General features: G+C 51.8%; 202 protein-coding genes, 4 tRNA genes and 3 pseudogenes (1 of these 209 running past the window's edge). 40 read left to right on the top strand and 169 right to left on the bottom strand.

Annotated elements, in window-relative coordinates:
* Together V5G20_RS14560 and infC are read right to left on the bottom strand one after the other, a co-directional pair.
* On the bottom strand, positions 1-1,600 hold the 5' portion of the coding sequence (locus V5G20_RS14560) for an S-layer homology domain-containing protein (protein ID WP_228006658.1). The gene continues 740 nt to the left of window position 1, outside the view; only the first 1,600 of its 2,340 coding nucleotides appear in the window; it begins with the start codon at positions 1,598-1,600; its stop codon lies beyond the left edge, outside the window.
* 263 nt (positions 1,601-1,863) lie between these two features.
* On the bottom strand, positions 1,864-2,349 hold the full coding sequence (infC, locus tag V5G20_RS14565) for a translation initiation factor IF-3 (protein ID WP_122958556.1): 486 nt from the start codon (positions 2,347-2,349) through the stop codon (positions 1,864-1,866).
* Between the two features lie 182 nt (positions 2,350-2,531).
* Here infC and V5G20_RS14570 point away from each other — a divergent pair, with 182 nt between their 5' ends.
* From V5G20_RS14570 to V5G20_RS14580, 3 genes are read left to right on the top strand one after another with little or no spacing between them, the layout of a single operon-like run.
* The gene (locus V5G20_RS14570; protein ID WP_122958534.1) at positions 2,532-4,139 is read left to right on the top strand and encodes an SWIM zinc finger family protein; all 1,608 of its coding nucleotides are present in this window, start codon (positions 2,532-2,534) and stop codon (positions 4,137-4,139) included.
* On the top strand, positions 4,136-7,048 hold the full coding sequence (locus V5G20_RS14575) for a DEAD/DEAH box helicase (protein ID WP_338461070.1): 2,913 nt from the start codon (positions 4,136-4,138) through the stop codon (positions 7,046-7,048). Before V5G20_RS14570 ends, V5G20_RS14575 begins: the two co-directional genes overlap by 4 nt.
* A 7-nt stretch (positions 7,049-7,055) precedes the next feature.
* The gene (locus V5G20_RS14580) at positions 7,056-7,298 is read left to right on the top strand and encodes a hypothetical protein (RefSeq protein WP_338461072.1); all 243 of its coding nucleotides are present in this window, start codon (positions 7,056-7,058) and stop codon (positions 7,296-7,298) included.
* A 336-nt stretch (positions 7,299-7,634) separates the two neighbouring features.
* Here V5G20_RS14580 and V5G20_RS14585 read toward each other — a convergent pair.
* The 6 genes and pseudogenes from V5G20_RS14585 to V5G20_RS14610 form a co-directional block, all read right to left on the bottom strand.
* Positions 7,635-7,790: pseudogene (locus V5G20_RS14585) on the bottom strand (hypothetical protein); the annotation flags it as partial.
* A gap of 98 nt (positions 7,791-7,888) precedes the next feature.
* A complete protein-coding gene (locus V5G20_RS14590) occupies positions 7,889-8,749 on the bottom strand; it encodes a DNA/RNA non-specific endonuclease (RefSeq protein WP_031933043.1) in 861 nt (286 codons plus the stop codon).
* Positions 8,750-8,938: 189 nt separating this feature from the next.
* Positions 8,939-10,204, bottom strand: a pseudogene (ltrA, locus tag V5G20_RS14595) (group II intron reverse transcriptase/maturase).
* 633 nt (positions 10,205-10,837) lie between these two features.
* The gene (glyA, locus tag V5G20_RS14600) at positions 10,838-12,187 is read right to left on the bottom strand and encodes a serine hydroxymethyltransferase (RefSeq protein ID WP_003386818.1); all 1,350 of its coding nucleotides are present in this window, start codon (positions 12,185-12,187) and stop codon (positions 10,838-10,840) included.
* Between the two features lie 172 nt (positions 12,188-12,359).
* Positions 12,360-13,010, bottom strand: a complete 651-nt coding sequence (locus V5G20_RS14605; protein WP_024984733.1) for a GntR family transcriptional regulator — start codon at positions 13,008-13,010, stop codon at positions 12,360-12,362.
* Between the two features lie 90 nt (positions 13,011-13,100).
* Complete coding sequence (locus tag V5G20_RS14610) at positions 13,101-13,982, bottom strand: YitT family protein (protein WP_024984734.1); 882 nt, start codon at positions 13,980-13,982, stop codon at positions 13,101-13,103.
* Between the two features lie 282 nt (positions 13,983-14,264).
* Between V5G20_RS14610 and mqnC the strand changes: the two genes are divergently transcribed.
* The 3 genes from mqnC to V5G20_RS14625 all read left to right on the top strand — a co-directional run bounded on the left by mqnC (position 14,265) and on the right by V5G20_RS14625 (position 17,007).
* The gene (mqnC, locus tag V5G20_RS14615; protein WP_003386821.1) at positions 14,265-15,398 is read left to right on the top strand and encodes a cyclic dehypoxanthinyl futalosine synthase; all 1,134 of its coding nucleotides are present in this window, start codon (positions 14,265-14,267) and stop codon (positions 15,396-15,398) included.
* A 14-nt stretch (positions 15,399-15,412) separates the two neighbouring features.
* Positions 15,413-15,712: a hypothetical protein gene (locus tag V5G20_RS14620; RefSeq protein ID WP_003386822.1), complete on the top strand. Its 300-nt coding sequence runs from the start codon at positions 15,413-15,415 to the stop codon at positions 15,710-15,712.
* A gap of 212 nt (positions 15,713-15,924) precedes the next feature.
* Positions 15,925-17,007 carry a nitric oxide synthase oxygenase gene (locus V5G20_RS14625; RefSeq protein WP_031933345.1) on the top strand — a complete coding sequence of 361 codons (1,083 nt, stop codon included), beginning with the start codon at positions 15,925-15,927 and terminating at the stop codon, positions 17,005-17,007.
* A 94-nt stretch (positions 17,008-17,101) separates the two neighbouring features.
* Here the strand turns inward: V5G20_RS14625 and V5G20_RS14630 are convergent, their stop codons facing one another.
* The 14 genes from V5G20_RS14630 to V5G20_RS14695 form a co-directional block, all read right to left on the bottom strand.
* The gene (locus V5G20_RS14630; protein ID WP_338461081.1) at positions 17,102-18,607 is read right to left on the bottom strand and encodes an aldehyde dehydrogenase family protein; all 1,506 of its coding nucleotides are present in this window, start codon (positions 18,605-18,607) and stop codon (positions 17,102-17,104) included.
* Positions 18,608-18,611: 4 nt separating this feature from the next.
* A complete protein-coding gene (locus tag V5G20_RS14635) occupies positions 18,612-19,184 on the bottom strand; it encodes a hypothetical protein (RefSeq protein ID WP_338461083.1) in 573 nt (190 codons plus the stop codon).
* 18 nt (positions 19,185-19,202) lie between these two features.
* Positions 19,203-20,627, bottom strand: a complete 1,425-nt coding sequence (locus V5G20_RS14640) for an APC family permease (RefSeq protein WP_172920303.1) — start codon at positions 20,625-20,627, stop codon at positions 19,203-19,205.
* A 37-nt stretch (positions 20,628-20,664) separates the two neighbouring features.
* On the bottom strand, positions 20,665-21,825 hold the full coding sequence (locus V5G20_RS14645) for an iron-containing alcohol dehydrogenase (RefSeq protein ID WP_003386828.1): 1,161 nt from the start codon (positions 21,823-21,825) through the stop codon (positions 20,665-20,667).
* Between the two features lie 251 nt (positions 21,826-22,076).
* Positions 22,077-22,553: a DinB family protein gene (locus tag V5G20_RS14650; protein WP_172920304.1), complete on the bottom strand. Its 477-nt coding sequence runs from the start codon at positions 22,551-22,553 to the stop codon at positions 22,077-22,079.
* Positions 22,554-22,674: 121 nt separating this feature from the next.
* A complete protein-coding gene (locus V5G20_RS14655) occupies positions 22,675-24,048 on the bottom strand; it encodes an LLM class flavin-dependent oxidoreductase (RefSeq protein ID WP_338461087.1) in 1,374 nt (457 codons plus the stop codon).
* 26 nt (positions 24,049-24,074) lie between these two features.
* Positions 24,075-25,274, bottom strand: a complete 1,200-nt coding sequence (locus V5G20_RS14660; RefSeq protein ID WP_172920305.1) for an amidohydrolase — start codon at positions 25,272-25,274, stop codon at positions 24,075-24,077.
* On the bottom strand, positions 25,271-25,795 hold the full coding sequence (locus V5G20_RS14665) for a GNAT family N-acetyltransferase (protein WP_338461089.1): 525 nt from the start codon (positions 25,793-25,795) through the stop codon (positions 25,271-25,273). The genes V5G20_RS14660 and V5G20_RS14665 overlap by 4 nt, the downstream gene beginning before the upstream one ends.
* Before the next feature lie 21 nt (positions 25,796-25,816).
* Entirely contained in the window at positions 25,817-26,569 is a 753-nt protein-coding gene (locus tag V5G20_RS14670) for an amino acid ABC transporter ATP-binding protein (RefSeq protein ID WP_024984744.1), read from the bottom strand.
* A complete protein-coding gene (locus V5G20_RS14675) occupies positions 26,566-27,276 on the bottom strand; it encodes an amino acid ABC transporter permease (RefSeq protein ID WP_024984745.1) in 711 nt (236 codons plus the stop codon). The genes V5G20_RS14670 and V5G20_RS14675 overlap by 4 nt, the downstream gene beginning before the upstream one ends.
* 27 nt (positions 27,277-27,303) lie before the next feature.
* A complete protein-coding gene (locus tag V5G20_RS14680; RefSeq protein WP_338461093.1) occupies positions 27,304-28,005 on the bottom strand; it encodes an amino acid ABC transporter permease in 702 nt (233 codons plus the stop codon).
* Between the two features lie 33 nt (positions 28,006-28,038).
* The gene (locus V5G20_RS14685; protein WP_338461096.1) at positions 28,039-28,860 is read right to left on the bottom strand and encodes a transporter substrate-binding domain-containing protein; all 822 of its coding nucleotides are present in this window, start codon (positions 28,858-28,860) and stop codon (positions 28,039-28,041) included.
* Between the two features lie 41 nt (positions 28,861-28,901).
* Positions 28,902-29,930, bottom strand: coding sequence for an LLM class flavin-dependent oxidoreductase (locus V5G20_RS14690; RefSeq protein WP_338461098.1), 1,029 nt, complete (start codon positions 29,928-29,930; stop codon positions 28,902-28,904).
* 129 nt (positions 29,931-30,059) lie between these two features.
* On the bottom strand, positions 30,060-30,983 hold the full coding sequence (locus tag V5G20_RS14695) for a LysR family transcriptional regulator (RefSeq protein WP_003386840.1): 924 nt from the start codon (positions 30,981-30,983) through the stop codon (positions 30,060-30,062).
* A 301-nt stretch (positions 30,984-31,284) separates the two neighbouring features.
* On the opposite strand from V5G20_RS14695, the gene V5G20_RS14700 reads away from it, so the two are divergent.
* Together V5G20_RS14700 and V5G20_RS14705 are read left to right on the top strand one after the other, a co-directional pair.
* Complete coding sequence (locus tag V5G20_RS14700; RefSeq protein WP_003386841.1) at positions 31,285-31,764, top strand: MarR family winged helix-turn-helix transcriptional regulator; 480 nt, start codon at positions 31,285-31,287, stop codon at positions 31,762-31,764.
* A 17-nt stretch (positions 31,765-31,781) separates the two neighbouring features.
* Positions 31,782-33,005: a multidrug effflux MFS transporter gene (locus V5G20_RS14705; RefSeq protein WP_035989194.1), complete on the top strand. Its 1,224-nt coding sequence runs from the start codon at positions 31,782-31,784 to the stop codon at positions 33,003-33,005.
* A gap of 275 nt (positions 33,006-33,280) precedes the next feature.
* On the opposite strand, the gene V5G20_RS14710 is transcribed toward V5G20_RS14705, so the two are convergent.
* Both V5G20_RS14710 and V5G20_RS14715 read right to left on the bottom strand, forming a co-directional pair.
* Positions 33,281-34,123: an aldo/keto reductase gene (locus V5G20_RS14710; RefSeq protein WP_003386845.1), complete on the bottom strand. Its 843-nt coding sequence runs from the start codon at positions 34,121-34,123 to the stop codon at positions 33,281-33,283.
* A gap of 39 nt (positions 34,124-34,162) precedes the next feature.
* Entirely contained in the window at positions 34,163-35,359 is a 1,197-nt protein-coding gene (locus V5G20_RS14715) for an MFS transporter (RefSeq protein WP_024984750.1), read from the bottom strand.
* A gap of 200 nt (positions 35,360-35,559) precedes the next feature.
* Between V5G20_RS14715 and V5G20_RS14720 the strand changes: the two genes are divergently transcribed.
* Positions 35,560-35,931, top strand: coding sequence for a winged helix-turn-helix transcriptional regulator (locus V5G20_RS14720; protein ID WP_003386848.1), 372 nt, complete (start codon positions 35,560-35,562; stop codon positions 35,929-35,931).
* 164 nt (positions 35,932-36,095) lie between these two features.
* Here V5G20_RS14720 and V5G20_RS14725 read toward each other — a convergent pair whose 3' ends face one another.
* The 3 genes from V5G20_RS14725 to V5G20_RS14735 are packed head-to-tail and all read right to left on the bottom strand — an operon-like array spanning position 36,096 to position 40,921.
* Positions 36,096-37,331 carry an efflux RND transporter periplasmic adaptor subunit gene (locus tag V5G20_RS14725; RefSeq protein ID WP_024984751.1) on the bottom strand — a complete coding sequence of 412 codons (1,236 nt, stop codon included), beginning with the start codon at positions 37,329-37,331 and terminating at the stop codon, positions 36,096-36,098.
* A 25-nt stretch (positions 37,332-37,356) separates the two neighbouring features.
* Positions 37,357-40,485 (bottom strand): efflux RND transporter permease subunit, encoded by a 3,129-nt coding sequence (locus V5G20_RS14730; RefSeq protein WP_031933333.1) that lies wholly within the window; start codon positions 40,483-40,485, stop codon positions 37,357-37,359.
* A gap of 19 nt (positions 40,486-40,504) precedes the next feature.
* Complete coding sequence (locus tag V5G20_RS14735; RefSeq protein ID WP_003386851.1) at positions 40,505-40,921, bottom strand: MarR family winged helix-turn-helix transcriptional regulator; 417 nt, start codon at positions 40,919-40,921, stop codon at positions 40,505-40,507.
* Positions 40,922-41,126: 205 nt separating this feature from the next.
* Between V5G20_RS14735 and V5G20_RS14740 the strand changes: the two genes are divergently transcribed.
* The 3 genes from V5G20_RS14740 to V5G20_RS14750 all read left to right on the top strand — a co-directional run bounded on the left by V5G20_RS14740 (position 41,127) and on the right by V5G20_RS14750 (position 44,576).
* A complete protein-coding gene (locus V5G20_RS14740; RefSeq protein WP_024984752.1) occupies positions 41,127-42,308 on the top strand; it encodes a sensor histidine kinase in 1,182 nt (393 codons plus the stop codon).
* A gap of 12 nt (positions 42,309-42,320) precedes the next feature.
* On the top strand, positions 42,321-43,013 hold the full coding sequence (locus V5G20_RS14745) for a response regulator (protein WP_003386853.1): 693 nt from the start codon (positions 42,321-42,323) through the stop codon (positions 43,011-43,013).
* 336 nt (positions 43,014-43,349) lie between these two features.
* Positions 43,350-44,576 (top strand): MFS transporter, encoded by a 1,227-nt coding sequence (locus V5G20_RS14750; protein ID WP_024984754.1) that lies wholly within the window; start codon positions 43,350-43,352, stop codon positions 44,574-44,576.
* Between the two features lie 156 nt (positions 44,577-44,732).
* Here the strand turns inward: V5G20_RS14750 and V5G20_RS14755 are convergent, their stop codons facing one another.
* Both V5G20_RS14755 and V5G20_RS14760 read right to left on the bottom strand, forming a co-directional pair.
* On the bottom strand, positions 44,733-46,469 hold the full coding sequence (locus tag V5G20_RS14755; protein WP_024984755.1) for an amidohydrolase: 1,737 nt from the start codon (positions 46,467-46,469) through the stop codon (positions 44,733-44,735).
* Positions 46,470-46,690: 221 nt separating this feature from the next.
* Positions 46,691-48,064, bottom strand: coding sequence for a sugar phosphate nucleotidyltransferase (locus tag V5G20_RS14760; RefSeq protein ID WP_024984756.1), 1,374 nt, complete (start codon positions 48,062-48,064; stop codon positions 46,691-46,693).
* Between the two features lie 242 nt (positions 48,065-48,306).
* Between V5G20_RS14760 and V5G20_RS14765 the strand changes: the two genes are divergently transcribed.
* Positions 48,307-50,043 (top strand): phospho-sugar mutase, encoded by a 1,737-nt coding sequence (locus V5G20_RS14765; protein ID WP_338463473.1) that lies wholly within the window; start codon positions 48,307-48,309, stop codon positions 50,041-50,043.
* Between the two features lie 37 nt (positions 50,044-50,080).
* Positions 50,081-51,292 carry a glycosyltransferase family 4 protein gene (locus V5G20_RS14770; RefSeq protein WP_031933329.1) on the top strand — a complete coding sequence of 404 codons (1,212 nt, stop codon included), beginning with the start codon at positions 50,081-50,083 and terminating at the stop codon, positions 51,290-51,292.
* A gap of 176 nt (positions 51,293-51,468) precedes the next feature.
* Here the strand turns inward: V5G20_RS14770 and V5G20_RS14775 are convergent, their stop codons facing one another.
* From V5G20_RS14775 to V5G20_RS14815, 9 genes are all read right to left on the bottom strand, one after another.
* On the bottom strand, positions 51,469-52,245 hold the full coding sequence (locus tag V5G20_RS14775; RefSeq protein WP_039071402.1) for a carboxypeptidase-like regulatory domain-containing protein: 777 nt from the start codon (positions 52,243-52,245) through the stop codon (positions 51,469-51,471).
* Between the two features lie 17 nt (positions 52,246-52,262).
* On the bottom strand, positions 52,263-53,306 hold the full coding sequence (locus tag V5G20_RS14780) for a glycosyltransferase family 4 protein (protein WP_338461110.1): 1,044 nt from the start codon (positions 53,304-53,306) through the stop codon (positions 52,263-52,265).
* Positions 53,303-54,319 carry a glycosyltransferase family 2 protein gene (locus V5G20_RS14785; RefSeq protein WP_338461112.1) on the bottom strand — a complete coding sequence of 339 codons (1,017 nt, stop codon included), beginning with the start codon at positions 54,317-54,319 and terminating at the stop codon, positions 53,303-53,305. The genes V5G20_RS14780 and V5G20_RS14785 overlap by 4 nt, the downstream gene beginning before the upstream one ends.
* Before the next feature lie 143 nt (positions 54,320-54,462).
* On the bottom strand, positions 54,463-56,469 hold the full coding sequence (locus V5G20_RS14790; RefSeq protein WP_122958599.1) for a glycosyltransferase: 2,007 nt from the start codon (positions 56,467-56,469) through the stop codon (positions 54,463-54,465).
* Positions 56,470-56,732: 263 nt separating this feature from the next.
* Complete coding sequence (locus V5G20_RS14795; RefSeq protein ID WP_251237691.1) at positions 56,733-58,226, bottom strand: glycosyltransferase family 4 protein; 1,494 nt, start codon at positions 58,224-58,226, stop codon at positions 56,733-56,735.
* On the bottom strand, positions 58,223-59,413 hold the full coding sequence (locus V5G20_RS14800; protein WP_031933324.1) for a glycosyltransferase family 4 protein: 1,191 nt from the start codon (positions 59,411-59,413) through the stop codon (positions 58,223-58,225). The genes V5G20_RS14795 and V5G20_RS14800 overlap by 4 nt, the downstream gene beginning before the upstream one ends.
* Positions 59,414-60,259: a dTDP-4-dehydrorhamnose reductase gene (rfbD, locus tag V5G20_RS14805; protein ID WP_024984765.1), complete on the bottom strand. Its 846-nt coding sequence runs from the start codon at positions 60,257-60,259 to the stop codon at positions 59,414-59,416.
* 50 nt (positions 60,260-60,309) lie between these two features.
* Entirely contained in the window at positions 60,310-61,284 is a 975-nt protein-coding gene (gene rfbB / locus V5G20_RS14810; RefSeq protein WP_031933322.1) for a dTDP-glucose 4,6-dehydratase, read from the bottom strand.
* 43 nt (positions 61,285-61,327) lie between these two features.
* Entirely contained in the window at positions 61,328-61,783 is a 456-nt protein-coding gene (locus V5G20_RS14815; protein WP_003386871.1) for a dTDP-4-dehydrorhamnose 3,5-epimerase family protein, read from the bottom strand.
* Positions 61,784-62,089: 306 nt separating this feature from the next.
* Between V5G20_RS14815 and V5G20_RS14820 the strand changes: the two genes are divergently transcribed.
* Positions 62,090-62,875 carry an SAM-dependent methyltransferase gene (locus V5G20_RS14820; protein ID WP_003386872.1) on the top strand — a complete coding sequence of 262 codons (786 nt, stop codon included), beginning with the start codon at positions 62,090-62,092 and terminating at the stop codon, positions 62,873-62,875.
* Between the two features lie 64 nt (positions 62,876-62,939).
* Here the strand turns inward: V5G20_RS14820 and V5G20_RS14825 are convergent, their stop codons facing one another.
* Genes V5G20_RS14825 through V5G20_RS14835 form a run of 3 tightly spaced genes read right to left on the bottom strand, consistent with a single transcriptional unit; the run spans position 62,940 to position 64,841 of the window.
* Entirely contained in the window at positions 62,940-63,542 is a 603-nt protein-coding gene (locus V5G20_RS14825; RefSeq protein ID WP_228006726.1) for an FkbM family methyltransferase, read from the bottom strand.
* Between the two features lie 11 nt (positions 63,543-63,553).
* The gene (locus V5G20_RS14830; RefSeq protein ID WP_227277727.1) at positions 63,554-63,709 is read right to left on the bottom strand and encodes a hypothetical protein; all 156 of its coding nucleotides are present in this window, start codon (positions 63,707-63,709) and stop codon (positions 63,554-63,556) included.
* A gap of 16 nt (positions 63,710-63,725) precedes the next feature.
* Positions 63,726-64,841 (bottom strand): hypothetical protein, encoded by a 1,116-nt coding sequence (locus V5G20_RS14835; RefSeq protein WP_024984767.1) that lies wholly within the window; start codon positions 64,839-64,841, stop codon positions 63,726-63,728.
* A 222-nt stretch (positions 64,842-65,063) separates the two neighbouring features.
* Between V5G20_RS14835 and V5G20_RS14840 the strand changes: the two genes are divergently transcribed.
* From V5G20_RS14840 to ltrA (V5G20_RS14850), 3 genes are all read left to right on the top strand, one after another.
* A complete protein-coding gene (locus V5G20_RS14840; RefSeq protein WP_024984768.1) occupies positions 65,064-66,191 on the top strand; it encodes a glycosyltransferase in 1,128 nt (375 codons plus the stop codon).
* Between the two features lie 38 nt (positions 66,192-66,229).
* Positions 66,230-68,470 carry a glycosyltransferase gene (locus V5G20_RS14845; RefSeq protein ID WP_039071407.1) on the top strand — a complete coding sequence of 747 codons (2,241 nt, stop codon included), beginning with the start codon at positions 66,230-66,232 and terminating at the stop codon, positions 68,468-68,470.
* 734 nt (positions 68,471-69,204) lie between these two features.
* The gene (gene ltrA / locus V5G20_RS14850) at positions 69,205-70,470 is read left to right on the top strand and encodes a group II intron reverse transcriptase/maturase (protein ID WP_024985202.1); all 1,266 of its coding nucleotides are present in this window, start codon (positions 69,205-69,207) and stop codon (positions 70,468-70,470) included.
* A 273-nt stretch (positions 70,471-70,743) separates the two neighbouring features.
* On the opposite strand, the gene V5G20_RS14855 is transcribed toward ltrA (V5G20_RS14850), so the two are convergent.
* The gene (locus V5G20_RS14855; protein WP_003386877.1) at positions 70,744-71,703 is read right to left on the bottom strand and encodes a GDP-mannose 4,6-dehydratase; all 960 of its coding nucleotides are present in this window, start codon (positions 71,701-71,703) and stop codon (positions 70,744-70,746) included.
* 248 nt (positions 71,704-71,951) lie between these two features.
* Between V5G20_RS14855 and V5G20_RS14860 the strand changes: the two genes are divergently transcribed.
* Positions 71,952-73,010 (top strand): glycosyltransferase family 4 protein, encoded by a 1,059-nt coding sequence (locus tag V5G20_RS14860; RefSeq protein ID WP_081607719.1) that lies wholly within the window; start codon positions 71,952-71,954, stop codon positions 73,008-73,010.
* Here the strand turns inward: V5G20_RS14860 and V5G20_RS14865 are convergent.
* Together V5G20_RS14865 and V5G20_RS14870 are read right to left on the bottom strand one after the other, a co-directional pair.
* A complete protein-coding gene (locus V5G20_RS14865) occupies positions 72,950-73,699 on the bottom strand; it encodes a sugar phosphate nucleotidyltransferase (RefSeq protein WP_003386879.1) in 750 nt (249 codons plus the stop codon). The two genes, V5G20_RS14860 and V5G20_RS14865, sit on opposite strands and share 61 nt — an antisense overlap.
* 266 nt (positions 73,700-73,965) lie before the next feature.
* Positions 73,966-75,066, bottom strand: coding sequence for an inositol-3-phosphate synthase (locus tag V5G20_RS14870; RefSeq protein WP_122958594.1), 1,101 nt, complete (start codon positions 75,064-75,066; stop codon positions 73,966-73,968).
* A 449-nt stretch (positions 75,067-75,515) separates the two neighbouring features.
* Between V5G20_RS14870 and istA the strand changes: the two genes are divergently transcribed.
* From istA to V5G20_RS27130, 3 genes are all read left to right on the top strand, one after another.
* Positions 75,516-77,018, top strand: coding sequence for an IS21 family transposase (gene istA / locus V5G20_RS14875; RefSeq protein ID WP_122906950.1), 1,503 nt, complete (start codon positions 75,516-75,518; stop codon positions 77,016-77,018).
* Positions 77,015-77,743: an IS21-like element helper ATPase IstB gene (istB, locus tag V5G20_RS14880; protein WP_122906949.1), complete on the top strand. Its 729-nt coding sequence runs from the start codon at positions 77,015-77,017 to the stop codon at positions 77,741-77,743. Before istA ends, istB begins: the two co-directional genes overlap by 4 nt.
* 112 nt (positions 77,744-77,855) lie before the next feature.
* The gene (locus V5G20_RS27130) at positions 77,856-77,966 is read left to right on the top strand and encodes a cold-inducible protein YdjO-related protein (protein WP_422387969.1); all 111 of its coding nucleotides are present in this window, start codon (positions 77,856-77,858) and stop codon (positions 77,964-77,966) included.
* Positions 77,967-78,048: 82 nt separating this feature from the next.
* On the opposite strand, the gene cobU is transcribed toward V5G20_RS27130, so the two are convergent.
* The 30 genes from cobU to fdhF form a co-directional block, all read right to left on the bottom strand.
* A complete protein-coding gene (cobU, locus tag V5G20_RS14890; RefSeq protein ID WP_003386884.1) occupies positions 78,049-78,630 on the bottom strand; it encodes a bifunctional adenosylcobinamide kinase/adenosylcobinamide-phosphate guanylyltransferase in 582 nt (193 codons plus the stop codon).
* Between the two features lie 42 nt (positions 78,631-78,672).
* Entirely contained in the window at positions 78,673-79,455 is a 783-nt protein-coding gene (locus V5G20_RS14895) for an ABC transporter ATP-binding protein (protein WP_003386885.1), read from the bottom strand.
* Entirely contained in the window at positions 79,452-80,498 is a 1,047-nt protein-coding gene (locus V5G20_RS14900) for a FecCD family ABC transporter permease (RefSeq protein ID WP_003386886.1), read from the bottom strand. The genes V5G20_RS14895 and V5G20_RS14900 overlap by 4 nt, the downstream gene beginning before the upstream one ends.
* Before the next feature lies 1 nt (position 80,499).
* Positions 80,500-81,489 carry an ABC transporter substrate-binding protein gene (locus V5G20_RS14905; protein ID WP_122958591.1) on the bottom strand — a complete coding sequence of 330 codons (990 nt, stop codon included), beginning with the start codon at positions 81,487-81,489 and terminating at the stop codon, positions 80,500-80,502.
* A gap of 408 nt (positions 81,490-81,897) precedes the next feature.
* Entirely contained in the window at positions 81,898-82,770 is an 873-nt protein-coding gene (gene eutC / locus V5G20_RS14910; RefSeq protein ID WP_003386888.1) for an ethanolamine ammonia-lyase subunit EutC, read from the bottom strand.
* A 21-nt stretch (positions 82,771-82,791) separates the two neighbouring features.
* Positions 82,792-84,153 (bottom strand): ethanolamine ammonia-lyase subunit EutB, encoded by a 1,362-nt coding sequence (locus V5G20_RS14915; RefSeq protein ID WP_122958590.1) that lies wholly within the window; start codon positions 84,151-84,153, stop codon positions 82,792-82,794.
* A gap of 151 nt (positions 84,154-84,304) precedes the next feature.
* On the bottom strand, positions 84,305-84,691 hold the full coding sequence (locus V5G20_RS14920) for a response regulator (protein WP_024984775.1): 387 nt from the start codon (positions 84,689-84,691) through the stop codon (positions 84,305-84,307).
* A gap of 226 nt (positions 84,692-84,917) precedes the next feature.
* Positions 84,918-85,892 (bottom strand): biotin-dependent carboxyltransferase family protein, encoded by a 975-nt coding sequence (locus V5G20_RS14925; protein WP_024984776.1) that lies wholly within the window; start codon positions 85,890-85,892, stop codon positions 84,918-84,920.
* A gap of 1 nt (position 85,893) precedes the next feature.
* Positions 85,894-86,781 carry a 5-oxoprolinase subunit B family protein gene (locus V5G20_RS14930; protein WP_003386894.1) on the bottom strand — a complete coding sequence of 296 codons (888 nt, stop codon included), beginning with the start codon at positions 86,779-86,781 and terminating at the stop codon, positions 85,894-85,896.
* Positions 86,782-86,795: 14 nt separating this feature from the next.
* Complete coding sequence (locus V5G20_RS14935; RefSeq protein WP_172920445.1) at positions 86,796-88,790, bottom strand: sigma 54-interacting transcriptional regulator; 1,995 nt, start codon at positions 88,788-88,790, stop codon at positions 86,796-86,798.
* 261 nt (positions 88,791-89,051) lie between these two features.
* Positions 89,052-89,819, bottom strand: coding sequence for a LamB/YcsF family protein (locus V5G20_RS14940; RefSeq protein ID WP_171506671.1), 768 nt, complete (start codon positions 89,817-89,819; stop codon positions 89,052-89,054).
* Positions 89,820-89,890: 71 nt separating this feature from the next.
* Positions 89,891-90,145 carry an acetyl-CoA carboxylase gene (locus V5G20_RS14945; RefSeq protein ID WP_172920446.1) on the bottom strand — a complete coding sequence of 85 codons (255 nt, stop codon included), beginning with the start codon at positions 90,143-90,145 and terminating at the stop codon, positions 89,891-89,893.
* A gap of 25 nt (positions 90,146-90,170) precedes the next feature.
* A complete protein-coding gene (locus V5G20_RS14950; protein WP_003386898.1) occupies positions 90,171-91,139 on the bottom strand; it encodes a biotin-dependent carboxyltransferase family protein in 969 nt (322 codons plus the stop codon).
* On the bottom strand, positions 91,132-92,019 hold the full coding sequence (locus tag V5G20_RS14955) for a 5-oxoprolinase subunit B family protein (RefSeq protein ID WP_003386899.1): 888 nt from the start codon (positions 92,017-92,019) through the stop codon (positions 91,132-91,134). The genes V5G20_RS14950 and V5G20_RS14955 overlap by 8 nt, the downstream gene beginning before the upstream one ends.
* Positions 91,979-92,674 (bottom strand): nucleotidyltransferase family protein, encoded by a 696-nt coding sequence (locus V5G20_RS14960; protein ID WP_003386900.1) that lies wholly within the window; start codon positions 92,672-92,674, stop codon positions 91,979-91,981. The genes V5G20_RS14955 and V5G20_RS14960 overlap by 41 nt, the downstream gene beginning before the upstream one ends.
* Before the next feature lie 52 nt (positions 92,675-92,726).
* Positions 92,727-93,917 (bottom strand): XdhC/CoxI family protein, encoded by a 1,191-nt coding sequence (locus V5G20_RS14965; protein ID WP_338461141.1) that lies wholly within the window; start codon positions 93,915-93,917, stop codon positions 92,727-92,729.
* 4 nt (positions 93,918-93,921) lie between these two features.
* Positions 93,922-95,196, bottom strand: coding sequence for a vWA domain-containing protein (locus tag V5G20_RS14970; RefSeq protein WP_122958588.1), 1,275 nt, complete (start codon positions 95,194-95,196; stop codon positions 93,922-93,924).
* Complete coding sequence (locus tag V5G20_RS14975) at positions 95,183-96,067, bottom strand: AAA family ATPase (protein WP_122958587.1); 885 nt, start codon at positions 96,065-96,067, stop codon at positions 95,183-95,185. The genes V5G20_RS14970 and V5G20_RS14975 overlap by 14 nt, the downstream gene beginning before the upstream one ends.
* Positions 96,064-96,936, bottom strand: a complete 873-nt coding sequence (locus V5G20_RS14980; protein ID WP_243014004.1) for an FAD binding domain-containing protein — start codon at positions 96,934-96,936, stop codon at positions 96,064-96,066. Before V5G20_RS14980 ends, V5G20_RS14975 begins: the two co-directional genes overlap by 4 nt.
* Positions 96,933-99,281 carry a xanthine dehydrogenase family protein molybdopterin-binding subunit gene (locus tag V5G20_RS14985; protein ID WP_171506229.1) on the bottom strand — a complete coding sequence of 783 codons (2,349 nt, stop codon included), beginning with the start codon at positions 99,279-99,281 and terminating at the stop codon, positions 96,933-96,935. Before V5G20_RS14985 ends, V5G20_RS14980 begins: the two co-directional genes overlap by 4 nt.
* A gap of 3 nt (positions 99,282-99,284) precedes the next feature.
* Positions 99,285-99,812, bottom strand: a complete 528-nt coding sequence (locus V5G20_RS14990) for a (2Fe-2S)-binding protein (protein WP_003386909.1) — start codon at positions 99,810-99,812, stop codon at positions 99,285-99,287.
* A gap of 26 nt (positions 99,813-99,838) precedes the next feature.
* Complete coding sequence (locus V5G20_RS14995; protein ID WP_003386910.1) at positions 99,839-100,291, bottom strand: CoxG family protein; 453 nt, start codon at positions 100,289-100,291, stop codon at positions 99,839-99,841.
* A 541-nt stretch (positions 100,292-100,832) separates the two neighbouring features.
* A complete protein-coding gene (locus V5G20_RS15000) occupies positions 100,833-101,213 on the bottom strand; it encodes a MaoC/PaaZ C-terminal domain-containing protein (RefSeq protein ID WP_003386911.1) in 381 nt (126 codons plus the stop codon).
* A gap of 16 nt (positions 101,214-101,229) precedes the next feature.
* Entirely contained in the window at positions 101,230-101,628 is a 399-nt protein-coding gene (locus V5G20_RS15005) for an FAS1-like dehydratase domain-containing protein (RefSeq protein ID WP_024984786.1), read from the bottom strand.
* A 156-nt stretch (positions 101,629-101,784) separates the two neighbouring features.
* A complete protein-coding gene (locus tag V5G20_RS15010; RefSeq protein WP_003386913.1) occupies positions 101,785-102,486 on the bottom strand; it encodes a response regulator transcription factor in 702 nt (233 codons plus the stop codon).
* A gap of 63 nt (positions 102,487-102,549) precedes the next feature.
* The gene (locus V5G20_RS15015) at positions 102,550-104,202 is read right to left on the bottom strand and encodes a multicopper oxidase family protein (protein ID WP_338461150.1); all 1,653 of its coding nucleotides are present in this window, start codon (positions 104,200-104,202) and stop codon (positions 102,550-102,552) included.
* 58 nt (positions 104,203-104,260) lie between these two features.
* On the bottom strand, positions 104,261-104,839 hold the full coding sequence (locus tag V5G20_RS15020) for a TVP38/TMEM64 family protein (RefSeq protein ID WP_003386915.1): 579 nt from the start codon (positions 104,837-104,839) through the stop codon (positions 104,261-104,263).
* Positions 104,840-105,292: 453 nt separating this feature from the next.
* A complete protein-coding gene (locus V5G20_RS15025) occupies positions 105,293-105,688 on the bottom strand; it encodes a DUF2294 domain-containing protein (RefSeq protein ID WP_003386916.1) in 396 nt (131 codons plus the stop codon).
* A 28-nt stretch (positions 105,689-105,716) separates the two neighbouring features.
* Positions 105,717-106,196: a DUF1641 domain-containing protein gene (locus V5G20_RS15030; protein WP_003386917.1), complete on the bottom strand. Its 480-nt coding sequence runs from the start codon at positions 106,194-106,196 to the stop codon at positions 105,717-105,719.
* Positions 106,196-109,153: a formate dehydrogenase subunit alpha gene (gene fdhF, locus V5G20_RS15035; RefSeq protein ID WP_171506226.1), complete on the bottom strand. Its 2,958-nt coding sequence runs from the start codon at positions 109,151-109,153 to the stop codon at positions 106,196-106,198. Before fdhF ends, V5G20_RS15030 begins: the two co-directional genes overlap by 1 nt.
* A 500-nt stretch (positions 109,154-109,653) precedes the next feature.
* On the opposite strand from fdhF, the gene V5G20_RS15040 reads away from it, so the two are divergent.
* Complete coding sequence (locus V5G20_RS15040) at positions 109,654-109,992, top strand: histidine triad nucleotide-binding protein (RefSeq protein WP_024984339.1); 339 nt, start codon at positions 109,654-109,656, stop codon at positions 109,990-109,992.
* Between the two features lie 51 nt (positions 109,993-110,043).
* Here V5G20_RS15040 and V5G20_RS15045 read toward each other — a convergent pair whose 3' ends face one another.
* Positions 110,044-111,033 (bottom strand): YpdA family putative bacillithiol disulfide reductase, encoded by a 990-nt coding sequence (locus V5G20_RS15045; protein WP_122958610.1) that lies wholly within the window; start codon positions 111,031-111,033, stop codon positions 110,044-110,046.
* 248 nt (positions 111,034-111,281) lie between these two features.
* On the opposite strand from V5G20_RS15045, the gene V5G20_RS15050 reads away from it, so the two are divergent.
* Entirely contained in the window at positions 111,282-112,874 is a 1,593-nt protein-coding gene (locus V5G20_RS15050; RefSeq protein WP_171506225.1) for an S-layer homology domain-containing protein, read from the top strand.
* A 75-nt stretch (positions 112,875-112,949) separates the two neighbouring features.
* On the opposite strand, the gene V5G20_RS15055 is transcribed toward V5G20_RS15050, so the two are convergent.
* From V5G20_RS15055 to V5G20_RS15070, 4 genes are all read right to left on the bottom strand, one after another.
* Positions 112,950-113,912, bottom strand: a complete 963-nt coding sequence (locus V5G20_RS15055) for an L-threonine 3-dehydrogenase (RefSeq protein WP_338461157.1) — start codon at positions 113,910-113,912, stop codon at positions 112,950-112,952.
* A complete protein-coding gene (locus V5G20_RS15060) occupies positions 113,909-115,102 on the bottom strand; it encodes a glycine C-acetyltransferase (RefSeq protein WP_024984336.1) in 1,194 nt (397 codons plus the stop codon). The genes V5G20_RS15055 and V5G20_RS15060 overlap by 4 nt, the downstream gene beginning before the upstream one ends.
* 361 nt (positions 115,103-115,463) lie before the next feature.
* Positions 115,464-115,841: a (2Fe-2S) ferredoxin domain-containing protein gene (locus V5G20_RS15065; protein WP_024984335.1), complete on the bottom strand. Its 378-nt coding sequence runs from the start codon at positions 115,839-115,841 to the stop codon at positions 115,464-115,466.
* A gap of 44 nt (positions 115,842-115,885) precedes the next feature.
* Positions 115,886-117,232 (bottom strand): sensor histidine kinase, encoded by a 1,347-nt coding sequence (locus V5G20_RS15070; protein ID WP_031933310.1) that lies wholly within the window; start codon positions 117,230-117,232, stop codon positions 115,886-115,888.
* A 223-nt stretch (positions 117,233-117,455) separates the two neighbouring features.
* On the opposite strand from V5G20_RS15070, the gene V5G20_RS15075 reads away from it, so the two are divergent.
* From V5G20_RS15075 to V5G20_RS15090, 4 genes are all read left to right on the top strand, one after another.
* Positions 117,456-117,662, top strand: a complete 207-nt coding sequence (locus V5G20_RS15075; RefSeq protein WP_171506224.1) for a helix-turn-helix transcriptional regulator — start codon at positions 117,456-117,458, stop codon at positions 117,660-117,662.
* A complete protein-coding gene (locus V5G20_RS15080) occupies positions 117,659-117,958 on the top strand; it encodes a hypothetical protein (protein WP_003386928.1) in 300 nt (99 codons plus the stop codon). Before V5G20_RS15075 ends, V5G20_RS15080 begins: the two co-directional genes overlap by 4 nt.
* A 112-nt stretch (positions 117,959-118,070) precedes the next feature.
* On the top strand, positions 118,071-118,841 hold the full coding sequence (locus tag V5G20_RS15085) for an aminoglycoside adenylyltransferase domain-containing protein (protein WP_051925611.1): 771 nt from the start codon (positions 118,071-118,073) through the stop codon (positions 118,839-118,841).
* A gap of 33 nt (positions 118,842-118,874) precedes the next feature.
* Positions 118,875-119,201: a hypothetical protein gene (locus V5G20_RS15090; RefSeq protein WP_003386930.1), complete on the top strand. Its 327-nt coding sequence runs from the start codon at positions 118,875-118,877 to the stop codon at positions 119,199-119,201.
* A 29-nt stretch (positions 119,202-119,230) separates the two neighbouring features.
* On the opposite strand, the gene V5G20_RS15095 is transcribed toward V5G20_RS15090, so the two are convergent.
* Positions 119,231-119,362 carry a hypothetical protein gene (locus V5G20_RS15095; protein WP_264484516.1) on the bottom strand — a complete coding sequence of 44 codons (132 nt, stop codon included), beginning with the start codon at positions 119,360-119,362 and terminating at the stop codon, positions 119,231-119,233.
* Between the two features lie 193 nt (positions 119,363-119,555).
* Here V5G20_RS15095 and xerS point away from each other — a divergent pair, with 193 nt between their 5' ends.
* A complete protein-coding gene (xerS, locus tag V5G20_RS15100; RefSeq protein WP_003386931.1) occupies positions 119,556-120,668 on the top strand; it encodes a tyrosine recombinase XerS in 1,113 nt (370 codons plus the stop codon).
* Positions 120,669-120,818: 150 nt separating this feature from the next.
* Here xerS and V5G20_RS15105 read toward each other — a convergent pair whose 3' ends face one another.
* The 12 genes and pseudogenes from V5G20_RS15105 to V5G20_RS15160 all read right to left on the bottom strand — a co-directional run bounded on the left by V5G20_RS15105 (position 120,819) and on the right by V5G20_RS15160 (position 131,452).
* Positions 120,819-121,607: a transglycosylase domain-containing protein gene (locus V5G20_RS15105; protein WP_003386932.1), complete on the bottom strand. Its 789-nt coding sequence runs from the start codon at positions 121,605-121,607 to the stop codon at positions 120,819-120,821.
* Between the two features lie 162 nt (positions 121,608-121,769).
* Positions 121,770-123,356, bottom strand: coding sequence for an acyl-CoA synthetase (locus tag V5G20_RS15110; protein WP_003386933.1), 1,587 nt, complete (start codon positions 123,354-123,356; stop codon positions 121,770-121,772).
* Between the two features lie 81 nt (positions 123,357-123,437).
* Complete coding sequence (locus tag V5G20_RS15115) at positions 123,438-124,151, bottom strand: hypothetical protein (protein WP_243014008.1); 714 nt, start codon at positions 124,149-124,151, stop codon at positions 123,438-123,440.
* The gene (locus V5G20_RS15120) at positions 124,151-124,690 is read right to left on the bottom strand and encodes a TlpA family protein disulfide reductase (protein ID WP_003386935.1); all 540 of its coding nucleotides are present in this window, start codon (positions 124,688-124,690) and stop codon (positions 124,151-124,153) included. The genes V5G20_RS15115 and V5G20_RS15120 overlap by 1 nt, the downstream gene beginning before the upstream one ends.
* Before the next feature lie 270 nt (positions 124,691-124,960).
* Positions 124,961-125,779 (bottom strand): annotated as a pseudogene (locus V5G20_RS15125) (C40 family peptidase); the annotation flags it as partial.
* 281 nt (positions 125,780-126,060) lie between these two features.
* A complete protein-coding gene (locus tag V5G20_RS15130) occupies positions 126,061-126,687 on the bottom strand; it encodes a fumarylacetoacetate hydrolase family protein (RefSeq protein ID WP_003386938.1) in 627 nt (208 codons plus the stop codon).
* A 58-nt stretch (positions 126,688-126,745) separates the two neighbouring features.
* Positions 126,746-127,288 carry a hypothetical protein gene (locus tag V5G20_RS15135; RefSeq protein ID WP_003386939.1) on the bottom strand — a complete coding sequence of 181 codons (543 nt, stop codon included), beginning with the start codon at positions 127,286-127,288 and terminating at the stop codon, positions 126,746-126,748.
* Between the two features lie 191 nt (positions 127,289-127,479).
* Positions 127,480-128,076, bottom strand: coding sequence for a VanW family protein (locus tag V5G20_RS15140; RefSeq protein ID WP_024985058.1), 597 nt, complete (start codon positions 128,074-128,076; stop codon positions 127,480-127,482).
* 226 nt (positions 128,077-128,302) lie between these two features.
* Entirely contained in the window at positions 128,303-128,929 is a 627-nt protein-coding gene (locus tag V5G20_RS15145; protein WP_024985057.1) for a DsbA family oxidoreductase, read from the bottom strand.
* A gap of 119 nt (positions 128,930-129,048) precedes the next feature.
* Entirely contained in the window at positions 129,049-129,780 is a 732-nt protein-coding gene (locus V5G20_RS15150; RefSeq protein WP_338461174.1) for an ABC transporter permease, read from the bottom strand.
* A gap of 11 nt (positions 129,781-129,791) precedes the next feature.
* Positions 129,792-130,541 carry an ABC transporter permease gene (locus V5G20_RS15155; RefSeq protein WP_081924459.1) on the bottom strand — a complete coding sequence of 250 codons (750 nt, stop codon included), beginning with the start codon at positions 130,539-130,541 and terminating at the stop codon, positions 129,792-129,794.
* A complete protein-coding gene (locus V5G20_RS15160) occupies positions 130,541-131,452 on the bottom strand; it encodes an ABC transporter ATP-binding protein (RefSeq protein WP_039071133.1) in 912 nt (303 codons plus the stop codon). The genes V5G20_RS15155 and V5G20_RS15160 overlap by 1 nt, the downstream gene beginning before the upstream one ends.
* 175 nt (positions 131,453-131,627) lie before the next feature.
* Between V5G20_RS15160 and V5G20_RS15165 the strand changes: the two genes are divergently transcribed.
* The gene (locus V5G20_RS15165) at positions 131,628-132,344 is read left to right on the top strand and encodes a response regulator transcription factor (protein WP_003386945.1); all 717 of its coding nucleotides are present in this window, start codon (positions 131,628-131,630) and stop codon (positions 132,342-132,344) included.
* Complete coding sequence (locus V5G20_RS15170) at positions 132,341-133,732, top strand: HAMP domain-containing sensor histidine kinase (protein ID WP_338461179.1); 1,392 nt, start codon at positions 132,341-132,343, stop codon at positions 133,730-133,732. The genes V5G20_RS15165 and V5G20_RS15170 overlap by 4 nt, the downstream gene beginning before the upstream one ends.
* Positions 133,733-133,986: 254 nt before the next feature.
* Here the strand turns inward: V5G20_RS15170 and V5G20_RS15175 are convergent, their stop codons facing one another.
* A complete protein-coding gene (locus V5G20_RS15175; protein WP_338461181.1) occupies positions 133,987-134,895 on the bottom strand; it encodes an aminoglycoside phosphotransferase family protein in 909 nt (302 codons plus the stop codon).
* 568 nt (positions 134,896-135,463) lie between these two features.
* Here V5G20_RS15175 and V5G20_RS15180 point away from each other — a divergent pair.
* Positions 135,464-136,909, top strand: a complete 1,446-nt coding sequence (locus V5G20_RS15180; RefSeq protein WP_024985259.1) for an IS1182 family transposase — start codon at positions 135,464-135,466, stop codon at positions 136,907-136,909.
* On the opposite strand, the gene ltrA (V5G20_RS15185) is transcribed toward V5G20_RS15180, so the two are convergent.
* The 6 genes from ltrA (V5G20_RS15185) to V5G20_RS15210 all read right to left on the bottom strand — a co-directional run bounded on the left by ltrA (V5G20_RS15185) (position 136,848) and on the right by V5G20_RS15210 (position 140,969).
* Positions 136,848-138,008 carry a group II intron reverse transcriptase/maturase gene (ltrA, locus tag V5G20_RS15185; protein ID WP_338463474.1) on the bottom strand — a complete coding sequence of 387 codons (1,161 nt, stop codon included), beginning with the start codon at positions 138,006-138,008 and terminating at the stop codon, positions 136,848-136,850. The genes V5G20_RS15180 and ltrA (V5G20_RS15185) overlap by 62 nt on opposite strands.
* 602 nt (positions 138,009-138,610) lie before the next feature.
* Positions 138,611-138,697, bottom strand: a tRNA-Leu gene (locus V5G20_RS15190).
* Between the two features lie 715 nt (positions 138,698-139,412).
* A complete protein-coding gene (locus tag V5G20_RS15195; protein ID WP_024985051.1) occupies positions 139,413-140,330 on the bottom strand; it encodes an NAD(P)/FAD-dependent oxidoreductase in 918 nt (305 codons plus the stop codon).
* A gap of 321 nt (positions 140,331-140,651) precedes the next feature.
* Positions 140,652-140,735 (bottom strand) — tRNA-Leu (locus tag V5G20_RS15200).
* Between the two features lie 19 nt (positions 140,736-140,754).
* Positions 140,755-140,830, bottom strand: a tRNA-Thr gene (locus tag V5G20_RS15205).
* 62 nt (positions 140,831-140,892) lie between these two features.
* Positions 140,893-140,969, bottom strand: a tRNA-Asp gene (locus V5G20_RS15210).
* Between the two features lie 181 nt (positions 140,970-141,150).
* On the opposite strand from V5G20_RS15210, the gene V5G20_RS15215 reads away from it, so the two are divergent.
* Positions 141,151-142,074: a C40 family peptidase gene (locus V5G20_RS15215; RefSeq protein WP_243014010.1), complete on the top strand. Its 924-nt coding sequence runs from the start codon at positions 141,151-141,153 to the stop codon at positions 142,072-142,074.
* 137 nt (positions 142,075-142,211) lie between these two features.
* Here V5G20_RS15215 and V5G20_RS15220 read toward each other — a convergent pair whose 3' ends face one another.
* Complete coding sequence (locus tag V5G20_RS15220) at positions 142,212-142,793, bottom strand: LysE family transporter (RefSeq protein WP_003386953.1); 582 nt, start codon at positions 142,791-142,793, stop codon at positions 142,212-142,214.
* A gap of 108 nt (positions 142,794-142,901) precedes the next feature.
* On the opposite strand from V5G20_RS15220, the gene V5G20_RS15225 reads away from it, so the two are divergent.
* Positions 142,902-143,456: a helix-turn-helix domain-containing protein gene (locus tag V5G20_RS15225; protein ID WP_003386954.1), complete on the top strand. Its 555-nt coding sequence runs from the start codon at positions 142,902-142,904 to the stop codon at positions 143,454-143,456.
* Here the strand turns inward: V5G20_RS15225 and V5G20_RS15230 are convergent.
* The 26 genes from V5G20_RS15230 to V5G20_RS15355 form a co-directional block, all read right to left on the bottom strand.
* Entirely contained in the window at positions 143,453-143,599 is a 147-nt protein-coding gene (locus V5G20_RS15230; protein ID WP_311067549.1) for a hypothetical protein, read from the bottom strand. The genes V5G20_RS15225 and V5G20_RS15230 overlap by 4 nt on opposite strands.
* 80 nt (positions 143,600-143,679) lie before the next feature.
* Positions 143,680-145,038, bottom strand: coding sequence for a nucleotide sugar dehydrogenase (locus tag V5G20_RS15235; protein WP_003386956.1), 1,359 nt, complete (start codon positions 145,036-145,038; stop codon positions 143,680-143,682).
* Positions 145,039-145,063: 25 nt separating this feature from the next.
* A complete protein-coding gene (locus V5G20_RS15240; RefSeq protein ID WP_003386957.1) occupies positions 145,064-145,888 on the bottom strand; it encodes a response regulator transcription factor in 825 nt (274 codons plus the stop codon).
* 24 nt (positions 145,889-145,912) lie between these two features.
* On the bottom strand, positions 145,913-147,328 hold the full coding sequence (locus V5G20_RS15245) for a glycosyltransferase family 2 protein (RefSeq protein ID WP_024985047.1): 1,416 nt from the start codon (positions 147,326-147,328) through the stop codon (positions 145,913-145,915).
* A gap of 19 nt (positions 147,329-147,347) precedes the next feature.
* Complete coding sequence (locus V5G20_RS15250) at positions 147,348-148,511, bottom strand: HEAT repeat domain-containing protein (RefSeq protein ID WP_170208349.1); 1,164 nt, start codon at positions 148,509-148,511, stop codon at positions 147,348-147,350.
* A gap of 26 nt (positions 148,512-148,537) precedes the next feature.
* The gene (locus tag V5G20_RS15255; RefSeq protein ID WP_338461191.1) at positions 148,538-150,757 is read right to left on the bottom strand and encodes a hypothetical protein; all 2,220 of its coding nucleotides are present in this window, start codon (positions 150,755-150,757) and stop codon (positions 148,538-148,540) included.
* Between the two features lie 319 nt (positions 150,758-151,076).
* Positions 151,077-151,316, bottom strand: a complete 240-nt coding sequence (locus V5G20_RS15260) for a hypothetical protein (RefSeq protein WP_003386963.1) — start codon at positions 151,314-151,316, stop codon at positions 151,077-151,079.
* 127 nt (positions 151,317-151,443) lie between these two features.
* The gene (locus tag V5G20_RS15265) at positions 151,444-153,225 is read right to left on the bottom strand and encodes a M3 family oligoendopeptidase (RefSeq protein WP_031933293.1); all 1,782 of its coding nucleotides are present in this window, start codon (positions 153,223-153,225) and stop codon (positions 151,444-151,446) included.
* A 165-nt stretch (positions 153,226-153,390) separates the two neighbouring features.
* The gene (locus V5G20_RS15270; RefSeq protein WP_031933292.1) at positions 153,391-154,608 is read right to left on the bottom strand and encodes a M20 family metallopeptidase; all 1,218 of its coding nucleotides are present in this window, start codon (positions 154,606-154,608) and stop codon (positions 153,391-153,393) included.
* A 23-nt stretch (positions 154,609-154,631) separates the two neighbouring features.
* Positions 154,632-155,591: a P1 family peptidase gene (locus V5G20_RS15275; protein WP_024985044.1), complete on the bottom strand. Its 960-nt coding sequence runs from the start codon at positions 155,589-155,591 to the stop codon at positions 154,632-154,634.
* The gene (locus V5G20_RS15280) at positions 155,591-156,151 is read right to left on the bottom strand and encodes an ECF transporter S component (protein ID WP_003386967.1); all 561 of its coding nucleotides are present in this window, start codon (positions 156,149-156,151) and stop codon (positions 155,591-155,593) included. Before V5G20_RS15280 ends, V5G20_RS15275 begins: the two co-directional genes overlap by 1 nt.
* A gap of 125 nt (positions 156,152-156,276) precedes the next feature.
* Entirely contained in the window at positions 156,277-157,113 is an 837-nt protein-coding gene (locus V5G20_RS15285) for an energy-coupling factor transporter transmembrane component T family protein (protein ID WP_031933290.1), read from the bottom strand.
* 15 nt (positions 157,114-157,128) lie between these two features.
* Positions 157,129-157,989: an energy-coupling factor transporter ATPase gene (locus tag V5G20_RS15290; RefSeq protein WP_003386969.1), complete on the bottom strand. Its 861-nt coding sequence runs from the start codon at positions 157,987-157,989 to the stop codon at positions 157,129-157,131.
* Positions 157,986-158,855: an energy-coupling factor transporter ATPase gene (locus V5G20_RS15295; RefSeq protein WP_031933288.1), complete on the bottom strand. Its 870-nt coding sequence runs from the start codon at positions 158,853-158,855 to the stop codon at positions 157,986-157,988. Before V5G20_RS15295 ends, V5G20_RS15290 begins: the two co-directional genes overlap by 4 nt.
* Positions 158,856-158,875: 20 nt before the next feature.
* Positions 158,876-159,634 (bottom strand): SDR family oxidoreductase, encoded by a 759-nt coding sequence (locus V5G20_RS15300; RefSeq protein ID WP_039071141.1) that lies wholly within the window; start codon positions 159,632-159,634, stop codon positions 158,876-158,878.
* 13 nt (positions 159,635-159,647) lie between these two features.
* The gene (locus tag V5G20_RS15305; RefSeq protein WP_003386974.1) at positions 159,648-161,093 is read right to left on the bottom strand and encodes an aldehyde dehydrogenase family protein; all 1,446 of its coding nucleotides are present in this window, start codon (positions 161,091-161,093) and stop codon (positions 159,648-159,650) included.
* Between the two features lie 3 nt (positions 161,094-161,096).
* Positions 161,097-162,173, bottom strand: a complete 1,077-nt coding sequence (locus V5G20_RS15310; protein ID WP_171506344.1) for a tartrate dehydrogenase — start codon at positions 162,171-162,173, stop codon at positions 161,097-161,099.
* Between the two features lie 208 nt (positions 162,174-162,381).
* Entirely contained in the window at positions 162,382-163,692 is a 1,311-nt protein-coding gene (locus V5G20_RS15315) for a sigma-54 interaction domain-containing protein (RefSeq protein WP_024985040.1), read from the bottom strand.
* Positions 163,689-163,934 carry a hypothetical protein gene (locus V5G20_RS15320; protein ID WP_311067553.1) on the bottom strand — a complete coding sequence of 82 codons (246 nt, stop codon included), beginning with the start codon at positions 163,932-163,934 and terminating at the stop codon, positions 163,689-163,691. Before V5G20_RS15320 ends, V5G20_RS15315 begins: the two co-directional genes overlap by 4 nt.
* Positions 163,935-164,030: 96 nt before the next feature.
* Positions 164,031-164,702 (bottom strand): GNAT family N-acetyltransferase, encoded by a 672-nt coding sequence (locus tag V5G20_RS15325; protein ID WP_122958570.1) that lies wholly within the window; start codon positions 164,700-164,702, stop codon positions 164,031-164,033.
* A 24-nt stretch (positions 164,703-164,726) separates the two neighbouring features.
* Positions 164,727-165,416 carry a GNAT family N-acetyltransferase gene (locus V5G20_RS15330; RefSeq protein WP_039071322.1) on the bottom strand — a complete coding sequence of 230 codons (690 nt, stop codon included), beginning with the start codon at positions 165,414-165,416 and terminating at the stop codon, positions 164,727-164,729.
* A gap of 10 nt (positions 165,417-165,426) precedes the next feature.
* Positions 165,427-166,284 (bottom strand): carbon-nitrogen hydrolase family protein, encoded by an 858-nt coding sequence (locus V5G20_RS15335; RefSeq protein WP_003386980.1) that lies wholly within the window; start codon positions 166,282-166,284, stop codon positions 165,427-165,429.
* Between the two features lie 250 nt (positions 166,285-166,534).
* Positions 166,535-167,794 (bottom strand): M20 family metallo-hydrolase, encoded by a 1,260-nt coding sequence (locus V5G20_RS15340; protein ID WP_327926276.1) that lies wholly within the window; start codon positions 167,792-167,794, stop codon positions 166,535-166,537.
* Positions 167,795-167,870: 76 nt separating this feature from the next.
* A complete protein-coding gene (locus V5G20_RS15345; protein WP_338461203.1) occupies positions 167,871-169,487 on the bottom strand; it encodes an amidohydrolase in 1,617 nt (538 codons plus the stop codon).
* A 22-nt stretch (positions 169,488-169,509) separates the two neighbouring features.
* Positions 169,510-171,006 (bottom strand): sodium:solute symporter, encoded by a 1,497-nt coding sequence (locus tag V5G20_RS15350; RefSeq protein ID WP_311067555.1) that lies wholly within the window; start codon positions 171,004-171,006, stop codon positions 169,510-169,512.
* Positions 171,003-171,203, bottom strand: a complete 201-nt coding sequence (locus V5G20_RS15355; protein ID WP_003386984.1) for a DUF3311 domain-containing protein — start codon at positions 171,201-171,203, stop codon at positions 171,003-171,005. The genes V5G20_RS15350 and V5G20_RS15355 overlap by 4 nt, the downstream gene beginning before the upstream one ends.
* A 158-nt stretch (positions 171,204-171,361) precedes the next feature.
* Between V5G20_RS15355 and V5G20_RS15360 the strand changes: the two genes are divergently transcribed.
* Positions 171,362-172,999 carry a PucR family transcriptional regulator gene (locus V5G20_RS15360; protein WP_003386985.1) on the top strand — a complete coding sequence of 546 codons (1,638 nt, stop codon included), beginning with the start codon at positions 171,362-171,364 and terminating at the stop codon, positions 172,997-172,999.
* A gap of 140 nt (positions 173,000-173,139) precedes the next feature.
* On the opposite strand, the gene V5G20_RS15365 is transcribed toward V5G20_RS15360, so the two are convergent.
* The 6 genes from V5G20_RS15365 to V5G20_RS15390 form a co-directional block, all read right to left on the bottom strand.
* Complete coding sequence (locus V5G20_RS15365) at positions 173,140-174,753, bottom strand: ABC-F family ATP-binding cassette domain-containing protein (RefSeq protein ID WP_003386987.1); 1,614 nt, start codon at positions 174,751-174,753, stop codon at positions 173,140-173,142.
* A gap of 509 nt (positions 174,754-175,262) precedes the next feature.
* Positions 175,263-176,339, bottom strand: a complete 1,077-nt coding sequence (locus tag V5G20_RS15370) for a sulfate ABC transporter ATP-binding protein (RefSeq protein WP_338461207.1) — start codon at positions 176,337-176,339, stop codon at positions 175,263-175,265.
* Positions 176,336-177,199: a sulfate ABC transporter permease subunit CysW gene (gene cysW, locus V5G20_RS15375; RefSeq protein WP_003386990.1), complete on the bottom strand. Its 864-nt coding sequence runs from the start codon at positions 177,197-177,199 to the stop codon at positions 176,336-176,338. Before cysW ends, V5G20_RS15370 begins: the two co-directional genes overlap by 4 nt.
* 12 nt (positions 177,200-177,211) lie before the next feature.
* Positions 177,212-178,048, bottom strand: a complete 837-nt coding sequence (gene cysT, locus V5G20_RS15380; RefSeq protein WP_003386991.1) for a sulfate ABC transporter permease subunit CysT — start codon at positions 178,046-178,048, stop codon at positions 177,212-177,214.
* Positions 178,049-178,136: 88 nt separating this feature from the next.
* A complete protein-coding gene (locus V5G20_RS15385; RefSeq protein WP_003386992.1) occupies positions 178,137-179,195 on the bottom strand; it encodes a sulfate ABC transporter substrate-binding protein in 1,059 nt (352 codons plus the stop codon).
* A 240-nt stretch (positions 179,196-179,435) separates the two neighbouring features.
* On the bottom strand, positions 179,436-180,071 hold the full coding sequence (locus tag V5G20_RS15390) for an MOSC domain-containing protein (protein WP_031933283.1): 636 nt from the start codon (positions 180,069-180,071) through the stop codon (positions 179,436-179,438).
* Between the two features lie 144 nt (positions 180,072-180,215).
* On the opposite strand from V5G20_RS15390, the gene V5G20_RS15395 reads away from it, so the two are divergent.
* Entirely contained in the window at positions 180,216-180,518 is a 303-nt protein-coding gene (locus V5G20_RS15395) for a DUF3846 domain-containing protein (RefSeq protein ID WP_003386994.1), read from the top strand.
* A gap of 101 nt (positions 180,519-180,619) precedes the next feature.
* Here V5G20_RS15395 and V5G20_RS15400 read toward each other — a convergent pair whose 3' ends face one another.
* The 4 genes from V5G20_RS15400 to V5G20_RS15415 form a co-directional block, all read right to left on the bottom strand.
* A complete protein-coding gene (locus tag V5G20_RS15400; RefSeq protein WP_024985031.1) occupies positions 180,620-181,153 on the bottom strand; it encodes a dUTP diphosphatase in 534 nt (177 codons plus the stop codon).
* Between the two features lie 31 nt (positions 181,154-181,184).
* A complete protein-coding gene (locus tag V5G20_RS15405) occupies positions 181,185-182,216 on the bottom strand; it encodes a ribonucleotide-diphosphate reductase subunit beta (protein ID WP_003386996.1) in 1,032 nt (343 codons plus the stop codon).
* 81 nt (positions 182,217-182,297) lie between these two features.
* Positions 182,298-184,547 (bottom strand): ribonucleoside-diphosphate reductase subunit alpha, encoded by a 2,250-nt coding sequence (locus tag V5G20_RS15410; RefSeq protein WP_172921110.1) that lies wholly within the window; start codon positions 184,545-184,547, stop codon positions 182,298-182,300.
* Positions 184,548-184,876: 329 nt separating this feature from the next.
* Positions 184,877-185,518 carry a hypothetical protein gene (locus V5G20_RS15415; protein WP_227278026.1) on the bottom strand — a complete coding sequence of 214 codons (642 nt, stop codon included), beginning with the start codon at positions 185,516-185,518 and terminating at the stop codon, positions 184,877-184,879.
* A 275-nt stretch (positions 185,519-185,793) separates the two neighbouring features.
* Here V5G20_RS15415 and V5G20_RS15420 point away from each other — a divergent pair, with 275 nt between their 5' ends.
* Together V5G20_RS15420 and V5G20_RS15425 are read left to right on the top strand one after the other, a co-directional pair.
* On the top strand, positions 185,794-186,735 hold the full coding sequence (locus V5G20_RS15420) for a rhodanese-related sulfurtransferase (protein WP_003387000.1): 942 nt from the start codon (positions 185,794-185,796) through the stop codon (positions 186,733-186,735).
* A gap of 145 nt (positions 186,736-186,880) precedes the next feature.
* Positions 186,881-188,329, top strand: a complete 1,449-nt coding sequence (locus V5G20_RS15425; RefSeq protein WP_024985027.1) for an amidase family protein — start codon at positions 186,881-186,883, stop codon at positions 188,327-188,329.
* A 101-nt stretch (positions 188,330-188,430) separates the two neighbouring features.
* On the opposite strand, the gene V5G20_RS15430 is transcribed toward V5G20_RS15425, so the two are convergent.
* The 5 genes from V5G20_RS15430 to V5G20_RS15450 form a co-directional block, all read right to left on the bottom strand.
* A complete protein-coding gene (locus tag V5G20_RS15430) occupies positions 188,431-188,880 on the bottom strand; it encodes a hypothetical protein (RefSeq protein ID WP_024985026.1) in 450 nt (149 codons plus the stop codon).
* A gap of 289 nt (positions 188,881-189,169) precedes the next feature.
* Positions 189,170-190,261 (bottom strand): YheC/YheD family protein, encoded by a 1,092-nt coding sequence (locus V5G20_RS15435; protein ID WP_003387003.1) that lies wholly within the window; start codon positions 190,259-190,261, stop codon positions 189,170-189,172.
* Positions 190,262-190,302: 41 nt separating this feature from the next.
* Complete coding sequence (locus V5G20_RS15440) at positions 190,303-191,229, bottom strand: RluA family pseudouridine synthase (RefSeq protein WP_024985024.1); 927 nt, start codon at positions 191,227-191,229, stop codon at positions 190,303-190,305.
* Between the two features lie 37 nt (positions 191,230-191,266).
* Entirely contained in the window at positions 191,267-191,608 is a 342-nt protein-coding gene (locus V5G20_RS15445; RefSeq protein WP_003387005.1) for a thioredoxin family protein, read from the bottom strand.
* Positions 191,609-191,694: 86 nt separating this feature from the next.
* A complete protein-coding gene (locus V5G20_RS15450) occupies positions 191,695-192,582 on the bottom strand; it encodes a LysR family transcriptional regulator (protein ID WP_003387006.1) in 888 nt (295 codons plus the stop codon).
* 114 nt (positions 192,583-192,696) lie between these two features.
* Here V5G20_RS15450 and leuC point away from each other — a divergent pair, with 114 nt between their 5' ends.
* Together leuC and leuD are read left to right on the top strand one after the other, a co-directional pair.
* Complete coding sequence (gene leuC, locus V5G20_RS15455; RefSeq protein WP_003387007.1) at positions 192,697-194,127, top strand: 3-isopropylmalate dehydratase large subunit; 1,431 nt, start codon at positions 192,697-192,699, stop codon at positions 194,125-194,127.
* Complete coding sequence (gene leuD / locus V5G20_RS15460) at positions 194,124-194,714, top strand: 3-isopropylmalate dehydratase small subunit (protein ID WP_003387008.1); 591 nt, start codon at positions 194,124-194,126, stop codon at positions 194,712-194,714. Before leuC ends, leuD begins: the two co-directional genes overlap by 4 nt.
* A gap of 111 nt (positions 194,715-194,825) precedes the next feature.
* On the opposite strand, the gene V5G20_RS15465 is transcribed toward leuD, so the two are convergent.
* The 28 genes from V5G20_RS15465 to V5G20_RS15600 form a co-directional block, all read right to left on the bottom strand.
* Complete coding sequence (locus V5G20_RS15465; protein WP_003387009.1) at positions 194,826-196,484, bottom strand: AMP-binding protein; 1,659 nt, start codon at positions 196,482-196,484, stop codon at positions 194,826-194,828.
* 120 nt (positions 196,485-196,604) lie between these two features.
* Entirely contained in the window at positions 196,605-197,078 is a 474-nt protein-coding gene (locus V5G20_RS15470; RefSeq protein ID WP_003387011.1) for a hypothetical protein, read from the bottom strand.
* Positions 197,079-197,162: 84 nt separating this feature from the next.
* Positions 197,163-197,654 (bottom strand): YajQ family cyclic di-GMP-binding protein, encoded by a 492-nt coding sequence (locus V5G20_RS15475; RefSeq protein ID WP_003387012.1) that lies wholly within the window; start codon positions 197,652-197,654, stop codon positions 197,163-197,165.
* Positions 197,655-197,697: 43 nt separating this feature from the next.
* The gene (locus V5G20_RS15480; protein ID WP_003387013.1) at positions 197,698-198,486 is read right to left on the bottom strand and encodes an SDR family oxidoreductase; all 789 of its coding nucleotides are present in this window, start codon (positions 198,484-198,486) and stop codon (positions 197,698-197,700) included.
* Between the two features lie 199 nt (positions 198,487-198,685).
* Positions 198,686-201,769: an efflux RND transporter permease subunit gene (locus tag V5G20_RS15485; RefSeq protein WP_003387014.1), complete on the bottom strand. Its 3,084-nt coding sequence runs from the start codon at positions 201,767-201,769 to the stop codon at positions 198,686-198,688.
* Positions 201,770-201,771: 2 nt separating this feature from the next.
* A complete protein-coding gene (locus tag V5G20_RS15490; RefSeq protein ID WP_003387015.1) occupies positions 201,772-202,995 on the bottom strand; it encodes an efflux RND transporter periplasmic adaptor subunit in 1,224 nt (407 codons plus the stop codon).
* A 277-nt stretch (positions 202,996-203,272) separates the two neighbouring features.
* Entirely contained in the window at positions 203,273-205,084 is a 1,812-nt protein-coding gene (gene pepF / locus V5G20_RS15495) for an oligoendopeptidase F (RefSeq protein ID WP_338461224.1), read from the bottom strand.
* A 123-nt stretch (positions 205,085-205,207) separates the two neighbouring features.
* Positions 205,208-206,497 carry a UDP-glucose dehydrogenase family protein gene (locus V5G20_RS15500; protein WP_024985022.1) on the bottom strand — a complete coding sequence of 430 codons (1,290 nt, stop codon included), beginning with the start codon at positions 206,495-206,497 and terminating at the stop codon, positions 205,208-205,210.
* A gap of 9 nt (positions 206,498-206,506) precedes the next feature.
* On the bottom strand, positions 206,507-207,583 hold the full coding sequence (locus tag V5G20_RS15505; protein ID WP_327970342.1) for a glycosyltransferase: 1,077 nt from the start codon (positions 207,581-207,583) through the stop codon (positions 206,507-206,509).
* A gap of 15 nt (positions 207,584-207,598) precedes the next feature.
* Positions 207,599-208,549: an NAD-dependent epimerase/dehydratase family protein gene (locus tag V5G20_RS15510; protein WP_122958560.1), complete on the bottom strand. Its 951-nt coding sequence runs from the start codon at positions 208,547-208,549 to the stop codon at positions 207,599-207,601.
* Positions 208,546-209,370 (bottom strand): glycosyltransferase family 2 protein, encoded by an 825-nt coding sequence (locus V5G20_RS15515; protein WP_003387022.1) that lies wholly within the window; start codon positions 209,368-209,370, stop codon positions 208,546-208,548. Before V5G20_RS15515 ends, V5G20_RS15510 begins: the two co-directional genes overlap by 4 nt.
* Positions 209,367-210,413: a glucose-1-phosphate thymidylyltransferase gene (locus tag V5G20_RS15520; RefSeq protein WP_003387024.1), complete on the bottom strand. Its 1,047-nt coding sequence runs from the start codon at positions 210,411-210,413 to the stop codon at positions 209,367-209,369. Before V5G20_RS15520 ends, V5G20_RS15515 begins: the two co-directional genes overlap by 4 nt.
* Positions 210,414-210,538: 125 nt before the next feature.
* The gene (locus V5G20_RS15525; protein ID WP_031933277.1) at positions 210,539-211,717 is read right to left on the bottom strand and encodes a glycosyltransferase family 4 protein; all 1,179 of its coding nucleotides are present in this window, start codon (positions 211,715-211,717) and stop codon (positions 210,539-210,541) included.
* The gene (locus tag V5G20_RS15530; protein WP_024985019.1) at positions 211,698-212,021 is read right to left on the bottom strand and encodes a hypothetical protein; all 324 of its coding nucleotides are present in this window, start codon (positions 212,019-212,021) and stop codon (positions 211,698-211,700) included. Before V5G20_RS15530 ends, V5G20_RS15525 begins: the two co-directional genes overlap by 20 nt.
* A gap of 147 nt (positions 212,022-212,168) precedes the next feature.
* On the bottom strand, positions 212,169-212,864 hold the full coding sequence (locus V5G20_RS15535) for a DnaD domain-containing protein (RefSeq protein WP_003387029.1): 696 nt from the start codon (positions 212,862-212,864) through the stop codon (positions 212,169-212,171).
* 135 nt (positions 212,865-212,999) lie between these two features.
* A complete protein-coding gene (asnS, locus tag V5G20_RS15540) occupies positions 213,000-214,289 on the bottom strand; it encodes an asparagine--tRNA ligase (protein WP_003387030.1) in 1,290 nt (429 codons plus the stop codon).
* A gap of 247 nt (positions 214,290-214,536) precedes the next feature.
* Positions 214,537-215,802, bottom strand: coding sequence for a group II intron reverse transcriptase/maturase (gene ltrA / locus V5G20_RS15545; protein ID WP_024985202.1), 1,266 nt, complete (start codon positions 215,800-215,802; stop codon positions 214,537-214,539).
* 685 nt (positions 215,803-216,487) lie between these two features.
* Positions 216,488-218,377, bottom strand: a complete 1,890-nt coding sequence (locus V5G20_RS15550; RefSeq protein WP_338463475.1) for a WIAG-tail domain — start codon at positions 218,375-218,377, stop codon at positions 216,488-216,490.
* 29 nt (positions 218,378-218,406) lie between these two features.
* Positions 218,407-219,276: a hypothetical protein gene (locus V5G20_RS15555; protein WP_338461231.1), complete on the bottom strand. Its 870-nt coding sequence runs from the start codon at positions 219,274-219,276 to the stop codon at positions 218,407-218,409.
* 111 nt (positions 219,277-219,387) lie between these two features.
* Positions 219,388-220,899 carry an AAA family ATPase gene (locus tag V5G20_RS15560; RefSeq protein ID WP_172921104.1) on the bottom strand — a complete coding sequence of 504 codons (1,512 nt, stop codon included), beginning with the start codon at positions 220,897-220,899 and terminating at the stop codon, positions 219,388-219,390.
* Entirely contained in the window at positions 220,892-221,413 is a 522-nt protein-coding gene (locus V5G20_RS15565; protein ID WP_003387033.1) for a hypothetical protein, read from the bottom strand. Before V5G20_RS15565 ends, V5G20_RS15560 begins: the two co-directional genes overlap by 8 nt.
* 153 nt (positions 221,414-221,566) lie before the next feature.
* Complete coding sequence (locus tag V5G20_RS15570) at positions 221,567-222,055, bottom strand: DUF5590 domain-containing protein (protein ID WP_122958391.1); 489 nt, start codon at positions 222,053-222,055, stop codon at positions 221,567-221,569.
* A 26-nt stretch (positions 222,056-222,081) separates the two neighbouring features.
* A complete protein-coding gene (locus V5G20_RS15575) occupies positions 222,082-222,774 on the bottom strand; it encodes a hypothetical protein (RefSeq protein ID WP_024985014.1) in 693 nt (230 codons plus the stop codon).
* Positions 222,775-223,149: 375 nt separating this feature from the next.
* Positions 223,150-224,448 carry an amidohydrolase gene (locus tag V5G20_RS15580; protein WP_024985013.1) on the bottom strand — a complete coding sequence of 433 codons (1,299 nt, stop codon included), beginning with the start codon at positions 224,446-224,448 and terminating at the stop codon, positions 223,150-223,152.
* A 15-nt stretch (positions 224,449-224,463) separates the two neighbouring features.
* Positions 224,464-225,087, bottom strand: a complete 624-nt coding sequence (locus V5G20_RS15585; protein WP_003387037.1) for a redox-sensing transcriptional repressor Rex — start codon at positions 225,085-225,087, stop codon at positions 224,464-224,466.
* Positions 225,088-225,103: 16 nt separating this feature from the next.
* A complete protein-coding gene (locus tag V5G20_RS15590; RefSeq protein ID WP_024985011.1) occupies positions 225,104-226,003 on the bottom strand; it encodes a ComEC/Rec2 family competence protein in 900 nt (299 codons plus the stop codon).
* 41 nt (positions 226,004-226,044) lie between these two features.
* Positions 226,045-228,969, bottom strand: a complete 2,925-nt coding sequence (gene dinG, locus V5G20_RS15595) for an ATP-dependent DNA helicase DinG (RefSeq protein WP_031933272.1) — start codon at positions 228,967-228,969, stop codon at positions 226,045-226,047.
* Between the two features lie 87 nt (positions 228,970-229,056).
* Positions 229,057-230,622: a tetratricopeptide repeat protein gene (locus V5G20_RS15600; RefSeq protein WP_003387041.1), complete on the bottom strand. Its 1,566-nt coding sequence runs from the start codon at positions 230,620-230,622 to the stop codon at positions 229,057-229,059.
* Positions 230,623-230,686 lie beyond the last annotated feature (64 nt).

Genomic DNA, 230,686 nt, shown 5'->3' on the forward strand with positions numbered 1-230,686 from the left:
AGATGTCGTAGGTTTTGCCGTCAACCTTGATCGTCGCCAGTTTCGTCTGACCTTCATATGCTGTCGTATCGTCTACCAGCTTGCCTTCCGAGACGCCTACGCCCTGCTCCACTTTGATCAAATTTCCGTCCTGGTCAAAGGTGAGAACGGCAACGCTGTTGTTTTTCAGATCATCCAATTCCGATACCTTGTCCTCGTCGACATAGAGCTTCGTATCTTGAAGAACTTCGTATTCATACCCGTCAAAGCTGATCACGTTGTCATCCGCATCGACCTTGATCGTTTGTGTCGTGCTCAGCTTCGTGTAGGTGACAGCAGACGCTTTTCGGTCAACATCCAGTGTCAGCTCAACGAGGTCCCCTTTGGCAATGTCAGCGAACGATCCCGTTGCTTCCTTGGCCAGCGGATGAGTTTTCCCCTTGATGACAGCATTTGCGGTCAATTCATACGTTTGATCGCCGACTTGAATCTCTTTCTTCGCTTTTGTGCCGCTAACGGTCGAGGTCTTTTTCACGAGACCGCTCGTTGCGTTATCCGAAATGGTAATGGAGGCTACCTTTCCGTCCTCATCCATAACGGCCACGAATTTCTTGCCGATGTGAGAGCGGGAAACCGTTACGCCGCTTTCTACTTCCAGGATGATCTCTTTCCCGTTTACGATCGCCTTGAATTGTTTTTCGTCCCCAACCGCACTGGAGAAGTTCAGGCCTGTTTTCACGATGCCTTCGACGATATTGGTGTCAGCAGTCACTACGTTCAGGAAAGCGATTTTTCCGTTTTTCACGATGTACTCGACTTTGGCTCCTGCCACGATGCTGCCGAATACTTGCGCATTGTCAGCGATCGTCACTTCTGTTTTTTGTCCGGTCAGCTTCAGTTTTTTTGTAGATTTGTCGTAGGAATCGACAGTTCCTTTTACGACAGGAAGCTTCTGGACCGTGCCTTTTGCATTTCCGTTCTTGTCGTAATAAGCGCCATTGGCGTAAACAGGCGTCTCCATGAAGAAGTCGGTGAACTTGGCTACGACATCACGTCTTGCTGCTGCAGTCGGTTCGTCCTTTGAATCGTAAATGCCCGCCTTGTTGGCTTCGAGCAGATAGGGATAGTACCATTGTCCGGTAGTCGAAGCCGGTACGCTGATTTTCAAGCCTTGTACATAAACGGTCAAAGCTTCTGCGACTTTCACGGTATTGTTCGGTTTAAATGTGCCGTCCGGGTACCCTTTGATAATTCCCTGAGAAACGGCAAGATTTATGTAGCCTGTTGCCCAGTGATCCGCCGGCAGGTCTTTAAACGCTGTTTTTCCTTGCATCAGCTTGGCTTGCTCGTCAGTGTATCCCATTGCCAACACGGCAATTTTGGCAAACTCTGCACGAGTAACCTCTTTTTCGGGCTTGAATGTGCCATCCGTATAGCCTTTCAGGACTCCGGCATAATTCAGCTTCAGGATCGCTCCTTTATAAGCATTCGATGCAATATCGGACAATGGAAGAGCAGTTGCGGCCAAACCGGTATTCGACACCGCCAAAAGCCCGGCCATAACAGCGCCTGCCAGTCCTTTTTTTACTGTTTTTGTCGATAAAACTTTGAAATGATGCAAAATAACTCCCCCATTACTCATTTTGATTTTTGATTTTTTTCGGGATGCATGATGTTTGCGGTCACGAATCGTCCTGTTTTTTTTCTGTCACTTTCGTAAATTTTGGTCATATACGATTCTGTCAGAAATAGTCTATACGCTTCATGAGCAGGTGATTACTTGACGATGGATTGTCGAGAAAAGTTGCAAGGGAAAGGATGGTAAAGAAAAAGTGCGCTGTTCAAGGCTAACTGACAATATACGACAACAAACTATACAATTTCTCAACAAGGAAAAAGCACGGCAACCACTTGCTTCCCGCTCACCTGGATGCCCTTTTCCTGTCTCCCGCAATGACCCAACTCTTTGACAAGCTGCTCGATCAATTCTTTTGCCTGCTGTGTCTCTTTTTTCTCCAAACGAACACATAGCTGTACGGCATCTCCGAAGTGCAGGATTCGCTCCGCCTGCCTTTTTTTCGTATCGTAATCGTGCTGTTCAATATATGCACTAAGACGAATTTCCTTTGTTTTATGGCCTTGCGCCGCTTTGCGCTCCTTTTTCTTTTCCTGGACGCGCTGTTGTTGATACTCATCCCGACTGACAAGCTTGCATGGCGGCGGACTTGTAGCCAGTGACAGACAAATCAGATCGACATTCAGCTCCTTGGCCATACGCAATGCTTCTTTGGTAGAAACGATGCCCAGATTTTCTCCCTGAAGTCCGGTCAGCTCCACTTCGGAGGCTTTGATTTTTTCATTCATCAGCATATCGCTGCACCGTCCTCTTTCGATTTCGTTCCTTCCCATTTTCTTATACTTTCCTAAATAGTCAAGGCACGCAGCATGGCTTCGATGATGCCTCATACGGTTTGTGAAACGATCCGTTTTTGTTTCTGCGGCCGTTTTCGGTATAATGGAGGGATGACACTTGGCACGGAGGCATCGACTACATGTTGCAAAGAGAGTTAACGCGGGAACAAGTCAAGCAACTGGGCGAACAAATCCTCGTTAACATGGAGGAACACATCGTGGAGCAAGGATATCAGTACTTTACCGATGGCATGGTGTTTAACGTGCAGGCGGAAGATGGCGCACATCTCCGCAGCGATGTGCAGGGATCTGCGGTTTACCATGTGGAAATTGACCTGAATGCCTTTGCAAACAGCACCTGTACCTGTTCGTATGCCCGCTATTGCAAGCACATCGCCGCTACCTTTTTTCAAGCATACAGTGTGTTTGAAAATCCCCGAGCCTTTATGAACGTACTGCACAAGCCGCGGAGCACTGTGTTTTCTCCCGCCATGCTTGTTCCTGCCTATAAAAAAATCGTAAAATCCGGGGCAAATCCGACTCCCTCCGCTTCGCTAGGCGCTTCCCTGCGCCCAGAAAGCAAGGTAAGCGATTGGTGGAGCTTCCTGGAGAAATGGACACGGAATCTCCCGCTGGCCATGGAAACAGCGCGCCCGTCTTCGGAGTTGTTTTCCAGCTATGAAAACGTCCTGGGAGTTACAAGCTCCTGGCCGGAAGAGCTGGCACAGCTATTTTCTGTTCACGCCAACCTGTTTCATTTGCTGAAGCTGCAAACGTTCGTAAAAGACGTGCGCTCCTCCTACTGGGCTTCCGACTTGACGCAAACGGCTGACAGGCTTGTCGAGCAGCTGGAGGCTGCCCTCTTTTATCTGGATGCAGAGAGCTTGCGGAAGCATTTCTCCTCCCACCTGGAAGAGACACACGAGAAAAGCAAGGAATGGAAGCATTGCGATTCTGCCACGATTTACTGGATACAAGCATATCGCCTCCTGTGGTGGTACCTATTGAACACCCCTGCTTGGATACAAGAGGAAATGGATGAGCTGGACCGCCTGATCAAGAACCCCGTCCTGACCGACGCCGAGCGTGAAAGGTTTTCGATCCTGCAAGCGCATTTTTTGGTTATGAAAGGGGAAGACGAAACAGCTCTCCGGATATGGAATGGATCGCAGTCGCTTGCTTTGTCCTTCTATCTGCCTTACATGAAAGCTTTTGCGCGGCATGAAGAATGGGAACGCTTCTTGTACTGGGTCGATAGGCTGGAAACCTTGATCGGGACAGCGGATGGACCCGAATACCGCCTGGTTGCTGCCGTCTGGCGGGAAGCGATGGAACGGCTGGGCAGATCGGCCGACTCCGGCGCGATGCTGAAGCGTTTTTTGCCGGCAAGCCTGACCGACTACTGCGCCTACTTGTTTGAAAACCGGCAGTACAAGCAATATCTGGATGTACTCATGACGTACCAAAGCGCTCTGGAACAGATGAATCAGCAGCAAGCCAAGATCATTGAGGACCAAAAGCCCCTTCTTCTCCTGCCGCTGTTGATCCGTGAGATCAACCAACAGATCGGGTCGCGAAATCGCTCGGGTTATCGGGAAGCGGCGAAACTGCTGAAAAAAGTTCGGGCCAGTTATCAGAAAGCCGATCAGCTTGACGTTTGGGAGCGTTTCATACAAGGGCTGGCAACCAAGTATAGCCGTTTGCGGGCATTTCAAGAGGAGCTAAAGAGAGGGAATCTGATTTCATGAATGTTACTTTGCATATGTTTCTCACCGGAGGACTCTTGCCGGACGGTCGTTTTTTCCTCAAGGCTGAGGACTGCATGGGCAATCCCGTGCATCCGGAGCGGGCGGCAGCCTGTCTGTTCGCCTGGGATGAACACTCTTTTTTTGGAACGTTTATCGAAAAAACAGATCAGGTCATCCTGCTGGAGCCGCTGGAGGCTCTCCGGTTTCTCGTGTCACCGGGGTGGCTTGAGCACGTTACCTTTACGCTGAGTGAAGACTTGGCCGGTTACCGGACAGCCGCCGGGACGATCATGGATGCCCTTGCAGCCGGCAACTTCCTGCCGAGCTTTTCCGATTGGCAGAATGGCCGCTATGGCTGGAAGCTGGCTGATCCGCGTGAACCGCTGCCAGCCTCAGGAGAACGCTTGCTTTCTCTCGTTATAAACGATCTTCTCTCCCAGAGGGGCGGGGTACGGAATGCCTGGAACGGACTGCTCAGACAGTTTCCTGCGCTCGATGTGCTGGGAGAAGACATGTCGCCCCATCTGGGGGAATCGGAATGGCTGCAAACGATTGGACTTGTCCCCGACAATACTCCTTTCCGCACCTGCTTGCAGCTGCTCGAACCGAAGGGTGACGAGGCTGACTGGTCTCTCAAGCTTCTTTTGCAGGATCGGGATTTGCCCGACCGTGTCTTCGAGCTATTGTCGGAAGACCTGGAGGGCCAACTCGCGGTATTCCCGTTGACGCTCGGAAACCAAGACGAGACCGCCCCGACTGGTAACGCCATCATGACGACCGACATGCCGGACGATTGGCGAGAGTATCGCCACCGTCTGAGTCGCGACATCGAGAAGTGCAAGGAAATTCTCCCATGGATGGACAAAGGAGCAAATGACACCCCTCTTTCTGCCCGATTGTCCAATGAGCAGGCCTGGACGTTTCTGACAGAACACAGTTTGCAGCTGGTGCAAGCAGGAATCCACGTCTTCCTGCCCGTTTGGTGGGAGCAGGTCAAGCGGACCAAACCTCGGGTGAAAATAAAAGTGTCGGCGCATTCTTCGGGAAGAAGCCCGTCCTTTTTTGGCATCAATCAAGTCATGGATTTTGAATGGAAGCTTGCGCTCGGTCCGCTCGAGCTGAGCGAAGCGGAATTTCGCCGATTGCTGGACCAGAAACAGCGTTTGCTGAAGGTCCAGGGACAGTGGGTGCAATTGACTCCCGCGCTGTTTGCGCAAATGCAGGAGACATTGAAGGGAACGACAGGAAAGAATGGGCTCACGCTGCGCGAGGTCATGAAGCTCTATCTGGCCGGCACAGAGGAGCCATCCGACCCGTCATGGGAGGAATGGGACCGGCCATCTGCCCTTCCCGTCGAGGTTGAGCTGAACCGGCATCTCTTTCAGTTCATGGCGAAGCTCCAGGATACAAAGCGCATACCGCTGATCGAGCAGCCGGCCGGTTTTCAGGGAGAGCTGCGCAACTATCAAAGGGAGGGCAGTTCGTGGCTGCTCTTTTTGCGGCAGTTTGGGCTGGGAGCCTGTCTCGCGGACGATATGGGTCTGGGGAAGACAATCCAGTTCATTACCTATCTGCTCTTTCTGAAGGAAACCGAATCACGGCAAAGCCCTTCCCTGCTGATCTGCCCGACCTCAGTGATCGGCAACTGGCAGAAAGAGCTCCAAAGGTTCGCCCCGTCTCTTTCTGTTTATGTGCACTACGGTACGGCTCGGCATAAAAATGAGGCATTTGTCCAGGCGGCACAGGAAGCTGACCTGGTGATCACCTCCTATTCCCTTTCCCATCTGGATGAACAGGAGCTCGCTTCTCTTGGCTGGAGCACCATTTGTCTGGACGAAGCGCAGCACATCAAGAACGCCCAGACCAAACAGGCGACATCCATCCGCAGCTTGCGTGCCGGACATCGCATCGCTTTGACCGGTACACCGATCGAAAACCGTTTGACGGAGCTTTGGTCGATTTTCGATTTTTTGAATCCAGGCTACCTGGGTAGTTTGCGCGATTTTTCGCAGCGTTTTGTCCATCCTATCGAGCGTGATCAAGATCAGACATTGGTTCAGCAGGTACAGCGGCTCATCCAGCCGTTTTTGCTGCGGCGCGTAAAAACGGACCCGCATATCCAACTGGACCTGCCTGCATTAAATGAAGGAAAAGAGTACGTCACACTGACCGCTGAGCAAGGCGCGCTGTACGAGACAACGATCCAGTCGATGTTTGACCGGCTGGACCAGGCTTCGCCGATGCAGCGGCGCGGGCTGATTCTGCCGACGCTTACCCGGTTAAAGCAGCTTTGCGATCACCCCGGACTGATCGACAATGGACTCGGCGCGCCGGATGAGAAGACGCGCTCTCCGAAAATCGAGCGCTTGCTTGAGCTGATCAGCGACATTCGGCAGAAAGGCGAACGCAGCCTCATCTTTACCCAGTACATCGAGATGGGCAAGCTGCTGCAGCGCGTCCTCGAAAGAGAAGGCTATGGCCCCGTCCTGTTTTTAAACGGCTCTACCCCAAAGGAACAGCGGGACTGGATGATCTCTCGCTTTCAAGATACCGCCTTGCCTGACTCGGAGCGTGCTTCGATCTTCATCCTTTCCCTGCGGGCAGGCGGAACCGGCCTGAACTTGACGGAAGCCAACCACGTCTTTCACATCGACCGTTGGTGGAATCCCGCCGTCGAAAAACAGGCGACGGACCGGGCGTACCGGATCGGTCAGCAGCGCAATGTGCAGGTCTATAAATTTATCTCTCTCGGGACGATCGAGGAGAAGATCGACGAAATGATGGAAAGAAAGCTGAGCCTCAGCGAGCAGATTGTCGGCAACGGCGAAAACTGGATAACCGAGCTGTCCACGCAGGAGCTTCGGGAGCTGTTTCTGCTCCGCAGCGAGTGGCTTGATCTGAAAGGATAGGTGACCCATGGACAATGCATCTGGAAAACAGCTCTCGACTGAGATCGAGCCGGGTATTTCGCTTTCTGCGAATACGGGCGGATCGCCTTCAGTCGGCAAGGACCAAAATGGCATGCTTCAGTCTGGTCAAGAGCAGGAGCGGGCAGAGGTTCCTGTCGACCGTTCCGGACACAAACGTGAACAGGCAGAGCTTCCGGAAGCATGGCGCCGGTTTTTCGAGGAAGTCAGAAAGAGAGTTGCGGAGAAGTGATAGTACACACCCACCCTCTCCCGCCCCAAACTGGATAACGCTTTCCGTCAAGCTTGTTTCTCCGGCTGAACCTAATACAAGGAGGACGTAGTACCAGCAAAGCTCCCGCCATCTGAAAAGCAGATGGTATCGTAGCGGCATTTGGGAGCCCGACAACAGATACTGCCGCATACGTGCAAAAACAGATCACTTGATGGAACATAGATGCCATTACGTGATCTGTTTTATTATGTTGGGCTATTTTACTTTTGTTCTCCGTTAGTTGAGCGACATTAGATTACCCTGTTTATCCTATTCCCGCCAAAAGGTTGAACAGCCTGCCTTATCCAAGATATTAATAAATGTGCCGTGATCGGTAAACATAGGCTGATTCCACTTCATTGCTGGCGTTAAATTTGGAAATGTTGCAGCTACCCAAGCCAAAACCGCTTCTGTTCGGGCCCGATGTTGCGGGTTGTCTATGCGGGCTAAAAAATCCTGAAAAACTTCCATGTTGTTCCTCCAAAAAATAATGTATTCATGCAGGGATATTACTCAAACCCACGTTAAACCAGCTACTTGTCGCCAGCGACAGCGGAACCTGGCTTTTTTCATTCCGGTTCTCGGCCAAAGACAATGTCTGACGGCTGTTGAATCCGGTGCTGCTCCGGAATATTGATGGGCCCCGCCGCGGGAGAGAGTCGCTTCCAAAAATAGAGCGGATTTGCCTCGTACAAGCTGTGCATGAACAACAGCTCCGTCTCTTTTGTAATGACAGCGAGCGGTACCTGGTACGTCTCCAAGCGCTCGTACTCACAGGAATCATGCAAACGATCCGGCCTTTGCCTGATGACAAATGACAGGCTCGTCAGCTTTTGCCTGACGGTAAAAAATACGCACTTCCAAAAACCGAAAGGAATTTTGATCTGACATCCCGGCTCGCCGTGGACGCCGCAGTACTCTTCATCTTCTTCCTTGCAAATCGGTCCTGTGAAGACAAGCATTTTCTTTTCGTTTTCCAAACCGTCCAGCACCCAATCCTCCAGGCAATTCCATATTCCGGTATTGAAGTGGTGGTACTGCAGGGCGATATTGGCATAGCAAAATGAATCGTAATTGGCTTTTTCCGCCTCGCGCCGATCCCCCCAGCACACGTCTTTTCTTCGGGTCAGATGCCCTTTGTCAAAATCATTTTGGGCGTAATATTCGTGGCCCGCCTGATTCTCCTCGCCGATCCGCGGATCAAAGTGCCAAGACTTGTTATCCCTCGGAATCTGCACCATCCTGCTTTCATCCACACAGGCTGCTGAATAAATGGCGCATTTGCGTCTCTGATTCATAACAATCGAAAAATGCGTAAAATCGTACACTTTTCCATTATGCAGTGCATCCTGTGCCGTTTTGCCGATTAACAACGGCAAGGGAACCTCGTGTTTTTCTCCCAGAAAAAAAGGATCGTAGCCGGTACTCATTTCGTCCTCTCCTCCTTCTGATCACGAGAATGGTAAACCGCAGGCGGCCTTGTTCTGATTATACCTTCGTTTCCTTGTGATTTTTGTCGGTTTGTGGAACCTGCTCGCATATAGCAAAAATCGAGTAGGAGGGGGCGACTAACCCCCGTCCTCTCACACCACCGTACGTACCGTTCGGTATACGGCGGTTCACCAAGCTTGACGAATTTGAGAATATCGTTGCACTAAGCTTTTCAGCCCTTGTTGTTGCCAGTAGGCAATGCCGAGGGCTTTGTGTATATGCGGAGACTTTGTGGTACGCCATGCACCCTTGCGGGTATTTGCAATTTCAATGGCTTTTACGTGAGATATGCCAAGAGAACGAAGTTCTCGATATCTGGTTCTCACGCGTTTCCACTGCATCCACAAACAAAGACGGAGCCTGCGCCTTGTCCATTCCTCAATGGATTGTAGAATGCCCTTCGCGTCTGCAAGGGCGAAATATCCAATCCAGCCCATGAGGTACTGATTTATTCTTTCAATCCGCTTCTCCATCGAGATGCTCCACACCGGATTCGTGATCGTGCGGATTTTCTCTTTTAGCTTGAGGAGGGATTTGGGGTGGATGCGAATCCTTGTCTGTTTTGCAAAGGTAAAACTAAAGCCCAAGAATTTTCGTTTCCATGGTCGGTCTATCGCGCTTTTCTCCTCATTTACTTTTAGCCTTAGTACCTTCTCCAAGTGGTTTTGAATACTCTTCTTTACTCGTTCCCCTGCCCGTTTTGTTTTCACGTAGATATTACAATCGTCTGCGTAGCGGCAGAAACGGTGGCCTCTCTTTTCGAGTTCCTTGTCCAAATCATCAAGTAGGATATTTGCCAAAAGTGGGCTTAACGGCCCACCTTGCGGTGTTCCTTCACTTGATGTTGTACAGACGCCATTTATCATGATCCCCGCATTCAAGTAGGAACGAATCAGTCTTAAAATTCTCTTGTCCTGAACTTTTCGAGCCACACGGCTCATTAGAATATCATGATTTACGCGATCAAAGAATTTCTCTAGATCGATGTCCACCACGAAACGATATCCTTCGGAGATATACGCTTGCGCTTTCCTTACTGCCATGTGAGCGCTACGTTTTGGACGGAACCCATAGCTAGATTCCGAGAAGGTGGGGTCGAAGATCGGCGTTAACACTTGGAGGATGGCCTGCTGAATAAAGCGGTCTACCACGGTGGGAATGCCTAATAACCTTACACCACCGTCAGGTTTCGGGATTTCGACTCTGCGAACAGGTGAAGGTCTATAGGTTCCCCTTTCCATCTTCTCGCGGATGGCTTGCTAGTGTTCACGTAGATAATCGCGTAGTTGTTCGGTTGAAACACCATCGACTCCACCGACACCTTTGTTTTCCTCCACTCGTTGGAGTGCCATCCGTAAGTTTTCCCGTGATAAGACTTTTTCCAGCAAATCCATAATGATGTTCCTTCCTTCGCACATGCGGACTCCGTGCTTGCTGTACGATACTCAGCCCTCTTTTGTACCCTCGGGGCTTCACCCCTGCTCTTCAAAAGTAGTTCCTTGACAGAATTCTGCTTCGACGTACCGTATCAAAAGACATGGATCGCATGCTGACTTGATGTTCGGCCCTTCCCCATTCAAGCGTCCTCTACTCGGGTACTATGGCCTCTGCTGACTTCTGCATGTTCAGCGTCTCCTTACGGAGACGGTTACCAACAGTTGAAGGCGTTTCATGCAGACCTCCCCAGGTAAGAACGATAACTTTCATCCCATGTACCTGCCCAAGTTTACTACTGTATCCCTTGGCTGTATGGGGCTTTGTCTTGTTTGGCAGACTCGCCCGGATACAACAGCCTCAAATTGGGTTCGTGTACCTCAGGTCGGGATTTTGCCGCCGGCTTCCTTCAGATTCGACCTCGCGGTCGACACCCTTGCCTTGAGCTAACGGTTGGTACAGCCAACCCCCGTTCGGGACTTTCACCCTATAGCTATCGCCCATGCTGGGCGCACCAAAAAGAAGCCTTCCGGCAACAGCCAGAAGGCTTCCTATTTTCCATTCGGTCCAGACTGCATTTTCCTTAGCGCTGTCTACTGTCCATCAAAGCAGTAGTGGATCTTCTGATAGGCGGAACGCATCTCGACAACCCGCTTGCGCGTAACCTCGAGCGGCTCTCTTTTTTCCAGTACAGTCACAATCAGTTCGGCGATCGACTCCATTTCCGCCTCCTTCATGCCCAATCGGGTCACCTCGGTCGTCCCGATCCGCAAGCCGCTTGGATGATCCCAATCCGTCGATTTGTCGCAGGGAATCAAATTTTTGTTGGTGATGATATTGGCTTTGGCCAATTCCTGCGCGACCTCAAGACCGCCGCCAAAAGCGCGGACATCAAGGATGATCTGATGGGTTCGCGTGAATCCTTTATGTGCTCCGAGGACCGTGATGCCCCGCTCGCTCAATGCTTTTCCCAGTGCCTGCGCGTTGCTCACGATTTGAGCCATGTATTCCTTGCCAAAAGCCAAAAACTCGGCTGCTGCGGCAGCCAGTGCCGCGACGCGATTGACCTGATGCGTGGCAGCCAGTGCCGGAAAGACAGCATCTGTGATTGGCTTTGTGAGCTCGGGATCATCCCAGACGATAATGCCGCTTTGCGGTCCGCTAAAGGTTTTTCCGGCAGAGCCTGTCAGGACGCACGCGCCTTCTTTCAGCGGGTTCTGGAATTGCCCTCCGGCGATCAAGCCGAGCTGATGAGCGCCATCAAAAAAGATTTTGCCGCCCCATTCCGAGACGATGTCCGCCATTTCCCGGATCGGAAACGGGAACAGCGTCATCGAGGCACCTAATGCAACGAGGCGCGGCTGTACTTGTCTGGCTGCCTGGGCAAACGCCTCCAAATCGACTTCCAGCTCAACCGGGTCCATCGGAACATCGTGAATGTGCAGACCGCGAATACCTGCCGGACCATCGATCCGATTGCTTGAGTGCCCGCCGAACGGCTGTGCAATCGTCATGACAGGATCGCCGGGCTTCGTCAGAGCCGCGTATACCGTCATGTTTCCGAGCATGCTGGCTACGAGCCGATGGTCCGCATACTTGCACTGGAAGACCTCTTTCAAGAGCTCCACGCACAGGGCCTCGATCTCGTCGATGTACTTCGTGCCAGCGAACCAACGTTCCGTCGGGCCGATATGTCCTTCCGCTGCACGGGTACCCACCTCTGATGCCAAGAGCCTGCGGACAGTCGGGCTGGTCGGCGCTTCGGGCGCAAGCAAATTCAGACATTCCTCCCCTCTCCAGACAGCATTTCTTTCCACCGCTTGTATCACTTCCGTCTGCATCACCCGCGGTGAAGAACAGCGATCCAATACATCGCGGGCCCATTTCAGCACGCTTGCGTCATGGACTTCAAAAGCTTGTGCAGGAGTCTGGTTGGCAGCCATCCACAATCCCTCTTTTCCCTGATCGAGAAACGATCGTTTTGATTTTCACAGTATAGGCTTCTCTCCATGTATAAAACCAATATATCGGATATCGGTTTTATGTTCAATGTTTTTTCAGAAATAACTGAAAATAAAAAGAAAAAAGCTCCCGACCGTCATCTGTCGGGAGCCCTTACGATTCACGCGTAAGTATTCTTCCTAAGCTCAGCCAATTTTCCTCCATTAAATGGGCGGCTGCACTCACTTCTCGCGATTTACACGCTTGGATGATCGCGGCGTGCTGTTCTACCGAGGTCAGACCTTCCAGAGAACCAAACTTGGCAAATTCCAGCCGTCTGATTTTGGGAATGATCCGCTCCAGCGCCAGTTCGATTTCCCGGTTTCCGGAAGCGTCCAGGACGATTTGATGAAAAGCGTCATCCGCCTCAACCGCTCGGGTCATATCCTGTACATCGAGAGCCTGCTGGAGCTTGCGGTTTTCCCTTTCCATCGCAGCAAACTCGTTGTCTGTCAACAAAGGCACCGCCAGGCGTGCAGCCAGAGCGTGCAAGGTAGCCACGACTGTAAAAGCGTGCTTCGCCTCCTTCATATCGATCGGAGTGATTCGGGTCAGCGATCCTGGCGACGATTCGACGAGTCCCTCGTCTTCCAGCCTTTTCAAGGCTTCACGCACAGGTGTCCGGCTCACGCCAAATGTCGCCGCCAAATCGCTGTCCTTGATTCGCTGCCCAGGCTCCAGCTCCAATGTAATGATGGCTTTTTTCAGATGTTCGTAAATTTGATCTCGCAGCACGGGTCGGTCCAATGGTTTTATCGTTTTCATGAAACCAATATATCGGAGCCGAGGATTGGTGTCAACCAGATGTATCCAGTCATTTGGAACCGGTGTCAGCATGTCGGACTGTGTGCGGTATCAGTGGATGTTCTTTTTCTTGAACCGCCCTCCCCTGACATCGTGAATGTTTCCGATCGCGAGAAACGCGGAGGAATCGATTTCTTCCACGATGGACTTGAGTTTTGCTTCCTCCAGCCTGGTGATGACGCAAAAAATGACCTTCTTGTACTCGCCCGAATACCCGCCCTCGCCTTCCAGGTAGGTAACTCCCCGCCCTAACCGCGCTGTCAATGCATCTCCGATCTCAGTGTACTCCTCGCTGATAATCCAGACGGACCGGGATTGATCCAGGCCTTCAATGGTAATGTCAATCATTTTGAAGGCAATGTAGTAGGCGATCAGCGAATACATCGCTTTATCCCACCCGAAGATAAAGCCGGCGCTCCCCAGGATAAAGATGTTGAAGACCATGACGATCTCTCCGACAGAAAACGGAGACTGCTTCGTAATCAAAATGGCAACGATTTCGGTCCCATCCAGGGAGCCGCCTGCACGTATGACCATCCCGATCCCGATTCCCAGGATAATCCCGCCAAATACAGCAGACAGCAGCAGATCGTGGGTCAGTACAGGGACCGGTATGAGAAAGGCCGTCCCAACCGACATGACCAGTACGCCGATCAAGGTGGAGATGGCAAAGGTCTTCCCGATCTGTTTGTACCCGATAAACAAGAAGGGAAGATTGAGCAGAAACAGGAAAATCCCGAGCTTGATGCCGGTCAGGTGAGAAAGCATAATCGAAATGCCCGTAATTCCGCCATCAATGATGTTATTTGGCACTAAAAAAATTTCCAAGGCTACGGAAACGAGAATTGCGCCCAAGCAGATGAAAAAAGCGCGTATCAGTAAATCCTTTGCGCGCCTGCGTTTGTGAATGACTTTCGGTTTGGCAGCTTCCATCTTCACCCTCCTCTTCCATCCAGTATGCCCAAGAGACTTATTTCCAAGTGACGATGAAAGCGTCTTGGCTCCATTTCTTTTCCCGTTGTCTCCATATCTACAATTTTTCAGTCTCGATTAAAAGGCGGAGGCGTTATAATGGAGTTTGAGGAAGTGACTGCAGCACCTTGACATCCGGCCATCAAATACGGGATGACGAATTTCAAGTTGTATGGTAGGATAAGTCGATTTAAGAAATTCGGAAGGATTCAAATCTGAAAGGAATTAAAGGAGGCCTGCGAAATGCAGACAGTGGACCGCGTTCTGGACAAAGCGCTGCGTGGCGATCGCATTGGGCTTGAGGAATGTATCACACTTTTGGAATCAGACGAAATCGAAAAAATGGGACATGTCGCCAACGAACTGAAGAAACGGCGGCATCCTGACCCGATCGTTACGTTCAACATTGGACGAAACATCAACTACACCAACGTTTGTGACGTATACTGCCGTTTTTGCGCCTTTTACCGGCCTCCGGGCTCCAAAGAAGGCTACGTGCTTTCGGATGAGACGATCCTGCAAAAAATTCAGGAGACCGTAGACGTGGGCGGAGATGAAATTTTGATGCAGGGTGGCGTCAACCCTGATCTTCCGTTCCAATATTATTTGGACCTGCTGCGCAAAATCAAACAACGCTTCCCGCAAATCATCATGCACTCCTTCTCGCCAGCGGAAATTCAAAAAATGAAACAGCTTTCCGGCCTGTCTCTGGAAGAAGTGCTTCGCCAGCTCCATGAAGCAGGACTCGATTCCCTGCCGGGCGGCGGCGGCGAGATCCTCGATGACCGCACGCGCAAGAAAATCAGCCGGCTCAAAGGCTCCTGGACAGACTGGATGGATGTCATGAAAGCCGCCCACAAGATCGGCATGAATACGACCGCGACGATGGTCTACGGCTTCGGCGAATCGATGGAAGAGCGCGCGTTACATATGCTGCGCGTACGTGATGCCCAGGACGAATGCAAAGCCAACGGATATTCTTCGAAAGGCTTTACCGCATTCATCGTCTGGCCGTTCCAGCCGGAGAACACCAATCTCCAGCGGGAAAAATCCAAACCGGAAGAGTACTTGAAAATGGTCGCAATCAACCGGATCATGCTGGATAATATCGACAACCTTCAAGCCTCCTGGGTCACGATGGGACCAGAAATCGGCAAGCTGGCCCTGTCCTACGGCGTCAACGATTTTGGCAGCACAATGATCGAGGAAAACGTCGTGTCCGCCGCAGGTACGACGCATAAGGTAAATATCGATCTGATCCTTCGCCTGATCCGCGAGACCGGGAATATTCCGGCGCAGCGCAACACACGCTACGAAATACTGCGTGTTTTCCACGAGAACGAAAAAGTGGACCGCGATTTTGTAATGCAAAATTAAAAGGAAGACGCTGCATGGCATTTGGGATTTCCAGGGAAGAATTGAACGAGTGGAAACAGTCGGTTTCCCGGGGCGAGATTGCCTTTATCACGCATTATTGGCATGATCCCCGTTTTCCTGGCATCAGGACGGTGACCAAGGTCGGTTGTTCGGACAGGCAGCGGTTGACAGATTGGTGTGTAGCCAACGGCCTGAACCCTGTTTATATCCACGACCGTCCCCCTTTCCCCCACTTCGACCTTATGGGACCGAAGCAAAAGGAAATACTGGAAAAGGAAAACCAGTGGGAGCAAGTCACCCGTTTTCGTTTGTAAGAAGGCAAGTCTATAAAGTGAAAAGCAGACTCTTCGCTTGATATCAGGCTGAGAGTCTGCTTTCTTTATCACCGAAAGTGTCAAAAAAAGTTCGGACAACGTTCATGCTCTCTTCATTTGTGGTCGGCTTATTCCCGTGCTATCCTAAAGCTTGATTGAAAACGCTTGGACGGTACACGAACCTGTTTTTTCAAGCACAAGGGGTGAGAACCATCGCGCATCAATTAGCAGAAGAAGCCCGGACGTTTATCCAGGAATGCTACTCGTTCTTGGGTAAACCCGATACAGAAAGGGAAGCACGTATACAGGAGATTGCGAGAGAAATTCAAGAAACCGGCTCTTATGAACATACATATGAAGAGCTTCACTACGGTGTAAAAGCGGCATGGCGGAACAGCAATCGCTGCATCGGCAGATTGTTTTGGAATACGATCCACCTCTTCGATGCCAGAAGCGCGTCTACGGAAGAAGAAATCCGCGATGCCCTCTACCGCCATATCGAGTATGCCACCAACAACGGAAAAATCAGGCCTGCGATCACTGTATTCCGCCCCGCAAGCAACAAGCAGCAGCAAATACGAATATGGAACCACCAGCTCATCCGGTATGCGGGCTTTGAGACGGCTGAAGGCGTGATCGGAGACCCTCATTCCGTTCCGTTTACAAAGGCTTGTCTGGAATTAGGCTGGGAAGCAAAGCGGCAGCCTTATGAAATCCTGCCGCTCGTGATCCAGATCGGGGATCGGACTCCCGCATGGTTCGAGATTCCAAAACAGCTCATTTTGGAGGTTCCGATCAAGCATCCCGAGTATTCGTGGTTTGAGGAGCTGGCCCTGCAATGGTATGCGGTGCCGATCATCTCGGAGATGCGCCTCGAGGTGGGCGGCATTCACTACTCCGCTGCCCCTTTCAACGGCTGGTATATGGAGACCGAGATCGGGGCGCGCAATTTTGCGGACGAGGATCGGTTCAATCTCCTCCCGACAGTGGCTGCTTACATGAAGTTGGACACTTCGACCAACACGTCCTTTTGGAAAGACAAGGCGCTGCTTGAGTTGAACGTAGCCGTCCATCATTCCTATAAAGAAGCAGGCGTGAGCATCGTGGACCATCATACAGCTGCCCAACAGTTCAAGCTGTTTGAACAGCAGGAGCAGTCGTCCGGACGTGCGGTTACGGGAGATTGGACATGGCTTATTCCCCCTGTTTCTCCAGCAACGACTCACATTTTTCACAAGCTGTACGACAATACGTGGCATACGCCAAACTTCTTCTATCAGGAGAAGCCGTACTAGCTTACTAGAAGACAATTCGTATTAAAGGAAAAGCCGTACTAGCTTAGAAAAAAAATCGGCCTTGTCGCCAGGGCCGATTTGCTCGTATTGCTGCTTATCTTTTCTGGAACCACCCGCTCGGTTCTACTTGCAAATTGACATTGATTTGCTTGATCTCCAAATACTCTTCAAAGCCGTACGTACCCAGCTCGCGCCCGATCCCGCTCTGTTTGTATCCGCCCCACGGCGCTTCGTTGTAGGTGGGATGGTACGTGTTGATCCAGGTAATCCCGGCCCGCAGCTTGCGAATGACCCGGTGCGCTTTGGCAACATCCGAGGTGAACACTGCCCCGGCCAGTCCGTACCGAGTGCCGTTTGCCAGCTCGATCGCCTCTTCCTCGGCAGTAAAGGTCTGGATGACCAATACGGGGCCGAAAATCTCCTCTTGCACGATCCTCATGTCAGGAGTCGTATTGGTGAAGATCGTCGGTTCGACAAAGAATCCCCGGTCCAACCCGTTTTCCATCAGTCGACGGCCCCCGCAAAGCAGAGTGGCCCCTTCCTTTATTCCCGTCTCGATATAGGAGAGAACGCGATTCATATGCTCTTCGGTGATGAGTGGCCCCATCTCCGTCTCTTCGTCCGTTCCCGGCCCCACTTTGATCGTCTTGGCCCGGGCAACCAATTCCTCGACAAAGCGGTCGTAGATGCTTGCCTCCAGCAGCAGTCGCGAGCCCGCGGAGCATACCTCGCCCTGATTGGCAAAGATCGCGTAGAGCGCATAGTCTACAGCCGTTTCAAAATCTGTGTCTGCAAACACGATATTGGGGGATTTCCCGCCTAGCTCCAGCCCCACTTTTTTGATCGTATCCGCTGCCGCCTTCATGATTTTGATGCCCGTATCCGTTCCGCCAGTAAATGCAACCTTGTCCACGAGCGGATTTTCCGCCAGCTCCGCACCGACCGTTTCCCCTGCTCCGAGCACGAGATTGATCACCCCCGGCGGAAAACCGACTTGATCGATGATTTCGAACAGCCGGATCAAGGAAAGCGGCGTTTGTTCCGCAGGCTTGATCACGATGGCGCAGCCGGCGGCAATCGCGGGTGCGATTTTTTGCGTTGCCATGACCAGCGGGTAGTTCCATGGAATAATCTGCCCGACAACACCGATCGGCTCGCGGACGACCATCGACTGCATCTCGTCCGGAACATCGTAGGTGATCCCGTGAGGCTTCGTGCAAAGTCCGGCGTAGTAGCGGAATTGATTGACCGCGTCGCTCACGTCATAGCGGGACTCGCGGAGCGGCTTGCCATTATTCAGCGTATCCAGTGAGGCGAACTCTTCCACGCGCTGTTCCAGCAGATCGGCGATCTTATGCAGAAGCGCCGCCCTGTCACGCGCCTTGCTCTCTTGCCACCCGTCCTTGTCAAAGGCCCGCCGCGCTGCCTGTACCGCCTTTCTCGCATCGTCTCTTGTCCCTTCGGTGACGAGACCGATCACCTCCCCGTTGGCCGGGTTGATGACTTCTCTCGTCTGATTGTCTGAACCCAATACCCATTGTCCGTCGATGTACATCTTCTGAACGGTTCGCGGATCAGTCAAAAACGAATTTGCAGCCATCTGTTTACACACCTCTTTCTTCCTTTTTGATCAGCTTTGCCAGACGTTTGATCAAGCTCATCGTATCTTGAATTTCTTGAGGTTTTGGCTTGCGGGCATATTTGACAGGCGGGAGCAGAACCCAAATGAAGTCGCCGTAATTGGGACGCATCTCGACCCTCCAGCGCTGTTCCCGGCTACTGTAACGAAGCTCGAGCAGCTCATAGTCGATCGAATTGCAGAGCTCCTTGATGCGCTTGTCCTGATTGAGCCATTCAACGAGAGGGGCATGTGATTTCGAGAAAAAGCGGACTTGCCTGCCCGTTTTCATTTTACCAGAAAATTCGCATTTTATAACCAAATCTTCTTCAGGTCCCTTGTCGTGCAGTGTCCACATCCATGTGTAAATATAGACTCTCCCCATCCACTTGTTGATGATCTTGTAGGAAGCGCTCAGCTCCTCCACTCCGATTCTGGAACCATCCAGTTGTATGCGGCCGTTGCTGACAGTTCCGATCGGCGCGTAAGATTGAAACTCGCCAGCAATCAGGTGTAGGGTTTTGAATGCGCGGTGGTCGATGACTGTAAACAGCCCCATCCAGGTGTTCAGCTCCTTTTACGATGAAAGTTTTGCGTCACTTTCATGGCCGCCAATCGCTGTATCCAGCTCGCTTCTTTTGCGAATCCCGTCGTATACCTTTTCCAGTGGAACCGGTTCAAACAGTTTTTGACCCGTTGCCTTCAGGTAGATGATCCCAAACAAGATGATCGCAGCGATGACGTAAAGTGAAATCGTGAGGACGCGCGGGTCCTGATACTGCGTGTAGATCATGTACATGCAGGCGATGATGCCGACGATCTGCGGAATCGGGTAAAGCGGCGTTTTAAAAGGCCGTACAGCATCAGGATACTTGATCCGCAAGACGATGACGTCAATCTGTGTGATCATGTACGACATCAGCCAGGTGCCGCATGCCACAGCAATCATCATCGTGACAAAATCAATGTTGGCATTATTGACGAACGCATAAACAAGGACAATCAGAATCAGACCGACGACGAAAAAGATGCCGTACCAGGGCGTGCGTGTTTTCGGATGAAGCCAGGCGAATACCTTGGGCAGCAAGCCTTCCTTGGACAAGCCGTACAGCATGCGGGGTACCGCCACGAGATAGGTGTCACAGGTGGTCACGGCTGCCAGGATCGAGACGATACTCATAATGACAAGACCGGGCTTGCCCAGCATGGCCTCGGCACCGGCTACATGCGGAATCGTGGATTGTGCGAGCACATCCAGCGCGATGTACTTGGTGACGCCAAGACCAAAGAACAGGTCGACCAGCCAGATGGTGAAGCATCCGAACAGCATGGCGATCGGAATCGTTCTTCCTGGATTTTTTACCTCTTCAGCCAGCGGCGCAACAAATTCCATCCCGATGAAAAGCCAGATGGCAAGTCCCAGCGTCCCTGCCTGCTCCTGCCAACTCAACGGCGAGAAGGGCGGCTGCGCGGCCAAGGGCTCCATCGTGCCGATGCCAGTAAGTCCCCACAGCCCCAGTACGCCTAGAAGCGTCATCATGCCGATGGCCAGTACGGACTGTACTTTCCCGAACACGGCGACCCCCATCAGATTGACCAGAACGAGAAAGATCAATATCACAGAGACGCACACATACCAAGGTATCCCCGTCAGCGCCTCCAGAGATTGTCCGCCCACGATCATGTTTGTTCCTCCATCGGTGCCGACAAGCACGATATATCCTGCCAGTACAGCAAACAAGGCGGGGAGCTTGCCCAGTGCGGGGAGCGTGTACTCCCCGACCATTCCCGCTCCGGGGATCATTGCCGCCATTTCCGAGTAGGACAATGCTACGCATAAAATCACGATCAGCGCTCCAAAGGCGACTATGCTGTACGCAGGGCCGCTCACGCCGTAGCCATTTCCGAGCGCCACCATCGCAGTCCCGGAAACGACAAGTCCTACCGAAGCGGAATAAGCGGCCCAGAAGCCGAGCGTGCGATTCAATTTTAATTCACTCATAGGCAATCATCCTTCTCATCCGATTTTTGTGCAAATACTATCCCTCGTAAGCCATACGGAAAAGGCGCAAGTAATCTTCCTTCGTCGCTGGACGCGGGTTGCTCGGAGCCGACACATTCTGCGTCGCCGCTTCTGCCAGATACAAAAAGTCGTCCGGATTCACATTTCCCAGGTCCTTCATTTTCGGAATGTGCACGGTCTCAGCAAGCTTCTTCAACAGCCGGACACCCTCTCGCGCCGTCTCCTCTGCCGATCGATCTCCCCTCACCGCTCCGAGGCGTTCAGCCACGACGGCATGCTTCTCGGGATCTGCAGGGATGTTGTATTCAAATACGAACGGCAGGAGCATCGAGTTGGCCACTCCATGTGGCGTGTCATACAAGCCGCCGAGAGCCTCCGCCATGCAGTGGACGCCGCCGACATCGGAGTTGCCGAAAGCGATCCCGGCGATCAAGCTTGCTGCCAGCATTTGTTTGCGCGCCTCCAGATTGGTTCCGTCAGCCACTGCGATCGGGAGATACCGGACGATCTGATCGATCGCATACAGGGCCAGCGCATCCGTGATCGGCTCGGAAATGTTGCACGTATAGGCTTCAATCGCATGCGTCAAGGCATCCATACCCGTCGATGCCGTCACATGCGAAGGAAGTGTGACTGTAAGCTCTGGGTCCAACAGTGCAATCCTGGGTGCCAGCCGCGTGTCCAAAATATTCATTTTCAGCTTTGTTTCCGTGTCCGTAATGACCGAGAAGAATGTAACTTCACTGCCGGTACCGGCGGTTGTAGGGATGCAGAGCAGTGGAGTGATCGGCTCTTGAAGCACATTCAGCCCGTACCAATCGCTGATCTGTCCCCCGTGTGTAAGCAGTGTCCCGACCGCTTTGGCTGTGTCCATGGAACTGCCTCCGCCCAGTCCGATCAGGACGTCCACGCCAGCCTCCCGGGCGATTCGATAGGCTTCCATGCAATCCACATCGCGCGGATTCGGCTTGACCTGATCAAAAACGGCGTATGCAACCGCATTTGCTTCCAACATTTCTGTAACCGTTTTCAAAATACCGGATTTGACAATCCCTTGATCGGTAACGACTAACGCCTTCGTGCCTCCCAATTCTCGAATGCATCTTCCCAATTCCTTGATTTTCCCATTCCCAAATTCGATACGTGTCGGCAAATTGAATTGAAAATCCCAGATCATCCTATTATCACACCCTTTTGAATATTCAAAAATTATCACTTTCTAGAAGACTATCATACTTCAGCGACCATTCCCGCGCATGTTATATAGTAAATAAAAGTGGGACGAACATTTCATACATTTTGTAAGTTGGCTCATTCTGTTCTAAACGATACAGGGCTCCGCAAGAAAAAAGAACCGGGAAGCTTTCCTGCCCCGGCTCCTGTCATCATCCTGTATTATCGCTCCATTTCGTTTGTGTTCTCTACCGTTCATTTGTCCTCTGCCAAGGCTTGCTTGATCCGATCAATCTGCGCCAGATGCAATTGCACATGGGCAATAAATGCCTGAACAACATCGGCCAGTCTTACAGTCTTCCCGTTTACCTGACCCCCGCTCTTCTGCCAATCATCCTCAGAAAGTCTGCCAAACAGCTCACTATTATAGGAAAGCAACGCTTGGTATACACGCAGAATCTCCGCAACTGATCCTTCATTCGCCTTCGTATTGCTTACCCACGCATCTTGCGAAAAGCCGGGCAGCCGCGCTGTTGATCCGGAGAGAATTTCCCTGATTCGAAAGGATACGACGAGGTTATGGTCGGCCAGGTGGGACAGCACTTCGGTAATGCTCCATTTTTCAGGCGACTCCTTCCATCTCAGCCCGTCTTCGGTCAACCCTTCAATCGCTTGCTTCAGTTGCTCGTATATTGCGAGGTAATGACGTATATCGATTTTTGTGAGGCTCACATTGCTCCCTCCTTATGAAAGGCATGGATAACCGTTACATACGTGACTTGTCTTTTCGCTCCTTGTCCGTCTGAATTCGGTGAGAAGCCGTTCGCCCAATACGGGTTTGATCGGTTTATAACTACTGTTTGCTCGCCTCCAGCTCTGGTGCTCTGCTTTTTTCAGAAGCAGTGCTTTGTCCCGAACGATAGCGGTTAGGAGGTACGGGAATCCCCAGATTTCCCCGCAATGTATCATGCTCGTACTCTGTGCGGAACAAGCCGCGCTGCTGCAGGATCGGCACGACGAGCTCCACAAAGTCATCAAGACCGACCGGCACGACCGCGCTGCCGATCATGAAGCCGTCCGCCGCTCCTGCCTCGAACCACTCCTGAATCTCATTTTCTACCTGCTCGGGCGTACCGATGAAGCCTTTTCGGGGGGTGGTCACGCGAAGGGCCAACTGGCGTAGCGTCAGCTTTTCCTCCCTGGCTATCCGCTTGATCCAATCCGTCGTGCTTTTGAAGCCTTCGCTGCCCAATTCGCCCAGATCGGGAAGCGGTTCGTCGAGCGGAAACTGGGAAAAATCAAAGTGGTCAAAGAATCTGCCCAGATAATTGAGCGCATCGTCAATATGCACCAGTCCCGCAATCTGCTCGTACTTGCGCTCGGCTTCCTCCTGTGTGTGCCCGATAATCGGGGCAATCCCCGGAAAAATGAGAATCTCTTCAGGAGCCCTGCCATAGCGGGCGGCTCTTGCCTTTACGTCCTGGTAGAAGCGCTTGGCTGCCTCGATGTTGTCGTGATTGGTAAAAACGGCATCGGCTTCTTTTGCTGCCAGCTCTTTGCCTGCTTCGGAGGAGCCCGCTTGAAAGATGACCGGCTGTCCCTGCCTGGACCTGCCGATATTGAGCGGTCCCTGGACAGAGAAAAATTCTCCTTTGTGATTCAGCCGATGCATCTTTTCCGGATGGAAAAAGACACCCGTTTGTTTGTCGCGGACAAAAGCGTCATCTTCCCACGAATCCCACAGTCCTTTGGTTACCTGGAGAAACTCATGGGCAATGCGGTAACGCAGCTCATGCGACGGATGTGCAGGCTTGCTGTAGTTCAGAGCGGAGCCTTCCAATGGAGAGGTGACCGCGTTCCACCCTGCGCGACCGTTGCTGATCAGGTCGATGGAGGCGAACTGTCTTGCCACGGTAAAGGGTTCGCTGTAAGACGTCGAGAGTGTCCCGACCAGCCCGATATGAGTGCTGAAACCAGCCAATGCTGCGAGCAGGGTGATCGGCTCGAACCGGTTTAAAAAATTGGGGTGGGATTTTTCCGTAATGTATAGCCCATCCGCCACGAAGACAAGATCGAACTTTCCTTCCTCCGCTTTTCTCACCAGTCTTTTGTAAAAGGCAAGGTTTACGCTGGCATCCGCGACGGCATCCGGATGTCTCCATGCAGCTACGTGCCCGCCCGGTCCATGCAGCATCGTGCCTAGCTTCAACTGTCTTTTTTGCGTCATTGTCTATTTCCTCCCCTTTCGATCAGTCAAGCGTACCGTTCCAATTGCAGCTCGTTGTCCGTCTCCCACCGCTCCAGCGCATGGATGGCAGCCAGTGCAAACAGAGCGGCACCCGGCGACAAGGCGTCTTCATTTACAGTAAATTTCGGATGATGCCACTCTTCGCTCCCGCTGGTCCCAATCCAAGCGAAGCTGCCTGGCACGACTTGTTGATAATGGGCAAAATCTTCACCGCCTGCCGAAGGCTTTGCCTCCACGACGTTCAGGCGCAGTGCCTCCGCTGCACTGTGAAACACTTCTGTCGCCGCCGGGTGATTGTCTACTGACGGTGTACCCGCGAACCATTCCAGTTCGGCCCGGGCTCCGAAGCCTGCTGCAATTCCGGTCGCGATCCGCTCAAGCAGCTCCGGTATTTTCTGCCGCACCTGCGGATGAAACGTGCGAACAGTACCGTCCAAAGCTGCTGTATCGGGTATGACATTCCACGACGTGCCGGCGTGAAATTGGCAGACGCTGACAACCGCGCTTTCAAAAGGGCTGATGCTCCGGCTTACAGCCGTTTGCAATCCCCCGACGATCGCGCTTGCGGCCACGATCGGGTCAATGGCCGCATCCGGCACCGCGGCATGGCCCGCTTTTCCGGAAACCGTGATGTTGAAGCCGTCCACACTCGCCATCAGCGGTCCGCTTAGAAGTCCAATGGTCCCGACCGGCAAGTCCGGTTTATTGTGCATCCCGAAAATGGCGCTCACGCCTTCCAATGCTCCTGCTTCGATCATTGCTTTGGCCCCTGTGCCCTTTTCCTCTGCCGGCTGAAACAGCAAGCGAACGCGTCCAGGCAGCTTGGCCGCGTGTTTTTGCAGTAAAAGAGCAGCTCCCAAAATCACAGAGGTGTGGAAGTCGTGGCCGCACGCGTGCATCCTTCCCTTGACCAAAGAAGCGTAGGGCAGCCCGCTCTCCTCCTGAATCGGCAAGGCATCAATATCTGCCCGAAGCGCTACGGTGGGTCCCGGCGCAGCTCCTGTAATCTCTGCCAATACGCCTACCGGAATCGCCAGCGGCAATATGCTGATCCCGGCCTCTGTGAGCGTGTCGCGAATTTTCCTCGTCGTCCGGTGCTCCTCCCAGGACAGCTCCGGATAGCTGTGGAGCTCTCGCCTGATCTCGACGAGCTTGCTATGGTATTCCGCTGCTTCTCTGAGCAGATCTTCGGCTGTAATCGTCAAATGGACACCTCCTCATTGTGCGTTTCGCTTGCGGCAGTCGGGCTGTGAATGAGCCGTTTTTGCAAAAACACAAGCTTGTCATCATGACCCAAATCCCGCTCATAAAACGGGGTATATCCGTTTCTTTCGTACATCGACAACAGCCATGGGTGCTTTCTGGATGTCGCCAGCGTTGCGCAAGGGGCATGCAGCGTATCGCGGACAACCGTTTCTTCCACATACCTGAGCAGCCTTGAGCCGATGCCCTGGTTTTTGCAGTCAGGGTCTACCGCAAACCAGTACAAAAAGGGATATTCCGTCACCTCTACCAAGGAACGCAAAGAGATTGTCGCGAGCAGCCTGCCCTCCCTCTCCAGAACAAAGCATGTATGCTCGGACAGGTTTTCGAGGATCATCTCCATATCTGCGTGGACAGCGGTAAACTCGATTTCCAGCTCCCGGATGGTTTGATACGCTCTTTTGATCAGCTCCAAAAGCTTCTCCGCGTCCTTTACTGTCGCCAGACGAAACTGGTCGCTCATGCAAAACACCTCCCAAACGATTCAGATCACGTAGCTCCACTCCGGGGTAATCCGCCTCACGAACTGTTTGGTCCGCTCTTCTTTCGGATTTGAAAAAATCTCATCCGGTGGGCCTTCCTCAACGATCACCCCGCCGTCCATGAACACGATATGGTTGGCCACTTCTCTGGCAAATCCCATCTCATGGGTGACTACGATCATCGTCACGCCTTCCCGCGCGATCTTTTTGATAACCGCCAGAACCTCGCCCACCAGCTCCGGGTCCAGAGCGGACGTCGGCTCGTCAAACAAGATCACCTCCGGACTCAAAGCCAGTGCACGAGCGATCCCGACACGCTGCTGCTGTCCGCCGGAGAGCTGGCTGGGATAGTGATGAATCTTGTCAGACAACCCCACTTTTTCCAGGACGTCGAGGCTTTTTTGCTTTGCTTCTTCTTTCGGTAGCTTTTGTGCGACGACGAGGCCTTCCATCACATTTTCCAAAGCAGTCTTGTGCTTGAACAGGTTGTAATGCTGAAACACCATCGCCGTTTTTCTGCGGAGCTTCAAAACGTTCTGTTTGCCCGGCTGCTTGCAATCGACGGTGAAGCCGCTGATCGTCACCTGACCGTCTGACGGCCGCTCCAAAAAATTGACGCAGCGCAACAGTGTTGTTTTTCCCGAACCGCTTGGCCCGAGGATGACTACAACATCCCCTTTGTTTACCGTCAGGTCGATGCCTTTCAGCACCTCATGGCTTCCGTATGACTTGCGGATATTTTGCAGTTGAATCATGCGATACCTCCCCGGTTGTACGCTGTAACACGCTTTTCCAGAAAAGCGGTGATCCTCTCAGCGATAATGGTCATCCCCCAGTAGATCAACGCGGCCGCGATGAAAGCCTCCAGGAACTTCAGATTGACGGAGGCGACGACATTCGCCTTTCCGAGCAGTTCCATCTGCGAGACGGTGAAAGCGAATGTGGAAGTGTGCAAAAATCCGATGAACAGATTGCACAAATTCGGCAAAATGATCCCGATCGCTTGCGGCAAAACAATCCTCCACAGCGCTTGGCGGGTGCTCATCCCGACGGCGTAAGCCGCTTCGACCTGGCCTTGGTTGACCGACAAAATACCGGAGCGGATAATCTCCGACATGTAGGCACCTGCCGTCAACGAAAAGGCCGTCAGCACAAAAACCAGAATCGGAATCGAAGCGGTGTCAATACCCCATCCGAATTGATCGGAAAGCTTGGCGATCAAAAGCGGCAGGGCAAAGTAAATGATCAGCACATGCAGCACAACAGGCGTTCCTCGCAGAAAGGAAACGTAAAAATCGGCGATCCGGTGGAGAAACCGCACCTTGTAGATACGCATCAGTGCCGTGACCACGCCAATCCCGAACCCGATGATCAGCGGAATGACCGTGATGACGAGCGTGAGCGGCAGAGCCGTTACAATTTCGAAGAAGCACGTAATGATAAACGGAATGTCAATTGTCATCTGATACGCCCTTTCCGCAAAATGATGTCAGGCGCTTGCCCACTTTCTCTCATGCCTCTGCAGCCTCCGCTCTGCGCCGGCAAAGCCTTTTTCCAGTACGATTACGACGAGATAATAAATGATCGCCAGCCCGATATACACTTCGAGCGCATGCGCCGTTGCCGAGATCAGTGTCTGCCCCCGCCCCATCATATCCATCACGCCGATGCTGAAAGCAAGCGATGTGTCCTTGAGAAACCCGATGACGGAATTGGCAAAGTTGGGAAAAGCGATCATCCCCGCTTGCGGCAAAACGATTCGTACGAACGCCTGCCTACCCGTCAAGCCTGCAGCGTACGCCGCTTCTATTTGTCCACGGTCCACACTGTTGACTGCAGCGCGGATCGTCTCCGAGAAAAAGGCAGCACTGCTCAAGGAATACGTCGCAATGACGAAAAACAAAGGGTTTGCCCGCGAAACGTCCAGATGAAACAGTTGCAAAAACGCCGGGAGCCCGTAAAAGACGAGAAACAACTGGATCAATACCGGCGTTCCCCGGATAAAGGAAACGTAAATCGCTGCGAGCTGGCTGAGTACCGGCACGTTGTACAACCGGGGCAGCGCGATCAAAAGAGCCAGCCATAAGCCAAAGAAAAGTGCTGCGACGAGGATGAACAGCGTCACCGGCAAATACGCCAGCAGCTTGGGGAGAAACTCAAAGATTAATGCCGGGTCAAATGCTTTGCCCATGGCGTTTGCCTCCCTCGCGACGAAAAGACTCCATTACTGCTCAACGGTGTAGTCACCGCCCAGCCATTCTGTGCTTAATTTCGCCAGCGTTCCGTCTGCCTTGATTTCCCGCAAGGCTTCATCGATTCGCTGCTTCAGCTCCGTCGCGTCTTTTCGCAAAATGTAATAGACTTTCGAATTCGAAAGCGGCTCCCCGACCGTTTTCAACTGCGCATCCACCGATTTATTGAGAAAATCGATGGCAAACTGGGTGCTGATGGTTGCGTCGACCCGCCCCGATTTGATCTGGGCATTGGCATCCTCGCCCGTGCCGGTGTAGACGATGTTGATCGGATTGCCATGCTCTTTGTTCCACTTCTCAGCGAGCACCGCGGCATTGCTCGTCGCAGTCACGATCAGCTTTTTCCCCTTCAAATCCTCGATGGAGCGTACCTCGTTGTTGTCCTGGCGAACGACAACCTTGTTGGGAAAAATATTGTAAGCCTCATCGTTGAACAAGAACTTGGCCTTTCTTTCTTCATTTACTTCCATCTGATGGGCGATCAGATCGATCTTGCTTGTCTCCAGGCTGAGCAGGAGGTTTTTGAACTCAAAGGTTTTCAATTCAAATTCGTAGTCTGGAAGCCGCCTGTCGATCTCTCTGATCAGCTCGACATCATAGCCGGTCAGCTTGCCATTTTCATCAATAAAGCAGATGTTCGGAAATGAAGTGCCCGTACCCACCGCAACCGTTTTGACGCCGGAAGCCGCGCTCGCCAGACTTCCCCCTGCCCCTTGGGTTACCGGGCCGGGAGAGCAACCGGATGCAACCAGGAAGGTGCCGATCAACAAAGATAACAACGCTGTTTTTTTCATAACATTCCCTCCATTTGATTTGTGGACAAAGGCGGAGTCCCCTACCGGCTTGGTATCGACTCGTCCGCGAATGCTTCCTTTACTTGCACATACGAGTCGAGGCGCCTGTGGAAATCCTTAAGCGGCACGGTGATGATCAGTTCGTCGACCTGATAGACGCGCTGAAGCTCCAGCAGCTTATTGCGAACGGTATTTTGTGAACCGGCAATGATATTTGCCTCCTTTACCTCGATCCTGTACTTTTCCCCGGATTGTACGCCGAAAGCTTCGGCTGCCTCTATGCTGTTCACAGTCAACGTTCTCCCGCCTTCGAGATGGATCTTGACATTCTTGTATTCCGAAGCCCATTCCCTGGCTTCCCGATCAGTCGCCGCTACGATCACCGACAGCGCCAGAATGGCTTCTCTTTTGGCAGCCTCGGCAGGAGATTTTGCGGAAAACCGTTCTCGGTAACGGATAAAGGCAGCGCGTATCACAGCCTCATCCCCGTTGATAAACTGGGCAAAGACGTAAGGCAAGCCAGCTTGTGCGGCCAATTCGGCACTGGAGGTGCTTGTTCCGAGCAAATAGATGGGAGCCGGGGTTTGCGGGATCGGCGTCGCACGCAAGCCAAACAGCGGATGCGTCTCTTCAATCCGGTTGTAAAGATAGGCATCCAGTTCCTTGAGCTTTTCTTCCAGCAGTTTCGGTGTCCCGCCCTCTCGCTGCAAGGCCCTTGTGGATAAAGGGAGTCCTCCCGGCGCACGCCCAATGCCCAAATCGATTCGCCCCGGAGCCAAAGCCGCCAGCACGTTGAAATTTTCAGCGACTTTATAGGGACTGTAATGCTGAAGCATCACTCCTCCTGAGCCGAGCCGGATACGCTTTGTCTTGGCAGCCAAATACGCCAGCAGCACTTCGGGTGAAGAGCCGACGACGTCGTCAGAGTTGTGGTGCTCCGACACCCAAAAGCGATGATAGCCGAGCTCCTCTGCTGTTTGGGCCAAGGTGATTGTATGAAGAAACGCTTCTTCCGCCGACTCCCCCTTGCCAATCTGGCTTTGATCCAAAATACTTAACCGAATGCTCATGGTCGCTCCCTCCTCGCAGGCAAGCTGAACGATAACTTTTATTATTCCGATTTGTTTAATCGGGATTTGTTGTAAAAAAATGTACCACCGCCTCCTCGCACAGTCAATCGGCTGGGTAATCAGCTTTTTCTATTCATGAATAGAGAAGTTCAATCGTGATTCATGGAAGCTGCTTTTCCAGTCGATTTCTTTCCTCAGAGACAAAAATGTGTTCCAGATTTCGCCGCCCTCCCCTTTGCGTGCGATCACATTCGTTCGCAAGGTTAACGAGGTAAGAGCTGGTATCGCAATCGGGCAAAGCTGCTTTTCCCGTACTTCCCTTCTCGCGCATGATTCGGGCAAAAAACCGATCCCCAGTCCTTTGCATATGCATTTTTTCGCGGCCTCTACATTGTCTATGTACAGATCGATGGACGGTAGTCGGGACAAGGACTCAAACAGTCGGTGAAGCTTGATCCAGTCAAGCGAGCCGCATTCAAAAAAGACCAAAGAGTAATTCCCTGCTTCTTCTATCGTGACATTATCCTGCTCCCATAACGGATGGCCTGGATACACAAAGAGACGAATCGGGTCTTCATAAAACATGACCGAATCAATCCGCGGATGTGTGATGTTTCGCACCAGTCCCAGGTCGATTTCGTTTTCCGTCACCTTTTGCAAAATCGCTTCGGATGGTCCTGTCACCAGCTTGATCTGAAGCTCGGGGTATTTTTTTCTCAAGACCGGCAAGATTTCCGGGATCAAGTAATGGGATACCGATGCTGTGCAGCCGAGGCGTATTTCCTTTATTCCCGCGCCAGTTGTCTGAAGCTGTTGTTTTCCTTTTTTATACGATTGCAGTATCTGCTGCGCATACGGAAGAAACTGCCTCCCTTTTTCCGTCAGGGTGAATTTCCTGCCTTCCCGGTGAAACAGCTTGGTGTCCAGTTCACGCTCAAGCGATTGAATCCGGGCCGTGATGGATGGCTGCGACAAGAACAAGGCATCTGCTGCTTTGTTAAAGCTGTTAAAGTGGACGACGTAAACAAAAGCTTCCAGATTTTCGATATTCATCTGTCTCTCTCCTCGTATTCCAGGCTGACTGCTGTTCTTTGCCTTCTCGCGGGCCCCACTAAAAAAAAGAGACAGAATCCCCCTGAAAGGTATTCCTGTCTCTAGTGGTCTAGTCGACATGTAGTTCTCTTATCGGAATAGTTTGGATTATTTTACGTACTTTCTCAGCTTTTGTCAATGCTTCTGGAGTGCCGTTTTGTCCTCTTTTTTCCCCCAGCAAGCAGCTTGTTCATCCATTGACAAAAAAGAGGCAAAGCTTTACACTCATTTTCATTAGTCGGCTAAACGAAGGGGGATCTTCATGGCTTTTGACTACTCCACTGCCCTAACCCATCTGATGAGCCATGTGATGAAGCTGTACCGTCACAATGTCGACCTCTTGATTCAAGCCTACGATGTTTACCCCGGTCAGCCGCCGCTGCTCATCCGTCTGGCGGAAGAGGACGGCCAGATTCAGCAGGAGCTTGCCCGCAAGCTAAACATCAAGCCAGCCACGATGACCGTCATGGTCAACCGGATGGTCAAGACAGGACTGGTGGAGCGCAGAAATGACCCCCACGATCAGCGAGTGTCCAGGGTCTTTCTCACCGAAAAAGGACGCCAAGCAGAGAAAGCGGTAAAAGAAGCGTTGCAAGAGATCGAAGAAAAGTGCTTCGCACACTTTACCCCGGAAGAAAAGGAGCTGTTCCGCCGCTTGCTGCAGCAAATGCATAAAGATTTGGAGGATGTACAGTCGTCGAAGCGTTCATCGACGGAAATTTGCACAGAAAGGTTTGAATGATACTTGTGAGTGATCCAATGATTTCGTACAACCGTACAACCGAAAAAGCGATTGGCACCAGCCGTTTGATGATGGTTCTTGTGCTCGGTTCTTTAACCGCTTTTGGACCTTTGTCTCTCGATATGTACCTGCCGTCGCTGCCAAAGATCGCCGAAGAATTGCAAACGAGCACTTCTTTGGTCCAATTAAGCCTGACATCCTGCCTGCTCGGCCTTTCTGCGGGACAGCTTTTGGCAGGACCGCTCAGCGATGTACAGGGCAGGCGCAAGCCGCTTTTGATCGGTCTGATCGTCTACATTGTCACCTCTTTGCTGTGTGCCCTTATGCCTTCGATTTGGGGCTTCGTCGCGCTCCGGTTCATTCAAGGGGTTGCCGGAGCCGCCGGCATCGTGATTGCACGGGCGATGGTTCGGGACATGTACTCCGGGACAGAAATGACGAAATTCTCCTCGATGCTGATGCTCGTCAACGGTGCTGCTCCGATTCTGGCCCCTATTTTTGGCGGCCAGCTCCTGGAGGTAACGTCTTGGCGGGGTGTATTCATTGTACTTGGAGCAATCGGGGTCCTGATGCTGGTCGCGGTCTTGCTGAAGCTGCCTGAGACTCTGCCCGCAGAACGCCGCGCACCCGGCGGCTTGACACAGACGCTCTCCACCTTCCGCGGCCTGCTCACCGACCGGAACTTCATGGGCTACGCGCTGTCCTCGGGTCTCGTGTCGGCGGCGATGTTTGCTTACATTTCCGGTTCGCCCTTTGTGATTCAAAATATTTACGGGGCTTCGCCGCAAATGTTCAGCTTGTTCTTTGCCATAAATGGCCTGGGGATCATTATCGCCGGACAAATTACCGGAAAGCTTGCCGGACGCGTCAGTGAGAAAAAGCTGCTGATCATCGGACTGGGGATCGCTGTGTTCGGCGGCATCTCGCTCTTGGCCATGATCCTCATCGGCGCTGGACTTGCAGCTGTCCTGCCGCCGCTATTCCTCGTCGTATCCAGCGTCGGTATCGTCAGTACGACTGCTTTTTCACTGGCGATGCAAAACCAGGCCAAAGCGGCAGGCAGCGCCTCTGCGCTGATCGGCCTGCTCTCCTTTGTTTCCGGCGGCATCGTCGCCCCTCTCGTCGGGATCGGCGGCAGCGGCACAGCCGTACCGATGGGTGTCGTCATCGCGCTTGCCGAAATTGGAGCAATCCTGTGCTACCTTTTGATGATCAAGCGTAAAGAAACGACCGTGGATTGAACGCCATTTTCAAAAAACGCAGAGATCGGGTAACATGCAGGGCTGGATTCCTGCTGAAACCTCACCATGTGATACCGCACGTGTGCGGGGGAGGCGGCTCCATCCACCCACTGCTTCGCTCGGAACACGCAAAAAAGGGACCTCACCTCTTACCAGGCTGAACCAGGTAGAGGCAAGGTCCCTTTTCGCTGTTATAATGAAAAGAAAAAGACCGGTCCTAAACCGATTATGAAAGGAGCCCTCTTGCGATAGTCAACAAGAGGGCTTTCGGTCTATTAAAAGTCAAAGTTATCCGGATCCGGACCGACTCTGAGATTTTGATTCAAGCTGTCGATTCGCTCCATCTCTTCGCTCGTCAGCTCAAAATCGAATACCGTAGCGTTTTCGACGATTCGCTGCGCCTTTGTCGATTTGGGGATCGTAACGACTCCGTTTTGCAGGTCCCAGCGCAAAATGATCTGGGCAACCGATTTGCCGTGCTTTGTTGCGATCTCCTGCAGGACTGGATTATCCAACAATTGCCCCTGCATGAGCGGCGACCACGCTTCCAACTGAATGCCGTGCTTCTGGCAATACGCCTGAAGCTCTTTTTGGGTCAAGCGCGGATGGTACTCCACCTGGTTCACCATCGGTTTGATTTCTGCATCCTTCATCAAGTCTTCGAGGTGATGGATTTGGAAGTTGCTGACCCCGATCGCTTTGACCCGCCCTTCTTTGTAAAGCGTCTCCAGTGCCCGCCATGCCTCTTTGTATTTGCCCGCTACAGGCCAATGAATCAAGTACAGATCAAGATAGTCCAGCCCCAGCTTGTCCAGGCTTGCCTGGTAGGCGGCGATTGTCGATTCATATCCCAGGTCGGCATTCCAAACCTTTGAGGTGATGAACAGCTCCTCCCTTGCGATGCGAGCTTCTTTCATCCCTTCACGGATCCCTTCTCCGACTCCTGCTTCATTTTCGTAAATCGCTGCAGTATCGACACTCCGGTACCCATGAACGATAGCGGTTTTTACGGCATTCACCAATTCCGGCCCTTCTTCTACCTTAAATACTCCCAAGCCGAGCCAAGGCATTTTTACCCCGTTATGCAATGTTGTTGTATCTTGTAAATGTTTTGCCATGATGAAAGTCCTCCTGACTATGTGAAATGGAAATGATGATTATGCGCGTTGCTCTCTTTGATCCCTTTGCTCCAATGCCCGACTCCAGCCGGACAAGACGACAGCCGCCAGTACCATGAAGCCGCCGATCCATGAGGTATGAATGAGACCGATGGAATCGGTAATGACCCCGCCGAGATAGGAGCCGATGGCGATACCTGCATTAAAGGCGGCGATATTGATCGCTGAGGCGACATCTACAGCACTGGGGACAAAACGCTCTGCCAGCATGACGACGTACACTTGCAGACCAGGCACGTTCATAAAGGCGAACAGTCCCATCAGAAAGATCGTAATCAAGCCAGCTACTTTGAACGGTGCGGTGAACGCCAAAAGAAAAAGGACTGCCGCTTGCACGATAAACATATAAAACAAGGCCACAATCGGCTTTCGATTCGCTACTTTTCCGCCAATTACGTTTCCGACTGCAATCGCGATGCCGTACACAAGCAAGATGACCGCGACCGTTTCAGCTTTAAACCCTGTTATATCCTGAAGCAGTGGAGACAAATAAGTGAAGACGACGAACGTGCCCCCATACCCCAACGCGGTAATCAAGAATACCAGCAGCAACCGCCCATTTGTAACGAGCTTGAGCTGATCGCCAAATTTTGTGCGAATCCCTTTTGCCAAATTGCGAGGAACCAGGATGCCGTTCGCAATCAAGGCGATAGCCCCTACCGCAACAATCGCTACAAAGGCAAGCCGCCACCCGAACTGTTGACCGATAAAGGTTCCGATCGGCACTCCAGTAACGGTAGCCACCGTAAGGCCTGTAAACATGATCGAGATCGCGCTGGCTCTGCGATCCTCCGGCACCAAATTGGCGGCGATGGTAGACCCGATTGACATAAATACACCGTGCGCGAAGGCGGACAAAACACGGGCTATCAGCAGAATGCTTACGCTGGTCGCACTGGCTGCAATGCTGTTCCCCGCGATAAAGACGACCATGATCCATAGCAAAAGTGTTTTCCGGTTCATGGTGGAAGTCAGTGATGTCAGGATTGGCGCGCCGACCGTGACCCCAAGTGCATAGAGGGAAACGGTCAGCCCGGCTGTCGTGACAGAGATGTGTAAATCTTGAGCGATCAGCGGCAGTAATCCCACGCTGATAAATTCTGTGGTTCCTATCGCGAATGCACTCACTGCCAATGCCAGCAGTGCCCACATATTACGCTTATGATCCAAAGGCATGGTTCCTCCTCCTGTTTGTGTCTATTTCTAGGGCCCTAGTTGCCAACAGACTATCTAAATAAAAAAGTATAGTGATTTTCCGCCGGCAAATGCTATTATGGGAGTTATAAGTCAAAAAGAAAAGAACGCACTTTTTTGTGTCATAGGTACTCAAAAGTATGATAGGCACTTTTTGGTGCCTGTTTTCAGGAGGTAGCACCATGCAAAAGAAGAAGTACAACATCGCTGTCGAAGCAACGCTCGAAGTCATCGGAGGCAAATGGAAATGCGTCATCCTCTGCCATTTGACCCACGGCAAAAAGAGGACGAGCGAATTGAAACGGCTGATGCCAGCCATTACCCAAAAAATGCTGACACAACAATTGCGCGAGCTGGAGGAAGACGGGGTCATAAACCGAATTGTGTACAACCAAGTCCCGCCCAGGGTCGAATATGAGCTCAGCGAGTATGGGTGGAGCTTGAAAGGAATACTGGACTCCCTTTGTGCCTGGGGAGAAAGACATATTACCAAAGTATACGGAGATAAATTTGCTGTCCTGGAGGAAAGCATCTTAAATGAACAACTGAAATAAACGCTGTTGAGCGGAGGGCTCCTTCGTTATTTTGTTCCAAACCGCTTGATCCAAACCGACACAAAAAAAGAGCTGTGCCGCAGCCTCCTGCGATTGCACAGCTCTTTTCTGTCTTGTCAGCCTTCCCGGGAAGGTCCGTACAGGCCCATCCCGAAATGCCTTTATTACTGAATGATCGATACTTTTTTACCGTCTTGCAGCAATGTCTGTCCTTTGACGACTACCTTATCTCCCTCGGCCAAACCGGATTTAATCACGATCTGGTCGCTCGTTTCTTCACCAGTAGTGACTTCCACCTGCTTGGCGACTTCATCCTCGATACGGAATACAAATTTTTTGCCCTCTCGTTCAAACACGGCTTTGCGCGGAACGATCAGCTCCTCTTCCTTGCCGGAGACTTGACCTGCAAACGTAACGTTCACGACCATGTCCGCCTTCAGCTCGTTGGAAGGGTTCGGGATCGAAATTTCGATCGGATACGCCTTGAGCTGTGAATTCATCACAGGGCTCACCGCCGATACTTTTGCTTCCACTTCTTTGCCGAGAATCGGGATGTTTACCTTTACGGCCGTACCCACTTTGACTTTTGTGATGTCTTGTTCAGAAAGATTCGCTTTGACCAAGAGCGGGTTTGTGTTGACGATGACGACAACGGGAGTTCCCTGCGAAGCAATCTGTCCAACCGCTCCGTTTACGCTCGAAACAAAGCCGCTGATCGGCGCTGTCACGACTGCATTCGCCAGCTGCTCTCTAGCATTTTGCAAAGCGACCGCTGCTTGGTTCACGGATGCTTCCGATACTTGCAGGGTTGTTTTTTGCTTGGTTGTTTCCAACGTTTGCTTAGCGTTTTCATATGCAGTCTGTGCATTCATCAGACTTGTGTTTGCTTGCTCGAACTGCTGGGATGAGATAGCCCCTTGATCAAACAGTTGTTTCATCCGTTGCTGGTTCAGCTGGGCATCCGTCAGTGCTTGTTCAGCTTGTTTCAAGCTGTTTTGTGCCTGTACCAGGCTTTGATCCGTACTGCTTCCCGACTGCTTGAGATTCGCCAGTGCCACTTTATACGCTGCTTCCTGCTGGGCGACTGTATTGGCGAGATCCGTCTCGTCCAGTTTAAACAAGACTTCTCCCTTTTTAACAGGCTGACCCAGCTTTACCGGGAGGCTTGTAATTTTCCCGCTGACTTTGGGACTGATCTGTATTTCCTCGCTTGGAGCCAATTTGGCTGAAATTCCCGCTTCGCTGCTGACGACTCCTTTTTTCACCTGTTCAATCTGTACGGGAGTCGCCGCTTCTTCTGCCTGCGTATCTGACGGAGCAGCTGCTTCCGGCTGGGAGCAGCCAGCTACGAGCAATGCCACGGATAGCGCTAAAATAATGGGTTGTTTTCTCACGTTCACATTTCCCTCCTTATCCCACATGCACTTACGATTCGATGACTGGAACGCTTTGTTTTTGTTTCCGCTTCTCTCTTTTCCGGTTGCGTCTGTCGCGCAGTTTCTTGCCGAAATCATCGAACAATGTCGTGACAACAGGCACCAGCACCAATGTAATCAACGTGGAGAAGCTCAGACCAAAAATAACGGTGATGGCCATCGGCGCTTGAGACTCACTACCGGAACCCGTTGCGAAGGCAAGCGGTCCAATCGCAAGGATCGTGGTCATGGTCGTCATCAAAATCGGACGAAGACGAATCGGACCTGCTTCCAGAATCGCTTCGTGCAGGGAATGCCCTTTCGCACGCAGTTGATTCACGTAGTCGATCAATACGATCGCGTTGTTCACGACGAGACCGATCAAAAGAATGTAACCGATCAATACGGATACGCTGAGCGGTGTCGCTGTCACCAGCAGTCCGAGAAGTACCCCGGTAACTGTCGGCGGTACCGAGAACATAATGATAAACGGCGTGTAGAAGGATTCAAACTGCCCCGCCATAACCATGTACACGAGTACGACTGACAGGATAATTGCCAGTCCGAGGCTAGCGAAGGACTCAGCCATGTCCTCCGATTGACCGCCAAAATCAACTTTATATCCATCCGGCAGCGTGAGCTTCGACAGCTTCGCCTGAATGTCTCGCGTCACCGAATTCAGATCGCGCCCGGCCAGATCGCTCGTAATCTTGATCTCGCGAGACAGATTGGAACGATTGATCGCCAGCGGAACCTCTACCTTGGAAATCGTCGCTACAGAGGAAAGCGCGACTTGCGCTCCGCCCGGCGCTGAAATCCGCAGGTTTTTCAGATAGTTGATATCTTCTTGGTAAGATTCAGGAAGTTTGATCTTTACATCGATTTCATCGTCGCCTGTACGATATTTCGTTACAGTCTGTCCTTGGAAAGACGTACGGACGCTGGACAGGATTTGCCCCGTAGTAAGTCCATACATACTAGCTTTCTCGGCATCCACCAGCACTTCGTATTCCTGCAGCGTATCTTCCATACTTGTCGCTACGTTGGCTGTACCCGGGATACTCTTGATTTGTTCCTTGATGATGCCGCCGATGTCTTGCAAGACAGCCAGATCATCACCACGGAGGGTAAGCTCTACCGGGGAGCCTGTCGCGAAGCCTTGCGAGGAGCTTACGGTAATTTCAGCTCCAGGTATCGACGCCACTTGTTTTTGCAGGTCGATGGCGATATCGCTCGACGAACGAGTCCGCTCGGTCACATCGACAAGCAGCAATGTCACTGACGCCCGGTTTGATGTTGCAGTGGCTGCAATCGGCGAACCGCTGCTGCCGATCGAGGTAGACAAGGTTTTCAGTTCCGGTACTTTCGAGGCGATTTCTTCGATTTGCTTGGCAACCTTCTCTGTTTCCTCTACAATCGTGCCGTTCGGCATCTTAATGGAAATGGACACCTGTCCTTCATCCATGGCCGGCATGAACTCTGCTCCGATCATCGGCGTCAACAGCAGAGAGCCGATCATCGTACCGATGGTCACGAAAAGAACGGTTTTCCGGTGGCCCAGGGACCATTTCAAAAGGCCGCGATAGCCGTTTTCCACTCTCTTGAATCCGATATTGAACCATTTGACAGGGTTGACGCCCCGGTACCCTTTCATATCACCATGATGCGGCACTTTTTTCAAGATGCGCGAGCTCATCATCGGCACCAGCATGAGCGAGAACACCAGTGCGGCGATATGGGAGTATACGACAGTCAGCGCCAATGGACCGAACAATTCAGAAGCGATTCCTTCCGTCATGGCAATCGGAAGGAATACGCAAATTTGCGCCAAAGCGGACGCCATTACGGCGTTTCCGACTTCTTTGGAGCCGACCAGTGCGGCCTCCATCATGCTCTTGCCTTTTTCCCGCTGTCGGAAAATATTTTCCAAAATAACAACCGCAAAGTCAATCAATGAACCAAGTCCGAGAGTCAAACCGGACAGGGAGATCAGGTTGATCGTCTGTCCTGTCATGTACATCAACAGGAAGGTCGCGACGATCGAAACAGGAAGAACGATCGTGGCAATCAACATCGATTGAAAACTTCCGAGGAAGAAGAACAGCATGATGATCCCGATACCGCCACCCAGCAAAGCGTGCTCAGCAGTGGTGTAAATGGAGTCCTTGATATAAGTAGAAGTATCCATCGTATTTGTGACGACGATGTTCTCCGGCAGATCCTTCTTCAGCTTCTCCATTTCTTTTTTCACAGCATCAGCGACTTCGATCGTATTGCCCCCTGATGCTTTCGTAATGGACAGGCCCAGGCTTGGCTGCCCGTTTACGTAGTTCAACTGGGTGATCGATTCCAGTGTATCTTCGACAGTCGCAATGTCTTTTAACCGGATCGAGCTGCTTCCTACCGGGATTGGTGTCATGGCGATCTGATCGACACTCGCGAACTCGCCTTGCACCCGGATGTTCATTTTGCCGTCGCCTTCACGAACAGAACCGGCAGTACCCGAGATGTTGTTGCTTCCGATGGCTTGTTGAATTTGTTCAAGCGTCAGTCCGTATGCAGACAGCTTCGCCGGGTCCAATGTCACATCGACAACCCGGCCCTGACCGCCGCCAATCGATACGGAAGCGACGCCATCAATCCGCTCCAGTCGGGATTGAATGACATCTTCGGCGATTTTCTTCAACTGGTTTACATCTTGTTCGCCAGTCAGCGCGTAGGTAAGGATCGGCTGACTGTTCGGATCAATTCTAAGTACACGCGGAGCATGTGCCGAATCCGGCAATATCCCCCGCACCTGGTCTACCTTATCCCGCATATTCAGGGTCGCCTGGTCCAGATCTGTTCCCCAGTTGAAGAACAAAATGACCTGGGAAGCCCCCTGCATGGAGACCGATGAAATGCTGTCCAGGTCCGCTACCGTACCCAGCGCATTTTCTATCGGCTTGGTCACCAGCTTTTCTACTTCGCTTGGCGAACCTCCGTCTACAGAGGTAACGACCACGGCTACCGGAAAGTTCAGCTCCGGCATCAGGTCGATGGCCAAACGAGGCAGAGACACGAATCCAAAAATAATCATGGCGACCGTCAGCATGATCATCGTGACGGGTCGCTTAATCGAAAGTGCAGATAGGTTCACATCCACTCACCTCTTCCAGTCAACTAGTAGCTCTTTTTTTATAGGTGTACATCTCGTGAAGGACATGGAGTGATGAGATGATCTGAGCAGTTTTTCCTTCGAGTGTCCCTACGTATGATTCGTCAGATTCCACCTCTTCCCCCTTGGTTATGCGCAAAGTCGGAGAAACCCATACGATCCGGCGATCGTTTCCGTCTCTCAACCGTTTCACCAAATCTTCTCGCTCCAATCGGTTTACAAGCCCTGACGTGGTGCTGTAGGGAAGTTCGACCGCTTTGCTGATCTCGCCGATTGTTTTCGGTCCATCCTTGATTTGTTCCAAAATGAGAACCTGTTGCCAAGTCAGGTCTTGTGTATCCAGTTCTTCTTCCGATATGGAAGAAAACACGGCATTCGCTTCACGCAACAGCTTTGCCAACTGAATCAGTTCCTTCATTCCTAGCCTCCCTTATCAAACCAGCAACGTACAACATCCTTTCTCTGGATGTAATTGTCACAACGTATATTGTAAACATAGGACTTCCGTATGTGATCTATCGACGGATTGATTATAGATTCGAGCAGGTCTATCTACAGATAGATGACACACGTGGTAGAATGGAAGCAAGAAAATGAAAATGTGTGGAAAGAAGGGTGTCGCTTTGTTTAAACGAATACTGGAAGCCTTGCAAAAGCGATACTTTACCGTTTGGTTTCTGGCTTTAATTGTCCTGATTTTAGTCCCGAATTCATATATGCATGAAACTCCGACCCAATTCGCTTTTTCGTTTGCCATTCTGGTCTGTCACTTCTGGCTGTTCTGGACGCCAAAGAGCCTGTGGACCCCTTTGCGCACCGAATGCGTTACGTTGTTGATCGGTTTGGTTACAATCATCAAAGCGCTCGCCGGAGGTTCGGAGACGATTGGGCTATTGTTCCCCCTTGTCATTTTTGTCGGCGTCAGAATGGAAGAAAAACGGGCCCTGATCTACGCCACCGGTCTTGGGTTGATCGGACTATTGCTTTTGATCAAGGACCACTCGTTCTTCTCGCCGCATTTGGTCCCCTTCGCGCTCACCTTTATTGGCTGCTATGTCGGAGCAAAAGGGTACCGGGTCCAGTTCGATGCCTATGAGCAAAACCAGCTTCATCTGGAGCAGCTTCAAAAGGCCCATGCCCAACTGAAAGAAGCCCATAACGAGCTGCAGGAGGCTGCCGTCCATACGATGCAGGTGGCCGTCCTGGAAGAACGCACGAGGATTGCCCGCGATCTCCACGATCAGTTGGGGCATTCCCTCACATCTCTGATCGTCCAGCTTCACGCCTTGCAATTCATGCTGAAAAATGGGCCTAGCGACGCACAGGAAGCGGTACGAAACATGCTTTATGTAGCCAAGCATAGTCTGGAAGACATTCGCGGATCTGTTCACACGCTGGCGAGTGACCAGTCTTCCCTTGGTTTGGCTCCGCTGCGGGCGTTCCTTTCCCAAACGGAGAAAAACACCGGGCTGCGCTGCAAATTGGTTGCAGACGATCCCGAGCTTGGGTTGACACAAACCATTTCCATCGCTTTTTACCGAATCTTGCAGGAAGCGGTTACAAATACGCTGCGCCACTCCGAGGCAGGTCAATTGGACGTAATCGTTACCCAGGATGATACCCACTGCTATATGTGCATCCGTGACGATGGAAAGCTGACACCTGGTGAAACCATTGCACCGGGATTTGGACTATCAAGCATGAAAGAACGTGTGACGGAGCTGAATGGCTCCCTCTCCTACACCGCGGTTGAACCACATGGGTTTGAAATCAAAGTGGTGATTCCGTACCAGGATATCGCTTAGGAAGGGATAACGATGGTGCAAACAGAAAACGAAGGTGCAAAAAAAATCAAAGTGTTGCTTGTCGATGACCAGACGATGATCCGACAAGGCTTGGGCTATGTCATCCAGATGCAGCCAGATATGGAAGTCGTCGGCGAAGCGGCAGACGGCGAAGAAGCGATAGAAAAAGCGGCAGCTTGCCAGCCCGATGTCATTTTGATGGATGTGCAGATGCCCAAGTGCTCCGGAATCGAAGCAACACGCCAAATCTTGAAGCAATCGCCCCGCATCAAGGTGTTGATTCTCACTACCTTCGACATCCAGAATTACGTAGTGGATGGGATTCGCGCGGGCGCTGTCGGGTATATGCTAAAGGATGCCGATTCCCAGGAGATGCTCGAACTGATTCGCAGCGCTTATCAGGGAGCTGTCCTTTTTCATACCGGTACGGCTGCCAAGGCGTTGGCAGAATTGCTCCGCAGTCAAGAGCCCGTTGCGGCAGAGCCGACCGAAAAAGGGTATGTCCTATTGGAAGACTTGACGGATAGAGAATTGGACGTCCTTCAGCAGCTTGCGTATGGTTTCCGCAACGACCAGATTGCCCAAAACCTGTTTATTTCGGAAGGAACCGTCAAGACACACGTCCATCGGATTTTGCAAAAAATGGGCGTTGAAGATCGTACCCAAGCCGTTGCCCTGGCACTCCGGCACAAGCTTGTAAAATAAGTGAGCTCCAATTCATCCCCCCCTTGTCTGCGTTTTACAATCGCGCTGCAGATGTGAAGCCGGTCATCCTGTTTCGGGTTTCCGGCTTTTTTGTCTTCTTTCGCTTCACCCAATATGGATATACGAACAACTTGCAAAAAGATTTCACTCTATCGAGAGTTTTCTGCCGCAAAGTGCATCTTTCAGAAATCTGCCAGTGTGAGTGCGGATGAAAATCTGTTATTAAGCTTTTGCAATAGGCCTATGTATTTTCTTGATAACTCTCCACGATAAAGGAGTGTTAAAATGAACATATTGTGAACGTTGTTCTTTCTATTGAAAAGGTTGTGTTGCAGCATGTCTTTCTCGTGGAAACGGAATCTAGTCGTCTTGTGGATCGGCGTCTTCTTTTGCAGCGCTGCCTATTCCATTTCCATCCCTTTTTTGCCGATCTTTCTCCATACCTCGCTGGGTGTTAATGAGCATCTGGAAGCATGGTCGGGCATTTCTTTCGGGATTACGTTTCTGGCCAGTGCGTTAATATCTCCCTATTGGGGATCTCTGTCTGACAAGTACGGGAGAAAACCCATGTTGATTCGGTCGGGTTACAGCTTGGCCGTTTTGTATTTTCTCAACTATTTGGTGACGGACCCTTATTCGTTCCTGGCACTTCGAGTCCTGCAGGGGCTTTTGGCCGGATTTGTGCCTGCCTCGATTGCACTTGTCGCGACGAATACGCCAGACAAGCATGTCGGCTACGCTCTTGGCATCATGGCTACTTCCGGTGCTACCGGCGGGATCATCGGGCCACTTATCGGGGGCTTTGTCAGCCATCTGTGGGGAAACCGGGAAGCGTTCCTTTTCTCCGCTGTAGTCGTCTTGATCGCGGCATTAATTGCCACATTTTTCGTAAAAGAAACGAATTTCAACCGGTCCGGCGAGCGTTCGCATGTTGCAGACGATATTCGTCTCGCGATGGCTAACCGCTCCTTTGTCACCATTCTCGGCCTGGCCATGGTCGTAACGATCTCCGTCATGCTTCTGGAGCCGCTGCTCACCGTCTACGTCCTGCAGCTCGGGGCATCTCAGCAAGATGCTTCGCTCAGCTCGGGCATCATCTTTTCCGCGGTCGGAATCGCCACGGTGCTGGCCGCTCCGCAATGGGGCAAGATCGGCAACAAGATCGGCTACTCGAAGATTCTCTTTATCGGCTTGTTGGGCGGCGGAATCGGGAACCTGCTTCAGTACTTTTTCACCAGCCTGTACGGCTTTGGCATCCTGCGCTTTGTTTACGGGTTGTTTTTCGCGGCCGTCTATCCGTCTTTGAATGCGCTGATCGTGAAAGTAACAGACCCTGAATTCCGCGGCAGAGCATTTAGCCTCAATCAATCCTCTACACAGCTCGCCAACATGATCGGTCCTGTGCTGGGAGGCTTTTTGGGAGGCTGGATTCCCATCCGGACGGTATTTATTATCAACGGGATCGCATTGTTGGTCATTGCCGTACTGATGAAAACAAAATTTGCGATCCAGGCCCCCGCCAAAGAAAGCAGGGACGTAAAGGCAGATCATTCGACTGCTTGATGATTGCCACCGGCAAAAGATCACCGTTCTATAAGGTCTATCGCACTCTGAATGTTGATTGAAGGTAAAAAATGCTGCCCGTTCCAGCAGATTCGTCTACTGGAAGAGCAGCTTTTTTTTGCTTAAAGCCAATTCATTCCCTATTCACTATTCCCTTTACTTGAACGCCTCGTTTCGATACACTTCTTTGCCTTCAAACAGCGTCCAGAGAATGTTCGTTTTCTTGATCTCCGTTGCCGGAATCGCAAACAGGTTTTTGTCCAGAACGACCAGGTCTGCCTTCTTGCCCACTTCGATAGAACCGGTAATGTCCTCTACAAAATTGGCGTAAGCCCCGTCAATCGTAAAGCTGGCAATCATGTCGGCCAGTGTGGCGCGTTCATCCGGGTTGGCAATATCTTTGGGGTCCGTTTTGCCCTCTTCAATCCGGGTGATGCCTTGTTGAATGCCGTGCAGCGGATTAAACTCCTGGGTCACAATGTAGTCGCTGCCGGAAGCCATCACGATGCCTGCGTTGATCATGCTTTTCATCGGGTACTCCTCTTCGGCCCGCTCCCGGCCCAAATACGGGACCTCGATTTCTTCAAAGAACCCGGGCTCCTTCAAGAACCAGTAAGGCTGCGGGATTCCGATGACGCCCAGCTTTTTAAAGCGCTCCATATCTTTTGGATTGAACAATTGCAAATGAACAATGGAAGGACGAGCATCCCGCTGTCCGTTCTTTTTCTCCGCATATTCGAATCCGTCGAGAGTAATTCTCGTCGCTGCATCGCCGATCGAGTGGACGTGCAGCTGGAAGCCGGCTTTATCGACAGCCGCCGCCGTCTCGTTGTACACTTTCGGGTCCCAGATCAGCTGGCCCCTCGTATGCTTGTGCTTGTACGGCTCTTCCAGATAGCCGGTAGCACCCTCTACGACGCCGTCCATGAATATTTTCACCGCGTTGATCTGAAAATGAGGGCCTTTGTTCTCTTCGCGCAGCTTGATGAACTCTTTCACCTGCTCCGGACCCTTCGCCGGGTCTGCAGTAATGGCGTTGCGGAAGCGGACAGTCAGCTTGTCTTCCTCAGAGAGCTGCTTGTACGCCTCGAGCACGTTTGGATAGCGCAGCATGTCCGGATCGCGCGCTGTCGTGACCCCACGCTCGGCGGCCAGCTTCTGATATTCCAAAATTCCGTTCATATACTGCTCGACTGAAAGACCCGGAATTTTCTTCAGCACGAGGTCCATCGCCTTTTCGCGCAGTGTTCCTGAAGCCTCTCCAGTAGCCGGATCGCGCTCGATCAGACCTCCGTCCGGATTCGGCGTGCTTTTTGTGATTCCCGCCACTTCCAATGCCTTGGAGTTTACCCACAGAGAATGACCATCATCCGATGTGAGTGCGATCGGGATGTCTTTGGATACTTCATCCAGCGCCTCTTTACGCGGTCCAATTCCGGTGGCAGCCGAGTTCGTCCAGCCCCGCCCCTGGATCGCGGTTTCCTCTGGATACTTCTTCACAAATTCCTTGACAGCTTTCACGTATTCTTCGATCGACCCCAGTTCAAACAGATCGACTGTGTAAATCATGCCGGTCGTCTTGCTGGCATGGGTATGGCTGTCGATGAAGCCCGGCAGAACCATCTTCCCCTTTACATCCACCACTTTAGTCTGTGCCCCGGCGTACGCTTTTGCTCCTTCGTTGGTACCGACATAAACGATGGTATCTCCCTTGACTGCGACCGCTTCGGCCCAGTTCCGGTTCCGGTCTACCGTATAGACGGCACCGTTTTGCAGGATCATGTCAGCCGGCTGGACAGCAGATTTTGTCTGGACAACCGGTTGGGCATGTCCGATCGACGGCACCAGCAGGGATGCCAGCAGCAATGCACCTGCCGCTTTCTTTGCAAACATGCTACTCCTCCTTTTTCTGTCTGACTTATGCAGAATAATAAATGATTGCGACGGACAAATAAGCTTTTGCGTATATGTACGTTCCGCTCATCCATCATAAGGTACAATGGCGATGTTTGGCAATTCATATAGGAAAGAAAACGACATAAGTTTGGAAAGATTCATGAAAAAGCGCCCCCTGTCCTCTGGCATGGCGGCGCCTGTCTCATGATCGCTTTCTGTCATTGCCTCAAGGAGTCCAAGAGATCATCCCACGACATGAATAGGCGGACGATGTCTTCTTCGACAAGTCTTGTGCCCATTTGAATCTCGATAATCTCCAACTCTTCGATTGCCTTGATTGCATGTTTGGCATGGACAGGAATTCTGACGACATCGCCTGCCTTTACCCGAATCAACCGGTCATTCAATACGAATTCACCGATACCGGCTACAATCGTCCATACCTCACTGCGCATCTGGTGATATTGATAGCTGAGGTTTTTTCCTGCGTATAAACACAAGCGCTTGGTCAAGATGTCTGTTCCATCCGTCCTTGTTTGATAATCGAGGACTCGATACCATCCCCATCGCCGTTCCTCAAACATCGGTCTTTGGTCTATCTTTTTCACCAGATCCTTCACTCGGTGGCTTTCCGATTTTTCCGATACCAGTATGCCGTCAGGGCTTGCCGCTACAACGACATTCGGCACTCCCACTACCGCTATCGGGATATCCAATTCATTCACGACATGTGTATTGCTGCTATCGTCGCTAATGATGCCTTTTCCGATCACTTTTGTTTGAATATCCGCCGTCAGTGTATCCCACGTGCCCAAATCCCGCCAGGTGCCATGATACGGGATCGCTACAACCCGATCTGCTTTTTCAACTACTTCATAGTCAAAGCTTATTTTTGGCAATTGGTCGTATTTCTCCACAAGCTCATCAAACTCAACCGGCAGCTTTTTTTCTTCCAGCAATTGAATGAGGTAGCCTAACCGAAATGAAAAAACACCGCAATTCCACAATGCATTTTGCCGAAGAAGCTTGGCTGCCTCATCTTTAGACGGTTTTTCCGTAAAGGAATCAACAGGGATATAGCCTTCGGAGGTTTTTAGGGTATTTTGAACCGGAATAATATAACCGTACTTTTCGGATGGGGAGGTGGGCTGCACCCCGATTAATGCAATATCTGCGTCGGATTGTCGTATCGCGTCCTCCAACTCCTTGACTTTATCAAAAAATTGATAATCCGTATAAGGATCGACTGGCATGACGACGATCACTTCATTCAGGTCTACGCCCTGCTTCGAATAGAAATACGTTGCTGCCAAGGCTATAGCCGGATACGTGTCTCGACGCTCCGGTTCAATGATAAGAGGCACATTGCTCCCCAACTGGGAGGTAATCATGTCCACCTGCGTTTTGCTTGTCGATATATAGGCTGAATGGTCCATTTTTTTCGTCTTCAGTTGTTTCCATATCCTCTGTATCATCGACTCCATCTCGTCATCGGGAGTTCGTATCGTTTTTAGGAACTGTTTTGATCTGGATTCGTTGGAAAGCGGCCACAGTCGTTTCCCTGTTCCTCCTGAAAGCAAAACGAGCCTCAACGGAAAGCACCTCTCTTCTGTCTGATCCTGATGTACACATGTAATATCCATATGATCACTCGCCGGAAAAGGTATGTGTGTATCGACCAGATTAAGAGTGGAAAACCGACAACGGGCTCGTCCAAAGCCAATCTGCACATGAATATTGTGGCACTGTCTCCGGTTGCCATTTATACCGCCGCTCATACTATGTTTTATACTCGCAGATGTGTGCGAATCGATGTGGAGGTTTTCGGCTCATGATCAATTGGAGAGAGCGATATAATCGCTGGATGAATTACCCCGATCTGGACGAAAGACTACGCGAAGAGTTACAGCGCGCAAAGGATAATGAACCACTTCTAGAGGACCTCTTTTATGCCGATCTGGAATTCGGTACGGGAGGGATGCGGGCGGAAATGGGACCTGGCCCCAATCGGATGAACGTGTATACGGTGCGAAAAATTTCCGAAGGGCTGGCCCGCTTTATCGCAGAGTCTGGCCAACAGGCGAAGGCGCAGGGCGTAGTGATTGCCTATGACTCCAGAAACAAATCGTCTGATTTTGCGATTGAATCCGCAAAGGTGATAGGAAGGCACGGCATCCGTGTTTATTTGTTTGATCGGCTCTGTCCAACCCCCCTTCTGTCTTTTGCGGTGCGCCACCTGCATGCGTTCGCGGGAATCGTTATCACCGCGAGCCATAATCCGCCCGAGTATAACGGCTATAAAATTTACGGCAGCGACGGTGTCCAAATCACGCCGGCGACCGCCGAACAAATCATGGCAAAGGTAAACGAGGTAACAGACGAACTGTCCGTAGAAAGTGGTGACGAAGCATCATTGAGGCAGAGCGGCCTATTGGTGCAGATTCATGATGATATCCTGGAAGCATATGCCGAGCGACTGCAGACGATCAGGCTGAACCCTGAACCATCGGGTACTTCGCAGGTAAACATCGTTTTTACCCCTTTACATGGAACAGCATACGAACCCATCAGGCTCGTTCTGAGCCGGTTCGGCTACAATCAGGTCACTGTCGTTACCGAGCAAGCGAATCCGGACCCGCATTTCACCAATGCAGCATCGCTCAATCCGGAAGAGCCGCAAGCATTCGAGCTGGCGCTGCAATACGGTAAACGGACAAACGCTGATCTGATCCTGGCAACCGATCCAGATGCGGACCGCATCGGTGTCGCAGTCAAAAAAGGTCCGCAGGGATATACGATACTGTCCGGCAATCAAATCGGTGCCCTTTTACTGGACTATCTCCTATCCGAGCGAAAAAGAAAAGGGCTACTGCCAGATAACGGCACCATCGTCAAAACCATTGTCACATCCGAATTCGCCCGAGCAATCGCGGCCGATTACGGTGTAGATACGGTGGATACGCTGACGGGCTTCAAGTATATCGGAGAGAAGATCAGCATGTACGAGAGATCGGGTCAGTACACGTTTCTGTTCGGATTCGAAGAAAGCAGCGGCTATTTGATCGGCGACTTTGTCAGGGATAAAGACGGCATCCAAACGGCTCTGATGTTAGCAGACATGTGCGCTTTTCATAAGTCATCGGGAAAGTCCATATACGACGGACTGATCGAACTGTACAAGAGATACGGATTTTACAGCGAAGACTTGTATTCCTTATCCCTCAAAGGGAAGGCGGGAGTCGAGAAAATCAGGGCCACCCTGTCTTTTTTTCGCCAGCAAGGTTTTACCGAGGTTGCCGGCAAAAAAGTTATGGTCGTGGAAGATTTTCTGGCAGGCACTTGTAGAGAAATGGTCAACGGCACCAGTACCGCGATTCCCTTGCCGGCATCCGATGTGTTGAAGTACCGGCTAGATGACGAGTCGTGGTTTTGCCTGCGGCCCTCCGGTACCGAACCAAAACTAAAAGTATATCTGGGGACGAAAGGTGTCACTTCGGAAGAAAGCAGTCAAAAGCTTCGAGCATTGAAGAATTTTGTGCTTGAGCAGTTCAACGCGCTCGGGCTCATATGAGTACGCTGTACAAATAAAGCGCAGCGGAGGCTTATTCATGAACATTTTACTCGCTACGTACTGGATACTCCCCCACGTAGGAGGGGTAGACACGTATTTACGTACTTTAAAGCAAGGATTGGAAGAACGCGGCCATCAAGTAGATTTGCTTGGCCATCATCCGGACATGAGTCGGGTGCACTTGCTGGACGACAAAAAAAGCGTGGAGAAAAAACCGATTCACCTTCCTGTTTATGATATTTTGATGGATTATTTTGACCGGGAGTTTCCGCTTCTCGATCACTGGGCGCGGTACCGCCTTATCGAGCGGCATGTATTTGAGATGGCCACTGTCATGCTCGAACTGAATCAGTATGATCTGGTTCATACGCAGGACATCATCTCCACGCGGGCTCTATCTCGTGTCATTCCCAAACACATTCCGCATGTCGCAACGATTCACGGCATGATTCACGATGAGTTTGTTTTAACCGGGGAGATCGATCAGGCGGACTCGATGCGCTGGAAGTACAGCTATTTGGAAGAAAAACTGGGATGCTCCTCCGCAGATGCCACGATTCTCCCGACCGAATGGCTTCGCAGGGAATTCACAAACCGCTTCTCTGTGGCTCCGGAAAAGCTGACGGTCGTTCCCTATGGATTACAGGCAGAAGCGATAGCCCAACAGACGGACGCAATCCAGCACATCCCCCGGTCAGACGGCAAACAAGTCATTATTTGTCCCGCCAGGCTGGTTCCGTACAAAGGGCAGCGGTATTTGATCGAGGCTTTGGCAAAATTGGCTCGCGTCCGCGATGACTTCGTTTGCCAATTTGCCGGGGAAGGCCCGGACCGAACGGAGCTGGAAGCGTTGGTCGGAGAGCACAACCTGGACCATCATATTGAATTTTTGGGCAACCGATCCGATATCTTTCATCTGCTCAAACAGGCGAGTATTTTCGTGCTTCCCTCCCTTGTCGAAAATCACTCCCTGGCGATCATGGAAGCGCAAATTATCGGTTTGCCCATCGTAACCACCCGTGTGGGAGGAAATGCGGAGCTCGTCTCGCATCACCATACGGGCTTGCTGGTCGAACCCCAAAACAGTGAAGAGCTGTTTCAAGCGCTTCTGATGCTGATGAATAACAAAACTCTTCGGGAAAAGCTCTCGCACGATGCCAGGAGGTGGGCCAGAAAATACTGGCGGCACGATTTCATGGTGAACCGGACACTGGAGGTATACGAACAGGTACGCCTGCACAAAAAATAAGCCCCCTCTCCGTATGTATGGATGCCTTCTCTCTCTGTTGAGGGATGGCCTAAACAACGAGCATCCCGTCCACTTTTGAAAGTGAAACGGGATGCTCGTTTGTTTATGGTTCCAATTTGGCCCAAGCCGTCGACATTTCGCAAATTTCCCCTTCGGCCTGGCATTTCACCTTTTTACTAAAGCGGCAATACGGGTATGTGTATCACCATGCCGTCCCCGTTCAATGTGACGCGGATTTGCTGTTCGCCATACTGATACGATCTGCCTACAACTATATAATTTCCGTCAGACAGTTCGTCAAACTGATAGTGTCCGTGCTCGTCGACAGCCGTTGCGGTTATGAGCTGTTTTCTCTCATTCAGCAAGAGAACGTATGATAACGCTGCAGGCGCCCCTGAAAATTTATCGTATACGATTCCTTTGATAGAAGCAGAGGAGCACTCTCTCGGCTTCCCCGGTTCCTTTAATTCACGCAGCATATCCTCATCGGGCACTTTGTAATCGGGGGGCAATGCATAAGCGACCTCATCCCAAGTTTCCTCATCCAGAAAATAAACCTTTTTCGACGGCGTGAACGAAAACAAGTGATGATACGGCTCCATTAAATCTGCTACCCCAGTGAGCTTCACTTCATCCAACAGAAACGAAAGCTGCCGTACGTCTTCGTTCAACCCCACCTCCTGTGGAACAAACACATCGCTGGCCACGATCTCCAAAACACCTTTCATCATCGCCGGAAGCAACACGGTGATTGAGAATTTTTCCGTCGGATTGATTTCCTCATGAAGCAACTGGCCATTGACGTAAAAGGAGAGCGTGAGATTTTCCGGATATTCGTGGCGCCGCCCGCAAATCGTCAGAGACGCAGCTTCTTTTATATTTTTCAATGGTAAAACGAGGCGCTTTGATACCCACCCATCCTGATAGCGGTCCGTAAATACCATGTTTGTCATTCCCATCCCCCCGCTGTTTACCCAATCAACTTCTCGATCACGGAATCCCAACCAAGCTCCATATCTTCAATCAAACGCAGTCCGTTCATCCCCATCGTTTGCGCGCTCCGCTTGTTTGAGAACAAATAGTCGAGCTTTTCCGCAACAGCTTTCGGATCGGGCTCCAGCACGAAGCCGTTATCGCCATTCCTTACAAACTCGAGCGGACCGCCAGCGTCGACGTGCGTAATGACGGGTTTGCCGGACAGAAACGACTCCAGCGTGACATAGCCGTAATCTTCCTGGTACGGTCCGTAATAAACTGCCAACGCGTTCGCATAGTACTTTCTTTTCTCTTCTTCGGAGATCCAGCCGAGAAAGTGCACCCTGTCTTGCAATCCGTATGTTTCCACAGCGGATTTCATTTTGTTGATAAAGGTTTCCTTTCCTCTGCCGGCGATCACAACCTTGACTTGTGTTTTGGTATAGCGCAGGGCTTCGATCAGTACCTGCTGCCGTTTTAATTCTTCCAATCGGGAGGGACAAAAGATATAGTTTCCTATCTCTCCCGTGTAGAAGTGTTCGCATCCGAACGGAGGGTGGTAGAGAGGCATCGATTCAATCCCGTTGTACGTACGCAGCCTCTCTGACACAGTCGCCGAGATCGTGTATGTTTTGGCGCATGCAGAAAGGGCATGGCTGTCTTCCTCGACGATCATCTTTCGCAAGCGGTCGCCGCCCTCCATTTTGTCCAGACCATCGAAACCGGTTCCCCACAGCTCGTATGCTTCGCGATGCTGATGCAGCAGCCATAACACTTTGTTGTCGTGCCGGGCATAGTAGATCGGAAATTTCAGGGCAATCATCAGGTCGATCGGTCTCCCCTTCATTTCCGACAAGTCGATCAAGCGGGACATACGGATGCTGTTTTCCAGACTCTCAGCCGGATACCACTTGAAGGGGATGGTCACGACCTCCGCCTCGTGTCCCTTGAGAATAAGCTGCATTTTTAAATTGTTGGCCAATATCTCTGCTCCCCCGTATTCAAATGGCACTTGAACGGAGGCAATGGCAATCCTCATCGATCCACCTCATTTTTTGAGCAAGCGTTCATTGTTGGCCCCGGATTTTTTTCCAGCGAAAAAAACCTCCGCAAAAAATGCGGGAGCTTGTCGTGTCTGCAGCCAAAATAAGCGCCCAACCTTCTGGCGATATGCCACCGCCAGCGAAAATAAACCCAGTAATACTTTTCGTGCCGAAGATAGTCGGTCTCGGAAAAAATGAATTGCGCTTCGGCTCTGGCTATTCGATAACAGGCGGGAATCAAGGTTGCAAGCGAAACATCTTCGGTGTAGCCGAAAGCCATATGCATCCCCCGCAATTCATCAAAGAAACGCTGAAAATAGCGAAAAAACGAGGAGTAACTATGGGAATGGATGACTGCCGCCTTTGGCATATATACCTTTTTCCAGCCATTGACGATGATGTCTCTGCCCATTACTTGGTCTTCCGTGTATATCACATCGCGAAATCGGATAGCAGCCCACGCCTCTTTCCTTAAAGCCGAATTGACATTTGAGTTAAATCCGTACCAGAGCGGATTCTGGTGATAGAGAGCCCGGCCTTCAGGGGTATCCGCCACATATTGCACGAGAGGCTCATCCGACTTGGAAAACATTTCGAAATGGAGCATCAAATCGCGCCGTGTAAAGGGATCGCATTCAGGTCTGGCAATCTGCTTGCCAAACACACAGCCGACTCTGGGGTCGAGGCTAAAACCCCTGATCATCTCCTCCAGCCAAAACTCATCGGCCGGGGTTGCGTCTTGCGTCAAAAAAACAAGGTATTGCCCGCGGGACAATTCGGCCCCGTAGTTCCGTGTTTTTCCATGTCCGAACTGTTTCTTGTCAATGGGATAAAACCGGACGGGATATGACATCAGCACGTCGACTGTTCCGTCCGATGAGCCGGAATCAATGGCAATCACTTCAAAAGGAAAGCTTGTTTGCTGCCGATAGATCGCGCGAAGAACTTCATCGATATACCGGATACCGTTATACGTCAGAAGAATAATGGAAACATCGACCTGCCCCATTTCCATCCCCCCTTCTGTCCTCCCCGTCGCTCATCTGGTGCTGCGACACTTTTTCGCCACGTGAAACCGCGCTTTCCATCCACCCCATCTGACTCCATCCGGAGAAGCTGAGACGAGACCTGTGAGCGATCGTCACCCGCGATTCATCCGCTCGCTCCTTGCACCTCTCGTATATCCAGAATCTGCTGGTGAAACAGCCTCGCGTTGTATTCGGTTTCTACAAATTTCAGGCCGTTGGTTCTAAGGCGCTCCCATACCAGACTATCTGTGTAGCAAGCGATGATTTTATCTGCATAGTCCCGAGGATCCCTTCCGATCAGCACCGTATCTTCCGTTAAACCGAGCTGATCCGCGATGAGAGGGGACACAACAGCCGGGACGCCGTATGACATGCTTTCCAGCAATTTCAAGGGTATTCCGGCAGCAAATCTGGTAGGCACGACAAACACTTTGCTGTGATTGTAATATGGCTGCAGATCAGGGACGGTCCCGGTGACCTTGATGTGATCGGAAGCCAGGTTTTTGATCGAATCCAGCAGATTTGTGCCGGTGAGCCACAGATTGACTCCCAATTCCTTGAAGACGAGCGGATAGACTTCGTTTACAAAATAAAGTGCCGCATCCTCATTCGGCGATCCTGGCGTAAAGCTTCCGACAAATAGCAAATCTTGACGTTGTGAAAATGGATTGGGCGTTGGCTGGACTTCGATACGGTGGCCCAGCACCTGGACCTGCTTCACACCGAGACTTTGAATGGTTTTCCTTTCCCGTTCAGATACCGAAATCACCTTGTCTGCCAGGGCCATCAATTGCATTTCCTCCAGAATCAGGCTTTGTACGGTTTCTTCAGTCAGTGGGATGCCCAGCGCAGTTTGCCGGCCGATTTCCCTGTGGAAAAAGAGAGCTTCCGCATCGTACACGATCTGGGGTTTGGGGTTGGTGTTTTGCATGATGCCGGCAATTTCCCGCATGTTGTGCGGTCTGCTGACCAGCACCTGGTCATACGCATCCTTTCTTTCTTCCCAGAAGTCACGGAAGTTTATCTGTTGATCGCCCGTGTTGTAAATGACTTCGATTCCCATTTGTTGCAACTGTTCCGTGTAGGGCTGCACTGACTCCGAAAATTGCAAAGGAAACAGCGTCACGGAAACATTCGCGTCGGCCAGCCCCTGCAACAGCATCCAGCTTCGCGGATATCCGCAGCCAAGCGCAGGGATTGGAATCCGGTCATCGACTACGAGCACCTTCCATTTTTTGTCCCGCTGATGTTCTCTGGCCCGGATGCTCGCACCGGCTCCGGGTAAATGGTAATCCTGCAGCCGGTGATTCCATCGCCCGGCAAATACTTCCCTGTGTTTGGCCTGAAGCAGCATGGCCTGTTCCGGGGAACTGCTTCCAAATTCATAGTGAATGACGACAGCAGCAGGTTGATACATAATCCGATAACCGAGCTCCCGCAGCTTCATGCACAAATCTGTTTCTTCGTAGTATCCTGGGTGGTAACGCTCGTCAAACATCCCCGCTTCCATAAATACGTCTTTTTTGAGAAACAAACAAACACCGGAGCAATAATCGACCTCGCGCACATACGAATACTCCGGTTTGAAAGGTTGATCTCCCCGACCGTATCCCGCACAAGAGCCGTCTCGCCAAATGATACTGCCCGCCTCCTGGAGTTGTCCGTCGGGGAAGATGACTTTGGCCCCTACGGCTCCGCAATGTTTTGTCGTTTCCGCAGTCCGGAGCAGCGTAGACAGCAATGCAGGAGTGATCTGTGTATCGTTGTTAAGAAAAAGCAGCCATTTCCCGCGCGCAGCGGCAGCTCCTTGATTGCATCCCTTCACAAAGCCCTCATTCTGCTCATTGCGGATGATAGCTGCCTGGTGGGTCCTTTTCAAAAGGTGGACTGTTTCGTCACTTGAGCCATTATCGACGATGACAACCTCATAAGGGACATCAGCGTGGGCTTTTATCGTTTCGAGGCATTGGAACGTATACGCAGCTTTGTTGTAAGCGACCAGAATGATAGAGACAACTGGCTGTTCCCAGTTCGGATACTGCAGCGTCGAGCTGGGATTGGCAAGAAAAACGCCCAGTTTTACCTTCAGGAAAGTGGCAAGCTGTTCTTGAAGCTGACTTCTTTCATTCATTTTTTTGCCTCCGGGTGGTTACCTCCATGTTGTCGTCACGTTTGTATCAGGACAGGCCGAATAGCCATCATTACACAGTGGAACCACTTATGCTTACATCTATTTTTATGAAACAAGTGACCTGATGGAAACTGGCCATTCCGACCAAAAACGCGCCTTTCACGCGGTGAACCTGCTTCTTGCAAGCCGAAGCCTTTTGTGTGAACACTTGAAGGCTGCCAGGTGTTTCTGTGCGATCAAACAGAGGGGAAATGCCCCTCTTTTCATTCCGTCAATGTTTTTATAAAGGCCGGATCCGGTATCGAATAGTCGGGCGGTACCCTCTTGAGCACGTTGCTCCATTGCGCAGCATCAAATTTTGCCGGATCGATGTCGAAGGAGAAAATACTCTCTGCCTTCCCGGAGCGATCTATTCTCTTGGAGACCAAACCGTGCTTGCCAGACAAATCCGGCTGCTCCCGCCGCTCTTCCGATCCGTGCTTTTTTCTCTCGATTGCCTGAACATATATCCCCATCGTCTTTTCAAACATGGTTTTGGAAGAGAAACGGATTCGAGCCCGTCCGGCAGCGTTCATACCCAGTGTGAAACGCAATTCCTGATTGGTTAGCAGCCGAATCAGGCTTTCGGCCAGTTGGACGCTGTTGCCCGTCTGGAAGATCAGGCCTGTTTCTTCGTGGCAGACTACCTCGGGAATCCCCCCGGCATCAGATGCGACACATGGTTTTCCTGCCACTTGCGCTTCCATCAGCGTATACGGGTGCATATCCTGTATCGACGCCAGCGCGACGATATCCGATAATTTCAGTAGAGCCTCGACATCATATCGATCCCCGAAGAAAACGAGATGATCCCATACCCCTGATTTTTTCGCTTGCATCTCCAGCTCATCTCTCAACTTTCCGTCCCCGATAAGCCAGCAGACGAAGTTGCTCTCCCTTTCCTTTACGATGCGCAAAGCCTCGATCAATGTCTTATGATCCTTTTCCGGAACGAGCCGCGCAGGACAAGCGATAATCAATCTCCCTCCCGCCTGCTGATTTGCAGTTAAAGGCGGGTACGGTTCAAAGTCGAAACGGGTTAAAAACGGGGGCAAATCCAATGCATAAGGGAGTACGGTGAGTTTGTCTGGATGGACGCCGTATTCGCCCCCCAGTAGCTTCTTTTGCCATCTGGTCGGTACAATCGTCGCATCGGAGGACATGTGACCGACATACTCTTCGGCTGCGGCATACTTCCATTTCAGGCTTTCCTTGCTTGCGATTGCTCCTGAATGGATATATTCCGTTGCAAGGATGCCGTGAATGGTCGCGACGAGGGGGATATGGTGCGGCTTTGCACGAGACAGGGCGCGTGTGGACAGGATGTCTTGGGTGTGTATCACATCGTAATTCTGGAGATCGAGCAAGGCAGCCGATACTTCAAACGTGTATCGCTCGACTTCCCGCCAGCGAATGGCGGGTTCGGTGCCAGGAAGATGCCTTTCAAAATACTGAAACATCTGATGGTCAATGACATCCTTAATCGTCAAGCGCTTTTCGTGACTGTTCGTCGTTTTATCGATTTCACGCCCGGTCAGGCTCCGTCCAAACTCATCTCGGATGTGACTGTACTTGTAAATGGTTCGCATGTCCTGATGATGGGCGAGAATGTCGACGTGATGTCCATTTTCCTCAAGCTCTTTTTTTAGCGTATCTATGTAGCGATTTACTCCGCCAACGTGAGGAAAAGGAAAATAGGAAGCAAGCAGAATTTTCAAACAGGACCCCTCCCGCCTTGTTGACTGATCATCGCGTTGACCAGCCTCTTGAAGTTGTCATAATGATACAATTCAACAGCCCGTTGTCTCCCCTGCTGCCCCATAGCCGCCCGTATATCCGGTTCGTCGATCAATTTCTGTATCGCGGCGCCAAGCGAAGCGGTATCTCCTTTGTCGATCAACATTCCTGTCTTCCCGTCGATGACGATTTCCTTCAGACCGCCTGATTTGTAGGCGACAATACAGATTGAAAGTGCCATTGCCTCCAGAGCGACGTTGGGAAACGCTTCTTCGACGAGACTCGGGACGACGACCATATCGACTGCGAGCAGCAAATCCGAAATATCCGGAAGCGCACCCAGATAGTGATATTCGACCGCCTCCATCCATTTTGCTTCTTCCTGGCACATTCGAAAGTAATCGTCGTCTCCTATGTTTCCCGCCGCCAACAATACGATTTTCTCCTGGCTTTTGAGAGAACGGCAGGCTCTGATCAGCTCAATCAGTCCCTTTCCGGCATAGATAGAGCCAAACCATCCGATCACGGCATCTGAATCAGTCCAGCTCAAGGTCTGACGGACCACTTTTCTTCTCTCCCTCACAAACAAATGATCAAGAATGACAACCCCGTAGGGAAGCAAATCAATCTGCCGTTGTCCTGCTGACGCCAGAGACTGTGCTATGATCGCGGATGGAACGAGGATTCGATCGCCATGACCGTGGATCAAAGCCAAAAGAGGCAATGTCTCCGGCTTGCTCGGGACGGTTTCGTGAATATACCACCAAACGGGAATCTTCCTTTTTTGGGCGATGACCAACGGAAATGCGTTTATGGCACTGTTGGCAATGATCAGGCTCGGGGATATCTCAGCAATCGCTTGATCGAGCAAACTCCCTTCTGCTCTCATCTGAAGCATGCCGATCTCATCTCCCAAACGACCGGGACTGTAAATGAAACTCCACAATAAAGGAAAGGGGATGATGCGCGATTCCATCCCCATCTGATCCGCCCGCACTACGGACAGTCCAGGTCCCGGACTTATCCAGACTACCTTCAGCCGCATCTCCAGAAGTGCAGCGCCAAGCATAAGCAGTACTTTTTCCGCCCCTGTTACGATCTCCGGGTGTGCATGATGGCTGATAAGCATGACCACCCGTTCACTTGCAGACGGTGCGCTGATGTTCATTTAAATGCTCCTTAGCTCATCAATAAATTGGGTTAATGCGGTTCTCCAATGTCGCAAGGTCGAGAACCCGTTCAAGCGTATGGCCATGTGGTCAAGAACGGAGTATGCAGGCCTTGCGGCGGGGAGGAGAAATTTTGCCGTGTCAACCGGACGTACGGTTACCCCCAATCCCGCGGCAGCAAATATCGCTTTTGCCCATTCATATCTGGAACAAGCTCCCGTATTGGAAACGTGATAAATGCCATATTTCTCGCTCTCCAGCAGCTCTTTTATAAACCAGGCCAATTCCGGCGCATAGGTCGGAGAGCCCACTTGGTCGCAAACAACGTCGATCTCCGTGCGCGTTTCAGCCAACCGCAACATGTTCTTTACAAAGTTGCTCCCATGTCTGCCGTATACCCAGGAGGTCCGTACGATGAAATATTTGTCTGATAAAGTTTTTACCATGTCCTCGCCAGCCAGCTTCGATTTGCCATATACGTTCACAGGATTTACAAAGTCGTACTCCCGGTATGGCTTAGTACTGCGGCCGTCAAATACGTAATCCGTGCTGATATACATCATCTTTGCCCCTGCCTGCTGAGCGGCTACCGTCATATTTCGCGTTCCGTACGCATTCACGAGAAATGCGCGGTCTTGATCGGCTTCTGCTTGATCGACATGGGTGTAGGCAGCCGTGTGTACGACGATCTCTGGCCGTGCTTCCTGTACGATGTCCCGAGCTTTGGACAAATCGGTAACATCCAGTTCGTTGCGGGTGCAGCCAATCACCTGGTGATGAGCGGAAAGAACCTTGACCAACTCACGACCCAATTGGCCGTTTGCACCTGTCACCAAGATTTTCATGCTTCCCACCCTGTTTCCGGAAACCCGGGTTTTTAGACGCATGTCCATGATCAAAGCCTGTTTTTGTACCAAAGCACTGTCTCTCGGAGCGCAGTTGCAAATTCATAGACGGGGCGCCATCCGAGTTCCCTGCGTATCTTATCGGCATTGATCGCATACCGGCGGTCATGTCCGGGCCGATCCTCGACAAATTCAATGAGACTCTCCGGTTTTTGCAATACCGCCAAAATTTTTCGGACAATCTCGCTATTCTTATGTTCGTTGTTGCCGCCGATATTGTAAATTTCCCCTGGCCTTCCCGAATGAATGACGAGGTCTACAGCCGAACAGTGGTCTGCCACGTGCAGCCAGTCCCGCACGTGTCCGCCGTCGCCGTAGATCGGAAGCTTTTTGCCCAGCAAAGCATTCGTTGTCATAAGCGGAATCAGTTTTTCCGGATGCTGATAAGGACCGAAGTTGTTGGAACAGCGTGTAATATTGACGGGCAACCCGTATGTTTCATGATAGGCGCGGACCAACAGATCGGCTCCTGCTTTGCTGGCCGAATAAGGGTTGTTTGGAGAAAGCGGCGATTCCTCCGTAAAACATCCTGTGTCTCCCAGTGAACCGTACACCTCGTCGGTCGATATTTGCACGAATTTTTTCACCTTGTATGTGCGGGCTGACTCCAGCAGTACGTGGGTTCCGACCAGATTCGTCCGGATAAAGACCCCGGGATCGGCTATGCTGCGGTCCACGTGGGATTCAGCAGCAAAGTTCACAATGACGTCAACAGGAGCCGGTGCAGTCGTTCCATATGCCTCGCTTTTGCCGGACACCAGTGCATCTACCAATCGCGAGTCGCAAATATTTCCCTGTACAAATGCATAGTGTGGATGGGACTCGACATCCTTCAGTTTTTCCCTGCTCCCCGCATACGTCAGGAGATCCAGATTGACAATCTGATAATGAGGGTATTTCTCGATCATATACCGGATAAAGTTGCTACCGATAAAGCCCGCTCCTCCTGTTATGAGCAGCCTCATCTTCTCCCTCCTTATGGCAGCTTCTCTCTATGGAAAAAGCCCGTCACCTGAACTTGGTGGACCAGTCAAAACCGATTACGGGATCGTCGAAAGCAATCCGGTATTCGTCAGGTTGTTCCGGATTGTATGATCGATTGGTCACATAAAGGATCATCGCAGGTTCATTGCCGAGCACGCGATAGCCATGGGCGACCTCACGGGGAATAAACAGAGAAATCGGGTTGTGTTCGCCCATGTAGTACACCTCCGTTTGCTGAAAGGATGGAGAATGTTCACGCAGATCATGCAGTACCACTTGGGCGTTCCCCTTCGGAAAAAACCAGATATCGTCTTGCTGCTTATGGTAATGGAACGCTTTGATGACACCGGGATAGCTAAGCGAAGCGGATAGCTGACCAAAGCTGGCAAGCCACCCGTCATCATCACGCAGCATTTCCATGAAATAACCCCGATCGTCGCAATGCTTGATTAGCTTCTTCGTTTTCACACCTTCGATCAAAGGAATCCTCCCTTCTTGCCTCTGATCTGATGAAGAATCCTTTCTTTCATGTTTATCTTCTTACTTTATGCTATGTAGTGATGATGGAAAACGCTCTTGAATGCTTCGGACAAAAACGACCTAATCCCTCAAGAGGCCATCGGGATTCACGTCTAGCTACCGGTGTTATAAAGCCGTCATTTCCCCTTTTCCCTGTTCTTAAGGAGTGATATAGTCTCAAACCCCTATAACTTTTCCTGCCTGTCGGCATATAGTAAACGAGTAGTTTTTCCATCACCAATCACCAGTAAAGGGGCGATTTGCATCGTGCTGAAGTCTCAAATGTGCAAACAGCAAGACTTTGATACTCCCTGGTTCCGTCAAGCCTGTGAAAGGCTGAAGGAACCGTTTCGCTATCACAGAAAGCTGTGGGAGTTTTGCTACATTTATCAAGCCTTGCTCGAGCGGGGAATATTGGCTCCCGGTAAAAAAGGGCTCGGATTTGGCGTCGGAACAGAACCATTGATTCCGTTATTTGCCTCGCACGGTTGCGAAATCGTGGCAACTGACCTTGACTATGACAGTGCTCTCACCCAGGGATGGGTCCAGACTGACCAGCATTTCAGCAGTATGGAAAAAATAAACGAACGAGGGATATGCGATCCGGTTCAGTTTCAGAATCTGGTGACATTCAAAACGCTGAACATGAACGAAATCGGGCCCGAGTATTACAACCAGTACGATTTCACCTGGTCTTCCTGCTCGTTCGAGCATGTCGGTTCGATTGAACTGGGCAAGCAATTTATTCTGAACCAAATGAATTGCTTGAAGCCGGGCGGTGTCGCGGTTCATACGACAGAATTCAATCTCTCCTCGAACGACGATACTATCGAAAGCGGCATCACTGTTATTTTTCGCTTGCAGGACATCGAATGGATGGTGGAGGCACTGCGGGCACAGGGACATTCCATCGAGATCGATTATTCAGTAGGTACCGGAGAGATCGAATCGTATGTCGATGTGCCTCCCTACTCAAATGACTTGCATCTCAGACTGCTATTGGGACAATACGTCTCCACCTCTATCGGGCTGATCATTAAAAAGGCGGAGTAAATTTGAGAAACACCGTGCGATAGAATACCGCACGGTGTTTCTGCTTTCTGTGGCTTTCTCGGGCTCACCTGAATAGTAATAAATCTAGGTGCTCAACCGCACTATGGGCGGCAAGCTCTGCTATGTTCGTCTCAACGATTCTACCGTCATCATGCAGAATATGGAAACGGAAGCCGCGATCCGTGAACCGTCTCAGAACTGACATGGGCTCATAGCTCACAGGCCATATTTTCGGGCAATACTCCATAAAGATGAGGATCCCGGGATTGTGGTCAATGACTTCACATAAACTGTCCATAATAAGCGGTTCTGAACCGTCAATATCAATTTTAATGACATCTGCCTTCAGATTGGGCAAGTAATCAGTCAAAATGCCTTTCTCTACAGTCATGCATGTATTTCCAGTCATTTCTCCAAGGCCTTGGAATTCGATGCTTGTTCCTCCCTCGCCGGACGTACAGATCTCGGTTTGTCCTCTGCTATCGGATAACATCACTTTATTTAATTTTACACGGCCATACATGCCGTTGATCGAAACGCTTTTCAAAAAATTCTTATGGTGAAACGGATTCGGCTCAAAGGAATACACACTCCCGGTCGGGCCGACAAGCATCCCTGCCAACAGCGAGTAGTAGCCGTGATGGGCTCCGATATCAACCACTGTCATACCTGGTTTGATCACCACATAAAAGCATTGGTCAACCATTCTTCCCAGTAGCCCACTAGCATGATGACGACGTTCACCGGATCGCGGCTATCCAAAAACATGTATGGTCCATTCTTCAACCTCGTTACTACCGTATGGTCTCCCAGATAAATATGAGATCGCTCCAAATAAAACACCCCTCAATTATAGTTGTGACAGGAACATGTTGGGAATGCGAATCGTACAACTTGTGGGATCGTGTTTATGCAAGCGGACTTCCACATTTTTTTCCTCATGGTTCAAATAAATCAGATCCCTAATCACGGAGGATTTGGACAGTCTCCTCTCCCACAGTACTTTCTTGCCCGAGTCTGACATAATATACAGCGTGAATTCCCCTTCTCCTTTCATTTCAATACATACTTCAAATCGATATACCTGACGTGGCAAGTTTATAAATGGCCCGTAGAAAGCGAGGCCAGGTTGATCCACTACGAACCACCCGTTCAGATCGTATGGAAACAATTTGTAAAAAGGAGTGTAATAGTAGTTTGGGATATTAACCGGCGAACGGTAGTGCAACGGCTCTGGCCGACCTTGAATGACAGCTCTCGTTTCTGCCACTTTGTCCAGTTCGATCACGGCAATTCCGTTCGCAAACGGGAACGGACTTTGAAAATACGTGTTTTCCAGCTCCCGCTCCTCACATTGAATCCAGACTTGCTGGCAAATTGTTACGGATGTATCAGCATCCAGTTTTTTTAAAAAACTCATCGATAACGCTTCCCGCGGGATGCCGTATTTGTCAACGAGAAGAGCCACGTATTCACTGCTGAATTGTATCAACCACCCCATGTCCATCAGCTTACCAAAGGGAACGGTAATCAACGCTTTTCCCCCCGGATGAAGCAAGTTATAAATTTTCAAGATCGCTTTCAGCGGTGCTTCCCGGTCACCAGAGCTGTGTTCTCCATACGCATTTTGCCCGATATGCTCTACTGTAGAGATCGATACGATCGCGTCGTATTTTTCGTTAAAATCCATCAAATCGACGTTCATGATTCCAGGTCCCTTTTCAAATTTGTCTAGAACGTCAATCTCGCCGATCTCTGGATGTTGGGAGAGCAGTGGAGCATAATTCGACAAGACGTTGCCTACCTCGAGAATTCGCTTCTCCTTTCCTATCCGTTTAAGAAAATCAATAGCGATTGGGACTTCAACCGCTCTTTCGGAAAAGTTCTGAAAGTGGATTGGATTGTACGTAAGCTGCTTGTTCTGGTAAATGAAAAAAGGCAGGGTGTCATGTCCGATAATCCCCATTAGGCGTCCCCCCTTCCAAACATTAAGACTCTAGGAAGCATCGCTGTAATATATGCACGGTCTGAAATCAAGGTTTTACGCAACCATCACGGATAGCGAGCCTGATTGCAAGCCTTAATTTTTGCCATTTTGATACACGTACCCAACACACTCCCTGTCCGTCCTTTATATACTTGTTAATAACGCAATTGCTAGCGACTGACAAAGGGGATGTAGTTGTACATGAAGTATACAGGGGTGTACTGGATCGGCCCTGTTTATGACATGGGGGGATATGGAAATGTATCGCGAAATTATTTGCGGGCGCTAGAGACGATAGGGATTCCCGTTTATATTGACGCTTATGGTCCCAAGCACGCGGAAATCGGCGAAACGACCATGCGCTGGTTGGAAAATTTGTCCACTGACCAGATCGGCAACAGGGTCGTGTTGATCCGACACGGGTTACCCGACATTTTTCGACTTTCTTACCAAGTCCCCCACGTTGTCAAAAACATCGGCATCACACTTTTTGAAACCGATCGTCTACCCGAAGGCTGGGCATCCTCGATCAATCTGATGGATGAAGTCTGGGTTCCGTCGCGGTTTAATTTCAACACGTTTACCCGTAGTGGCGTAGCCCCTTCAAAGTTGAGGGTGGTACCTTACCCCATCGAAGTAACCAAGTACTTTCCGGGACGCCCCTACACCAAGTTTGCTCCGGCACCCTCGGTTGGATCGTTTACCTTTTTATATGTATTCGGGTTCGACTTTCGAAAGGGATACGATCTTTTGATCGAGGCTTTCTGCAAAGAATTTTCGTCCAAAGAAAACGTCTCCTTGATCTTGAAAGTATACATTCACAGCGGGCAGTCACCCGAGTTTGTCCGCAAGGAAATCTCGTCTTATATTCCTAAGAAGCGCAATAAAAACCAGATTGTCCTCCTGATCGAAGCGGTTAGTGCGGACCAACTCATCGACTTGTACCAAAGCTGTGACGTTTACATCTCAATGGATCGCGCTTGCGGATGGGGCATGCCCATCATGGAGGCGATGGCACTTGGCAAACCGGCGATTGCCCTAAATTGGGGCGGATCCACACAGTTTATGAATGATGCAAACAGCTTTCTGATCGAAACGGAGAAGAAGCTGGTGCCCGTTAACCAAAAGCTCCAAGACGCAAGGCCCGAATACTACTTGAATCATCAATGGGCGGACGTCGACGTGGGGAAAGTGCGAAAGGTGATGCGAGAAGCTTATGTCAACAAAGACAGATGCAGGCAGCTTGCCACAAAAGCCGCCTTGGATATGCATCTCCATTACTCCCCCGCCTCCATCGGCAAAGTCATAAAAGAGTTGTTTCATCAATAAAAACGAAACCTGCATTCTACAGAAGAGAGTGATCAAAGGTGAACATTGCGTTCGATATGACATTTTCACAAAATGTGAGCAATGTAAGAGGAATCGGTCGATATTCCAAAAGCTTGCTGGAGCATATCGCCCTTCAAAGTGGAGACCATTCTTTTTTTTATTTTTATCCGGACCTGAGCGTCAGTCACGAACAGCTAAGGGAGCAACTGCAGCTTTTTATCAGGCAAAATAAAATCGATCTGTTCCATATTTTGAGTCCGTTTGAATGGACCAATTTTGCCATGATGAACAGAGAATGGTATGGAAAAACGAGGGTTGCCGCTACTCTCTACGACATGATCCCTTGGATTTACCAGCATATCTATTTATCGAATCCGCAATACCGCGAATTTTATCGAAATGTATTGGAATTCGTAAAATCCTGCGATATCATTTTTGCGATATCGGAGGCTACCAAGCAGGATGCTGTCAAGCTTGCAGGCATGGATCCTGAAAAAATCCATGTAGTCATGGGAGGCATGAACGAACAGTTTACATGTATTCCTAACTGTAACCAAATGGAGGTCAACTCCCGTTACGGCATCAGAAAGCCGTATGTCATGTGTACAAGCGGCATGGATTTTCGAAAAAATACAGACAAGTTGATAGAGGGCTTTGCCAAGGCAAACCAAGCGTTACACTTTTCCTATCAACTCGTGCTGTGCTGCGATGTTTCTCCTACTGACGTCGAACATTTGAAGAAGGTCGCGCAGAATGCCGGCACGGCCGACGACTTGATTATCACCGGTTATGTGCCCGACAGTGATTTAGTCAAGCTTTACAATGGGGCCGCTCTGTTTGCCTTTCCCTCTTTGTACGAAGGCTTCGGCTTGCCTGTACTGGAGGCGATGGCTTGCGGCGTGCCTGTGGTCACTTCCAACAATTCATCGCTGGCCGAGATTGCGGGCGATGCTGCTTATCTAATCAATCCGCACAGCACAGACGAAATCGCGTCGGGAATCTACAAGATGCTAACAAGCCCGGACCTGCAAATCGAATACCGCAAAAAAGGCTTTGTTCGAGCAGAGCAATTCCAATGGAGCGAAGTTGCACGCAAAGTAATGGATGGGTACCAGCTCGTTGTCCGTAAAAAAATCGCAATCTTTTCACCTCTCCCACCGATTCACTCCGGAATCGCCAATTATATGGCAAGTATCCTTCCATCCCTGCTGAAAAACTACGATTGCGATCTGTATATCGACGATGGCTACACACCCGAGCTTTCAGATACTGCACGTACAGCAAATGTTTATCATCATCGCATGTTCCCGGAAAAAGCGGATGAATATGATGCGATTTTGTATCAGATGGGAAACAGTTTTTACCATGCGTATATCATCCCGTATCTGAGGAAATACCATGGGGTGGTCGTGCTTCACGACCTGAATTTGCACGGGCTCGGCCAGTGGTGGGCGCTTGATAAAAATGATCTGGACACTTACCTTACCATGATCAAAGAAGAAGCAAAAGACGGTGACGATTGCCTGCTCCGTGCTGTCCTGAGCGGAAACATGGGAAGTCAATTTGATCATATCATCAATAAGTTTTATATAAACGGAGCAAAGTCGGTCGTGGTCCATAATCGCTATTGTTACGACGCTCTGGTCAATGACGGGGTCGAATCCGTAATTATGGCCCGTCTCCCCGCCAGTATGCCTTTCCAATCGCCAAAGAATCGCAACAACCGGTTCGTTTTTGCCAGTTTCGGCTTTTCCGGGCCGCACAAGCGTCTGGAGTCAGCTATCCGCTGCATCAAAATGCTTGTGAGCAAAGGGCATGACAACGTAGAATACCGAATTGTCGGAAGCTTTGACTCCGATTACGCCAATACCTTGAAAAGTCTGGTCACATCGCTCAAACTGCAATCTCACGTGACCTTCCTCGGTTACTTGCCAAATGAGGAGTACTATCAGCAGTTATCCCAAGCAGATGCCGTCATCAATTTGCGCTATCCTACTTGCGGCGAGTCCTCCGCTACATTGCTGGATACGCTAAGCCTGGGGATTCCGTCGATCGTCTCCGATATCGGATCCTTTCGCGAGATTTCCGACGAGGTGGTCCTCAAGGTACCGTCGCCCCTGCCTGACGACCAGCCACTGTTTGCCGCAATGCTGAAGCTCTATCAAGACCCAGACCTCCGCCAAGGGATGTCACGGAAAGCCAAAGAGTACGTATCGAGGTGCCATTCTGTCGAACAGTATATCGAACAACTGAACAAAGCGATTGAAGCCTCCTCCTGAATATAGCAAGGCCCCAAGCAGGTAGTTGGTATAAGCAGAAGGACCCCGGTCCCCGCCGAACAGTAAACCCGTTTGGATGCATCAACCATCGCCGCTTTATTGCAAATAGGCGGGAGAACCAAAGTGAAACTGACGATGCTTGTTGTGCGGAACCGCCTTTTCAGAGGCGGTTTTTTTTGGTGCGCCCAGCATGGGCGATAGCTATAGGGTGAAAGTCCCGAACGGGGGTTGGCTGTACCAACCGTTAGCTCAAGGCAAGGGTGTCGACCGCGAGGTCGAATCTGAAGGAAGCCGGCGGCAAAATCCCGACCTGAGGTACACGAACCCAATTTGAGGCTGTTGTATCCGGGCGAGTCTGCCAAACAAGACAAAGCCCCATACAGCCAAGGGATACAGTAGTAAACTTGGGCAGGTACATGGGATGAAAGTTATCGTTCTTACCTGGGGAGGTCTGCATGAAACGCCTTCAACTGTTGGTAACCGTCTCCGTAAGGAGACGCTGAACATGCAGAAGTCAGCAGAGGCCATAGTACCCGAGTAGAGGACGCTTGAATGGGGAAGGGCCGAACATCAAGTCAGCATGCGATCCATGTCTTTTGATACGGTACGTCGAAGCAGAATTCTGTCAAGGAACTACTTTTGAAGAGCAGGGGTGAAGCCCCGAGGGTACAAAAGAGGGCTGAGTATCGTACAGCAAGCACGGAGTCCGCATGTGCGAAGGAAGGAACATCATTATGGATTTGCTGGAAAAAGTCTTATCACGGGAAAACTTACGGATGGCACTCCAACGAGTGGAGGAAAACAAAGGTGTCGGTGGAGTCGATGGTGTTTCAACCGAACAACTACGCGATTATCTACGTGAACACTGGCAAGCCATCCGCGAGAAGATGGAAAGGGGAACCTATAGACCTTCACCTGTTCGCAGAGTCGAAATCCCGAAACCTGACGGTGGTGTAAGGTTATTAGGCATTCCCACCGTGGTAGACCGCTTTATTCAGCAGGCCATCCTCCAAGTGTTAACGCCGATCTTCGACCCCACCTTCTCGGAATCTAGCTATGGGTTCCGTCCAAAACGTAGCGCTCACATGGCAGTAAGGAAAGCGCAAGCGTATATCTCCGAAGGATATCGTTTCGTGGTGGACATCGATCTAGAGAAATTCTTTGATCGCGTAAATCATGATATTCTAATGAGCCGTGTGGCTCGAAAAGTTCAGGACAAGAGAATTTTAAGACTGATTCGTTCCTACTTGAATGCGGGGATCATGATAAATGGCGTCTGTACAACATCAAGTGAAGGAACACCGCAAGGTGGGCCGTTAAGCCCACTTTTGGCAAATATCCTACTTGATGATTTGGACAAGGAACTCGAAAAGAGAGGCCACCGTTTCTGCCGCTACGCAGACGATTGTAACATCTACGTGAAAACAAAACGGGCAGGGGAACGAGTAAAGAAGAGTATTCAAAACCACTTGGAGAAGGTACTAAGGCTAAAAGTAAATGAGGAGAAAAGCGCGATAGACCGACCATGGAAACGAAAATTCTTGGGCTTTAGTTTTACCTTTGCAAAACAGACAAGGATTCGCATCCACCCCAAATCCCTCCTCAAGCTAAAAGAGAAAATCCGCACGATCACGAATCCGGTGTGGAGCATCTCGATGGAGAAGCGGATTGAAAGAATAAATCAGTACCTCATGGGCTGGATTGGATATTTCGCCCTTGCAGACGCGAAGGGCATTCTACAATCCATTGAGGAATGGACAAGGCGCAGGCTCCGTCTTTGTTTGTGGATGCAGTGGAAACGCGTGAGAACCAGATATCGAGAACTTCGTTCTCTTGGCATATCTCACGTAAAAGCCATTGAAATTGCAAATACCCGCAAGGGTGCATGGCGTACCACAAAATCTCCGCATATACACAAAGCCCTCGGCATTGCCTACTGGCAACAACAAGGGCTGAAAAGCTTAGTGCAACGATATTCTCAAATTCGTCAAGCTTGGTGAACCGCCGTATACCGAACGGTACGTACGGTGGTGTGAGAGGACGGGGGTTAGTCGCCCCCTCCTACTCGATCATCCCGATGCTCTCGGCTTTGATCAGCAGGCGGAAACGAACCAGGTAAGTTTTTGCGGGGCGATTGTTCCTTTTGAGGGCACAAGCCCTGTCGCTCCTGATGTCCCTGTCGCTTCTCATCCGCCTATCAACAAAAAAAGAGAGGGAAATTCTCCCCCCCTACTTCCGTTTTCCCATCCAATTTTTCGATCAGCATTTCGCGGTCATACGCGGGCACGCCAGTAATCGAGCAGATCTTTCAAGGTTTGCTCAAAAGGAATTTCCGGTTTCCATCCCGTTTGTTGATGAAACTTGTCGTAATTCCCAAGCAGGATTTCAACGTCAGATGGCCTCATTCTGCTTGGGTCTGGCGTAATGGTAATGGCTGCCTGGCTCAGTGAAAGAAGCTTATTCAACATTTCCTCAATCGTGTAGGTAACTCCCGACGCGATGTTGTACACCTCGCCCGGGACACCTTTTTCCACGGCCAGCCAGTAGGCTCTGACGACATCTCTGACATCCGTGAAGTCCCTTTTCGCCTGAAGATTGCCAACGTACAGAACAGGAGGTTTGATCCCCTTCTCGATCTCTGCAATTTGCTTGGCAAAGTTGGAAGTCACAAACGCTTCGCCTCGACGCGGGCCTGTATGATTGAAGGTTCGGGTACGTATCGTTTTGAGACCGTAGCTCTGGTAATACTGATAGCCCAAATAATCCTGCCCTACTTTGCTTACGGCATAAGGGCTTAGCGGACGGAGCGGGTTATCCTCCTTAATCGGGACTTCATGCGCATATACTTGCCCGTACTCTTCACTGGAACAAGCGATTTGAACGGTGCAATCCAGTTGATGCTTTAGTATAGCCTCAAAAAGGTTCACTTGACCAATTTGATTGACGATTAACGTTTCCGCCGGTGCATTCCATGACGTCGGTACAAAACTTTGAGCGGCCAGATGAAAAATGTAATCGGGTTTAACCGCTTTGATCATCTCATCAACGGAACGCGGGTCTTTCAACTCACATTCGACCATATGGATGTCATCCTGGATATGCTTGATGTGATCCATTCTGCTCCTGAGTCGATAGGTACCGTATACTTCCATATCCTTTTTGTTCGCTAACAACCATTCTGCGAGGTGGCTTCCGGCAAATCCGGTGATTCCGGTGATTAGAGCTTTTGGCATCGTGTTCCTCCCTGATCCTCAGTCAAATTATTTGGGCCATGCTGGCGGTGTTCTGGGCTGGCATGATCCCCTTTGATGTACGGTCCCCCCATGAAGGGACAGAACTCATGCGGGTTGCAGCATTGGTATTGAAATATTCCACACACCCGCAATTTATGACGAACGGGACTTCTTCGCCCCTACAATCGTCAGAAACTGTTGGAAAAGCGTACTAGCTCCATTCATATGCTGTTAGAAGCGGCAAAACAATGAGTAAGAGGATCGTGATGTCTATGCAAATTGCGTTTTATTACGATTCGTCATTTGATTGGAACGACAATGATCTTGAAAATAAAGGGGTCGGTGGATCTCAATCGACGCTTATCAGAATGACTAGAGAACTGGCAAAGCGCCACGAGGTGACTGTTTTCAACAGCACAACCAAAGAGGGCCGATACAACGGCGTCACCTACCGCAACTATCAAACGTATAGGAGCGACCAATTCTGGGATGTGTTTGTCAGTTACAGATGCGCATTGCCCAGTAGCGGAGTAAATGCGGCATGCAAGCTTCACTGGTGCATCGATCCCGGTGACAATACGGTCGAAAAAGACCTTCCCTTTATTGACAAAGTCATCACCATCAGTCCATTCCATACGAAAATGATGAGCAATATTTTTCACATCGACAAAAGCAAGATATACGAGGCCCGCCTCGGGATACAGACAGAAGACTACTGGGATTGCCTCCCGAAAACAAAAAACAAACTCATATTCTGTTCAGCTCCTGACCGCGGATTGAGGCATGTTCCGCAGATTTTTTCCCTGATCAAAAAAAAGATACCTGATGTATCGCTCGTCATCACCATGGATTACAGCTTATGGGGATTCAAGCCTGAAACAGAACCGTATCGCGAATTGTTTAAGGGAATGGAGGGCGTTACCTATTTGGGAAAAGTCTCGCAGCAGCAATTGGTCCATGAGCAAAAAACAAGCATGATTCATATATACCCCTGCGACGGTCCCTATGAGATGTTTTGCTTGGCTTCCATGGAGTGCCAGGCAGCAGGAACACCGACCATCGCGACCAATCAGGGCGCCCTTTCCACTACAGTCCAAGACGGCAAGACCGGGAAATTGATTTATACATTGCCTGATTATGATTCATGCTTCTATCAGACATTCGCGGATACGGTGACTACGCTCTTGAGCGATCCCATCGAGTGGCAGAGAATGAGCACGTATGCGAGAGAAAGAGCATTTGTCCACTATTCATTAAAGGGCCTGGTGCTGGAGCTGGAAAAAAGGTTCACGGATTGGAGCCGTTGATTCACACGGTGATAGGACTGCAGCGTCCCTGCGTCCTCCCACCAGCCGGGCAAGATATGATAGGTGGCTTCTCCCGCGGAAATAAAGAGGTTATTCACATCTGTTATTTCCAGCTCTCCTTTCGAGGAGGGATGGATTTTCTCGATGATGTCAAATACGTCTGGTCGGTACATGTAAATGCCGGTTACCGCAAATGGAGATTTCGGGTTGACCGGCTTTTCTTCGATCGCTATTAAACGCTGTCCCTCGAATTCTGCAACGCCAAAATGTTGGGGATCAGCTACTTCCGCCAACAGGAGGTGCGCTTTTTCCCGCCCCTTGGCAAATTGATGGATAAAAGGGGCCAACTCGGCTTGAAACAGGTTGTCACCGAGATGGACGACAAAGGGGGAATCGCCCACGAATTCTTTTCCCAGGCTGACTGCTTCCGCTATGCCACCCGGCCGGTCTTGAACACGGTAGGTGAAACGGACCTGAAACTCGTTGCCGCTCCCGAGAAGCCGCGAAAAATAGCCCAAATCTTCTTTTCCCGTAATGATCAAGATGTCGGTGATACCCGCTTGCCTTAATTTGTAGATGGGATGGAAGATCATAGGGAATGTTCCGACCGGCAGTAAATGTTTATTGACAACATTCGTTAGCGGGTACAGCCGGGTTCCTTTTCCTCCAGCGAGTATCATGCCTTTCACGGATCTCCTCCTCCTTCCCCGAAAACACCGCTTTGCCTTCCTGTTTTCACTTGCCAGCGCTCTTGTATAAATGCCAACTGCCCGTCCAGAATCGTGACACCTATAGTTGGCACGTAATGGCACACCTGACTGTAGGCAAAAGTCTTGCGTGATTCCCTGTTATCTTTTTCATCATATTAAGCCTGCTCCGGATTGGAAACGGCGACTGTCCTTTGTCTGCATCAATCAAAATGCCCCTCCGGTAATTGGCTGGAGAGGCATTTTCACTAACGGTCTTCTTTCCCCTCGATGAAAGCTTCCAAAAGGCTGCGGGCTGCTTCGTCTGTATACTGCACGAGCGGATGTTTCATCGTATAGGCGGCGACAGAGGTCAATGCCCCCGCTATCCCGCGGTCTAACGCCAGTTTGCAGCAGCGGATCAGATCGATCACAACCCCTGCGCTGTTTGGCGAATCTTCGACCGAAAGTTTCAATTCCACACTGATTTTGTTTCCCCCGAACTGGGTTCCTTCCATCCGGACATAACAGACTTTATTATCCTGAAGCCAGCTTATATAGTCGCTGGGACCGATATAGATATCTTCCTCATGGAGAGGCGTTTCCAATTGGGATTGGACCGCTTCGGTTTTTGACACTCGTTTCATTGTCACCCGATCGCGATTTAGCATATTTAAAAAGTCGGTGTTGCCTCCGATATTGATTTGGTACGTATGGTCAATCTTGACACCTCGTTCGGCAAAAAGCCTCGTCAGGACGCGATGGATAATGGTGGCCCCTACCTGGGACTTGATATCATCGCCAATAATCGGAAGCCCGGCTTTTTCAAATTTCTCCACCCAAACAGGGTCCGATCCGATAAAGACTGGTATACAGTTGATAAAACCTGCACCTGCCTCAAGCGCTGCCTCTGCATAGAATTTGCTGGCTTCCAAACTCCCGACCGGAAGAAAGTTGATGACCATCTCCGCACCGCTGGATTTCAGTTCCTCGACAACATCACACGCGGGCTCGTTTGACAAGTGAAACCGTTTTTCCACCGGGTACATGTGCATGTGCTGAGACATGCCGTCGAGGAGATGGCCCATTTTGACCATAACGGGTGATTGGTCGATTTCTCGCACAAACACATTGGTGCAGTTGGGAGGAGCGAAAACAGCTTCGTGCAGAGGTTTTCCCACCTTGCGACTATCGACATCAAATGCTGCGACAACCTCTATATCTCCAGGGAGATACCCGCCGATCGAGCGGTGGATCAACCCCTCATCTTCTCCGTTGCTCCTGTGCTTGTAATAGGTGATCCCCTGCAACAGAGCGGAGGCACAGTTTCCGACCCCGACTATCGCGACTTTTATTCCAGGCACGTTCATTCCTCCCTTATTTCTCAACCATCCATGTGGTTCTCCGAATTTACGCCGTACGATAACTATTGCAGTTTATGCAAGCTTTCCGCCGAAGTGAACCACGCTGTATTTACTATTTTTCCTGAATAAAATACAGAGATTGTCATATAGTATAGGGAGTACTAGAACACCACCGAAGAAAGATTAGAAATCGACCGGAAAATGAGTGTTTCAAGCTGCATTGCTACGGAAACAAGCTGGAGGTGTTTGCAGTTGTATTCAAAAAGAAATCAGGAGCCCGTGGTGGAAGAGGAAACGGCTGTATATCGCATAATAAAAGTACAGAAAATCGCAGCGTAAAAATGCAGAGCTAGCCTGCGTTTTACAAGGCGGAAAAATAAATAGGCACTTGCCAACATCACTCTATTAAGTCTACCTTGGTCTTTGTCCAGAAGAACCAGGGAGATGTGAGAGGAATGTTGAAAGTGCCACAGCAACAGTATATCAAATTTTTGTACGAGAATGAGGATTATTCAATCTCGGAGATTGCGAGAGCCATGGGAGTCAATTGGAGGACAGCCAAGAAATACGCCACAAAGGACGATTGGAATGAACCCGTTTGTCGGCGCAAGAGACGATATCCCGTTCTCGGTCCGTATCTTGACATCATTGATACTTGGTTAACGGAGGAGCAGGCGTTGCCCCGCAAACAGCGTTATACCGCGAAGCGAATCTTTGATCGTCTGCGTGATGAATACAGGTTTGAGGGCGGACGACGCACTGTTGAAGAATATGTAGCCAAACGCCGAAAAGAACTCAAGCTGGAACGTGCCGAAAGCTATGAACGACTCGAACACCCCGGCGGCGAGGCACAGGTTGATTTTGGTACAGCCTATGTTGGGCAACCAGGTCAACTCGTGGAGCGCAAAGTGCTGATTATGTCCTTCCCGTTTAGCAATGCGGCCTTCGCCTTTCCGGTTCGAAAGGAGAACACAGAGTGTTTTCTGGAGGCAATGAAGCGCATCTTTGAACGGATGGGAGGCGTTCCGAGGAAAATCTGGTTCGACAACTTGTCGGCGGCGGTGGTCTCGATTGGCCGTGATGGAAAGCGGTCATGCACCGATCAGTTCCTGCGGTTTGCTACCCACTACCGGTTCGACCCAGAATTCTGTAATCCCTATCGTGGTCACGAAAAGGGGCATGTGGAGAACAAGGTGGGGTACAGTCGGCGTAATTGGCTCGTACCACCACCGATTTGCGAAACGGATGCTGACCTTGAGACATACTTGGCCCAGGCAGCAGAGGCAGACATGGATCGTCCACACTATGCCAAGAAAGAGCGTATCGTCGACTTGTGGGAGCAAGAACGGAAGAAGCTTTTGGCTATGCCAACCGTTGCGTTTGAGGTTTTCAGGCTTGAACCGGCCCGCTTGAACAAATATAGGGAACTCCGGTTTGAAACAACCACATATCCACTACCGCAGTGCCGTGCGCTAGATCCCGTATTGCTCAAGGTGAAATGGGACGAGATCGAGGTTTTGTCGGGCGACGGAGAGTACCGACACCTGGGGACGTTGCCTCGCCCGTACACGGAAAAGGCAATCCCGATTGAGTGGACAGATGTGTTTGAGGGTTACCTGAGAAAGCCAAGGATGGTGATGTACTCCGATCTGGCGAGGTTCATGCCTGCTTCCGTCCGCAGATTCGTGCAAGTGGAGGATATCGATCTGAGGAAATCTCGTGTGGCTCTGATTCGTCGATTGTTAGATACACACCAGATGTCCGACATGGGTGCTGCACTCGATACACTGGCTGGGCATTTCGATCCTGACACAGTCCTTGAGCATGCGCTATATGCGATGAAACATCCTGAGTTTCACCCTAAGCCGTTTGCGGAGGCTCATACACCGATGGAGATTCACGGGCACACACCGGACCTCAGGCAATATGACGCCATTCTGGGGGTGAGCAGAGCATGAAACACGAATTGGTTACTGCATGCAAGAACCTCCACTTGGGGTATGTGATGGAAGCGTACGAGGCGATTGCGTTCAATGACCGCTCGCAATACCTGCTTGAAGTCCTCCAAGTGGAACTGCGGGGCCGAGAGATATCCAGGATTCGCAGACTCATGAAGAAAGCCCGGTTTCCACAGATGAAGACACTAGAGGATTATGATTTCGGAGCAGTCACCTTCCCAGCGCATTGCAGTCGTGAGCTCCTAACGGATCTGGCATTTCTCGAGCGGAAAGAGAACGTGATGATGCTGGGCAAAGTGGGAACAGGCAAGACCCACCTGGCAACGGCACTAGGCGTGGAGGCTTGCCGACGAGGGTACGAGGTACGATTCTTTCGGGTGCATGACCTTGTGGCCGCGTTACAGGACAAGTACCAATCCGGGACGCTTAGCCGTTTTCAGCGGGAGTTGCAGAAGGCTGAGTTACTCATCCTCGACGAAATGGGGTTTGTGCCCTTTCACAAAGACGGAGCTGAACTACTGTTTAACGTCATCTCCGAATGCTATGAGCAAAGGAGTGTGATTGTCACCTCTAACCTTGAGTTTGGCCAGTGGAACACGGTGTTTGGAGATGCCAGACTGACAGCAGCGCTCGTGGACCGACTCGTTCACCACGCACACGTCCTGGCTTTCACCGGCGAGAGCTACCGGCTACGAAATGCGCTATCCGGAGTGAGATCGTCATAATCTTCAGCGTTGGCCGTGCCTATGCACAAATCCGCAGCGATTCTCTGTATTTTTGACTTGCGAAAAACAAACGGCCATTTGGACCTGCAGCAAGGATGATTGCTCTTGCTGGATGAGGGAAAATCTAACCTTTGAAAAAGAGCCGACCTGCCCCATCTGCAGTTCCTCGATGATGAGAGATATGAGAATGCTTCCTCCGCTTACCTGGAACGTGTTCAAATAAGGTACAGGAAAAAGGCCTACCCGTTTTTTTTAGGTAGGCCTTTCGCCTTCAAAAAATACATGCCGCTCCATCTAAATGGTGGCTATTGACAGCCCGTATCGAAGCGATACGCCCGGCTTTTTATCTCGATCGGGATTCCTGCTGTGACCAAAAATACTTGGTCACTGATGCTGGCTACCTGCTGATTAAGAATACCCGCCAAATCTCGAAACTGTCTCCCCAGCAAATGGTCCGGGACGACGCCGTACCCTACCTCATTGGACACGAGCAAGACCGTACCGGGGAAGGTCTTTACTGTGTCCGTCAATTCTCCGATCAGGCGAGTGACGTTCTCCACCGGCCGTTCGTGCTCATACCGAAGCAGCCAATTTGACAGCCAAAGCGTCAGACAATCTACGAGTATCACTGTTTCCCGGTTAATAATAGGAGGCTCGCCCTTCCATTTGTCCAAAAGGCCGCACAAATCGAACGGCTCTTCCACTGTCAGCCACGGAAATGCTGAGCGCGCTCTCTCCGCCCGATGCTGCTCAATCCTCTGCCGCATCTCTTCATCGCCAATCGTGGCGGTTGCTACGTACAACGCACTCTGCCCCAGATGGGCTGCATAGCTCGCCGCAAACCTGCTCTTTCCGCTTCTGACGCCTCCGGTTATCAACGAAATCATCGTACAGCCTCCTTGTCTGAAAAAAGCAGACGCCGGCTCGATTTATGAATCTTTTGCAGATCGGAGCAGCATCTGGGGCAAATGATGGAACGGGTGGTCGAGAATGATAGGTCTGATCCCGTAAACCTCATAAATCAAGTCCTCGCGAAGCAGCTCGCCGGGTTTTCCTACCCCGATCTGCCGTCCCTTGTCCAGCAGGAGAATCCGGTCACAGTACAGAGAAGCCAGATTCAGATCATGCAGTACCGCAACTACTGTTGCCTGCTCCGCCCTTTGCCAACGGTGAACGGTGTCCATCAACTGGATTTGATAGCCGATATCCAGGAAGGTGGTCGGCTCATCCAGCAGCAGCAGCTCTGGCTCTTGAGCCATCACCTTGGCCAGTCCGACGCGCTGTTTTTCCCCGCCGCTCAATTTTTCCAATGTCCGATGCTGCAATTCCGTCAGACCCAGCGTCTGCAAAATGCCATCAATCAGCGGAGCCGAGTCTCCCCGTTCCGTCCCAAGCCAGCTTTGATACGGAAACCTGCCCATTTCCACGACCTCTCTCACACTGAACCCGATAGAGGGCAACGGCTCCTGCTGCAGGACAGCCAGCCACGCAGCCAAGTCCTTGCGCTGATGCGCTTCGGCCTGTTTTCCCCTCAGCCAGATTTGTCCGCGATCAGCCGCCTCCACGGCAGACAGAAGCTTTAGAAGGGTAGACTTGCCGCTCCCGTTTGGACCGATAATCCCGAAAAACTCGCCCGGCTTCACTTCAAAGGCGATGTCCTGCAGCACGGACTTGCCGTTGTATGACTTCCACACATCCACGACGCGAATCAAGCTTCTCCCTCCTTTCCGGCACGCTGTTTTTTCCGCAGCAAATAAGCGAAGAAAGGTGTACCCAGAAAAGCCGTCACGACGCCCAACGGTATTTCTGTCGGGCTGAGCAGCGTACGGGCCAGAGTATCGGCCCACAGTACGTAGATTCCCCCGTAGAGCGCTGACATAGGCAGCAGCAGGCGGTAATCAGGTCCGGCCATCAGTCTCACCAGATGCGGTACAACCAGTCCGACAAATCCGATAATTCCCGATACGGATACCGCTACGGCTGTCAGCAGGGTCGACACTGTGAGTACAACCAGCTTCGTACGGTCCACTTGCACACCGAGATGCGCCGCTTGCCTCTCGCCGAGAGCGAACAAATTTAACGTCCGTCCATACCCCATCAGAATGATAAGACCGAGAAACAGACAGGGAAGCAATACGACCGAGAAAGACCACCCGCGGAAAGCCAGGCTTCCCATCAGCCAAAAGACGATCTCATTGACGACCTGGTCAGACAGGGAGACGAGAAAGGAGACAATCGACCCGAGAAACGCCTGAGCAACGACACCTGACAAGATCAGCGTTTCAATATGTATTTTGCCTTGTGAATGCGCCAGCCTGATTACCAGCCACAAGCTGATCAGACCCGTCGTAAAGGCAGCGAGCGGAACGGACCACTGACCGAGCAAACTGAACTGCCATCCAAATAAAATAAGCGTCGCCGCTCCGATCGCAGAGCCGGATGCGACCCCGAGCGTGTACGGATCAGCCAGCGGATTGCGCAATATCCCTTGAAAGCCCGCCCCGGCCAATGAAAGGCAAGCCCCCACCAATACAGCCAGCAGAACGCGGGGAAAACGAACCTTCATGACGATTTGCTCGGCAGACTCCGGCCATTGGACAGTTATCAATGTCCCAATTCCCGGCAGCTTATGCAGGAGAATGCCCCAGACCTGTGTGAGCGGCAGTTCTGCCGAGCCCAGCGAAAGACTCATGCCGACAGACAGAAAGAGGAGCAGTACACCTGCCCCTCCGAACAACAGGAAGCGTGCTTTCATTTTATTTCAACCGCTCCGGATAAATGGCTTTGGCCATTTCGTACAATCCCTGTGTGATGCGCGGACCTGGTCGGGACAGAATATTATGGTCCAAGCCGATCACCTGGTTGTCCCGGATCGCTTTGATTTTGTCCCAGCCGCTTCTTTTCCGAATGGTTTGGTCCAACGTTTCGCCTGTCTTTTCATCTGTGAAGCCTTGCGCAAACAAGATCACATCCGGATCTTCCTTCACAATTTTTTCTTCGCTGACCGGGTTCCAGCCCTGGGTGTCGGAGGCGATGTTGATGCCTCCTGCCATCGTGATCAACTCGTCCAGGAACTCGCCCTTCCCGACTGTCCACCCTGCTGAAAACTCCAAATACACCTTCTTCTTTTCTTCCGGCTTCAAATCTTTGACAGCGTCTGTCACCTTGCCGATATCGGCTTTCATCCGGGAAACCAGTTCTTCCGCTTGAACTTGATGATCTGTAATTTGTCCCAAAAGCAAAATGTTTTCCATGATATCCTGAACCACTTTCGGACGCAGCGTAATGACCTGCAGGTCCAGGGACCGCAATTTTGTGACGACATCCTCTTTCATGGAAATACCGCCAACGACGAGATCCGGGCTTTGCGCGAGGATCGCTTCTTCATTAGGCGAGAGAACCCCGCCCACCTTCGGCTTCGATTTTGCCTCCTCGGGGTAGTCGTCGTAATCGGAAACAGCGACGACCTTATCGCCGAGCCCAAGCGCAAACAGGATTTCCGTCTCAGCTGGCGAGGCAGAGACGATCCGCTCCGGCGCCTTGGCAAAAGTCAGCTCTTGACCGGTAGAATCCTTTATTGTCAAGGGATAGCTTGTTGCTTTTTCGCTCTTCGCCTCTGTACTTTGAGAAGGTGGTTGTTGTGTGGATGATTGCTCGGATTGTTTCGCCGGTTGGCTACCCTCCCCACATCCCGCCAGGCTGATCGCCACGAACAGTGAAAACAGGAGAAACATGCAGCGTTTCATACGAATCTTCCCTTCTTTCAAGAAATACGAGGAAACCGGTCGCTCAACCCTGTATCCCGCAGCCCGGACGCAGCGAAACGCCCTTTGTTCCTAAGTGGAAAACAGAGGGCACGTACATCAGGGCGCCTATCATTATATCATTGCGGCCATGAAAAAAGAAACATATCTCCGCTCTTGTCCGCAGCAGAGGCATGCTTCTTTCCTCATTTTCCTCTGTCATTTGGTTTCGGGGCGGTTTGCTTCTGCAACCGCCCTTCCGCATCCAGTTAGTTCATTCGTTCTGTCAATTCAACTGTTCTGTCAATTCTTCTGTTCAGTCATTTCATCTATTTCGTCTTTTTCACCCGCTCAGTCATTTCATCTGGTTCATCATTCTCATCTGTCTCAGCCCCAGTGGCTCGCCCCAGCTTATCTTGATCTCAACCTGGCAAGAGTCACGCCGCTTGCCTGATAACGCAGAATATCATCGAGCAGCTCTGCCAGATAGGCCCCAGCCTCGATCGGCGGCGTCCCCCCTCGATGGATATTGGAAATAACCGTCCGGTCAGATTCCACTGTCTGTGCACTTGGCTGATAGATCATATAAGCGCTGAGGCTCTCCGCGGTAGCAAGTCCAGGTCTCTCGCCGATCAGCGATATGACCGCCTTGCACTTGACGATAGAGGCGATCTGATCCTGTACCCAGACCCGTCCCCGTTTTACAAATACAGGTTTTCCCGTGCTAATGTTGCGCAAAGCCAAACCTTGCAGGAGGGCGGGAAGCAGATCGGGAATATTCGCTTCGATCGCCGATGTGCTGAGTCCATCGGATACGACGATTTGCACATCCTTTCCTTTATCCCCGTTCTGCTCCAGCCATCGCACGGATTCATCGGATAGTCTGCGCCCCGATTCCAGATTCATGAGGTATTCCTGCATATCGGCAGATTTCGTCTGCAAGATGGGCAGACCCAGCTCACGCAGAAGATCTTCGCCGATATCCTTCGTCACCGCGTCTCGGGCTGCTGCCTGATCAATCCGAAATTGCAGGTAGCTCCGCGTTTTCATTCTCGTTCCCGCGCGGCCGATCCCGATACGTGCAGGTGTCCGACTCATCGCTCTTTCCAGCGACTCCCGGTCCTTCGGCTTCTCGACCCCCATTTCTTTGTCCTCCGGAAAGTATATGGGATCACTTGAATGAGCCCCCGCCTGAAGTGGCTCTTTTTTTGCCGACGAGGAACTCTGCTTTGCCAGCTCAACCAACACGCGATCGACAAGCTCATCAAGATTAACCTGCTTCATGTTTCTTCGCCTCCCGCCACTCTAATCAAAAATCGTCAGATCTCCTGCATACTCAGTCAACCTGCCGTCCTCCATGATCCCCATCTTTTCCAGCCATTGTTCAAATTCCCGCAACGGCCTCAGCCCGAGTATTTCCCGCAGGCTCGCGTCATCGTGATAGCTCGTATCCTGGTAGCTGAGCATGACGTCATCTCCCCCGGGCACGCCCATGTAAAAATTCGCCCCTGCCAAAGCAGTCAGCATGCCGGCAATTTCCTGATCATTTTGGTCTGCGTACATGTGATTCGTATAGGTGGGAGCGATGCCCATCGGCAGTCCGTGCATTTTCCCCATAAACAAGTCCTCCAGATCCGCCCGGATCATCTGCCTGCCGTCATACAGCGTCTCCGGACCGATAAAGCCGGAAACGTTATTCACCATAAACGGCTTCCAGTGCCTGCAAAAACCATAGGTTCGAGATTCCAATGTCTGCATATCGACTCCTTCGTGTGAATCCAAAGATACCTCAGACCCTTGCCCTGTTTCAAAATACATCACATTGGGACCGGTCGCCGTTCCGTAGCGAAGCATCAACTCCATGCCCTCGTCCAAAATTTCTTTGGAGACACCGAAGGCCTCATTTGCCTTTTGCGAACCGGCCAGGCTTTGAAACATCAGCGAGATAGGAGCGCCGTTCCGGAGAGCCTGCATCTGCGTAGTAATGTGAGCCAGTACGCAGTTTTGCGTCGGGATTTGCCAGCGTTGAATGAATTCATGCGACATGACGAGCAGCTTGGTAACGCTTTCAACCGAATCGTTATTCGGATTGATTCCGATGACTGCATCGCCTGATCCGTAGGAGAGCCCCTCTTTGATCGAGGCGAGGATGCCTTCCGGGTCGTCGATCGGATGATTGGGCTGACAGCGGAAGGCAAGGCGCCCCGGCTCTCCAATCAATGTGTTGCAATAGGCCTGGTACCTCATCTTTTGAGAAGCCATGACCAGATCAATGCTGGACATCAGCTTGGCTACCGCCGCTATCATCTCGCTGGTAAGTCCGCGGCTAAGCCTGGTCAGCTCTGGCATGCGGGCTTTTCGAGACAAAATGTAATCGCGCAGTTCACCCACTGTCCAATGCTTGATTTCATTGTAGACGGTCAAATTGAGATCGTCGTAAATAATGCGTGTGACCTCATCGTCTTCATAGGCAATAACGGGATTTTCATAGATGTCAGATAGCAGCATCTCGCTCAGCACTACTTTGGCTGCCATCCTCTCCAGGGCCGACTGGGCGCCGATCCTGCTCATTTGGTCACCCGACTTCTCCTCGCTTGCTTTGGCCAAAACATCTTTGACAGATGAAAATTGATAGTGCTGCTTCCGGATTACGCAAGACAACTTCATATCTCGTTCCTCCCTCGCTTGACTGGCAAGCGGTCTTTATTCATGGGCAGTACAAAAAGAAAAAGCGCCTTGAATACAGGACAACATGGTTGTCCCCACTCAAAGCGCCGTCGCTTTTCCAATATCAACTTTACGGTTCGCAGGTGAATGCTCACGCCTCTGCCTGTCTGTGACGATCAATCATCATCTCTACAGCAGGCAGCAGCTCTTCTTCGGAAACCGGCTTGACCAGATAGCCGCAAACGCCGGCCCTCTCTGCCTCGACGAGCATTTCTCTTTGGCTGTAGGCCGTGAGAAGCAGAACAGCCGAGTTTGAGGTGTCCCGAATTATTTTCGTCGCCTTCAGGCCGTCCATGATCGGCATTTTTACGTCCATAATAATGAGATTGGGCTTCCACTTTTGCGTCAATTCGATCGCTTCTTTACCATTTCTGCCTTCCGCTACAACGTCATAGCCTACTTCTTGCAGCATTTCCCGGATATCCATCCGGGTGATCGGCTCATCGTCGATGACCAGTATTTTGTAGCGCTGACGCAATTCTCCTCCCCCTTTACATGAGATGGATCGTGGCCGCCCATTTTCCGTCCTTCTCCCCGAGACTTTGACGCCATTGTCGCCATCACGGTTTGCAGACGGCTGTTGCCATGAAAGACTGCCGAAATGCGTAGGGCAAGAAGCACCTAAATAATAGTTGGAATAATCATATTATACCGATTATTCATGTCGTCCGCCAGTCCTAATGTCCTCTGGCAAAAACGTGGTTTTAACGGAGCAGCTCTTGCACGGCCAAAATTTTTCGCTTTTTGGACAACCTCGCTTCGATTGCCTGGTCCACGGTGACTGCCAAAAAACGCGTTTTCGTATTCGGCCTGGATTGGGCGATCAAGTCGAGATCAGCATTGATGGCCGTTCCGATCGTGACAAAGCCCCCTCCTGTTGTCGCATCGCGCAAAAGCAGGATCAATTCTTTTTCGTTTGGCACCATGATCGCGCCAATAGGGTAGACGATATCGACGACATTGGATGAGTTGTTTCCCGCTCCAAACGGCGGATCGAACGGTTTGAACGATACGGTGGCCCCTGTATATCGGTAGGCGATATTATTTGACTCCAGCCCCACCTGCCACTCCGAGTTGAGAAATGTTTTTATCCCTTCATCACTCAAGCGGTAGCTGGATAAGCCCACCACCACCCGGATGTCCATCTCATTCGAAAATGCAGGGATGTATTCGTCGGGAATTCGCCGGCCAACCTGGTGAAAAACGCCGGGCAAAGGCTCTCCGATCTGCACCTCGTCGCCCGCCTGCAGCTTTCTGCCGTGAAAGCCGCCTAATTGACTAAGCACATAGGTCGACTTGCAGCCGAGGACATCCGGCACTTGAATGCCTCCGGATACGCATAGATAGGTTTTGACTCCCTGCGTGGTCATCCGAAATGCGAGCATATCTCCTTCCTGTATCACCAGCGATTCCCACATCGGCACCGGCTGCTCATTGAGCCTCACCTCGCATGGAGCTCCCGTTATGGCGATTACCGTCCTTTTGCAAAATTCAATCACCGGACCGAGCAGCGTAATTTCCAAGGCGGCGTAATCATGCGGATTCCCCAGCAAAATATTGCCCAGTACATAGGAGTATTTGTCAGCGGCTCCCGAAGGCGGCACCCCCAGATGATAAAACTCCTTTCTGCCCATATCCTGAACCAGTGTCTGCAAGCCGCCATCCCTGATCCGCAGCATATTAAAAGTCCTCCATTACTTGCTTGATGTACGCTTCTCTTTTCGCGAAGTATTCCTCCGGGGAAAAATCGACGTATTTCATCCGGTAACGGTACGTCCCGGCTTCTACTTGCGAAAGAATCTGCTTGTACTCCCGCTCTTCAACCGGGCGATGCTTCCAGATGTCACCGGGCCTGGCCAGGAAAAACGAGTCGCGCAAATCCTCAAGCTTGCCTGACTGATCAAAGACTGGCACCGCGGCCATTCCGATCAGCTGGTAGCTGCCCGGAGCGGACAGCGGATAGATCACCGTAAAGGCTCCTCCGAGGCCGACAGCTCTTCCGGGCGTATCCGTCCGCGGACTTGCGTATTTGGGTGTCTGGATGATCTGATCCTTCCTGAGGCCCAGCGGGTACTCCCATGCGGTTCCCGGAATAAAGCCCATCATCGAGATTAAGTATGGACTGCGGGAATGCGCCTCGATAAAGGCTTCCTTTTCCTTGAAGCCGTTCAGCTTCATCACGAGCTCAAAGTTGCTGATGTTTTCTTTGATGATGTTGCGCTCTTGAAAGCGTCTGCTGTACTCCCTCGTGATCGGATCGTCGTACCAGATTGGAATCTCGACGATACGGACTTCGAGATTCAAAGCGGCAGGGTTGCTTTTGGTCATGTCGATTTCCTTTAAATAATCGAGCAAATTCGCTGCCGGGATCACTTCCGGATCAAAACGGATCAGGTACGAAGAATTGGATGGGCAGATGTCAAGAATGCCCGGGATTTGCCTTCTTCGCAGCTCGCTCGTGATCGCCAGTGCTTTGAAGTTGCTCTCTTCGCTCATGTCTCGGGAAATTTCCGCATAGATGTATTCATCTCCGCCAAAGTCGAATCTCGTCTCGGGCAGTGTGAACATCGTCACCCCTCCTTTCAGGAAAGCAGCTTTTGCATCCGTCTGCTCAAGGTCGCGGGGCTGACGCCCAGAATCTGGGCGACCTTGGCAGCGGTCCCGTACTTTTGCAAGGCGAGACTGATCAACTGCGTCTCTACTTCCTCGACCGCCTCTTTCAAAGGAATAATCTCACGGACGATCGGTTTTTTCTCCTGATCGCGCGGCTTGCTTTCGTACAGGTTGGACAGCACATCGCGGGCACTGATATGCTCCTCCCTCGCCGTCACCACCAGACGCTCGATCATGTTCTGCAGCTCCCGAACATTCCCGGGCCAGTGGTATCCCTCCAGGACATGCAGCGCTTCCTTGGTCAATACCTTGTCCAGCTTGTACATTTGGTTGTAAACCTGCAAAAAATGGACGGACAACGGAATGATGTCCAGAGTACGCTGGCGAAGGGGCGGAATATCGATGGGAATGACGTTCAAGCGGTAGTACAAGTCTTCGCGGAATAAATTTTTCCGTACCAGCTCGTGAATATTTTGGTTCGTGGCCGCAATCACTCTCACATCGATGGAAATTGTCCGGGTGCCGCCGACCCGCATCATCTCTCTTTCCTGCAGGACACGCAAGAGCTTTACCTGCATGTTGTAAGGCAACTCGGTTACTTCATCCAAAAAGATGCTTCCTTTGTGAGCAAGCTCAAACAGTCCCGGCTTTCCCCGCTGATCCGCTCCGGTAAACGCTCCTTTTTCGTAACCAAACAGCTCGCTTTCCATCAAGGTTTCCGGTATCGCGCCGCAATTTACCCGAATGAACGGCTCGTTGTGTCTGTGACTGTACTCGTGGATGGCTTTGGCAAAGACCTCCTTGCCGACACCGGACTCGCCGGACAACAGCACGGTCGAATCCACTTTGGCGATATGCCTGCACTCGTCCACCAACCGTTCCATGACTTGCGAGCGAAAGATGAGCTTGCGCTGACCGTCATGTTTCTGTGTCAATAGCTGGTCCAGCTCCTGCTTGTATTCCTCTGATTGCTTTTTGGCCATTTCCAGCTCGGCGCGCAGCTCGTGAATGCTCGTAATGTCCTCCGACAGAATCACGATTTTCTCGATTTTGTCTCCGTGAAAGACTGGCGTCGCCACCGACCAGACTTTTTTCCCGTTTTTCGCCTCCTGGATCAGCGACAAACGCTTCTTTTGGGCAAGGCACAAATCGGTGATGTTGGGAGAAAAGGCGCCTTCCTTTTCCAGCTCATAGACGTTTTTCCCGATCAGTTTTTCTGCTGACTCCTGCTCCCAAAACCCTTGCAAAAAAGTACCCGCCACGCGAATGATGGTTCCTGCCCGATTGACGACGGTAATCTGCTTGTTCGTCGATGAATACACAGCTTTCAAGTCATCGTTGAAATTGCGGAGAAACTCGAGCTCGTTGACGGCATCCCCGAGCTTCTCCCGATTGGAGAAGAGGTGAACGATCCCGATAATCTTGTCGTTTTCATACAACGGGGAAATATTGCCGCTTGTCCGTTTAAAATTGATCGAGCACTCGACCATTACCATTTGTTTCCCGGTCAGCACTTCATCGAGATCTCTTTCGACCGTGATCAGCGTTTTATAGTTGCGATAGAGAAGGACGTGTTTGGGAAGGCCGAGGATTTGTTCCGCAGTTTCATTCATGAAAGTGATTTCAAAATCGGAATCGGTCGTGATAATTCCGATTCCGGAGCTGTCAAAGATGCGGTTTACCTGCTGGAGCTTGTATACATTCAACAGATTCTTTGTATCCCTGGCTGTCGTATAGCCCGTAATCGCTCCGGATTCATTAACCCCGAGTACGACAGAGATGTTGTGATAAAACGAAATGGCCCCTTCTTCCGGCACCTTCACCATATCAGCCCGATACGCAATTTTCCCTTGCAACGACTGTTGGCTCTGCAGTTGTTTCAACAGAGAATCCTTGTCCACATACCCGATGATCTCATCGTTTTCGCTGCTGACGAAAAGCAGCTCTCCCTTTTGTTCTTCCATGGCGAGTATCGCCTCTTGCAAAGTCCGGTCTTTCGAAATTGGTGCGGAAACCTTTTGTAAAACATCTTTCCAAACGAGCACAAGGACCCCTCCGGACGATTATTTTTACTTTTCCGACTTTTCACTCATTTTACATTTTACCACACCTTCTCCGTTCTTTCACTTTTGAAATATGCTGTCCAACATAGAAAAAGCTGACCGGTTCTTCCTCCGATCAGCTTCCTGGCCCATACAAAGATATCGACCTTCTGAAATCGTTCTTTAATGAAACAGCAAATCCCGTACCGGTGTCACTTCAATCCCGGCCTGTTCAAACGCCGCACGAATTTCCTTGATCAGATCGATTGCACCAGGCGTGTCGCCGTGGATACAGATCGTGTCAGCCTTGATTTCAGCATCCTCGCCATCCGGCGTCAGGACCCGGCCTTCTGTGACCATGCGGGCGACGCGACGGGCCATTCCCTCCTTGTCTGTAATCGAAGGCCCCCGGCGAGTGAGAACAATGGAGCCATTGGCTGTGTGCTCCCGATCGGCGTACACCTCCCGGGCGATTGGCATGCCCATCTGCCGTCCCACTTCCTCCACTGCCGAACCGTTTAACGCAAAGACAATCATCTTTTCGGAGAGGGCGGCCAGACCTTCCAGAATAGCTCTGGCAATCTGCTCATCTTCCATCGCCATCATGAACAGGGCGCCGTGGGGTTTGCAATGCTGCAGCTCAGTCTTTGTCCATGCAGCGAATTCTCGCAGGGCTCCGGTTTGATACATGACGTAATCGCGGATTTCCTCCGGTGAGCATTTCATATATCTTCGCCCAAAACCCATCAAGTCTGGAAACCCGGGGTGAGCGCCAATCCCGACTCCGTTCGCCTTGGCAAGCTCCACAGTCCGTCTCATGACGTGCGGATCGCCGGCGTGAAAGCCGCAGGCAATATTTGCCGAGGAGATGTACTTCATCATTTCTTCATCTTGTCCAAGCTGATAGAGGCCAAAGCTCTCTCCCATGTCGCAATTGAGGTCTACTCTCATCTACGATAGATCCCCCTTTCGCACGTTCTATATCCCGCTCAGAAAACAAGCCTTCGGGTCCGCATTAGCGATCAAGACGCCTGGCTTTTTACCAGAACAAGCTCCTGGCCGGCATCGACGATTGTATCGTTCTCGACCACGAACTGCTCAATGAGGACATCCTCTTCCGCCTTGATCTCGTAAAAGTTTTTCATGACCTCGATCAATCCGACGACCTCTCCTGCTTTGATGACATCCCCTTCCTTGGCGTAATCGGGCAATTCAGGGCTCGGCTTTCGGTAAAACACACCGGGAAGCGGGGAAAGAATCGCTTTTTTATCACTCATGACAAGTCCTCCTTTTTGTTCATTATCAGATCGCATCGGCAATTTTCATTAACTGGTCGCGGAGATTTCGTCTTGCACCTATCGCTTCTTCCAGCGTAACGGAAACAAATTTTACCTTTTCATTTGTCTTGATCTGCGCCATCCGGTTCAAGTCAGCACTGATCACTGTGGCAATGGTCGCATATCCGCCGCCGGTAACCGCATCATGCAGAAGCACGATCGGCTCTACCCCGTCCGGCACTTGAATCGACCCGATCGGATAGCCCAGGTCCGTCACGTTGGAAGGGTTGCTGCCTGCCCCGAACGGCTGCTGCCGCTCGACAAACTTCAGGCGCTCTCCCTTGTGCCGATACCCGATCCGGTTGGCTTCCGGCGTAACCGTCCACTCGCTTTCCAGAAAGACCGCCTTGCTCTCTTCTGTCAAACGATAGCTGCAGAGTCCGACGACGACGCGGATCTCATGTGTTTTCTGAAACACCGGGATGAGGGAAGGATCAATCCTCGTTCCTACCGGCACCTTTTTTTCATGCATATCTCCCACCGCAAGCTCATCGCCTTCCGCGAGCGCACGGCCCTGAAAGCCGCCGATCCCGATCAAGGTGTAGGTAGAGCGGGAATTCATCACAACCGGCACGTCAATGCCGCCTTCCACGGCGAGGTATGTTCTCGCTCCCGACTGTACAAAGTCAAACGACAGCGTATCTCCTTCCTGCACTTCGAGCGTTTCCCACATCGCCACCGGCTGTCCGTTGATTTTGGGCGGGATATTTCCGCCTGTGATACTGATTCGCAGTTTTCGTCCAAACTGCAGGACCGGACCGAGGTACGTGATTTCCAAAGCGGCTGCATTCCGCTGATTACCGACCAGCAGATTGCCAACCGTGTAAGAGAACTTATCCATGGCGCCGGATGGTGGCATGCCGATCTCATAGAGGCCGATGCGCCCCTGATCCTGTACGGTCGTTTGCAAGCCAGGCTTGATTACCTTAATCATGGTACAACCTCCTCAGCACCATTTCCGAGAATGCGTCCGGGTCTTCCAAAACCTCTTGCGGGGTAAAGGAAAAGTCTTTTTTCCGGTAGACAAAGGTACCATTCTCCACTTCGCTGCGGATCTGGTCGTACTCTTCCCGCGTAATACTCCTGTAACGGAAAATGTCCCCTTGCTGCGGGAACACCATCGAGTCACGGAAGTCCGGCAGCGTTTGTTCCTTTTGATAAATCGGCGCAGGGGCAATCCCGTACATCTGATACCCGCCTGCTCCCTGCACCGGGTAGATCACGGCAAACGCTCCGCCAAAGCCAAACGTGCGCTCCGGCGTAAACGTGCGCGGACGAACGTATTTCGGCACCTCGATCTGCTTTTCCCGGGCGACCATCTGGAAACACCAGGGCAGACCGGGGACAAATCCGATCATGGAGACCAGAAAGGGAGCGCTCGTGATCGCCTCGATAAACGCTTCTTTACTGTCGTAGCCGTTCACTCGGGCGGAATATTCCAGATCAGTCGATTCCGGGTCCTGGTGCCGATCGCGAAAACGCATGACCGCTTCATGTGTCCACGGGTCTTCGAACAGCACGGGAACATCCACCAATCGGGAAGCAATCGTAATGTGGTCCAGATCGGCCATCTTTTGCTCGATATCCTTCAGCTCCTTGATCAGCTCCTCCGGATGCAGCACGTCTGGATCGACGCGCACCATATAGGAGGCATTTGCCGGACAAATATCTACAATCCCGGGAAGCTCGCGCTGCTTCAACTCCCTGGTGATGGCCATACCTTTAAAATTCGCCTCCAGACTCATCTCCTCGGAAAGCTGGACAAAGACAAATTCATCCCCGCCGTATTCGTATCGCGTCTGCAACTGATTCATCGGTTTCTTCACCCCCATGTAAATTCGCGTGCTTCTCATTATTCAATGCCGCTATTTTGACCGCTCGCTCATACGCTTCCGGCGTGTCGATGTCAAAGCAAATACCCGGGTCATCGACCTGCACCGGAAAACGTCTGATTTGTTCCCCAAGCCTCTGCCCGATCCGATCGCCTGGCCCAACCGACTCCAGCCCATTTTCCAGGTGTCCAAAAAATACCGGGTGTCCAGGGGTATCTCCGAAGTATGGCTGAACCATGAATGGATCAGGGGCCTGCTGCAGCTGCTCCTGACCACACTCTATGATCGTGCGGACCGTCTCTTCCCGAAGAAAAGGAGTGTCTGCCAGAAACACCATGGCTGCCGGATGTGTACCGGTCACTTGCCTGAGTCCAAGAGCCAGTGATGTTCCCTGCCCCGCTTGATAGTCACGGTTGATCAGCCACTGAAACCTGTCGTCTGCGATGTGAATCTTCTCCTGAATCAAGTCCGCCCGATGCCCGATTACGGTAAAAATACGGGCAAAGGGAAAGTCCGCCACTTGATGGATCACATGTTCAAGCAGAAACATACCCGAGAGAGGGAGCAATTGTTTTGGCCTGCCCATCCGGGAGGACGAGCCGGCAGCCAAAATGACCGCGTCGATTTGGATGTTCACAAATAACCTCCTGCCTGTATCAGGCTTGACTTTCCGACATATCCGGCCAAACCTAGGAAGGCTGGTGAATTCTCTCTTTTCCGCGCAAAAAATGGCCCTGGTGTCCGTTGTGGACGGCCAGTACTTCGGTGACGATGCTCAGTGCGATCTCTTCCGCGGTTTCCGCTCCGATGTCCAGGCCGACAGGGTTGTGCAGGCGGGCAAGCCGTTCCTCCCGAAGAAGATCGCCACGCCCCTCAATCATTTTCAATATTCTGTCACATCGGCTTCTCGGACCAAGAACCCCGATGTACGGCGCTTCCGTTTGCAGGGAAAAGCGGAGAGCTTCGATGTCCCGTTCCAGATGGTGATTCATGATGATGATATAGCTGCGATTCCCAATCTTTAACGGCTCAAATCCGTTTTTGTCATCTGTCAACAGGCGTGTCGTTCCAGGAAATCTGTCTTCCGTATTGTACGCCGGACGCGGGTCGACCACCGTCGTACGAAATCCTGCGGCAACGCTTGTTTTTGCGAGTGGTACGGCATCATGCCCTGCCCCGAAAATAATCACTTCCGCAGGCGGAATATACACGTCTGCAAAAACTACAGCTTCCCGTTCTTCCGAGAAAGGAACGCGGAGCGAAGCAGACTTCGGATTTTTTTGGAGGAAAAGCTGCCTGGCTTTGGCAGTCACGAGCCAGTCCAATGACAAATCGCCGGTACTTCCAATACTCTCTCCCGCCTCAGGCACGAACAGCCGAAAAGGCGCTGGTGTCTGGCCGCTTCCAACCGTGTCCAATCGGGTAAAGAGAATTCCTGCGCGTTCATCCTCTATGGCAGACAGCCACGCGTCATAAACGGAATCGCCGTGCGTAGGCACATCCTGATTTCCAAAGCTGCCCTCCGCTGATGCTTGCCGCTCATCGCTTGCAGAGCAGGCATGCAGCAGCGGTTCAATGTAGATCTCTACCGTACCGGGACACCCAAGTCCCAAGCCCCAGACCAGGTCTTCGTCCATGACATACGTTTTTACAGTTGGCGCCCCCGTCTCCAGCACTTGTTTGGCTACTTCCGACACATCAGCTTCGAGGCAGCCGCCCGAAATCATGCCTGTGCACTTCCCCTCCTCATCGACAAGCATTTTGGCTCCCTCACGGCGATAAGCCGATCCTTTGACATGTACGACTGTTGCCATCGCGTATCGCTTCCCGGAAGTTTTCGCTTCCTTTATCATGTTTATGATCCATGCATGATCTCTCATGTACTCACCTCCAAAGACGAATGGTCTTGGCCAATGTACGATACGAGCCAAGATCTCGTGCAAATGCGAAGACATCGATGTAGGGCAGGGCCGTACGCATCCCGCGGGCAATCGGCTCATAGCCGGGCACATCGAGCAGCGGATTTAGCCAGATCACACATGCAGCTTTTGTGGAGATGGTTTTCATGGCTTCCTCAAGCCTGCTCCCATCGCCGGTATCCAAACCGTCGCTTGCGATTAGCACTACTGTATCTTTTCTAAGCAGGCGGCCGCCGTATAACCGAACAAAGGTATGGAGAGATTCACCGATGCGGGTTCCGCTCCCCCATTCCGCCGACTCTGCGATGACGGTAGGGGGTGAGGTTTTGGCCGTTTTGGCCGTATTGGCAGTTTTAGCAGTTTTACCTGTTTGACCTGTTTGGCCCGTTTGATCAGCTTGCCTCGCATGCCGGAGCGCTCTGCTGATCCGCCGCAGCTTCGTGGAAAAAAGAAAGACCTCTACCTGACGCGAACGGGCAGACAAGGCATAGGCAAATTGCAGGAACGTTTCTGCAAAACCGCTCATGGACCTGCTTCCGTCGCAAAAGAGCAAGAAATTGGCTTCTCGCGGCTTCCTCTTTTTCCAAGAAAGGAGGAGCGGCTCTCCTCCCGTCTGCAAACCACTGCGAATGGTACGGCGAAAATCGAGCAGCGCGCCGCGAAGCTGGCGTCGCCACGCCCTCCTTTGCCTCAACCGGAATTCCGCGATGAGTTGCTTGGCACCTTCCTCCATCAGAGGATTTCGCTTTGTCGGGATGCGCACGAGCACTTGTTTCCTTGCTTCCCAGGGCGCTGTCGGAATGACGTGTCTTCCGACCTGCCTTGTGCTTTCGGCCTCCAGCTCCTGATCAACTGGCCTCCAAACGGCATCAGCCAAGTCTGGTTGCCGTTCCTCGGACCGGGCAGAGGCTTCAGGCGGGGAAGACTGCTCTTTTTGCGATTTTCGCTTTGCCATTTCAGGAGATGGCTTTCTGTCCTCCCGGATGGCTTCTTCATGGAAGTACCGCTCGTACTCCTCGTCGAATATCTGCTGCTCCTCCGGGCTCGAACAGAGATTGAGGCGCAGTCCGTAGCGAAACAGGGCTTCATCGGAAATATCCAGCACAGCTAACGATTGGAGCGCATCGGCCGTTTGCTGCGGGCTGACAAGTACGCCTCTTCCCCGCAATATCCGGGAAAAACAAATCAGATGGTGCGACAAACTATTTTGTGCCAGGCAATTGGCATCACCGTTTTTCAACAAGCAACCTCCCCGAACGCAGCTGCTCCTCCACCGTTTCCCAATCGTCGCGGTATTTGACAAAGCACCCCATCGTCGCTTGCACGACAGATGGATCGAGCTCGCTGCGATGCAGCTTGATCAGCGCCTGAGCCCAGTCGAGGCTTTCCGCTACGCCCGGCACCTTCTGCAGCGGGAGTGCTCTCAGATTTGCCATCATGAGCGAAATCTGCTCTGCCAAGCGCTGGCTTATATCGGGCAGCCTCACCCGCAAAATCTCCGCTTCTTTCTGCATATCCGGATACGCCAGCCATTGATAGAGGCATCTGCGCCGCAGGGCATCACTCAGTTCACGGGTCCTGTTCGAGGTGAGAATGACATAGGGACGATGCACCGCCCGGATTGTCCCCAGCTCGGGAATCGTGACCTGAAACTCGGCCAAGGCTTCCAGCAAAAACGCTTCGAATGACTCATCGGCACGATCGATCTCATCGATCAAGAGGACGGGAGCCCGGTTTTCATCCGTCAAAGCTTCAAGGATGGGCCTTTTCAACAGGAAAGCCGGGCCAAAAATTTCCTCCTCACGCTCTTCGGCCGTCCGCCCGCTATCCTCGCCGAGCTTGATGCGAATGAGCTGCCTCTGATAATTCCATTCGTATAAAGCGGATTGGCTGTCCATCCCCTCGTAGCATTGCAAACGGATCAGCCGCGTGTGTAATACGCGAGACAACGTCTTGGCTATTTCTGTTTTGCCCACACCGGCCGGTCCTTCTACCAGCAGCGGTTTGCCGAGACAAAGAACGAGGCGGAGAGCCGTCGCAACAGACGTATCCGTCACGTAACCGTGCTGGTAGAAGTCGCGTTCGATGAGAGCGAAATCGTATCCGCTCATGCCGTTCCTTCCGGCAAGAGAATTTGCTCCAAGGCCCGTTCGGTATAGACACGGCACAGATGCCTGCGGTATTCCTCCGATGCAAACAGGTCTCCGCCGATATCCCCCTCGTCGGCAGCATGGGCGGCAGCTTGTTGAATCAGCTCCCTCGAAGGCCTTTGACCGAGCAAACGCTCCTCCACACTGATCGCTCTGTACGCTACATCGCCGACACCATTGATTCCGACACGTGCATGGTTGATCGTCCCGTCAGGATCAGTCCCCACGACGGCGCAGACGCCAACCACGGCGTATCCGGAGGCTGGATGCGCGTATTTCAGATAGACGCTCTTTGCATCAGACGGCGGAATCAGAAAGGAGACAGAAGTCACCAGGCTGGTCTCCGGCAGAGCTGTCACCAACGGTCCCAGAAAAAATCCGTCCAGCTCGAGCAATTCTTTTCCGTCCTCGCCCTGTACCTCCAGCATGGCATCCAACGCCAGAGCCACTCCCGGCAGATCGGCAGCCGGGTCGGCATGGGCCAGATTTCCGCCCACGGTGCCGCGATGTCTGACTTGCAAATCTCCAATCACACGCGCCGCATCGGCCAGCACCGGCATGGTTTCTCTTATGAGCGGGCTTGTGTGAAGCTGGTGGTGGGTAGTCAAAGCTCCGACGACCAGGCGGTTCCCCTCCCGCCGAATTCCTTGCAGCTCGCCAATCTTGCTGATGTCGATCAGAGTGCCGGGTGCGGTCAAACGGAATTTGAGCAGCGGGATCAAGCTGTGTCCGCCTGCAAGCAGCTTCGCTTCCCCATTGCTTTGCTGCAGCAAGCGAATCGCATCCTCTACGGTGTCAGCCCGAACATAATCGAATGTAGTCGGTATCATATGCCTTCCCTCCTGTTCTGCATCGCTTTCCATACCTTTTCCGGCGTCAGCGGCATATCCAGGTCATCGACGCCGAAGGGCTGCAGCGCGTCCATCACTGCGTTGACGACGGCAGGTGGAGCGGCAGTCGTCCCTGTTTCCCCGATTCCTTTGGCGCCGAGCGGATTGACGGGTGAAGGCGTTTCGGTAAAATGCCACTCTACTCTGGGGAAGAATCGCGCTTTTGGCATGGTGTAATCCATGAATGTTCCGGATAGCAGCTGGCCATTTTCGCTGTATACGGCTCCTTCCCAGAGCGCCTGACCGATTCCCTGAACGACCCCGCCATGGACCTGGCCTTCGGCTAGAAGCGGGTTGATTACCTTGCCGACATCATCCACCGCGACATATTTCCTGAGCGCTACCTCTCCGGTATCCTTGTCTACCTCGACGACGCAGATGTGTGCGCCAAACGGGTATACGAAGTTGGACGGATCGAAGAAAGACTGCGCCTCGAGCGAAGGCTCCACATCATCCGGCAAATTCCAGGCGAAATTGGCTGAGCGGGCAATTTCCTGGAACGTCTTCTCTCGCCCGGGCACTCCCTTTACGGAAAAGACGCCGCCAGCAAAATCAATATCCTCGGTTGCGACCTCCAGCTCGTGCGCCGCAATCCGTTTCGCCTTTGCCACGACTCTGTCTGCCGCGATGGCTACCGCTGCGCCTCCGACCGCTGTCGTCCGCGAGCCGTAGGTTCCCCAACCCATCGAAATGCTCTGGGTATCGCCGTGAACAAGCTCGATGTCCTCGATCGGGACACCCAATTTATCCGAGACGATCTGCGCGAAAGAGGTAGCTGTCCCCTGTCCGTGCGGAGACGTGCCCGTATAGACGGTAACCTTGCCGGTCGGATGGACGCGGACCGTGCTGTTTTCCCACACCCCGCCCTGAAAGCCGATCGCTCCGGCAACCTTTGAGGGGCCAAAGCCGCACAGCTCCACATAGGTGGAAAAGCCGATGCCGATCAGTTTGCCCTGTGCCCGCAGCTCCTCCTGTTCTTTTCGCAGCGCCTCGTAATCCACCGCCTCCAAAGCTTTTTCAAGGGTTAATTCGTAGTTTCCGCTGTCGTACAACAAGCCCATTGCAGTCGTATAGGGGAAGGATTCCTTTGGAATTAAATTTTTGCGTCTGACCTCCAGCGGGTCCATTCCCACTTTTCGGGCAAACAGATCCACGATTCGCTCAATCTGGAAGGTCGCCTCGGGTTTTCCGGCACCGCGATACGCATCCGTCGGTGTCGTATTGGTATAAACGCCGTACGTTACGACTGCTGCCTGCGGAATGTGGTAGGCTCCAGTAATCATCAGGCCGAAGTCAATCGTCGGACAGCCGCCTCCAAATGTCGAGAGATAAGCCCCAAGATTGGCGGTGTTTTTGACCCGCAGAGCGGTAAAGGTGCCGTCCTTTTTCCCGGCCAGCTCCACCTCGATAACCTCGTCTCTGGCATGGGTAGTCGCCATGAAGTGCTCACGGCGCTCCTCCACCCATTTCACCGGCCGTCTCAATTCTCTGGCTGCATGGCCGACGACCGCTTCCTCCGTGTACGTCGCGATCTTGGCTCCAAAACCTCCGCCTACATCAGGTGCTACGATGCGAAGCTTGCTTTCCGGAATGCCGAGGACTCCCGAGTAAATCATTCGATGAATATGCGGGTTTTGCGAGGTGCACCAGATCGTCATCTCGCCGCTGCCAGGGTTGAACTGCGCCACTGCCGCCCTCGTTTCCATCGGGTTGGGGATCACCCGCTGGTTGTACAGCCGTTGCCGGACGACCACCTCCGCTTGTTCAAACGCCTCATCCGGCACCTCTCCCGCTTTCCACAGGAGAGCCAGGTTTTGCGGCACATCGTCGTGGACGAGCGGCGCTCCTTCCTGGAGGGCCTTTTCCTGATGGGTAACGGCTGGCAACTCCTCGTAGTCTACGGAAATCAGGTCGAGAGCATCACGCGCTATGTACCGATCCTCGGCGACAACGACCGCTACAGCCTCACCCGCATAAAGCACCTTTTCCAACGCCAGCGGACTTCTGTCCTTTGCTTTCAAATCTGCACCGGGCACATACCACATGGTCGGGACTGGTTTCACTTTGCCGATCAGGTCGGCACCGGTAAATACGGCGATAACACCCGGGTACTGTTTCGCTGTTTCAGTGTCGATGCGGACAATTTTGGCGTGCGCAAACGGACTGCGCAGAAAGGCGGCGTGGAGCATTCCCGGCAGCTTCATATCGTCGGTAAACATGCCGTTGCCAGTCAGCAGGCGAGGATCTTCTTTTCTCTTTACAGGGGTCCCGATCATATTTGCCATCGCTCAGCGTCCCTCCCCGACCGGCATCGTGTCAGAAACGTTTCCGCTCTCTTGCAGCTTGGCCATCTCGGCTGCTGCATGCAGGACCGCATCCACAATGAACTGATAGCCTGTACAGCGGCAAATCACGCCTTCCAATGCCTCACGCACCTCTTCTTCCGTAGGGGCAGGATGCTCCTGCAGCAAGCTCACCATCGCCATCATCACGCCCGGCGTACAGAAGCCGCATTGCAGCCCGTGCTTTTCCCAGAAGCCCTGCTGGATCGGGTGCAAATGCTCGACATCTCCAAGACCCTCTACTGTCGTAATGCTCGCTCCATCCGCTTGAACCGCAAGCATGGTGCACGACTTTACGGCCTCGCCGTTCACCAGCACGGTACAAGCTCCGCATTGACTCGTGTCACACCCGATGTGCGTACCGGTCAGATTCAGAGTTTCACGCAGGAAATGCACCAACAGCATCCGCGGCTCTACCTCCGCGGTTCGTTCCACTTCATTGACCGTGAGTGTGACTTTACAAGACTTGTTCATGCAGACACCTCCTCAGGTACATTCGTTTACGAGTGGGAAAACATTTGACCCATTTCTTTTTCCGCTGTCTTGAAAAATTGTCCAATCACCAGCTTCGCCACGCCGCCCATTACCCGTTGACCGACAGACGCCAGCACGCCCGTCACCTGAACTTCAGCCGTACAGGTCAGCTTTACCCCCGTATCCTCCTCTTCCAATTTCATTTCTGCAACGGCGTCGATTTCTCCAGGAGCTCCCTTTCCCTTTACAAACAGGCGGTAAAAAAACGGCTCCTCCTGATCGGCTTGCCTTACCTGTCCCGTAAACATCCCCTTGACCGGCCCGACACTGATTCCCATTTCCGCATGGTAAACATTTTCTTCCACCTGGGAAAAGGCTTGGCAGCCGGGGATGGCTTTCTTCAACACCTCCTCGTCCTGAATTCCCTTCCATACTGCGTCCAAAGGCAAACCGAAATGATGGGTATAGGCAATTTTCAATCGTTCCTCCCCCTTTTCGAGCCATATTTGTCCTGCCAACGTCCAAATAAAAGGGAGGCAGGCTTTTCTTTTCTAAATGGCAATCGCAATTATCGTGCCAGTTGAAATTCGTCGAAATATTAGGAAAAGTATACACATAAAGGGGCGCGCATCTTTCAATTTTGATAGGTCGCGTTTCATTTATGAAAGGTGAGAACGGAGCGTGTGAGCGGAGTTTTTTTCTTTATTGTTTCGTGATGCAACAGGAAGAAATACCACGGGAGGTCAAGTGTGAAGAAATAACCTGGTGATGGCGATAAATGCGGAAGAGCCTTTGGCGAAGGACAGGAAGTTAACTTAATATTTTTATGGTCAACTTTTTTCATGAAGGATATGGAAGAAGTAACGCATCCTGTTAAAATGGCTTCTGCCCGCTCTGTCTCCCTAAAGCAAAAAAAGACGCCGGAGAGCCGCATTGCTTGCCCCACCGGTGTCTGCGTGATTAAGGAAACTGCCAGATTTTCGTATTCTGAAAGTCGACTAACAGCTTGAATGATACGCTTTATTTTTTGACTTCAAACTTGGCGCTAGCCTTTACCTCTCCCTGCTCATTGGCCGCCTGGGCTTCACACTGCCAGGCGTCGGCAGTCTCACCCACGACCTTTCCGGTGACAACAATCCGCTCGCCAGGCCGTGTCATCGACCGAAAGCGAGTTGAGAAGCGGAGCAGGTTTTCGACGCCGCACCACTTGCCGATCGCGTGACCGATAAATCCTTTGATCATCATGCCGTGGGCAATTACCCCGTCCAAGCCAACCTCCTCGGCATAGGGAACGACGGTATGGATAGGATTAAAGTCGCCAGAGGCACCGGCATAGCGTACTAGCTGCGTATGCGTAATTTCCCCCTTCTCCAAAGGTGGAAATTCAAAGCCGATTTGCATACAGTTTCCCTCCTCTTTACGATCTCTCGATAATGGTAGATCGGCTGATCAATACCAGCTCGCCGCGCTGATTTTTGTACTTGTTTTCCACAACGACGAAATTCATGCCGGCTCTGGTATAAGCGTCGATGACCTCGCCCTCGCATGTAATCTGGTCGCCTACGGCCATGGCGCCTACGTATTCGTACTCCTGTCCGGCATGCAGCACCTTTGCCATGTTCAGCTGGAGAACGTCCTCCATCGGTCTTTTGCTGCCCCAAAATTCAATGACAGTCGCAAATGTCGGCGGAATGCGCTTGCCTGTCTCGTAGTCTGGATTGTCGTCGCCCAGTGCCTGTGCAAATTCCCGTATCTTACCCGCCTCGATCGTAAAGGTGAACGGTTCCAGCCGCATTCCTTTCCGGGATTCATTCATCTCTATTCCCTCTTTTCCCTCAAAAATCAACAGTGCTGAGAGCAGGTGCATGTCTTTTTCCTTAAAAAGGATTCGACTCGCGCTGTTGTTCTTCCTCTAAAATGCCCACTGAAAGGTTTGAGAACGTATGTAAGCAGTACTGCCTATCGCAAGCTTTCAGGAGGAACGTGCCTCGAGATTGGGATCTTCAAAACGGTAGCCGATGCCATACACGGTTTTAATAAATGCGGGCTCTTTCGGATCGTCTTCCACTTTGTGTCTGAGATTTTTGACATGCGTATCGATTGTTCGGTCATACCCTTCAAAGTCCATCCCCAGCACTTCCTTGACCAGCTCCTCCCTCGTCCAGGTCCGCCCGGGGTGACGGATCAGCGTGATCAGCAAGCGGTATTCATTCGGCGTCAATTCCACCATCTGGCCCTTTTTCCAGACGCTTTTGTCGCCATGTGAAATCGTCAAATCGCCGAATTGCACACGGTCACAGAGGGATTGGTAATCGCCGGCTCTCCTCAGAATCGCCCGTATGCGGGCCACGAGTTCGCGGGGGCTAAACGGCTTCACCAGGTAATCATCCGCTCCCAGCTCCAGTCCAGTGATCCGGTCTGGCTCTCCGCTTTTTGCCGTAAGCATCAAAATCGGAACCCGTGATTCCCGGCGAATTCGCTCGCACACCTCTTCTCCGCTCATGTCCGGAAGCATCAAATCCAGCAAAACCAGATCGATTCCGGTGGAATGTGTCCACTCCAGCGCCTCTGTTCCCGACGCCGCCGTGACGACATGATAACCTTCCTTTTGCAAGTAGGAAGAGAGGATTTCGACAATTTGCGGTTCATCATCCACGATCAGTATGGTTGACACGCCAACTCATCTCCGTCTTCAAAAATAGAAAAAAGATCCCAGGGGACACCTGGGACACATCTGTTAATGCGCTTTGTTGCCGACAGTCGGGTCCTCCACGAACTTCTGATGTCCTTCGTACAGGACGGAGTTGACCATTCCCGCTGCGGCATGATGCAGATCATGGCAGTGGAACATCCATTCCCCCGGGTTATCCGCTTCAAACGCCACGACATAGCTTTCGCCCGGCTTGACGTTGAGCGTATCTTTCATCAGGGGAGAGCCTGTGAGGGCTTTGCCATTTTTGCTCAGAACCTGGAAAAAATGGCCATGCAGATGCATCGGGTGGTCAGAGGAGCCTTTGTTCACCATGGTGACTTTCACTTTGTCCCCTTTTTTGACGTTTAGCGGCTTGATATCCGGATACGTCTCTCCATTAATCGTAAAGACCGGATCCATCCCGTCTTTCCCCATTTTTTCGCCCAGGTCCATCTGGTATTCCTGGTCGTATTTCATGTCGAGGCCGAAAACCCCTTTGCCGCCTTGGCCGTACGCCGTCAAATCGACAGGTGCCGCCTCTGCCTGGGCGACGCTGTTTTCCTTTGCTCCGGCTCCCTGTACTTTTACGGGGATCCGCATTCCTTTGGCCGCTTCGGTCTTGTTCAGGCTCTCGATGACCCAGTCCCCATCACGGCTTTCTACAAACTCGATATCGTAGCGTTCTCCCGGTGCGATCGTGAACGGCTGGTCCTTGATCACGGCCGGGTCCTTGATCGGTTGACCATCTGCGCTTGCAATTTTGTACTCCTGTCCTGGCAGACGAAGCGTGTGGCTTTGGAAGCCCGCATTGACGAAGCGGAGCCGCACGCGCTCTCCTTTTGCTACCTCGAGCGGTTCGATAGCGTCTCCCGTTTTTCCGTTCACCGAAAACGTCGTGTACATCGCTTGCATCATCTGGTCGTGCATGGCTCCCGGCGGCACCTGTGAATTGCTGTGCTCCATGCCAGGCATGCTCGTGTTTCCGTGGCTTCCGTGATCCATCCCGCCCATATTCATGCTTCCATGATTCATGGTCTCAGAATTCGTCTTGCCGTGATCCATACGCTCGGAACCCATCTTGCCATGATCCATTTCTCCCATGTTCATGCCCGCATGCCCTTGGGAGCCCGTATTCCACTCGTCGAGAACCAGTGTATAGTCTCGTTGAATCTGAGCCTGGTCTGGTCCCTCAACGACAAGCGTTCCGTAAAGGCCGAGGTCCTCCTGATTGGCGCTGTCCTGATGGGAGTGGTACCAATACGTCCCGGGGACTGTTGCGGGAAACTCATAAGTAAAGGTCTCTCCCGGCCGTACTGCATTCTGCGTCGTTCCCGGGATTCCGTCCATATTGTTGGGGACGGGGTAGCCGTGCCAGTGAATCGTCGTTGGCACCTTCAACTCGTTCTTCAGTGTGACGCGGATAACCTCGCCCACTTTCGCCCGGATTTGGCTGCCGGGAACAACACCGTTGTACGTCCATACAGGTACGTTTTTATCCTTGGACAGTGCCCATTCCGCTTCCTTGGCCACCAGTTCAAAGCTGCGGACTGTTTGTCCATTCTCCTGCAGTATTTCGGGCTTTGCCATATATTGAGCATGTGCTTTTGTTTCACCGCCCGCTCCGTAGAAAAAAGCGCCGGCCGCTGCTATCGCTACAATTCCGGCACTGGCTGCGCCTATGAAGACCTTCTTTTTCATCGACCTGCCTCCTCCTGTTTGTTCTACGGTGCCAGCGTATCAAAATCTCGTGAAGAAATTATGGAGACTTCTCTTTTTCTGTCCATTTAAACAGCAGAAAAACGGAAGCTGCGAGTATGACCGCGATTATCAGACGAAATTTGTTCTCGGAGAAAAAGACAAGATCGTGACCGATAAATGTTTCCATGACGAGCGACGGCGTCTTTCCGATCATCGTAGCGAGAAAGAAATCGGCAAAAGCAATCGTGGAGAAAGCCGCTCCTACATTGACCACCCCGGAAGGCAATAAGGGATTTACACGCAACAGTATCAGCGTCAGCAATCTGCGCCCGCGCGACATGCCGGAAAGACTTTTCAGCCACCTGGCTTCCCTTACCTTTTGCAGCTTGGCCGAACGGGATATTCCCCAGCGGTACAGAACAAACGAAACGGTCGCTCCCAGGATTTCTCCCGCAAGCGAAATGAAAAACCCGCCCCATAACCCGAACACGACCGCATTTGCAGCAGACAGGAACAATGAGGGCAAAACACCAGCGACACTAATCAGCACATTGATAAGCAAGCTGGCGATAATTGCAAATACTCCCCACGAGCGAATCCAATCCGCTGTGGTTACGACCAACTCAGACCACTCCACGAAGGCAATCCTCCTCTTTCTATTTTGGACAAAACATTCTTCCGCAATCTTCTACATCCGAAAAACCAAGACCGTCATAGTCTATCCGAGCACGTATCTCCTAATCTTTCATGTCGGAATCATCAGAATACCATATCTATCTTTCTTACGAAAATGGCTGCCACGAGATTCATTTTCTCTACTCCCCGCCACTGGAACCCGATACAACCGGGGACTCCCCCGGACAATGCGGACGCATCCACTCATTCACGGAACTCCATTCTTCGCCTTTTGAAGGAAGAGATTCTCACCGAATGAAGGCAAAAAGCATGGCTCCACTCAACGTAGGACCGACTCTCGTCGGCTACAGTAATCCTCAGAAGCCGGTCAGCGAAAATAAAAAAGCCGCCCTTCGCACTTTTTTCATGCGAAGGGCGGCGTAGTACACCTGTCAACTTGCCAACTTCAAGGCCGCTACATGCACATACGCTTTGCTGGCTGCAGCGGGCTTGGTTTACCGCCTTCTATCTTCCGGTCGAACACGTAAACGGTGATGGCCAAGTCTGCATCCATATTGATATCGCTGAAGAGTGTGATCAGCTTGGCACCTACCAAATTTTCGAGCTTCTCGACTACTTCAGCCCTCTTGTAGATGTCTTTCACCAGCTTTGTGCGGGTTTCCTGTATCATCTTTCTGCCCTCGTCGGAGTCGATCATCCATTTTTCTACCTCGGTCAGATTGCCTTTCATCTCGATAATCGCCCATGACCCGACAAATCTGGTCCGAATCTTTTCAGGACCATTTCCGACGTATTGCTTGCGAATCTCGCGAACAAGCCTGCTGAATTGATGTTCGACCTGATTGGACACAGATATTTCACCACACTCTAGGAATCCACTACTCTTTTAATCCTTGACCCATGCCCTTCAGGAGGTTCATGCCAAAGGAGACGGCACGGTTGATGTCAGGGTCCTGCAGCGCCTTGATCAGGTCGAATATCCCGACCTTTTCGTCCTGACGCAGGCCCTCTTCCGCTTTTTTCAAGCCCTTTGCCAGACTTCCCGCCAGCTTTTTGGTCATCTCAGGCTCAAGCTCTGTGAGCGATTCCGCTACTGCCATGGCATTGTTGATCGCTTTGGTTACCGGCGGACGGACCAGTTGGCCAACAGCGATCTTGGCTACCTCTTCTTTTGCTTCCACGAGGGAAACGACAGCTCCGAGAATGCCGCTCTGATGGAGCTCCTGCAGCAGCTTGATCGTTTCGCGAATGCCATCTGCGTTCAGGGCTGTGTCGCTTAAAACCTGCTCGAGCGCTTTGGCTCGCTTCTCTTCCTCGGTCAGTACGGGTTGAACGATCTTGGTCGTCGGCTTCGCCATTATTTCACCCCTCCCGGCTGGTTCACATCTGCGATTGGCGCATAATCGCCTCTCGCCCATTTGCGTTCCACCTGAACTCCCAGCTGCGGATTTCGCTTCGCATAGCGCGGGTTATACAACGGCAGAGGATTCTTGCCGGTCGCCTCCAGGATTTCCATGCGAACCTTCGTCTGTTTGTAAGCTGGTGTCTGGGTCCGAACGTCTACGGCATTCCCGGTTAACACGTTGATCGCATTTTCATGGCTGACCGAGTTCATCGGAACGTACAGCTCTTTCCCCTGTACGCGGTCTGTCACGACAGCGCGCAGCTTGATCGCTCCGTATGGAGATACCAAACGGACAAGTGTGCCATCCTGTACGCCCCGCTCTTTTGCGAGCTCAGGCGACACCTCTACGAACACATCCGGCACTTTGTACTGAATGCCTTTTGACTTGTTCGTCATATTGCCCTCGTGGAAATGCTCCAACAGACGGCCGTTGTTGACGATCAGATCGAATTCTGCCGGATACTCGACGGGCGGAACGTAATCGACCAGCGAGAAGCGGGCGCGTCCGTCCGGGAAGTTGAACCTCTCCAAATACAGGAGCGGCTCGTCTGTGCCGTCCGGCTGTACCGGCCAAACCAGACTGTTCCATCCTTCCAGGCGCTTGTAGGAAACGCCGGAGAATACCGGGCTCAGAGACGCAATCTCGTCCATGATTTCGCTTGGATGCTGGTAGCCCCAGTTGAAGCCCATGCGAGCGGCGACTTCAGTGAGAATCTGCCAGTCCGGCTTGGAGCCTTCCAGCGGCTCAAATACTTTGTACAGGCGCTGAATACGGCGCTCCGTATTGATGAACGTACCGTCCTTTTCCAGAGACGGCGCAGCAGGCAGGATCACATCTGCGAACTGGGCTGTCTTTGTAAAGAAGACGTCTTGGACGACGAAGAATTCGAGCTGGCTGAGCATCTCCTGCACATGGTTGGCGTTGGAATCGATCCATGCCATGTCTTCGCCCATCAGGTACATCGCTTTCAGCTCGCCTCTGCCGACCGCTTCCAGCATCTGAATGTTCGTATAGCCTGGCTTTGGAGAGATCGATACGCCGTAAGCCTCTTCGAACTTCTTCCGGATGTTGTCATCGGCAATGCTCTGATAGCCGGGGAACCAGTTCGGCAGGGACCCCATGTCGCAGGCACCCTGCACGTTGTTGTGACCGCGCAGCGGGTATGCCCCAGCGCCCGGACGTCCAAAGTTTCCGGTAACGAGCAGCAGATTGGAAATAGCTGCGGAAGTGTGCGAGCCGCCGACGTTCTGGGTCACGCCCATGCCCCACAGGATGCATGTGCCATCTGCTTCGTGTATCATCGTGGCTGCTTTGATCATTTGCTCGCGCGGAATGCCGGTAATTTCTTCAGCGTACTCCAGCGTGTATTTTTCGAGCAGGGCCACGAATTCATCGTAATGATTGGTACGCGCCTTGATAAAGGCTTCATCATGCCAGCCCTGGTCGATGATGTATTTCGCGACAGCAGAGAGCCAGACGAAATCGGTTCCCTGGCGCGGGTGAAGATACAGATCAGAACGTTCGGCCATTTCATGCTTGCGCAAATCGGAGACGATCAATTTTTGGCCAAACAGCTTTTTCGCACGCTTTACACGAGTCGCCAGAACCGGATGGCCCTCGGTCGGATTGGCCCCGACGATAATGACCAGGCCAGCGGAAGCGATGTCCTTGATCGTACCGGAGTCAGCGCCAAAACCTACGGTCGACATCAAGCCATCCGAAGCAGGCGATTGGCAGTAGCGGGAGCAGTTGTCCACGTTGTTTGTTTCAAATACTTGCCGGGCCATTTTCTGCATCAGATACGCTTCTTCGTTTGTCGTCTTCGAGGAGCTGACAAAGCCAAGCGCATTGCCGCCATATTGTTTTTTGATCGCCGACATTCTCTCGGTCATGTAGCTCAGTGCTTCGTCCCATGTAGCAGGTACGAATTCATCCCCTCTGCGGATCAGCGGAGTGGTCAAGCGCTGGTCGCTATTGACGAAATCCCAGCCGAATTTCCCTTTTACACAAGTGGAAACGCTGTTTACCGGCGCATTTTCCGATGGCTCGATCTTCAAAATTTTGCGGTCGCGGGTCCACACTTCAAACGAGCAGCCTACGCCGCAGAACGTACAAACGGTCTTCGTCTTTTTCGTGCGCGTATCGCGCATTGCCGCCTCGATCTCGGAAATGGCCAAAATGCTGCTGTATCCCGGCTCTACTTCCTTCACCAGGTCGATCATCGGGGTCAAGAGCTCCTGATCCATCGAGGTCATGAAGCCCGCTTCGCCCAGCATCGATTTTTCCATCAAGGCGTTGCACGGACACACGGTCACGCATTGACCGCAGGAAACGCACGAAGAGTTGTTGATAGAGCGATCGTCATCCCAAATTACGCGAGGCATTTCACGCTCCCAGTCGATTGTCAGGGTCTCGTTCACCTGCAGATCCTGGCAAACCTCGACACAGCGTCCGCAGAGGATGCATTGGTTCGGATCGTAACGGTAAAACGGGTGGGACATGTCAACCTCGTACCCTTTTTCCCGGAACGGACGGCTTTGGTGCTCCACTTGCAAAAGCTCCGTCGTGTTGTGCACCCGGCAGTTGCCGTTGTTGTTGTCACAGACTGTACAGTACAGCATGTGATTTTCCAGGACGCGATCCATCGCTTCCTTCTGGGCTGACCGAGCCTTCTCGGAAGCGCTCAGGATTTGCATGCCTTCCGCAACAGTCGTCGAACAGGCGCGCATGATCTTCCCGTCGATTTCGCACATACAAGTATCACAAGTCTGTATCGGTCCAAGAACGGGCGAATAGCAGATATGCGGGTGCTCGATTTCCTGCTCAAGCATGTAGTCGAGAAGGCGCGTGCCTTCAGCCGCTTCGTGTTCTTCCCCATTTAATTGAAAACGCACTTTTTTCTGTTCCATGGTTCCTCCTCTGTGCCAATGCGATCAAAACTTTTTTAGAAAACATGGTCTGGCCTAGCCTTTTGGCGGCGATTTGCACCCAAAGGAGCACTAGTTTCGCTGCTTTCCATGATGTCGACAGATGAATGACAAGCATCCGCTCGACCATAAAAAAACCCACCATAAACCAACTTGTACAAACCAGGTTTGCGCAAGTCGCTTTATGGTGGGTTAACACTTAGCATCTTTCATACCAGTTATCAATCCAACCATTTGGGTCGCGGAAGCCAGAATGTGCCAGGAATAATTCATTCCCGCAACATCGATGCACTTCCCTTTCCCATTATAATCAAACAGGTGGATTTTGCAAGAGAAAACCCTTTCATAGAACGTAACTGAGCCGCCGTTTTTTGCTGACTGGTGCTTGTAATGCGGCAAAACGGATCAGCGGCAGAACAGGAAAATGGAAGGAAGCGACGAATAGTGCTAAAGAGAAGCTATGGAAAGGAAGGATACGCCAGATGGATTGCATTTTCTGTAAGATCGTTAAAGGAGAGCTCCCTGCCAAAAAAGTTTACGAGGACGAACACGTGGTGGCTTTCCATGACATCAACCCCGTCGCCCCTGTACACGTACTTGTCATCCCCAAAAAGCACATCACTTCTCTCCTGGACATTCAACCGGAGGACAAGGAATTGATCGGCCATCTGCACCTGTCTTTGCAAAAGGTAGCGGCAGAAATGGGTGTACAAGAATCCGGATTCCGTGTCATCACCAACACGGGCCAGCACGGTCAGCAAACCGTATTTCACATCCACTACCACTTGATCGGCGGCCGTCAGCTCGAGTGGAAGATGTAAAAAAGACAACGCCAGCGTCACGATTCAGACGCGGCGTTGTCTTTTCTTTTTTTACCCTTGCTCCTTGCTTTTTTCAAGCGAAGCGATATGCTCGGCGATCAGCTTTCCGTGGTGCCTGCCGTTTTCAATAAAAATCGCGTTTGCATGCTCGCCGGAGGCAATCACACCAGCGATGTACAAACCGGGTACATTGGTCTCCATCGTGTCCGGATTGTGGACGGGCTCGCCTGTCTGCGGATTCGTCGCTGCTCCGAGTGAACGCAGGACGCTGCGGTCAGGTCGAAAGCCGATCAAGGAAAAGACGAAGTCATTTTCGAGAGTGACTTCTCTCCCCTCTGTCACGACCACCAGATTGCGCTCGGCAATTTCCTTTACAGTAGTGGAATAGAGCACCTGTATGCGTCCTTTTGCGGCCAAGCTTTCAAAAACAGGCCTCGTCCATGCTTTTACCCGATCGGAAAGCTGCGGCTTGCGGCAAATGACCGTCACTTCGGCACCGGCGCGCTCAAGTTCCATGGCAGCATCGACCGCGGAGTTGTTGCCGCCGATGATCGCCACCTTCATCCCCGCATACGGATGCGCTTCCGTAAAAAAGGAGCTCACTTTATCAAGGTTTTCGCCAGGCACATCAAGCCTGTTCGGATTGTCAAAGTATCCCGTCGCAATCACCAGGTACCGGCATGTATATGTGTGCTTTGTCTGAAAACGGTCTACAGACTGCACAGAAAAACCGCCGTTCACCTTCTCTACATGAACGACCGTCTCATAGCTGTTGATCCGCAGCTGATTGCGGGCTGCCACCAAACGGTAGTATTGAAGAGCTTCCAGCCGTGTCGGCTTTTCGTTCGGCGTCGAAAACGGAATGTCTCCGATCTCGAGAAGCTCTGGCGTACTGTGAAAAATCATGTAGGTCGGATAGCGATAAATTGAGTTGACCAACGTTCCTTTCTCGATGACCAGCGGGTCGATTCCCTGTCTTTTCAATTCGACAGCGGCGGCAAGCCCGCACGGTCCCGCTCCAATAATCAGTACCTGCTCCATGGTTCCCATCCATCCTCCCATGTCTTTCCGTCTCTATTTTTCTTGGAGCCAGCTTTCCGTGCACGTTCACACGCAAGCGCGGCCAGAAGTTTATCTGTTTCCATCATATCATACCCGCAAGCGGCGATTGACACTCCCTTCCATAGCCATACCTGTTTTCTATTTCCAGAAAATGATGAATGAAAGAGGTTTTTCTATTCTTTACACTAGAAGAGACATAGAAAAATTACAGACGAAAGAGTAGAGCCATGCGAAAACGTAACGTACATATCATGCTTAGCTTCATATTGTGGGCAACGTCACTGTTGTCCGTCTCTGTAGGTGTCTCTGCATCGACCGCTGCTGCGCTCAAGGATATTTCGGCAAGCTATGCAAAAGAAGAGATCCGCTCGCTTTATCAAGCCGGTATCGTCCTGGGCGATGCCGATGGTTACTACCGGCCGAAAAAGGCCGTAACCCGCGCAGAGTTCGTCGCCATGCTGACCCGCACGTGGAAGCTCAAGACGGTATCAAGCCAGTTTCCTGCCTATTCCGATGTGCCAAAGAGCTCCTGGGCTTATGGCGCCGTCCAGGCCGCGGTCTCCCTCGGTATCGTAAACGGCACGACGCCAACCGCCTTCTCGCCTAATCGCACCATTTCCCGTCAGGAGGCAGCGGCACTGCTCATTCGAGCGATGGGAATGGAACCGTCCCAGCCAGCCTCCCTGCCTCTCAGTGATGCCTACAGCGTCGCCTACTGGGCAAGACCGTATGTGGCAGAGGCAATCCGCCAAAAGCTCCTGGTTGGCTACCAGGGATATTTCCGTCCAAACGCTCCGCTATCCCGTGAAGAGACGGCGGTACTTCTCAGCAGGGTGAAGAAGAAAATCGATCAGCAAGCGAAAGGCAAGACTCCCGTCATCCTAGGCTGGCAGTACCGGTCTACCGTGCAGGAGTTCATTGATCTGGTCAAAGACACTCCGGTCAATACGCTGTCTCCCCGCTGGTTTTACTTGCAAGCCGACAGCTCGATCGCCGATCACACCGATGCCACTCTTGTCAGGTGGGCTCACCAGAATGGCAGAAAAGTATGGGCGATGTTTGGCAACCGCTTCGATGCCAACGCAACCCACAACGCGCTCTCTGTACCGGCAAACCGCGCAGCCGTCGTCAATAAGCTGGCTCAACTGAGCGACAAGTACCAGATTGATGGAATCAATATCGACTTTGAAAATATCAAGCCCGGTGACCGCGAAGCCTTTACAGCTTTTGTCAAAGAGCTGGCGCAGGCCATGCATGCGAAAGGCCGAACGGTCTCCGTCGATGTTCCGCCTGATACACAGACGGATTGGAGTGCACCGTACGATTACGCCAATCTGGCACGGTATGCTGATTATATCGTTTTAATGGGCTATGAAGAGCATTGGAGCGGAGGCCCTTCTGCCGGTTCCGTCTCATCGCTGCCCTGGCTCGTCAAAAGCTCAAACAACCTTTTGACGCAGATCCCGGCCGACAAGTACATCGTCGGTCTGCCGCTCTACACTCGCGACTGGTCTAAAGTGAATGGCGCTTGGCAATCAACCGATTTGCTGATCCTGGAGTCCTACCGGCTCATCTCGCAAAACAAACCTGCTATCAACTGGAATCCGGCAACCTCGCAGTACAAGGCGACGTACTGGAAAAACGGGACTGCTCATTCGATCTGGCTGGAAGAGAGCCGATCGCTTGGACTGAAAATGCAGGCGAGCATGGAACTGCCTATCGCCGGATTTGCCTACTGGTACGTGGGAGAAAAACTGCCCGATGTATGGAACGTCATCTCCAATGTCATCACCATGCAAAAGCTGAAAAACAGAAAGTAGTGAAGCTGCAGCTTGCAATCAAGCTTTGCTCAAACAAAAACAAGCCTGGCGCATCAGGCTTGTTTTTCTTTGATCTCAACCGATTTTTTGAAGCAGCCGCCCTTTTAACTGGGCTAGCATATCCTTTGTCATTTTTTCCAGATCGTACTCTGCCGTAAATCCCCACTCTTCCCGTGCGGCGCTGGCGTCGATCGAGTTCGGCCAACTGTCGGCAATCGCCTGACGCACAGGGTCTACCTCGTATTTCAGCGTAAACGAAGGAATCAGCTTTTGAATCGAACGGGCGACGTCTTCCGGCTCAATGCTCATCGCCGTGACATTGAACGCATTCCGATGCTTCAATTTGCTCGGATCGGCCTCCATCAGGGTGATAATCGCCTTTAAAGCGTCCGGCATGTACATCATGTCCATGTACGTCCCTTTTGCGATATAGGAAGTATAGGTACCGTCGGTGATTGCTTTGTAATAAATCTCCACCGCATAATCCGTCGTTCCCCCGCCTGGAGGTGTCACATAGGAAATCAGGCCAGGAAAACGTACCCCCCTCGTATCTACGCCGAACTTGTGGAAGTAGTAGTCACATAAAAGCTCGCCGGACACTTTATTGACCCCGTACATCGTGGTCGGCCGCTGAATCGTGTCCTGCGGTGTCTGATCCTTCGGCGTGCTCGGTCCAAAGGCTCCGATCGAACTGGGGGTAAAGAATTGGCAGCCAAGCTCGCGTGCCACTTCCAAAGCGTTGACCAGACCGCCCATGTTCAAATTCCAGGCCAACAACGGTTTGGCCTCAGCGGTCGCGGAGAGCAGAGCGGCCAGGTGCATAATGGTGTCGACCTGATGCTTTTTTGCGATATCGAACATGGCTTTTGCATCCGTTACGTCCAGCTTTTCAAACGGCCCCGCCTGCAGTACGTCACTGTCTTGCGGCATTTTGATGTCAGTGGCAATGACGTTATTCGCACCGTATTCTTCGCGAAGTCTGGCAGTCAGCTCGGAACCGATTTGTCCCAAAGCCCCGGTGATCAGAATCTTTTTCATTGCAGAATCCCCATTTCTTTGCCCACTTTTTCATAGATGTCCAATGCCCGGTCCAGCATCTCTTTGGTATGGGCTGCTGTCGGCATATTGCGTACGCGGCCGGTGCCGCGCGGAACGGTCGGGAATACGATCGCTTTCGCATACACGCCCGCTTCGTACAAGCGCTTGCTGAATTCCTGCGTTTTTTGCTCATCGCCAATCACGCATGGAGTAATCGGGGTCTCGCTATGCCCGATGTCGAAGCCCAGCTCCTTTAGACCCTTTTTCAGATAGTTGCCGTTTTCCCAGAGGCGATCGTGCAATTCGGTGCTGCTCTGCAAAATATCGATCGCCGTTATGCTGGCAGCCACATCAGCTGGCGTGAGAGCAGTGGAAAACAGGAACGGTCTGCTGCGTACCTTGAGCCAGTCGATCAGCTTCTGTTTGCCTGCCACGTATCCACCGATGACACCGATCGCTTTGGAAAGCGTTCCGATTTGGAAATCGATTTTATCGGACAAGCCAAAGTGCTTGACAGTACCTGCCCCTTTGCCGAGCACGCCAGAGCCATGTGCATCGTCCACATACGTGATCAAGTCAAATTCCTCAGCCACTTCAACGATTTCCGGAAGCTTGGCAATATCCCCATCCATGGAGAATACCCCATCGGTAATGACCATCACTTTTTTATACTTGCCGGACTCGACAGCTTCCTTGGCTTTTGCCCGCAGGTCGTCAATGTCGGAGTGTTTCACCCGAATGATCTGCGCTCGGGAAAGGCGGCAGCCGTCGATGATGGATGCGTGATTCAGCTCGTCAGAGAGAATGGCATCGTCCTTGTCCATTACAGCGGAAATTGCCGCCATGTTGCAATTGAAGCCCGACTGGTAGGCAATCGCCGCTTCGGTATGCTTGAAAGCGGCCAGCTTCTCTTCCAGTTGAACGTGCAGCTCCAGCGTACCGTTAATCGTCCGAACGGCCCCTGCCCCTACGCCGTACTTTTGCGCCGCTTTGACGGCAGCATCGATCAGGCGCTGATCAGTGGCCAAACCCAAATAGTTGTTCGAGGAAAGATTGATCAGCTCTTTGCCTGAGATGGTGATTACCGGACCATTTGCACTTTGCAGAGGATCAATGACGTTATACAATCCTTTGCTTTTCAGATCCGCCAGATTTTCTTCCAAGAAAGCGTCCAAAATCTTACTTGACATATACATGCCTCCCTGCCAGGATATTTTCCGGAAAACCAGCATTTGTTGAAAAAGAATACATGCGACGAAAACAGATGTCTCCGTGGTATGTACAGTAAAATATGGCACAAACCTTTGTATAATAGCGTTTCTTTACTCATATTATCATTTTATTTCAAAAACGTCCATATGACATAGACATATTGTAAGCGGTCACATTCTCTTCGCCCTTATCTCGGCTTTTTCTTTACACTCCCCTTTTTTCAGGTCATTTAGCCCTTTTCCTGTGGTTCTACAGGTATCTATAGCCTAGCCTTTTTGTTCTCATTCTTTGCAAAAACAAAAAAGCCGCAGCATCTTATGCTGTGGCCTGTACTCGGTCCTACTCTGCATTCTTTTCCGATTTGAATCGTCCCACGGGAGCATCGGCTGACCGTTCAAATCCGTCAGGGCTCCATTGGTGCGAGATGCTTGCCTCAAGCGGCTGGCCATTGGCCATATGCTTTTGAACAATTTCTTCGGCAAGCTGCGGGGTTACATTCCGGTACCACGTTCCTTCCGGATATACGATCAGAACGCATGAATCTTCACATCGCCCATTGCAGTACGTTTTTGTCGTATGTACCAGATCATCCAGTCCCGCTTCCTTGATCGCTGAGCGGAATGCCTTCGTTACTTCTTCTGCACCTGCCCGGGTGCAGCTTCCCCCATTGCACAAGAGTACGTGCTTCCGGGTACGCGATAAGTTCCAAGTAGCCATTTTATCTTCTCCTTCTTCCCTTTTTCTCTCTGCTGCTCGTCGCCTCAATCCACCGAATTCCGTTGCCCGGCTGCCGGGAAAAGCATCGTGACGGACGTTCCGATTCCTTCTGCACTCCGGATACTGATCTGGCCATCATGGGCTTCCACCAGCCCTTTGGCAATCGTGAGTCCAAGACCCGCCCCGCCGCGTTCCCGGTTTCGGGAGCGATCCCCCCGGTAAAAACGGTCAAAGATATGGGGAAGGTCTTCGGCAGCGATGCCGCTTCCATTGTCCGATACAACCGCAACGATTCGATCCCGTTCCTTTTTTACAGTCAACCGGATCTCTCCATGAGGGGCTGTATGCTTCCAGGCATTGGATAGCAGATTGGTGAACACTTGGGCAAGCCGATGGCGGTCCCCAAGCACCATCGCTTCACCTTCTAGCTGCTTTTTGAGCACGATGTTTTTTTGCGCCAGGGCGGCACTCATGGCGTCCGCAGTCAGCTCTGCAATCTTGCTTATGTCCACCATGTCCTGATTGATTTTGAGCGTTCCTGATTCTGCCTGAATGACTTCATCCAGATCGCTGACCAACCGGATTAAACGCAGCACCTCTGCTCGCGTCGCCTCCAGATGCTCCGGCGACGCTTCCCATACCCCGTCAATCATTCCCTCTGTCTGTGCGAGCAAAGTGTTAAGGGGCGTCCGCAATTCGTGAGAAATATCTGACGTCAAACGCTTGCGCAGCTGCTCTTGATGTTCAAGGCTCTCAATCAGATGATTGAATCTGTCGACCAACCCGGCTAGCTCATCCTTGCCGGACGTGCCCGGTACGCGCACTGACCGGTCTCCTCTCGATACAGCTATCGAGGCATCACTAATCCGTACGATCGGCTTTACCATGTTTTTGGCAATACCAATGCTGACCACGATAACGACGACAATCAGGATCAGCATCGTCCACAACAACGCGTTCGTATGGGCCCTTTGAAAATGTGTCTCAACAGAATGAGACGGAGCTTTTTCATGATGACTGATGGTCAAGTAACCGACCGTTTGGCCATCGACAGCAACCGGCAGCTTGGTGTATCCAGAGCCACGCACCGCAGACTCATCGCCGAATTGTCCAATCCGACTCTGATTCTGGTCCTGTAGCACGATTCGCAGGCCGAGCACTTTGGCAATCGCATCCATCTGGGAAAACGCACGCTCTCCCCAACGATTTTCGGCCTCATATGCCCTGCGGGCCACCTCCAGAACGTCCTGACGTTCCAGTTGTCTTGCTTCGTTCACATACATGGAAAAATGAATATCCATTTCTTTGATCGAGAGCAAGGCAGAGATGAGAATACCGCTCGCCCCTACGGCCATGAAGGCTAGAGCGAGCTTCATCCAGATGCGTTTCATCCCGATTCCTCCGCTGCGCAAGAGATAATCACCCTGTTTGAAAGCTCTAATGTCTTATTTTAGCAGAGAACGCTCAGGCTTTCACATGAAAGAGCACATTTGGGTGCGCTCACCCCGAAAGTCCAATGGTTTCTCTTTTCTTCTGCCCACAATGTAAAGCACACTTGACATATATGTAAAGTAAACTTTACGTAAAGCAGGCTTTACAGAAAGGATGTGAACCATGAAAAACCGGATAAGGGAAAAACGTTTGGCCAAAGGCTGGTCGCAGGAATACTTGTCGGAAATCGTTGGCGTCTCGAGACAAACCATTATTTCTTTGGAAAACGGCAAGTACAATGCCTCTCTGGTCCTCGGACACAAGCTGGCGCAAGCGTTTGAATGCGCCATTGAAGATTTATTCATTTTTGAGAGAGATGAAAACATATGACTGAAACAATCGGTACGTATGCAGGGCTGTTTGGCGGGATGCTATTGGGGCTGTTGAGCTTGTATTTGGGGAACCACTTCGCAAAGAAAAAACGGGCACTGGATGAGCGCCACCACTTGATCCGAACGAAGGCGAGAGCTGCTTCCTGGTTCGTCACCCTGGCTGCGATTTACCTCTTCTTTGTGCTGGTCCTGCTGAACGCCGTTAGCTCGATCACCTTCATTCTGGCAATGCTGATCATGGTCCATATCGGAAGCTGGGGATGCTTCGTCTTTTATTATCAGCACAAGCTTTGATGTAGAAGTCTTGTGAACAAAAGGCAAATTATGGTACGTTTAAAACAATAAGCAGCAAGGCGGTGATCTGCACATGCAGTCGGTGAGTGTTCCAGATGAGGTCCAACTGCTAATGGAAAGCTATAAAGAGCAGGCCCAGTCTGCATTTTCAGATCACCTGTCCGGAATATATGTCTATGGCTCCATTGCCTTGGGAGCCTTTGCTTCCGGAAAAAGCGATATTGATTTTCTGACGGTTTTTCAAAATGAACCGACGCGTGAGGATCTCACAAGCATACAAAACATCCATAAAAGACTGCAAAGAACCAATCCGCTGGCGAAAAGGATGGACGGCATGTACTTGTCGGCAGAGCATCTGGGCAAAACCAACCAGCAAATCCCTTCATATATTTACGTCGCCGACGGAAAAGTCCGGCAGGGCTATTGGGATATAAACGCTGTAACCTGGTGGACCGTCAAGCATCATGGCATCCCCGTTTACGGCCCTGAACCTGCCGAGCTTGAACTGTCCATCGGCTGGGATAACGTCGTGGATGCGATGAACATTAATTTGAACGTTTACTGGAACAAACGCGCAGAGTACGCAGCCCTTTATCTTGTCGATGAATTGCTGGCGGATGCGGTATGTACGCTCAGCAGGATTTTGTATACATTGGAGTGCAAAGAAATCGGTTCAAAAGTGCAGGCAACCCAATACGCCCTTCACACTCTGCCTGCCCATTGGCATTCCATACTGACGGATGCACTCCAGATCAGACAAGGGGAAAAGAGGAAAATCGGCCTTGTCTCCCGTTGGCGTCGAGCGAAAGAAACGCAAGCTTTTATCCGTTTTATCATTCAACATTGCAATAATCGCCATATGTTGACATCAATCAAAGCGTAAAGCGGATTCCTATTTCCGAAGGAGTAGATTCACATGTTGAACAACTGGTGGTCTGCCGGCGGGCTTTTGACCGGAATAGCCGGGTCAGCGACAGCTTTGGCAATTTCTTGCCAGTTCATCTTTGGCGATGCCTTCAGAGGCCTTGATTTCTTGCTCTTTCTATTGATTTTGCTGCCCGCTTGTTTTGCCTTGATCACATCATTTGTGCCGGCGCCGCTGATCCTGATTGCTTTTGTTTGGTCCCTGCCGTTAAGCGTTTACCTCTGGGTCGCATCCAATGTGGAGTGGTTTGCGCTCACCTGTGCCGTTTATCTTCTCTCTGCCGTCCTTAAATTCAAGGGTTCACGAGTCGCTTTTTAACCGTGCTCAAGTCCTCGCCACTCCTTCCGTCATCCCTCCTTCAGATACAATTTCGGAAACCCGTACGCGTCTCGTCCGGTCTCTTTCCTCCCTGCCATCTGTCTCGGCATCCGCAAATCGTTTTGCTCTTCTTCCATCAGCCGCTTCCGCTCGTCGTTCATCTACTCCTCTCTTTTTTTACAATCAACCAACTTCTTGATTCCGTTACTATCTCACAGCAGCATCTATTCGTCATTTCTTTATGCTCCTGCTCGAAATAGGAACAAAAATTCCCATCAACCTGCTTTTTTGATAGAATGTATGTTCGGGAACGATCCTGTTTTATTCATTGCGACATAAAGGGAGGACGGTTTGATGTCTGTCATAAAAAAACGAGATTCCATACAATTGCTGCAGCTGATTCCCGAGTTCCCCTGGTACGTGGAAAAATTCGTCGAGCATAAAAAGAGCAAGAAAAGTTCTCCGTCCACCTTGGTTGGATACCTGCGGGATTTTTCCTTTTTCTTTCGCTGGTTGATGGCTGAAGGCTTGACGACTGCCAAAGAAATGAAAGACATCCCCTTGGAGACCTTGAACGATTTAAAGAAGGAAACCGTGGAAAGCTATATGCTCTATCTGCAGGAATCGCATTTGTTTGAGCGGGCTGGCCTTTTGCAGAAGCCGACGCGCAGCGCCAAGCGTGAATACAGCGACCGGACCATCCACCGTAAAATCTCGAGTCTCAAGTCCCTGTTTACGTATCTGTCCGCACTCGCGGAGGACGAGAATGGAGAGTCTTACCTTTCCCGCAATGTCATGGCCAAAATCGAATTGGACTTTGTCGAAGCGACACCGCTTGCGCGCGCCCATGCCATCCGTGCAAAAATCCTGATTGACGATGAGATTCACCAGTTTGTCGATTTCGTCCAGAACGGGTACCAAGCCCACTGCGACACCACAAAAAAACTGCAGTACTACCGCCAAAACCGTGATCGGGATACGGCCTTGATCGCATTGATACTCTCCGGCGGCTTCCGCGTCTCAGAAATCGTCAATCTGGATTTGTCTGACGTCGTACTGGAGAAAAACCAATTAAAGATGGTGCGAAAAGGAAAAAAAGAGGATGCCCCTTTCTTCAGTGACTGGGGAAAAGCGTATTTGCAGCGGTATCTGGCAGTACGCCATACCTATAAACCGGACGAGAAGGAACAAGCCCTTTTTTTGGCTGTCTCTCCTGCCAAGCCCCATGGACATCGGATTGAGGTCCGTACTGTGCAGAAGCTGGTGAAAAAATATGCGCAGGCATTTGGCATTCCCGATCTGTCTGTCCATAAGCTGCGCCACAGCTTTGCGACCCAATTTTTGCGGCTCAATCCTGACGCCCACCAGCTTCAAGCTCAACTGGGTCATTCCAAGATCGAGACGACCATGCAGTACGCCCATGTGCTGGAGGACGCTCTGAGCAAAGCAGTCAATCGAACGACGTAATGACCAGTCAATAATGAAGGATCGGATCAGTTTGCAAAAAAGCCGATCGGCTCTTTAAAAAACCGATCGGCTGCATGTGATTCCTATCAATTAGAATGTCGCAAGCCGACAGACTCGCCTTTTGACGTCTTTTAGAGTACTCTGGCTTTTTTAAGGCTGCCTCACCTGAATCTTTTCCGCGAGGGCTTTTTCCTTTTCCTGCTGTGACAGAATCTTCAACTCTGTCATTCTCTCCAGCACCAGATGCTGTCTTGCCATCGCCTTTTCGCTGTGCTTGACAGGCGAGTAAGCCTCGGGCGCTTTCGGCAGCGATGCGAGTATGGCGGATTCGCCGACCGTCAACGTATCGATCGCTTGCGAATTTCCTTTCCCAAAGTAAAACTGTGCCGCATTTCCGATTCCGTACTGGCCGTGTCCAAAGTAGATGACATTCAAATACATCTCCAAAATCTCTTGCTTTGTGTAACGGCGCTCCAGCTCCATCGCGATCGCCATCTCTTTCATTTTGCGCCACATCGTTTTATCCTGGGTCAAAAACAGGTTGCGGGCCAGTTGCATGGTAATAGTGCTCCCGCCTTGGACATAGGCCCCCTCCTGGAGATCAATCCATACAGCCCGGGCCAATGCAGCCGGGTCTACCCCGCCGTGCTGCATAAACCGATGATCCTCGATGGCGACGAATGCCTTCCACAGATGTTCCGGCATTTCTTCTATCGGAATGTACCCGGACGAGCTGTCTTTCAAAGCTTGCAATCGGCTGTCATCGATCCAGGCGCTGCCTGCAGTCGTCATGAGGGACGGGACCAGGTAAGTCAAGCAAATAATGCATAGCGACAGAACCGCTATCCATTTTTTCCAATTGCCCACTGGGCGAATTCGCTTAGTTTCAACGCGTGGAAGCGGATTGATCTCGTTGGTCGTGAGGGTAACATGGTTCATCTGGAATCACCCCTTCTATCGTATCTATCCTTATCATACGAATGAAGAGGGGTTCTTCCCATCGAATCCACTTACACATTCCTTACATTTCCGTAATGTTTCAACGGACGGTGTCACTAAACAAAAAAAGCCCCGGCTTCATGCAGCCGGGTTTGATCGAATTTATGAGCGGTGTTGCTCTTTTTGTCTTTCCTTAAGCCGCAGCTCCACCCGTCGGATCTTTCCTGAGGTTGTCTTCGGCAGGTCGGTGACAAATTCTATTTTTCGCGGGTATTTGTAGGGAGCGGTCATTTTTTTCACATGATCCTGAAGCTCTTTCACCAAGTCATCGGAAGGCTCGATTCCTTTTTTCAGGACGACAAAGGCTTTGACCACTTGTCCGCGCTCAGGATCAGGGCTGGCTACGGCCGCACATTCCGCGACTGCCGCGTGCTTGACCAGCGCATCCTCCACCTCAAATGGACCGATCGTGTAGCCGCCGGAAATGATAATATCGTCTGCACGTCCCTCAAACCAGATGTATCCCTCTTCATCCATCCGCCCTTGGTCGCCGGTAACATACCAGTTGCCGCGGAAGGCCCTGGCCGTACGCTCCGGATCGTTCAGGTAGCCGCGGAACAGCGCAATCATCTCACGGTCAATCGCGATGTCGCCTACCTCGCCCTGCGGCAGCTCGTTGCCCTCTTCGTCGATAATTGCGACACGGACGACAGGAGATGGTCTGCCCATCGAACCCGGCTTTGGCTCCATGCCTACGAATGTTCCGACCAAAAGCGTATTTTCCGTCTGTCCGTATCCATCTCGCACGGTGAGGCCGAACACACGGCGGAACGTATCGATCACTTCCCGGTTCAGCGGCTCGCCAGCGGAACACGCACTGCGAAGCGCTTGCAGGGAGTAGTTCTCCAGGCCCGATACTTTGGCCATCAGGCGGTACTCCGTCGGGGTCGCACACAGTACCGTGATCGGGTACGCTTGGAGGTGGGCCAGATACACCTCGGGATCAAAACGTCCCTTGTAAACGAACGCTGTCGCTCCCATTCCCAGTGTTGCCACAAAGGGGCTCCACACCCACTTTGCCCAACCAGGTCCCGCTGTTGCCCAGACGAGATCGCCTTCCCGTACGTCCAGCCAAAGCTTGGCTGCTACAGCCAGATGTGCAAAAGGCCAACCGTGAACATGCATGACTCCCTTCGGTCCGCCGGTCGTACCGGATGTGTAAGAGAGAAAGGCCAGATCATCCGAACGAGTATCCGCACAGGAAAATTCGTCAGATTGTTCAGCCAACAGCTCCTGCAAGGCGATCCAGCCCTCGCAGCTCTGACCAATTGTGACAAAGCGCGAAAGCGACGGACAGTTTTGACGAATCATGTCTACTTCGGACAGGACGGCATCGAAACTGATAATCGCCTTTGCTTCGGCATGAATCGCACGGTACTCAATATCTTTGCTGCGAAGCATCTCTGATCCTGGCATGACGACTGCTCCCAGCTTCATCAGACCCAAGTAAATGGCATAAGCTTCGATCCCTCTCGGAACCAGCACGAGCACTTTATCTCCTGCTTCAATCCCCAATGATTGAAGACCATTGGCAACGCGATTGGAATAGCGGCGCAGTTCTTGGTACGTGAGAATTCTTTCTGTCCCATCGTCACTTAATTCCCAGACAGCCCGTCTTTCGGGATCACGATCGGCCCATTGGTCTACCTGTGCGGCAAAATTGTAGCGCTCCGGCATCTGTAGCTGCATGTACATTCCCCCATTTTCATCAGGTATAATAGGAAGATTCTCCAAATTTTCAATTTTTCCTTTTTCAGAAATTTTGGATTCCTAGCTCCTGCGTCTGAGCAGGATCCAGGCGCCTGCATAAACAGACGCAAGCCCCATTTCCTCACGATATGACCGCCAGCCTGTCTGTATGCTTTCGCTTGGGGTGAGCGCAACGTATAGGATAGCCCACAACCCTATGCCCATCAGCAGCAGACCGATCCGTTCTCTGCGGACAAAATGCGCTCGCGAACGCGAAAAGGTTAGCATGGCAATCAGGAGCACCACCACTCCTGCATGCAGGGCATTAACAGGGAGGTAGTAGCTTCCATTCAGTACCCATCCCCAGCCTTCGGTCTCCACCCCGTACTGCTTGACAACAATCGAATACACCGCAGCCAGAAAGGCAAAAGCACTGAGTGTCCATTCGATCGTTCTCTCTAATGGCCATTTTCCTCGAAAGGCTTGCAGAGCGAAAACCAGCAACCCGCCGACTGCGGCAGCTTCCAGACCGTACGCTCCGCCACTGTACAGCAGCCATCGGGAGGGCTGCAGCCACACCGCTTTTCCGGCTTCCAACACTGGCCACAGCTTGTACAAAAGAAGCCCAGCCAATAATGCGTTGCTGCCTGCCTGCAAAAACGACTGGATCCCTTCCCGCTTCTCTTCGACTCGTTTGATCCAAAATCCATAGAGAAGGAGTGCTAGGACGACAGACAGGACGCTGGCTGAAAAGTGCAACGGACCGATTGACAGCATTGCCCCCGGTTCCAGCATTACGGATTTCCTTTCTTCAGCAGGGGTTGTACAACCCGTTCAAATTCTTCGATCGTCACCGGACCCATTTTTTTGTACACAATCCTGCCGTCCGCATCTAGGACAAAACTCGTAGGCATGGCGATGATCTGGTACTCTTTGCTGATTTCTCCCTTGGGATCTGTGACGATGGGATAGTCTACCTGGTATAGCTTAACAAAATCCCGTGCCGCCTCCTCCGAATCATTGTAGGTCGTGTTGATCCCTATAAAGGAAACTTGATCCCCATACGTTTTATGCAAGGAAGTCAAATCGGGCATCTCTGCTTGGCAAGGCGGGCACCAGCTGGCCCAGAAATTCAGAAAAACAGGTTTGCCCCTCTGCTCTGCAAGCGACATCTCTTCTCCATGCAAGGACATCCCTTGAAAATCCGGGGCCAGATACCGGACCTCCGGTTTGGCTATCATCTCGTTTACGTTCTCCTTTTGACTGCCTGTCCCTACTGCTAAATAAGTAGACAAAGCGACAATCGCCAGAACCAGCATGTAACGAATCTTCATCGCTAATACACACCTCCTGTTCTTGCAAACAAAAACCTTCCATCATTTGTCAACCTATCTATTGTAACAAAAGCACTCCGCTTTCGTCCTAGTTAATATAGAAACAACATGGAGAGAAAGTCTGCAAAAGCGAAGAAAAAAAGACTCCCACGCATAAAGCATGAGAGCCTGTATCTTTGCGGATACGCGGATTTTTTATTCAGGAATGACGCGCTTTACTTTTACCACACGGCGTTCCCAGTTCGTACCATCGAACTTCGAGTATGTAACCCCAGGCTTACCGTACGTATGCAAAATTTTTCCGTTCCCTGCATAAATGGCGACATGCGTGATCCGGTCAGACGATGTGTTGACGGATGCTTTCATGAAAATCAGATCGCCTTTTTTCACGTTTTTCAAAGATACGCTTTTCCCTACTGTGGATTGCTGGCGAGAATCGCGTGGCAGCGTAATTCCCGCTTCTTTAAACACACGTTGGGTAAACGACGAGCAGTCAAACGTTTTGGTCGTGTTTTTGCTAGAGCCGAATTTGTACGGTGTACCCATGTATTTCTCACCGTTTTTAATTACCTGGTTGGCAATAGCGGTAGCTTCCGAGCCATTGTCGGGCGTACTTGGCTTTGAAGCAGACTCTTCTTTTACATACCGTCTGGCGCCCAAGAATTTCTTTTCATATGCGGAGTATTTTTTCACCACTACTTCATCTTGGCTCTGCGAAGAGTAGATAAATTGATCGTTCCCCACATAAATCCCCATGAAGGAAGGATTGCCTTTCCCATTGGAGGAGAAGAATACGAGATCCCCGGCTTTAACGCTTGTCCGGCTTACTTTGGTCCCGCCGCGATACAATTCAGAGATCGTATCATCAATTTTGATTCCTGCTTTGCCGTATACATACGTGGCCAATCCCGCTGAACCGAAGCTGTTCGGCCCTTCGGCACCAAATTTGTAATCTTTGCCCAGCAGCGATTTGGTCAAGCTCACGATTTGTTCAGACTTCCCGGAATCTTGCGAATAAGCGGCCGCTTGTCCAACTTGACCACCCATTAACAGGGACGTACTCAGCATGACGGCGATAGTCGATTTCATCACCCAATCTCTTTTCGTCACTCTCTTTTCCTCCTTGTCATGTTGTGATCCCTCAATCGGGTACAAGCACAGGTTACCGCAGGAGGAAACGGGAGGATAAGACCGTAAAATTTACCAATGCGTTTTTTGGTAACTTGGCCCTACACGAAAAAAGAGTCTCAAACATTGCCATGAATGCCTTTTAGTTCCCTGGGCCTAGATAACAAAAAATACGCGAGGCCAAGCGCAAAAAAGCCATCTTCTGCCTGATAGTGTCAGAAGATGGCTTTCATTATGCGGATTTAGACGAGTCTTGCAGTAAATTCTCCCCAGTTTTCCGATCCCCACAGGAAGCTAAAATGATCGCCGTTTTTCGTAGCTGCGACACCGGCAGGAGTGCCTGTATAAATAATATCTCCCTGGTCCAAGCCGAAGTGTTCATTTGTATAGCGGATAATGGTCATCAAATCGAAGATGACATCGCCGATATTCCCCCGCTGTGCCTGTTCGCCGTTCTTGACGAGTGTGAAATCCGTTTCCAGGCACGCTTGCAAACCTGGGAACGGCCGAAAAGCAGTGACGACAGCAGAATTCGGAAAGCCTTTTGCCAGCATCCAGGGATATCCCTTTTTCTTCAGCTCGCTCTGAACATCGCGCAGTGTAAAATCGATGCCCAATGCCATTTTGTCGACGATGTCCTCCAGCTTCGCCCCTTCGGCAAAAGGTCTGGCAATATGGATCACGAGCTCGGCTTCGTAATGCAGTTCACCGCGATTCCCCGGAAGCTCGATCTCTTGTCCATTCGCCTCAACCAGGGCATGAGTCGGCTTGCCGAAAAGCATCGGGGCCGTTGGGACCTCGTTTCCCAGCTCTGCCGCATGAAGCTTGTAGTTGCGTCCTACACAGTAAATATTCCGGATCGTTTGCATAACTTCTTCTCTCCCTCTTGCCCAATTTTCCCTCTTTTACTATATCACTGTTTGTTTTTCACGGACAGAAATCATTGCCGCCGTTCTCATCTCTTCCGCCGTACCATAAGCGCTCGTTGCCTCTGTTCTCCAGCGTCCCGATCGCTACGCAAACGGCCAACAGCATGCTGTCCAGATCTTCCTCCTCCAGTGCCTGCCAGTGCAGACGGTAAGAAAGAAGAAAGGCCTTCTCATCCAGGCAGACTGCACTTATATCGATATCCCGAATGGTTTTCAGCACGTGATATCGCGCACGCAGGGTGTCTCCAAGCGGAAACAATCCGTCCCACGTTTCGGGATCATAGCTGGAGGTGACATCGACTTGAAACGCAAGTGACTTTTCTTCCCGGCGAAACACTACATGATCTTCCTGATAAAACCCTGCCCCGCATGGAAGCGTATCTTCGAGAGAAAAGGAGACCCCCTCCGGCAGGTCTTCCGGTTTCAGTGCATGGATCAGGCGCCCGGGCAAAAGAAAGGCGCCATCTTTTCCAAGAGCAAGCTTTTCTCCCATTACGTGCACAAGAACTCCCTCTGTTTCCTCTCGAACGACAACGTACATGCAAATCCCTCCTTACCAAACAGTATGTTCGCTCGGAAGGAGTCCAAAACGAGCAAGCCGCCTTTCTTTTATCATAGAGGGTGGAATTCCACTTCTGCTTGAAAGGCAAAAAAAAAGACGTGTAACAGACCTATCATCTGTCTACACGCCATAGCCATCCCTGTCAGTTATGTGTTTATGCTGGTACCGTTTTACTTCTTTAAGATGGCAATTACCACCTCTGTATCATCGTAAGTCTTGGCCTTGATCTTCAAGGTGTAGTCGTATGGATTGGAAAATCTGAAGTCAAGAAGTCCATATGCGACGGTAGCATCCTGTCCGACGGGTACATAGCCGACGGTCTTGCTGTGAGAGTGCCGTTCTACAATCGACAGCTGCGCTTCCATCACTGCATTGAACAGCGTCGAGGAGACTTGACAGATTCCTCCGCCGTATCCTTCGGTCAACTGGCCGTTTTGGATGACATGCGCTTCCTTCCAGCCATCTTCGGCCAGGTTGGAGTTGCCTACTTCCTTATTATAGGAAAACTCTTCTCCGGGCTTTATCTTTTCCCCGTTGATTTTTCTCATCGCTTTTTTGATGTTATGAATGCGACTCTCAGAGCTGCCAGCCATAGAGGTGTAGTACAGTCCCACGACATCTTCCTCATCTACTCCAAGACGTTCGATCAGCTTCTCGCGGTCAAAACCGGGCACGGCGGCAGTTGCTCCACTCGTTACCGATTGACCCGGTGCAGATGGATCAGGAGTGCCCGCTGCGCTTGCCGCCGGAACATGGATTACAGTCATCACAAGCCCTGCCAGTAGAGCGAATAGACAGGAACGAGATCGATTCTTCACTAACTCTCCCCCGCTTTTCTTCGATAAATTGAGAAAGCCGGCTTTGGTCAACGATTCACCGGTTCCTCTACCACTTTAGCAAGGTTATTGTCAAGACTCAATCTGTAAATCTTGGAGAGCGGATTCATGGGGAGGCATGAAAAAACCGCCCTCACAACGGGCGGCAATCGCTATGCTATGGGGTTTCCGACACCTGGCGGAAGGCTTTGAGAAAGTTCTCGACCGGATGCGCTCCAGATAGAGCCAATTTCCCATCAACCACGAAAAAGGGCACACCGGTAATTTGCAGTTGCTTCGCATACTCGAGGTCTTCGCGTATTTCATCCAGTTTCTCGCCCTTTTCGATGAGCAGGCGCGTTTCGATCTCGTCCATGCCGAGAAGACCCGCTATATTTACGAGCGTATCCAATTGACCGATATCCTGCCCATTTTCGAAATAAGCCCGGTATATAGCGTCTACCATTTCGGTCTGCAATTCTGGAGGAGCCAGCTTGATCAACTGATGGGAAGCAAGCGTATTGGGCCAAACGGAAACCTGATCAAACTGAAAAGGGATCCCTGCTGCTTCACCCGCATTGGCGGCATGCTGCACCATTTGTTTAGCCCCTTCGATTCCGCCTTTCATCGCCCCCATGTACTCCCAGAAGGGAACGCCTTCCTTGGGCGTGTCCGGGTTGAGCTGATAAGCCCGGTAGCGGATGGTGATCGGTTCTCCTTCCCACTGTTTGATAGCGTCAAATACATTCTTTTTACCGATCCGGCACCACGGACAAACCGTGTCCTGGAAAATTTCGATGATCATTTTGAAAGCTCCTTCCATATGTACGGTACCCTTATTGTAGCGCAGAGCTTCAGAGAATGTAAGTTAATAATCTTTTGTAAGCATTTTTTGTCTTTCTTCTATATATCATGCGACAAATATCATGCGACAACATCTCTTTTTGAAAGATACCTGATCGCAATAGCCGAGACAATGACAATGAACAAGCTGTTCATCGCCAAAAAGAGACCGTTCTCCGCGATTGTCAAACTTTCTTGGCTCAATGCGCCCATCCCGATCGTCAAGAGAGAATAAGGGTAAAACATGCCGAGTTTCATCACATACATCCCCAGACCGATAAACGCTGCACAAATGCTGATGCCGATTGGGACTGCGAAGCTGCGGATGCGTATCGATAGAGCAAGCTGTACCGCACTGATCGCGATGGATGCATACAAGCCGCAGCTCATCCAGCCAACGGTTTCTATTGGAAATGGCGATGCCAATCCCAGCACCTTCCCTGCGCAAAAATACAGCAGCAGGAAAAATGCCTGGACAATGAGCATCATTATCCCGGCGATAGCCAGTTTCGAAATGAAAATCGCAGACTGGGAAACCGGGGCCGTCATCACCTGGTACCAGTTTTTGTTGAAATGCTCGAGACGGCATAGATATGCACAGCAGATGGCAATGAGAACGGGAAGGAAAAACTCCCCGTAAAACAGGCTTACTTGTGTCCATAGGCTGTACCATCCATTGGTGAGCACGCTTTTGTTTGCGTAATAATTGGCGGTGCCAATCAAGATGCTGACAGCAGGCAGTGCCGCCAGAATGCTCCAAATGTACGACTTGCGCATTTTCAACCATTCGGCAGCCAAACTTTTTATCAACATGGTTCCCCCCCTTATTCTTCCTTGCGGGACATATGGATACTCCCGATGAGATAAACGGCTCCTCCCATCAAAACCACAGCGAGAGGCAAAGCCGGCTCGACGCTGCGGGTGACAAACTCCATCGTTCCGTTCTCGTATTTGTACGTGACACAAGACAGCCCCGTATAATAAGACCAGACAAAGATGCGCCGGACCGCTTCCGGAAAAAGATCGGCCGTCATCCCGATAAAGCCGCCAACCATCCCCAAACCGAGTCCAAAGGCTTGATTTTTGACAGCAGATGAAATCCATTGCTGCAAGGCGATGACTGCCATATTTGCCAGCATGGTGCCTGACACAAATCGGAGCAGCAAAGAAAGCGGCAGCGGCTGCGCAAAGCCGTTTGCCAATCCAAATGTTGCAATCGCTATGCTGAGCAGGATCATGGCCAACAACATCAGCAGGCAGGCACAAGCATATTTTGCGGCATAAATCCTGCTGCGTGGAAGCGATGCCGCCATTAGCAGCTTCCACGTGTTTCCTGTATGCTCCATATCGGAGATGCGAGACACAACCACTGCCGAAAGGATCGGAAGAAACAGCCCATTCATGGAGGCAATCGTGACAACTATCCCCTCCCATCCCGCTTTATCCGGATTCCGGGACATGGCCATGCTGACAGACAGGAAGGCCCAGCTTATTTCTACCAACAGAAACAGTACGATCATGAGAAATACCCGCTTGCGGCGCAGCTTATAGAACTCCAGTAGAATTGCTTTCATCAAAGGCTTTTCTCCTTTCCTGTAAGCTCAAGAAAGATGCGCTCCAAGCTTTTCCTCCGCTCTTCAATCCGAATCACATCGATGCCCGCCTGGACAAGCATTCGGTTTGCGAAAGCGGTCTGCTCGTCATTCATTTCTTTCACTATCAAGGCATCATCCTCGATAACTGAATGGAAGCCTTGCCTGTAGAGCAGGACATGCGCCGTTTCGTTATCCACCGTTTTTATCGCAATACGAGGCTGGCTCTTGCTTTGCAAAGCTTCCATGCTGCCCTGAAACAGCAGTTTCCCATCGCTGATGATGCCGACTGAAGTAGCAATTTGCTCAATTTCTGACAGCAAATGGCTGGAAAGCAATACGGTGATGCCGTAGCGCTGCGGCAATGATTTGATCAGCTCGCGAATTTCACCAATACCCGCAGGGTCAAGTCCATTCGTCGGTTCGTCAAGGATCAGGAGCTTCGGAAAAGCGATCAAAGCCATTGCAATGCCAAGCCTCTGCTTCATTCCAAGGGAATACAGTCCAGCCTTTTTGTCCTTGTGGTTTTCCAGCCGCACAATTTTGAGTGCCTCGCATACATTTTTGTCCGGGACATCGTGCAGGCGCTGCATGATCCGCATGTTCTCCAGACCGGTCAAATGTCCGTAGTACGAAGGAGACTCGATGAGCGAACCGGTCTGGCGCAAAATGGACAGCCGGTTTTTGTCAAACTCCCCTCCAAATACAACAACCTTTCCGCTTGATGGCTTGACCAGCCCCAAGAGCATTTTGAGCGTTGTCGACTTTCCTGCTCCGTTGGGCCCCAAAAAGCCGTACACCTCCCCTTCATGCACCTCGAGATTCACCTCGTTCACCCGATAAGCGTCGCCATATCGTTTGGAAAGATTATGCGTTGAGACGATTGCTTTCATCTTTTTTCACTCCACTCTGTTTGCTGCTGATTTTAGTATCGCAATTTGAGCATAACAGCGGCATCTTTCTGGATACTGACGGCAACCTTACAGCGACCTTAAATCACGGGAAACACTTCGAGTTATCGCGAAATCGCCGGAATTTTGCTGTATATTTGTAAACAGGTGATGACGAATGGACCAGATCAAGCAAAAGAAAGTGCTCATCGTGGATGATGAGCATGAAATACGCGAGATGATCGACAGTTTTTTGCGAAAGGAAGGCTTTTTTCGGATATTCCATGCGGCAAGCTGCAGCGAGGCGATCGAGGTCTGCCTGTCGGACAAGCCGGACATTGCCATTTTGGATGTCATGCTGCCGGATGGGGACGGCTTTTCCCTGTTTTCTTCCCTGCGCAGAATTTCAGACATACCTGTGCTCTTTCTTTCGGCCAGAAACAAGGATGAAGACCGGATCCTCGGGCTTGGCCTCGGCGCCGACGATTACATTGTCAAGCCGTTTTTGCCTCGCGAGCTTATGCTGCGCCTGGGAGCCATATTGCGGCGCGTGTACGCTCCGCCAAAGCAGGAGCGGCTGCCTGTTTTTGCGCTGGGGAGCTTTACTGTCGATTTGGAAGGGGGCGTGGTACGCAGCGCGAGCGGAGAACAGCCGTTGACCGCCAAGGAGCATGCCCTGCTGAAAAAGCTGTATGAAAACCGCGGGCGCATCGTCACAAGCGACGCTTTGTGCAACGCGGTATGGGGTGACGACAGCTTTGGATACGAAAATACCCTCATGGTTCACATCCGGCGCATCCGGGAAAAAATCGAGTCGGATCCCTCCTCCCCTGAACACCTGCTGACTGTAAGAGGGCTGGGCTACAAGCTGATGGCAAGCGAGGATCGGGCATGAACGGGGCCATTCATATTTTGCGGCGTTTCGTAATCTCAACCATCCTTATTTCGGTGTTTCTGCTCATCCTGAATTACGTAGTGCTCGGGACATGGTTTTTTAATGGAATGAACGTTGGAAAAACGCCTGAGGATGTCGTACGCGGGGCTTCAGAGGGACTTCATGGAAGCAGCGGCAGCTATGCGCTCGCTGAAAGGGCGGAAAAATTGCTTGTGCAGCACAATGCTTGGGCCATGCTCATCGACAAGCAGGGACAGGTGGCATGGGGCTTTAAGCTGCCGGATGAATTGCCCCGTGCCTATTCGCTAACGGATGTGGCAAAGCTCTCCCGGCATTACGTTATGGATTATCCCGTTTTCATCTGGGAGCATCCCGATGGCCTTGTCGTTGTCGGGTATCCAAAGGACAGCGTGGCAAAATACCAATTCAGTTTTCCGCTTGACTGGATCAGCAGCGTTCCCCTCCGGCTGGTCGGCATGATCTTCGGGAACATTGCGCTCGCCCTGCTGCTGTCGCTTGTCATCGGCACCCTCCTGATTAAATCCATAACCCCGCTGATCGACGGCATTCACGGTCTCGCCCACGAGCAGCCTGCCCATGTCGAGCCGAAGGGATTGCTGCGCAGCCTGGCAAAGAGCATCAATCACACTTCGGCGCTGCTGCAAGAAAAGAACGCAAAGCTGAAAGCAAGAGATGAGGCGCGATTCAACTGGATTGCCGGTATCTCTCATGACATCCGGACACCGCTTTCCATGGTGCTTGGGTATGCCAGTCAACTGGAGGAAAGCGAGACCTTGCCGGATGAACAACGGAAAAAAGCCGCGATTATCCGGCGGCAGGGGGAAAAGCTTCGTTCCCTTGTCAGCGATCTCCATTTGGTCTCCATGCTTGAGTACGAGATGCAGCCGGTAAGCTGGAAGGCTGTAAGGCTGCCGGTGCTTGCCCGGCAGGCCGTATCAGACTTTCTCAACAACAATGATGTCGGTGAGAGATTCTCCCTGCAACTGGCTTTCGAGGATGAGAACATCAAGGTCAATGGTGATGAAAAACTGCTGCAGCGGGCGATTGCCAACCTTCTGCAAAATAGCATGCTTCACAATCGAGAGGGCTGCCAGATTCTTTTGCAAATCATGCGTTCCCCCGACAAAAAAACGTGCCGCTTCACCGTCACGGATAACGGAAAAGGAATACCGCAAAGCGAGCTTGCCGATTTGCTGGAGCTGCCGTACTCGACCAAGAGAAAGAGCCCTGTACAGAACGGCCACGGACTCGGCCTCCCGATGGTCGCGCGGATTGCCAAAGCCCATCAGGGAAGGCTGATCCTGACGAGCGATACGGGGAAAGGGCTGCGAGCCGAGATCGAGCTTCCGGTCATGGCAGACTCTTGATTTTTTTGCCCCGTGCATGTCCTTTCACGCTAAAAAAGAACAGAGCGGCTGCTTTCACCCTGCTGCAGCCGCTCTGTTTCCGTTATTCCAGTGCGCTATATCGTGTGCTTCAGTCTTAAAACAGGTTTATAGGCATGCTTTAAGCCCATGGAAACGGCCAGTCTCAACACAAAAGCACTCAAATTGCCAAAGTCCCTCACAGTTCCTTCCTGCTCCTTCTACCACCGAAACGGCTATCGCAGCACTTATATGATCTAAACGAGCGTTTTTAACTCTTTCGCCAACAAGCTGATCGTTGCGGCTCTCTCCCCGGCATCCTGCTCATCGAATAAAAGCTGCTGAACAAATTCCCACATGTCTTCCAATTTCCGTTTCTCCTGATAAAACTGGAGGGCATCGGGGTTAAAGGAATAGTCTTTATGGCGTTTCCGATAGATGCTTAAAAATGTGTCGAAATGCGGATGATCAACCAGGAACATCAGATCGGCTTCTACGGGAGCCACTGTAAGTCCTTCCCAGTCAATCAGAATCAGCTTCTCTTCGGCCAGCATCAAATTCCAATTGTGGATATCGGTATGGCATAGAGCCAGTTTGGGATGACTGTTTTTCAACCTTGCAGACAGCCTGCGAATGCTATCGGACAGGCTCTTGATACGTTCCATCTTTGGTTCGATCATTTTCACAACATCCGTTGACAGCTTGTTCCAATCGTGATCCAATGCGTTCCTCAGCTCCTGCAAAAACGGAACCTCAAAAACTTCCCGGAGTCCTTCTGTTTGAACAGGGATTTCTCCCCCATACCAATGGAGCTCCGCAACGATTTCCGCGAGCTGACAAACCTGCTCCCTGCTTAACTCACGATTGCCAATCGTTTCTCCGTCAATATATTGAAAAAGAAGATAGATGGCATCTTTACTTTCGTATTTATAATCGCCATTTGTTGTGAATAGCGGCACAGGAATTTTCCCCTTCAAGCCGCTATTTTGCTGGAGCCAAACGGTGACAGGCATGTACGTATCAATGAGAGCTGTCCACTTGGAGGTAGATGCTCTGTTTTTTTCATAAACCTTCAGGAAATAAGTACACCGGTCATCAAGCACTTTGTAGGCCAGCGCTGACCATCCCCCCCTGCTGCGGCGAAACATTTTTGCAATCGATACCATACTGCTCTCTTAGGATTATTTTTATCTCGTCCATAGTAGCCCTCTATTCATTTGTAGTTTCCAGTGGATGGGTCCACCAAGCTGAGTCTTGTGCAATAGATCTACAGCTTATCGATAATCAATGACAAATGGTTTATTTTAAGCCTCCGGTTACGATATCTACAATTGTTATTTTATCGTATATTTCCCTTTCCCTCTCAGCAATATATTCAGAATCGAGTAGGAGGGGGCGACTAACCCCCGTCCTCTCACACCACCGTACGTACCGTTCGGTATACGGCGGTTCACCAAGCTTGACGAATTTGAGAATATCGTTGCACTAAGCTTTTCAGCCCTTGTTGTTGCCAGTAGGCAATGCCGAGGGCTTTGTGTATATGCGGAGACTTTGTGGTACGCCATGCACCCTTGCGGGTATTTGCAATTTCAATGGCTTTTACGTGAGATATGCCAAGAGAACGAAGTTCTCGCAGCCTGTAGACAAAGTTCCGTAAGGAACAGGGTCTGCAGGCTTTTTTGTTGAATATAGAACATGTTACGTTTTCAAAAGTTATTTTTTAGAGGTGGCATTATGCTTAATAAGCAAGAGGCCGAAGGGCGTTATCAGATATCTGCATTCTCGCTAGATGAGTTGGTGCCAGAAGATCATCTCGTAAGAAAAATTGAAAATGCAATCGACTTTTCGTTCATCTATGACTTGGTGGAAAGCCTCTACTGTCATGACAATGGCAGACCCAGTGTTGACCCTGTAGTCTTAGTTAAAATTGCTTTCATCCAATATATTTTTGGAATTCGTTCCATGCGACAAACGATTAAAGAGATCGAAACCAATGTTGCCTATCGGTGGTTTATTGGCTATGATTTCAGTCAGCCCATTCCCCATTTCACGACCCTAGGCAAGAACTATGTTCGCCGTTTTCGGGATACTCAACTCTTCGAGTCGATCTTCCTTCGAATATTGGAGGAGGCGGTTCATCATGGATTCGTGAAGCCTGATGTGCTTTTCATTGATGCTACGCATGTAAAAGCCAGTGCGAATAAGCATAAATACGTGAAAGAAATCGTTGAAGAACAAGCGAAGAAATATCAAGAGCTGCTGGACGAAGAAATCAATCAGGATCGTATTGCACATGGAAAGAAGCCCCTTGAAAAAAAGACAGAAACTTCGAAGAAGGAGGTGAAAGTCAGCACAACTGACCCGGATTGCGGATTGTTTGTAAAAGGGGAAAAGGAACGTGTATTTGCTTATAGTTTTCATACAGCATGTGATCGAAATGGATTTGTGCTTGGTGCCAAGGTAACGCCAGGCAATGTGCATGACAGTCAGGTTTTTGAGGATGTTTTGAATCAAGTGCGAAAGACGTTTGCACAGCCTCAAGCTGTGGCAGTGGACTCGGGATACAAGACGCCTTACATCAGTAAAACACTCCTTGATGACCAGATTCGCCCCGTTATGCCCTACACAAGACCACGCACCAAAGAAGGTTTTTTTAAAAAGCACGAATATGTGTATGATGAATATTTCGACTGCTACATCTGCCCGAACGAGCAAATCTTAACATATGAGACAACAAACAAGGATGGGTACCGTATCTATCGATCAAATTCTCAAGTTTGCCGAAGTTGTCCGTTCTTGAAACAATGCACGGAAAGTAAAGACTACACAAAGAGAGTGAGTCGCCACATCTGGGCTGATTACCTCGAAGAGGTAGACCACCTCCGGCATACCGAGGAAAACAAACAAATCTATAGCAAACGGAAAGAAACGATTGAACGTGTATTCGCTGATATGAAGGAAAAGCATGGCATGCGTTGGACGACCTTACGAGGACTGGAGAAGGTCACGATGCAGGCGATGCTTGTTTTCGCTGCCATGAACTTGAAAAAAATGGCGACCTGGCTATGGAAATCAGGTCGCCAAAAGGTGAACGATCAAAACACCTTCGGTATTTTCATCAAATTATTAAACAAACTCCCTCTGCTGTTCGTTCAGCGAGGGAGTTTGTCTGCAACCTGAGAGAACGAAGTTCTCGATATCTGGTTCTCACGCGTTTCCACTGCATCCACAAACAAAGACGGAGCCTGCGCCTTGTCCATTCCTCAATGGATTGTAGAATGCCCTTCGCGTCTGCAAGGGCGAAATATCCAATCCAGCCCATGAGGTACTGATTTATTCTTTCAATCCGCTTCTCCATCGAGATGCTCCACACCGGATTCGTGATCGTGCGGATTTTCTCTTTTAGCTTGAGGAGGGATTTGGGGTGGATGCGAATCCTTGTCTGTTTTGCAAAGGTAAAACTAAAGCCCAAGAATTTTCGTTTCCATGGTCGGTCTATCGCGCTTTTCTCCTCATTTACTTTTAGCCTTAGTACCTTCTCCAAGTGGTTTTGAATACTCTTCTTTACTCGTTCCCCTGCCCGTTTTGTTTTCACGTAGATATTACAATCGTCTGCGTAGCGGCAGAAACGGTGGCCTCTCTTTTCGAGTTCCTTGTCCAAATCATCAAGTAGGATATTTGCCAAAAGTGGGCTTAACGGCCCACCTTGCGGTGTTCCTTCACTTGATGTTGTACAGACGCCATTTATCATGATCCCCGCATTCAAGTAGGAACGAATCAGTCTTAAAATTCTCTTGTCCTGAACTTTTCGAGCCACACGGCTCATTAGAATATCATGATTTACGCGATCAAAGAATTTCTCTAGATCGATGTCCACCACGAAACGATATCCTTCGGAGATATACGCTTGCGCTTTCCTTACTGCCATGTGAGCGCTACGTTTTGGACGGAACCCATAGCTAGATTCCGAGAAGGTGGGGTCGAAGATCGGCGTTAACACTTGGAGGATGGCCTGCTGAATAAAGCGGTCTACCACGGTGGGAATGCCTAATAACCTTACACCACCGTCAGGTTTCGGGATTTCGACTCTGCGAACAGGTGAAGGTCTATAGGTTCCCCTTTCCATCTTCTCGCGGATGGCTTGCCAGTGTTCACGTAGATAATCGCGTAGTTGTTCGGTTGAAACACCATCGACTCCACCGACACCTTTGTTTTCCTCCACTCGTTGGAGTGCCATCCGTAAGTTTTCCCGTGATAAGACTTTTTCCAGCAAATCCATAATGATGTTCCTTCCTTCGCACATGCGGACTCCGTGCTTGCTGTACGATACTCAGCCCTCTTTTGTACCCTCGGGGCTTCACCCCTGCTCTTCAAAAGTAGTTCCTTGACAGAATTCTGCTTCGACGTACCGTATCAAAAGACATGGATCGCATGCTGACTTGATGTTCGGCCCTTCCCCATTCAAGCGTCCTCTACTCGGGTACTATGGCCTCTGCTGACTTCTGCATGTTCAGCGTCTCCTTACGGAGACGGTTACCAACAGTTGAAGGCGTTTCATGCAGACCTCCCCAGGTAAGAACGATAACTTTCATCCCATGTACCTGCCCAAGTTTACTACTGTATCCCTTGGCTGTATGGGGCTTTGTCTTGTTTGGCAGACTCGCCCGGATACAACAGCCTCAAATTGGGTTCGTGTACCTCAGGTCGGGATTTTGCCGCCGGCTTCCTTCAGATTCGACCTCGCGGTCGACACCCTTGCCTTGAGCTAACGGTTGGTACAGCCAACCCCCGTTCGGGACTTTCACCCTATAGCTATCGCCCATGCTGGGCGCACCAAAAAAAGACCCTTCAGAAGAATCTGAAGGGCCCTATGTTTACATATGGTGCGGTCGAGAGGACTTGAACCTCCACGGTGTTGCCACCACTAGAACCTGAATCTAGCGCGTCTGCCAATTCCGCCACGACCGCAAGCGACAAGAATTATTATATTCGCAGACGATGGAGATGTAAAGCGGACTTTGGGAAAATGGGAAAGGCACCCCGTTGCCGCTTTGCAGGGGGACTGTTCCATCCAGATCATATGGAGGACTCCGGCTCGTTAGTCTTCACCTTTGTTTGATGTGAAAGGAAATCGCAAAGCTCAAGAGAACAAAAAGCAATCGCAAAGACAATCCCAGCAATATTCCTGTCAACAAACCCAATGCAACGTTACTTTCAGTGACATGATAGCAAGCGACAAACAACCCACTTGAGCCAATGGTCGCGGGCATGCCTCTCCTTGCACGGAAAGTACCCTCGGGGAGCAGCTTTCGCAAGGGCTGTATCATGATCAGCACTCCCACTTGCTGCAAGCGCCATCCCTCTCCAATCGGTTATAAAACCGCGTCCAGTCAACAGCAAACACGTTCCATCGGCCAGGAGCACCACATATCCTTCTTTGCGGCCGTTGTTGGAGGCCGCTTTCTTCTCTCACCGAAAATTTGCGAAATGCGGGAATCGTCAGCACTACAGACAAGCCAATGAAAGGAAGCACCAGCCAAAAAACGAATCGCCAAGACAGAAACTCATCTAAAAGCCCGGCAAAATAAGGACCATTTAACGCAGGTAAAATATCTACCGTCAACTTTTTCTTTGGAAACTCCCCTCGTACCTGAATACCTGACGAAATCTGCCGCAAGAAACTTCAGCCGTTTCTCCTCCAAGCCTCCATATTCAATTCATTATTGATGGCCGCAGCGACAAATGCGCCCATAGAAGCTGCAGCAATCGCCTGATAGAGCCGCGATGCCGCATCTCCGGCGCTATAGACGCCCGGGACATTCGTTTTCCCGAACTCGTCGACAACGACCGAACCCGCTTCCGTGATGCGGCATCCGATCGTTCGCGGCAGCTCCGATCCCGCGACCAGCACCGGTTTAAAAAAGATCCCCCTGCACGGAATGGTTGTCCCGTCTTCGAGAACCACTTGACGGACGATTCCTTCGCTGGAGTCAATGGATTGAATCGGCGAGTCAAATAGGGGGACTTGATGTCGCTTTAGCTCTTCGCGCTGTGCATCCGTCAGCTCATCGGGGCCGTTCGTGCAGATGGCAAAACGATTCGTCCATCCGGAAATCAATGGAGCGAAGTGCATAAGCTCTGCCCCCTTGTTAATGATGACTAGCGGCTGGTCGCTTAATTCCCAGCCATCGCAATACGGGCAAACGAAGGCGCTTTTTCCGTAAACTTCCGCTAGTCCAGGAATGTCCAGCGGCCGATCCTTCATTCCTATGGCAAACAGCACCTTTCTGCTTTCAAAAGTCTTACCTTGCTCTGTCATAATTTGAAAATGTCCATCTGATCCCGTGATCGAAACGGCCGTATCCGCCACGAAAGACACGGCCGGATAGGCGCTTATCTCCTCCTTCGCAATTCGCCGAAATTCACCTGGACTTATTCCGTCACGGGTAAGAAACCCGTGGGTCTCGCGAGTCACCGCATTGCGGGGATGGCCTTCATCGATCACCGCCACATTTTTTCTCGCTCTCCCAAGCATGAGGGCAGCATTCAACCCAGCCGGACCTCCGCCAATAATCGCTACATCAAGCAGTTGTTTTCCCACCATTAACACTCCTTTATGGATTTGTAATATCCGTAATTAAGATGCAAAAAGCTTATCGCTTCTTGTCTGCATCGAGATTGCAATGCTTATTTGCAACTGCATGTTTCCCCTCCTCCCTACTTCATATAATAACTATTACAGACCCGCAATATCCATAATATACAGTTCGACTCCAATTTGCAATAACATACTTGGTCCGTACTCTGCTAGTAGTCTCTGCGAGGAGCAGGGCAAAACGGGTTCCCGTATCAGTCCCGCATATGCAAAAAGCTCCTGAATCGTCCATAGGACAAATTCAAGAGCTCTTCATTACTTGGTTGATGCGGTCGAGAGGACTTGAACCTCCACGGTGTTGCCACCACTAGAACCTGAATCTAGCGCGTCTGCCAATTCCGCCACGACCGCAAGCTATTAAGTTGTAAAGTGGTGCCGGCGATAGGACTTGAACCCACAACCCCCTGATTACAAGTCAGGTGCTCTACCAATTGAGCTACACCGGCACGTCCATGCTGAAAGGGTGAACCCGTTTACGGGCGAGAGACTCGTTGCTTCTTCGTAAAAATGGCGGAGCTGACGGGACTCGAACCCGCGACCTCCGGTGTGACAGACCGGCGTGAACTCCAACTTCACCACAGCTCCATTTTCCGATGGCACCGCGCTTTCTAGCGGCGACTCTTGTAATATAGCATGTCCTCAAAAAGAAAACAAGAACTATTTCTATGATTTTTCAAAAAAAGTTTTCATAGATTTACCAGCCATTTTTCGCTACAATTTAATGTAGCACAATGCGGAATCATGTAGAAAATGGAGACGATCTTCTATGAAAAAAACGACACGAATACTCGCCATCCTCTCCGTTTGCGCATTCATGCCAGTGACTGCCCACGCTTCTTCCCCTGTGTATGTGGTTCAAGCGGGCGACACACTGATGAAAATCGCCAGGGAGAATCAGACAACGGTTCAAGAGTTGATGCAAGTAAATCAGTTGTCATCTGATCGGCTGTCGATCGGTCAAAGCCTTTCCTTGCCGGGTACAGCGACTCCCCCTGTTTATGCGGCTGCTGAGTCGGCGGTAAACGAAGCTCCTGCCGATATCGTTTCCCAAGGGAAGTCATCTAGCATTGGGGCCGGGATAAAAGCACGGATTACCGGTGACATCGTAAATGTCCGCAAGTCCCCTACACTCGATTCAGAAGTGATCGGAAAGCTTCCAATGGGCGCGGTCGTAGATGTCCTGGACCCTGGAGCGGAATGGACCAAGATTTCGTTTGGTCAAGACGAATCATTTGTTGCGACCGATTATTTGGATGAGGTGTCCTCCTCTTCCGAATCCTCTTCTAAAGAAGAATCGAAAAAGCGCAAGAAAAGCTCATTCTCAACCAAAGAGTTGTATCGAGCATTCGAACCGCTGTTGAACACCCCTTACGTATTGGGCGGAACGACGACGAGCGGATTTGACTGCAGCGGATTTACTTCCTATGTATTCAAAGAGCTGGGAATCACCCTGCCTCGCACCTCCGAAGAACAATTTCAAGGCGGACAGGCAGTCTCACTGGATGATGCTCTACCTGGTGACCTCGTCTTCTACGACACCATGGGAAGAGGCCGCGTATCCCACGTAGCCATTTATCTCGGCGACGATCTGATCGTTCATGCCAATGGCGACGACGTCCGCTACGAAAAGCTGTCGAATATGCATAAGCTCTATCCGTTCTTCGGGGTCAAACGTTACTCTGATGAGTAGAAGGATAGCTGCCCGCCTGGAAGAATCGAAAAGCTTCCAAGCGTGCTAGGCATCGTTCGTGGGCCAACTGTAAGTCACCTTTTGGGATAGCTGAAGAGCTGTCCCTTTTTCTTTGGAATCAATTCTCTTTCTTTTCTTTAATGCACAAGAATCGAAATAGCGGTAAATACCAATAACAATGCCATAACTACCTGAAACTGATTCCTGTACTTGGATAAGAACCTTTGAAAAACGGAACCAAACACACTCCAACTGATCGTACCCATAAAACCAATGACCGCCAGAAAAAAGGAATACCCGATCAAGCTGAGATTCGAAGTGTGATACGGGAGAATGAAGGTTGAAACGATCGTAATGCCGTACAAGATAGCTTTTGGATTGACGAATTGCAAGAGCATGCCTGTTATGAAGCTGTTTTGGTCCCCATTATTGTCATTTTCATGCTGTTTGCTGATAATCAATTTAATAGCCAAATACACCATGTAGATTGCGCCTAAAACCGTCATGATCCATTCCATTTTCGGAATGAAGCTTTTCAGCAGGAGATCAAAGTAACTGCACAGTAACATAATGATGAAAAAGCCTGAACCAACTCCGAAACAAAACCGCAGCGTCTTCTTAAAACCGTACTTATTGGCAAATACCATTGCCATAATGTTATTGGGTCCTGGCGTAAAGCTGGAAACAAAAGCGTAGAGCAATAATGAAAAGAAAGGCATCTGGGAACCTCCTTTACCGAATGTGTTATAACGACGACAGCGACCGTTATAACGGTTTACTTTATATTGTACAAATTGGACGTCATATTGTAAATAAGGAGTGTGTGTATGGAAGAGATCAATCTGATCATTGCCAAAAACTTAAAAGCCATCCGAGAAAGCAAGAAACTGACTCTTGAAAAGGTCGGAGAACTGACTGGAGTCAGCAAAACAATGATCGGTCAAATTGAAAGAGGCGAATCGAGCCCCACGATTACAACGATCTGGAAAATCGCAAATGGCTTGAAGATCTCCTTCACTTCCCTCATCAATCATCCGCAACCCGATACGAAAGTGGTCTTGCGGAGCGAGGTTCAAACATTATCTGAAGACGATGGGAAGTATCGCGTTTACCCCTACTTTCCCTTCCAGGAGGATAAACGCTTTGAAGTTTATTCTGTTGAAATCGAAAAAGGCGGTTCCTTTCAATCGGATTCGCACGGAGACGGGACTGAGGAATTTATAACGGTTTTTGACGGGGAAGTAACTGTATGTGTAAACAACATCGAATATACGGTGAAAAACGGTGATTCGATCCGATTCAAGGCCGATCGACCGCATTCCTACCGCAATACCGGAGAAACGATGACACGGATGAGTATGATCATCTATTACCCTGCTTAAAAAGCCGCTTCAAATGAGCGGTCGTTTTCACCATTTGTATAATCTTGTCGTACCGGGGCCGACTGCCAAGCAGGTGTGGTCCGACTACCGCCACGCAGCGCCGTGCCGTGTGCAGGGAGAGGCAGACGGTGCGTGCCGCTCATGCCCCTGCTGCCTCCCAACGAAAAAGGTCTTCCGCAACCTTCAGCTTGCTAGCCGAAAGTCACGAAAGACCTTCCTATTATTAAATCGCTAATGAGGCCTCAGGCGCTTGCATGGTTTTTACGGAAGTGCCCAGCTTGTAGAGATGCGGAGCTTGTATGCCGTCAAACGCATTGCGCGTATCCAGTATCGCGACTCCCATCTCCGCCAATTCCCGGTAGTTAAAGACACTGTGATTGGTCAACAGGACCATGCAGTCATAGCTTCTCCACGCTTTCGCGTCGTATGCTACACTCCTCACCTCTTTCCCGCTCTGATCCACGAATGTCTTGGCATAAGGATCATAGTAGTCAACGAGTGCCCCGGCTTCTTTGAACAACTCATACACCTGCAGCGATGGCGACTCGCGCAAATCGTCGATATCAGGCTTATAAGCCATGCCGAGCAGCAATACCTTTGAGTTGCGGATCGACTTTGCGTACATGTTGAGAATCACGGATGTCTTGTAGACCACATGATCTGGCATGCTGTTGTTGATCGACTGGGCAAGATCGATGAATTTGCTAAAGAAGCGGTATCCTTTCGCCTTCCAAGACAAATACATCGGGTCGAGCGGGATGCAGTGGCCGCCGATTCCCGGTCCGGGGTAAAACGGCATAAATCCGAACGGCTTGGTGGAAGACGCCTTGATCACTTCCCATACATCGATGCCCATTCGCTCGCACATCAAGGCCATTTCATTTATAAACGCGATGTTGATACTGCGGAAGGTGTTTTCCAACAGCTTGGACATTTCCGCTACTTTGGTCGATGATACCGGGACGATTTGATGAATGAAGTTGCCATATAGTTGAACACCGAGTGCGAGGCATCTTTCCGTCGTCCCGCCAATGACCTTGGGCGTATTCTTGGTAGAGAAACGACTGTTCCCCGGGTCTACACGCTCCGGCGAGAAGCAAAGGAAAAAGTCATTCCCTACCTGATAGCCCATCCTTTCCAGTTCCCACTGGATCAATTCTTCGGTAGTGCCCGGATAAGTCGTGCTCTCCAGCGTGATCAACGGCCCATTTTGGATATGATGCTTGATTTGATCGACGACGCGGGAAATGTACGAGGTATCCGGATCTTGGTTTTCACTAAGCGGGGTGGGAACGCAGATGCTGATGGCATCCAGCTCCTTCAGTACCCGATAATCGGTCGTGGGGATGAATTTTCCTTCCTTGACCAATTGGTCGACAGGATCATTTGGCACATCGCGTATGTAGGACTCCCCTCGCTGCAAGGTTTCAATCTTTTTCAGGTCCAGATCAATTCCGAAGACGGTAAATCCGTTTCGGGCCATCTCAATTGCCAATGGAAGTCCCACATACCCCAGTCCAATGACTCCTACCTTCGCTGTCTTTGCTTCGATTTTTTGTTGAAGTGCTGTAAATCGATCCATCTGGCATCCCTCCGGTTGTTTGTATCTAGGAAACGAGCAAACGCCTGATTCTCCAGTCCAGTTCGACAGGGGAAAACGGTTTGGTCAAAAAGTCCGCAACCCCTCGGCGAAAACACTGGGACATATCCTCTTCCAGGCGTCTGTCCGTCAATACCATGATTTTGCAACGTTCCGTCGTTTCATGCTGTTGTTGCAGCCAGTCAATCAGCTGATAGCCATTCATGACAGGAAGTGTCAGTTCGGTAATTACCAGGTCCGGCTGCACCTGCTCGACTTTTTCCTTCCCTTCCATACCGTTTTCGGCGAGATGGATTTCATAGCCGTGCCGAGCCAGACGAACGGACAAGATTTGCTGGATCACAGGGTCATTTTCGACCAAGAGAAGGCGGGGACGACGTTCCCATTTGTGATCATGGCCTTTCACTACCTGGATAGCGGAAGGCATGGCAGCCGTCTGGTACAAGCGCTCTGTCATTTCCCATAAAATGGCTTCCATAGAATCACCGCTTTCCGGATAGGAAGCTACGCATATGCCCTCGGCCAATTGTTCATTGCTTTGCAAATATTCCTTTATCGCCAGCGCGGTGTAATGCGTTTGAGCCAAACTCACATCGTCCAGCAAAATGACGAGGCGTCCGGAGCTCTGTTCGTAAAACAGCTCCGCCGCTTGTTTCGGCTCTTTCGTTGCCAGAAACTGCTGCAACTCTTTCCACTCCAAATCTCCACTGTGTCGGCATCGAATCGCAATCATCCCGCAGGACAGATCGCTTGCCTCATAATACCGGATAAAATACGCCAGTTTTTCCGGTATGCCAGGTGGCCGCATATAACGTCTGTCTTTCTTTTCCATCGGATCCACTCCTCTCTTCGGACGTCAGGATTGGCGAGTCTCTACCTGCCAGCTTTGGCGTGTCATGACGCCCCAGGTGTTGTTGTTCCGCAGAAAATCAATGTGCCCCAGCACACGCCATATGGCCCCCAACTGGTAGTACCCGAAAAACATCAGGAACCCGTACCCGAGAAGCTTCATCAGATCGCTTGGCTTTGTATATCGGCGAAAAGCAAACTCCTCCAGCAAAATCCCGCTGATCGTCAGCAAATAACCGTACAAGAGGTTGATCGCCAGGAATATCAAAACGATATGGGCGTGTGTCATATCGTATAAGCTGTACCCGACAAGGGCGAGAAATCCGGTCAGTTTAAAGTACGGGTTCAGCGTCTCGAAAAGGACGTTGTAAGGCATGGTCAACAGGCCCATGATCTTGTACTTCGGATTAAACAGCATATGCCGGTACTCAATCATGTTTTTCAGATTTCCGCGCCCCCATCTTTTACGCTGGCTCGCCAATATGTGGAGGCTATCGGGAGCCTGCGTCCAGCAGACGGCATCCGGGCAAAACGCGATGCGATATTTCTTTTTGTTTTCCAGCATGTATTTGTGAAGCTTGATGATGATGTTCATATCTTCGCCGGGGTACCCCTCCCGGTAGCCCCCGACAGCAATCACGCAGTCTTTGCGAAAGAGCCCGAAAGCCCCGGAGACAATGATCAATCCATTAATCGAGCTCCAGCCAATGCGACCGCCGAGAAAGGCTTTCATGTACTCGATTGTTTGGAACATCGGGAGGATTTTGTCTGGAAGACGCACTTCCTTGACCATTCCGTCTTCGATCCGGCAGCCGTTGGCAATCCGGACATTCCCTCCGATCGCTACCGTCTCTTCCGGATTTTCCATGTACACCTGCGCCAGCCTGATCAAAGCGTCCCGCTCCAAAAGAGAGTCCGCATCGATCGAGGCAATCAGCGGATAATGAGAAAGATTGATCCCTGCATTCAGCGAATCGGCCTTTCCGCCATTTTCTTTGTCAATCACATACAACTGCGGGTATTGCGGATTGTGGTAAATACCGGATGGCGCTGATGAAGGAACCACGCTTCGGACAGATACATGGCTTTGCCGCTTCAATCCAAACTCGCGAATCAAGACGTTCAGCGTGTCATCTTTGGAGCCGTCGTTGATGACGATGACTTCATACTCCGGATATTGCAAAGCCAACAGAGAGCGAACATTCTCGATAATCGTCAGCTCTTCGTTGTAGGCCGGCACCAAAATCGAGACCGGCGGTACTCTTTTGGAGCCAGCAAGTGATTGAAACCTCGAAAAGCGAGCACGTTTAATAATCGTGGAAATATTCAAGTGTGAAAAGATGTTGATGACAAGATAGATCGAATTGACCACGATGACGTAGTACATCGCAAACAATCCGTATCCAAGCAATAACTCGCGCATAGTTCCTCCTTTTCCATCATCAGATGGCTCGCTCCTTTTGGCGATTGAAATAGGAGTGATAGATCGTCAGCTTGTGATCCCGTTCATTAGAGCCGGGCATTCCTTGCCCTGCAGTCCTATCCTCATGCAGGGCTTCCTGAAGCTGCTGCATCGCCAGATCTGCTGTTTCCTTATGGGGGGTTCGGGAAGCGACTTCGCACAACGCTTGGAAGCCTTCCGCTCCCATTTTGACCAGGCTGCGAGCGGCATGGTATTTCACCCACCAACTCTGATCATCCATCGCCTGCTGGAGGACGGGGATATCATCCGCTTCCCGCCAAGCCCCCATCGCTTTCGCTACAATCGCACGAACTTCCCAGTCAGGGCTTGCCATGAGCACGTTGATCTGATCGGCTGAAACTCTTTCACCTGATACAATCAGTCGGACTGCCTGGATCCTCACCTCTTTCTCCTCCGCCTCGAGCAGCTTCCAGAGGCTGTCAACCAGCGGATCATCGAGATTCGCTGCCGGCAAGCCCGCCATTGCGACAAGCGCCAAACGGGAGTCACCGCTGTTTATCCACTCGCGCAGCAAAGGCAAAACATCAAGCGGCGAATCCCCCAGCACCTCCGCCAGCAGCCGTGGAGAGTCCGGAGAAGACTCCACCATTTTCTCCACCATCACGCGCAGGTCGGAGACACTCCGGGTACAACGGGCGATGGCCCTTGCGATGATGTACCGGCCAGCCTCGTCACTCTCTGCCTCAAGGATGGAAAACAGCGCCGGTGTCGCTTTCTCATATCCCATCGCTCCCAGCTTGTATGCAGCATCGGTCCGCATCGGTCCGGGAAGCTGTTTCAAGCGTCCCAATTCCAGCTCGGGCAGTCCCAGCTTTTCAAAAAGCGCTGTCAGTTGCTCGCGGTGCTTGCCTTTTACGCGCTCGGCGATTTCAATCAGTTTTTCCTCCAGAACCTGCAAATCCCGTTTTCCCAGTGGAACGGCAGGCACTTCCAACGGCTGTTTCTCATCCAAATGGGAAAGGACATAGGCAATATAGTCCTGGTGCTTTGCTGCCAATCGCTGCTTTTCCCGGGTCACGTACAAATGTCTGTATTTCAGGCAAAGCAGTACAATGATCCCTGCAACGATCAACGCCGATGAAACGATCAGAAACAAATACGCTGCTTGCAAATGCTGAAACATCCCTCTGCCAACTCTCCTTCCTCTTGCTAGCGGTAAGTAGGAATCGATTGCAAGGCTTTCTGATAGATGGAAAAGCTCTCTTTCTTCCGTTCCGAGTACCGGGGCAAGCTCCATTCGGACCATGTATAGCGCCCGATGTCGGTCAGCTTGATCATCTGCTCCGCTGAAAGCCCCTGAATCTTTCCGCTTGTTTTGTCCTGGCGCATCGCAATCGCGCGGATACCGGCAGATTTCGTCGAAGTCAAGGTTTTCCCCTTATCCTCGTAACTCATCACCTGCTTGGTGCTGGGATCGGTATATCCGAGCAGCATCCAGGGGACACGAACTTCCACCCATTCGCCACTCGCCTCCCAGTTTGCGAGCGAACTGTACCCTTCTTTTCCCGGGACGTTGGTTCCCCGCTTCATCTGGCCGACGTCAACATCCTCGAAAGGATGCGTTCCTTTCGTATCAGGCGGACTCATTTCCAGTCCGACGGCCAACTTCCACACTGCAAACAAACCCGAATCGTCTTTTCGCTCGGCGTCTGTGTACGGAATCATGCCGTAGCGCTTCCCGTACAGCCGTTTGTGAAAGTCGTAGTTCGATGCGATTTTGACCTCGCTTTCTTCGGCTGTCCCCAAACGGATGAAAGCTTCCAACCCTTCATCCAGATGCAGTCCTGGCAGCTCTGCTGTTTTTCTGTTGCCGCCCGGCAGCGTATCGATTCCGATGACCAAGCTTTCGCGCTCCGGCTGCAGCGCCTGCTCAAGATGGATCAGAAAGTAGACATATGCTTCATCATGTGCAGCCCATATCTCCTGAACGCCGTCCAAACCTCCATTCAGCTTTGCCTTTTCTCCTTCCTTCAGCTTGTCCCAATCGTCCGGGTTCCCGTCGATCTTGATCACATTCTCCAACCCGGCATCCATTGCCAATAAGCCAAAGAACGATTCATTCGTCAGTTCATTTTTCCAATAGGCGCGGCTGTCTTCCGGGATCTCAAAGCGCATCGTATTCCACGTCCGTTTAAACCATTCATCCTGCCACGTAAACAAGATCGCTCCCGAATATCCTTCTGCGGATATTTCGTGCAGCAGCTCTCCATTGATCCGGCCCTGCTCTCGTTCATCATGTCCGCCTTGGTCTCGGCCAAGTGTTCCCAGATGTGCGACTCCCACTGAAGAGGGGACGCCAAACTCGGTTACCATCACCGGTATATTCGGATGATGTGCCTTCAGCTTTCGCAGATACGCTTTGTATGTATCGATCTCTCCTTTTTCATTGCGAACATTTTTCAAAGTGTCATCGTACCGGAAGAGATCAGGATAGTACGGATAGACATGATAGGCTGCGAAATACCCGGCTTCCCACCCTACGGACTCGATATGTGTCGGATCAACACTTACCATGTCTTCGTGAATCATCGGCTCTCCCGGATGCTCCAGCGGATCTGTCGTCACCCAATTGGTGAAGGTTACCGGATGCTGCCAGCCGTGTCTGGATTCAAGTTCGGCTGTATAGTCGAGCATTTCTGCCAGCCAGTATTCAAAGGGAGCTGCTTTCTCTGTCGCTTGAAAATGCTTTCCTTGATAGCGCGGCTCTTCCTTTCGAATCCGGTTGGTGTTCTTTACCATTTCGGGGTCCCACTCTGTTCCGATATGCCAGGCCAATAGATACTGACCCGCATTCGCTGTATAGGTCCCGCTCGCCTTCCCCTTTCGCTCTGGTATCGTCGCATCTCCGTATACAGCACCAACAGCCGCTTCGATTTCATCGCGAAATTCCTTGCGTATTTCCGGCAAAAACGCGTCTTTTTTTTCAATCAGCGCTTCTTCGGGAGACCAGATCCCCTGGATTAAATAGAGGGGGTCTTCCGCATGCTTTTGATTAAATTCGACAAGCGCTTCATAAAAGACAGGCTGATGGATCGTGTAAATACGGACCGCCTTCACACCCAGTTCGTGTATCATTCCGAACCAACGAAGGTAATCTGCTTTCTGGATCGGCAGCTCTCCCGGGTAATGACCGGGCAGCGATGCTCCCATATTGATCCCTTTTACAAAGTAAGGCTTCCATGTTCCTTTCTCGTACACCTGAAACTGATCTTGGTTCGTACGGAATTTCAGGCTGTAGCCTTCCTCTGTTTTCAATGTTTCGACACGGGCGAGGGTCGGATTCCCATAAATAAAGTACGCGCATAACAAGCCCGCAAAAACCGTGAGAAAGAGCCACCCGATCCGTTTGCGAATCACTGTCTTCCCCATTTCGATTGCTCCATTCCTGTTATTGTCAGACACGCTTGTCGGTCATTATAAGCAAGAATATCGCCACCGACCATAGTCACTGGGTACCTGCTTCCTTTTGCTGACCTTTGTCATGAAAATGTAATCAAACGGCATATTTGTACCCATCTTCCCACGTTTTTTATGTGGAGAGTCCTGCAACATGATCAGAAGAGTTCGGAAAAAACGCACAGCTTTCCATACCAGCGGATGAAAAAATGGGTCCTGATCCCTTCAAAAAAATGGTAGGTTGCTCCCAAAAAAAAATGCCTCCCATATCCGATTGGAAGGCATTTCATATCTAGTGCTGCGTGTTTTCATGCTGTCCGTTTTGATTTTGTTGATGGCTGATTTCAATGTTGCGCAGCGCATGCTTCATTTTGTCCAGCTGCATCTGATAATCGCGCACTACAACCGTCAACACACTGACCGTCTCTTTAAAGTCCGGTTCGCTGCTTACTCGGTCGATTGCTCTATGTAAATGCAGCATTTTGTTTTCCGTTTCCCGTAACATGTCCAACAACTGCAATCCGTTCAACACAGTATCACCTCGTCGCCAATTCTTTGATGATTCCCGTTGCTTCTCTTATGCTCTCCTGACAGCGCCAACCCTATACAAAAAAAGAAGAACCCGATCCATCAGGCTCTTCTTTGTCTATCGTACATATTTAACGCCGGGATGCAGCCAGGCTGACAAAGTGGTCAATATCCTCGGCAATCAATTGCAGCGAACCGCGCCAAAAATCAACGGAACGCACATCGACATCCATGATCGCTGCCACATCCGCGATTTTCTTTTTGCCGGTAACGGCCAAAAGCTCGTCGTACTGTTGGACGAACGACTGCCCGCGCTTGCGATACTCGGCGTACAGCCCTTTCGCAAACAAGAGGCCGAATGCGTATGGGAAGTTGTAGAAATTGTAGTCGCCATAGTAATAGTGAGGCTTGCACACCCACATATACGGATGCAGCACTTCGTGGTCCAACCCGTCCCCATAAGCGTCTTTTTGCGCTTGAAGCATTATTGCCTTCAGCTCGTTTACAGAGAGGGAACCGTCCTCGCGCCGTTTAAACAGTTCGGACTCAAACAGGTACCGGCTGTAAATGTCGACGATGACCTGACCTGCTCCGGAAAGGTCGTTTTCCAGGATCGCAAATGCTTCTTCCTCGGATGCCTGTTCCAATGCGGCCTTGGCGATAATCGTTTCGCAGAAGATGGATGCCGTCTCTGCAATCGGCATCGGATAATCACTGTTGAGGAAGGCCTCGCCAACGAGACATTCCCCGTGATAGCCGTGGCCCAGCTCATGGGCGAGCGTGCTGACGTCGTTGTAGCTTCCCGTAAAATTGGACATGATACGGCTCTCTTTGACGACGTGAAGGTTGTAGCAGAATGCTCCGCCGCGCTTTCCTTCTCTTGTCTCTGCATCAATCCAGCGGTTGTCAAAGGCCCTCGCCGCGTACTGTGCCAGCTTTTCGCTGAAACTGCCAAAATGCTTGACGATGAAGTCGCGCGCTTCCTGATACGTAAATCGCATGTCAGCTTCTCCTACCGGCGCGAACATATCATAAAACGGAAGTCCGTTTTCATGCCCCAGCAGCTTGGCTTTTGCCCGATAGTATTTGTGAAACGCAGGCAAACTTTCGCGCATCGCCGTCAGCATCGCATCCAGCGTTTCTTTGTCCATGCGGGAGTCCTGCAGCGTCTTATCCAGCGCAGACTCATAGCCGCGCAGCTTGGTTATGGTGATCACTTCTCCTTTGATTCCGTTCAAGCTGGCAGCGGATGATTCCTCAATTTTTTTATAAGCGGCAAGCTCCGCCTCGTAAGCCTTTTTCCGCAGCTCCGGATCTTTTTCAAAGGCCATATTGCGGACGACTGGCAGAGGTAGCTGTTTTTGTTCGCCATCGACCGTAATCTCGACCAAAAGGGTAGAGGTGAGCATCTCCTGCAGTTTTGCCCAGGCATTGGAGCCTGTGTTTTTCATTTTGGCCAGAATGATTTCTTCTTTTTCACTTAGCAAATATTTGCTCTTCTCTGCCGTTTCAGTAAGGAAATAACGATGGGTTTCAAGCAGAGGTGATTTCGCGATCAACATATCCAACTGTTCGAGTCCACCCAGCCACTTTTGAAAGAGAACGCCAGGCTCCACGAGCTCGACAGCTTGATCCTGAATCCGTTCCACGAGCTGCAACGCCTTTTCATTTTTCGCATCTACGCTTGCCGTCAGCTCGGCGAAGCCGTAAAGACGGGACTGTGTCTGCAGGATTGAGGTCAGCTTGGTTATGTACGCTTCCATTTTCTCGACTGCGTCGGCCTGCGATTGCAGGTTTTGCTTTGCCCATTTCTGCAGCTCTTCGATGGCCGCAGAAAGCTTCTCCCAGTCTTGTTTTAATTCAGGTGCTTCGAAAGACGTATACAATACGTCCAGATTCCAACGCATATCCATGCGGACGTGCCCCCTTTATCTTGGTCAGCCTTCTTTCTATTGTAAAAAAAATCTTATGGAGAGAGCAAGTTTTACCAATATATTTTTTCGATCCGCTCCTTCTGCAGTCGCAAGAAAACCTTGCTCTTGAAAAGAAGCAAGGTTCGTGTCCCGCTGTATCGCCATTCACGCATTGACGGGCTGTTTTAGAAACATTAGCGCGGACAAGGCGAATAACTGTGTCGATTCGACCAGCTGATCAATATCCACGTATTCATCGGCATGATGCGGGATGTGGCGATCCCCAGCACCGGTAGTCAGGATCGGAATTCCCGCCTGGTGCAGAAAGGTGCCATCGGTCGCGCCGGGAACGCCGTTGTACACCGGCTCCTTTCGCGTTAGCTCCCGATATGCCTCGCTGACCGCTGTCACGACCTCGGCATCCATCGGAGTCAGCGTCCATGGCCTTTCTTCGATGACCTCCAACGTCGCTTTGAAGCGGTCGTCCTCACGGGCAAGCTGCTCCAGTATTTGATTCATTTCCTGCCGCAGGGCTTGATGGTCCTGTCCCGGGACGGTACGGATATCCAGTGTCGTCATGCATTGGTCCGGGACGACGTTGATCTGCGCTTCTCCCCTGACGGGAGCCTGCAGAATCGTCGGCGTGATGCTGGGCCATCCTAACATTGGATGATTTCCCAACCGAGCCATTTCCTTTCTTTCCAGCTCCTCCAGAGCCACGATGGCTCTTGCCATCCGCGTGTTCGGATTGATGCCAGTCAGCGGCATAGCACCGTGAGCCATTTTCCCATAGGTACGGAGGATCGCTCGCATGGCGCCCTTCTGGGTAATGCACAACTGATTTTCCTCCGGCTCGCAAATGATCGCGGCATCTACGCCCCTGGCCCATCCCCTGCGAATGAAATCCTTGATGCCGATCATCATTCCTTCTTCGTCACAAGGAATGCAGAGCAGGATTTTTCCGTAAAACGGCAGCTCCGATCGCTGGATGGCCTTTACGGCGCAAATGGCCGCCGCCAGATTGCCTTTTGTGTCACATGAGCCCCGGCCGTAGATGCGGTTGCCCGAAATATGGCCCCCAAACGGATCATAGCTCCAGGCATCGCGGTCTCCTTCGGTAACGACATCCGTGTGAGCTTCAAAGAGGAGCGTTTTGCCCGGACGGCCGGAGTCATAAAAGGCAATGACATTGGGCCGTCCCGGCACCACTTCCTCATAAAAAACCTGAAGTCCCATCTGCCGCAAATAATCAGCCACAAACTGGGCGACCCGCTCTTCATTGCCATCTGCCTGCCCGGGTCGATAGACGCTGGGGATGCGGATCAAATCCTGTGTCAAGCGCACCACTTCTTTTTCATCGACACTCGATATGACTTGATTCATCATGATTACGCCCCTTTCCGATGTTAGCTTTTGATCGAATCGCATGAAGGCAGTCCGCCTGCAGGCTTTGCCGCTCTGACAGCACGAATGACTGCCTCAGCCAGTATCTCGGCCGAAAGAGCTCCGATCACATCTGCAGATGCTTCTATTTGACCGGTCCCCATCGCGAACAGCGTATCCCCGTCGTACATGGTGTGGATGGGACAAATGGTGCGGGCCAGCCCGTCATGTGCCATTTGCGCGATTTTGTTTGCTTCCGCTTTCGTAAGGATGGCATTGCTGGCGACGACCCCGATCGTCGTATTCGTGCCCGGGGGTATGAGGGAAAAAGCTTGTTTCTGCATGACATCGAGGCTGCTCAGAATCGTTCCGTCCTCATCCCGAGGTCCGGCCAGAATACGTCCTGTATCCGGCTCTTGGACATGGCCAACTGCATTTACAGCGACTATCGCACCGATCAAAAGTCCCCCTGGATATTTGCGAGAAGCAGAGCCGATTCCGCTTTTCATCGCATGGGCAAAGCCATTCAGCTTGCCGACAGTGGCCCCTGTTCCAGCACCGACGTTTCCTTCCGGGACAAGCTGCCGGCTCGCCCGAGAAGCAGCCAAATATCCCATCTCCCGTGTTGGCCTGATCCGCGGGTTTCCGACAGAGAGATCAAACAAGACGGCCGCAGGGACAATCGGCACAAGCCCAAAGCCTGTGTCCAGTCCCACTCCCTTCTCCTCCAGGTACTGCATCACACCGCTTGCCGCATCCAGACCGTAGGCGCTTCCTCCTGACAGACAAATCGCATGCACGCTGTTTACGAGGTTAATCGGGTCAAGCAGATCGGTTTCGCGGGTGCCCGGAGCTGAGCCCCGGACATCCACCCCGCAAACGGCAGGACGTTCTGCCAAAATAACCGTGCAGCCTGTCAATGCTTCGGTATCTTCCGCGTGCCCGACGAGAATGCCGGGGACATCTGTAATCGTTCCGTTCATCACTTGAAATCTCCAGAAATTTTTGACTTCTGTTTGCCCGAGGAGCCAATCTTTTTCCATGCAACTACGACGGCCAATGTCACGATAACGGAAACAATGGCCTCTGGAATCCCGCTGGTCACGGCGACAGTCGCTGCCACCCCCGCCGGCATGTAGCCGCGGATGACCGCCATGACCAGGACGAGGATCGTATTGGTCATGGAACCGACAAAGCCGGCGACGCCAATCGCTGCATACTGGTTGAATTGCCGCAAGCCCACGTAGGTGAAGTACGCGACCACGCCGATGAACAGGCGAGGCAGTATCGCTACCAGCGGATCTTTGAACAGAGGGACAGTTGCGTTTAAAAATGAAGAGACACCAAAAATAAGGCCAATGATGAGACCAACGCCCCAGCCCTCCATGATTCCGCCGATAATCGCCGGAATGTGCAGGATCGTCGCATTCCCGGCTGCCGTGGGCACAGGGATAAAGCCGAGACGGGTGACTCCGAGCAGAATTGCGATGGCTCCGAGCACACCAGCGATGACAATCTTTCGCACCGTCAACCCTTTTTCCATGCTTTCTCCTCCTTCGTTCGCTTTTTTATTGGATTCCCCGGTAGGGAGGACTCCCGTCGCAGCAGACCGAAACCCGATCCCCCGCGCACTTTACCCGCAGAAGACGGGCCAGCCCGATTTGTTCCTCACCACGGAATGATGAGCATGACAATAGCGAGAATCATACAGATCCCGACCGCCGCAAAGTCCTTTGGTGTCGCTCGGTAATGGGCATAGCGAGTACGAGCGGCACCAGGCGTATAGCAACGCGCTTCCATAGCGAGAATCAGGTCTTCTGCCCGGGAAAGAGCGACGTTAAAGAGCGGGATGATAATCGGAAACATATCTTTTGTCCGTTTCACGATCCTCCACCACTCGCCTGTGCCAAAATCGGCTCCTCTGGAGGCTTGCGCTTTCATCATCTTTTCCATTTCCATCGCAAAGGTAGGGACGAAGCGGATCGCGATGGTGATGATCAAAGCGAACGCATGCACGGGGAATTTCACCTTCTCCAGCGGCCCCAAAAGCCGCTCCATCCCATGGGTCAGCTCAGTCGTCGAGGTGCTCAGTGTAAGCACGCTGGACAGAAAAATGACTTCCACAAAGCGCATCGCGGAAACGACGACCAGCCGGATGACCTCGCTGGATATGGTGACAAAGCCGTATTGGAAGTAAATGGTCCCGCCACGGGCTATTTCACCGTAAAACAGCAGCTGCATGATCGCCAGAATAATGATGAATGGCACCGCTGGCTTGACCCCGGAGATCCCGTAGTGAAGCGGAATATGGGAAAGCCGAAACATGACCAGGCAAACCGCAAGCGCAAACAGGTTGCCGAGGTACGTATTGCACACCGCGATCGCCAAGATCATGATGACAAACGCTGTCAGTTTGTATCTGGGATCGAGACGATGGATGACTGATCCCGTGGGAAGGTACTGGCCGATCGTTATATTGCGCGTCAGTTCAAATTCTGCTGACATCCTGCTCCCCTCCTCTCATCGCCCGATCAGATGGGCGATCTGGTCTGCTGCCTCGTCCACCGAGTATGCTCCCGGGTCGACCTGATAGCCTTCTGCACGAAGCCGATACAAAATATCGACACTCTCGGGTGTCCCGATATGATGCGTGTGGAGAAGCTCCTGATTGCTGAAAATAGACCGCGGGGTGCCTTCGCAGACCGCTCGCCCATTTGCCATCACATAGACACGATCCGCCAGATGGGCCACTTCCTCCATATTGTGGGAAACAAAAATAACCGTAAGGCGCTCCTCTGTGTTCAGCCGTTTGATCCTCTCCAGCAGCTCATTCCGGGAACGCGGGTCCAAGCCTGCAGTCGGTTCATCCAGCACGAGTATTTTGGGCTGGAGAGACAGTACGCCGGCCAAAGCGACCTTTCTCTTCTGACCGCCGCTGAGGGCAAAGGTCGGGCGGTCTTTCATCTCTTCAAAAGAGAGTCCTACCAGCTCCATCGCCCACTCGACGCGCCGCCGGACCTCTTCGATCGGCAGCCCCATTTTAAACGGACCGTAGGCAACATCGTCGCCGACCAGCTTTTCGAAAATTTGGTCTTCCGGATTTTGAAAGACGAGTCCGACTTGCCTGCGCAGAGCTTTTACGTCCAGTTTTGGATCGGAGACGTTCATGCCGTTTATGATCACCGACCCTGACTGAGGACGCATCAAACCGTTGAAGTGCTGAATCAATGTCGATTTGCCGGACCCGGTATGCCCGATGATCGCGATGCATTCCCCTCGATCAATCTGAATGCTGACGTCATCCAGAGCCCGGTGTTCCATCGGCGTTCCCTGCATGTACACATGTGACAGATGTTCGGTAACCAGGATGGGCTGTTTCAAGATCCGCTCGCCTCCGCCGTTCTGATGTGCAACCGCTTTACTTCCTCGACGATCTCATGGTTGTGGATGAGCGAAGAGGAAAAAGCGGGATGCTGCCTATGGACCAGATGGGCGATTCTGCTGGCATCCGGGACGTCCAGATGAAGCTCCTGCAGCCGCTCCTGATGGGCGAATACCTCACGGGGAGTGCCTTCCATCACGATCTGCCCGCCCTCCATGACGAGCACTCGATCCGCTTCCGCTACCTCTGACATATGGTGAGTAACCGTTACGATCGTCATTCCTTGCCTGTGCAGCTTGCGGACAACCCCCAGAATTTCCTGTCTTCCGTAGCTGTCGAGCATGCTCGTCGCCTCATCCATGACGAGGCACTGCGGCTTCATCGCCAATATGCCGGCAATGGCCACCCGCTGCTTCTGGCCCCCTGACAAATGATGGGGAGGGCGGTGTCGAAACGCACTCATCCCAACCGCTTCCAGAGCAAAATCAACCCGTTCCTTCATCTCAGCCGGAGCGACGCCGATATTTTCCAGGCCGAACGCCACATCATCCTCCACAATCGTCGCGACGATCTGGTTGTCAGGGTGCTGAAAAACCATTCCGACCCGGCTGCGAATCTCGTGAATGCGTGCTTTTTCCCGCGTATTGATCCCGTGTACCCAGACATCTCCCTCACTCGGTGTCAAAATGCCGTTCAAATGCTTGGAAATCGTGGATTTGCCCGACCCGTTATGGCCGATGATCGCCAAATACTCCCCCGAATACACCTCAAAAGAGACGCCATGCAATACAGGGATGGCCTGTTCCTGATTCATTTGATAGGAAAACGAGACGTTCTCTACACGAATGATTGCTTCCTTCGACACGCCGTCCCCTCCTTTACCCGTTAGATTCCGCGTCCTCCATCGATGTTGACGATCTCGCCGGTAACGATTTTGGCCAGATCGCTGCATAAATAGAGAGCCGCCTGTGCAATGTCGTCCGGTTGAATCAATGCGCCCAGAGGAACGCTGCTCAAAAAGATATCCTTGGTATCCTTCTCGATCTGTTCCGCATCGCCGTGCATAAATTTGCTCAGCATGGGAGTCTCGGCAGGCCCCGGGTTGATCCCGTTCACGCGAATCCGATAAGGCGCAAGCTCGATCGCCAATGCTTTCGTCAGCATGATCGCCGCCCCTTTGGAAGCACAGTACGCATTCAGTCCCGGACGAGCGCGTACCCCTGCAATCGAGCAAATATTCAGAATAGAACCGCTCCCCTGCTGCTTCATTCTAGGCACAGCGTACTTTGACGTGAGATAGATCGATTTTACGTTTACATCCATTGTCCGCTGCCACTGTTCCTCCGATACTTCCTCAACCGGCGTGAACGCCATCGGAACGCCAGCGCAGTTGACGACAATATCGAGAGAACCGAATTGTTCCACCGTTCGGTTAACGGCGGACTCAACTGAACCGGCATCGGCTGCGTTTGTCTGAAGAGCCAGAGCCAGAGGACCGCATTCACCGGCTGTAGCCCCGGCAGATTCTCCGTTCAAGTCGACGACCGCTACCTGTGCTCCCTCTTTTGCAAAAAGCCGGCATATCGCCTTTCCCATCCCCGATCCGCCGCCGGTGACAAATGCCGTTTTTCCTTTCAGCAACATCTGCTCCCCTCCTTTACGGCTTCAGATTCATGACGACCATCTTCAGATCGGTCATCTCTTCGATGGCGTAATGGGGCCCTTCCTTGCCAAGACCGCTGTTTTTGATTCCCCCGTAGGGCATTACATCGTTGCGGTACGTGGAAACATCATTGATAATGACGCCGCCGTACTCCAGCACCTTGGCCGCCCGCATCGCCAAATTGAGATCATTCGTGAAAATGCCCGCCTGCAAGCCGTATGAAGAATCGTTGGCTGCAGCAAACGCTTCCTCAATCGTCTGGTAGGGAATGATTGTGACCACGGGTGCGAACACCTCCAGACAGTTTACTTTCATCTCTGGCCTCGTTCTTGTCAGGACAGTCGGATAAACGAGCGAGCCTTCCCGAACTCCGCCGTGCAAAAGCTCGGCGCCCTGCTCGACAGCTTCCTTTACCCAGCTCTCGGCCCGAATCGCTTCCGCCTCGCTGATCATCGGGCCGACGTCTGTTTCGGCGTCCTCTGGATCGCCGACGCGCAGGGCCCGCACCTCTTCCAGGAATTTTTGCGTAAACGCTTCGCGGATCGCTTCTGCTACAAATATGCGCTGCACCGCGATACATGCCTGCCCCGCATTGTGAAAACTGCGCTGAGCGATCTGTCTTGCCGCCAGCTTAAGATCGGCATCTTCGTGGACGATGTTGGGCGAATTGTTTCCCAGCTCCAGAGAGACTGGGCGCAATCCGCTGCGCTGCTTGATATACGTGCCGACCTCAGCCGAGCCGGTAAAGGTGTACATGGCGATCCGGGGATCGTCGAGCATCCAGTCGCCTACCTGGCTGCCTGAGCCTGTTACGATATTGACGTGTCCCTTTGGCAGGCCCGCTTGCTCCAGAATTTCCACCAGCAAAAAGGCAGAGATCGGGGTTGAAGTGGCCGGCTTCAGGACAACGGTATTGCCCCCTGCTAGTGCGGGTGCTACCTTGTGTGTACTGAGCAGCAGCGGATAGTTGAAGGGAGTAATGGCGCCGATCACGCCTTTGGGTACGCGAATGGCGAAGCCCAGCCGATTTTCTGAACCCGGTGTGGCAGCCAGCGGGACCATCTCGCCGGAAAGCCGTTTGACTTCTTCAGACGACAGACGGAGCGTGTTGATGACCCGATCCAGCTCCCCACGGGCGTCCTTTCTCGTTTTTCCGACCTCCCAGACGAGGGAAAGCTCCAGCTCTTCCCTTCTCTTCTCGGCGATCTGACTTGCCGCGAGCAATATATCGCTGCGTTCGGAAGGTGTCAGCGTACTGGTACGGAACGTCTGCAGCGCGTGGGTGACGGCATCCTCCACGTGCTGCTTGCCCGCTTTCGCAATCGTGGCGATCACCTTGCCGGTGTACTTATGGGTGACGGGAATGCTCTCCTCTGTCTCGATCCACTCGCCGTTGATATACAAACGATAATGCTGCACTTGAGCTGTCGTCCCTTCCATCTGTCATCCTCCCCTTCTGTACAATTGTTCACGGATCGCGTCGCCAATTTCTCTCGTGGTGGCCTTCCCCCCAATGTCCGGGGTTCGGACCTCTCCGGCGATCAGGACATCCTCGATGCTGTCCAGCACCAGTTTGCCCAGCTCCCGCTCTCCCAGGTGATCAAGCATCATGCTGATGCTCCACAGCGTCGCGATCGGATTGGCGATGCCTTTTCCGGCGATGTCAGGCGCAGACCCGTGAATCGGTTCAAACATGGACGGATACTGCTTTTCCGGATTGATATTGCCGGAAGGTGCCAGCCCCAATCCGCCGACTACCGCTGCCCCCAGGTCTGTCAGTATATCGCCGAACAGATTGCTGGCGACTACGACATCAAAGGATTCAGGCCTGCTGACAAAAAACGCAGACAGGGCATCAATATGTGTGAGCTGGGTTTCGATATCCGGATAGTCGCTGCTGATCTCTTTGACGATCTCATCCCAAAACGGCATGGAGTGATTGATTCCATTTGATTTGGTGGCCGCCGTGAGCCTCGTCTTTCCGGACGCTTTGGCAAGCTCAAACGAAAAGCGGACGATCCTCTCGATCCCGTAGCGGGTAAAGACGTTGTTTTGCACTGCCAGTTCATACGCTGTACCGACATGGAGACGTCCTCCCATGTTCGAATATTCGCCTTCCGTATTTTCCCTGACTACGACAAAATCCAGATCGTCGTGCTGCTTGTAGCGCAGCGGGCTTTCCAAACCGCGCAGCAGCTTGATCGGGCGAAGATTGACGTACTGTTGAAAGCTCCGGCGTATCGGCAGGATCAGCTCCCAGACAGAAATATGGTCGGGTACGCCCGGTGCCCCGATCGCTCCCAGCAGGATCACGTCAAACGGCCGCAATCTCTGCAAGCCATCCTCAGGCATCATCCGGCCGTGCTCCCGATAGTACTGGCAATTCCACGGAAAAGATTCCGTTTGAAACGAGATGCCGCCATGAATGTCAGCGATGGATTGCAGCAGCGACAATCCTACCTCCATTACTTCAGGTCCAATTCCGTCTCCTGGAATGACCGCAGCCGAGTAATGTTTCATGAAAGCGACTCCTTTGCAATGAAGTTTTGTTACACGAACTTCTTGCAAGGCTCATGCCAAATCAGTATGTTTCAAATATTCCGTCAATTATTGGCCGGATATCGGCCGTAATGTTTCATCGCTGTTTCATACCATCGATTTTTGTTGCAAGCTTGTTGCAAGTGCAACAGCCAAATTCCATAAACTGGTTTCCCTCATTCCCCATCCACTAAGGCAGCATCACCCCGTATTTTTTTAGCTTCCGCCAAAGCGTTGTCCGATCCATCCCCAGTATTTTCGCCGCCTCCGCCCGATTTCCTTTTGTCTCTTGCAAAACGCGACGGATCAAATCTGCTTCGTCAATGGCTGGCTGAATATCCTGCACCTTCCTGCCGCGCTGCACTTTCTTCGCAAAAAAAGCAGCATCGGATAAATCCAGGCGGCCTCCCTTGCAGAGCAGCACCATTCTCTCCACTACATTGCGCAACTCCCGGACGTTTCCAGGCCAATCGTGTTTGGCAAACAGCTCAAACACCTGCTCGCTCACTTCTACGATGCATCTGTCATCTCTCTCTTCGATCTCGCGGATCATCGACCAGACAAGGGCGGGAATGTCATCGGGCCTCTGGCGCAGGGGCGGGAGCTCCAAGGTCAGGACATTGAGCCGGTAGTACAGGTCAGAGCGAAATTCCATCCTGCCGATCAGCTCCTCCAGGTCGCGGTTTGTCGCTGCAATGATCCGGACATCTACGGGAAAAATTCGCTCTCCCCCAATCCGGCGCACTTTTTTCTCCTGCAGTACGCGCAATAGCAGCGCCTGGATAGGCAGGGACATCTCGCCGATTTCGTCCAAAAAGAGCGTTCCTCCGTGAGCCAGCTCAAACAGTCCCGGCTTGCCGCCTTTGCGGGCCCCTGTAAAGGCCCCATCCTCATAGCCGAAGAGCTCGCTCTCCAGGAGGTTCCCCGGCAGCGCCGCACAGTTGACAGCGACGAACGGCCCCGTTGCCCGCTGGCTGCAGAGATGCATTCCTTGTGCAAACAGCTCCTTCCCGGTTCCGGTCTCACCGAGTATCAGAACGGTCGCATCGGTCATTCCGAAGGTCTCCGCCAGCTCCCTCGCTTCTCGGATCGCGCTGGACTGGCCGACGATGTCTTCGAGTCGGTATTTTGCTTCCAGACCGCTTTCCATGCTCTGCTTGCGGATGCGGAGCTCCATTTTCTGAATATCGGTGATTTCTTTAAACGTACTGACAGCCCCGACAATGTCACCGTCTATGGAAATGGGCAAACGGTTGATGATGATTTGGCGGTTCAACACGGTTGCGATATCGCCGATCTCCCGCTTTCCTGTAGCCAGAATGCGGAGCATGTCGGAATGGGGAATGTACCGCGTGATCTTTTCCCCGACGATATGCGGCGGCAGGCCGAGAATTTCCAGGGCGTTCTTGTTCACCCAGATGACCGTCGAGTTTTGGTCTACAGCGATAATTCCGTCATGAGAAGCGTCCAGAATCGCCTGTATGAGCGTGTGATCCTTCATTTTTCGATGCCTCCTTCCTGCGCCCGATCCAGCATCAGGTCTACTTCCGCAGGAGGCTTCCCGGCAGCTTTTTTGCGCTTCCGTTTCTTTTTGCGCAAAGTCAGGATCGCGGTCAGCATGAGAACGAGCGTGGCGAGCTGTACAGGCTGTGTCAGCGAAGCGTCCAGCCACCCGCTCATCCCGAGCAATTGGAAAAGGACCGCCAGATAAAGTATAATCGATGCCCAATTTTGCTTTTTCACCGTTTTTCCCCTTCTATCCGCTAGAATCCCGCATGTTTATGGAAAAAGACTCCCGGGAAGCATGATCGCTTTCCAGGAGTCGATGCAGCGCGTTGGCTAAATCGGACGAAGCGCCAGGGTTTCGCGTCCGGCCAGGTCTTCCACCATATCATGCCACGCTTTCGGTTTTTGCGGCAGCACAGCGTAGTACCTCGTCAAAAAGGTCTTCACGAGAGACGCTTCCAGCTCCTGCTGGTCCTCATTTGTCGGCATGAAGCACAAGTCCAGGCCTGCAACGGCTTCGCCATCGTTTTGCCAGGACGGGTGAACATAAGGGAAATCAATCCGCTTGTAGCCCAGGTGGGAGAGCACCTCCCGGCGTACGAACGGGTCCATCGGCTTGATCCCGCCAAACGCATGCTCTTGTACCCGATACGGGTCGTATATTTCGGCAAACATTCCGTACAGCTCTTTTCCGTTTTCCTTTGCCAGATTCATCAAATCCTTCTGGCGCTCGCGGGCGAGGAAACGGCCAATTCCCAAACCTTCACGGCCGATGATCGTGAAGTCGGTCATCGCTACGTTCAGGTCCGTATAGTAACGGTATTCGGTGGCGCCAACCACTTCCCCGTTCTCTACAGCGACAAACACACGGATGCCAGGGTCCTCAAGCGGCTCCTTCCACAGGTCAAAGTCCAGCACTTCCTCCGGCGGAAATACTTCCTGCATGAGCCGGTGCATGCTTGCAAATAGCGGGTCCGAAATGTTTTGAATGCGAACATACTGCATGTGTGACTCCTCCCAATTTCTCTCCTATTTTATGAACGGGTCCGCTGGCCGAGAACGAAATGGATTTTTCCATTCCATCAACGCGGCATAGTTATGCGATTCCTCGTCTTCCAAATAATTGGCCACTACTTTTACAGGCGTACGGCCGCAGCGCATCAAAAAGCTGATCACAGGGTCCTTCAGCTCGCCCTTCACTACTTTTTCCAGGTACGCTTCCGCCGACATCCCAGACGCATGCCGCCCATATCCGGGCATGCGGCCACCCCCGAGCAGCCGCTCCAATCCTCTGTGTACGACCAATTCATACATCGCCTGCATCATGCTCATCCCAAGCCGCCATTTGCGGTAAGCCGGGCGTATGCAAATATCCACGACATACAGCGTATTTCCGTCAGGATCGTGATTGCGGATGTACCCGGAGTCGGTTACTTCCTCCCAGGTGTGGTCCGGATGCTCCGGATCGTAGGAAACGAGCAGACTCGTCATCGAGCCTGCCAGTACGCCCTCCACCTCGATGCAGATCGCACCTTCCGGAAACAGTGTGACATGATTGGTCAGCTGCTCTTCGTTCCACCACAGCTCGGAGGGAAACGGCGGAGGAAAGCTCTCCTGCTGGATGCGGATCAGCTCCGCATAATCCTCTCGTGTGTAGTTGCGAATCACGGCTTTGGCCGGCTTGTCCTCGTGAAACACGAAAAGTTCTTTCCGATACACGGCTGCACCTCTATTTCCAATCGGGATACAAATCGATCCTGCGATCGCGCCAGGTCGTGACGGAGCCTTTTTCCCTTACGTCATACAACAGCTGCAGGTCCAAATCCGCCGTCACCAGCATATCGTTGTTGAGCTCGCCCTCGACAAGGACGCCCCGCGGCGGGAACGGAATGTCGTTTGGCGTGAGCACTGCCGCCTGGCCAAAATTCGCCCGCATGAAGTCGACTGTCGGGAGAGATCCTACGGTTCCCGTCACAACCACGTACACCTGGTTCTCGATGGTGCGGGCATGGCTGGTGTAACGGACGCGGTGAAATGCGTGGCGGTCGTCCGTGCAGGATGGACAGAAGATGACGTCGGCACCGCGGGCTTTCGCCATCCGCACCAGCTCGGGAAACTCGATGTCATAGCAGATGATCATCGCCACTTTGCCCTTGTCTGTCTCAAAAATGTGCAGGTCGTCGCCGGCGCCCATATTCCAGCCTTTGATCTCCCAAGGCGTGATGTGAACCTTTTTTTGCTGGCCGACGCGGCCATCGGGGTAAAACAGGAACGCCGTATTGTACAGACGTCCGTTTTCCCGGATAATGTGCGTGCCTCCGATGATGTGCATCTGATGACGCTGTGCCAGCGTGGTAAACAATTGTATGTACGCCTCCGTAAACGACGGGAGGTCATTGATCGTCAGCGCGTTTCCTTGCGCGTCTCCGATGGACATCAACTGGGTCGTAAACAGCTCGGGAAACAGCAAAAACTCGGTTTCGTACTCCTCGGCCGTCTTTACGTAATGCTCAACCTGTTTGGCAAACTCCTCAAAGCTATGAATGGTATGCAGATGATACTGCACGGCAGAAACGCGCATCTTCATGGGAAACCTCCTTGCAGCACGCAGCTAAGTACGTAGATATACGGTAAATGATAGCAAAAAAAGCGGGTAAAGTCTCTCTTATTTGCAGGAAAAATGCAAGTCGATGCCTTCGCTCACATCTTGGCTCACAGCTCTCTTCCGGATCGGTTCTTTCGTACCAAATTTTCAGGTTCACACAAATAAACCAGACTTCTTTTCTGGCAGCAGAAACGGCCTTCTCTTTTGTCAGAAGGCCGTTTGAACCGGGTTGTTATTTCTTTGCCGCCATTCGAACAACGGTCCGGTACAGCAGCTCGGTGCCAAGCGCAATATCTTCATACGTCGAAAACTCCTGCGGATTGTGGCTGATACCGTCTTTGCAGCGGACGAAAATCATGCCGTAATCACAGACGTACGAAAGCGCCAGGGCATCGTGGAAGGGGCCGCTCATCAGCTCGGGAGGATTGAATCCCAGAGCGCCGCTCTCTTCCCGCATGATCGCTTTGATCCAGTCGGCGCAGTACCGGGGTTCGCTGTTGGTATCCTCCGTAATCGTATAACGAAGTCCACCTTCTTGTGCGGCCTGCTCGATCGCGGCCCGCAATTCCCGCTCCCGCTGATTGCGTCTCAAAAGGTCGATATCCCTGAGATCGATGGAAAAGCGAACGCGCTCCGGGATGATATTGCGCGAGTCGGGAAATACCTCCAGATGGCCGACGGTCCCCACTGTTGGAGCCTCCGGGTCGGATTTGGCAATTTCATGCAAGGCCGTGATGACTTTGGCCGCCCCTACCAATGCATCCTTTCTCATCCGCATCGGTACAGAACCGGCGTGACCGGCAAAGCCTTCAAACTCGACCGTCCACCAAAGCGGACCGGAGATGCCGCTGACGATGCCTACAGGCTCCTCAATCTGATCGAGGATCGGTCCTTGTTCAATATGAAGCTCCAAAAAAGCGCCGATGCTGCCTTCGGGATAGACAGACTCCTGCAGGCGCTCGGGGTCACAGCCGAATTCCTGCAGCGCTTGGCTCCGGGACACGCCGTTTTTGTCCGTACGCGCAAGCTCGCCTTCCTCCAGCTTGCCGAGTATCCCCCGCGACCCGAACAAGCCCTTTTGAAAACGACAGCCCTCCTCATCGCAGAAGGCGACGACCTCAATCGTCTGCTCTGGCCGCAGTCCCTGTTCCTTGAGTGTCTGAACAGCCTCCAGCCCGCCCAATACGCCGATCGTCCCGTCGAATCGCCCTCCATACGGCTGCGAATCGATATGGGAGCCGATCATCAGCACGGGAACAGCCGGGTTTTGTCCCTCAAGCCGACCGATCAGGTTGCCGAACTGGTCGATTCGGGCGGAAAGTCCTGCTTCCTCCATCCAGCTTTTGACCAATTCCACTCCCGCCCGGTCCTCCGGGGAAAGGGCCAGACGGCATACTCCTGTTTCCCCGATCTTGCCGATCCGGGCCAATGCCTCAATCCTTTGCTTCAAGCGCTCCTGATTGATCTGGAGCTGCCTGGTCTCCACGTTCATTTTCCGCGACCTCCTTTTGATTCTCGCAAAAGAACGGTTTGCCGTTTTTCACGAAAGGAATGGACGAAAGAGGTGCTTACTTCGCCATGGCTTCCTGACTGGCATACACGACCTCTCCGTCAATCATCGTTAGGCTAACTTGCAAATCCTTGATGGCTTCCTTCGGCACATCCAGCATTCTCCCGTTGACGACGACCAGATCGGCCAGCTTTCCCGCTTCGATGCTCCCTTTCAGCCCTTCTTCAAAGCTGGCGTACGCACCGTGAATGGTAAACATTTTGATGGCGTCCATGACGCTGACTGCTTGCTGCTCTCCTACCGTTGCCCCGTTTCTGCTCTTGCGATTGACAGCGGCATGGATGCCGACGAGAGGAGAATAGCCTGTTACCGGACAATCGGATGCACCCGCGGCGATGATGCCATTCCGGAAGAAGTCACCGACCGGATACATGTATGCCGAGCGTTCTCCGAGATTTTTCAGGTAGCTCTCCCCGTACTCGTACAAAAAGGCCGGATTCGGTGTCGGGATGACATCCAGCTTTGCCATTCGCTGCACCAGATCAGGGGCGGATACGCCAGCATGCTCGATCCGATGGCGATGATTATGGCGAGGATGCTTTTCGAGCGCTTCTTCAAAGCAGGCGAGCAGCAGCTCAATGGCCCGGTCTCCCTGTGCGTGGGCTGTGATCTGGAATCCCTTCTCATGCGCTTCTCCCAAAATCCTATTCAATTCGTCCCGGGAATAGTAGAGGATTCCGCTGTCCCCCGGCCTGCTCGCAAACGGCTCGCGCATCGCCATTGTCGGTGCGATGCTGGCGCCGTCGACGAACACTTTTGCGGGTCCGATTCGGAAGCGCTCGTCCCCAAGGCCGGTGACAATCCCGGCGTCAATCACTTTGCGGACAAAGGCGTCCGATTGATTCAACGCGCAAATCATTGCATAGATTCGCACCTTGACATCGCCGGTCTGTACTGCCTTTTGCATGGCCCGCAAATTGTCCGGCCCGTACCCGCCTGCATCGTGCACGCTCGTGATTCCCGCGGCGACAAAGTCTGCGGAGGCGAGTCGAAGGCCTTCCCGGTACTCCTCCTCCGAAAAGGCAGCAGCCTCAAACATCTGCATATGCGCCGTCTCCACAAGCAGCCCTGTTAGTACTCCTTGTTCATCACGGTCCAATCTGCCCCCCTGCGGATCGGGCGTATGCTCGTCAAACCCTGCCCTGCGCAGTGCTTCCGTATTGACGATGGAGTGATGGGCACAGGTCCGCATGACAAAGACAGGATGCTTTTCGGAAACGCTGTCCAGCTCCTGGCGAGTCGGGAACCGCTTTTCGCGCATGCGGTTCTCGTCAAAACCGCAGGCCCGCACCCACTTTCCTTCCGGTGTGCGGGATGCTTGCTCCCGCAAGGCTTCCAGCAGGTCTTCGATCGAGTCGATTCCTCTTGCCTTGCAGTCGACGCCCAGCTTGTTGGTCCCGTAAATGGTGATGTGCAGATGGGAATCAATAAAACCGGGCAGCAAGCTTTTGCCTTCCAAATCGATTACCCGTGTCAGCGGGCCTATGTATTTGCTGACTTCTTCATTCGTGCCCACTGCCGAAATACGGTTGCCGCTGACAGCAACCGCCTCCACAACCCGTCCGTACCGATCGACCGTGATCACTTGTCCGTTCAGAAATACTGTATCTGCCATAAAAAGTCTCCTCCTTATTTTCCTATACCGGCTGGTGTGTTTCGTCTCCGGCGATGGCATCTTTCTCTCTCGCCTGAACGATACGCTGCGTAATGACATGCACCGCGAACATGACGACCAGGTTGATAAAAAGGGCGATTACTCCGACATTCAGGTCTTTGACAACAGAGGGCAGCGAGGGAAACAGCGTTCCGACACTGACCTGGGCGATGGTCACATAAGCGACGGTCAACACCCCGCTCGCGATTCCGGCAAAAGCGCCGTATTTGTTCACGAGCGGACGTGCAGGCACACAGAACAGCAGAGCGGGAAAAAGCTGTGTAACGAGGCTGTACCCCATCAGCAGCAAGGTGACAAGCGTATCTCCTCCGCTGAGCGTAAAGTACAGGCTGATCAGCGATAAAACAGGCACCAGGCTTTTGGCAAGCCAGGGAAGCTGTTTGTCGCCAACACTCGGCAGCAGAACCTTGATCACGTTTTTCGAAAGAAGGGTCGCTGCCGTCATCAAAAGCATCGAGCCCGGCACGAGCGCTGTCAGCAATCCGGCAGCGCCGATCAGTCCGACGATCCACGGTTCAAAGGTCTGGATCGACAGCCGGAGAAGCGACAAATCGCCGTCTGCTCCTTTCAGGCCAGGCACCTGCAAGATTGCAGTAAAGCCGACGAAGAAGACGAACAGCAGCATCAGTGTATAGAGCGGAAGCATGACGGTGTTTTTTCGGAATACACGGGCGCTTTTCGCCGAAAAAATGGAACCGAACGTATGCGGCCACATGTAAAAGCCCAGCACCGTCAACAGGACAGTCGAGATAAACCAGGAAATGCTCATTCCTTCTTTGGGAAAGGTCAGGAAACCGGGATTGGCAGCGTGAACGGCTTCGAACATCGGCCTGATGCCTCCATAGTAATGATACGGCAGGTACAGACCGAGAAAGACCACGACAAAGAAGATCATGATGTCCTTGATGGCCGCAGTCCAGGCCGAGCCGTGTATGCCCGAGATCATGACGTAGGCGGTCACGGCGAGCACGCCGATCCATACAGCCGCAGAGGGAGAGATGGAGCCGTATGATGCTTCCGAGACGATGATTCCCAGCCCTTTAAACTGGAGGACCAGATAAGGAATGATCGCGAGTACGCCGACAGTCGCAACGAGGATGCCGAGAACCGGGCTTTTGTATTTGCTTACAAAAAAATCGGACTGGGAAACAAGCTTGTGTTCCTTGGCGTACCGCCAGATGGGAGGAAGCAGCCAATAGGAGAGGACGTATGCGAGCGAGATGTAGGCAAGCACATAGTAAGCCGGAGCTCCCTTGGAATAGGCCCATCCGCTGCCCCCGAGGAAGGTGAAGGTCGTATAGATTTCGCCTGCCACCAGCAAAAAGATGAAGATCGTGCCAAAGCCGCGTCCGCCTACGGTCCACTGCTCCATGTTCATGTCTTTTCCCTTTTGGGCGCGAATGCCGAAATAAAGAGCGGCAAGCAGGGATGCGAAGATGATTAACAGCGCATGGTTCATCCTTCTTCCTCCTCTCTGTTGACCGGGTCCAGCTTGTTGACAAGGGCCATGATGCCCGAGGTCAAAACGACCCACATCACGATCCAGAAAAGAACGAAAGGCATCCCCAAAACATAAGGCTCGACGCGGTTCACAAACGGGATTCCGCCGAGCATCCCAACGAACGGTACGAACCCCAACCAATCCTTCGCTTTCACTCACCCTACCCCCAATCAAATGGATGTTGGTTGCTTGCCGATCGGCCGATCGAACATGTATGGTATTATTATCGAAAGATTCAATCTTTTCCTTTGTCCACGTTTCCAGAAAGCGGATGGTTTTTTTGTTCCATTTACTAAACATGTGGAGGGATCGCATGATAACCGTACGTGAACTCATCTCTGTCGTCGGCTGGGGACCCAATGCCGTGCTGGCAGGCGAATCCTTTTTGGACAAAGAGCTTATCGCCGTTACGTCGTTTGATTCCCCCGACGGATACAAGTGGCTTCACAAAGGCGAATTTGTCCTGACAACCGGCTATCCGTTTGTCACAGACAGGCAGACGCGCGAAGCAAGGCTGCTGCGGCTAATTGACGAGCTGGCCGAGATCGGCACCCCCGGCTTTGCCATCAAGCTGGGCCGATACATCGACGAGCTCCCCGCCCGCGTCATTGAGCGGGCCAACGAAAGGCAGATGCCGATCCTCTCCTTTCCGATGGACAAGGCCTGGTCGGACATCATTATCCCTGTCGCGCACTACATAAACGCCAAGCAGCGGGAGGAGCTGGATCGGACCCATGCCATCTACGAGGTGTTTCACCGCCATCTCACCAGAAACGGCAGTGTCGAAAATTTGGCCGAGCTGCTCCACGATATCCTGCAAACGCCTGTCAGTATTTACGCCAGAACCCCCAAATGGAATTGGCATGTGCCTGCCCCTATCGAACATTCGCCCGGACTGGAAGAATTGCTGACATCGACCCGAAACGCCCGGATGCACTCGCAACTGTCCCGTTATCGCGACCAGCATCTCATTCGCTGGCTTGTACATAACAATCGCCGGGAGGGAGCTGTTGTCCTGTGGAACGTCACACGCGAGCTGTTTCCCTGGGAAAACGTTGCGCTGGAACAGACAGCTGCCCTGCTTTCGCTGGAAATCGAGCGTCACTACACCGTCGTATCGACGTACCAGCGTTTTCGCAATGATTTTCTCCAGCTTCTTGTATCCGGAAAAGAGCAATCGACTGACCTGCTCATACGCAAGGCGGAGGAGCTCGACTGGGAGCTGGCGGACCGCTATGTAGCTGCTGTCATGCAGGCTACAGCCGGTTCCGCCAGCGACATGAAGGCCTGGAGTGAGCATGAAGCTGTGCTTGAGACAATTCGGAACCACTGGGAAACCCATCGGCCCCCGATCTTGTGCGGGCTGGATCGCGAGCATCGGATATTGCTGCTCTTTCCGGTGCAGGCTGATACGGTGGTTCAGCCTTCCGAAGAGCTGCTCGCCAGCCTGGAGATGTTGATACAGAAAAACAGGCAGCGCTCCATGTCCATCGGTATTGGCCGTTCCTATCCCGGCTTGGGTGGCATTGCCCAGAGCTACCATGAAGCGGTGATCAGCTGTCGGGCTGCGAGAGAAGGTGCCCCGCCCAATTCCGTCGCGGGTGCAAAATCTGCCCTGACGATCCGCCAATTTTCGTCACTCGGCATCGAGCGTATTTTGTTTGCCGAGTCCCCCGATCAAGAAGCCCGCCAGTTGGCTGATGAGTGCCTGTCCGCGCTGGCCGAATACGACCGGGAGCGCAAGGGCCAGCTGATCGACACCCTCCGTATGTTTTTGGCCTGCGATGGCAATCACGCCGAAGCTGCCAAGAAATTGTACGTCCATAAAAACACAGTCAAATACAGGCTGCAGATCATCCGGGATTTGACTGGACTTCACCCCGAGAAAGGTCATGATCAACTGTTATTTCGTATCGCTTTGACCGCTTACAAAGACAGCCCGGTGGTGTAAAGATGCCGTCCGTTTCGCGTTCTGGAATAACTGACAGGTTCACACGATGAAATGACAAGGCTCTGCAATGAAACCTTCCGGAAAATCAAAAAACCTCTGGCCTAACTCAGACCAGAGGTTTTTGCATTTGCTCAATCGTCTTACGCGTAGTGTTGCTCGCGAAGCCGCTGGATTTCTTCGCTTTCCAGGTATTCATCGTACGTAATCATCTTGTCGATGATGCCTTTTGGCGTAAATTCGATAATCCGGTTTGCAATCGTCTGTACGAATTGATGGTCATGGGAAACGAACAGAAGTGTTCCGTCGTATTCGATCAAGCCATTGTTCAAAGCCGTAATCGACTCCAGATCCAAGTGGTTGGTCGGCTCATCCATGATCAACACGTTGGCCTGGGCCAGCATCATTTTCGCCAGCATGCAGCGGACTTTTTCTCCACCGGACAGGACGTTCGCTTTCTTCAGCGACTCGTCGCCGGAGAAGAGCATCCGGCCCAAATAGCTGCGGATAAACGTTTCATCCTGCTCTTTGGAGTACTGGCGCAGCCAATCGACCAAGGACAGGTCCGTATTGAAATACTCCGAGTTGTCTTTCGGGAAGTACGCCTGGGAGGTCGTCACTCCCCACTCAAACGTACCGCTGTCTGCTTCGACCTCTCCCATCAGGATGCGGAACAAGGTCGTTTTGGCCAGCTCATTCGGTCCGACGAACGCGACTTTGTCCCCTTTGTTGATGGTCAAATTCAGATTTTCAAACAGCTTCTCGCCTTCGAGCGTTTTGCTGAGGCCTTCGATCATCAGGAGATTCTTGCCCGCCTCCCGCTCCGGCTTGAAATTGATGTACGGATAACGGCGGCTGGACGGCTTGATGTCTTCCAAAGAAATTTTCTCCAGCAGCTTTTTCCGCGAGGTCGCCTGCTTCGACTTGGACGCATTGGCGCTGAAGCGTGCAATAAACTCTTGCAGCTCCTTGATTTTCTCTTCTTTTTTCTTGTTCTGTTCGCGGGCCATTTTCAGCGCCAGCTGGCTGGATTCGTACCAGAAGTCGTAGTTGCCGACGTACAGCTGGATTTTGCCAAAGTCGATATCCGCGATGTGCGTACAAACCTTGTTCAGGAAGTGGCGGTCATGGGATACGACGATGACGGTGTTCTCGTAATCGGCCAGAAAGTTTTCCAGCCAGCGGATCGATTCGATGTCCAGGTGGTTCGTCGGCTCGTCCAGGAGCAGGACGTGCGGATTGCCAAACAGGGCTTGTGCGAGCAAAACCCGTACTTTCTCGTTGCCCTGCAGGTCCTTCATCTGCTTGTCGTGCAGTTCTGCAGGAATTCCGAGACCTGTCAGCAACTCAGCCGCATCCGCTTCGGCCATCCACCCGTTCAGCTCTTCAAACTCGCCTTCCAACTGGGATGCGCGCATGCCGTCCGCTTCAGAAAAATCCTCTTTCATGTACAGCGCGTTCTTTTCTTCCATGATTTCGTACAGACGGCGGTGACCCATAATCACTGTTTTGAGTACTTCAAATTCATCGAATTCAAAGTGGTTTTGCTTCAAAACGGCGATCCGCTCTCCCGGCGTGATCGAAACATGTCCGCTGGTAGGCTCGATTTCACCGGAGAGGATTTTTAAAAAGGTTGATTTGCCGGCACCGTTGGCACCGATCAAACCATAACAGTTGCCGGGCGTAAACTTGATGGTTACATCTTCAAACAATGCGCGTTTTCCGTAGCGCAATGTAACATTCTGAGTACTTATCATCACAATACCTGCCTTTTTTCACTCATTCAAACACTAATCATATCAGAAAAGAAGACTTTTCGCAAAATATCGCAAGTTGAGAAGGGACCGCCTCTCCCCGTTTGTTTTACAGCTTTTCAAGACAGTCCGGAAAAGGAGGTTTCCGTTGATAGAGATGGCCTTTCTCGGGAAAGCTATGCATGGACCCACAACGGTTTTTCGAAAGGAGGACCTAAGTCATGTCAAAGAAAAACGGCGTAAAAAATGAAATGGGAAACAAGGAAAATCCTTCTCAGACACGAGCTTCGAATACGATCAGCAAAGAAGAGACTCGTTCCAAGCAGCGCGGAGAGTAGCAATCTCTGCTGCCTGGCCTAGCAACGCTCTGCAAGCAGAACAGGAAAAGCCGGTCTATCAAAAAAAGACCGGCTGACTTTTGTTCGGGTGTCATTTTTTCTAATCGTCGCTACCGTTCGTTTGTTGCCCATTTCTTCATGGCTTGTGTCATTGTCTGTCCCTTCATTTCATGTCTACGCATGGATCAGATGTCCGCCCACGTAAAAGGCAACATGCTTCAGGTGTACATACAGCAAATCGCCGGACTGGAGGGAAAGTTCTGCAAAGCGGCGCCGGCTCATTTCGGCTTCGAAGATTTCCCCCGTATCCATCCGTCTTAGCTCAAGGCGGACTACAGAGCCCAGATTGTAAACATAGATCAGCTCCGCCGCCACGGACTGCGGATATTGCGGAGACCGGCTTACATCTACATCGTGCGGCCTTACGTAGCCGACCGCCGGCACATCGTCATCCTCGACTGCCCAATCGACGGCAAATTCCGCCTCTCCCAGCTTCACCTTGCCGTCTGCAATCCGCCCGCGAAAGAAGTTGACGCGCCCGAGGAAGCTGTACACAAACGGATTTGAGGGATTATTGTAGACCTCCTGGGGCGAACCGGTCTGCTCGACTCTTCCCTCGTTCATCACCACGACCCGGTCCGCGAGCTCCAACGCCTCTTCCTGATCGTGCGTGACAAAGACAATCGTCAGTCCCAGCTTTTCGTGCAGCCGTCTCAGCCAGCGTCTGAGCTCCTGTCGCACTTTTGCATCGAGGGCACCGAACGGCTCATCCAGCAGCAAAAATTTTGGCTCCACGGCCAGCGCTCTCGCCAGCGCCACTCGTTGTCTCTGCCCCCCGGACAATTGCGAAGGGTACCGATGCGCAAGCCCTTCCAACTGCACCAGACGCAGCAATGAGTGAACCCGTTCTTTGATCTCCGCCTTGGTCGGCCTCTGCTTGCGCGGCCGGACAGTCAGTCCAAAGGCGATATTGTCAAAAATATCCATATGCCGAAACAGGGCGTAGTGCTGAAAGACAAATCCCACTCCCCGTTCCCGCACGTCACGATGTGTATGGTCCTCTCCGTTGAAAAACACCTGGCCTGAATCGGCTGGCTCCAGCCCCGCGATCAATCGCAGTAGCGTTGTTTTGCCGGAACCAGAAGGCCCCAAGAGAGCGACCAGCTGTCCTGTCGGAATCTCCAGCTGAACGTCGCGCAGTGCAGTAAAGCTTCCATATGACTTGCTGATGCCGCAAATTTCAATACTCATGCGCTGGCCTCCCTTATGATTTCCGGCATCGCCTCGTTTTCTCGCTGCTGTCCTTCCGTTTTCCACTCGATCAGGCTTTTCAAGACGAGCGTGACCAACGCCAGGACAGCGAGCAAGGTAGCGGCAGCAAACGCGGCGACAAACTGATATTCGTTGTACAAAATCTCCACGTGGAGCGGCAGTGTATTGGTCATGCCCCTGATGTGCCCCGAGACGACGGATACCGCTCCAAATTCCCCCATCGCCCGGGCATTGCACAAAATGACTCCGTATAACAGCCCCCACTTGATATTGGGCAGGGTGATCCGCCAAAAGGTCTGCCAACCGCTTGCTCCAAGCGAGATCGCCGCTTCCTCCTCATCCTTCCCTTGCGCTTCCATCACCGGTATCAACTCTCTCGCCACAAAGGGAAAGGTCACAAAGGTTGTCGCCAAAACAATTCCCGGAACAGCGAAAATAATCTTGATATCATGCGCTGCAAGCCAAGGGCCGAGAACTCCTTGCGTGCCGAACAGCAGAACAAATATCAGGCCGGAAATGACTGGAGACACGGCAAAAGGCAGATCGATCAGCGTCAAAAGCAGGTTTTTGCCTCGAAAGGAAAACTTCGCAATGGCCCAAGCCGCGGCCACGCCGAAAACAACATTGGCAGGGACACTGATCGCCGCAGTCAGCAGCGTAAGCTTGACGGCAGAAAGGGTATCCGGCTCTTTTACAGCCTGGAGAAACAAGCCGATTCCCTCGCTGAAAGCTTCGGAAAAGACGGCAATCAGCGGAACGACCAGAAACAATCCCATGAAGATCAAGGCTACTGCAATCAAGAGCCAGCGAACATACCCGGGTTCGCTCGTATCAGTCAATCCATATCCCTCCTATCGTGCAGCATCCAATTTGTTCGTCTTCCACTGAAAAAAGTTGATCACCAGCAGCATGAAAAAGGACGCGACGAGCATGACCGAAGCGATCGCCGTCGCTCCTGTATAGTCGAATTGCTCCAGCTTTGTCATGATCAAAAGCGGAACGATTTCGGTCTGGAACGGCATGTTGCCCGAGATGAAGACGACGGAGCCGTATTCGCCCAAGGCGCGGGCAAAGGCCAGGGCAAAGCCGGTCAGGATCGCCGGGAGCAAATGAGGAAGAATCACGCGCAGGAACGTTTGCAGCCGGGATGCTCCCAAGGTGGCAGCGGCTTCCTCTACCTGGCGGTCCCAATCCTGAAGAACAGGCTGTACCGTCCGGACGACAAAGGGGAGTCCGATAAAGGTCAAAGCGACAAATATCCCGACAGGCGTATACGCGATTTTCATCCCCCACGCCGCAAACAACTGACCGATCCAGCCGTTCTCCGAATATATCGAGGCAAGGGCGATACCGGCTACTGCTGTCGGCAGGGCAAACGGCAGATCGACGATACCGTCAATGAACCGTTTTCCCGGGAAGTGGTACCGTACCAGCACCCATGCGACCAGCACCCCAAATACTGCATTCATGCAAGCTGCAAAAAAGGCGGTCAAAAAGCTGACCTGAAAGGAAGCGAGGACGCGCTGGTCCGTCACCGTCAGCCAAAACTGCTCCCAGGTCATGCTGGCTGTCTGGAGAAAAAGGATCGAAAGAGGGATCAAGACAAGCAGGCTCAGGTAGACCAGCGTGTACCCAATGGTAAGCCCAAAGCCCGGTAAGATTCCTTTTGATTTCATACGTTTTCCCATGGTTGACTCTCCCGCAGGTTGACAGTTTGTTTTCTTTGCAAAGCAGCCCCCTTGCAGCAACGGAAGTGAAGGATCAATAGCTGTTCCGTCACTCTTTTTGGGCCTGATAAATCTGATCAAAAACGCCTCCGTCTGCGAAATGAACCTGCTGAGCTTTGGCCCAGCCTCCGAATACTTCCTGGATGGTAAACAGCTCAATTTCGGGGAACGGCGGCTGGTGGGCCGCTTTCACTTCGGCTAAGCGGGGCCTGTAGTAATGCTTGGCGGCAATTTCCTGTGCTTCTTTTGTATACAGAAACTGAAGGTATTCCGTCGCCAGCTCACGAGTTTGACGCTTGTCGACGTTCTTGTCGACTATGGCGACAGGAGGTTCGGCCAGTATGCTGAGCGAAGGATTGACGATGTCAAACTTGTCTTTCCCCAGTTCATTGATGGCCAGATAGGCTTCGTTTTCCCAGGCGATGAGGACATCTCCGATACCCCGCTCGACAAAAGTGGTGGTCGAGCCGCGTGCGCCGGAATCCAGGACGGGAACGTTTTTGAACAGGCGGTTCACGAAGTCCTTGGCCTTCCCTTCATCCCCATTGTTTTTCTTCAAGGCATAGCCCCATGCTGCCAGGTAGTTCCAACGGGCCCCGCCTGAGGTCTTGGGATTGGGTGTGATGACGGACACGTCCTGCTTGACCAGATCATCCCAATCCTTGATCTGCTTGGGATTCCCTTTTCGCACAAGAAACACGATCGTGGAGGTGTATGGAGAGCTGTTATCCGGCAGCCTGCTCTGCCACTCCTTGGGCATGTATCCCCGCTCAGCGATGGCATCGATATCATAGGCCAGCGCGAGAGTGACCACATCCGCTTCCAATCCGTCGATAACAGACCTCGACTGCTTGCCGGAGCCGCCATGCGACTGTTTGATGGTGACGGTTTGCCCTGTCTTTGTCTTCCAGTACTCGGCGAATCGCTGGTTGACCTCCTGATACAGCTCACGCGTCGGGTCATAGGACACATTGAGCAGCTCCACCTGTGTCTGTTGTTTGCTGTCTGTTGCCGAATTCGAGGCTGTGCATCCAATCAGACCAAGACACAAAACAATGGCTACTGCATACACAGAAACGGGTCGCAAAAACCAATAACGTCCACTCATCTGACTTTCTCCTTTTCTAATTCTCAGTAAATGCATCGGAATATAATTCATTGTATTGTGGCTACTGCCTACTTTGTGTCAACTTGTTTTGGTCCAATCGCCCAATCTTTGTGCTCTCAGCCAGCCAATGTGTTCGCAGCCCGCCAATTTTACCGTATGTCTGACGCTTGGGCGCCGTTCATCGGACCTAGCCCGAAAATAAAAAAAAGCCGGCAAATGCCAGCTTTGTTCATGAACCGCTTATGTTGTTAAACGCTTTTCCAGCGAAGGCCGACAACTGTCAGCCAGCTCTTTCACCGCCAAAATCCGCCGAATGGCCTCCAGATTGTCCTTTTTGTGGTACTTGATCTGATTGATAAAAGCGACCGTCACATTATGACTGCTTTTCTCCAGCAGACGAAACTCCATATCCTGGCCGATCATTCCCGTCTCGAGCACGCGCATATAAAAGCCGCTGTACCCTGTCTGTTGAATGAGCGAGACCATGTCGCTGCGCTGCAGCCGTACATCCAGTTTGAAACAGGGCTGCCTCGGCTGGCTTACCTGCACGACTGCCTCACCCAATTGAAAAATGTCGCCGATAGACACGGTGGACTCGTCCAACCCGCGAACTGTCACATTTTCACCAAATGCACCGGGAGCCAGCTCCTGACCAAGCTTCTCCTCCCAGAACGAATAATGATCGTAGCTGTACACCATCAATGCTTTGTCCTTGCCGCCGTGAAAGCGGCGATCGGCTTGTCCGTCCCCGTCGAGCTGTTCCCAATCCAGAAATCTGCGATCCGTGACAGGGTATTTCCAAATTGCCGTACTTACTTCTTTGCCATTATGCATGACTGTTTGCGGCTTGCCCACATTGATGGATACCAGTTGCATCTCTCTCGCTCGTCCTTCCAGTTTTTTCATTATTGTACCACAGATGACGGTTCGGGCCCTTTGTCTGAATCTACCGATAATTACTCACTCTCGCTTCCATCAGCCGCATCGTTTATGATGATAGAAAGAAGGAGTTGATTGGTTGTGATTACCGTTTTGATCAAACATCCCCACGAGGATGTCGCCCCGATACAAATCAAGGATACCGACGATGTCACCCGGCTCGTCGGCGGCGACTTCGAGGTGCTTGCGGATGATCGTCTGGACGGAGTATCTCTGCTCGTAAACGAGGACTTGCGCGGAGTGGCAGCGAACAATTTTCCGGTCACGACAGACGGTTTCCTCGACTGGGTGTATGGTCCCTGCGTATTTGTAAAAGCGGATGGCACCTCTCTGACGGACGAGGACATGGAGAAGATCCGGAAGTACCTTGCCTCGCACGTATAAAGAACAACACCCCGAGGGAGAAAAAGACCCTGGAGCAGGCAGTGATGTCCAATAGGCATCCTGCCGTCTTCAGGGTCTTTTCATCTATCTATTCTTTCCTCCTACTGTACGCCGCTGCTGCCGAAGCCGCCCGCTCCGCGTTCAGTTTCGTCCAGCTCCTCCACTACCTCGAAGTCAGCTATCGGCACAATCGCCAGCACTCCCTGCGCGATCCGGTCTCCCTTGCGGATGAGATAGGCGTGGCGGTCCACTTCCCGATCTACTTCAACCGGCTTGTCGCTGACGTCCATACACGTTTTGCCGCTCTCGCCAGACGGTGTGCGGATATTGTCGATCAGGACGCATACTTCCCCGCGGTAGCCGGCATCAACAGTACCTGGAGCGTTGCTGATCCGCAGCTTTGACTTTGCGCTGATTCCGGAACGCGGGCGAACCTGCAGCTCATATCCATCGGGCAGGGCAAAGGCCAGCCCGGTCGGAATTTTGGCTGTCTCCCCTGGCAGAATAATCACATCTTCGACTGCTACAAGATCAAATCCCGCGTCGAAGGCACGGGCGTATTTCGGAATGACGGCATCTGCATGCAGTTGTTTGATCTTCACAGGAGCCACAGGCCGTTTAAACGTGTTTGTCATTTCTCGTCTCTCCTTTGCTGACTGGTGCGGATTAGAGGTCGCCCAGGTTCAATCCGCTCGATTTAGTATAATTGGTCACCTTTTGCTCGAAGAAGTCGGTCTTGGTTTGATTCAGGTTGGCGAAGCTGTCTACCCATTTCATCGGGTGCTCCAGGTGATCAGGGTACAGAATCTCCAAATCGAGTCCTTTTAGACGCTGGTTGGCCAAATATTTGATATAGCGCTCCAAAATGTCGTTGTTGATTCCGAGAATTTCATTGTTGGTCACATACTGTCCCCAGCGGATTTCGTGAGAGGCAGCCGTATGGAACATGCCGCGCAGCTCTTCGATCAATTCAGGCGTAAAGATATCCGGGTTCTCTGCCCGCAGCTCGCGGAACATGTTCTGGAACAACACCACGTGTGTAAGCTCGTCCCGCTGGATGTATTTGATCATCGTCGCGGTTCCCGTCATTTTTCCTTGACGCGCCAGCGTGTAAAAGAAAGAGAAGCCGGAGTAAAAATAGAGCGATTCCAGCAAGTAGTTGGCGATTACGGTTTTGACGAAGTTCACGTCATTCGGATTGTCGACGAACTGCTGGTACAAATCGGCGATGAACTTGTTTCGCTCCATCAGGTGAACGTCATTGCGCCATTCGTCGTAAATATTGTCTCGCGTTTGCGGGGAACATACCGAATCCAGTACGTAGCTGTACGACTGCGCGTGAATCTCCTCCTGGAATGTCTGGATATTCAATAGGGAGCAGACCTCCGGCGCCGTCACATAGTCGGAGATGTTCGGCAAATTGACCGATTGGAGCGAGTCCAAAAAGTTCAGGAACGAGATCGTCTTGTCAAAAGCCCTTCGCTCGGCCGGAGAGAGCGAGTCGAATTGCTTGGCGTCGTTTGCGAGCGGCACCTCTTCCGGAATCCAGAAGTTGTTGAGCATCGTCCGATACAGCTTGGCAGCCCACGGATACTTGATCCGGTTCCACTCTCTTAGGTTGGTGGTGTTTCCGCCGATCATGCGCTGCGTGCCGCGCTGGCCTTCTTCATTGAATAAACGCTTTTTTTCCAGTTGCATGCGTGTTCACACTCCTATGAGCAAGTAACGTCCCCGGCCTGTCGGACCGGGGAGTCAGGTTTGCTCTTTTGATTTTGTTTGTTATGCCGAGCAGCTTACACAGTCCTCTACTTCAACAGATTGATTGCGGACGTAGTAAATCGTCTTCAATCCGTTTTCCCACGCCTGTATGTACAGGTCGAGAAATTCGGGCGCTGTGATTTGCGGCGTGATGTACAGGTTGAACGATTGGGCCTGGTCAATGTGGACCTGTCTCGCTCCGGCTGCACGGATCGACCACTGCTGATCGATGCGATGGGCCTCCTTGTAGTAAAAGAATGTGTTTTCATTCAGATTCGGCGCCGTTTGCGGGATGTTTCCGCTGCGCTTTTCCTCTACGAAAAACTTTGCGTAAACCGGATCGGTAGACGCTGTGGAGCCAGCGATCAGGCTGGTCGTGCCCGTCGGCGCCACGGCAAAGGTCCAGGCATTGCGCATGCCGTACCGGGCGACATCCTCTTTCAACGAAGCCCACCGTTCATCCGTGTAGCCTCTCCGTTCGAAGTACTCTCCGGTCTGCCATTCGCTGCCTTCAAATACGCGATACGTTCCCTTTTCGCGTGCCAGCTCCATCGATGTTTTAATCGCTTGATAAGCAATTTCCTCGTACAGCTTGTCGGCCGCCTCTATGTGCTCTTCGCTCTCCCACTTGATTCCGTTTTGTGCCAGGTACTGATGGTAGCCGCTCGTTCCGAGACCCACCGCACGGTATTTCTGGTTGGTGGCTTCCGCCTGCTTTACCGGATAGTAGTTCAAATCAATCACATTGTCCAGCATCCGCATCTGGATCGGGACGATTCGGGCAATGTCCTCTGTTGATTGCAAGCGTCCCAGATTCAGCGAGGAAAGGTTGCAGACGACGAAATCGCCCGGTCTGTAACGGTATACGACCTCTCCGTCCTCCAGCTCTTCGCTGACGAACACGGTCGGGCTCATGTTCTGCATGATCTCCGTGCAGAGGTTGGAGGAGTACACCATGCCTGCATGCTTGTTTGGATTTGCTCTGTTTACCGTATCGCGGAAAAAGATGAACGGCGTTCCCGTTTCAAAAGCGCTGGCCATGATGCGCTTCATGATTTCAATGGCCGGTATCTCCGTCTTGATCGTCAGCTTCTCTTCCTGGACGCACAGCTCGTAGCGGCGGGCGAACTCTTCACCGTAGGAGTCCTCCAGAGAGAAGCCCATCACCTCGCGAACCTCATGCGGATCGAACAAATACCACATGCCCCGCTCTTTTACGCGCTCCATGAACAGGTCGGGAATGCACACGCCCGGGAAAATATCATGGGCTTTCATCCGGTCGTCTCCGTTGTTTGTTTTAAGCAAGAGGAAGTCGAGGATGTCTGCATGCCATACATCCAGGTAGATAGCGAATGCTCCTGCCCGTGTACCGAGCTGATCGACGCTGATCGCAATCTGGTTGTAGAGCCTTGTCCACGGCACAATGCCGCCGGAAGCTCCCTTGTGTCCGCGAATGGACGAGCCGCGGCTGCGCACTTTCCCCAGATAAATGCCGACACCGCCGCCGAATTTGGAGACCATGGAGGTCGCACCGGCCGTATTCATAATTCCTGAGAGAGAGTCATCTACCGTGTCGATGAAGCATGACGACAGCTGGTGATGTGGCGTTCCCGCGTTGGCGAGCGTCGGCGTGGCGACGGTGATCTCCAGCTTGGACAAGATGTCGTAGAAGTCCTTGGCGTGTTTCAGCTTGTCCTGCTCCTTCATCGCCAGGTGCATCGCAATGATCATGAACCGCTCCTGGGGCAGCTCCATGACCCCTTTGTCGTAGTCTTTGATCAAATAGCGGTCAGCCAGCAGGCGAAGTCCGGCGTAGTTGAACAGCTCGTCCCTCTCCGGCTTTAGATAAGCCTGCAGCTCTTGAATCTCTTCATCACTGTACGTTTCCAGCAAATACGAACCGTACAGTCCTTTTTCAGTCAATGTATGTACCAACTCAGTAAAGTCGCCGTAGCCAAAATGGCCGCGGTATCCGCGATTGATCGCTGCGTCTTTGTACAAATCGTAAGCGAGCAGTCTGGCTGCCACGAATTGCCATTCCGGAGTTTCCACGCTGGTCTTTTCCACAGCGGTCTGCATCACGATCCGCTGAATCTCTTTGGTGGTCATCCCATCGCGAAATTGAATGCAAGCATCCATCTCCAGCTCAAGCGGATCGCATGCCGGATAGTCCTTGCAAGCATAGCCGATCACTTTTTTCAGCTTGTCGATGCGCAGGTCTTCCTGCTCTCCGTTTCGTTTCACTATTTGAATGGTGGTAACAGCGTTCATGCCGCAACTCCTTACTCCCCCGTAATTTTCTCTCTGGTAGAATTGGGTATAATGACGGGATCAATATTTGGTAGATTTTGAGTCTCAAAACCTTTTATCAGTGTACAAGAGACCACTATATATAGCAAGGGATTAAATTTTTCGACAAATCAAATACTATATATTGATTACATCCATCTCTGCGTGTATGTACCACAAGACGAAGAAAAAAGATACAGGACAAGAGTCTCATTTCTGGTTGACTTGTCATCGCTATGCTTGAATGTCCCTTTCGTTTCAGGAGCAGACAATAAAACCGCCTCTACCAAAAATGTAGAAGCGGGTTCGATTTACTCACTGATATACTTACGCGATCCGTATTTCTGTGTCCACTTTTCCCTCCACTCCGGGAACGAAAGCCCGGTCACTTCCTCCAGCGTCTTCCCGTCGAGGCTGTAGGGACCGCCTGCCAATGGTTCTTTTGAGTCCGGCATAGAGGTGCCGCCGATTACTTCAGTGCCGCTGGTCATCAAGACGATGACTGTCTTGTCGTATTCGTCATTCGGAAGCTCCAGATCGAGCGGATGGTTGGATACGATGAACCTGTACAGGCTGATTTCTTTTCCCAGATAATCATCGGGGTTTACTGCCTGATAAGCCCATGCGTGGCTCCCGTCATTAGCCAGATAATCCTTTGTTAAGGTGTACGAGGAGACCAAACCTTGGCTGGCTTCGATCTTGTATCCTTTGGCGTTGAGAAAGTCGACGGCAAACGTCGGAGCATCCGCTAGAGGAGCATTTGTCGCTTGCGCTTCGTCCTCCTTGTTTGCGATCGATGAAAAAGCGAGATTCGCCAGTGCAAGCAGGACGATGATTGCGAGCGCATAGAGGATCGGCTTTATCGTCCTCTGCCGCTTTGCCGTTACTTCCGGCTCATCCTGACCAAGTCTCCCTCTCCTATTTTCCGTGTTTTCCTTTTTGTCTGACTTCATGTGCGCTATCCCCCCACATGTACGAAAAAGTATCGCCGGCTTATATTTCTAAGCTTTCCAATGGCTTGCAATTGCCTTCATAGGCTTAGACGCAAGCCACCCTCCTTTTCGTTTCCACATGCTGCCAAGTTTTCCTCTCCACTTTCACAATCAGAGTCGATTGTCAAAAAAAAATCACTTCCATCCAGCCTTTTTCTCAGCAAAATCTTTTTACCTGTGCTATAATCACGGTTGCACCATTAAAATCAAATAGACTGGAAAGGGTGAATTGTACATTGCAAGTACAAAAACCGTATCGCGTTTTGCTTTACTACAAGTATGTCCATCTCGACAATTACGAGGAGTATGCAGCTGAGCATCTCGCTTTTTGCAAAGAACTCGGCCTGAAGGGACGCATCATCGTTGCCCCTGAAGGATTGAACGGAACTGTTTCCGGAACCGTGGAACAAACCGACGCTTACATGGAATTTGTCCGAAAAGATCCGCGTTTTGCGGACATCTGGTTTAAAATAGATGAAGCCGACGGACACGCTTTCAAAAAGATGTTCGTTCGTGCGAAAAAAGAATTGGTAACCTGGCGTCTCAAGGATGATTTCCATCCGACTGAACTGACCGGAAAATACTTGAGCCCGAAAGAATTTTATGAAATGCTCCAGCGTGACGACGTCGTCGTACTGGACGGCCGCAATGAATACGAATACGAGCTTGGCCACTTCCGCGGAGCGATTCGTCCGGGAGTCGAATCTTCCCGCGAGTTTCCCGAGTGGATTCGCGAGAACATGAGCCAATTCAAGGACAAAAAGGTTCTCACCTACTGCACAGGCGGTATCCGCTGTGAAAAATTGACCGGTGTTCTGATGAAGGAAGGCTTTGAAGAGGTGTACCAGCTTCATGGCGGCATTGTCACTTACGGAAAAGACCCTGAGGTGAAGGGACGTCTGTGGGACGGCAAGTGCTACGTATTCGACGAGCGCATCTCCGTCAAGATCAACCAGACAGAAGAAGATGTCGTGATCAGTTCCTGCTACTACTGCGGGAAGCCGGAAGACCGCTATGTCAACTGTGCCAACCCGTTCTGCAACAAGCAGCACTTCTGCTGCACCGAGTGTGAAGTCAAATACAAGCGCTCCTGCTCCGACGAGTGCCGCGAGCATCCGCGCAACCGATACGTCGAAGAAGAAAAAGCCAACCTGCAAGCGGCTGGCGCAAAGGAATAAATATGTGAGGCTGATCGTCGAAAAGATGATCAGCCTTTTCGTTTTTTACAGACCTGCCCTCTTTCCTCTCTCTCAAAAAGGTTTTCTGACCTTCCGTCCCGAAGATTTACATAATACAAATGACCTTATGAAAGGGGGAGTTCCAATGAATAATCTGCTGGAAGCCGGTATTCGAACACTGCAAAAGGCGCTTGCCGGCGGCTTCACGACAAGCAGAGAACTCACTCTTGCCTATTTGGAGCGCATAGCAGCCCATGATAAACGAGGAGCGGGCCTGAATGCCATTTCTGAGCTTAATCCCGATGCCTTGCATATCGCCGACGCTTTGGACAGAGAGCGGCTGATCCGCGGACCACGCAGCCCGTTGCATGGCATTCCCGTCTTGATCAAAGACAATATTGCGACAGCCGATCAGATGCATACGTCAGCAGGCTCGCTTGCCCTCGCAGACTCCTACGCCGGACGCGATGCATTCGTCGTGCAGCAGTTGCGATCAGCCGGAGCGATTATTCTCGGCAAGACAAACATGACCGAGTGGGCCAATTTCATCTCGACTGCCATGCCCAACGGCTACAGCTCGCGCGGTGGACAGGTACGCAACCCATACGGCCCCGGTCGATTTGACACGGGAGGCTCCAGCTCCGGTTCGGGAGCCGCCATCGCAGCAGGCTTTGCTGCCGCTGCAGTCGGGACAGAAACGTCAGGCTCGATCCTCAATCCATCTGCCAACCACTCGCTTGTCGGAATCAAACCAACATTGGGTCTTGTCAGCCGAACAGGAATCATCCCGATCGCCACGAGCCAGGATACGGCTGGACCGATGGCCCTTTGCGTTGAAGATGCAGCGATTCTGCTTGGTGCATTGACAGGAGTAGACAGCGAGGATCCTGCTACGGGAGCAAGCGCGGGACGCTCATATACGGACTACACCCCGTTTTTGGACAAAAGCGGCTTGCGCGGCGCTCGCATCGGCGTCGTCCGTACTTTTGCCGACGACGTGATGACAGATGACCAAAGGCCATTATTTGAAGCGGTCCTTCGCATTCTTCAGGAGCAGGGAGCAATATTGGTCGAGAATATCCGCATTCCCTCCGAACAGGAAACATGGGACTCTAGTGTTTTCTACTACGAGTTTAAATCAGGCGTAAACGCTTATTTGTCCCGACTTCCCGCCTCTTTTTCCATACGAACGCTTGGCGACATAATCGAATGGAACAAGGAAAACGCTGATGCAGCCTTGCGCTACGGCCAAGACATCCTGGAAAAAGCGGATCAAACGGGCGGCAGCTTGACTGAAGCGGAATACTTGGACAGTCGCCTCCGGGATCTGAGGCAATCCCGCACGGAAGGATTGGACGCTGCTTTTGACCAGCACCAATTGGACTGCCTGCTCTTCCCCCATGATTTTGGCGCGGATATCGCTGCCAAGGCCGGATACCCCTCCATCTCCCTGCCTGCCGGCTATGAACCATCAGGGAATCCATTCGGCATCATGTTTACGGGCAGAGCGTACAGCGAGCCTCTTCTGATCCGCATCGGGTACTCGTTTGAACAGGCGAGCTTGCTGCGGGTTCCGCCTCAATTACAAGGGTAGCCAGCAACTGCCTAAAAAACAAACAGGGCTTGTCTGGACGGTCTTATGACCCTGTCCAAACCAGCCCCGTTTTGTTACTCACAAGAACAGTCCTATCTGTTCTACATCGTTTTTAGCGAGGATTCCGCCTTGTTCAGCTTGTCCTGGAACAATTCCCCCAGAATGCTGACATCCGCTTCCCAGCTGTTGTCACCGTATTGGATCGTCGCCTTCGAATCTCCCTTTTTCCCCGTAATCTGGATGCTCTTTGTCTTCATTACATAGCTGCCGTCCTCGTGGAACGTGATCGCCGCATCCTTCAGCTCCTTCTCCAGCAACGGAACGACGGTCTTCTCCAAGGCGCCCTGCGTCGTCTGAACGGCAGACCGCCCCATATCGATCACCTGTTCGGGGGAAAACTCAAAAACGAGTACGAGTATGACACCGATCGCGACCACGACTGAGACGATCCGAAACAAACTCTTCACAATCATTTGCAGGATCACAATAACCAGTACAGCGCCTACCGCGATCGGCCAGTAATCTGTTGCCAATTGGATCAGCTGCTCCATGTCGATCAACTCCTTCTTTCCCATTCTGTCCAAAAGGGAGCGCGGCTAAATCATCTTTTCGAAAGCTTGCTGGTCAAAAGCGAATCTAAGCTGCACGTTCTGTTATCAATTACGAATAAGAGGCCTGTTTGTTACAAAAATACGATTCCACGCCCCATTTTTTGCGAGAAACAGAAGCAAGCACCGGACAGTCGTTCTCCCTTTTGCCGATGCTCTCATACCCAAGGACGCTCCTCATAGCCAGGGACGCTATTCAATGGAAAAACGGCGCTGTGATCGCGCCGCTTTGTCAGTTGGTTGCCGCTCTTTTTCCCGACTGGGTCTTTGCTAGATGCATGGCGTACTGGATCGGTCTTTTGATTGCGTCCTTGTATTGGCCAAGCATGCCCATTTCGCGGAAGATTTCTCTTCCCGGCTTCGGATTTACCTCAATCAACCATGCGCGTCCCTTGACATCGATCCCGATGTCCAATCCCATCTCCATCATGCGCCCAAAGTGATTTTCCAGCGTCTCGACTGTCTGGTACGCTAGCTGCTCACAATCTCGTATAATTTCATTCGTCTTTTGCTCGCCAAATGTAGCTGCAAGGAACGACTTTACGGGAACCGCCCTGCCGCCGCCGTGGAGATTGGAGGTGGCGCTCTTCGCTCCGCCGACCCGCATCCCCGCGCCTGTAATGCTCCACAAGCCCTCTCCGTTTTTCTGGATCAGAAGCCTCATGTCGACAGCCCTGCCGGGTACCAGATTAAGATAAAGCCCTTGCTGTACGATGTACTTGTCGCGGGTTGCCCAGCTTTTCACTCTGGCTTGGACAGACTCCAGCTGCTTGATCACCATGGACACCTTGGCCCGCTGCTTATCCCTTCCCAGCAGATGGTAGCCCTGCGAGGTCTTTTCGACACTGAGGATATTGCGTCCGCCCGTTCCATTTGCCGGCTTCACATAGAGCAACGGGTGGCGCGCCAACATTTTCTGCAAGTTAAGCCGATTGTACAGAACCGTTTCCGGCAGCCACCGGTGCATCCGGCTGTCTTTCACCAGTACCTCGTGAACCTTCCACTTGTTCGCGAGCCGATTGTTTGTATACAACAGGTCGCTTGTTCGGCGGAATGCCACATACCGTTTGAAAGCGTCTGTCGGCGTGTAGCGATACCGGTCGATCACGGCATCCGGTCGGGGAAAGATTCGCGCCTGCCAGCCGCGAGCCGCAGGGATGAATCCGCGAATTTGCTTTCCGTTTGCCGATACGTCCGGGGGCGAGAACAAAAACACGGTACACCCGAGCTCCTCCCCTGCCCGAATCATTTTGCGAAAATAGCTCGGTTCTGCAAAAGACTTGCCCTCCCGCCAGGTCAGTATGCCAATAATGGGTCGTTTCATCTCAACACCCTTTCTGCTTCCTTCCCTGGCAGTTTATTCAGCTACCCTTGCATTGGCGAATGACGAAGCCTGGACTCCAGCTGCTGCAGGTCGGGCGGCAGGGCTGCAGATACTTCGAGCGTCTCCATTCCGAACGGATGGGAAAACCTGAGAATTGCTGCATGCAGCGCTTGCCGTTTCACGAACATTTCCTTTCCGCCATAGAGCGTATCTCCGATCAACGGAAAGCCCACATAGCTGAGATGGACCCGTATCTGATGGGTTCGTCCCGTCTCCAGCTCGCATTCCAGCTTTGTCGCCGTTTCGAAGCGCTCTGTTACCCGATAGTGAGTGACTGCAGCATCCCCGGTGGGAGTCACTCTCCTGCGGTTGGAGTAAAAGCGATCCTTCCCGATCGGCTCGGAGATCGTGCCGCTTTCCTTTGACAGCCTCCCGTGAACATAGGCAATGTAGTGCCGCTTGATTTTTCGCTCGCGCAGATGTTCGTCCAATAGAGCAGAGGCGAGTGCATGCTTGGCGTACATCACAACCCCTGACGTCTCCTGATCAAGCCGATGAACATGGCGGACACGCGCCGCGACGCCAGTCCGTTCAAAATGGCCGGCGACAAGATGATCCAACGTTTTTTTATGGAATTTCTCCGTCGGGTGCAGCAGCATCCCTGCCGGCTTGTTTACGATCAGCAGATGATCGTCTTCATACAGTACCTGCAGCTTTTCAGGCGAGGGGTCCAGACCAAAAGGTTCCGGCGCACAGGCCCTGACCTTGATTTCCTGCCCGGCCGCTACCTTGACGTGTTGGGCAGCCGGATTTCCTTCCAGCCAAACCTCTTTATGCTGAAAAAGCAGATGAACCTGCTTTTTCGGCCACTTCCAGTGTTCCCGGAGCAAGCTGCCGATTCCAAGTCCGTCGACTTCATCGGGGATCGTCCCGATCAGCCATTCTCCTTGTTTTTTCATTGCTATCATCAGAGGTTATCCCCCACAGCCGATCTCTTCGTCTCGGTTATTCCAGCGTCTCGCTCACCTGAATCGCCCGATCGAGGAAATGCTCGATCTCTTCGCGGCTCTTGCCGAGCTTGCTTACGAATCTGACGAGTTCTTTTCCTTTGGAGAACGCGATAAAGCTCGGGATGCCAAACACCTCCAGCTGCTGTGACAGCTCTGGCAATGTATCCCGATTGATTGCTACCATATCCAGCTTGTCCTTATACGCCTCTTCGACAGCAGGCATGAACGGATCGATTCGATGGCAATCCGGGCACCAATCCGTATAAAATTTCACGACAACCGGTTTTTCCTGAGCAATTTGTTCTTGAAATTCAGCTTCTGTCTTGATTTCTTTCATCGAACTTGCCCTCCTCTGGTTTTATCTGGCTATAGTGTAGCACAGCTAAACATGTTTGTCTTTTTTCTGGAAGCGTGAAGTGTCGTTTAAAAATGGTTTTTTTGTTCAACCAGGCATTTCACAAAGGCTTCCGCCGGTCGGGACAACGGTCGGTCCTTGCGGTATGCCACGACGAGCGTGCGAAACGGCCTTCTCGCCAACCGCACGTAAACAGGATGCTCGGTCGTTCCGGGAGCGAGCGAAATCATCCGTGGCGCAAAAGAAAGTCCCATGCCCGCTGCTACGAGCGACTGTACCGTCTGGATGTTGGTGCTTTCAAAGACGATTCGCGGGCGGAATCCCGCCTCTTCGCAAAGCCTGAGCGAAATCGTGCGAAAACCTTGACCTTCCTTCAGCAGGATAAACGGCTGTCCCGCAAGCTCTGCCAGATCCACTTCCTTTTGCCCTGCGATCGGATGCTGCGGCGGGACGGCGAGAAATATCTCTTCGTGAATCGCCGGTATCGTCTCCAGTGTAGGATCAGTGATCGGCATCGTCAGCAGACTGATATCTATCTTTCCCCGTACGAGCAAATGCTCGAGATGGCTGGAGGTTTCTTCAATCAATTGAAGCTCTACGCCGGGAAACTGGCGGGTAAAATCGGGAATGACTCTCGGCAAGACATACGCCCCCGTAATCGGCAGGCTGCCGACCAGCAGCTTCCCGCTCTCTCCTACAGCATAGGAGCGCATTTCCCTCTCCAGGCCCTCCGCCATGTCGACCAATGTTTGGGCAACCTGGACAAACCTCTGTCCGGCATCGGTCAGCTCTACGTGCTGAGGCAGGCGGTGAAACAGGGGAACTCCCAGTATTTTTTCCAATTTGGCGATTTGCTGGCTAAGCGAAGGCTGTGCCAAATGCAAACGGCTGGCAGCGCGTGAAAAGCTCCGTTCTTCCGCGACTGCGAGCACATAACGAATCTGTCGTAACTCCATGAGGACCTCCCAATAGGCAAAAACTATCCATCTCATAATAATTATATCTTTGAACTATTTCTATTGCCATGATACAACCTTGATAAGAGTTTTGAACGAAGGAGGATTACCCTTATGAAACCTCGCACTATGTTTGAGAAAATCTGGGACTCTCATGTAATCCATGAGGAAGCCGGCAAACCAAGTCTTTTGTATATCGACCTGCACCTCGTACACGAAGTGACTTCGCCCCAAGCTTTCGAGGGTCTCCGCCTCGCCGGACGAAAAGTCCGCCGCCCGGATCTGACATTCGCTACGATGGACCACAACGTCCCGACAGCGGACCGCTTCAATGTCAAAGATCCGATCTCTCGTCAGCAAATGGAGACGCTGACCGCAAACTGCAAAGAATTCGGAATTACGCTCGCCGACCTGAACAGCCCTGATCAAGGGATTGTGCACGTCATCGGTCCCGAGCTTGGCCTGACACACCCGGGAAAAACGATCGTGTGCGGCGACAGCCATACCTCCACGCACGGCGCGTTTGGCGCACTCGCTTTCGGGATTGGCACCAGCGAAGTAGAGCACGTGCTGGCCACGCAATGCCTGCAGCAGTCCAAACCGAAAACGCTTGAAGTCCGTGTAGTGGGCGATCTGCCGTATGGAGTAAGCGCAAAAGACTTAATTTTGGCCATCATCGCAAAATACGGAACAGACTTCGCGACCGGATACGTCATCGAATACACCGGCGATGCCATTCGCAAGCTGACGATGGAAGAGCGCATGACTGTATGCAATATGTCTATTGAGGCCGGTGCCCGCGCTGGTCTGATCGCTCCTGACGAAACCACTTTTGCCTATCTGAAGGGCAAGCGCCACGTACCGCAGGGAGAAGATTTCCTGGCTGCAGTCGAACAGTGGAAACAGCTCTGCACAGATCCGGGAGCGACTTACGACCACTATGTAGAAATCGACGCGAGCCAAATCGCCCCGCAGGTCACTTGGGGAACCAGCCCGGGAATGGGTACAGACATCACCAGCACAGTGCCGCATCCTGATTCTTTTGAGACGGCAGCACAGCGCAAGGCTGCTCAGGACGCCCTCTCCTACATGGGGCTGACGCCTGGGACTCCGATGAGTGAGATCAAGATCGACCGCGTCTTTATCGGTTCCTGTACGAACGGCCGTATTGAAGACCTGCGCCGTGCAGCTGAAGTGGCAAAAGGCCGCAAAGTCTCTTCCCACGTACACGCGATGGTCGTCCCCGGCTCCCAGGCCGTCAAGCAGGCAGCCGAGCAAGAAGGACTCCACCTGATTTTTCAAGAAGCTGGCTTTGAATGGCGCGAATCCGGCTGCTCCATGTGTCTTGCGATGAACCCGGACATTTTGCAAGAAGGCGAGCGCTGCGCTTCCACCTCCAACCGCAACTTCGAGGGTCGTCAGGGACGCGGCGGCCGTACCCATCTGGTCAGTCCGGAAATGGCTGCCGCTGCGGCGATTGCCGGCCACTTCGTAGACGTACGCGAATGGAAGCGTGAAGGCGTGAACAAGGAGGTATTCCAATGAACCCATTTGTCATCCATACAGGACTGGTAGCACCGCTCGATCGTGTAAACGTGGATACAGACGCGATCATTCCGAAGCAATTTCTGAAGCGCATCGAACGCACTGGCTTTGGCCAATTCCTCTTCTACGAATGGCGCTTTACTGCTGACGGCCAGCCTATTGATTCTTTTGTGCTCAATCAACCGAAATACGCAAACTCTACCGTGCTTTTGGCCCGGAACAACTTCGGCTGCGGCTCTTCCCGGGAACATGCCCCCTGGGCTTTGCTCGACTACGGCTTCCGCGTTGTCATCGCGCCGTCGTTTGCTGATATTTTCTACAACAACTGCTTCAAGAACGGCATTTTGCCGATCAAACTGAGTGAAGAGCAAGTGCAAGAGCTGTTCTCCCGTGCGCAAAGCAAGGACAACTACGAACTGACAATCGACCTGCAGGAGCAAGTGGTCAAGGATAGCGACGGCCTGTCCTATCCGTTCGAGGTGGACTCCTACCGCCGTTACTGCTTGCTGAACGGTCTTGACGATATCGGCATCACGCTTCAGTACGAAGACAAGATTGCTGCATACGAAGCGAAAAAACGCGCATAATCGCGCAAAAAAACAGTGCGAAGGCAAAGGATACTCCTTGCCTTCGCTGTTTTTTACCATCATCATCATAGAAGAGTCTTGCGAGAAAGTAAAGTCCGCTCCCCTTCCCCGTCAGGCAGTCTCGATCCCGTCCTCCGTTTCCAGACCGAATGCGGAAATCGCCTGTTCACGCAGCTTATACTTCTGAATCTTGCCTGACGCCGTCATCGGGTATTCCGACACAAACTGGATATAGCGCGGCACCTTGAAACGGGCTATCTTCCCTTCGCAGTAGGCGAGCAGCTCTTCCTCCGTCAATTCTTCTCCCGGCTTCACCTTGATGCAGGCCAACACCTGCTCTCCGTACTTGGCGTCCGGGACCCCGACAACCTGCACATCCAGCACCTTTGGATGTGTGTACAGGAACTCCTCGATTTCCCGCGGGTAGATGTTTTCCCCTCCGCGGATAATCATATCCTTTAACCGGCCCGTGATCCGATAGTATCCGTCTTCATCCACGGTAGCCAAATCTCCCGTATGCAGCCAGCCCTCGTGGTCGATCGCTTTTGCGGTATGCTCGGGCATGTTGTAATACCCCTTCATCACCAAATAGCCCCTCGTGCAAAGCTCTCCCTGCACACCGGGCGGCACAGTTTCTCCGGTGACCGGGTCGATGATTTTGACCTCTACTTCATCATGGGCCCGCCCGACTGTCGTAACGCGACGCTCGATGGAATCATCCGGCCTCGTCTGTGTAATGACCGGCGAAGATTCCGTCTGTCCATAGGCAATCGTAATTTCGCGGATTCCCATTTTCTCTACCACATTTTTCATCACCTCGATGGGACATGGCGAGCCAGCCATGATGCCGGTGCGAAGCGAGCTCAAGTCGCGCCCGGGAAAAGAAGGATGATTCAGTTCGGCGATAAACATCGTCGGAACCCCGTACAACGCCGTACACCGCTCCTGCTCTACGACATCCAGCACGATTTCCGGATCAAACGCGATGACAGGAACCATCGTCGCTCCAGTCGCTACGCTCGCAAGCGTTCCCATCACGCAGCCGAAGCAGTGGAAAAAAGGCACGGGAATGCAGATACGGTCTGTTTCATCCAGCCGCTGGCATTCCGCCACCTTGATCGCATTATTGACAATATTGACGTGAGACAGCATGACGCCCTTCGGAAAACCTGTCGTTCCCGAGGTGTACTGCATATTGATCACGTCATCGGGATGAAGCGACTGCTGGCGGGCTATCCTTTCCTCGTCGGAGGCTTCGGCTCCGAGACTCAGAATATCGCTCCACAGGAACATGCCCGGCTGGCGCTCCTCGCCCAAATAAATGACGTTTCGCAGATGGGGCAGGCGTTCCGACCGCAGCTCCCCTGGCTTGCAGTGATCCAGCTCCGGACATATTTCCTTGATCATTTCCAGATAGCTGGCATCTCGGTACGAATCGATCAAAAGCAAGGTGGTGGCCTCTGATTGATGCAGGAGATACTCCAGCTCGTGCACCCGATAGCTGGTGTTTACCGTCACCAGGACGCCGCCTATTTTCGCCGTCGCAAATTGAGAGATTACCCACTCCGGGACATTCGTCGCCCAGATCGCAATATTCTCCCCTCTGTTGATCCCGAGTGAAAGAAAGCCTCTGGCAGCCTGATTGCAAATCTCCTGAAACTGGGCGTAGGAGTAACGGAGCCCCTTCTCTGGGTAGACGACGGCATCCTTTTGCGGGAACCGTCCTGCCGTCTCATCCAACAAGTCGCCAATCGTGATGGAACGCAGCATTCATAGCCCTCCATTCATTTTTTCTGACTATTCCTCATTATTTTTCATTTGATTCGCTCTCCTCCCAGCTTATTCCTTCTCGGGCGCAAAAAGAAAAGCGTCCCCTGGCGGAACGCTCCCTTATTTGACCTCGAATGTTTTGACTGCTTCGATCTTGTAGGGCAAGTGATTGCTGTAATTCAGCTCTACCCGGAGCTCGTGCGTGCCTTTGGGGAGTTTTTTCAGCAGAAATTCCGGCTGATAAATCATTCCCTTGGCTTCTCCGTTCAGATAGAGATGAGCGTGGCCTTGGCCAAAAACCGCCTGCGGTTCCAGCTCCCCTTTATCATCCACGAATTGGAAGTTCTGCGTCAGGAGCGAAACTTCCGCTGTGTTCCCCTCTACCTGGATATCCAGATTGAGCGATGGTTTTTCTGTACCTGCAGGCTGGGTTATGGGCATAGCAGAAGCAGGGATACCGGGATCTTGCATCCTGTAGGAATCAGAGACATTAAGCGGGTCCTTCACCAACAGTACAATGCCGGCAACCAGTACGATCAGAAATACAATGCCGCCCAAAATAAGGTTTCGCAAACTGACGATAAAGACCTTCATATTCTACTCTCCCTTTCGCAAATGCTTGTCACCACCAATTAGTACATGCATACGCAGAAAGAAAGAGAGATAGAAGCGAAACTTTTAGCGGTAATTGATAAATTGCACCTCGATAGGCAGATCCGCCTTGCGAATCGCAGCGATCACCAGTTGAAGCTCGTCCTTGCTTTTTCCGACGACGCGGACCTGGTCATCCTGAATCTGGGACTTTACCTTTACGCCCGTTTCTTTGATAATGCTGGCGATCTTCTTGGCATTGTCCTTGTCGATGCCCTGCACAAGCTTGACACGCTGCCGAACCGTCCCCCCTGCCGCCGGTTCCATTTTTCCGTACTCGAGATTTTTCACCGGAACATTGCGCTTCACCAGCTTGCCGATGAGAATATCTTTGACCTGGCCGAGCTTGAACTCGTCATCAGAGATGAGAACGATCTCTTCTTTCTCCAAACTGATGCTGCTTTTGCTCCCTTTGAAATCAAAGCGCGTCTCAATCTCTTTCAAAGCGGTATGGATCGCATTCGTCACTTCTGCCAGATCTACTTTGGAAACAATATCGAAAGAGCTCTCTTTACTCATTCGGATTCCCCTTTTTCACAAAATTCCTACTACCAAATGACTATCAAATCGCTTTTACCAAACCTCCGTCTACGAGAAACGCTTGACCCGTCACATAGCTGTTGGCGGGAGAAGCGAGGAACGTTGCCATCCGCGCGAATTCTTCGGGATCGCCGTAGCGTCCCAGCGGGATCATCGCTTCCATGCTCTTTTTTACGTCTTCCGGATCAATCTCAAGTGACTGCGCCCGCAGCTTATCCAGGGAAGCGACACGGTCGGTGGCAATGCGGCCAGGGCCGATCGTATTGATGAGAATACCGTCCGGCCCAAGCTCGGATGCCAAGCTTTTGGCCAAGCCGAGGACTCCCGTGCGAAAGGTGTTGGACAGGATCAAATTCTCCAACGGCTGTTTAAACGACGAGGAGGCGAAATTGACGATCCTGCCGAATTTCTGCTGGCGCATATGCGGCAAAACGGCTCTGATTGCGCGAACAAAGCTGAGCAGGTTCAATTCAAAAGCGGCCTGCCAATGCTCATCAGTCATTTGATCAAACGTGCCTGCTGCAGGGCCGCCTGCGTTGTTGATCAGTATGTCCACCGTTCCAAAGCGGGCGACTGTCTCCTTGACCAGGTGCTCGATGTCCTCCGATTTGGTCACGTCGGCGACGACCGCCAGCGCTTCTTTTCCGGTGGCCTCCCGAATTTCTTCGTATGTAGCGGATAATGCTGCTTCATCCCGCCCGCAAATCGCAACATGGGCGCCTTCAGCGGCAAGACAAAGCGCTGTCGCTTTTCCCAAACCTTTCGTCGAAGCCAAAACAATCGCTGTCTTTCCTTGCAAATGAAGATCCATGAAACCTTTCCCCTCCCAGCTACAATTTGGCATGCTGCCATTTTCTTTCTTCATTCTACAGAAATATCTGACAAACGCCTAGTACAGGAAACGCAGGAACTGTACTTCCGAAAAGAAGAAAAGAAGCGGAACTGTCGCTCCGCTTCTTCACTGTTATTCGTTTCTTTTTTACATCCATTTCTTTTTCACATCCAAGCAGCTAAATGTCCGTCGGCTGTATTTCTGCCTTGGACAGTCGTTTGGCCAAGCGTTTGGCCTCACGAGTCTGCTTGCGAGCCAGGCGCCGCGCTTTCGCGTTCTCGAACAGCGAGTAGAGCACCGGCACCAATACGAGTGTCACGATCGTATGGAAGACCAAACCGGATATGACCGCTGTGGCAAGCGGCGCTTCCAGATCGGAGCCCTCCGCTACTGCCAGCCCCATCGGCAGCATGCCGAGGATGGCAGTCAGCTTGGTCATGATAACTGGACGCACCCTGTCTTTTGTCCCTTGGACGATCGCTTCTCCCAATTCCATTCCCCGCTCGCGAAGCAGATTGATCCGGTCAATGAGCAGGATGGCGTTGGACACTACGATACCGACCAGCATGATCATCCCGATCATGGCCATCTCCCCAAAGACGCGCTGGGTCAGCACGAACCCGAGAATCACACCGACTAAGGCCATCGGAATCGTCAGCATAATAATGAACGGTTGAGACATGCGGCCGAACTGGGCCACCATGATCACGTAAATCAGCGCGATCACACCGAGGAAGACAAAGAGACCTTGGGTCATGGTAGAGCTTTGCTCCTTCAGTTTGCCGGCAATCTCCACTTGATACCCTGCCGGGACGGCAAGCTGCGGAAGCTTTTCGTTGATCTGCCGGCCGACCGTACCCAGGTCGCTGCCCAGCAGCTCCGCGGAGACAGTGACGATCCGCTCGCCTTTTTCATGCGTGATCGTAACCGGCGATTTGCTGTAGCGCCATTCTACCAGATCGCCCAAAGGCACCTCTGCGCCTGTTTTGGACGTGATCATGATCTGATTGAGCTGCTCCGGATGCTTTAGCCAGCCCTCCGGCATTTTGGCTACCACATCTACTTCAATGCCATCTGTCGTAATGGTCGTCACCGGCTGATCCCCGATCAACATGCTGATCTGCTGCAGAAGCGAGCGATGATCGACCTGCATCCGGGCCAACGCCTCCTGCTTCGGGAGCAGAGTGACTTTTTCTTTGCCTTCTTTAAAGTCATTGCGGATATTGGAGACGCCTGGTATCGTCGCAAGCATGCCTTCCACTTCGCCTGCGATTTGACGCATTTTCTCCATGTCCTCTCCGGTAATATCGAGCTGTACCGGTGCAGCTCCTCCCTGGCTGCCAAAAGAGGTGGTAATGCTCTCGATTCCCTGAATCGCTTGAAGCCGCTCATTTATCTCCAGAGTCAGCTCGTCTTTCCCTTGCTGTCTCTCTTTTTTTCCTTTCAGCATCAAAAACAGCTCTGCGTTTTCTTTGCTTGCGAAAAAGAAGACATCCTTGACGTCCGGCAGCTCGCGAAGCGTTGTTTCCGCGTCCAGAGCGGCTCTCTGGGTGTTCTCCAGCGTCGAGCCTGTCGGCATGGTGATCGAAGCGAACACCATATTTTCATTTGGATTGATGCCCTGCCCCATCTTCATGAACGGCATCAAGAAAAAGGAACCGACAAACAGGCTCACGGCAAGCATGATCGTCTTGATCCGGTGACGCAGCGCTTTTCTCAACAGATTCGTAAACGCCCGGACAATGAAGTGCTCCTTGCCTTCTCCTTCCAAAGATACCTTCTTGTCGTTCTTGAGGAAACGGTCAGAGAAGACAGGAACAAAGAAGAACGCGGCCAATGTCGAAGCTGTGATTGCAGCCGTAACCGTAAAAGCGATGGCACCTAAAATCGGCTTGAGCCAGCTTTCAAAATCCGCCAGCACGAGCGGCAAAAATACGACAATGATCGTCAGCTGGGAGGTAAACACGGGAGTCATGACCTCGCGAGTCCCTTTTACAATCGCCTGGGTGATGGGCTCCCCTTTTTCCCGAAACTGATAAATGGATTCCAGAACCACGATCGCGGCATCGACGATCAGACCTACGGACAAGCTGAGCGAGAGCAAGCTGATCATATCGATATTGTAGCCGCCTGCCTTCATCGCGATAAAGGTCATCATGGCCGACAAGGGCAGGGTCGTGGCGATCACCAATGTCACCCGCCAATTGCGCAGAAAAACGAGCAAGACCAAAATGGCCAGAGCACCGCCGATGATCACATCACGGCTCAAATTGGTGACAGCGTGATCGATATAGGAGACAGCTTCGATCATCACCTTTAGCTGATACTGCCCGTTTGCTTCGGCGTTGATTTGTTTGACAACCTCTTCCACTTTTGCCTGCGTGGAGATCAAGTCGCTGCCTTCCGCACGTTTGACGCTGAGGTTTACAAACACCTGTCCATCCGTCAAGGCGACGAAGTCCTTTACTTTTCCGCGCATGTCATCGATTATCGCCAATTGGTCCAACGTAACGGTTCCTTTTGGTGTATCGATCGCAAGTTGACTCAATTCCTGAGCTGTCGTGTACGAGTTGTCAATCATTACGACTGTATCGAACCCGGTATTTTCGAGGGTCCCCACCGCTTGCTTCCAGTTGGTTGCCTGGAGCTGGTCAATTACCCCCGACGGAGTGGCGTGATAAGCAGCCAAGCGCTCTGGTCGCAACGTGACCGTAATCTTGTTTTCAAAGCTTCGATCCGATACTTCGACTTCCTTTACCCCGGGAACATCCTCGATCCGATCCTTGATTGATGTTTTTGCCAAACTGAGCATCGCCTTCGGTTCTGCTCCGACCATGGCGTATTCAATCAACATCTCGTCACCCAGGTTGTCTTGCATGACATTGACGGTATCTACGTTTTTAGGAAAATTATTGCGAAGCCTGTTAACGGCGTTTTGAACGTCCTGCTTGACGCGTTCTCCTTCCCCTTCCTCGGCGGTAACCCGGATTGTGACCGAGCCGGTGCCTGTTGTCGAGGAGTATTCTTTCACGCCTGCCATTGACTTGATCTCCTGCTCGACCTTCTTGGTGATCTTTTCCTCCATTTCTTCAGGAGGCAGCGACCCGCCGGATATCCGGACGGAGATCTGCGGCAAATTGGTTTTCGGTACGAGCTCGATATTAAAGCTAAACAAGGCGCCGAGACCGGCAATAGTGATGAGAAAGGTGAACAGATAGACAATCAGCCGCCGTTTCAGCAAAAAGAGAATAATCTTTTCCATGCCTATTCCCCTTTCGCCTCCACTTTTTGCCCTTCTACATAGAACGTGATGCCGGAGCGCAGAAGCTGGTCGCCATCATTGACTCCCGACAGCACCTCGATCCGATCTCCCACCATCTGGCCCGTTTTGACCGGCCGCTTAACGGTCAATCCATTTTCAACAGCCATGACGTAATACTCGGATTGGGAGACCCCGACGCTTTCAAGCGGTACGAGAAAGCCGTTCAGCTTGCGGGGAATTTCAACCGTTGCCACCATTCCGCCCTTCCATTGGCCTTGCGGGTTGGGCACAGTTACCTCGACACGGTATTTTCCCGTCTGTTTGTCAACGACAGGTGATACAAAGCTGATCGTTCCTTCACTTTTTTTGCCGTCCTCTCCCACGACCTGGACTTTCGCGTTTTCCTGGTACTGGCCGATGACGTCGTTCGCGACATCCAGCGTGACTTTCACATCGGACAGGTCGACGATCTGAATCACTTGCTCGCCCGGAGATGCCAGCTCCCCGACTTGCTTGGAAACATCCACAACCATGCCTGCGAACGGAGCGACAATTTTTGTATCATTAAGCGTCTTTTTCGCCCGTTCTACTTGCCCCGCAGCCTGCTTGATGGAGGCATTGGCGACAATCACATCCTCCGGCTCTGCGCCACGCAGGAGCTCTTCCAGAGCGAGCTTGTCGTTCTGCAATTGTATTTGCGCCTGGTCTTTGGCCCGTCGACGATCGTCAAGCTCACTTTGGGAAATGGCTCCTCCGGCGAACAGCTTTTCTCCCAGCAGGACATCCTGGCTGGCTTTGTCAAAATCCTGCTGGGAGCTTTGGACCTGCAGCCGCTGTTTTTGAATGGATTCTTCCGATGCGCCTTTCAGTGTTTTTACCTTGCGGGCATTTGCTTCTTCCACCTGGCCGGCAGCCGCTTCCACTTCTTTCTGGTAATAGCGGGTATCGAGGCTGGCCAGCAACTGGCCTTGCGAAACTTTGCTCCCCTTGCCAACTGGAAGTGAAGAAACGGTTCCTGAAGTGCCGAACTGCAGAATCGCCTCTCTTTTGGCTTCCACCAACCCCGTCGTCGTCAACAGTACGGGGTCTGTCGACTTCCTGACGGTAAATACTTCGACTACTTTTGCTTTTGTTTCTTGCTGTGCTGCCGGTTCGGAAGCTCCCGGCCCGCACCCGGCGGTCGTTAGTACAACGATGGCCAGTAGAATGGATGCGCGTCTCTTCACGAAAATTCCTCCAAATCGTAACAATCATTCCCAAGGGTATTGTGCCAGTTTTTCCATCCTTTTCAAAACAGCCAGCGGATGGAACTTCGTCTCCGCCTTGAGACGGAGGGGCTCTGGTATCCTTTCCCCTTCAGTCATTACGAAATAGATACTTGAAAAATTACCTCTTCTCTCCAAAAATGTGTCTGATTTGTGTCGTTTCGCGTTAAGAAATAAAAAAACCAGGGACAATTCCCTGGTTTTACACTCGTTTATCGTTTTTGCTGCCTAATAGCGGTTATGCTTGGCCGATGAGCTGTTCCATCTCTTCCAGTCTCTTTGCGAACACAGCCAACGCTTCGCGGATTGGTTCCGGAGACGTCATGTCCACGCCAGCTTTCTTCAACAATTCCAGCGGATAGTCGGAGCTTCCGCTTTTGAGGAATTGCAGATAGCGGTCTACAGCGGGCTTGCCCTCCTCAAGAATTTGCTTGGCGAGGGAGGTCGCTGCCGAGAAGCCGGTAGCGTACTTATAGACGTAAAAGTTGCGATAGAAGTGAGGAATTCTCGCCCATTCCAGATCGATTTCCTTGTCAACGATCATATCTGAACCGTGGTAGGCGACATTCAGCTCTCTGTACAATTCGCTCAAGCTGTCTGCGGTAAGCGGTTCTCCCTGCTCTGTCTTGGCATGCACGAGCTTTTCAAATTCGGCAAACATCGTCTGCCGGAACACAGTCCCGCGGAACTGCTCCAGGTAGTAGTTGAGCAAATACATCCGCTGCTGCTTGTCAGTCGTCGTTTCCAGCAGATGGTCCATGAGCAGAGCTTCATTCAGCGTGGAAGCCACCTCTGCGACAAAAATCTTGTAGTCCGAATAGGTGTACGGCTGTTCCTTATGGGAGTAGTAGCTGTGCAGGGCATGCCCCATTTCGTGGGCTAGCGTAAACATGTTGTTGACGTTGTCCTGGTAGTTCATCAGGACGTACGGGTGAGATGTGTACGCACCCCAGGAGTACGCTCCGCTCGTCTTTCCTTCGTTTTCGTAGACATCGACCCAGCCATTTGAAAACCCTTCAGCCAGCACGCTGCCGTACTCATCTCCGAGCGGCTTGAGCGCTTCCTTGATCGTCTCCACGGCTTGCTCGTACGGGATCTTCATATCAACCTCAGGGACAATGGGAACATACAAATCGTACATGTGCAGCTCATCTACCGCCAGCATTTTCTTTCTCAGCGCGATGTAGCGATGCATGAGCGGCAGATGCTCGCGAATCGTAGAAATGAGGTTGTCGTAGACGGACAGATCGACGTTGTCGGCAAACAGGGCCGCGTAAATGGCCGACGGGTACTTGCGCGTGCGGGCGTAAAACACGTCAGCCTTGACTGCGGACGTGAGGGAGGCTGCAATCGTATTGCGATGCTTCCCGTATGTGGCATACAGAGCCTCGAACGCTTCACGGCGGACGCGGCGGTCCTTGCTTTCCATAAACTGCACATAGCGGCCTTTGGTCAGTTCGACTTCTTCCCCGTTTTCATCCGTGATCATCGGAAATTTGATGTCTGCATTGTTCAGCATGCCGTAAATTTTGGAGGGCGCGGAAGCAAGCTCGCTTACATTGGCCATAATCGCCTCTTCTTCAGCCGAAAGCGTATGCGGTTTGAACCGCGTGATTTCCTCCAGAAGAATGCGGTAATGCTCGAGACCTGGCACTTCTTTCAGCCATTTCTCCAGCTCTTCTTGCGGAATGCCCAAAATCTCCGGCTGTATGTACGAAATGGCTCCGTATACTTGCGTACTGAGCGTCGTCGCCCGATCCGTCAGCGCCTGGTAGGTGCTGTTCGTATTGTCCTCGTCGCGGCGCATCCGGGCGTAAACGTATACCTGGTCAAGCGTCTTCAGCAGTTCATCCTGGAGGCGCAGCGTTTCGAGCAACTGTTGTCCGGAGCTGCCCAGCTTGCCTTTTTGGGTAGCGATTCTCTCGGCCAGTTGCTTCACTGTTTGCACGTCTTTTTCCCAATCGCTGTCGCTCGCGTACATATCTTCCAAACGCCATTTGAATTCCGCAGGCACCTCATTGCGCTTTGGCAACGTTTTGCTTTTATTCAATATCACTCACTCCTCGCATTCGTTTCGGGTGGCAAAACAATCCATATGTATTATCGTAGCGTATTCTTGCACCGGGTTCAAATCAATATACGAGCAAGAAGCCGACTTTCCATGGAGGAAAAGTCAGCTTCTCCCTACTCCCTGATAGGCAAAACCGTACTGCTTGACGAGTTCCGACGGCCAGGCATTCCTTCCGTCGAATAGCACCGGTTTGGCCATCACGGCTTTTGCTTTTTGCCAATCGAGGTTCACGCATTCCTTCCATTCCGTAGCGAGCAATGCTGCATCTGCACCAGTCAGCGCATCGTAGATGTCGTCTGCATAGCTGACCTGTGGATACAGCTTTGCCACCGTTTCCATAGCGATCGGGTCATACGCGGAAACGATTGCCCCTTCGTGCAGCAGCTGCTTGATGATAGGGAGTGACCGCGATTCACGGATGTCGTCCGTATCCGGCTTAAAAGACAGCCCCAAAACGGCAACCCGTTTCCCATGCAAGCCGCCCAATTGTTCACGGATAAGCTGAACGCACCATTCCGGCTGTGTGCGGTTTACTTCTCGCACCTGTTCGAGAATGCTCAATTTCACTCCGTTTCTTTTTCCCACTTGCAAGAGGGCTATGGTGTCTTTCGGAAAGCATGATCCGCCATAACCGATCCCGGCTCGCAAAAACTCGGGGCCGATCCGGCTGTCCAGCCCCATCCCGCGTGCGACCGTCTCGATGTCCGTGCCCAATACCGTACTGAGCCGGGCCAATTCGTTCATGAAGGAAATGCGTGTGGCAAGAAACGCATTGGACGCGTACTTGATCAGCTCGGCAGTTCGGCGGGTCGTTTTTACCATAGGGCAAGAATAGCCTTCGTAGAGTTCATCCATCAAGGAAAACGCTGCCGCCGACTCTGCTCCGATCACGATGCGCGACGGGTTCAAGGCATCCTGCAGGGCACTTCCCTCGCGCAAAAACTCCGGATTCGAAATGACGTGGAGCTCCTTGCAATCTCCGAGAAGCTCCGCCACCCGGTCTCCCGTCCCCACCGGTACTGTGCTTTTGATGACGACTCCTCGTCTCACCGGATTGCTGGCGTACACGGCCCTCACATCTTCTACCACGGCAAACAGATACCCGAGATCAGCCGAACCGTCTGCCGATTCAGGGGTCCCCACGCAGATAAACAAAATGTCCGCTTCCTTGGCTTCCCCATTCAATGTATGGTCAAAGTGAAGATTCCCCTGATCCATCACGGATCGCATGGCCTCTTCCAGCCCCGGCTCATAGATGGGGCAGTGTCGCTGCTTTAATTGCTTTACTTTTTCTTCGTCCACGTCGATTCCGACGACTCGATGACCGTGCAAGGCAAGGGAAACAGCCGTGTTTAATCCGACATAACCCGTTCCAATGACGGCTACATTCATTCCTTCACCTCATCGTTTTTTCAGCACGCTCACATATAAATCTTCCAGCCTGGCGCGCTGTTTTTGAATGTCGTGATTGCTTTCTACCTTGGCTCTGGCCCTTGCGGCAATGGCTGGCCACTCATCCGTTCGGCCCAACACATGCTGAATCATCTTTGCCAAACGGCCGGGGGACTTTTCCGGCACCAGATAACCGGTAACCTCGTGCTCAACCAATTCCGGAATACCGGCATGATAGGTCGAGATGACCGGACGTCCGCTTGCCATCGCTTCCATCAAAACATTGGGAATCCCCTCTTGATTGCCGTTTTTGGCTGTCTTGCATGCGATCACGAAAAGATGGCAGTTCGCCAGCTCCCGCTGGACCTCCCGATGGGGCATCGCGCCGCGAAGCTTGACGCTCCCGCCGAGTTTTCGCTTTTTAATCATCCGCCGCAGCTTTTGTTTCTCTTCGCCGTCTCCGACAATCGTCAGCGTCGCGTTCGGGTATTGACGCACCACACGGGAAAACGCTTTGATCAGCGTATCCATCCCCTTCTTCTCCGTCAGACGGCCGACGCTCAAAAGACGAAAAGCCCCATTTTTTACAGGATGCTGCGGTAGCATCGGGAATTTATTGAAGTCAATGCCGGAGCGAATCAAAGTGATCTTGTGTTTCGGACAACCGAGCCGAACGAGACGTTTTTTCATATGGTCGCTGACGACGGTAAAAGCTGTTCCTTTGCGAAACAGCTTTTTTAATTGACGGCGGTAGGCGCTGCTTTCCCTGACGCGCTTCGTTGCATCGAAGCCGTGAAAGGAGGTGATCAACGGCAGCTTTGCCTTGCGGGCATAGGGAAGTATTTCCACTCCAGCCGGACCGAACCTGGCGTGCAAACAGCCGAATTTCTTTTTTTTCAACCACTGGGCAAGTCCCTTGAACCGCTTTTTCACATATACGGGGGAATACGGAAACTGCTTTCGGTTAAAGTGCTTTTGCCGGGCCAATACGGCAGTCTGTACGCGCTTGTGTCCGATCAATTGCTCATAAATAAACGTTTCGCTTTTAGGGAGAAACTTGCGGCGGTAGACTAGTACCCGTTGCATGTCAAACCTCCCGTTTTACCCTTTTATCTGGGCTCGAATATCTTCCAGCTGCAATCGCAATCCCTCTTCCAGTTTCACCTTCGGGTGGTAGCCGAGTTTGGATTGGGCCAATCGGATGTCGGCGCTTGTTCGCCGGGAATCTCCCGCGATCGCAGGCAAATGCACAACAGCCGGTACTGTAGAGGTCAGTTGGCCCATCAGCTCCAGCACTTCCATCAGCTTGATTTCCCTGTCCCCGCCAATGTTGTACACGTCGCCTGGTCCAGCGTATTTTTCCGCCAGCAGATTGGCCTCGACCGCATCCGAGACAAATGTAAAATCGCGGCTCTGAAGACCGTCCCCGTAAACGGTTATCGGCTCACCGCGCAGCAATTGCTTGAAAAATCGGTGAAAAGCCATATCCGGCCGCTGTCTCGGGCCGTAGACGGTAAAGTATCGCAGCATGACGACAGGAAGACCGTACGCCTCGACGTAGACACGACAAATCTGCTCCATGGCCGCCTTGGTGACGCCGTAAGGGGAAATCGGATGAATGGGGGATTGCTCATCGGTCATTCCTTCCCGCATCGTTCCGTACACAGAGGACGAGGAGGAAATGATCACCTTTGGAGCAGTCTTTAGACGCGTACAGGCATCGAGCAATTCTTGTGTTGCAAGCAGGTTGTGTGCCAGATAGTCGGAAAATGCCTTCCCCCAACTGGTACGGACGCCGGGAAGAGCAGCCAGATGGAATACCAGATCAACCTCATCCAGCCATTCCTCCCAGCGCTTTTCCGATAGCAGGGCCGAGTGAAACGTAAACAGGGAATGTTGACCGATCAGCGAGAGATTGCGTAATTTACAGGCCACATCATAGTTGTCGATAAAACCGTCGACTCCGACGACATGATGACCCTCCTGCAGCAGGCGCTGAGTCAAATGGGACCCGATAAATCCAGCACAGCCTGTAATGAGCACCTTTCTCATCGCCGCCGTCTCCTCCTTCCCTTTTTCTTTTTCAATCGCTTGATAATCAAGTACCCGTTCTTATAACCGTATACGGCCTTGTACTTGTTGCCCCAGCGTTTCAGATAATACCGGAACGTTTTTCTGCGCAGCTCGTTGCGCTTCCGCTTCATCTTGTTGTCTGTCAACTGGCCTCTGTGTTTGGTCCGATTGTACAGCTTTCGATTAATCCACTTCACCCGATACCGCTCGATCAGGCGGAGGATAATCCTTCTGTCCTCCATGATCCTGCCTTCATACTTGTCGGAAGTATCCCAGCCCCCCACCTTTTGCAGGGCCGAAACGCGGTAACAGCGGGGAGCCACCATCCAATGGTTGTATTTGAGAAATTGATATTTCGTGTTGAACTGCTTGTGTTTGACCAAAAATGGATTGACGTACTTGCCTCTTCTCACACGCCAGATTTTGACGTTTCCATAGAAGAGTGCGCGCTTGTTCTTCTTGTCGCGCAGGATATGCTTTTTCAAGATCGCAAGGGAGCGTTTCGGAAGCCAGTCATCAGAATCAAGCTGAACCAGAAAAGGCGTATCAACCATTGTCAAAGCCTTGTTCATCACTTTGGAGATGCCCGAGTTCTCTTCCATCCGGTAATATTGAACGTTTGGATTGAACAGATAGCGTTCTACCTTATGTCTTGTTTTGTCTGTCGACGCATCATCCATGATCAGCAGCTTCCAGTCCTTGCACGTCTGCTTCATGACACTGGAAATTGCTTTGCGAATGTATTTGGCGCGATTGTAAGCGGGAATCACTACGGTAAACAACGGAGTTGGATTGGTCATTCACTGTCACCTCCCGTAGAGGGAAGCTGGATGGAGGATTTGTCACTCAAAATAAACATACTGGCTTTTCGATCACTGCTTCCTTTGAAAAAAGACTCGCGTCCGAAGACACTGTCTTTCATTTGCCATGACACATCATGAATAGAGCTGTTTTCCAATAAAATACTGTTCTCGATGTGCGTACAATTCGATATCTGGACACCATCCTGAATGGAAACGTACGGCCCTAGCCGACAGTTCTCGATATGACATCCTTTCCCTATTAAAACCGGACCGACAATCTCGCAATGTTGTACGACGCTGCCCTCTCCGATTGCCAATTTTTCTCCCAACTCCCGGGAAAGCATCCACCGATTCGCCTCCAGCCAACGCTCTATCGTCCCTACGTCGGTGTATTTCCCGTTTGTTGTCGTATGCGCAATGAAAGATCCACGATCGATCATCGTCTGGATCGCATCCGTAATCTCGTACTCTCCGCGAGAAGAAGGGCTCAGCGAGGCGATCGCCTCAAAGATCGGCCTTGTAAATAAGTAAGCACCAATCACTGCGAGATTGCTTTTTGGCACAACAGGTTTTTCCACCACGGAGATAAGACGCCCCTCGTGTACCTCTGCGATCCCGTAGTCCTGCGGCTTTTCTACCTCGCTCAGCATGACGATTCCGTCTGCACGATTGTCCTGGAATCTGCGAACGAGATTGTGCAAGGAATCCATAAGCAAGTTATCGCCTAACAAAAGGATAAACGGTTCGTCTTGGAGGAATGGCTGTGAAATATTCACTGCATGAGCAATCCCAAGCGGCGATTCCTGCTCGATATAGGTAATGGTAGCCCCAAATTGACTACCATCGCCTACGTATCCTGAAATCTGCACTTGGGAAGGGTGAATGACGATTCCGATGTCACGGACACCCACTTCAATCAGCTTGCGAATGCAGTAGAATAGAACCGGTTGATTAGCCACAGGGAGGAGGGTTTTTGGTTGCGAATAGGAAAATGGATGGAGTCTCGTGCCACGTCCGGCGCATAAGATTAACCCTTTCACAAAAATCACTCCCCAGTTGTGCTTCTAGCGATACTTATAAGGTATGCGTCCCGCCGTATCTGGACAGGGCAGAAGTCCACAACCGGGGCAGAAAGGGCGACCACCCAGTCTGATTCGCGCCCGATTTATCCGACCTTTTTGTATGCTGCTGCGACTCTTGCGCGTTTGTCAGCCCCCTTTTCAAAAGCCTGTAAATAGCCTTGGGCTGTGGCGTACCAAGAAAATTGCTTCGCCCGGACCAATGCGCGTTTTCCCATCTGATTTCGCAGGTGAGGAATGCTCCACAGCTCATCCCAAATCCTGGGCAGTTCCTTTTCCCATTCCTTGGGAGAGATCACGTAACCCGAGTCCTCGTGTGTGACGACCTCCCCGATCCCGCCTCTCGGTGTCGTAATCACCGGCTTTCCGGATGCCATCGCTTCCAGGTTGACCCGGCAAAACGGCTCTTGCCAGACGGAAGGCGTTGCCACAATATCGCCGATCTGGTAGTACAGGGGCATCTCCTGGCTCGGGATAAAGTTCACAAATTTCACCCGGTCGCCCAGTGGTTTCGCCAGCTGGTGCAAATACCGGACATACGGGTTCATCCGATTGCTTCCATAGCCAGTTCCTCCCACGATGATGAGCTTGGCCTTTGGATCCTGTTCGCACACCTTCCGGAATGCCTTGAGCAGGACGTGGACGCCTTTTGCCCTCATCAGCCTGCCTGCGTAGAACATGATCCGATCATCATGTCTGAGTCCCAGCTTCCGCCGCAAATTTCTTACTCCGAAATTGATTTTTGCTAGCTGATAAGGCGTCACGTCTACCCCCAGGTGAACCGCATGGACTTTGTCTGGGGGGATACGATGCTTTTCTATAAAATGCTGACGCAGATATTCACTGTTGGTGATAAACCCATCTGCGAGCCGTACGATTTGTCTCATTTTCTCCGGACTGATAAACCATTTGGCGGCGTATACGTGAGAGTGCATATTCACATAGATCGGAACTGATGGAAATTTTCTCCGCAAAGCAGGCACGAAATTGGGGCGATTCTCCACCAGGATCACGTCGGGACTTCGTCTTTTCAAATCGCCGATGATTCGCTTGAGATAAGGGCCGGGACCCTTATAAGGAAAACGGATAATGTCTCTCCCCTCTTCAAAGCTCGAACGAGGGTAGGTCGGGCACGTTCGCGTGTAGATGGTCACTTGATGCTCCGGCCCAAACATCTTGCTCACTTCATCGATATCATGCTCTACTGAGCTGCCCTTGACCGGCGGCACAGAGAAGGGGCCGGGACTAATGATGGCGATTTTCATTTCGCTCCCGCTCCCACTCCTGTTTTAAAGAAAGAACGACCTGGTACAGGTACTCTCGCTCGCGCTTCTGCTCTTCCTGCAGCACCTTAAACCGTTCTTCCCAGCGTGACACCGCTTCTTTGAGAGCCGCAAGCTCTTTTTGAATTTCTTCCGCCCTCTCTTTCCACAGCGCTTCCGCGGCGTCCCGTTGGTCTCCCAGTTTTTTCAATTGAACGCGTTCAACAGCTTCATCCACCACGAATTCGCCAGAAAACACTCCCGGCATAATCCAATGTGTGGTCTCACCTTTTTTTCGCTTTTCCATGCTTCATGACCTCCAGACCAATCCGACATCAAGATTCGCTTGACCAAGTCAATCATTCCGACAGCTTTCGCTCTTTTTATGGTATGAACAAGATCCCAAATAGGTACATGTACAGGGGAAAAGAAAAAACCGCTGCGAGGGATTTCCTCACAGCGGCTGACGCTGATCGCTTATAGGCGTATGGCGCCTGAAACGGAGACTATAGTGCCTTGCTTCTTCGACGCTTGTTATCTTTTGCTTTTGCCATTCCAAAAGAATTCGGTCGATATAGCGGATGTGCAGCTTGCCGACCGTAGCTGCCTCCCGCAATGCTGTCAGAATCAGTTCATCCGAATAACCGTCCTGATTGGTCCAGATGTGGATCGTCTCCAGCTCAAACGGCGATAGCGGACGGCCAAACGCCTGTTCAAAGCGGGTGTACAATCCCGTCTGCTCGCCTTCCAATGTACTGGCCATTTCGGCAAAAGGCTCTACCACCGGGTCAATCATCCGGGATACGCTGCGCTGCTCCCGCCAGCTTTGATAAAGCTTGCGATACAAGGGAGTCAGATTGTACAGCTCATGACGCATCCCTGTCTCGGGATCGATGTATTCGTCAATGCTGATCCATTCTTCCTTCAAAAGCTTTTGCAATGTCTGGATCAGTCTGGTTGATGACATCGACATCCGATCCTCCAGCTCCTGAATCGTCGGAAAGCGATTTCCCTCTTGCTGAAAGGATAACAAATGGATAATGAGAATCATTTCTTCATCAGAGAGCGACGTTTGCTTGTACATTTTTAAAAGGAGGTTGGAAATCGATGTGGCTCCTTCTTGCAAAATCTGTAATAGTTGTGATTCCATGAGACATTTTCACCTCATCGCCATGATTGCATGCTGGCGTGCTGTTCGCGTTGGTTTGAAGAACGTAAATACCCTGCCGCCCTCCGGCAGCAGGGTGTAAGATACTGAGCGTGTAACCGCCAAAAAAGCAGCGGGTTACGGGTAGAGGCGATAAAGCATGCGCGGGAACGGAATCGTTTCGCGGACGTGGTCCAAACCGCAAATCCAGGCGATTGTGCGCTCCAGTCCCAAACCAAATCCGGAGTGAGGCACAGTCCCGTATTTGCGCAGATCGAGATACCATTTATACGCTTCTTCAGACAGTTCATGTTCTTTGAACCGCTCTTCCAAAAGGACAGGATCGTCAATACGCTGGCTTCCGCCAATGATTTCCCCATATCCCTCCGGTGCGATCAGATCGGCACAGAGGACAACCTCTGGTCTGTTCGGATCTGGCTTCATATAGAACGCCTTGATTTCTGTCGGGTAGTGGGTAATGAATACCGGTTTGTCAAAATGCTCGGCAATCGCCGTCTCGTCAGGAGCGCCGAAATCATCGCCCCATTTGATCTCGCTTCCTTTTTCCTGAAGCAGTTTGATCGCGTCATCATAAGAAATCCGCGGGAACGGTCCGACGACATTTTGCAGCTTGGTCGTGTCGCGCTCCAGTGTTTTCAGCTCGCGCTGGCAGTTTTTCAAAACAGACTGTACGACATGAGACACAAACTCTTCTTGAATGCGCAGGTTTTCTTCGTGATCGACGAAGGCCATCTCGGGCTCGATCATCCAAAACTCGATCAGGTGACGGCGCGTTTTGGATTTTTCGGCACGGAAGGTCGGACCAAAGGAGTATACCCGTCCCAGAGCCATCGCAGCAGCTTCCATGTACAACTGGCCGGATTGGGAAAGATAGGCGTCCTCGTCAAAATACTTCGTATGGAAGAGGTTTGTCGTCCCCTCCGCAGAGGTAGGAGTCAAAATCGGCGGATCTACTTTGTAAAAGCCGTTTTGGTGAAAATATTCGTTTACCGCACGAATCACTTCGGAACGGATCGACATAACCGCTCTCTGGCGAGGGCTTCTCAGCCACAGGTGGCGGTGGTCCATCAGGAAGTCAACCCCGTGCTCCTTCAGCGAAATCGGGTAATCGTGGGAGATTTGAATAATTTCAATGCCGGTCACGGTCAATTCATAGCCGCTCGGCGCACGGTCATCTGCCCGAACGATGCCGTTTATGTACAAAGAGCTCTCCTGTGTCAATTGCGATGCTGCTTCCCATACGTCTTCCGATACTTCTGCTTTGACGACTACTCCCTGAATGAATCCGGAGCCGTCGCGCAGCTGCAAAAATTGTATTTTTCCACTGCTGCGCTTGTTAAAAAGCCAACAGCCCAATCGTACTTCTTGTCCCACATGCTGCCCCAACTGGGCAATGGTCGTCATCATCGGCTTGTTTCCCTCCATTTGCCATTGCAACACAAAATCCATACTACTTGATATCGAATCAATTATACTATTCAGCGTAGTTGAATTCAATGAGAGTCTGCGCCTGTTAGTTTACCATAATATTTTTATGACAACTTTATAGCCCTTCATCAAAGCAAAAAACCGGACTCCATTATAATCGAGTAGGAGGGGGCGACTAACCCCCGTCCTCTCACACCACCGTACGTACCGTTCGGTATACGGCGGTTCACCAAGCTTGACGAATTTGAGAATATCGTTGCACTAAGCTTTTCAGCCCTTGTTGTTGCCAGTAGGCAATGCCGAGGGCTTTGTGTATATGCGGAGATTTTGTGGTACGCCATGCACCCTTGCGGGTATTTGCAATTTCAATGGCTTTTACGTGAGATATGCCAAGAGAACGAAGTTCTCGATATCTGGTTCTCACGCGTTTCCACTGCATCCACAAACAAAGACGGAGCCTGCGCCTTGTCCATTCCTCAATGGATTGTAGAATGCCCTTCGCGTCTGCAAGGGCGAAATATCCAATCCAGCCCATGAGGTACTGATTTATTCTTTCAATCCGCTTCTCCATCGAGATGCTCCACACCGGATTCGTGATCGTGCGGATTTTCTCTTTTAGCTTGAGGAGGGATTTGGGGTGGATGCGAATCCTTGTCTGTTTTGCAAAGGTAAAACTAAAGCCCAAGAATTTTCGTTTCCATGGTCGGTCTATCGCGCTTTTCTCCTCATTTACTTTTAGCCTTAGTACCTTCTCCAAGTGGTTTTGAATACTCTTCTTTACTCGTTCCCCTGCCCGTTTTGTTTTCACGTAGATATTACAATCGTCTGCGTAGCGGCAGAAACGGTGGCCTCTCTTTTCGAGTTCCTTGTCCAAATCATCAAGTAGGATATTTGCCAAAAGTGGGCTTAACGGCCCACCTTGCGGTGTTCCTTCACTTGATGTTGTACAGACGCCATTTATCATGATCCCCGCATTCAAGTAGGAACGAATCAGTCTTAAAATTCTCTTGTCCTGAACTTTTCGAGCCACACGGCTCATTAGAATATCATGATTTACGCGATCAAAGAATTTCTCTAGATCGATGTCCACCACGAAACGATATCCTTCGGAGATATACGCTTGCGCTTTCCTTACTGCCATGTGAGCGCTACGTTTTGGACGGAACCCATAGCTAGATTCCGAGAAGGTGGGGTCGAAGATCGGCGTTAACACTTGGAGGATGGCCTGCTGAATAAAGCGGTCTACCACGGTGGGAATGCCTAATAACCTTACACCACCGTCAGGTTTCGGGATTTCGACTCTGCGAACAGGTGAAGGTCTATAGGTTCCCCTTTCCATCTTCTCGCGGATGGCTTGCCAGTGTTCACGTAGATAATCGCGTAGTTGTTCGGTTGAAACACCATCGACTCCACCGACACCTTTGTTTTCCTCCACTCGTTGGAGTGCCATCCGTAAGTTTTCCCGTGATAAGACTTTTTCCAGCAAATCCATAATGATGTTCCTTCCTTCGCACATGCGGACTCCGTGCTTGCTGTACGATACTCAGCCCTCTTTTGTACCCTCGGGGCTTCACCCCTGCTCTTCAAAAGTAGTTCCTTGACAGAATTCTGCTTCGACGTACCGTATCAAAAGACATGGATCGCATGCTGACTTGATGTTCGGCCCTTCCCCATTCAAGCGTCCTCTACTCGGGTACTATGGCCTCTGCTGACTTCTGCATGTTCAGCGTCTCCTTACGGAGACGGTTACCAACAGTTGAAGGCGTTTCATGCAGACCTCCCCAGGTAAGAACGATAACTTTCATCCCATGTACCTGCCCAAGTTTACTACTGTATCCCTTGGCTGTATGGGGCTTTGTCTTGTTTGGCAGACTCGCCCGGATACAACAGCCTCAAATTGGGTTCGTGTACCTCAGGTCGGGATTTTGCCGCCGGCTTCCTTCAGATTCGACCTCGCGGTCGACACCCTTGCCTTGAGCTAACGGTTGGTACAGCCAACCCCCGTTCGGGACTTTCACCCTATAGCTATCGCCCATGCTGGGCGCACCAAAATAAAAGGCCCTGCTCCGCCGGGAGCCTGGCCTTTGCCTGTATATCTGTCCGACACTCCTATTCGTCAACAGCCACGCAAAGAGTTGACGGTCTGTTGCCCACACTCTGAATGGCTGCGCTTCGATTTAGTCTTCGTAATCCTCATCAATCTCTTCGCTAATGGTTAATTCCTCCCGATTGCGGCCCTTGTTCCGATGTCTTTGCGCTGCCCTCCTGGACTCGATGGCATCCTCATCTGCAAATTCCTGATCAGCGTCCCCGTTTGACTCATGCTCGCCATCATCATGCACATACAGGACGGCATTCTCTTCCTCGTCCTTATCTTCTGCACTTAACTCTTCCTGTGCGATCTCGCCATCCTCTTCGAGTGCTTCGAGCAGATCATTCTCCTCCAGCTCCTGCTCGAAATATTCCCTCATCTCACCGGTGATGGTGCCACCTTTCTCTCCGACTGCAATCCACTGAATCACTCCTTTTTCCTCTTGTCCGGAGCGATTTCGAAACACAGTGACTACTGCAGAAGTCCGATTGCCGTATTTAAAGGAAACATGGCAGCCCATCCGGTTTGTCATTGCCACCAGACAATAGTCGGCATTTGCGAACGGAGCGTCGAGCCGTATCGTTACGTCAACTGACTTTTTGCTGGCAGGGATCCGGAAGGAAAGGAACCCGAATTGCTGCAAAGTGACCCCTTGCGGCCTGCTGGTCTCCACCGGAACAAACGCCAGTTTATCCATTGTAACCGTGCCGTCCGCCAGATGGTTAGCCGTGATCGCTCCGTCGACGATATGTTCGCCTGCTACGCTTTCGGTCTTCAGATGTTTGGCGCCTACACTTCTTTCCATCAACTGCTCGCTGCCGATAGAATTATCCAGGAGGTGTTCTGCTCTGATCGCTCCTGGCGTAATTTTGTCCCTCGTGATCGACCGATCCTCGATGTGATCAGTCGAGATCGCAAACAGGCTGATCTTTTCTCCGGTTACGCTGCGTATCGCTATTTTCGAAGTAACGACTGCTTCCTCGCCAAGCTTCTCTGTCGTAATGGAAAGCGGTTTTAGATGCTGCGAGTCGACGGCTTTGTTGGCAATGTGAATGCCATGTACGCTCCCTGGAGCCAGATGGTCGGACGTAATAGCGCCAGCGATGAGATGCTCTCCGCTCAGGGTGTTTTTCTCCACATGGCCACCTGTTACCGACTGCAGCTCAAGCCTGGTGCCGTCCACGCTGCGAGCAACCAGTTTTTCCCGCGTTACACTGCTGGGTGCAAGCTTTTCAGACGTGACTGCTTGATTTTGCAAGTGCTCGGTTTGAACGGCGTTATTCGTCAGATGCCTTGACTGTATAGCTTTGTCGGCCAGCTTCTCCTCTGTAACGATATTTCGGGAGAGATGTCTTGCTTTGACCGATTCGCTGGCCAGTTTCGCGGAGGTGATGGCGCCGTCAGCCAGTTTGGTCGTCGTTATGCTCAGCTCCGTCACTTTGTCGGTCGACACGGATTCTGCCGCAAGCTTGGAGGTCGTAATGACGTGGTCGGCCAAATTATGCGTTTGCACAATATTGTCCTTCAAATGAATATTGCTGACAACCCGTTCACCCAAATGGGTGGCATCGATCACGCCCTTCGCCAGTTTATCCTTGGTGATCGAACCGTCAGCCAAATGCTTTGCATCGATCGTTCCCTCGTTTATGTGGTGGCTGTTCACGGAACGCGGGGCCAACTTGTCGGCATTCACTGCCTTGTCAGCAAGCTTTGCGGTCGTGACCTGGGCATCGCCTATTTTCTTATGTGTGACACTGTTGTCCTGGAGATGGGCCGTTTGAATGACGGATGGTTGCAAATGAACACTGGCTACCGACTCTTTAGCCAGTTTGGTTGAGGTCACGCTGTTCTCATCAAGGTGTTCGGTTGTGATGGCATAAGGTGCCACTTTTTGGCCCGTAACCGACTCTGGCGACAAGTGCTGTGATTGGACACTGAAGGAAGCCAGATGTTGGTCCTGGATGCTGCCCGGCATGATATTGCTGGCGTCAACGGCTCTGTCATTCAAATGTTCGTGCTGGATCGCACCGCGTTTGATATGGTGCGACTCAATGGCATCCTCGTCGATTTTGCTGCCGGTGACTGCTCCATCGCGAATTTTTTCATTGCTGACAGCGTTGTCTTCCAATTTGACAGAGTTGATAATGTAGTTGGCCAAATTTCCTTTTTGGATGTGATTTTCTCTGCGGTAATCGCTTGATCCTGGATGAGCTCTGTCGTGATGGCCTGCTCCTGGATGTGCTTCGTCTGAATGGAACTTTCAGCAAATTTGATTGCGTCAATCGTCTTGTCGGCAAGCTTCTCAGACGTAATGCTGTTGTTTTGCAGCTTGTCGCCCGAAATGGAACGGTCCTGGAGCATGTCGCCACCGATCACATTCTTGCCGATATGTGTGGATTGGATTGCTTCAGGTGCAATCTTGTTCGACGTTACTGCCCTGTCTGCCAGCTTGGAACTGTCCACAGCGTAATCTTTCAGCAAATTGTTGTCGATCGTTCCCGGTTTGATTTTGGAAGCGTCAACTGCCCGATTGGCGATTTTTTCGGCAGTGACAGCCTGGTCGGTCAAATCATCCGTATAGACCACCGAATTGTTCGTCTCATCCCGACGTTCCTTGAGGACTTTGGAAAAAGTCGTCTGGTTTGAATTGACTTGCTGTTTCGGGATTTTTTGCAGAGGCGGATTGACACTGACAGGCTCCTTTTTCACGCTTGATACAGTAAATGACTCTTGTCCCCCGCTGGCCAACTGCCGGTCTGACTCCAAATCCTCGAGCCAGTCCACGTCAATATCGTTGTGCAGCAAAGGGAGTTCCAGCCTATCTGACCTTTTCCCCAACGGTTTGCTTACTTTTCGACGGTTCACCTTCGCCATGGTATATTCTTCCCTCCTGAAATCGTCCATGTCCTTCTGTAGGATATTCACCAGACCGCTCATTGGGCACCGTCAATATAAAATAATGCAAAGAAAAAAAAGAAGCCGGCGTTATACCGCCAGCTCCTTTTCAGGGGTGGATACAGAGGCAAGCAAGCTGCGAAAAGCATCGCCATGCAAAACCTCCGCTTGAAGCAACGTATGAAGACCCTCTTGAAAAACAGAGTCGTACTTGTTTAACAGCGTGCGGGTTTTCTCCAGAAGGTCTTCGAGTATGCGCTCCACCTCGTCGTGAACCCGTTCCTTGGCCACGTACTGCAGGTGAACGATGCCCAATCCGGACATGCCGCTCTGCACGATCTCCTGTGCCATATTCAGCGCCTGCTCGAAGTCGTTCTTGGAGCCTGTGCTGCGGCCGCCGTAGTAGATTTCCTCAGCCACGGCCCCGCCCAAGCATACCATAATCTGCTTTTCCAAGGCTTCCTTCGTGTACAAGTACCGGTCTTCCATCGGATTTTGCCGGACGTATCCCAATGCTTTGCCGCGAGGGCTAAGCGTCACCTGGGAGACTGAACCGGGACGTACGGTTTCACTTACGATAGCATGGCCCAATTCGTGCAAAGCCACACGCTTTTTCTCTTCAGCCGAAGCTTCCCGGTCTACTTTTTCTCCCATCATGACTTTGTCTACGGCAAAGGCAAAATGACGCGCTTCAATTTGCGGGCTTTTCTCGCGCATTGCGTAAATGGCTGCTTCATTGGCTACGCTTTCAAGCTGGGCACCTGAAAAGCCAAATGTCTCCTGAGCGACTTGCTCCAGGGAAACATCGGGTGCGAGCGGTTTATTGGCCGTATGAATCACCAAGATTTGCTCCCGCGCCGTCTTGTCAGGCAAATCGACACTGATATGACGGTCGAAGCGTCCCGGACGCAGCAGCGCCGAGTCCAGCATGTCCTTCCGGTTCGTTGCCGCAATCATCAAGATGCGCGGTTTTTCGCTCGTTCCAATGCCATCCATCTCGGTCAACAGCTGGTTCAGCGTCTGATCGTACTCTCGCTGCTGCTGTCCGTCACGCTTTCCGCCGATCACATCGATCTCGTCGATGAAAATGATGCCGCTGTCCTGACCGTTCTTTTCAGCCAATGCCTTGACTTCCTTGAACAGATCACGGACACGCTGGGCTCCGACACCCACGTACATCTCCACAAATTGGGAACCGGACGCTGCGACAAAAGCGGAATTCGTGTAGTTTGCCGCCGCCTTCGCCATCAGTGTCTTCCCTGTCCCCGGCGGTCCTGTTAACAGCACGCCTTTCAATGGACGGATGCCGTACTGGGCGATTTGATCCTTGTGCTTCAAAAAATCAAGTGCTTCCTTCAGTTCGTTTTTGGCTCTTTCCTGGCCCCCGATCTCCGCAAACTGAACATTCGACTTGGGAACCACATTTTTCGTTTGCTTGCCTTTGCCACCGAACGATACATTTCCTTGGCTTTGTCGGACGACCAAAAAATAAAGGGCGAGCAGAACGACACCAAAGACGAGAAGGGGCGTTACATTGATGCCTAAAAACCAGAGAAACACCAGTATGGCCGGTATTGCTCCGCAGACGATTTCCTTACCCACGAACTGCCACCTCGCTTCCGGACGAACGAGGGACGATCGCGTAATAGTCGTCTGCCCCTCGCTTCAGGTATACGTATACATGCTCTGCATCCATCTGCGCCATCGCTTGGTCTAATTGATAAGCTGTTTTCCATTCGCCCACCAATTGCGGAATCCGGCTGTACTGATGCAAATCAACGGCTTCCGTGAACGAAAACAAGCCGTTCATCCATACCTTTTCCAGCTCTTTTGACTGGTTGCCAAGAGTGACCTGAATCTCTTTGCCCCCTGCCATTTCTTTTGCTTGCTGCATCAGCTTGCGATATTCCTGCGGGAACAGCTCCGGATGCGTTACATTCAAATCTATTTGGATGTGATCTTTTCCCACGTGTAGATGAGCCAGCTCTGCCGACTGCAATTGTCCGATCTGGGTGCGGATAGGCTCTTCGACCTCTATTTTCTGATATAAAAACCAACCGCCGAACAATAGCAGCAGGGTCGCCAGCAGTGAGAGTCCGATTGCCCCTTTGCGCATTTGCACAGTTTTCCCCCCAAACTATCTCAGAATGCTATGGTCTATCAACTTTTTCTCTTTTTGTCAACGGTTTTAGTATATCATACTGATATATTATTTTTTGCTTACAGTTGTTGGATGGAAATGAAAAAAGCCCTTCCGAAAATGGAAGGGCTATCTGACTATTTTGGGAGAAACGACGTAAGAGGTAAGCAGGGCACCTGTAAACAGATCGTAGTGCAAATAATGAAAACGGCCCTGTTGGTCCTGCAACGTTACTTCCCAAAAGCGATTCTTTTCGTCAATACCCGGAACGATATGGCGAATCGCTCCATCTGGAAATCCTTTTTTAACGGCCGCTTCCACGCTTTCACGGGTAACGGCTTTTTCCAAAGAATCAAATGCGACTGTTTCGGCCGTCAACCAGACCACCACAGGGGTGCCCGCCTGGTTTTTTCCCAGCACTACCGCATAGGATTGATTCCCGCGATACTCGTCTATGGAATCGATCTGCGCGACTGTTGTCCGCTCCTGGACCCATTGCCGTACCTGGGCCTCAAAATCATCCTGCTTCCCCACAACGGTTGCGCCCAGATGATAGGCCGAGCCCAGAACGAGCACAAGAATAACGGCGATTACTCCTGTAACGATTTTTACATACACCGGTAAAACTCCTTTATCCCCTTACATTACAACCGAAAGCGAAGCTGATCCTGCTTGAGTCCCGCAGCTGTCTCCATTTGCAAATAGATCTCCAATTGCCGCAATTCACGCGTCGGTCCATCGTACCATAATTGGTACTCGACTGCAATCTGATTGGCCAGACGCTGAGTCATATCCTTGATCGGAAAAGATGGTCCGAGCCACATGGACAACAGATCGGTCACCTCTGTAGAAGGCACGCTGAGACGATAGCCTTGCCAGCCCTGACCGGAACCATCTGCGACCGGAAGCGGCGCAACCCGCCCCAGCTTGCTTTTCAAGATAGCCGCATGCTGCTGGGGCGTATATAGCGAGTATGGCAAAGCCTGGTGGTCTTGAATTTCTCCGTCAATCGTGACATTGACCTGTTCCGCTTCTTTTTGCAGTTCAAAGCGATGTCCGGCTATTTCCCCGGCCAGCTGAAAATTTTCACCCTTGTACTTTCCGCTCAGAACGTAATCCTTTACGAAAACGGAGAATGGCCGCTCCGTATCTTTGGTTACCTGATCCAGCAAACTGGCAACGATCGCCCGGTCTGCCTCTTCTCGCTGTGTCGTCGAGATTACATGCGCTTCTTTTATATCCAGACGATTGTGAAGTTCTCCAAGCAAGGTGCCCAAGGCAAACAGGACGAGAAATAATGACGGAAGCCACCAGAGCTGTTTGGGCTTAATATACAAGTCCGTTCACCCCTGTCCCTTTTTCCTTATGCGTATGAATTCTGGGAAGGTTTTAGAACAGGACGGAAAACTTGCTAAACATACGACCCGGCACCTGGGCCATACTACAGATACACCCCGAGGAGGTGAGCGCGTGAAGCTGTCAAACCAAACGACATCTCCTGACCTCTTAGGGTCTATGCTGCAGGATTATCGCGTCTCCTGGGCAGCATTGTCTTCACCTCTAAGAGCATCGTCTCACTCATCCCCACTGGAATTTCGCCATACCTCGCTTGCGGAAGTATGGCGAAAATAAGTCGGCATGGTGACCAATCAAAATCCCTCTACCTACACCTACAACCTTTCTCCTGTCCCCCATGACAGGAGCCTTTTCCCTTATCGCTTCAATTGCTGAAACATCCGGTTGGCTTCAAAAATAACGCGCTCCTCGTCGACGGTGAGAAGCTCTCTGTTGCGCATCAGGAAAGAACCGGCCACAATCGTATCCTTAACATCGCGGCCATTTGCTGCGTACACGACATGGGACACGGGATCATGAGCCGGATGGAAATGCGCCTGATGACTGTCAAGCACAATCAAATCCGCTTGTTTCCCAGTCTCGATCGTTCCGAGTGTATCCGGCTGGAATACGCCCTCTGCGCCATAACGGGTTGCCATGCGCAGCGCTTCCTCGGCTGGAACTGCGACGGGGTCGTTGTTTACGCCCTTGTGCAAAATGGCAGCCAGCTTCAGCTCCTCAAACAGGTTGAGGTTGTTGTTGCTCGCGCTGCTGTCTGTTCCGAGGGAAACGTGAATCCCTTTTGCCAGCATTTTCGGTACTGGCGCCACTCCACTTGCCAGCTTCAGGTTGCTGACGATATTATGCGATACCTTCACGTGATAGTTTGCCAAGACGTCGATCTCTTCATCCGTGAGGTGAACGGCGTGGGCGAGCAAAGTTGGACGATTGAAGACACCCAGCTTTTCCAGGTGAGCAACCGGGCGAACCCCATAATCCTTTACATTCTGACCAACTTCCCACTCCGTCTCCGACATGTGGATATGGATCGGCAGAGACAGCTCCTCCGCTTTTTCCACAATTTGTGTGATAAATTCCGGCGGGCAAGTGTACGGAGCATGTGGAGCCATCATGACGGTCACGCGTCCATCCGCCTGGTTATGCCATTCACGGGCGAAAGAAACGGCATCCCGCAGCTTTGCCTGACGCTCTTCCTCGGAGCAAAGGCCGATCATTCCGCGGCAGAGACGCGCTCTCATCCCGGACGCTTGCACGGCTTTTGCCACTTCATCCATATGATCATACATATCGACGAATGTCGTCGTACCGGTCCGAATCATTTCGATAAGGGATATGTATGTGCCCCATTTCACATGCTCGGACGTGAATTGTGCCTCCAGCGGCCACATTTTGTCTTCGAGCCACTGCTGGAGCGGCAAGTCATCCGCATAACCGCGGAGCAGCGACATTCCTGCGTGCCCGTGTGTATTGATGAAGCCTGGCAGCACATAATCCCCTTTCAGATCAATCACTTCGTCATAGCCGGAGAGATCATCGGGGGTCGGACCGACGTACGTAATACCCGCTCCTTCAAATCCGACAGCTCCGTCCTGAATCACTTCATTTTGGTCATTTGCGGTAATTACCGTTGCATGGGTCAATATGGTCTTTTTCATCGTTACACTCCATTCTTACGTCAAGTAATAAGCAAGGCTCTGCAAACTGGATGTCACATCGGCATAGTGGATCCTGACATCGCGTTCGGTGCGAATCGTGGTGGGAGCAAAATTCAAAATCCCTTCAATCCCGGCCTCAAACAGCAGGTTGGCGACCGACTGGGCCGCCGCTGCTGGCACTGTTAGGATGGCAAGACGAATTTTCTGCTCTTTCACGGTCTGAATCAGCTCTTCCAGTGGCTGAATGGTGATTCCCGCGAGCACTTTTCCGCATTTGGCCGGGTCATTGTCAAAGATAGCCGCAATCCGCATGTAATCCTCTACCTGCGCATTGTAATTGCTAATGGCGTGTCCCAGATGCCCGGCCCCGATCAGCGCCACGCGAATTTCCTCGCTCAATTTTAAGATCTGACGGATTTTTTCTACCAAATAGTTCACGTCATAGCCGATGCCCTTTTTGCCGAAATCCCCAAAGGAAGAGAGATCTTTTCTGATTTGGGCAGGGTTGACGTCGAGATTTTTGCCCATCTGCTGGGAGGACACCGTCGTCACGCCCACTTGCTGCAGATAGCTTAGGTAGCGCAGATAAATCGGCAACCGGCGCACAACCGCTTCCGAAATCTTTTCACTTTTGGCCACGTACGGTCGATCCTCCTTACTTTTTTCTTTTCAAAACGCGATAATCCTTTCCATTGGAGAGGATCGTGATGGTTCCGTTCTGACTGGTAATGTAGGTCTCAGCCCAGGATTCGCCGAGCCGCTCCAGCACTTCTTCCTGGCCATCCTTTAGCTTTTCTCTCGGCTTTCCGGTTAAAATGACCGCCACTTGCGGATCCACCTTGCTCAAAAATGGCTGCGAGGAAGCCTGATTGCTGCCTTGAGCAGCAACCTTCAAAACCGCTGCTTTCAATTGATCTGCGTGTTTCTCAAGCAGCCTCTCCTCGGCCTTTTCATTCATCGCACTGGCGAAGAGAAAAGACAACTTGTCATGCCGCAATTGAAAGACAAGGGAGTTGTCTTGCGGAGACAGGAACAGCGGTTCACTCGGGTGCAGGACCTGGAGCATCACGTCTTCGTCCAGTCTGATTGCTTCTCCGTCAGTAACAGTCACTGCCTTTTTTGCTGCTTTGAGCGGGGCCGCGTTGCGAATCGAAGACTCAATCGGACGGGGCAAAATGACGTTCTCTACAAGCACCCGCTCCACAAGAAAAGCGAAGCCCCCTGCGTGCCCCGGCAAATCATTTGTCAAGACCACGTAATCCAACCGGGTAATTTTCCGTTCGGTCAGCGCCGCAAACAAGCGGGGCCAATCCTCAGCGCTTCCGGTATCAACGAGCATGTTTTTTCCATTCGGCAATCGAATCAAGGTTGCTTCCCCGTGCGGCAGCTCCAGATAGTGGATGACAAGCCCGATGAATTCACTCTCGTCTTCACTTGCGAACGGATCTTCTACTTTTACCGCCTTTTGCAAGTGGTTGTCGATCGAGCAGCCGGGTATCAAAAGCATTGTGACAGCCAACACCAACAGCCAAGCTCTTCCCGCTTTCCACAGCATTTATTTTATCACCTATATCCCTGTGAGACTATTGATTCATTTTATGAATCAGACAGGGATTGCATGCCCCGAAGAAACGGAGCGATGTCTTCGCGCAGGGTTGTCCAGGGGCCTGTTCTCGTATCGAAAGGTGGGAGCGATTTGAGAAACGAGCGTCCGTAGCGGGATTCCACGATGCGTGTATCAAGCACGACAACTACACCGCGATCGTCCTGGTGGCGGATCAGTCTTCCGACCCCTTGTTTGAATTGGATGACAGCCTGAGGCAAAGCGATCGACATAAACGCGTTTTTGCCCTGCTCTTTTACCTGCTCTGCCCTCGCCTGATAAATCGGGTGGTTCGGCGGAGTAAACGGAAGGCGTACAATCACCAGACAGCTCAATGCCTCGCCCTGGATATCTACCCCTTCCCAGAAGCTGCTCGTCCCCAGGAGAACGCTGTTTGTTTCTCTCTGGAACATGCGCACCAGCTTTGTCCGGTTGTTGCTGTCGATTCCGTGTCCGAGCAGTGTATAAGGCTCGTTGTCCAGTTGTTCCTTCAAGCCTTGGTACACCACACGCAGCATCGAATAGGAGGTGAACAGGATCATTGTCCGGCCGCCTGCTGCCCTGATGGCATCCACGCATCCCTGAATCACGGCCTCGAGGTACTGCTGCTCGCTCTCTTTGCCCAATGTAGGCAGATCGGATGGAATCAGCAGGAGCCCTTGCTTTTCATAACAGAACGGAGACGGCAGCTGGAGTGTTCGGACGCGCTCCTCTGGCAGCCGGTCGAGCCCCATCCTTTCCAGAATATATGAAAAGCTGTCTTTGACTGTCAGCGTCGCCGAGGTGAGAATCACGCTTCTGCGCTCGTCAAAAAGCGGTTCCGCCAAGCGTGTTGCCACTTGCAGCGGCGCAGCATGAAAGTACACTTGCTTTTTCGGGGTGCGAGACTCGATTTCCATCCAGCACACATACTCATCATCCGGCTCCAGGAGAAAGAAGTGAACCATTTCCATCCCTTCTTGCCACTCCTTCAGCAAGCCTGCAGCATCGGTATGAAGACTTTGCAGTTCAAAAGACGGCTTTTCGCCGGATGGCATGGAAGACAAAAGCGATTCCAGGTCAGACGCGTAGATCGACATCGATTCGATTACCCGCCGGGCCGTTTTTCGGATTCGCTCGTGCTTGCCGGAAAAAGACAGCGTCTGGTAACGGACCGTATCTCTTCCGGTATCGGAGGTCTCTTCTCCTCGGTCTGCCGCCCACTGATACAACAACTGCGTCAGTTGCTGGGCCTTTTCCTTGAGCCGGAGAAAATGCTCATTCATGCTTGCCCGCACCGAATTGACAGCCGCTGCCTTCTCATTTCCTGGCCAAGCCAAGAGCTGCTCGGCAAAACGGTGGAGATAGCTGCCCTCCTCCGGATTGGCTCGCTCCAGCAAAAACAAGAGCTGGGCCGTCGAAAATTGCTTGCCCAGATGGTGGGTTGCCACACTCTCCAAATGATGGGCCTCGTCAATGATCGTGATGTCATGAGCAGGCAGGATTCTTTTCTCAGCCTGCAGATCGCTGACGAGCAATGCGTGATTGACGATGAGAACATCTGCTTCGGCGGCTCTTTCCCGCGCCTGAAAGTAATAGCAGCGGCTAAACCATGGACAATTCCGGTGAAGACATGAATCCGTATCGCTTTTCACCTGCTGCCAGTACAACTGGCCGGTTGACGGCATGCTTAATTCTTCGACATCCCCGGTCTCGGTCTGGGTCAGCCAGGTCACCATTTGGCCTTTCACCAGCCGGAGCTCCTGGCTGCTGCCTTCCATGGACTCTTCCAGACTCTGTTCAAATTTTCGCAGACAGAGGTAGTTCCCTCTCCCCTTGAGCGTGGAAGCCCGGAAGGAGAACGGGAGCGACTGCTGCAGCGCGGGGATTTCTTTGTGAAACAGCTGCTCCTGGAGCTGAATCGTATTCGTACTGATGACGACAGGCTCGCGCCGCTGCTTCGACCAGAGGATGGCCGGCAGCAAATACGCGAGAGATTTGCCGGTGCCGGTCCCCGCTTCCACTAGCAAGTGAGATCCCTTCTCCATCGAGTCAAAAATGGCCCGCATCATCGATTCTTGGGCCTCCCTCCGCTGGTACCCCGCAAGGTTGCGGGAAAATGCGGCTTCTTCCCCAATCATCTGTTCGATCATGTCCTCAAACGAAGAAGTGGCCGGCAAGCCTGGGCTTTCTTCCCTTTTCAGAGAAGCTTTGAGGCGTTCCGGCTTTTTGCGCAGAGCAAGCTGCCTGTACACATCCCATTTTTCGGAATCGTCCGGGTCTGACATCCCGTCAGCGTCCCGCCCGAGCGTATCCAACTGGTCCATCGATCCCCATTTTTTCATCTCAAAGAACCGCAAGAGCTCCGAAATATCGGAACGAAAAGAAGAGACCAGCATCTGCAGGCGTTGGATGGTCACCAGAGGCAGCTCATTTATAATGTCCAGCAGATGCAAAAACAGCTGGGCCGTAGCCAAAGCGTCACTGTCCGCCTGGTGCGGACGATCATGTTCAATGTGCAGGTCATCAGCCAATTCTCCCAACCGATAGCTGCCTTGCATCGGCAACAGGAAACGAGAGAGCTCGACCGTGTCCAGTACATATCCGTCAAACGTATAATAGCCCTGGCTCAGCAGGGCTTCTTGCAAAAACTGAAGATCGAAGCTGGCATTATGCGCGACGAATGCCCGTCCTTCCAGCATGCGAAGGAATCGCGGCAGGACCTCCTCCATTGTTGGCGCATCCGCTACCATCTCGTCGGTAATGCCAGTCAATTGCTTAATAAAAGGGGGAATCGCCTGTCCCGGATTGATCAGGGTGGAAAATGACTCGGTAATATGTCCGTCGTCAATCGTAACGGCACCGATCTGAATGATGCTGTCTCCCTGTCTGGGATGGCTCCCCGTGGTTTCGAAGTCTACTACGATGAAACGATTCAAGCTATGGTCACCTCGTACTTGCGCGGCCCGTATCGTGTCCGCTTCCCTAACACTTCGGCAAAGACCGGGAAATTTCCTGCTCCCTGATCAAGGATGCAAAAGTTCGCTCTCGGCTACGTGTTCCCCCAGCTTGCCTGCGCACATTTGCAGATAAAACGGTATTTCCCTGAAGTGATCGCTGTGCGGCAATACCCGGCGGAAATATTGTTCGGCCAGTCGCCAGTTTTCCTCTGCCAAGGCGATCCGCCCCAGGTGGTAGTATCCGAGTGATCGGACGTATGGATCCTGGTCTTCGGTAAACGGCTTTGCCAGTTGTTTGGCCGCCAAAATATCCCCCATCCATTCATAGGCCGTGATCATTCCCGATTGGGCAAGGCGATGATCCCGCTGCTTCAGCAAAATGAACCGGAAGGCTGCCAATGCCTCTTCGATTTTGCCGTCAAATAACAGCATCCAGCCATAGCTAAAGGTAAAGTCGAGCTGATCGGGGGCCAGGGCGATCGCCTTTTTCATCAATGTCAAAGCGCGGCGCGTTCCGGCGATGAGCCACGTGTTCCAGGCCAGCCCATGCCAAGCATGGCCGTCTTGCGGATAACGCTCGGTCAGGAAGTGATAGCAGATCTGTGCCCGGTGGTAATTCCCCAACGATTCATAGAGGGAGGCCATCTCCTGCAGCGTCGCGCTGTCAAGATTGCGGTTGGGCAGCCTAAGTCCGCCAGGCGGCGCCAGCTCCGCTGCCGGGTCGCTCATTTGCAGCAGACGGGCTGCCCGCAGCCAAAGCATCTGCGCTTCCCAATCCTGTTCTCCTTCATCGAGCACCTTCTCGATCGTCTCCATGGCCTCGTGGATGTATCCGTCTTCCAGATAGCACAGCGCCAAGTTAAACCAGGCATCCCGGTGATCGGGCTTGATCGAAACGGCTTCCTTGAACGCTTGGGCAGCTTCCAGCCACTGCCGTTCTTCGGCCAGGATGCATCCGATGGCATTATAGCTGATCGCCGTGACCGCAGGGGAGCTGGCCGATCTGCTAAGGAGGCGAAATTCCCGCAGCGCCGTTTCCTTTTCACCGCAAAACAAGAGACTGTACCCGTAATACAACCGCCCGCTTTCCCAGTCCGGAGACTGGTCTACCAGCTCGGCAAAACAGCGTTTGGCATCCTGGTACATCCGGAGGTGGTAAAAGCCCTCTCCTTTCCGAAACATATGCTCATATTCCCGATGCAACTCGAGGTGACCCTGCTTTTGCTGGGAAGCTGCTTGTGCCAAGGACTGCTCTTCGGCCGTAGTCGCGCCGTCTGTCAAAGCGGATTGCAAATCCTTCCACGCAGATGTGGAAGCGTTTTGATCTGCTTTTGGCTGTTTCCCCTCGGTCTTCGGCTTGTCCTGTGATGTATACGATTGTCCAGCAAGAGGCTCGCCAAAAGCTTCTTCCTGCTCATCATCCTGGCCTTCCATCTTTTTAATCTGCCGAATTGCAGCAGACAGCTTCTCTTCAAACTGCAGCCACAGATCGACGACTCTGTCGCTTACCTGGCGAAGCTGAAACAACTGATCAGCAAGCTGAAGCTTTTCATGCTCGGAAGCCGCCGGCCACCTTTGTTCAATTGTTTCCGCTTTTGTTTGCAATGTATCAAACCATTCTTCCAGCTTCAAAAAAAAGCCACCCCCTGTGAGGCGTGTGTAGTCTCATTGTTTCACAAGGGATGGGGCTCTATGC

Origin of the sequence: Brevibacillus borstelensis (assembly GCF_036700025.1) — a bacterium.
Taxonomy (GTDB): domain Bacteria; phylum Bacillota; class Bacilli; order Brevibacillales; family Brevibacillaceae; genus Brevibacillus; species Brevibacillus borstelensis.

Excerpts from the sequence above, each read along its gene's own strand:
- ltrA (WP_338463474.1), bottom strand. The coding sequence starts at position 138,008 with ATGGATTTGCTGGAAAAAGTCTTATCACGGGAAAACTTACGGATGGCA.
- V5G20_RS15550 (WP_338463475.1), bottom strand. The coding sequence starts at position 218,377 with ATGCCGGGCAGCATCCAGGACCAACATCTGGCTTCCTTCAGTGTCCAA.
- leuC (WP_003387007.1), top strand. The coding sequence starts at position 192,697 with ATGAAACCTCGCACTATGTTTGAGAAAATCTGGGACTCTCATGTAATC.
- V5G20_RS15220 (WP_003386953.1), bottom strand. The coding sequence starts at position 142,793 with ATGCCTTTCTTTTCATTATTGCTCTACGCTTTTGTTTCCAGCTTTACG.
- V5G20_RS15350 (WP_311067555.1), bottom strand. The coding sequence starts at position 171,006 with ATGAACCATGCGCTGTTAATCATCTTCGCATCCCTGCTTGCCGCTCTT.
- leuD (WP_003387008.1), top strand. The coding sequence starts at position 194,124 with ATGAACCCATTTGTCATCCATACAGGACTGGTAGCACCGCTCGATCGT.
- V5G20_RS14670 (WP_024984744.1), bottom strand. The coding sequence starts at position 26,569 with ATGATTCAACTGCAAAATATCCGCAAGTCATACGGAAGCCATGAGGTG.
- V5G20_RS15245 (WP_024985047.1), bottom strand. The coding sequence starts at position 147,328 with ATGCGCGAGTTATTGCTTGGATACGGATTGTTTGCGATGTACTACGTC.
- istA (WP_122906950.1), top strand. The coding sequence starts at position 75,516 with ATGTTGAAAGTGCCACAGCAACAGTATATCAAATTTTTGTACGAGAAT.
- V5G20_RS15040 (WP_024984339.1), top strand. The coding sequence starts at position 109,654 with ATGGATTGCATTTTCTGTAAGATCGTTAAAGGAGAGCTCCCTGCCAAA.
- V5G20_RS14605 (WP_024984733.1), bottom strand. The coding sequence starts at position 13,010 with ATGAAAACGATAAAACCATTGGACCGACCCGTGCTGCGAGATCAAATT.
- V5G20_RS15255 (WP_338461191.1), bottom strand. The coding sequence starts at position 150,757 with ATGGGGAAGACAGTGATTCGCAAACGGATCGGGTGGCTCTTTCTCACG.
- V5G20_RS14620 (WP_003386822.1), top strand. The coding sequence starts at position 15,413 with ATGGCATTTGGGATTTCCAGGGAAGAATTGAACGAGTGGAAACAGTCG.
- V5G20_RS14945 (WP_172920446.1), bottom strand. The coding sequence starts at position 90,145 with ATGAGTGATAAAAAAGCGATTCTTTCCCCGCTTCCCGGTGTGTTTTAC.
- V5G20_RS14825 (WP_228006726.1), bottom strand. The coding sequence starts at position 63,542 with ATGACAGTGGTTGATATCGGAGCCCATCACGGCTACTACTCGCTGTTG.
- V5G20_RS15050 (WP_171506225.1), top strand. The coding sequence starts at position 111,282 with ATGCGAAAACGTAACGTACATATCATGCTTAGCTTCATATTGTGGGCA.
- V5G20_RS15510 (WP_122958560.1), bottom strand. The coding sequence starts at position 208,549 with ATGAGAAAGGTGCTCATTACAGGCTGTGCTGGATTTATCGGGTCCCAT.
- V5G20_RS15000 (WP_003386911.1), bottom strand. The coding sequence starts at position 101,213 with ATGCAAATCGGCTTTGAATTTCCACCTTTGGAGAAGGGGGAAATTACG.
- V5G20_RS15485 (WP_003387014.1), bottom strand. The coding sequence starts at position 201,769 with ATGGAAAAGATTATTCTCTTTTTGCTGAAACGGCGGCTGATTGTCTAT.
- istB (WP_122906949.1), top strand. The coding sequence starts at position 77,015 with ATGAAACACGAATTGGTTACTGCATGCAAGAACCTCCACTTGGGGTAT.
- V5G20_RS15400 (WP_024985031.1), bottom strand. The coding sequence starts at position 181,153 with ATGACAAACACGTTTAAACGGCCTGTGGCTCCTGTGAAGATCAAACAA.
- V5G20_RS14860 (WP_081607719.1), top strand. The coding sequence starts at position 71,952 with ATGAGTAAGAGGATCGTGATGTCTATGCAAATTGCGTTTTATTACGAT.
- V5G20_RS15305 (WP_003386974.1), bottom strand. The coding sequence starts at position 161,093 with ATGGAAGGGACGACAGCTCAAGTGCAGCATTATCGTTTGTATATCAAC.
- xerS (WP_003386931.1), top strand. The coding sequence starts at position 119,556 with ATGTCTGTCATAAAAAAACGAGATTCCATACAATTGCTGCAGCTGATT.
- V5G20_RS15300 (WP_039071141.1), bottom strand. The coding sequence starts at position 159,634 with ATGTTGCTGAAAGGAAAAACGGCATTTGTCACCGGCGGCGGATCGGGG.
- V5G20_RS15505 (WP_327970342.1), bottom strand. The coding sequence starts at position 207,583 with ATGCAACGGGTACTAGTCTACCGCCGCAAGTTTCTCCCTAAAAGCGAA.
- V5G20_RS14705 (WP_035989194.1), top strand. The coding sequence starts at position 31,782 with ATGATTTCGTACAACCGTACAACCGAAAAAGCGATTGGCACCAGCCGT.
- ltrA (WP_024985202.1), top strand. The coding sequence starts at position 69,205 with ATGGATTTGCTGGAAAAAGTCTTATCACGGGAAAACTTACGGATGGCA.
- V5G20_RS14635 (WP_338461083.1), bottom strand. The coding sequence starts at position 19,184 with ATGGGGCTGTTTACAGTCATCGACCACCGCGCATTCAAAACCCTACAC.
- rfbD (WP_024984765.1), bottom strand. The coding sequence starts at position 60,259 with ATGAAAATCTTGGTGACAGGTGCAAACGGCCAATTGGGTCGTGAGTTG.
- V5G20_RS14665 (WP_338461089.1), bottom strand. The coding sequence starts at position 25,795 with ATGAGCGACCAGTTTCGTCTGGCGACAGTAAAGGACGCGGAGAAGCTT.
- V5G20_RS14590 (WP_031933043.1), bottom strand. The coding sequence starts at position 8,749 with ATGAGTACCGGCTACGATCCTTTTTTTCTGGGAGAAAAACACGAGGTT.
- V5G20_RS15095 (WP_264484516.1), bottom strand. The coding sequence starts at position 119,362 with ATGAACGACGAGCGGAAGCGGCTGATGGAAGAAGAGCAAAACGATTTG.
- V5G20_RS14955 (WP_003386899.1), bottom strand. The coding sequence starts at position 92,019 with ATGAATCAGTTGCAGACGCGATACGAATACGGCGGGGATGAATTTGTC.
- V5G20_RS14735 (WP_003386851.1), bottom strand. The coding sequence starts at position 40,921 with ATGAAGGAACTGATTCAGTTGGCAAAGCTGTTGCGTGAAGCGAATGCC.
- V5G20_RS14630 (WP_338461081.1), bottom strand. The coding sequence starts at position 18,607 with ATGGCTGCAAATTCGTTTTTGACTGATCCGCGAACCGTTCAGAAGATG.
- V5G20_RS14990 (WP_003386909.1), bottom strand. The coding sequence starts at position 99,812 with ATGAACAAGTCTTGTAAAGTCACACTCACGGTCAATGAAGTGGAACGA.
- V5G20_RS14645 (WP_003386828.1), bottom strand. The coding sequence starts at position 21,825 with ATGATCTGGGATTTTCAATTCAATTTGCCGACACGTATCGAATTTGGG.
- V5G20_RS15525 (WP_031933277.1), bottom strand. The coding sequence starts at position 211,717 with ATGAAAATCGCCATCATTAGTCCCGGCCCCTTCTCTGTGCCGCCGGTC.
- V5G20_RS15135 (WP_003386939.1), bottom strand. The coding sequence starts at position 127,288 with ATGTACGTTGTCGTTCGAGAGGAAACAGAGGGAGTTCTTGTGCACGTA.
- V5G20_RS14655 (WP_338461087.1), bottom strand. The coding sequence starts at position 24,048 with ATGACGCAAAAAAGACAGTTGAAGCTAGGCACGATGCTGCATGGACCG.
- V5G20_RS15005 (WP_024984786.1), bottom strand. The coding sequence starts at position 101,628 with ATGAATGAATCCCGGAAAGGAATGCGGCTGGAACCGTTCACCTTTACG.
- V5G20_RS15080 (WP_003386928.1), top strand. The coding sequence starts at position 117,659 with ATGACTGAAACAATCGGTACGTATGCAGGGCTGTTTGGCGGGATGCTA.
- V5G20_RS15555 (WP_338461231.1), bottom strand. The coding sequence starts at position 219,276 with ATGGCGAAGGTGAACCGTCGAAAAGTAAGCAAACCGTTGGGGAAAAGG.
- V5G20_RS14720 (WP_003386848.1), top strand. The coding sequence starts at position 35,560 with ATGCAAAAGAAGAAGTACAACATCGCTGTCGAAGCAACGCTCGAAGTC.
- V5G20_RS14715 (WP_024984750.1), bottom strand. The coding sequence starts at position 35,359 with ATGCCTTTGGATCATAAGCGTAATATGTGGGCACTGCTGGCATTGGCA.
- V5G20_RS15045 (WP_122958610.1), bottom strand. The coding sequence starts at position 111,033 with ATGGAGCAGGTACTGATTATTGGAGCGGGACCGTGCGGGCTTGCCGCC.
- V5G20_RS15150 (WP_338461174.1), bottom strand. The coding sequence starts at position 129,780 with ATGTTGATAAAAAGTTTGGCTGCCGAATGGTTGAAAATGCGCAAGTCG.
- V5G20_RS14840 (WP_024984768.1), top strand. The coding sequence starts at position 65,064 with ATGAAGTATACAGGGGTGTACTGGATCGGCCCTGTTTATGACATGGGG.
- V5G20_RS15430 (WP_024985026.1), bottom strand. The coding sequence starts at position 188,880 with ATGGAGCAGCTGATCCAATTGGCAACAGATTACTGGCCGATCGCGGTA.
- V5G20_RS15515 (WP_003387022.1), bottom strand. The coding sequence starts at position 209,370 with ATGACCAATCCAACTCCGTTGTTTACCGTAGTGATTCCCGCTTACAAT.
- V5G20_RS15070 (WP_031933310.1), bottom strand. The coding sequence starts at position 117,232 with ATGAAACGCATCTGGATGAAGCTCGCTCTAGCCTTCATGGCCGTAGGG.
- V5G20_RS15170 (WP_338461179.1), top strand. The coding sequence starts at position 132,341 with ATGAACGGGGCCATTCATATTTTGCGGCGTTTCGTAATCTCAACCATC.
- V5G20_RS14790 (WP_122958599.1), bottom strand. The coding sequence starts at position 56,469 with ATGAATGAAAGAAGTCAGCTTCAAGAACAGCTTGCCACTTTCCTGAAG.
- V5G20_RS15405 (WP_003386996.1), bottom strand. The coding sequence starts at position 182,216 with ATGCAACTGGAAAAAAAGCGTTTATTCAATGAAGAAGGCCAGCGCGGC.
- V5G20_RS14870 (WP_122958594.1), bottom strand. The coding sequence starts at position 75,066 with ATGAACGTGCCTGGAATAAAAGTCGCGATAGTCGGGGTCGGAAACTGT.
- V5G20_RS14935 (WP_172920445.1), bottom strand. The coding sequence starts at position 88,790 with ATGGAAGAACAAAAGGGAGAGCTGCTTTTCGTCAGCAGCGAAAACGAT.
- V5G20_RS14580 (WP_338461072.1), top strand. The coding sequence starts at position 7,056 with ATGGACAATGCATCTGGAAAACAGCTCTCGACTGAGATCGAGCCGGGT.
- V5G20_RS15340 (WP_327926276.1), bottom strand. The coding sequence starts at position 167,794 with ATGAACGTGGAGACCAGGCAGCTCCAGATCAATCAGGAGCGCTTGAAG.
- fdhF (WP_171506226.1), bottom strand. The coding sequence starts at position 109,153 with ATGGAACAGAAAAAAGTGCGTTTTCAATTAAATGGGGAAGAACACGAA.
- V5G20_RS15155 (WP_081924459.1), bottom strand. The coding sequence starts at position 130,541 with ATGAAAGCAATTCTACTGGAGTTCTATAAGCTGCGCCGCAAGCGGGTA.
- V5G20_RS14710 (WP_003386845.1), bottom strand. The coding sequence starts at position 34,123 with ATGGCAAAACATTTACAAGATACAACAACATTGCATAACGGGGTAAAA.
- asnS (WP_003387030.1), bottom strand. The coding sequence starts at position 214,289 with ATGATGACGACCATTGCCCAGTTGGGGCAGCATGTGGGACAAGAAGTA.
- V5G20_RS15470 (WP_003387011.1), bottom strand. The coding sequence starts at position 197,078 with ATGAAGGTCTTTATCGTCAGTTTGCGAAACCTTATTTTGGGCGGCATT.
- V5G20_RS15285 (WP_031933290.1), bottom strand. The coding sequence starts at position 157,113 with ATGTCAGCAGAATTTGAACTGACGCGCAATATAACGATCGGCCAGTAC.
- V5G20_RS15105 (WP_003386932.1), bottom strand. The coding sequence starts at position 121,607 with ATGAACCATGTTACCCTCACGACCAACGAGATCAATCCGCTTCCACGC.
- V5G20_RS14685 (WP_338461096.1), bottom strand. The coding sequence starts at position 28,860 with ATGAAAAAAACAGCGTTGTTATCTTTGTTGATCGGCACCTTCCTGGTT.
- V5G20_RS15145 (WP_024985057.1), bottom strand. The coding sequence starts at position 128,929 with ATGATCATCGAAATTTTCCAGGACACGGTTTGTCCGTGGTGCCGGATC.
- V5G20_RS14980 (WP_243014004.1), bottom strand. The coding sequence starts at position 96,936 with ATGATACCGACTACATTCGATTATGTTCGGGCTGACACCGTAGAGGAT.
- V5G20_RS15580 (WP_024985013.1), bottom strand. The coding sequence starts at position 224,448 with ATGAAAAAGACCATATTGACCCATGCAACGGTAATTACCGCAAATGAC.
- V5G20_RS27130 (WP_422387969.1), top strand. The coding sequence starts at position 77,856 with ATGAGGGAAAATCTAACCTTTGAAAAAGAGCCGACCTGCCCCATCTGC.
- V5G20_RS14675 (WP_024984745.1), bottom strand. The coding sequence starts at position 27,276 with ATGACAATTGACATTCCGTTTATCATTACGTGCTTCTTCGAAATTGTA.
- V5G20_RS14950 (WP_003386898.1), bottom strand. The coding sequence starts at position 91,139 with ATGATTAAGGTAATCAAGCCTGGCTTGCAAACGACCGTACAGGATCAG.
- V5G20_RS14835 (WP_024984767.1), bottom strand. The coding sequence starts at position 64,841 with ATGGGGATTATCGGACATGACACCCTGCCTTTTTTCATTTACCAGAAC.
- V5G20_RS15230 (WP_311067549.1), bottom strand. The coding sequence starts at position 143,599 with ATGAGCGGCACGCACCGTCTGCCTCTCCCTGCACACGGCACGGCGCTG.
- V5G20_RS15065 (WP_024984335.1), bottom strand. The coding sequence starts at position 115,841 with ATGGCTACTTGGAACTTATCGCGTACCCGGAAGCACGTACTCTTGTGC.
- V5G20_RS15115 (WP_243014008.1), bottom strand. The coding sequence starts at position 124,151 with ATGCTGGAACCGGGGGCAATGCTGTCAATCGGTCCGTTGCACTTTTCA.
- V5G20_RS14610 (WP_024984734.1), bottom strand. The coding sequence starts at position 13,982 with ATGGAAGCTGCCAAACCGAAAGTCATTCACAAACGCAGGCGCGCAAAG.
- cobU (WP_003386884.1), bottom strand. The coding sequence starts at position 78,630 with ATGATTTCGTTGATAACCGGAGGCGTCAGAAGCGGAAAGAGCAGGTTT.
- V5G20_RS15425 (WP_024985027.1), top strand. The coding sequence starts at position 186,881 with ATGAATAATCTGCTGGAAGCCGGTATTCGAACACTGCAAAAGGCGCTT.
- V5G20_RS14775 (WP_039071402.1), bottom strand. The coding sequence starts at position 52,245 with ATGACAAACATGGTATTTACGGACCGCTATCAGGATGGGTGGGTATCA.
- V5G20_RS14975 (WP_122958587.1), bottom strand. The coding sequence starts at position 96,067 with ATGAGCGGATACGATTTCGCTCTCATCGAACGCGACTTCTACCAGCAC.
- V5G20_RS15180 (WP_024985259.1), top strand. The coding sequence starts at position 135,464 with ATGCTTAATAAGCAAGAGGCCGAAGGGCGTTATCAGATATCTGCATTC.
- V5G20_RS15345 (WP_338461203.1), bottom strand. The coding sequence starts at position 169,487 with ATGGCAGATACAGTATTTCTGAACGGACAAGTGATCACGGTCGATCGG.
- ltrA (WP_024985202.1), bottom strand. The coding sequence starts at position 215,802 with ATGGATTTGCTGGAAAAAGTCTTATCACGGGAAAACTTACGGATGGCA.
- V5G20_RS14915 (WP_122958590.1), bottom strand. The coding sequence starts at position 84,153 with ATGAAGTTGTCTTGCGTAATCCGGAAGCAGCACTATCAATTTTCATCT.
- V5G20_RS15445 (WP_003387005.1), bottom strand. The coding sequence starts at position 191,608 with ATGAAAGAAATCAAGACAGAAGCTGAATTTCAAGAACAAATTGCTCAG.
- V5G20_RS15440 (WP_024985024.1), bottom strand. The coding sequence starts at position 191,229 with ATGATAGCAATGAAAAAACAAGGAGAATGGCTGATCGGGACGATCCCC.
- rfbB (WP_031933322.1), bottom strand. The coding sequence starts at position 61,284 with ATGAGGCTGCTCATAACAGGAGGAGCGGGCTTTATCGGTAGCAACTTT.
- mqnC (WP_003386821.1), top strand. The coding sequence starts at position 14,265 with ATGCAGACAGTGGACCGCGTTCTGGACAAAGCGCTGCGTGGCGATCGC.
- V5G20_RS15410 (WP_172921110.1), bottom strand. The coding sequence starts at position 184,547 with ATGAACGCTGTTACCACCATTCAAATAGTGAAACGAAACGGAGAGCAG.
- V5G20_RS15015 (WP_338461150.1), bottom strand. The coding sequence starts at position 104,202 with ATGAAAAAGAAGGTCTTCATAGGCGCAGCCAGTGCCGGAATTGTAGCG.
- V5G20_RS15335 (WP_003386980.1), bottom strand. The coding sequence starts at position 166,284 with ATGAAGATGCGCGTTTCTGCCGTGCAGTATCATCTGCATACCATTCAT.
- V5G20_RS14785 (WP_338461112.1), bottom strand. The coding sequence starts at position 54,319 with ATGGGGCAGGTCGATGTTTCCATTATTCTTCTGACGTATAACGGTATC.
- V5G20_RS14755 (WP_024984755.1), bottom strand. The coding sequence starts at position 46,469 with ATGTTTGCAAAGAAAGCGGCAGGTGCATTGCTGCTGGCATCCCTGCTG.
- V5G20_RS15240 (WP_003386957.1), bottom strand. The coding sequence starts at position 145,888 with ATGGAAAAGAAAGACAGACGTTATATGCGGCCACCTGGCATACCGGAA.
- V5G20_RS15075 (WP_171506224.1), top strand. The coding sequence starts at position 117,456 with ATGAAAAACCGGATAAGGGAAAAACGTTTGGCCAAAGGCTGGTCGCAG.
- glyA (WP_003386818.1), bottom strand. The coding sequence starts at position 12,187 with ATGGCTGCCAACCAGACTCCTGCACAAGCTTTTGAAGTCCATGACGCA.
- V5G20_RS14925 (WP_024984776.1), bottom strand. The coding sequence starts at position 85,892 with ATGCTGCGGATCAGGGATGGCGGCTTGCAGACACTGGTTCAGGATATG.
- V5G20_RS15250 (WP_170208349.1), bottom strand. The coding sequence starts at position 148,511 with ATGTTTCAGCATTTGCAAGCAGCGTATTTGTTTCTGATCGTTTCATCG.
- V5G20_RS14750 (WP_024984754.1), top strand. The coding sequence starts at position 43,350 with ATGTCTTTCTCGTGGAAACGGAATCTAGTCGTCTTGTGGATCGGCGTC.
- V5G20_RS15360 (WP_003386985.1), top strand. The coding sequence starts at position 171,362 with ATGATAACCGTACGTGAACTCATCTCTGTCGTCGGCTGGGGACCCAAT.
- V5G20_RS15275 (WP_024985044.1), bottom strand. The coding sequence starts at position 155,591 with ATGAACGGAACGATTACAGATGTCCCCGGCATTCTCGTCGGGCACGCG.
- V5G20_RS15415 (WP_227278026.1), bottom strand. The coding sequence starts at position 185,518 with ATGAAGTCAGACAAAAAGGAAAACACGGAAAATAGGAGAGGGAGACTT.
- eutC (WP_003386888.1), bottom strand. The coding sequence starts at position 82,770 with ATGAAGCAGGTTAATCTTGATGAGCTTGTCGATCGCGTGTTGGTTGAG.
- V5G20_RS15120 (WP_003386935.1), bottom strand. The coding sequence starts at position 124,690 with ATGAAGATTCGTTACATGCTGGTTCTGGCGATTGTCGCTTTGTCTACT.
- V5G20_RS15060 (WP_024984336.1), bottom strand. The coding sequence starts at position 115,102 with ATGTCAAGTAAGATTTTGGACGCTTTCTTGGAAGAAAATCTGGCGGAT.
- V5G20_RS14770 (WP_031933329.1), top strand. The coding sequence starts at position 50,081 with ATGAACATTTTACTCGCTACGTACTGGATACTCCCCCACGTAGGAGGG.
- V5G20_RS15055 (WP_338461157.1), bottom strand. The coding sequence starts at position 113,912 with ATGAAAAAGATTCTGATCACCGGGGCTTTGGGACAAATCGGTTCCGAG.
- V5G20_RS14780 (WP_338461110.1), bottom strand. The coding sequence starts at position 53,306 with ATGAGGATTGCCATTGCCTCCGTTCAAGTGCCATTTGAATACGGGGGA.
- V5G20_RS14695 (WP_003386840.1), bottom strand. The coding sequence starts at position 30,983 with ATGAATATCGAAAATCTGGAAGCTTTTGTTTACGTCGTCCACTTTAAC.
- V5G20_RS14985 (WP_171506229.1), bottom strand. The coding sequence starts at position 99,281 with ATGGCAAATATGATCGGGACCCCTGTAAAGAGAAAAGAAGATCCTCGC.
- V5G20_RS14575 (WP_338461070.1), top strand. The coding sequence starts at position 4,136 with ATGAATGTTACTTTGCATATGTTTCTCACCGGAGGACTCTTGCCGGAC.
- V5G20_RS14900 (WP_003386886.1), bottom strand. The coding sequence starts at position 80,498 with ATGAAAGCACGCTTCCTGTTGTTCGGAGGGGCAGGTGTACTGCTCCTC.
- V5G20_RS15480 (WP_003387013.1), bottom strand. The coding sequence starts at position 198,486 with ATGGATCTTCATTTGCAAGGAAAGACAGCGATTGTTTTGGCTTCGACG.
- V5G20_RS15085 (WP_051925611.1), top strand. The coding sequence starts at position 118,071 with ATGGAAAGCTATAAAGAGCAGGCCCAGTCTGCATTTTCAGATCACCTG.
- V5G20_RS15450 (WP_003387006.1), bottom strand. The coding sequence starts at position 192,582 with ATGGAGTTACGACAGATTCGTTATGTGCTCGCAGTCGCGGAAGAACGG.
- V5G20_RS15315 (WP_024985040.1), bottom strand. The coding sequence starts at position 163,692 with ATGAAGGATCACACGCTCATACAGGCGATTCTGGACGCTTCTCATGAC.
- V5G20_RS14905 (WP_122958591.1), bottom strand. The coding sequence starts at position 81,489 with ATGAAACGCTGCATGTTTCTCCTGTTTTCACTGTTCGTGGCGATCAGC.
- V5G20_RS15535 (WP_003387029.1), bottom strand. The coding sequence starts at position 212,864 with ATGGAATCACAACTATTACAGATTTTGCAAGAAGGAGCCACATCGATT.
- V5G20_RS14855 (WP_003386877.1), bottom strand. The coding sequence starts at position 71,703 with ATGCCAAAAGCTCTAATCACCGGAATCACCGGATTTGCCGGAAGCCAC.
- V5G20_RS14690 (WP_338461098.1), bottom strand. The coding sequence starts at position 29,930 with ATGAGCATTCGGTTAAGTATTTTGGATCAAAGCCAGATTGGCAAGGGG.
- V5G20_RS15475 (WP_003387012.1), bottom strand. The coding sequence starts at position 197,654 with ATGAGTAAAGAGAGCTCTTTCGATATTGTTTCCAAAGTAGATCTGGCA.
- V5G20_RS15270 (WP_031933292.1), bottom strand. The coding sequence starts at position 154,608 with ATGAATCAAGTCATATCGAGTGTCGATGAAAAAGAAGTGGTGCGCTTG.
- V5G20_RS14680 (WP_338461093.1), bottom strand. The coding sequence starts at position 28,005 with ATGGGCAAAGCATTTGACCCGGCATTAATCTTTGAGTTTCTCCCCAAG.
- cysT (WP_003386991.1), bottom strand. The coding sequence starts at position 178,048 with ATGGGAAAACGTATGAAATCAAAAGGAATCTTACCGGGCTTTGGGCTT.
- V5G20_RS15370 (WP_338461207.1), bottom strand. The coding sequence starts at position 176,339 with ATGAGTATTGAAATTTGCGGCATCAGCAAGTCATATGGAAGCTTTACT.
- V5G20_RS15235 (WP_003386956.1), bottom strand. The coding sequence starts at position 145,038 with ATGGATCGATTTACAGCACTTCAACAAAAAATCGAAGCAAAGACAGCG.
- V5G20_RS15030 (WP_003386917.1), bottom strand. The coding sequence starts at position 106,196 with ATGGCGAAGCCGACGACCAAGATCGTTCAACCCGTACTGACCGAGGAA.
- V5G20_RS15160 (WP_039071133.1), bottom strand. The coding sequence starts at position 131,452 with ATGAAAGCAATCGTCTCAACGCATAATCTTTCCAAACGATATGGCGAC.
- V5G20_RS14800 (WP_031933324.1), bottom strand. The coding sequence starts at position 59,413 with ATGAACATCAGCGCACCGTCTGCAAGTGAACGGGTGGTCATGCTTATC.
- V5G20_RS15325 (WP_122958570.1), bottom strand. The coding sequence starts at position 164,702 with ATGCAGTATGTTCGCATTCAAAACATTTCGGACCCGCTATTTGCAAGC.
- V5G20_RS15265 (WP_031933293.1), bottom strand. The coding sequence starts at position 153,225 with ATGGATATGCGTTGGAATCTGGACGTATTGTATACGTCTTTCGAAGCA.
- V5G20_RS14700 (WP_003386841.1), top strand. The coding sequence starts at position 31,285 with ATGGCTTTTGACTACTCCACTGCCCTAACCCATCTGATGAGCCATGTG.
- V5G20_RS15590 (WP_024985011.1), bottom strand. The coding sequence starts at position 226,003 with ATGCTGTGGAAAGCGGGAAGAGCTTGGCTGTTGGTGTTGGCTGTCACA.
- V5G20_RS15165 (WP_003386945.1), top strand. The coding sequence starts at position 131,628 with ATGGACCAGATCAAGCAAAAGAAAGTGCTCATCGTGGATGATGAGCAT.
- V5G20_RS15500 (WP_024985022.1), bottom strand. The coding sequence starts at position 206,497 with ATGAATGTAGCCGTCATTGGAACGGGTTATGTCGGATTAAACACGGCT.
- V5G20_RS15530 (WP_024985019.1), bottom strand. The coding sequence starts at position 212,021 with ATGGAAAAGCGAAAAAAAGGTGAGACCACACATTGGATTATGCCGGGA.
- V5G20_RS15140 (WP_024985058.1), bottom strand. The coding sequence starts at position 128,076 with ATGACTGTAATCCATGTTCCGGCGGCAAGCGCAGCGGGCACTCCTGAT.
- V5G20_RS15310 (WP_171506344.1), bottom strand. The coding sequence starts at position 162,173 with ATGAAACATTACTCGGCTGCGGTCATTCCAGGAGACGGAATTGGACCT.
- V5G20_RS15390 (WP_031933283.1), bottom strand. The coding sequence starts at position 180,071 with ATGCAACTGGTATCCATCAATGTGGGCAAGCCGCAAACAGTCATGCAT.
- V5G20_RS15385 (WP_003386992.1), bottom strand. The coding sequence starts at position 179,195 with ATGAGTGGACGTTATTGGTTTTTGCGACCCGTTTCTGTGTATGCAGTA.
- V5G20_RS14930 (WP_003386894.1), bottom strand. The coding sequence starts at position 86,781 with ATGTTCACACTGCCCGAGACGAGATTCGACTTTGGCGGAGATGAATAC.
- V5G20_RS15225 (WP_003386954.1), top strand. The coding sequence starts at position 142,902 with ATGGAAGAGATCAATCTGATCATTGCCAAAAACTTAAAAGCCATCCGA.
- infC (WP_122958556.1), bottom strand. The coding sequence starts at position 2,349 with ATGCTGATGAATGAAAAAATCAAAGCCTCCGAAGTGGAGCTGACCGGA.
- V5G20_RS15215 (WP_243014010.1), top strand. The coding sequence starts at position 141,151 with ATGAAAAAAACGACACGAATACTCGCCATCCTCTCCGTTTGCGCATTC.
- V5G20_RS14965 (WP_338461141.1), bottom strand. The coding sequence starts at position 93,917 with ATGAGAGATCATGCATGGATCATAAACATGATAAAGGAAGCGAAAACT.
- V5G20_RS15090 (WP_003386930.1), top strand. The coding sequence starts at position 118,875 with ATGTTGAACAACTGGTGGTCTGCCGGCGGGCTTTTGACCGGAATAGCC.
- V5G20_RS15365 (WP_003386987.1), bottom strand. The coding sequence starts at position 174,753 with ATGATAAGTACTCAGAATGTTACATTGCGCTACGGAAAACGCGCATTG.
- V5G20_RS15435 (WP_003387003.1), bottom strand. The coding sequence starts at position 190,261 with ATGAAACGACCCATTATTGGCATACTGACCTGGCGGGAGGGCAAGTCT.
- V5G20_RS15280 (WP_003386967.1), bottom strand. The coding sequence starts at position 156,151 with ATGGAAAAAGGGTTGACGGTGCGAAAGATTGTCATCGCTGGTGTGCTC.
- V5G20_RS15130 (WP_003386938.1), bottom strand. The coding sequence starts at position 126,687 with ATGCAAACGATCCGGAATATTTACTGTGTAGGACGCAACTACAAGCTT.
- V5G20_RS15565 (WP_003387033.1), bottom strand. The coding sequence starts at position 221,413 with ATGCGCAAAGGGGCAATCGGACTCTCACTGCTGGCGACCCTGCTGCTA.
- V5G20_RS15465 (WP_003387009.1), bottom strand. The coding sequence starts at position 196,484 with ATGCTGCGTTCCATCACGATTGGCGACTTGTTGGATGAGACGGCAGGA.
- V5G20_RS15175 (WP_338461181.1), bottom strand. The coding sequence starts at position 134,895 with ATGGTATCGATTGCAAAAATGTTTCGCCGCAGCAGGGGGGGATGGTCA.
- V5G20_RS14940 (WP_171506671.1), bottom strand. The coding sequence starts at position 89,819 with ATGAGAGTAGACCTCAATTGCGACATGGGAGAGAGCTTTGGCCTCTAT.
- V5G20_RS15110 (WP_003386933.1), bottom strand. The coding sequence starts at position 123,356 with ATGCAGCTACAGATGCCGGAGCGCTACAATTTTGCCGCACAGGTAGAC.
- V5G20_RS14745 (WP_003386853.1), top strand. The coding sequence starts at position 42,321 with ATGGTGCAAACAGAAAACGAAGGTGCAAAAAAAATCAAAGTGTTGCTT.
- V5G20_RS14570 (WP_122958534.1), top strand. The coding sequence starts at position 2,532 with ATGTTGCAAAGAGAGTTAACGCGGGAACAAGTCAAGCAACTGGGCGAA.
- V5G20_RS14640 (WP_172920303.1), bottom strand. The coding sequence starts at position 20,627 with ATGAGTGAATTAAAATTGAATCGCACGCTCGGCTTCTGGGCCGCTTAT.